Genomic DNA, 224,173 nt, shown 5'->3' with positions numbered 1-224,173 from the left:
CGCAGCGCGGCGCCCGCCGGTCTTCCGCTGCTCGCGCTGTACTCGGTCGCCGCCGGGCTCTCCGACGGCGGGGCCGACTGGTTCTGGTTCCTGCTCGCGGCGGGCGGCTACCTCCTGCTGCTGCTCGCCGAGAGCCGGGACCGTCTCTCGCAGTGGGGCCGGGTGTTCGGCGGCGCCGGGCGGGCGCCCGCGGGGACACCGGGCCAGGGCGGCGGGGGCGGCACGGTCGCCCCGGTCCGCACCGGCCGCCGCATCGGCGCCGTCGCGCTGGGCGTCGCCGTGCTCGTGCCCCTGGCTCCCCTGCCCGCGATCGGCGGGGGCCTGCTCGGCGCCTCCGGCTCCGGTGTGGGAGGCGGGTCGGGGGGCGGTGGCACGATCTCCGCGGTCAATCCGCTGGTCTCGCTGCAGAACAGCCTGAACCAGCCGGAGGACCGGACCGTGATGTCGTACCGGACCAACGCCGAGCAGACGTCCGACATGTATCTGCGGATCGTCGCGCTCGACGAGTTCGACGGCACGACCTGGCGGCCCTCGGTGCGCAGCATCACCGATGTGCCGTCCCCGCTGCCGGCTCCGCCGGGGCTCGCGGCGGAGATCGGCAGGACCGAGGTCAAGACCCGTATCGCGGCGGCCGACTGGTACGCGCAGGACTGGCTGCCGATGCCGTATCCCGCGACAAAGGTGTCGATCAACGGGCGGTGGCGGTTCGAGCAGGTCGGCCGGACCCTGGTCGGCGACCACGGGCAGACGACGCGCGGGAAGTCCTACAGCGTCGACAGTCTGATCGTGCGGCCGACGGCGGAGCAGTTGGCCGACGCCGGGGCGCCGCCGTCGGAGCTGGTGCGCGAGTTCACGAAGGTGCCGGGCACGCTGCCGGACGTGGTGCGCACGACCGCCCTGCGGGTCACGCAGGGCGCGGCGAACAACTACGAGCGAGCGGTCGAGCTCCAGGACTACTTCGCCGTCAACGGTGGCTTCACGTACAACACCGAGGTGCAGGCCGGCAGCGGTTCCGCCGCCATAGCCCGCTTCCTGAAGCAGAAGGAGGGCTTCTGCGTCCACTTCTCCTTCTCGATGGCGGCGATGGCCAGGACGCTGGGCATCCCGGCCCGCGTCGCCGTCGGCTTCACTCCCGGCTCGTCCGCGGGCGACGGCAGTTATGCGGTGGGCCTGCGCGACGCGCACGCCTGGCCCGAGCTGTACTTCGAGGGCGTGGGCTGGACCCGCTTCGAGCCCACGCCGAACCGCGGCACGGTCCCGGAGTACACGCAGGACAACACCCCGGCGGGCGGCCCGAGCGGTCCGGCGGCGCCGAGCGAGTCCGCCTCCTCGGCCCCTTCCGCCTCGCAGCCCTCGTCGACGCAGAGCTGCTCGATGGCCCAGCGCAAGGACGGGAGCTGTGGCAACACGGCCCCGGCGGTCGTGGGCGGCTCGTCGGACGGCGGGCTGCCGCTCCGGATGATCCTGCTGGTGGTCCTGGCCGCCTTCGTGGTCCTTCTGGTGCCGATGCTGCCGATGCTGTGGCGCGGACGGGTCAGGGCGCGGCGGCTGGGTCTCTCCGGCCGGACGGAAGCCGACATCGGTACGCGCACGCTGGCGGCCTGGCGGGAGGTGACGGACACCGCCTGGGACCACGGCATCGCGCCGGACGACTCGCACACCCCGCGGAAGGCGGCGGCGCGCATCGCCCGGGTCGGGCAACTGGATCCGCCGGCGGCCGAGGCAGTGCACCGGGTGGCGGCGGCGGTGGAGCAGGTGCTGTACGCGCCGCGGCCGGTGCCCGTCTCGGGTCTCGGCGAGGACGTGCGGCGGCTGTGCGACGGGCTGCACGCGAAGGTGAGCGGTCCGACACGGCTACGTGCGACGCTGGCACCGCGCTCGGCCGTCCGGGTGGTGTGGGCGCTGTCGCAGCGCTGGGAGTCGTTCTCCGCGCGCGTCCGGGCCCGCTGGTCCGCGGCGCTCGCCCGGTCCTCCCGCTCCCGCCCGTCCGGCCAGGAGGGTTGAGTGAGTCCCGCCGTTACGCACAAAGGGTGACGCACAAAGGGTGACCGCCGGGGCGGTCACCCTTTGTGCGTACATGTCGAGAACTCGACGGCGGAACGGCCGCTCAGCGGCCACCCTGCTCGTCGCGGCGGCGCTGCCAGCGCTGCTCGATCCGGTCCATCATGGTGCGCTTCGGTTTGCTCTGCCGTCGGGCGGCGGGTGCGCCTGGCACCGCTCCCGCCGGTTGTTCGCCCGGCTTCGGCGCTTTGCGCCAGCCCGTGACGGCGAGCACCGCACACCCCAGCATGACGAGGAACCCCACCACACTGATCCAGATCTGCTGCGCGACCATACCTGCCATGAGGAGCGCGATACCCACCAGGAAGCCCGCGACTGCCTGGTAGACCCGACGTCGGGTGTACGTACGCAGCCCGCTTCCCTCAAGCGCTGTCGCGAACTTGGGATCTTCGGCGTACAGCGCTCGCTCCATTTGCTCGAGCATTCGCTGCTCGTGCTCCGAGAGCGGCACGGAGTCCTCCTCATCGTGCAGTCGCCGGGGCGACCGGGGGTCCCCTTCAGGATAGGCAGGGAATCGCCCCCGTGAAACCCGCCCCTCTACGCCAACTTCACCATTGCGGACCGCATCACGCCGCTCCGGCCACTAGGGGCGTCATTCCCCGGTGGCCGTCCCGTCATGCCGGGCGGTCTACCCCGATCATACGGCGCGAGGCGCCCGATCGGGGGGCCTGTGGCGTACTCCATCTGCCGCTGCGCCGCTGATCAGCGGCGGGTCGTCCCGGGCACTCGGCTCTCACCCGTCGCCCGCTTCTCACCCAGCACGTGGAGCTGGGTCGCCACGGCGTGGAAGGCGGGCAGTTCGGCGACGGCCGCCTCCAGTTCCAGGAGCTCCTGGAAGGCCCCGGGCTCGGTGTCCACGAGGACCCCGGGGACGAGGTCGGCGAAGACCCGTACGCCGTGCACCGCGCCGACGTCCACACCCGCGTCGCCGACGAGCCGCTCCAACTGCTCGGCGGTGAAGCGCCGGGGCACCGGGTCGCCCTCGCCCCAGCGGCCCGCCGGGTCGCCGAGCGCCTGCCGGGCCTCCTTGAAGTGACCGGCGAGGGCCCGCGCGAGGACGGCGCCGCCGAGGCCCGCGGCGAGCAGGCTGAGCACACCGCCGGAGCGCAGCGCGCCCACCGCGTTGCGCACGCCCTCCGCGGGCTCCTCGACGTACTCCAGGACGCCGTGGCACAGGACCGCGTCGTAGGCGTCGCGCTCGACCACGTCGAACAGGCCCGAGACGTCGCCCTGAACGCCACGCACCCGGTCGGCCACCCCGGCCTCCGCGGCGCGGCGCTCGAGCGCGAACAACGCGTTCGGGCTGGGGTCGACGACGGTGACGCGGTGGCCGAGTCGGGCGGCCGGAACCGCGAAGTTGCCGCTGCCGCCCCCGGTGTCGAGGACGTCGAGGGCCTGCCTCCCCGCGGCCGCGGCGCGGCGGTCGAGGGCGTCCTTGAGGACGTCGCGGACCACGGCGGTACGCAGTGAGGACCGGGATCGCGAGGGGTCGGTGCGCGACGACGTCGTTCGAGGATGGGAGACGGGGGGGCGCATCGGGTCCGACACGGCAACTGACTCCTCGGCGTGAACAGGTTCGGGCGCCTCCACCCTAATGGGCCCGGGCGAGGCGCCCTGCCACCTGCGGACGTCACCGCCGTACCGCCCGAAGGGGTGCTGTCGCCGCTCACCCCGCGTCGGGCACTTCCCGCTCCGGCCTGCGGGCGTCGTCCTCGTGGCGCGGCTGGGGCAGCGCCGGTTGCAGGACGAGCATCCGCTCGACGAGGCGCAGGAACATCGCCACGTCGCGCAGCAGGTCGTCGGCGTCGCGGGCGCCGGCCGCCCCGCGTATGCCCGCCTCCGCACGCGCGCGGCGGGTGGCACCGGCGGCGAAGAGGGCGCCCCACTCGGCCAGTTCGGGCGCTATCTCGGGGAGCACTTCCCAGGCGCTCCGTATTCTCGCGCGGCGCCTGGGCGTGGCCTCGGGCCGGCCACGGGCCGCGAGCACGGCGGCGGCGGTGCGCAGAGCGGCGAGATGGGCGGTGGCGTACCGCTCGTTGGGGGTTTCGAGGACGGCCGCCTCGTCGAGTCCGGCGCGGGCCTGAGCGAGCAGGTCGAGGGCGGCGGGCGGGGCGGTCGCCCGGCGCAGCACGGGGTGGACGTCGCTCGCCGGTCCGGTCAGTGAGGGGGCAGGGCCGGTGGTGGCGCGGCGGCGTGCGGCGGCTGCGGGGTACCTGGCCATGACGAACCTCCTGTCGTCTGTGTGACGGCGCAGTGGCCGTATGTGCCCATAGTGGGGCACCCCACTGACAATCGGCCCTGACCTGGCCTTTTGCCTCTGCTGTAGGTTCCCGCTAGTTTTTGCACTGACTGGTCAGTGCAAAAGCTAGCGGCGAGGGGGATCATGTCCGAGGAAGGGCCGGACGGGGTGAATGTGCCGGATGCGCCGGATGGTGGGGCCGCCGTCGCCGCCGCCGCGTTCGGGGTCAAGGGTCCGCGCGGCTGGGCGTTCCGCGGCATCGACATCGACGCGGCACCCGGCTCGCTCATCGCCGTCGAGGGGCCGTCCGGCAGCGGCAGGACCTGTCTCCTGCTCGCGCTGACGGGACGGATGCGCCCCGCCGAGGGGACGGCCCGCGTCGGCGGGCTGCGGCTGCCGAAGGAGATGCCCGCGGTGCGACGGGTGAGCGCGCTCGCGCACGTGCCGGGAGTGACCGATCTCGACCCGGCGCTCACCGTGGCCGAGCACCTGCGCGAGCGGGCGCTGTTGCGGCGGCGGTTCGACGGTTCGCTGCGCGCACTGCTGCGCCCCCGCGCCGAACGTGCGGCCGAGGCGAAGCGGCGGATCGACACCGCCCTGGCCACCGCGGGTCTGGACCTCGACACCCTGCCGAAGGCGGCCAGGACCGCCGTGCGCGACCTGGAGCGCGTCGAGGCGCTGCGCCTCTCACTGGCCCTCGCCCTCATCGGCCGACCGCTCCTCATCGGCGTCGACGACACCGACCTGAAGCTCGCGGACGCCGAACGGGCCGAGGTCTGGGCCCGGTTGCGCGCGATCACGGAGGCCGGGATCACCGTCGTCGCCGTGTGCAGTGAGGCGCCGGACAGCGCCGATGTCGTCGTATCGACCGCTCACGAGCGCGCCACCGCCGCGCCCGACACCGACAAGGAGACGGCCGATGCGTTCGCCGAAGCTGGCCGCGCTTGAGCTCAGGCGCTTCGGCAGGGGAAAGCTGCCGCGCGCCGCGCTCGTCGCACTTCTGCTGCTGCCCCTGCTCTACGGGGCGCTGTACCTGTGGTCCTTCTGGGACCCGTACGGGCGGCTCGACAAGATCCCCGTGGCGCTCGTGAACGACGACAAGGGCGCGACCGCCGCGGGCAAGAAGATCACCGCGGGCGACGACATCACCGAGGGCCTGTACGACAGCGACACCTTCCAGTGGCACGAGGTCAGCGCGGACCAGGCCGAGCAGGGCGTCGAGGACGGCAGGTACTACCTGTCGCTCACCCTGCCCGAGAACCTCAGCGCACGCATCGCGTCCAGTGCGGGAAAGGGCGGGGACGCACCCGAGACCGGCGCCCTCCAGGTGCGTACGAACGACGCGAACAACTACATCGTCGGGCAGATCTCCCGGACGGTCTTCGCCGAGGTGCGCTCAGCGGCGTCCACGAACGCGTCGCGCTCCTTCCTGGACAAGATCTTCATCTCGTTCTCGGACATCCATGACGCGACGCAGAAGGCGGCGAGCGGCGCGGACGACCTCAAGAGCGGCATCGGCAGGGCCAAGAAGGGCTCGAAGGATCTCGCCGACGGTCTGAAGGACGCCAAGAAGGGCAGCGGTGACCTGGCGAGCGGCCTCAAAAAGCTCGACAAGGGCGCCGGCGACCTGGAGACCGGTTCCCGGCAGGTCGCCGACGGCACCCAGGCGCTCGCCGACAAGGTCGACGGAGCCGCCGACCAGGTGCTGCCCTTCCTGAAGGGCAACAAAAAGCAGATCGGTGACGCGGCCCGGCTCGTCGCGGACTCCGCGAAGGGCGTCCGGCAGAACCTCGACGACCTGGTCACCCTCGCGCCCGCCGCGCGCAAGGGCGCCCACGCGGCGTCCGACATCCTTGCCGCGGTCTATGAACGGCGGTGCGAGAAGGCACCGCTGGAGGACCCCGCCTGCCCGGACCTGAAGAAGGCCAGGACGGCGGCCGCGAACGTCGCCACCGTCTCCGACGACCTGAACACGCTCATCAAGGACGAGCACGGCAACCTGGATCTCATGGACAGCCACCTGAAGACGCTCCAGACGCAGTCGCAGGCGCTCGCCGAGCGGGCCCCCACGCTCGACAAGGACGTCGAGAACGCGGTCGCCCAGATCGACAAGCTCAACAAGGGCGCGGGCCAGGTCGCCACAGGCGCCGAGAAGCTGCACACGGGACTGGGCACGGCGAAGACCGGCTCCACCGAACTCGACGCCGGTGTGGGCACGTTGAAGACCGGGGCGAACGACCTCAGCGGCGGCATGTTCCAACTGGCCGACGGCTCGGGCAAGCTGGCGGGCGGACTGCACGACGGCGTCCGGAAGATCCCCGACTACGACAAGAAGGACCGCGATCAGCGCACCGAGGTGATGGCCGACCCGGTACGACTGGCCTCGCAGTCACTGCACAAGGCGCCCAATTACGGGACGGGTTTCGCCCCGTACTTCATCCCGCTGTCGCTGTGGGTGGGCGCGATGGTCGCCTACATGCTGATCCAGCCGCTGAACCGGCGGGCGCTCGCCGTGGGCGCCTCCTCCTGGCGCGTGGCGCTCGCGGGCTGGCTGCCGGTCGCCGCCCTGGGGCTTCTCCAGGTGGCGGCGCTGATGTCCGTCCTGCACTGGGGGCTCGGGCTGCGGATGCTGCACGCGGTCGGGACGGTCGGGTTCCTGTGCCTGGTCACGGCGTGCTTCGCGGCCCTCGTGCAGTGGCTCAACGCCCGCTTCGGCGCGGCGGGCCGCATCCTCGTGCTCGCCCTCCTGATGCTGCAACTGACATCGGCGGGGGGCACGTATCCCGTCCAGACGAGCCCGGGCTTCTTCAACGCGATCCACCCGTACCTGCCGATGAGCTACGTCGTCGAGGCGCTGCGCCGACTGATCTCCGGCGGGGGGCTCGGGCCCGTGTGGCAGGCGTGCGCGGTGCTGGCGGCGTTCACGGTGGGCGCGCTCGCCCTCACCGCCCTGACGGCCCGGCGCAAGCAGGTGTGGACTTTGGACCGGCTGCACCCGGAGCTGAGCCTGTGAGCGCCCCCGCGCGGCGGCCTGTGAGAATCAAGGGCATGGAAAGCAGCACACGGCGCCAGGCCACCCGGCAGAAGCTCTACGAGGCCGCTGTCACGCTCATCGCGGAGCAGGGGTTCTCCGCGACGACGGTCGACGAGATCGCCGAGCGCGCCGGGGTCGCGAAGGGCACCGTCTACTACAACTTCGCCAGTAAGTCGGTCCTCTTCGAGGAGTTGCTGCGGCACGGCGTCGGGCTCCTGACCGCCTCCTTGCGGGACGCCGCGCAGAAGGCGGACGAGGAGGGCGGCAGCAAGGTCGACGCCCTGGACGCGATGATCCGCGCCGGTCTTGTCTTCATCGACGAGTACCCGGCCTTCACGCAGCTCTACGTGGCCGAACTGTGGCGCACCAACCGCGCCTGGCAGTCCACGCTCGCCGTGGTCCGCCAGGAGGCGGTGGCCGTCGTCGAGGGCGTGCTGCGCGACGCGGTGCGCGGCGGTGAGCTGAGCGACGAGATCGACGTGCCGCTGACGGCGGCGGCCCTGGTGGGCATGGTCCTGGTGGCCGCGCTCGACTGGCAGGCGTTCCAGCCGGAGCGCTCCCTCGACGATGTGCACGCGGCACTGTCGTTGCTGCTCCAGGGCCGGGTGGCGGGCGGCCCCGCACCGACGCGCAGGGCGTGAGCGCCCGCGGCTGAGGCGCCGCGAACGCGGAGCGCCGGTCCGGCGAGGCCTGTGGTCGTACTCAGGCCTCACCGGACCGGCGTATCCCCCGATTCCCCCGTGCCTCGCTCCCGCCCTCGCGGACGAGAGGAGCGGCCGAGGGCGCCGCGTCCGTTCCGCCGCCCCGTGTCGGCGGTACCGGAGCCACGCCCCTCTCCGTGGCCACCACTCTCCCCTCCGCGCAGGTCGAGCCCCATCCGTGCGCCTACTCATCTCTCTCCTTGAGTACGGATACTCAGCCGTGCGCGCTCATCCCCAGGCACGGAGAGTCGCCCACTGGTTACGATCACACCCGTGTCCGTACTCCCCCTGGTCTTCACCAGCGGCTGGGCGAGCGGCATCAACGCGTACGCGGTGGTCCTGCTGCTCGGCATCTTCGGCGCGACCGGGTTGACCGACGAGGTCCCCGAGTCGCTGCAACGCCCGGACGTCCTGATCGTGGCCGGGGTGCTCTTCCTGTGCGAGGCCGTAGCCGACAAGATCCCGTACGTGGACTCGGCCTGGGACACGGTGCACACCGTGATCCGGCCGGTGGCGGGCGCGGTCGTCGGGGCGCTGCTCGCCGGGCAGAGCGGTTCGCTGTCCGACCTTGCGGCGGGCGCGATCGGCGGCTCCACGGCACTGGCCAGCCACACGGTGAAGGCCGGTACCCGGATGGCGGTCAACACCTCGCCGGAGCCGGTGTCGAACTTCGTCCTCAGCACCGCCGAGGACCTGGGGGTCGCGGGCCTCGTGACGTTCGCGATGTTCCACCCCGAGGCCGCCGCGATCATCGCGGCGGTGCTGCTGGTCCTCGGTCTGCTGCTGTTGTTCCTCCTCTTCCGGCGCATCCGGGCGTTCCTGCGCAGGCGGGCCCGGCGACGCGCGGACAAGCGCCTCGCCCGTGCGGCGCAGCCACCTCCCTGACCTGTGAGCGGCGTTGTCGGTGGCGGCCGATAAAGTCCCTGCCATGGCACGAATCGCGGTGATCGGCGCAGGGCTGGGCGCCATGGCGGCCGCCGCTCGGCTGGCCGTCGCGGGCCACCGACCGGTGGTCTTCGAGCGCGCGTCGACGTACGGCGGCGCCGTCGGTAGGTTCGAGCGGGACGGCTTCGCGTTCGACACCGGCCCCGCGCTGCTCCTCCTGCCCGCGGTCTACCGCGACCTGTTCGTCAAGACGGGCAAGAAGCCCCTGGAGGAGGCCGTCGGTCTCACCCAGGTCGAGCCCGCGGTACGGCACGTCTTCGCGGACGGTACGACGACGGACCTGCCCAACGCGCGGCGGGCCGGCGTCGCCGAGGCGCTGGACGCGGCGGTCGGCGCGGGCGCGGGCGCGCTCTGGTCGGCGTTCATGAACCGGGCACGCGAGGCCTGGGACCGCTCACGGCGCCCCCTCCTCGAAGAACCCCTGTGGCCGAACTGGCAGGTGCTCGCCGACCGCGAGCCGTACCCGGCCGTGACCCGGCGGCGCCTGCTGCGCAAGGACCGCACGGCGACGACGCTCGCCGAGATCGGCCGGTACGAGCTCGGCGGGGAACCGCGACTGGTGGCGCTCCTGGAGCAGTACGCACTGGCCTACGGCCTCGATCCGCGGACGGCACCGGCGAGCGCGGCCGTCCTGCCGTACATGGAGCAGACCTTCGGCACATGGGCGGTGAGCGGGGGCCTGCGGGCGCTCGCGGACGCGGTGTACGCGCGCTGTGTGGAGCGCAGGGTCGCGTTCGAGTTCGGGGCGGCCGTCACCCGCATCGTGGTGGAGGACGGCCGCGCGGCAGGCGTCGAACTGGCCGGCGGCGCCGTCGAGCACGCCGACTTCGTGGTGGCGGGCGTCGCGCCCGGGGTGCTCGACGGGCTGCTGGCGGGGCAGGCGGTGCGCGGCGCGGTACCGGCGTGGTCCGAGGCGGCGGTACCCAGCAGACTCACCGTCCACCTGGCGCTGCGCGGACCCCGGCCCGCTGGTACGCCGCACCGGACGGTGGTCCACGGGGCGGACCGGGACGCGGAGTTGGCGTGGCTGTTCGAGGGCGGCCCGAGGCCCGCGAGACCGACGGTCGCGGTGCTGCGGACCGGTGAGGCCTCGCACGTGCCGGACGCCGACCACGAGGCGGTCACCCTGACCGTGACCGTGCCGCCCCACGCGCGCGCGGACGAGGCCGACGTGGCAGCGGTCCTCTCGGCAGCCGAGCGCGCCGTACCGGGCCTGCGCGAGCGCCTGCTGTGGCACGAGGTCCGCACGCCCCAGGACATCGCCGAGGCGACCGGAGCGGCGGGCGGCGCCGTACCCGCGCCCGCGCTCGCCGCCGCCGGGGGCCGCCTGCTGCATCCGGCGAACGGGACGGAGCTGCCGGGTCTCTTCGCGGTGGGCGGCTGGTCGCACCCGGGCGGCGGGCTGCCGCACGCGGGCATGTCGGGAGCGCTGGTGGCGGGGCTGATCGTGGAGGGCCCGGAGTTCCGCGGCTCGCAGTGAGCCGCGGCGGGCAGCCGTCTCAGTACCGGTACTGCTGCTCGTTGTAGCCGGTGTCGTACCCGGGGTCCGGGTCGGCCTGCGGATACGCCGGATAGGGCTGCTCGGGGGGCAGTTCACCGCCGTAGGGCTGCTGCTGCCCGTCGCCGTTGCGCTGCTGCGGCACCCAGACGCCGCCGGGAGGCGTGTCCGTGCCGTAGCCCGGGTCCGTCGCGTACGGGTCGCCGTACTGCTGCTGGCCGGTGGCGTACGCGTCGCCGTACTGGGGCTGCGCCGGGTACGTCTGGGCCCCGATGTAGGGGTCCGAGTAGGGCGCGGCGTACGGCTGCTGTGCGTTGTCGTAGCCGTAGTTCTGCTGGTCGTAACCGTAGGTGCCGGCGTCGTAGCCGTAGCCCTGGGCGTGCTGGTCGGCCTGGGTCGCCTGGGCGTACGCGGTGTCGCTGTACACGCCGTACTGGCCGGTGTCGTCGGGCATCGGCTCGGTGGTGGCGTACACGGCGGTCGACTCGGCCGGGGTCTGCGGGGTGTGCGCGTACTCCGGCGCCTCCCGCTCGTACTCCAGGTCGGAGACCTCCAGCGTCGGCTCCTTGCGGGCCGGTTCCTTGCGGCGGCGCTTCCTGCCGCTGTCCGTGCCACCACCGGGGGTGTTCTTGAGGGCCCAGCCCGCCGCGAAGCCGCTGCGGAAGGACAGGGTGACGTAGGTCTGCCCGATCGCGAAGGCGACGGCACCGGCGGCGATGACGAGCACCGAGGGCATCAGGACGCCGAGCACGACCCCGAGGAAACCCACGAAGGCCAGCAGCCGCCAGCGCAGCCGCGCCTTGTACTGGAGCAGCACCTCGCCGAGGAGCCACAGTGCCACCAGTCCGAACGCCACATAGAGGACCGCCCAGCCCATGTACGCCCCTCTCGTACGGCCGTCACCCCGTGCGGGTACGGCCCATCAGGCCCGCTGGTCGTGCAGGCCCAAGTTCTCGTAGATCTCAAGCGTCGCAGTGGAGTTGTTGAGCGTGATGAAGTGCAGACCCGGGACACCCTCGTCAAGCAGCTTCGCGCAGAACTCCGTGGCGAACTCGATGCCAATGGAGCGTACAGCGGCCGGATCGTCTTTGGCTGTGAGGATCCGCTCTTTCAGCGCCGGGGGGAAGTCCGCGTTGCTGAGCTTGGGCAGTCGCTCCAGCATGCGCACGCTCGTCACCGGCATGCACTCCGGGATGATGGGCGTGTCGCAGCCGGCCGCCACGACCCGGTCGCGCAGCCGCAGGTACTCCTCCGGGTAGAAGAACATCTGCGTGATCGCGTAGTCGGCGCCCGCCCGGCACTTGTCCACGAAGTGGCGCACGTCGGTGTCCCAGTCCGTGGAGCGCGGATGCATCGCGGGGAACGCGGCGACGCCGACGCAGAAGTCCCCCGACTCCTTGATCAGCTCGACGAGTTCGGCGGCGTACGTCAGTCCCTCGGGGTGCGAGATCCAGTCGGCCGTGGGGTCGCCCGGCGGGTCTCCGCGGACAGCGAGCATGTTCCGGATGCCGGCGTCGGCGTACTGGCCGATGATGTTGCGCAGCTCGGCGATCGAGTGCTCGACGGCCGTGATGTGGGCGACCGGCGTCAGCGTCGTGTCGGCGACGATCTGCTCGGTCTCCTTGACCGTGCCCGCGCGCGTGGAACCACCGGCGCCGTACGTCACGGAGACGAAGTCCGGCGAGACGGCCTCGACCCTGCGCAGCGCGTTCCACAGGTTGCGCTCGCCCTTCGGGGTTTTCGGCGCGGAGAACTCGAACGAGTACGTCGTCTTCCCGGCCGCGAGCATGTCGCGTACGGTGCGGGCTCGATCAGTCCTGGTGGAAGCGGTGCCAAAGGCCATACGGGCAGGTTACTGACGGAATCCGGTTGCCCCTAATCACCGTCCACCTTGCGGACAGGCGAGCGGCACGCCGCTTCTCGGCAGCGCTCCACCGGCACTTCACCGGCGTCACATCGAACGCAGGCGCTTGGCGAACTCCGCCGCGGCGGCGGCCGGATCGTCGGCCTCGGTGAGCGCGCGGACGACCACGACGCGGCGGGCGCCGGCCTCCAGGACCTCGTCCAGGTTGGCCAGGTCGATGCCGCCGATGGCGAACCAGGGGCGGTCGGTGCCGAGGCCCGCGGTGTGGCGCACCAGGTCGAGACCGGGGGCGTGGCGGCCGGGCTTGGTCGGGGTCGGCCAGCAGGGGCCGGTGCAGAAGTAGTCCACGCCCTCCTGGACGGCGGCCGCGGCGGCCTCCGCGTCGGTGTGCGTGGAGCGGCCTATGAGGACGTCGTCGCCGAGGACGGCGCGGGCCGCGGGGACGGGCAGGTCGCCCTGTCCCAGGTGCAGTACGTCCGAGCCGACGGCGTGCGCGACGTCCGCCCGGTCGTTGACCGCGAGGAGCTTGCCGTGGCGGCGGGCCGCCTCGGCGAACACGGCGAGGTGCTCCAGCTCCTCACCGGCCTCCATGCCCTTGTCGCGCAACTGGACGATGTCCACGCCGCCGGCGAGCACGGCGTCGAGGAACTCCGGCAGGTCGCCTTGGCGCTTGCGGGCGTCGGTGCACAGGTAGAGCCGGGCATCGGCGAGTCGCGCGCGCTTCGGGTCGGCCATGGGACATCCCCCGTTGGAGTCGATGGCGTGCGCACCACGAGGTCGTGGTGCGCACGCCGGACGGTTGTCAGGTCAGACGGCGAGCGCCTGGGCGCGGCGCTTCACCTCCGTGCCGCGATTCTCGCTCAACGCCTGCGCGGGCGTGCCCGGCAGGGTCGGGTCGGGGGTGAAGAGCCACTCCAGCATCTCCGCGTCGCTGAAGCCGTCGTCCCGCAGGAGCGTCAAGGTGCCGGTGAGCCCCTTGACGATCTTGTCGCCGTCGATGAAGGCGGCGGGCACGTGCAGCGCCCTGTTCTCACCTCGGCGTACAGCGATCACCTGGCCCTCCTTCACGAGCTGGCGTACACGCGTCACCTCGATGCCGAATCGCTCGGCGATGTCGGGAAGGGTGAGCCAGTCGGGGACGAGAGCATCGATCTTTGCGTCAATCTCGGTCACGGGACAAGCGTGCCATCCCGGACTGACAGTCGGAAGCCGGGGCGGCCGACCAGGTGTTTTCGCCGGACGCGGGCGCCTGTCCGACGGCTGTCAGGCCACCGCGCCCTTCAGGGGCCGGGCCGGGTCGGCGAGCCGGTCCGGGTCCAGTACGGTGCCCGCCTCGATGAGTTTGCGGCCCTGCGCCAGGTCGCGGGGTTTGCCGACGGCCAGCACGGCCACCAGGGCACCCTCCCGCAGCCAGCACACCGACCACGCCGCTCCGGCCGGGTCGCCGCGCCACACTGTCGCGTCGGCGGTGCGGTGGTGTCCCGCGTACTGCACGAAGCGGCCGAACTGCTCGGACCAGAAGTAGGGCACCGGGTCGTACACCGCCGGTGTCTCACCGATGATGTTGGCCGCGACCGTGCGCGGCCCCTGGAGGGCGTTGTCCCAGTGGTGGACCAGGAGCCGCTCCCCGTAGCGCCCCGAGGGGAACGAGGAGCAGTCCCCGACCGCGTACACGTCGGGCAGGGATGTCCGCAGGTGCGCGTCCGCCACCACTTCGCGGTGGTCGCCCAGGTCGATGCCGGAGCCGGTCAGCCAGCCGGTGGCCGGGCGGGCGCCGATGCCGACGACGACGGCCCCTGCGGGCAGCCGCGTCCCGTCGTCCAGGACGACGAAGCCCGGCTCGACGCGCTCCACGCGCGCGTGGGTGCGCAGCACGGCTCCGGCGTCGGCGTACCAGGCGGCCATGGGCGCCGCCATCTCGGCGGGCAGCGCCCCGGCCAGTGGCCGCTCGGCCGCCTCCACGACGGTGACCCGGCATCCCGCCTCGCGGGCGGCGGTGGCGAACTCGGCGCCGATCCATCCGGCGCCCACGACCACCACGTCGCGCTGGCCGGCGAGGACGGGCCGCAGCCGTTCGGCGTCGTCGAGGGTGCGCAGCAGATGGACTCCCGCAACGGCCTCCGTGCCCGGGAGCCTGATCGGTTCGGCGCCGGTGGCGAGGACGAGGACGTCGTAGGGGACGGGTCCGGTGGCGGTGTCCAGTTCGCGAGCGTCGGGCCGCAGTCCGGTGACCTCGCGGCCCACCTCCAGGGTGACGCCGAGTGCCGCGAAATCGACGTCGAAGGCCGAACCGTCGGCCTTGCCGAGCAGGACGGCCTTGGACAGGGGCGGCCGGTCGTAGGGCGGGTGGGGCTCCGCGCCGAGCAGGGTGACGGATCCGGTGAAGCCCTGTTCGCGCAGGGCCACGGCCGTCTGCACGCCGGCCATCCCGGCGCCGACGATCACGACGTGCCGTTGCCCTGGAGGTGTCCCGTTGCCGCTCCGCTGCTCGCTCATCGGATCACCTTAGGCATCTGATCTTGCGTCGGTCAGCGGTGCGGGCCACTCCCACGCCGTGACGTCCTGCACACGTGTCACCGGGTTTAGCGATCAAGGGCGCCGCGCCGCCCGGTCCGGGGCCGAAGGCTGCCTTACCCGGGGCCCGACGCAGGAGTTAGGGTGGCCGACGTAAAGCACTCGCGGGAGCCCGTACGCAGCGGGCTGAGAGGGAGGCTGGAGCGGCCTCCGACCGTACGAACCTGATCCGGGTCATGCCGGCGAAGGGAGGGGCTGGACGCCCATGTCGCGTACTCCACCCGAAGCCACCGACGTACTGGTCGTCGGGGGCGGCGTCATCGGTCTGGTCACCGCGTGGCGCGCCGCGCAGCGCGGTCTGTCCGTCGCGGTCGTGGACCCCGGACCCGGCGGCGGGGCCGCCCAGGTGGCGGCCGGCATGCTGGCCGCCGTCACCGAACTGCACTACGGCGAAGAGACCTTGCTCGCGCTGAACGTCGAGTCCGCGCGCCGCTATCCCGCGTTCGCGGCCGAGCTGTCCGAGGCGACCGGCCAGGACCTCGGCTACCGCGCCTGTGGCACGCTGGCGGTCGCCCTGGACGCCGACGACCGGGCGCACCTGCGTGAACTGCACGCCCTGCAGGAGAAGTCGGGCCTGGAGTCGGAGTGGCTGTCGGGCCGCGACTGCCGCCGCCTGGAGCCGATGCTCGCGCCGGGCGTGCGCGGCGGCCTGCGGGTCGACGGTGACCACCAGATCGACCCGAGGAGGCTCGCGGCCGCCCTTGTGACGGCCTGTGAGCACGCGGGCGTGGTCTTCCACCGGACCTGGGCCGAGCGGCTCTCCGTCGTACGGGACCGGGCGCGCGGTGTCCTCCTGGCCGACGGCACCGAGGCGGCGGCCGAACAGATCGTGCTCGCGGCGGGCAGTCGCAGCGGGCGGCTCGCGGGCGTCCCGGACGAGGTGCTGCCCCCGGTCCGCCCGGTCAAGGGCCAGGTGCTGCGCCTGACGGTGCCCCGCGCGTACGCGCCGTTCCTCAGCCGCACGGTCCGCGCGGTCGTGCGCGGCAGCCACCTCTACCTGGTGCCCCGGGTCAACGGCGAACTCGTCGTGGGCGCCACCAGCGAGGAGCTCGGCTGGGACACCACCGTCACGGCCGGCGGGGTCTACGAACTGCTGCGGGACGCCCATGAACTGGTCCCCGGCATCACGGAACTGCCCCTGACCGAGACCTGCGCGGGTCTGCGCCCCGGCTCGCCCGACAACGCCCCGCTCCTCGGCCCGACGGCCCTGCCCGGCCTCCTCCTCGCCACCGGCCACCACCGCAACGGCGTCCTCCTCACGCCCGTCACCGGGGACCTCATGGCGCACGTCCTGACCACCGGTGAACTCCCCGAGGAGGCCCGCCCGTTCACCCCCGGGCGGTTCTCCGGCCCGGGTGATCTCAGTAGTGACGCCTCCCTGGAGCAGCCCGCATGAACGTGTCCGTCAACGGTGAACCGCGCGCGGTGAGCACCGACACCACCCTCGAAGCCCTCGTCACCACACTCACCACGGCGCACTCCGGCGTCGCCGCCGCCCTCAACGAGACCGTCGTGCCCCGCACCCAGTGGTCCGCGACCCCGCTCGCCGACGGGGACCGCGTCGAAGTCCTCACCGCCGTACAAGGAGGCTGACCCGCCATGGCCGACGACGCTTTCGTCCTCGCGGGCGCCACGTACTCCTCGCGCCTGATCATGGGCACGGGGGGCGCCCCGAGCCTCGACGTCCTGGAACGCGCCCTGACCGCCTCCGGCACCGAACTCACGACGGTGGCGATGCGTCGCGTCGACGCGACGGTGCACGGCTCGGTCCTGTCGGTCCTGGAGAAGCTCGGCATCCAGGTCCTTCCGAACACGGCGGGCTGCTTCACGGCGGGGGAAGCGGTCCTGACGGCCCGCCTCGCGCGCGAGGCGCTCGGCACGGACCTCGTCAAGCTCGAGGTCATCGCCGACGAACGCACTCTCCTGCCGGACCCGATCGAGCTCCTGGACGCCGCCGAGACCCTGGTCGACGACGGCTTCACGGTCCTGCCCTACACGAACGACGACCCGGTCCTCGCCCGCAAACTGGAGGACGTGGGCTGCGCGGCGATCATGCCGCTCGGCTCCCCGATCGGCTCCGGCCTCGGCATCCGCAACCCGCACAACTTCCAGCTCATCGTCGAGCACGCGCGCGTGCCGGTGATCCTGGACGCGGGCGCGGGCACGGCCTCCGACGTGACCCTCGCCATGGAGCTGGGGTGCGCGGGTGTGATGCTCGCCTCCGCGGTGACCCGCGCCCAGGAACCGGTGCTCATGGCCGAGGGCATGCGGCACGCGGTGGAGGCGGGCCGGCTGGCGTACCGCGCGGGCCGCATACCCAAGCGGCATTTCGCCGAGCCGTCCTCGCCCACCCGGGGCCTGGCCCGCCTCGACCCCGAGCGCCCGGCCTTCTGACAGGGTCACAGCTCTGCTGCAGTACGGGCCCGGTCCCGCAGCGGGCCCGGGCCCTGTCAGTCGCTCCTCGTAGACTCACCTGCGTGGACACGACCCTTCAGGACCCGTTGCTCGGGCACGTGCTCGACGGCCGGTACCGCATCGACGCACGCATCGCGGTCGGCGGGATGGCCACGGTCTACCGGGCCGTGGACACCCGCCTCGACCGCGTGCTCGCACTCAAGGTGATGCACCCCTCCCTGGCGGCCGACGTGTCGTTCGTCGAGCGTTTCATCCGCGAGGCCAAGTCGGTGGCCCGCCTCTCGCATCCGAACGTCGTGGGCGTCTACGACCAGGGCGCCGACGGCGCGTACGTCTACCTGGCGATGGAGTACATCGCGGGCTGCACGCTCCGCGACGTCCTGCGCGACCGTGGCGCGCTCAGGCCCCGGGCCGCGCTCGACATCCTGGAGCCGGTGCTCGCCGCGCTCGGAGCGGCACACCGCGCGGGCTTCGTGCACCGCGACATGAAGCCGGAGAACGTCCTGATAGGGGACGACGGCCGGGTGAAGGTCGCGGACTTCGGCCTGGTCCGCGCCGTGGACACCGTCACGAACACCACGGGCACGGTCCTCGGCACGGTCTCCTACCTGGCGCCCGAGCAGATCGAGGACGGTACGACGACGCCCGGTGTGGACGTCTACGCGTGCGGAGTGGTCCTCTACGAGATGCTGACGGGCGGCAAGCCGCACTCCGGCGACACCCCGGCGCAGATCCTCTACAAGCACCTCCACGAGGACGTTCCCCCGCCCTCCGCGGCCGTGCCCGGCCTGCCCCTCCCCCTCGACCACCTGGTCGCGTCGGCCACCGCCCGCGCGCCGCAGGCCCGGCCGCACGACGCGGTGGCGCTGCTCGCCCATGTGCGGCAGGCCCGGGCGGCGCTGTCCGACACCGAGCTGGACGCGGCGCCCCCGCAGGCGCGGGACGTGCAGGATGCCGGGGCGGACGACCGTACGAGCGTGCTCCCGCGCGCGGTGCAGATGCCGCTGCCCCCGGAGGAGGACGGCTTCCACCGCACGAGCCGCCTGGAGAGCCCACCGCCGCCTCCCGCCCCCGCCCGCCGCACGGCCGGCAGGCCACGACGCGGCAGGTTCGCCATCATCGCGGCGCTTGTGCTGATCCTCGGCCTGGGCGCGGGCGTCTGGTACATCAACGCGGGCCAGTTCACCAAGGTCCCGCGCCTGCTGGCCAAGACGGAGGCCCAGGCGAAGCAGCGGCTCGACGAGGTCGGGCTGCACCCCGGCGGCAAGATCACGTACAAGTACAGCGACGCGTACAAGCGCGGCACCGTCATGGCCACGGACCCCGAGCCGGACGCCCGTATCCGGGACGACGGCACGGTGAACCTGACGGTGTCCAAGGGCCCGGAGAAGGTCAAGGTCCCCGACCTGGAGGGCACACCCCTGGCCACGGCCAAGAGCGACCTGAAGAACCGCGGCCTTGAGCCCGGCATGGTCACCAGGGAGTTCAGCGACGAGGTCCGCAAGGGCTCCGTGATCAGCACGGACCCGGACGCGGGCACGACCCGCACCTCCGGTTCCGCGGTCGCCCTGGTCGTCTCCAAGGGCGCCCCGGTGGACGTCCCCGACGTGACGGGCGAGTCCGAGGACGACGCGGTGACCGAGCTGGAGGACGCGGGCCTCAAGGCGGAGATCGCCACGCGGAGAATCCACTCCGACGAGGACAAGGGCGACGTGGCCCGCCAGTCCCCCGCCGACGGCCAGGTCGCCGAGGGCGCGACGGTGACCCTGACGATCTCCGCGGGCCCCCCGATGATCGAGGTCCCGGACGTCGAGGGCATGAGCGTCGACGACGCCCACGCCAAGCTGGAGGACGCCGGTTTCGAGGTCGACGAGGACCGCGGCCTCCTGGGCCTCTTCGGCGACACGGTCAAGAGCCAGTCGGTGGACCCGGGCGAAGAGGCCCCGAAGGGCTCCACGATCAAGATCACCATCCGCTAGGACCCGGCCCACCACCATCGATCGGACGCATACGGCCGGGCGGAGCCGAAGACGAAGGCGGCGAACCACGGCCCACCACCGGCCGTCATCCGCGTACGAGACGGGAGGGGTCGACCGGGGTATGTGCGCGCGCAGCACAGCAACACGCGGTAGCGGAGCCCGAAGCAACCGGCGAGGCCATCAAGATGGCGAGCACGGACATACCCCGGGCGGCCCCGCACCCACCCCCACACCTGTCGGACCGAACCGGAAGGCCGCCAACGCACACCAGACGGCCACCCTCCCTTCAATGCGCACGCACACGCACGCCGACAAGGCGCACCCCGCACCCCCGCACCCGTGACACCCTGGACCGGGTGAACAGCAGCACTCGCTCCCGCAACCCCGTCGGCGGCCACATCCCCGTGGCCGGCGGCCTGGCCACCGTAGGCCTCTCCTACGCCCAGGACGTCCTGGCCGAAACCGTCCAGGTCTTCGTGGCCAACCCGCGCGGCTGGGCCACCCCTCTCGGCAACCCCAAGCAGGACGAGGCGTTCCGCGCCCGCTGCGCCGCCGAGGACATCCCGGTCTACGTCCACGCCCCCTACCTGATCAACTTCGGCTCGCACACCGAGGCCACCGTGGAGAAGAGCGTCGTGTCGATGCGGCACTCCCTGCGCCGCGCCCGCGCCATCGGCGCCCTCGGTGTCGTCGTCCACACGGGCTCGGCGACGGGCGGCCGCGACAGGGCCGACGCCCTCGCCCAGGTCCGCGAGCACCTGCTCCCCCTGCTCGACGAGCTGACGCACGACGACGACCCCTTCCTCCTCCTGGAGTCGACCGCGGGCCAGGGCGCGTCCCTCTGCTCGCGCACCTGGGACTTCGGCCCGTACTTCGACGCCCTGGACCACCACCCGAAGCTGGGCGTCTGCCTCGACACCTGCCACATCTACGCGGCCGGTCACGACCTCGTCGCCCCGGGCGGCATGCGCCAGACCCTCGATCTGCTCGTGGACACGGTCGGCGAGGGCCGCCTCAAGCTGATCCACGCCAATGACTCGAAGGACGTCGTGGGTGCCCACAAGGACCGCCACGAGAACATCGGCTCGGGTCACATAGGGGCCGCGCCCTTCCAGGAGCTGATGGCGCACCCGGCGACGGAGAACGTCCCGCTGATCGTGGAGACGCCGGGCGGCAAGGAGGACAACGCGAAGGACATCGCCCGCCTCAAGGAACTCCGCCAGGGACTGGCCGCACTCCCCGATCTCCCGAACATGATCGGCAGTACCCCCTAGGGGTATACGGGATATACGGGTCCCCCATCGGAAACACCCGCGACGGAACCAGGGGGGACACGGCGAGATCCTGGGCGGCGCCGGCGGCGTCACTGGCGATCGCCTTCGTGGTGACGACGCCGGTCAACCGCTGGATGATCGACCGCGGCAAGGGCCACGCGGTAGTGCACCAGTACCGCCCCTGACCACACCCGCCACCAAACCCACGACCGACGAGCGACGGCCAACGGCCGACGACCAGGCCCCTACAGCTCAGGCCCCTCCCCAGGCCCTTCCTGGTACGAGTACCGCTGCTCACGCCACGGATCACCCACATTGTGGTACCCGCGCTCTTCCCAGAACCCCCGCCGATCCGCGGTCATGTACTCGACCCCGCGCACCCACTTCGGCCCCTTCCAGGCGTAGAGGTGCGGAACGACGAGCCGCAGCGGAAATCCGTGCTCGGCGGTGAGCAGTTCCCCACCCTTGTGGGTGGCGAAAATGGTGCGTTCGGCGGCGAAGTCGGACAGCCGCATATTGGAGCTGAACCCGTACTCGGCCCAGACCATGACGTGCGTGACGGCGGGGTCGGGGGGCGCCAGTTCGAGGATGGTGGAGGCCCGTACGCCGCCCCACTCGGCGGCGAGCATGCTGAACTTGGTGACGCAGTGCAGGTCGCCCACGACGGTCGCGTAGGGCAGCGCCGAGAACTCCTCGTGGTTCCAGCAGTGCTTGTCGCCGTCGGCGGTGGCACCGAAAACCCTGAACTCCCACCGCTCGGGCCGGAACTTGGGCACAGGGCCGTAGTGTGTGACCGGCCAGCCGCGCTGAAGACGCTGTCCCGGCGGAAGCTCCGGCTGCACTGCTCCCCCAGACTCGCTACCCACCGGATGACCCATGCCTCCATCCTGACAGAAGCTGAGCGGTGACCATGACCACGAGGGCACGGACGGGCCGTGACCGAGCTGCGATTGGGGCAACTCGTACTAAGCGTGCACTTACTGGACGGGTCTGGGCGCCAGTGCGAGGATGCGCGAAATCTGCCGACTCCACCATGTGGAAGGAGCCTCTGCGATGCAGGGCGACCCCGAGGTCATCGAATTCCTCAACGAGCAGCTCACGGGCGAGTTGACGGCCATCAACCAGTACTGGCTCCACTACCGGATCCAGGACAACAATGGCTGGACCAAGCTCGCCAAGTACACCCGTGCCGAGTCCATCGACGAGATGAAGCACGCGGACAGGCTGACGGAACGCATCCTCTTCCTCGACGCCCTGCCGAACTACCAGCGACTCTTCCACGTGCGCGTCGGGCAGACCGTCACGGAGATGTTCCAGGCCGACCGTCAGGTGGAGGTCGAGGCGATCGACCGGCTCCGGCGCGGCATCGACGTGATGCGGGCCAAGGGCGATGTGACGTCGGCGCGGATCTTCGAGGACATCCTGGAGGACGAGGAACACCACATCGACTATCTGGACACCCAACTGGAGCTGATCGAGAAGCTCGGTGAGGCGCTCTACCTGGCGCAGCAGATCGAACAGCCGGACAGCTAGGCGGCTTCCGGCAGCCGCTGCGGTACGCCGGGGTCAGCGAGCGAGCCCTGCTCCGCCGATCCGGTCCGCGGGTAGGCACCTCGCCCGAGCAACGCCTGTATCCGGCGGACGCACGAGCCGCAGTCGGTGCCGGCCTTGCAGGCGGAAGCGATCTGGCGCGGGGTGCAGGCACCGCCCGCCGCGTGCCGCTTCACCTGGTCCTCGGTCACACCGAAGCAGTTGCAGACGTACATGCGGGCTCACCTCCCCGTCGGGGTTCCAGGGCGTCGCCACCCCGATCCGTTCTCGGTGAGGCTAGCCTAACCATACCCGTAGGGCCAGACACACAAAAGTGCCGTGGGGCGCGGATCCCTGTGATCCGCGCCCCACGGCGCTGTACGTCAAACCATCACCGCGCCGTTCACTGATCCCGGTACATCTCCGCGACCAGGAACGCCAGGTCCAGCGACTGGCTGCGGTTGAGACGCGGGTCGCAGGCCGTCTCGTAGCGCTGGTGCAGGTCGTCGACGAAGATCTCGTCGCCGCCGCCCACGCACTCGGTGACGTCGTCACCGGTGAGCTCGACGTGGATGCCGCCCGGGTGGGTGCCCAGCGCCTTGTGGACCTCGAAGAAGCCCTTGACCTCGTCGAGCACGTCGTCGAAGCGGCGGGTCTTGTGGCCCGAGGCCGCCTCGTACGTGTTGCCGTGCATCGGGTCGGTGATCCAGGCGACGGTCGCGCCCGAGGCGGTGACCTTCTCGACCAGCTCGGGCAGCTTGTCGCGGACCTTGTCGGCGCCCATGCGGACGATGAAGGTCAGCCGGCCCGGCTCACGGTCCGGGTCGAGGCGCTCGATGTACTGGAGCGCCTCCTCGGCCGTCGTCGTCGGGCCGAGCTTGATGCCGACCGGGTTGCGGATCTTCGAGGCGAACTCGATGTGGGCGCCGTCGAGCTGGCGGGTGCGCTCACCGATCCAGACCATGTGGCCGGAGACGTCGTACAGGTTGCCCGTCCGCGAGTCGACGCGGGTCAGCGCCGACTCGTAGTCGAGCAGCAGCGCCTCGTGGGAGGCGTAGAACTCGACCGTCTGGAACTCGGCCGGGTCGGTGCCGCAGGCCCGCATGAAGTTGAGGGCGTTGTCGATCTCGCGGGCGAGCTGCTCGTAGCGCTGGCCGGACGGCGAGGACTTCACGAAGTCCTGGTTCCAGGCGTGGACCTGGCGCAGGTCGGCGTAGCCGCCGGTGGTGAAGGCGCGCACCAGGTTCAGCGTCGAGGCGGACGCGTGGTACATCCGCTTCAGGCGCTCGGGGTCCGGGATGCGGGCGGCCTCGGTGAACTCGAAGCCGTTGACGGAGTCGCCGCGGTAGGTCGGCAGCGTGAGGCCGTCGCGGGTCTCGGTCGGCTTGGAGCGCGGCTTGGAGTACTGCCCCGCGATCCGGCCGACCTTCACGACCGGCACGGAGGCGGCGTACGTCAGTACGGCGCCCATCTGGAGCAGCGTCTTCAGCTTGTTGCGGATGTGATCCGCGGAGACGGCGTCGAAGGCCTCGGCGCAGTCGCCGCCCTGGAGCAGGAACGCCTCTCCCTTGGCGACGGCCGCCAGTCGGGCGCGCAGCTGGTCGCACTCGCCCGCGAAGACGAGCGGCGGATACGACTCGAGGTCCGCGATCACATCGCGCAGAGCCTCGGCATCGGGGTACTCGGGCTGCTGCGCCGCGGGCAGGTCTCGCCAGGTGTTGCCGGCGCTGGCGCTGGTCTTAGCGTTCACGGTCACCTCGACAACATTACGGGGTCCCATGCGGCGTCCATCCCTCCGCTCATCTTTTGAGACAGGTGAGGGAGAGGCGCTTCACATGAGCCGGGGTTCGGGTACGGTGGCGCCCATGTTCGCTCAGTCTCTGACCCGCACCTGGTGGTGGACCGCACATCCGGCGGCCCACTGACTGCGCGTTCCCGAAACCGCGAAGGCCGCCCGAGGGGCGGCCTTCAGTGTTTTCCGACACCGGCTGTCCCTCCGGACGACGACTCCCGAACGTCTCTGGAAGGAAACCCAGCCGATGTCCGCACCGTCCGTGCTCGACAGACTCCTCGCCGACGACCGCCCCTTCGCCCTGCTGCGCCGCCGCACCCCCGGCCGTGACCACGACACCGTCGAGGTCCTGACCGGCCCGGTCGGGGAGTACGAACGGCTCGCGGACATCCCCGAGGGCCTGGCGCTCGTCCCGTTCCGCCAGATCAGGGAGCGCGGCTTCGACGTCCGCGACGACGGCACACCGCTCACGGTCCTCACGCCCGAGGAGTCGTACGGGATTCCGCTCGCCGAAGCCCTCGAAGGGCTCCCGCGCCACGACGTCCGGGTCCGGGACGGCGGCTTCGACGTCGACGACGACACGTACGCGGAGATCGTCGGGCGTGTCCTGCGGGAGGAGATCGGGCGGGGCGAGGGCGCGAACTTCGTGATCCGGCGGACGTACGAGGGGGAGATCCCGGGGTTCTCGCGCGCCGACGCCCTCGCGCTGTTCCGGCGGCTGCTCGACGGGGAGCGGGGCGCGTACTGGACGTTCGTCGTGCACACGAGGGAGCGGACGCTGGTCGGCGCGAGCCCTGAGGTGCATGTGCGGATGTCCGGCGGCACCGTCGTGATGAACCCCATCAGCGGGACGCATCGCTATCCCGCCGGCGGGCCCACCCCCGACGACCTGCTCGGCTTCCTCGCCGACGGCAAGGAGATCGAGGAGTTGTCGATGGTCGTCGACGAGGAGCTGAAGATGATGTGCACCGTCGGTGACATGGGCGGTGTCGTCATCGGGCCGCGGCTGAAGGAGATGGCCCATCTGGCGCACACCGAGTACGAGTTGCGGGGGCGGTCGAGCCTCGACGTGCGGGAGGTGCTGAAGGAGACGATGTTCGCGGCGACGGTCACCGGGTCGCCCGTGCAGAACGCGTGCCGCGTGATCGAGCGCCACGAAGTGGGTGGGCGCGGCTACTACGCGGGCGCGCTGGCCCTGATCGGCCGGGACGCGGGCGGCGCGCAGACCCTGGACTCCCCCATCCTCATCAGGACCGCCGACATCGACGCGGCCGGGCGTCTTCGGGTCCCGGTCGGCGCGACCCTGGTGCGCGGTTCCGATCCGGCGGGCGAGGTCGCGGAGACCCACGCGAAGGCCGCCGGGGTGCTGGCCGCCCTCGGGGTGCGTCCCGGGCGCCCGCGCGAGGAGAGCACGCGGCCCGCGCTGGCCGACGACCCGCGGGTGCGGGCGGCTCTCGACGGGCGGCGCGCGTCGCTCGCCCCGTTCTGGCTGCGGATGCAGGAGCGGGAGGCCGCGTTGAGCGGGCACGCGCTGGTCGTCGACGCCGAGGACACCTTCACCGCGATGCTGGCGCACGTGCTGCGCTCCTCGGGGCTCGACGTGTCGGTGCGGCGTTACGACGAGGAGGGGCTGCGGGACGCAGTCCTCGCGCACGAGGGGCCCGTCGTGCTGGGGCCCGGCCCCGGCGACCCGTCCGATCTCGGCGCTCCCAAGATGCGGTTCCTGCGGTCGCTGACGGCCGAGGTGATCGGCGCGCACCGCCACGGCGTGCTCGGCGTCTGCCTCGGGCACGAGCTGATCGCGGCCGAACTGGGCCTGGACATCGTCCGCAAGGAGGTGCCGTACCAGGGGGCGCAGGTCGGCATCGATGTGTTCGGGCGGGCCGAGACCGTCGGGTTCTACAACAGCTTCGTGGCCCGCTGCGACGACGACGCGGCCCGCGAGCTGGCCGCGCACGGCGTCGAGGTCAGCCGGGACGCGGTCGGCGGCGAGGTGCACGCGGTGCGCGGGCCGGGCTTCGCGGGCGTGCAGTTCCACCCGGAGTCGGTGCTGACGCTGCGCGGCGCCGGGATCGTACGGGACCTCGTGGGTCAGGTGGCGGCGGGGACCAGCACGTTCTCGGAGCGGCGGCCCGCGAGGTAGTCCAGGACGTTGCGCACCGTGGCGTCGACGATCTGGCCGACGGCGTCCACGGTGTAGTACGCCTGGTGCGAGGTGACCAGGACGTTCGGGAACGTGACGAGGCGGGCCAGGGTGTCGTCGTCGACGACCTCCAGGGACTTGTCGAGGAAGAACAGGCCCGCCTCGGCCTCGTACACGTCGAGGCCGACGCCCGCGAAGCGGCCCTCGCGCAGTTCGGCGACGAGGGCCTTGGTGTCGACGAGGCCGCCGCGACTGGAGTTGACGAGGATCGCGTCGTCCTTCATGGAGCGCAGGGCGGCGGCGTCGACGATGTGCTCGGTGGCGGGCAGCAGCGGGACGTGCAGGCTGATCAGGTCGGCCTCGGCGAAGAGGCGCTCCTTGTCGACGTACTTCATGCCGAGGGCCACGCACTCCGGGTTCTCGGCGATGTCCCAGCCGAGCAGGTTCATGCCGAAGCCGTGCGCGATGCGGGTGAACGCCTCGCCGATCTTCCCGGTGCCGAGGACGCCGACGGTCCGGCCGCGCAGGTCGCGGCCGAGCAGGCCGTCGAGGCGGAAGTCGAAGTCGCGGGTGCGGGTGCTGGCGCGGACGATGCGCCGGTTGACGGCCATCGCGAGGGTCCAGGCGAACTCGGCCACCGAGTACGGCGAGTAGTACGAGACCCGGGAGACGGTCAGCCCCAGGCGCTCGGCGACGTCCAGGTCGATGTTGTTGAAGCCGGTGGAGCGCTGGGCGATCAACTGCGTGCCGCCCGCCGCGAGGCTCTGGAGGACACGGGCGTTCAGGGTGGCGTTGACGCTGGTGGAGATGACCTCGTGACCGGCCGCGATCGGGGCGGTGTCCTCGTTGAGGAAGACGTCCAGACAGCGGACGTCGTGGTGGCCCTCGAACGCCTTCTCGATGAGGGGTTTCTCGTCGGACTGCACGCCGAATGCGAGGATCTCCATGGGCGCGAGTCTAGGGAGGGCGGGCCGGGACGGCATCCGGACCCCCTCAGCCGAAGAAGACCCCGACCTCCTCGTAGAGCGCCGGGTCGACGGTCTTGAGCCGGGCCGTCGCGTCGGCGATGGGTACACGGACGATGTCCGTGCCGCGCAGGGCGACCATCTTGCCGAAGTCCCCGTCGCGCACCGCCTCGATCGCGTGCAGGCCGAAGCGGGTGGCGAGCCAGCGGTCGAAGGCGGAGGGGGTGCCGCCGCGCTGGATGTGGCCGAGGACCGTCGTCCTGGCCTCCTTGCCGGTGCGCTTCTCGATCTGCTTCGCGAGCCATTCGCCGACGCCCGAGAGGCGTACGTGCCCGAAGGAGTCCAGCGACTCGTCCTTGAGGACCATGTCGCCGTCGCGGGGCATGGCCCCCTCGGCGACCACGACGATCGGCGCGTACGACGACGTGAACCGGGAGGTGACCCAGGCGCAGACCTGGTCGAGGTCGAAGCGCTGCTCGGGGATGAGGATGACGTTGGCGCCGCCGGCCAGGCCCGAGTGCAGGGCGATCCAGCCCGCGTGCCGGCCCATGACCTCGCAGACGAGGACCCGCATGTGGGACTCGGCGGTGGTGTGGAGGCGGTCGATGGCCTCGGTGGCGATCCCGACGGCCGTGTTGAAGCCGAAGGTGTAGTCGGTGGCCGAGAGGTCGTTGTCGATGGTCTTCGGTACGGCGACGACCTTGATGCCGTAGTCGTCGGCGAGCCGGGCGGCGACGCCCAGGGTGTCCTCGCCGCCGATCACGATGAGGGCGTCCACCTCCTGCTTGGCGAGGTTGCCCTTGACGCGGCGGATGCCGTCCTCGGCCTGGAGGGGGTTGGTGCGCGAGGAGCCGAGGATGGTGCCGCCGCGCGGCAGGATGCCGCGCACCGCGGGGATGTCGAGCCGTACGGTGTCCTCCTCCAGGGGGCCGCGCCAGCCGTCGCGGAAGCCGACGAAGTCGTAGCCGTACTCCTGCACGCCCTTGCGGACGATGCCGCGGATGACGGCGTTGAGCCCGGGGCAGTCACCGCCTCCGGTCAGTACTCCGACCCTCATCACGTAACTCCCTTGTCACGGCGAGCAGTTGAGGCAACTGTGCCGCGCGGGGTCACTCATCGTCCAGACCCCGTTCGATGGCGTACCGGACGAGTTCGACGCGGTTGTGGAGCTGGAGCTTGCCGAGGGTGTTCTGGACGTGGTTCTGCACGGTGCGGTGCGAGATGACGAGGCGCTCGGCGATCTGCTTGTAGCTGAGCCCCTTGGCGACCAGGCGCAGCACCTCCGTCTCCCGGTCGGTGAGGCGTGGCGCCTTCGGCTCGTCGGTGTCGGCGGCCGGGGCGGGCTCGGAGGCAAGGCGTCGGTACTCGCCGAGGACGAGTCCGGCGAGGCCCGGGGTGAACACCGGGTCGCCGACGGCCGTGCGGCGCACCGCGTCGACCAGCTCCTCGGTGGACGCGGACTTCAGCAGGTAGCCGGTGGCGCCGGACTTGACCGCCTCCAGCACGTCGGCGTGCTCGCCGCTCGCCGACAGGACGAGGACCCGCAACGCCGGTTCGGCGCCGACGAGTTCCTTGCAGACCCGCACGCCGGGTTTGGCCGGCAGGTTCAGGTCGAGGACGAGGACGTCGGGGCGGGCCGCGCGGGCGCGGCGCACCGCCTGCTCGCCGTCGCCTGCCGTGGCGACCACGTCGAAGCCCGCGGCGGCCAGGTCGCGGGCGACGGCGTCGCGCCACATCGGGTGGTCGTCGACCACCATGACCTTGGTCGTGGCCGCCGTGCCGCCGGTCGTCCCGCTCATCCCGTTCACCGATCCGCCCATGTCTCTTCCCCCGTGCCGTTCATGCCGTCAAGGCCGTTCATGCGGTCACTTCTTCTTCGGTACGTGCAGTTCGACCTCGGTGCCCTGGCCGGGTGTCGAGATCAGTTCGGCGGTGCCGCCGATGTCGCGCAGCCGGCCGCGGATGGACAGGGCGACGCCGAGCCGCCCCTCCTCCTCGGCCTGGGCGAGGCGGCCCTCGGGGATGCCGGGCCCGTCGTCCCGTACGGTCACGATCACCGCGTCCGGGTCGTCCTCGACCAGGATCCACGCGTGCGCGTCCGCGCCCGCGTGCAGCCGTACGTTGTCCAGGGCGGCGCTGACCGCGGCGGCCAGTTCGCGGGCGGCGTCGGTGCGCATCGGGACCGGGGCGCCCGGCTCGGAGAAGGTGACCCGCGCGCCCGCGTGCCGGGCGAGCAGCGGCCTCAGGTCGCACGGCCCGGTGCCGTCGGCGCCCTCGTCGCCGGAGCGGTCCGGTTCGTCCACGGCGCGGACCACGGCGCCCTGTGCCGCGTCCTCGGAGGCGCGGGACGCCGGGGTCAGGCCACCGGCCACCAGGGCGCGCAGCGCGGCCTCCTGCTCGCCCGCCATCCGGCCGATCTCGGCGGCCTCGCCGCCCAGGGCGTTGCCGCGCCGCTGCACCATGGCGAGGACCTGGAGGACGCTGTCGTGGATGTCGCGGGCCAAGCGCTCCCGCTCCCGGGTGGCGGCCTCGATCTCCAGGGCGCGGGCGAGGGTGCGCTCGGAGGCGCGGGCCACCTCGACGACGTAGCCGATGGCGATGGAGGCGATGCAGACGAGCAGCACGTTGTGCAGGGTGCTGCGGCTCAGGCCGCCGCGCTGGACGACGTTGGCGACGCCGACGACCAGGGACGCGGTGGCCGCCCAGCGCCAGCCGCCCTTGAGCGCCCAGGCGAGGACCGCGCCCGCCGTCCAGATCGACGGCAGGGTCGAGCCGCCGTTCACGGCGCGTTCGTGGCCGGCGACCGGCGACAGCAGGATGCCGACGGCGGCGACCGTCAGGTCGGCGGTGAGGAACCGCTTGGTGCAGCGCCCGGCGCCCGACACCTGCGGCAGCGTCGCCAGGGTCCATCCGGCCAGGACGGCGAAGTACGCGACGGCGATCCAGGGCCGGTCGTACACCTCGTAGGCGGAGGCGAAGAGGCCGATCGCGTACAGCATGGTGAGGACGCGGTAGCCGCGCAGGGCGCGCCACAGCGGCTGCTCGACCGACATCCGTACGACCCGTTCGCGTCTGACCGTGTTCCCCATGTCCCCCGCCCCCCGTGACCCGCCCCCGGCGCCTCGCCCTAGGCGCCGCCGCGCTCCTTCTGTGCTTCCTTCTCGGCCTTGGCCGCCTCGGCGATCTGTCGCTTGGCGGCGGTGGCGTACACGTCGACGTACTCCTGGCCGGAGAGCTTCATGATTTCGTACATGACCTCGTCGGTCACCGCCCGCAGCACGAACCGGTCGTTCTCCATGCCCTGGTAGCGGCTGAAGTCGAGCGGCTTGCCGATGCGGATGCCGGGGCGCATGAGCTTCGGCATCACCTTGCCCGGCGGCTGGATCTTCTCCGTGTCGATCATGGCGACGGGGATGACGGGCGCACCGCTGGCCAGCGCCACGCGGGCCAGGCCGCCGGGCTTGCCGCGGTACAGGCGGCCGTCGGGCGAGCGCGTGCCCTCGGGGTAGATGCCGAACAGCTCGCCACGTTCCAGGACGTCCAGGCCGCTCTTGATGGCGGCCTCGCCCGCGCCGCGCGAACCCGAACGGTCCACGGGGAGCTGGCCGACGCCCTTGAAGAAGGCGGCCGTCAGCTTGCCCTTCACGCCGGGCGTCGTGAAGTACTCGGCCTTCGCGATGAAGGTGACCTTGCGGTCGAGGACGGCCGGCAGGAAGAACGAGTCGGAGAAGGAGAGGTGGTTGCTGGCCAGGATCGCGGCTCCCTCGGCGGGAATGTTCTCCATGCCTTCCACCCACGGCCTGAAGCCGAGCCTCAGCGGCCCCCCGATGGCCACCTTCATTGCGCCGTAGATCAACCCACTGCCTTCCCTCGTCCGAGGATCAGACCTTAACCCGCGGGGCCGCCCGGGAGCCCGACGACCCTGGTCGGTGTCAGTCCGGTCGCGTACGGTGAACTGCACGTCCCGCGTTCCTCCCACCTCCCTCTCACCCATCTCCCGAAGCGCACGAATTTCACGAACTGGAGACCGAAGGTGCCGGTCCTTCCCGGAGCCGAGCCGTACCGCCACGAAGGCGGCGAGATCGGCGTCCTCCTCTGTCACGGCTTCACCGGATGCCCCCAGTCGCTGCGGCCCTGGGCGGAGTACCTGGCCGAGCGCGGGCTGACCGTCTCGCTCCCGCTGCTGCCGGGCCACGGCACCCGCTGGGAGGACCTGTCGGTCACCGGCTGGCAGGACTGGTACGCGGAGGTGGACCGCGCCCTGCGCGACCTCACGGACCGCTGCTCACAGGTGTTCGTCGCCGGGCTGTCGATGGGCGGCGCCCTCGCGCTGCGCCTCGCCGCCCACCACGGTGACCAGGTGGCGGGCCTCGTCCTGGTGAACCCGGGGAACAAGGTGCACGGTCTTGCCGCGCACGCCCTCCCGGTGGCCCGGCATGTCGTCCGTACGGTCAAGGGGATCCGCAGCGACATCGCCAAGGAGGGTTCGCAGGAGATCGGTTACGACCGGGTGCCGCTGCACGCCGCGCACCAGTTGCGCCGCTTCTTCCGCGGCGTGGACCGCGAGCTGCCGCAGGTGACCCAGCCGGTGATGGTCCTGCACAGCGTCGAGGACCATGTGGTGCCGCCCGCCGACTCGGCCCGGGTGCTGAGCCGGATCTCCTCCACGGACGTCACGGAGATTCTGCTGGAACAGAGCTACCACGTCGCGACGTTGGACCATGACGCGGACCGGATCTTCGAGGAGAGCTACGCGTTCATCGGCCGGCTCGCTCCCAGTGTCGGCAAGACCCCCAGCGAGGGCGTGACAAGCCCCGGCGAGGGCGCGGAAGGGACGGCGAGCGGTGGCTGAGCAGGAGGAGCGACGGGAGCCCGAGAGCCCGGACAGCCCGGAGGGTTCGGGCGGCCCGGGGAGTTCGGGCGACGCGGGCGGCGGTGAGGGCCGGGACCCGCAGGAGCAGGGCGCGCTCCCGGTCGACGAGGACGCCGTGTGGGCGCAGATCGTCGCCGGGTACGGGGAGGAGCCGCCGGACCCGCCGGGCGCGAAGCCCTTCAAGTCGGTGGAGGATCTGGCGCTCCTTGAGCCGGAGACCAACAGCGCGCTGCCCACGGACCGGGATGAAGTGGACGAGAAGCCGAAGAAGGGCGCCGGGGGCGCGCTCGGCTCGTCGGTCTCCTTCGCGCCGGGCGTGGGCGCCGCCCCGGGCCCCCGGGACCATTCGGTCGCGGAGCCGTCCGACGGCGACCTCGGCGAGGACGACGAGGGCCACTTCGTGCCGCCGGAGCCGCCGCCGCTCCCGGAGGCGGACGTGACGGCCCGGTTCGCGTGGCTGGCCGTGATCGGCGGCCCGGTGCTGCTGCTGCTCTCGGTGCTGCTCGGCTGGTCGATGACCTGGTGGCTCTCGACGGTCTGCGTCGGCGGTTTCCTGGGCGGCTTCGCCACGCTGGTCGCGCGGATGAAGCCGGACGACGACGAGGACGACGACCCGGGGCGCGGCGCCGTCGTCTGACCCGGCGGCGGTACTACGGAACGGCAGGGATCTTGAGGGCGGCCAGGACCGGCAGATGGTCCGTGGCCGCCCTCAGGTCGTGCGCGGGCAAGTCCGCCGGGACGCCGCAGCCGAGGATCTCGATGCCCTCGGTGGTGAGGATGGCGTCGATCCGCTGATGGGGGTCGTCCGGCGTCGAGGTGTACTCGGTGCCCCAGGGGCGGGTGGCCCAGGCGTCGTTCAGGGCGGTGGCCAGGCGGCGGAAGGTGCGTCCGTCGGGGCGCTCGTTGAGGTCGCCGCCGACGACGGCGTGCTCGACGCCCATCGACTCCAGGTGGTCGAGCAGCAGGCCGCCCTGCGCGTACCGCTCGTCCTTCTGGAGGCTCAGGTGGCAGCTCACGACGCCGAGCCGGGCGCCGCCGAACCGTACGACGGCGGTGGCGAGGCCGCGCCGGTGCAGTCCCGGCGTGAGCGGCAGCAGCACGTCCTCGGTCCGCTCGACCGTGGCCCGCAGTGAGCACAGCAGGGCCGGTCCCGCCGCGCTGCCGCCGCCGGAGAGGATCACCAGGTTCGCGGCGCGGGCCAGCCGGGCGAGCTTCTTGCGCCAGCGGAAGAAGCGCGGCGCCTCCTGGATCAGGACCAGGTCGGGGGCGCACGCCTTCATGACGCGGGCGAGGGCGGCGGGGTCGTCGCGCATCGAGCGGATGTTGTAGCTCAGGACGCGGATGACGGCCGAACCGTCGGACGCGGTATGGGAGTTGGGGAGCGAGCCGGAGTCCATGAAGATCAAGATACGCCGGTGCCCGCCGTCCCCGGAGGGAGCGACGGGCACCGAACGGTCGTGCGGGGCGTCACATCACGGGGTCGGGCTCCCGCGCGAGGTCGGCCGCGCCGACCATGCCCGCCTTGTTGCCGAGCTGGGCGGCGATGACGTCGGCCACCGGCCGCCAGTTCCCGCCGACCAGCCAGCGCTTGTACGACTTGCGGATCGGGTCGAGGACCAGCTCGCCCTCGTCCGACAGACCGCCGCCGACGATGAACGCCGAGGGGTCGAAGAGCGAGGCGAGGTCGGCCAGGCCCGCACCGGCCCAGCGGGCCAGCTCGCGGTAGGAGTCCACCGCGACCAGGTCACCCTGGCGGGCGGCCATGGAGATGTGCTTGCCCTCGATGCCGTCGGGGCTGCCGTCGCCGAGCGAGAGCAGGTACTCCGCGTTCTCGGGGGTCGCGTTCGCCCGCTGCTTGGCGTAGCGGACGAGGGCGCGCCCGGAGGCGTACTGCTCCCAGCAGCCCTGCGAGCCGCAGCCGCACAGCAGGCCGTCCGGCACCATGCGGATGTGGCCGAACTCGGCGGCGACGCCGAAGTGGCCGCGGCGCAGCTTGTTGCCGATGATGATGCCGCCGCCGAGGCCGGTGCCGAGCGTGATGCAGATGACGTTGCGGTGGCCCTTGCCCGCTCCGAACTTGTACTCGCCCCAGGCCGCCGCGTTCGCGTCGTTCTCCACGACGACGGGCAGGCCGACGCGCTGCTCGACCTTCTCCTTCAGCGGTTCCTGGCGCCAGTCGATGTTGGGCGCGAAGTACACGGTGGAGCGCTGGCGGTTGACATAGCCGGCGGCGCCGATGCCCACGCCGACGATCTCGTGCCCGGCCCTGGCACCTTCCACGGCCGAGGCGATCGCGTCCACGATCCCGTCAGGCGTGGAAGGCGTCGGCACCTTGAACGTGGAGAGGATGTTGCCTTCCTCGTCGACCACGCCGGCCGCGATCTTCGTGCCGCCGATATCGACGCCGATGGTGAGTCCCATGAATCCCTCAGTTCGGTCGAGCCCCGCTACGGCCCACCGTACCTGAGCGGTGTTCAGTCCAGGTCGATGTGTTCCCCGCCGGGGCCTTCGTCCGTGGGCGGTTTCGGCTCCTGGGAGCGCTGGGTCCAGCGGCGCTCCTGGTTCTCGACCGCGGAGCGGTAGGCGGCGAGCAGCTCGGAGCCCGCGGCGGCCAGATGGTCGAAGACGTCCGCGTTGCGTTCGATGACCGGTTCGACGACGGACCTGGCCTGCCGGACGACCTGCTTGGCGACCTGTTCGGCGGTGCCCTGCGCGACGGCGCCGAGGAAGGGGGCCTGCATCCCGGAGAGCTTGTCGGTGACGGCGTCGACGAGCTTGCGCAGCTCGTCGGCGGCGGAGCCGGGCGGCGCCCCGTACTCGGCGCGGCGGCGGGCCTTCTCCGCCGCGAGATCCTCGGCGCAGGCCTGCTCCCAGGCGTCGGCGTCGACCTGAGGTGCGGACTGCTCGGTGGCGTCGCTCATGACGGCTGACTCCTGCGGAGAGCTGAGGGTGCTGAAGCGGTGTCGCCTTCGACGTTACCCGAACGGGTGCATGGGCTTCACCGGGTCCGGGGCCACAGATCCGGGTCGGGCGCGAACCGTACGCACAGTTCCCCGTCGACGAGTCCGGCCCCGGCCACGGTGCAGCGGCGGGGCGCGGAGGGCAGCGGGACGATGCGGCGAAACGTTCCCGCGCCAATGACGATCTCGTCGCCGCGGCGGATCAGCGTCAGCTCCTCGCGGACGGCGCCGGGCAGCGGGATCCGCCACAGGAGGACACCGTCCTCGGCGAGCCGGTCCTCGACCGGCCAGGGGCGGCGGGGCCCGGGGTCGCCGGGCGGCGGCACGTCCAGGGCGGCGAGGTCGGCGGGGTCCGGATCGCGGCCGATGTGGGGTGTCTCGTACGCGCCCGGCCACTGGGCGAGGACCTTGCGCTGGCGGGCCGCGGCGTCGGCCAGCCACGGGTCGGTGGAACCGTCGGGCAGCACCCGGTTGGCGATCAGCGCCTCGGTGCGCAGGCCGTGCAGGGCGAGCCCGGTGCCGGTGGCGCGCAGGGTCTCGGCGGCGGCCTGGGTGGGTTCGGCGACGAGGCGGACGTGGGTGGTGTCGGCGTCGATCACGGCCTGGGCGGCGGCGAGTTCGGCGGACCAGCGGGCCGCGGTCTCGTAGAGCTGCTCGGCGGGCATCGGTACCCCGGCGAGCCGCCCGAGGACGGGGCGCAGGGCGCGGGCGGCCTGGCGTTCGGCGGGCAGCAGGCGGCGCAGGTAGCGGCGCAACTGGCCGGGCAGGGCGAGGACGGAGATCGCCTCGGGGACGGGCGGCAGATCGACGACGACCAGGTCGTGGGGATCGTCGGCGCTCTCCCGCAGGGCGCGCAGCAGCGCGAGTTCGCCGCTGCCGGGCAGGGGGGTGATCTCGTCGGCGTCGAGCCGGGCGGCGCCGAGCAGGTCGAGCGCGGAACCGGCCCGCTCCTGGAGGGCGAGGAGGGCGCTCCGGGACTCGTCGGCGGGGGCGAGCCGGGTGACGGTGACGCCGGGCAGGGCCGCGTCGGCCACGGGGCCGCCGGTGATCAGTCGCGTGCGCAGCCCGGTCTCCGCGGCCTTCAGGGCGGTGGCTGAGGCGATGGTCGTCCGCCCGGACCCCCCGGGCCCGGTGACAAGAAGGGTGCGCATGAGGATCGAGGCTACCTGGGTGCGCCGCGGCCCCCGCAGGCCCGCCCGCGGGGGCCCGGTCCGCTGCCGTCCGTTACTTCTCGCCGGACTCCACGCGCTTCTTCAGTCCGGCCAGCGCCCGGTCGATGATGACCTTCTCGGCCTTGCGCTTGATCATTCCGAGCATCGGGATCTTCACGTCGACGGTCAGCGAGTACGTGACCTCGGTCCCCGAGCCCGCCGGCCTCAGCACGTACGAGCCGTCGAGCGAGCGCAGCATCTGCGACTTGACGAGGGTCCAGGACACCTCGTCGCCGCCCGTCCAGGTGTACTGGAGGGTCTGGTCGTCCTTGATCGCACCGGCGTCCATGACGAGCCGGACCTGCTCGGCGCGGCCGGCGTCGTCCGTCGCGAGGACCTCGGCCTCCTTCACCTCGCCCGTCCAGTCCGGGTAGCGGGCGAAGTCGGCGATCACCTGCATGACGTCGGCCGGTGCCGCCTCGATCGTAATGCTCGAGCTGGTGTGTTCCGCCATCGCGGTGGCTCCTCCAGATGCGGTCCGGCGTACGGGTGTGTGTCTCGCGTGCAGGCTATCGCGCGCGGGCGGCCCCGCCGTCACCACTCCAGGGCCCAGGGGCGCCCCGAGCTCGCGAAGTGGCCGACATTCACGCACTCCGTGGCGCCGATCCGCATGCGCCGGGCGAGCGGCTGGTGGACGTGGCCGAAGAGCGAGTAGCGGGGCCGGGTGCGGCGGATGGCCTCCAGGACGGCGCGGCTGCCGCGCTCGAAGCGCCGTGCCACCGTGTCGTACACGAGTTCCGGGACCTCCGGCGGGATGTGGGTGCACAGGACGTCGACCTCGCCGACGGCCTCGATCTTGGCGGCGTACTCCTCGTCGCTGATCTCGTAGGGCGTGCGCATGGGGGTGCGGAGGCCACCGCCGACGAAGCCGAAGACCCGGCCGCCGATCTCGACGCGCTCCCCGTCGAGCACGGTGGTGCCGGGGCCCGCGTACTCGCTCCACAGGTGCGGCATGTCGACGTTGCCGTAGGTGGCGTACGTAGGAGAGGGGAAGGCGGCGAACAGCTCCGCGTACTGCTTGCGCACCGCCTTCTCGATGGCGGGGCGGCGGTCGATGCCCGCCCAGAGCTCCGCTCCTAGGGCGCGCGCCTCCTCGAAGCGGCGGGCGGTGCGCAGCTCCACGAGGCGGTCGGCGTTCTCGACCCCGAACAAGTCAGGAAAAATGCCCCGCGAGTGATCGGCGTAGTCGAGGAAGAGGACCAGGTCACCGAGGCAGACGAGAGCATCGGCTCCCTCCCCGGCCCGTGCGAGGTCGGTGGAGTTTCCGTGCACATCGCTGACCACATGTACGCGCATGTGATCACCCTAGGACGGCGGCCCTAGGGTGGGTAGAGGGGGCTGGACCTGCGGTTACTTCCTGGTCGCCCGACGCGTGGACTACTGTGCGCACAGCACCGCCAGGACGTGTGACGCAGCGAACATCTGGCCTGGACCCCCTACCGAAAAAGCAGTACTGGTGGGTAACGTCCGGGCAGTCCGGTCGTGCTCAGTTCAATCAAGCGGGTCCCCCGACAAGGTGACAAGGTACTGAGCACCTGCCCGATCTTGGACCGCACCGACGCATCGCACAGAGTCGTGGCGCCGGCGCCTTATGAGGAGCAGCAGTCTTGCGCGAGTTCAGCCTTCCGGCTTTGTACGAGGTCCCCGCGGACGGCAATCTGACCGATATCGTCCGCAGAAACGCCGCGCAGCACCCGGACGTCGCCGTCGTCGGCCGCAAGGTCGACGGTGTCTGGCAGGACGTGACGTCCGTCCGCTTCCTCGCGGAGGTGCGGGCCGCCGCCAAGGGCCTCATCGCCGCCGGCGTGCGACCGGGCGACCGGGTCGCCCTCATGTCCCGTACGCGTTACGAGTGGACGCTGCTGGACTTCGCGATCTGGAGCGCCGGGGCGATCACCGTCCCGGTGTACGAGACGAGTTCGGCCGAGCAGATCCAGTGGATCCTCGGCGACTCCGGCGCCGTGGGCATTCTTCTGGAGTCGGACGCGCACGCCGCATCCGTCGCCTCCGTACGCGACCGGCTGCCGGAGCTGCGGCACGTCTGGCAGATCGACGCCGGCGGCGTCGAGGAGCTGAACCGTGCCGGTGGCGAGATCACCGACGAGACGGTGGACGAGCGCAGCGCGGTGGCGAAGGCCGACGACCCGGCGACGATCGTCTACACCTCCGGCACCACCGGCCGCCCCAAGGGCTGTGTGCTGACCCACCGCAGCTTCTTCGCGGAGTGCGGCAACGTGGTGGAGCGGCTGAAACCCCTGTTCCGCACGGGCGAGTGCTCGGTGCTCCTCTTCCTCCCGGTCGCGCACGTCTTCGGCCGCCTGGTCGAGGTGGCCTCGCTGATGGCCCCGATCAAGCTGGGCCACGCGCCCGACATCAAGAACCTCACCGATGAACTGGCCGCGTTCCGGCCGACGTTGATCCTCGGCGTGCCCCGCGTCTTCGAGAAGGTCTACAACTCGGCGCGGGCCAAGGCGCAGGCCGACGGCAAGGGCAAGATCTTCGACAAGGCCGCGGACACGGCGATCGAGTACAGCCGCGCCCTCGACAGCGCGAAGGGCCCCTCGTTCGCGCTGAAGCTCAAGTACAAGACGTTCGACAAGCTGGTCTACAGCAAGCTGCGCGCGGTGCTCGGCGGGCGCGGCGAGTACGCGATCTCGGGCGGCGCCCCGCTGGGCGAGCGGCTCGGGCACTTCTTCCGCGGCATCGGCTTCACGGTCCTGGAGGGCTACGGCCTCACCGAGTCCTGCGCCGCCACCGCCTTCAACCCGTGGGACCGCCAGAAGATCGGCACGGTCGGTCAGCCGCTGCCGGGCTCGGTGGTCAGGATCGCCGACGACGGCGAGGTCCTGCTCCACGGCGAGCACCTGTTCACCGGCTACTGGAACAACGACGGCGCGACCGAGGAGGCCCTCGCCGACGGCTGGTTCCACACGGGTGACATCGGCACGCTCGACGAGGACGGCTACCTGCGCATCACCGGCCGCAAGAAGGAGATCATCGTGACGGCGGGCGGCAAGAACGTCGCCCCGGCCGTCATCGAGGACCGTATCCGCGCGCACGCGCTCGTCGCGGAGTGCATGGTCGTCGGCGACGGGCGGCCGTTCGTCGGCGCCCTTGTCACCATCGACGAGGAGTTCCTCGGCAAGTGGGCCGTGGACCACGACAAGCCCGCCGACGCGACGGTGGCCTCCCTGCTCGGCGACGCGGATCTGCTGGCCGCGATCCAGACGGCCGTGGACGACGGCAACGCGGCGGTCTCCAAGGCGGAGTCGGTCCGCAAGTTCCGCGTCCTCGGGGCGCAGTTCACGGAGGAGTCGGGCCATCTGACGCCGTCGCTGAAGCTGAAGCGGAACGTGGTCGTGAAGGACTACGCGGACGAGATCGAGGCGCTGTACCGCGGGTAGCGGTGGCGGGCCGGGGGCGCGGGTGGGCGCACTCGCCGTGAGCGGGTCCCTTTTCTCGCGGCCTTCGCGTCGTCGTGGTTGCTCCCGCCTCATGAAGGCGCGCGTAGTGCGCCCTTCAGGGGCGCGGGGAACTGCGCGACCAGCCCCCACGGCCCGCACCCGACCGCACCCCTACAACAACCCGCGCAACCTCTCCGCCAGCAGATCCCACCGCCACCGCTCCTCGACCCAGGCCCGCCCCCGCTCGCCCATCCGGGTCCGCAGCTCCGGGTCGCGCAACAGCGTCACCAACCGGTCCGCGGCCTCCTCGGCGGAGCCGCCGCGTACGACCCAGCCGGTCTCGCCGTCCAGGACCGCGTCCGGCGCGCCGCCCGAGTCACCGGCCACCACGGGCAGCCCCGTCGCGGACGCCTCCAGGTAGACGATGCCGAGGCCCTCGACGTCCAGTCCCCCGCGGCGCGTACGGCAGGGCATGGCGAACACGTCGCCGGCCCCGTAGTGCGCGGGCAGCTCCTCCCAGGGGACGGCGCCGGTGAAGCGTACGGAGTCCGCGACGCCGGTGTCCCGGGCGAGCCCGCGCAGCTCCTTCTCGTACGGGCCGCCGCCCACGATGAGCAGCACCGCGTCCGGCACGGCCGCGAGGACGCGGGGCATCGCGAGGATCAGGGTGTCCTGGCCCTTGCGCGGGACGAGCCGCGAGACGCACACCACCACGGGGCGCCGCGACAGGCCGAGGCGGTCCCGCACCAGGTCGCCGCCCGAGCCGGGGTGGAAGGTCTTCTCGTCGACGCCGGGCGGGAGTTGCACCATGCGCCCGGCCGCCTCGGGGGTCAGCGCCGAGGCGATCCGGGAGCGGGTGTACTCGCCAAGGTAGGTGATGGTGTCCGTCGATTCGCCGATCCGGCGCAGCAGGCCGCGGGAGGCGGGGAGTTGGGCCCACCCGGCCTCGTGCCCGTGGGTCGTGGCGATCAGGCGCCGCGCGCCCGCCCTGCGCAGTGCGGGCGCCATCAGGCCGAGCGGTGCGGCGGCCCCGAACCACACCGACGTACAACCGTGCTCCTTCAGGAGGCCCACGGCGCGCCGGGTCACGCGCGGCGTCGGCAACAGCATCGTCGTACGGTCGCGTACGACCGTGAACGGCTGCTCGGCGTCGAAGGCGGCGGTCGCCTCCTCGCCCTCACGACCGCGCTTCCATGTGGAGGCGTAGACGATGAGCTGCTCGGGGTCCAGGCGCAGTGCCATGTTGTGCAGGAACGCCTGGATGCCGCCGGGCCGGGGCGGGAAGTCGTTGGTCACGAGCAGCGTCTTGGGTGTCTGGTGCATCGCCGCAGACAGTACCGAACCGGCCGCCGGGCAGTGGCACGCCGCCCGGGTCCATGGCACGGGCACAGGTCCTCCCGGCATGATGGTTCGAATGAAGACGCGAAATACCGCAGCGATCCTCGCCACCTGGGCGCTGACCAGGACGCTGCTGCTGCTGTGCGTCTTCAAGGTCGTCGTGGTCCCGGGCCCGGACGTCACCAGCGATGTGTCGGTGATCTATCAGGGCTGGTTCGACGTCCTGCGTAGCGGAACGTTTCCTCTGGACGACGTCACCTGGCAGTACCCACCGGCCGCCGCGGTCGCGATCCTCTCCCCCGCGCTGCTTCCGTTCCTGTCGTACGCGTCCGCCTTCTTCCTGCTGGCGTTCCTGGCCGACGCGGTGGTCCTCCTGATGCTGCTGTACGTCGCCGGGCGCCCGGGCATGCGGCGGCGCGGCGTCTGGGTGTGGGTGGCGGGGCTGCCGCTGCTGGGGCAGACGGTGTACGCGCGCTACGACGTGATGGTGACCGCCGTCGCCGTCGCGGCGCTGCTGGCGGCGGCCCGGCACCCGCGGGCCGCGGGGGTGATGGCCGCGATCGGCGCGCTGCTCAAGGTGTGGCCCGCGCTGCTGCTGCTCGGCGTCCGGCGCGGGCGCGCGACCCGTGAGGCGTGGGGTGCGGCGGCGCTGACGGCGGGCGGTCTCGCGGTCACCTTCGCGGTCGCGATGCCGGGCGCGTTCGACTTCCTGACCTTCCAGCGGGACCGGGGCACGGAGGTCGAGTCGCTGGGCGCGCTGGTCTTCCATGTGGCGCGGCACTTCGGCTGGCGGGGCACGGTGCAGCTCAACTACGGCTCGGTCGAGTACCTCGGCCCGTACGTGGAGCTGGTCAGCGCCCTCGCGCAGGGGCTGACCGTGCTCGCCCTCGGGTGGCTGGTGCTGTGGCGGCTGCGGGCACGTGCCTGGAGCGCGGGCACGCTCGCCGACGCGGCGCTGACGGCGGTGCTGCTGTTCACGACGACGAGCCGGGTGATCAGCCCGCAGTACATGGTGTGGCTGGTCGGTCTCGCCGCCGTGTGCCTGCTGTTCCGCGACAGCCGCATGACACTGCCCGGGTGGCTGGTGCTGGCGGCGACGTGTGTGACGTTCCTGGAGTTCCCCCTCTGGTTCGCGCACGTGGTGGCCGGTGACTGGCTGGGCCTCGTGCTGCTCCTGGTCCGCAACGGGCTGCTCGTCGCCGCGACGCTGATCGCCTGCCGTCGCCTGTGGCGGGCGACGGTGACTGAACCCGCCCGCGCCGCCCGCGCCTCCGCTCCCGGTCAGACGGCCCGCGGCGCGTGCAGCGAGGCGACCACCTCCTCCTGACCGGCCGCCCGCCGCGCCATGGCCAGCAGGCACCCGCACTGCACGGCCATGGCGGCGGCCAGCGCGACACACACCCCGGGCAGGCCCCAGAGCCCCGAGAGCCAGGCGGCGCACGGGAGTTGTAGAGCGGCGCCGAGCAGGGTCACCCGCAGCACCTTCGGCGCGCCCCCACTCCCCTCGAACACCCCGCCGAGCGCGATGAACACCCCCGTCAGCACCAGGTACGGGCCGACGCAGCGCAGGAACAGCGCGGCCTCGGCCCGGACGGCGGGCGGCGCGCCGAAGGCCAGGACCAGCCAGGGCGCGAGAACCAGGAACAGCGCGGCGGCGGCAAGCCCCGCCGCGCCCGCGACGAGCGCGGTCTGCCGGCCGACCGTGCCGCGCTCGCGCAGGCCCGCGCCGTCGCGCTGCGCGGTGTGGATGGCGGCGGCCTGCCGGACCGCGTAGAACGCCATCGTCGCGACGTAGAGGACCTTGTACGCGACGGCGTACGCGGCGACGGCCGTCACCCCGAGCCGGGCCACGACGGCGACCAGGGCGAGCGCGCCCGCCTGCCGCACGGTGAAGTCCGCCGACATGGGCAGTCCGGTGCGCAGGGTGCGCCGCACGGCGGTCCACGTCGCCTCACCGGCCGGCGCGTCGGCCGCCGCCCGCAGCAAGGGGTCGCGGCGCAGCGCCCGCAGTCCGGCCCCGAGCGCGACCAGGCGGGCCGCCACGGTCGAGACGGCGGCGCCCACCACCCCGTACGCGTGGATGAGCAGAGGATCGGCGAGCAGGATCAGCCCGTTCGCGAGGAGGGCGAGCCGCATCGGGGTGCGGGTGTCGCCGGCGCCCTTGAGGAGGCCGTCGACGAGTTGCTGCGCGAAGAAGACCGCCATGCCGGGCAGAGAGACGCCGAAGTAGGCGACGGCGAGACGCGGCGCGGCCCCGTCGGCGCCGCCGTCGCCCAGCACGAGCCGCGCGAGGTCCGTGCGGGTCAGCCAGCCGCCGAATGCGACGACGGGCACGATCAGCCCGCACAGGCCCCAGCCGCCCCGGACGGCGGCCCGCACGGCGCCCCGGTCCTGGGCGCCCCGGGCATGCGCGACCAGCACGGTCGTGCCGGAGCCGAAGACGAGGGCGATGCCGAGCAGCACGTTCTCGACGTTGGTGGCGACGGCCACGGCCGCGACGGCGTCGCCCCCGAGGCGGGCCACCCAGAGGGTGTTGATGATCCCGGCCGCCACGGAGGCGAGCAGCGAGAAGTAGACGGGCCGCGCGAGCCCGACGAGTCTCCGGCGATGTGCGGCGCCGTCCATGGCCACCCCTCCCCTGTACCTCTTTTCGAGGTATCCAGTACCTCGAAAAGAGGTACCATGGCGGAAATCCGCCCGCAACCGTCCAGGAGCCCGCATGCTGGAGCTGCCCATCCTCGGCTTCCTCGCCGAACAGCCCCTGCACGGCTATGAGTTGAAGGAGCGCATCAAGGCGCTCAGCGGCCACGTCCGCCCGGTCAGCGACGGCGCCCTCTACCCGGCGATCACCCGGCTCGTCACGGCGGGCCACCTCGACGAGCACGCGGCGCCCGGCACCGGCGCCGCCCCGCGCCGCGTCCTCAGCCTCACGGACTCCGGCCGGGCCGCCCTCCTGGGCCGCCTCCGCGAGCCGAAGGACATCGAGATCACCGACCACACGCGCTTCAACACGCTCCTGGCGTTCCTGCGCCTGCTGCCCGACCCCGCGGAGCAGGCCGCGGTCCTGCGCCGCCGCCTCGATTTCCTCCAGGCCCCGGCGAGCTTCTTCTACGACGAGCAGGGGCGGCCGGTGCGCGCCGAGGAACCCGAGGACCTGTTCCGGCGGGGCATGCTGAGGGTGGCGCGGGCCACCGGCACGGCCGAGCGGGCCTGGCTGCGCGAGGCGCTGACCGAGCTCGGCGCCGGGCCGAACCCTCCCACGGATCAGCCCAGTTCGGACCGGACGTAGGAGCGCCAGCGCGCCAGGAAGTCCGCCTCGTCGATCCCGAGGACGCCGCGCAGGGCGTCCTCCACGGCACCAGCCCGCTCCTTGTGGCCGCCGACCGCGGTGTAGAACGCGTTGAGCTTCGCCTCGCCCCACCGCTCGGCGATCATCCGGCAGGCCAGCCAGCCGCTCTCGTACGCCCGCGCGAGCCTGCCGGAATCACCGCTGAACCCGAAGTCCGCGTCCTCGGGCAGCGCGGTGGGCGGCGAGCCCTCCCGCACGGCCCGCTGCAACTCGGGTGCCGCCTGCCCGGCGGAGCGGTCCGTGCCGCGGTAGCCCGTCCAGTCCGCGTACCCCTCCGACAGCCACAGCGGTGTCGCCGCGGAGGTCACCGCGCGGGTGGCCACGTGCGCGGTCTCGTGGGTGAGGACGACCTGCTTGCCGAAGGTGCCGAGCACGCCGTACGCCTCGGGGTTGATGATCACCCGGTCCGCGGGCGCCGAGCCCGACCCGCCCGCCTCGCCCGTCGTGACGGCGGCGATGCCCTGGTAGCCGGAGGCGGGCGCGCCCAGCAAGCCGCCCATGCCGTCCAGGGACTTGGGCACCAGGACGACGACCCTGCGGGCCCAGCGCTCGCCCCAGGCATCGGTCACCGCGGGCACCGCGTCGTCGGCGAGAGCGGCGTACGAACGCAGCACGGACCGCTGCTGCCCGACACCGAGCACGAGGCTGTGCGCGCCCTTCACCGCGGTGACCTTGCCCTGTTCCCAGAGCTGCTGGCCGGACTTCCCGGCGGGTTCGTCACCGACGACGCGCCAGCGCCCGTCCCGCTGGCGCAGTGTCAGGGTCCGCTCGGCGACGACGGGCGCCTTGTCGTACCCCTCGACGCGGTAGCGCAGCTCGGCGGTGGCACTGATCCGGGACCCCGAACCGTCCAGGCGCGTCAGCTCGTACGCCCAGGAGTCCAGCGGGACCGCGGCGAGGTCGAGGAGCAGATAGGGGTCGGCGCCGCCGGTCGCCCGGTACGCGGCCGAGTCCCCGTCGAGCACGGCGGCGGCCCTGCGGTCCAGGAGGCGCTGCACGGCGGCCGTGCGGGAGTCCGTGGGCGCCGGGTCCCGGCCGCAGCCGGACACGCCGACGAGCAGGACGCCGAGCGCCGCCCAGCACCACGCCCCGCTCACCGCACGCCCTCGACCAGCCATCTTCCCGATCGTACGGCGTCCGGCGCGGGTCGGCTCAGGCCATGGGGAAGGCGCTCAGACCCGGGTCACGGAGGAGACCGGCATCATGCCGACCGGGTCGTAGCGCACCGGGGCGCCGGGGTGGGGGGCGTGGATGACCTGGCCGTTGCCCGCGTAGATGCCGATGTGGTGGGCGTCGGACCCGTAGGCGACCAGATCGCCGGGCCGCGCCTGGCTCAGCGGGACCTGCCGGCCCGCGTACCGCTGTTCCTGCGAGGTGCGGGGCAGCCCGACCCCGGCCTGCCCGTACGACCACTGCATCAGGCCGGAACAGTCGAACCCCGAGGGGCCGTTGGCGCCCCAGATGTACGGCTTGCCGAGCGCCGACCGGGCGGCGGCGAGGGCGGCGGCCCCGCGGGACGACGAGGCCGGGCCCGCGCCCGCCAGGTCGGGTCGCTCACTGCCCCGCGAGCCCCGCTCGTACGCGTCGCGCTCGGGTTGCGTCAGGGAGTGGAGCAGCCGGCGCGCCTTGGCCAGCTTCGCCTCGACGCCGCGCTTGTGCCTGGCGACGGCCTTGCGGCTCTTGTCCAGCTCGGCGAGGGTGCGCCGGGCCTCGGCGCGCTGCTGGGCCAACACCCGCTGGGCGCGCTGGAGTTCCGTCAGCTCACCGGCCTGGCGGGCGGTGAGCCGGTTGAGGCTGCTGGCCCGGTCGAGGTAGCTGTCCGGGTCGGAGGAGAACATCAGGGCGAGCGAGGGGTCGAGGCCGCCGGAGCGGTACTGGGCACCGGCCACCAGGCCGAGGGCGTTCCGCATCGTGTTGATGCGCTCCTGGCCCCGGGCGACCTGGTCCTGGACGGCGGTGAGTTCGGCGCGGAGTTTGTCGGCGTGCTCGTCGGCCTTGTTGAACGCCTCGGTGGCGCTCTCCGCCTGCTCGTACAGGCGGTCCACCTCGGCCTTGGTGGCGGCCTGCTTGTCCTGCGGCGCGGCGCCCGCCGGGACGGCGCCGAGGGCGGCCGCCGCGGAGGCGGCGGCCAGGGTCAGGACGGTGGCGCGTGTGCTCCGGTCGAGCCCTGAGAGCCCCGAGATCCCGGAGAGACCCGAAAGGCCCGGACGACCAGAGTGCGCGGTGCGGCGATGGGACCCCACGAGTAGCCGCTCTCCCTTCCGCTGGCGACAGCGCTGACGATCCCCGCGTTCGGGGAATGCGCGCCGACAGTAGTCGTGCGACCACCGCCCGGCCAACGACCGGCCGGGGACGCACAACGCGACGCCCCGCCTATGACGCAGGTCATGGGCGGGGCGTGCGGTCAGCGGAGGGAGCCTGAATTCGCCCGAACGGGCGTGTTTTCAGTTCTTGTGAGACCCGGGTCCTGCCGGGCCTCGTCTCCGTACAAGGGTCAGATGCGGACGCCGAACTGGAACGAGCCGATCGTGCTCATCGACTCGTAGCGGACGACGGCGCCGGGGTGCGGGGCGTGCAGCACCTGGCCGTTGCCGGCGTAGAGGCCCACGTGCGCGAGGCTGTTGAAGAAGACGAGGTCACCGGGCTTGAGCTGGCTCATGCCTATCTTGGGGCCGTCGTTCTGCTGGGTGTAGGTGGTGCGGGTGATGCCGACACCGGCCTGGTTGTACGCCCACTGCGTCAGACCGGAGCAGTCGTAGGAGTTGGGGCCCGTGCCGCCGGAGACGTACGGCTTGCCGATCTGGGTGGCGGCGGCGCTGAGGGCGGCGGCGCCGCGCTGGGAGGCGGGCACCTCGTTGCCGAGGTCGACGCGGTCGCCGGCGCTGCGGCTGGCGCGGGCGTCGTCCGCGGCCATCTTCTGGCGCTCGGCGGCGGTCAGGGTGTTGAGCAGCTTCTGCGCGGAGCCGAGCTTGCTCTGGACTTCCTTCTTCTTCTCGCCGAGTTCGGTGCGGGTTTCGGCGAGGTCCTTGAGCTTCTCGGACGCCTCGGCGCGTTCCTGCGCGAGCGTGCGCTGCTTGTCCTGGACCTTCTTGAGCGACTGGAGCTGCTGGGCGCTGAGCGAGTCGATCGTGGACGCCTTGTCGAGGTAGTCGTCCGGATCGGCGGAGAGGAAGAGCTGCACGGAGGGGTCGATCCCGCCGGAGCGGTACTGCTGACTGGCGAGCGAACCGAGGCCCGTGCGCAGCTCGTTGAGCTCCTCCTGGCCGCGGGCGACCTTGTCCTGGAGGTCGCCGATCTCCTTCTCGAGCTTCTGCTGCTTCTCCTTGGCCCCGTTGTAGAGGTCGGTGGCCTTCTCCGCCTCTTCGTAGAGCTTGTCGACCTTGGCCTTGACCTCGCTCTTGTCCTGCTTCGGGGCGGCGTTGGCCGCCTGCGAGGTGAGCGCCACGGCAGCGGCGGCGGTGGCGGTGAGCACGGTCACACGGGTGCGGCTCGGCTGCTTGGGTCGACGGTGGGACGCCACGAAGGCGAGCTCCTTCTTCCTTCAGCCGCCCACGATCACCCGGTGGGCGGTTCCCCTCCACCGTCACACACCTCATGTGAGTGATCACCCGAGTGGAGGTTCGAGGCCTGACCCTAGTGATGTTCTTGTGATCAGTTCAAATCCTGACGGCAAAAATCTCGGTCACCGACTGCATTCTTTGCACTCAACTCACGTGCAGTGATGTCCGCTTGACGCTACGTTGCGCAAAGGTTTCGCCAATTCGGGCATAGACGACTGATGTTGCAGACGTGCTCTATGTGTTCCATGCGTCCCATGTGCCGCAGATGGGATCAACCGCGCGAGAGCCGCTTCAGCAGCATGACCGACGCGACCGGTCGCGCCCCCGCCTTCGCGACGCCGTCGGCGACCTCGCGGTCCGTCGAGACGACGATCACCGGCCGGCCGGGCGGCTCGGCGCGCACCAACTGCCGAATCAGTTCGTCGGCGGTGACACCCGCCTTGGAGAACAGCACCCGCACCCCGCGCGGCGGCGCGAGCAGCACCGGCGCGGCCAGCTCGGCCCCGTCGAAGACACAGGTCACCTCGGCCCCGCTCTGCGCGGCGAGCTGGGAGAGGGAGCCGAGGAGGCGCAGCCGCTGCTTCTCCAGCGGCATCGTCGGATAGCCCGTCTTGGTCACGTTGTAGCCGTCGACCACGAGATGGGCCTGCGGCAGCGCGAGCAACTGGTCGAGGATGGCGGGGTCGTGCTCGTGCAGGGCGCGCGCCGCGATGTCCTTGGGCGTCAACCGGCCCGGCTCCACGGCGTCCACGGAGTCGGCGGGCCGCGCGGACAGGGGCGGCAACGCCAACTCCCTGCGCAGCCCCTGAGCGGCCTCCAGGACCGTGTCCAGCAGCAGCCGCACCCTCATGTCCTCGACGCTGCGCCCCTCGCGGACCGCCCTGCGGGACGCCTCCAGGGTCGCCTCGGCCTCGCCGAGCCGCGCCTTGAGCCGCCGGGTCTCGCTCTCCGCCGCGGACACCTGGGCCTGCCCCTCGGCGCGCGCCGCGTCGGCCTCGGCGCGAGCCTTGCGCACGGCGGCCTCGCCGCGCTTCACATCACTGAGGGCCGCCCGCAGCTTGCGGTGCGCCGCGTCGGCCTCGCGCCGCGCGGCCTCCAGCTCGGCGCGCAGCCGCTCCGTCTCGGCCCTGGTGTGGGCCTGCGCCTCGGCGAGCCGGTCGCGCAGGGACTGGAGTTCGGCCCGGGTCTCCTCGTCGACGCGCTCGGCGTCGGCGCGCTGGGCCTCCTCGCCAGCGGCGGCGACCAGCTTCACCCAGCCGACGGGCCGCAGCACGTACGCGGCGGCGGCCACGTCCAGGGGGTCGGCGGCGGGCGGCGGCGAACCGGCGTCGAGCGCGCCGCACAGCTCGGGCTGCGCCTCCCGGAAGCGCTCCGCGATGCGCTGGCGGAACAGCGTCTCGTTCTCCACGGCGGCCGCCATGGCGTTACCGGCGAACTTCACCCGGCGCGTCGGGGTGAACCGCGCGTACTGCCGCAACTGGGGCGGCAGTTCGCCGACCGTCAGACCGCCGAAGCCGTCCGAGACGATCTGCACGACCCGCCGCCGTACGCCCTCGGGCAGCGGCCGGTCGAGCACCTCGGCGGCGGCCTGCTCAGCGTCAGCGGCCTCCTCGCCCGTGCTCTCCACCATCCGACACCCCAAAGTCGCTGTGGGGCCGCTCCGTCAGGAGTCGGCGCCCGGCCTGTCCACCAGTTCCACCTGGTCCACCGCGTTGCACCAACGGCAGCGCACCGACTCGATGGTCTCACTGACCACCTCGCGTTCCTCGACGTTCGGCTCACCGGCCAGGTCGAGGTGGAGGTACTCGACGACCTTCGAGGAGCGGGTCACGTCGAACCGCGTGAGGTTGCCGCAGAGCGTGCAGCGCCAGCGGGTGGTGGCGGTCGGCAGGGGAACCGGCATCGGACTGTCGCCTCTTCCTTCGCGCACGGCTTCGCGCGTGCGCTTTCCGTGGTGCGTGGTGCGTGCTTTATTGCCCGTAACCCTACGGCCTGCCGTACGCCGCCCGCTCCCCGCCTTGCGTCATGCTTCCTCTCATGATCGGCAAAGGACGCGACGCGATCGGCAGACTGACCGCATTCCTCAGAGGGCATCCGGCTCCGGTCACGTACGGAATCATCGCCGTCTGCTGCGTGGCCTTCGTCCTCTCCCCCTCCTCGGGGCTCAATCCGTCCTACGGCACCGGCGACCATCTCCTCACCGCGCAGAGCGCCTACTTCGAGCGGTGGGGCGTACTGCCCGCAGAACTCTTCACCGGATCACCCCGGGCCGCCCTCACCCCGGCCACAGCCCTGTTCGTGCACGGGAGCTGGGTGCACCTGCTCGGCAACATGCTCTTCCTCTACGTCTTCGGGGCGATGGTCGAGGAACGCATGGGACATCTGCCGTACGCGCTGTTCTATCTGGTCAGCGGCTACCTGGCACTCCTCGGCTACGCGATGGCCCACGCCGGCTCCGAGCAGACGCTGGTCGGCGCCTCCGGGGCGATCTCGGCGGTGCTCGGCGCCTTCCTCTACCTGTTCCCCGACGCACGGGTGACGAGCGTCTTCCCGTTCCTTCTTTTTCTGCCGCTGCGTTTTCCCGCCTGGGTGGTGCTGCCGTTCTGGGTGGCGTTGCAGTGGGCGGCGGCGGGCCAGGACAGCCAGGGACCGGGCGTCGCCTACCTCGCCCATCTGATCGGCTTCTCCGTCGGCTTCCTCTACGCGTGGGTGAGGTACGGGCACCGGTTCAGGAAGGCGGCACCGGACTCCGCCGGCGGGTGAGGGCGTCCGGGAAGCGTCGAGCGGCCGAAAACAATCCCTCTCCCTTGGCCTGAATATCCACAGGAACACGCTCGGCACAGACCGGGCGTTTTCCGTTTCCCAGGCCGGGTATACCTCCCCCTTTTAACGGCAGGCCGAGAATGGTGCACATAGCAACCAGGCCTTGTCACGCGCCGTCGCCATATGCCTACTATTCGGCGGCGGGCCCGAGATCACCACGCTTCCACCGGGGGGACACAGGCATGGACTCAAGTGGGACCACACCCTGACGGCCTTGTCTCCACGTCCGAACGATGCACTGCACGTCCGTTATCCGACCTGCTGCCGCAAACCGTATGCGCACGTCCGCGCACGGATTAAGCACGGAACCTCTTCCCGCAGGTCCTTGATGTGAGGACGCACTACAGACATGAGCATCCAGACGATATCTCCCGACGTAATCGACCCGAGCTTCGCAAGGACATCCGTCGACACCGCCCTCATGGACTTCTTGGAGGACAGGAGAAGGACGTCCGATAACCCGCAGATGGCCAGGCTCGTGGAACTCCTGCAAGAATTCATGGCGGGCGGTAAGCGGATACGCCCGGTATTCGCCGTGCTCGGCTGGCAGGCCGCCGGCGGCATGAGTGACATGGCCGCGGTGATACGGGTCGCCGCCTCGTTGGAGATGTTCCACGCCTTCGCCCTCATCCACGACGACGTCATGGACGGCAGTGACACCCGGCGCGGTCGGCCCACCATGCACCGGCGGTTCGCCGGAGACGGCGATGACGACCGCACCGAGCGCTACGGGATGAGCGCCGCGGTGCTGCTGGGCGACCTCGCCTTCACCTGGTCGGACTGCCTTCTGCACACCGCGGGCCTCACCTCCGAGCAGGCGTCGGCGGTCGTGCCGCTCATCAATGACATGCGCACCGAGGTGATGCTCGGCCAGTACCTGGATCTGCGGGCGACCGGTGAACTGACGGACGACGTCGACGCCACCCTCACCGTCAACCGCTACAAGACCGCGAAGTACACCATCGAACGGCCGCTGCACATCGGTGCCGCCATCGCGGGCGCCGACGCGAGCACGCTCGCCGCATGCACCGCGTTCGCCCTGCCGCTGGGCGAGGCGTTCCAGCTCCGCGACGATCTGCTGGGCGTGTACGGCGACGTCCGCGACACCGGCAAGTCCCGCCTCGACGATCTGCGGGCCGGCAAGAACACGACGCTGGTCGCGCTCGCCCTGCGCCACGGCGACGCGACGCACAAGGACCGGTTGCGCACCCTGGTCGGCGACCCCGCCCTGGACGAGTCCGGCGCGGAGGAGGTCCGCACGATCTTCGCCGCGACCGGCGCCCGCGACGCCGTCGAGCGCATGATCGACGATCGCTACCGGCTGGCCCTGCGGGCCCTGGCGGACAGTCCCTTCACCCCCGACGCCGTCACCGCCCTCGAACACCTCGCCACCACCGCCACCAGGAGGAACGCATGACCGCGGATCTGACCACGTCCGGCGCCACGGCCCTGGCGGGCTCCGCGCGCTACTGGGAGGAGTGCACGGCCCGCTTCGCCGCCCTCTTCGACCGGCACGTCGGGTACGAGGCCCAGAAGGTGCCGTTGACCGACGCCGAACTGCGTGAGGTCATCGACGCCTGCAACCGCGCGGTCGCCCCACTGGGCAAACAGGTCTCCGACAAGCGCTGGATTTCCTACATGGACGTCGTGCGCTGGTCGCAGAGTGCGCGGCACATCAAGGACATGGAGGCGTTCAAAGCGGTCTGCGTACTCAACTGCGTGACATTCGTCTGGGACGACATGGACGCGGCCCTGCACGACTTCGACCTCTTCCTGCCCCGGCTGCGAGCCGTCTGCGAGCGGTACTACTCCCCCGAGGACGCGGAGTTCGCGTACGAGGGCGCCCGCGCCTTCGTCACCAGCGACCACATGTTCCGCGACTCGCGGCTGAAGCAGGTCCTCTGCAACACCTCGCCAGAACAGTACTTCCGCTTCCGCGTCACCGACGTCGGTGTGGACTTCTGGATGCGGATGTCCTATCCGATCTACCGGCACCCCGAGCTGACCGAGCACGCCAAGACGGGCCTGGCCGCCCGGATGACCGCCCGCGGACTGGCCATAGTCAACGACTTCTACTCCTACGACCGGGAGCAGGCCCTCGGGCAGATAACCAACTGCTTCCGCCTGTGCGACATGGAGGACGAGGCCGGTTTCCGGAGCTTCTTCCAGGCACGCCTCGACGACATGGCCGAGGACATGGAGTGCATCAGGGCGTTCGACGACACGACTCGCGACGTCCTACTGGACCTCATCCAGGGGAACTTCGTCTGGACCACGCGAGACCGCCGCTACCGGGCCCCCGTGAACGACGTCAACTCGCGTATCCAGTAGGGGGTCGGCGCATGCACACCCCCAAGACACCCGCGGAACGGTCCTGGCGGACAGGGGCCGCACCCGGCGCCCTGCCTCTGCTGGGGCACGTGCCCGCGCTGTGGCGGCGCCCCCTGGAGTTCCTCGCCTCGCTGCCCGTCCACGGTGACCTGGTCGAGATACGCCTCGGTCCCAAGCGGGCCTACCTCGCCGCCCACCCCGAGTTGGTGCGCCATGTCCTGCTCAACCCCCGCCTCTTCGACAAGGGCGGTGTCTTCGACAAGGCGCGGCAGCTCCTCGGCAACAGCCTGTCTGTCTCCCGCGGCGAGGAGCACCGTTTCCAGCGGCGGCTGATCCAGCCCGCCTTCCATCCGACGAAGATCGCCGCCTATACGACGGCGGTGGCCGAGGACACCCGTACCGTCACCGACGCGTGGCGGCCGGGGGAGATCCGGGACATCAGCGACGCCATGCACGCCCTGCTCATGCGGGTCGCCGCTCGCACCCTGTTCTCCACCGGGCTCGACGAGGACACCATCGAGGAGGCCAGGCAGTGCCTGCGCACGGTCTCCCACGGCATCTACAAGCGCACCGTCGCTCCGCTGGGCATCATGGAGAAGCTGCCCACGCCGGGCAACCGCGCCTACGACCATGCCAACAGACGGCTGCGGCAGATCGTGGCGGACATGATCGCCGTCCGGCGCCGGTCCGACGCGGACCACGGCGACCTGCTGTCCACGCTGCTGCGGGCGGAACACCCCGAGACCGGGGAGAGCCTGGACGACGACCAGGTCCTGGACCAGGTCGTCACCTTCCTCGTCGCCGGCAGCGAGACCACCGCCTCCACCCTCGCCTTCGTCTTCCACCTGCTGAGCACCTTGCCCGACGTCGAAAAACACCTGCACGCCGAGGTGGACGAGGCGCTGGGTGGACGTGTCCCCGGTTATGACGACCTTCCCGCCCTGCCCTACACCCGCAATGTGATCACCGAGGCGCTGCGCCTGTACCCGCCGTCCTGGATGGCGATGCGGGTCACGGCACAGGACGTCGAGCTGGGCGGCCGGCCGATCCCCGCCCGGACGATGATCCTCTACAGCGCCTACGCGCTGCACCACAACCCCGACCTCTTCCCCGACCCGGAGACCTTCGACCCCGGGCGCTGGGAAGGCGAACGGCTCGCGCAGGTGCCCCGCGGGGCGCTGCTGCCGTTCGGCGCGGGCAGCCACAAGTGCATCGGTGACGTGCTCGCGCTCACCGAGACCGCGTTGATCGTCGCGACCGTCGCCGCGCGCTGGCGGCTGCGCCCCGCACCCGGCGCCCGGCTGCACCTGGAGCCGAAGGCCACCTTGGAGGCAGGCCCTCTGCCCATGATGCTGGAACGCCGCTGACCTGGGCAGCACCCCTTCCCTGTCCCCCGAACCCCCTCTCCGTCACCGTCACCGGAGGCACTCGCGGCATGAAGAACCCATCCGACACCGGGCGCGACTGGCGGTTCGCCACAGCGCCGCACCGACTGCCGCTCGTGGGCCACGCGTTGTCCCTGGCGCGCCGTCCGCTGGAGTTCCTGGCCGGGCTGCCCGCCCTCGGGGACCTGGTCGAACTGCGGCTCGGCAGCAAGCCCACCTACCTGCCCTGCCATCCGGAGCTGGTGCAGCAGGTACTGGTGAACGCGCGGGTCTACGACACCGGCGGACCGGTGAAGGAGAAGGCCCGTCCCATCCTGGGCAACGGGCTCATCACCTCGGACTGGGCCGACCACCGCCGCCAGCGGCGCATGGTCCAGCCCGCCTTCCACACGGCACGCATAGCCACGTACGCCGAGGTTATGGAGAAAGAGTGCGCGGCGCACGCGGAGACCTGGCGGGCGGGGCGACCCGTCGATGTCGGTGACGCGATGCAGGCGCTGACCGCGCGCGTGACAGCCCGGGCTCTGTTCTCGACGGAGATGGCACCGCACTCGGTGGCGGAGATCCAGCGCAGCCTGCCCGTCATGGTGCGCGGCGCGTTCCGCCGGGCGGTGGACCCGACCGGTGTGCTGGCCAAGCTGCCGCTGGCCGCCAACCGGGAGTTCGACGCCGCGCTCGCCCGGCTGCACACCCTCATCGACGGCATCGTCGGGGACTACCGGCGCTCCGGCGAGGACCGCGGTGACCTGCTGTCGGCGCTGCTGGCCGCGCGGGACGAGGAGGACGGCGGCGCGATGACCGACCAGGAGGTCCACGACCAGGTCATGACATTGCTGCTGGCCGGGGTGGAGACCACCGCGAGCGCCCTGACGTGGGCCTGGCACCTGCTGGCTGCTCACCCCGAGGCGGAGGCACGGCTGCACGCCGAGGTCGACGAGGTGCTGAGCGGCCGGATCCCGACCTACGCGGACATCCCGAAGCTCGCCCACACCCAGCGGATCTTCACCGAGACCCTGCGGCTGTACCCACCCGCGTGGATGTTCACCAGGACGACCACCGAGCCCACCGAGTTGGGAGGCCACCGGTTGCCGGTCGGGGCGGACGTGCTGATCAGCCCCTATGTCATCCACCGCATCCCGGAACTCTTCCCGCGCCCGGAGGTGTTCGACCCGGACCGCTGGCTGCCCGAGCGGGCGCAGGACGTCGCTCGCGGCTCGTACCTGCCGTTCGGCGGGGGCAGCCGCAAGTGCATCGGCGACGTCTTCGGAATGACGGAGGCGACGCTCGCGCTGGCCACACTCGCGTCCCGCTGGCGGCTGCGTCCCGTGCCGGGCGCCACGGTCTCGCCACGCGCCGAGATGAGCTTGACCGCCGGGCCGCTGCCGATGGTTCCGCGCCCTCGCTGACCTGACCGGCCGAGAGGCCGCATTGTCGAGGCCCTGCGTGCCCGCCCGGCGGGTCTCGTCCTACAGTGAAGCCCCCAGGCCCCCGAGGAAGAGAAGCAACCGTGATCACAGCGATCGTTCTGATCAAGACCAGTGTCGACCGGATCCCCGAGATCGCGGAGTCCATCGCTGCGCTGTCCTCCGTCAGCGAGGTCTTCTCCGTCACCGGGACGTACGACCTGATCGCCATGGTCCGGGTACGGCGCCACGAGGACCTCGCGGAGATCATCCCGGGGCGGATCAGCAAGATCCCCGGCGTCGAGGTGACGGACACGCACGTCGCCTTCCGGACGTACTCGCAGCACGACCTGGAGGCGGCCTTCTCGATCGGCCTGGATTCCTGACGGGGCCCGCCCGGCCGGTGCCCCGGGGCGGTCTCACACCGACGGGACGCAGCGCCCGTCCTCGGTGCGGTACTGCCACTTGGCACCGTCGCGGACCAGTTCCCGTACGGCGCCCACGAACCGCTCCACGTGCTCGTCCGGGGTGCCGGCACCGAAGCTGACCCGGATCGCGTTCAGCGACTTCTCCCCGGGGGCGGCCTCCGGCGCCCCGCACTCGCCCTGGGTCCCCGGGTCGGAGCCGAGCAGCGTGCGCACCAGCGGGTGGGCGCAGAACAGGCCGTCCCGCACGCCGATCCCGTACTCGGCGGAGAGCGCGGCGGCGAAGTGCGAGGAGTTCCATCCCTCGACGACGAACGAGATCACGCCGACGCGCGGCGCGTCGTCCCCGAACAGGGACAGCACCTTCACCTCGGGCACCTCCGCGAGCCCTTCCCGCACCTTGCGGATCAGGTACTGCTCACGGGCGACCAGGCGGTCGAAACCGGCCTCGGTCAGTGCCTTGCAGGCGGAGGCGATGGAGTACACGCCGATGACGTTGGGCGAGCCGGCCTCGTGCCGGGCGGCGCTGTCGTGCCACTCCACGTCCACGCCGCCGTCGGCGCGCCGGGCGACCTTGCGGGAGGCGCCGCCACCGGCGAGGTAGGGCTCGGAGGCGCGCAGCCAGTCGGCGCGTCCGGCGAGCACCCCGCTGCCGAACGGGGCGTACAGCTTGTGCCCGGAGAAGGCGATCCAGTCGACGTCGAGGTCGCGCAAGGAGACCGGGTGGTGGGGGGCGAGCTGGGCGGCGTCGAGCACGATGCGGGCGCCGTGCGCGTGCGCGGCGGCGGCCAGTTCCCGTACGGGCCACAGTTCACCGGTGACGTTGGAGGCGCCGGTGACGCAGACGAGGGCCGGGCCGTGGGGGTCGCGGTCGGCGAGGGCCCGCTCCAGGGTCGCGACGGCCTCGCCCGGGGTGCGCGGCGCGTTCAGGTAGGTCACCCGGGCGTCGCGCCAGGGCAGCAGCGACGCGTGGTGCTCCGTCTCGAAGACGAACACCTGGCAGTCGGCGGGGAGCGCGGCGGCGAGCAGGTTGAGCGAGTCGGTGGTGGAGCGGGTGAAGACGACCTGGTCGTCCTCGCGGCAGTCGAGGAACGCGGCGACGGTGGCCCGGGAGTTCTCGAACAGGTCGGTCGAGAGCTGGGAGAGGTATCCGGCGCCGCGGTGGACGCTGCCGTAGTACGGGGCGTAGGCGGCGACGTCGTCCCACACGCGCTGGAGGGCCGGGGCGCTGGCGGCGTAGTCGAGGGCGGCGTACGTCACCTCGCCACCGGTGACGAGCGGCACGGTCACGTCCCGGCCGAGCACGGGCAGCGGGGCCGCGCAGGCGGGGTCGGCGGACTCGGCGCAGGCGGTGGCGGTGGCGGTGGCGGTGGCGGTGGCGGTGACAGGGTGAGCGGACATGTCTGACTCCCGGCAGGACAAGGCGAAGGACAAGGCGAAGTGGCGGTACGAGCCCGCACGGCAGCCCCAACGGGCTTACTGCGTACGGGAATTGACCTCGACGCATGGCGGACAGAGGGCCACACGGAGGGTGTTGGTGGAGAAGGGGCCGCTCGGCCCTAGCACATTCGCTTGCTCACGAGACTGCTCCCTCGACGACCAGGACCCCTGGGGATTCGCGAGGGGTCCGCGCTTGCCATACGCCTTGCTGCGTACGGCCTGGTCTTCACCCAGGGCACCCCGCCACGGACGGAGGGTTGCCGGACAGCGGGCTGGGGCCTCGATCGCTGTCACTCATGACCTTGGAAAGCATCTTGCCACACGTTTCCGATACGGCAAGGGCGCAGTCCACGATCCGGACTGCGCCCCGGGCGGTCAGCGGTTGCTGGCCGCCACCCATCGCTCCAGGGCGGCCTTCGCCGCGCCGGAGTCGATCGACTCGGCCGCGCGGTCCATCCCGGCCCTGATCTGCTCGGCGAGTGTCCCGCCGACGGGCCGTACGGCGACGAGCGCGGCGGCGGAGTTCAGCAGTACGGCGTCACGGACCGGCCCCCGCTCCCCGTCGAGGAGGCGCCGGGCCACCTCGGCGTTGAACGACGGGTCGCCGCCCCGCAGCGCCTCGATCGGCACCGTCTCGATGCCCACGTCCCTCGGGTCGAAGACCTCTTCGCGCACGGCCCCGTCGCGTACGACCCACACGCGCGAGGTGCCGGTGACGGTCAGCTCGTCGAGTCCGTCGTCACCGCGGAACACCAGGGAGGAGTTGCCGCGTTCGGCGAAGACCCCCGCCACCACGGGCGCCATCCTCGGATCGGCGACCCCGACCGCCTGCGCCCTCACCCGGGCCGGGTTGGTCAGCGGGCCCAGGAGGTTGAAGACGGTGCGAATGCCGATCTGGCCGCGGGCCGCGCCCGCGTACCGCAGCGCGGGATGGAACTTGACCGCGAAGCAGAAGGTGATGCCGGCTTCCTCCGCGACCTCGGGGACGCGGGACGGCGGCAGGTCGAGGTTGACGCCCAGCTTCTCCAGGACGTCCGACGATCCCGACGCCGACGAGGCGGCCCGGTTGCCGTGCTTGACGACCTTGGCGCCCGCTCCCGCGACCACGATGGCGGACATGGTGGAGATGTTGACGGTCTTCGCCCCGTCCCCGCCGGTCCCCACGATGTCGACGGTCTCGCCGGGCACCTCGATGGTGTTGGCGTGCTCGTACATGCCGCGTACGAGACCGGTGATCTCCTGGACGGTCTCGCCCTTGGCGCGCAGGGCGACCACGAAGGCGGCGATCTGCGCGTCGGTCGCCTCACCGGTCATGATGCGGTCCATCGCCCACGCGGTGTCGTCGGCGCTCTGGTCACGGCCCTCCAGGAGTCCGTTGAGGACGGTGGGCCAGGAACGGCCCGCCGCGGTGTCGCCTCCAGCGGGGTGCAAAGCGCTCATGGCCGCTCCTGTTGTCGTCGTCCTGGGGTGGAACGAAGCCACCCTATCGAGCCGCGGGGACGGCAAAGAGCCCCCGTCCAGTGCCTGGACGAGGGCTCCTGCCGTGGCGGACAGTTCAGAGATCAGTGGTGGCCGTGGCCGCTGGTGATCTCCTTGTACTCCTCGGCGGTGGGCTTGGGGATCTGGTTGTTCTCCCCGTAGAAGCCCTTCGAGAGCTTGGCGCGGGCCTTCTGGAGGCGCGAGACCTTGCGCTCGACACCGTTCTCGTCGACCGAGGGGCCGATCTCGACCGGCTGGTACTGCTCGTGCGCGGTGAGCGTGTGCAGCGCCCCGGGGTCGAGCGGCTCGTGCACCTCGATGAACTCACCGTGCGGCAGGCGCTTGATGATGCCGGACTCGCGTCCGTGCAGCACCTTGTCCCGGTCGCGGCGCTGGAGGCCGAGGCAGATCCGCTTGGTGGCGATGAACGCGAGGACCGGGATGACGAAGAACCCGATGCGCACGAACCAGGTGATCGCATTGATCGACAGGTGGAAGTGGGTCGCCCAGAGGTCGTTTCCACCACCGATCAGCATCACGAAGTACGCCGTCAGCCAGGCCACACCGAACCCGGTACGGGTCGGGGTGTTGCGCGGCCGGTCGAGGATGTGGTGCTCGCGCTTGTCACCGGTGACCCACGCCTCGACGAACGGGTACACGGCGATGGCCACCAGGACCAGCGGGAAGATCACGATCGGGATGAACACACCCAGGACGAGCGTGTGGCCCCACAGGTTGATCTCCCAGCCCGGCATCACACGGACCAGACCCTCGGCGAAGCCCATGTACCAGTCGGGCTGCGCACCGGTGGACACCTGGTCCGGGCGGTACGGGCCCATGGCCCAGATCGGGTTGATCGAGGCGATCGCGGCGATCGCGGCGATGACACCGAAGACCAGGAAGAAGAAGCCACCCGCCTTGGCCATGTAGACCGGGAGCAGCGGCATGCCGACGACGTTCTTGTTCGTCTTTCCGGGGCCCGCGAACTGCGTGTGCTTGTGGTAGAAGACCAGGATCAGGTGCGCCACCATCAGGCCGAGCATGATGCCCGGCAGCAGCAGGATGTGGACCGAGTAGAACCGCGCGATGAAGTCGCCGCCCGGGAACTCGCCGCCGAAGACGAAGAACGAGATGTACGTGCCGACGATCGGGATCGACAGCAGCACGCCCTCGATGAACCGCACACCCGTACCCGACAGCAGGTCGTCGGGGAGCGAGTAGCCGGTGAAGCCGGTGAACAGCGAGAGCACCAGCAGCAGCCAGCCGAACAGCCAGTTGACCTCACGCGGCTTGCGGAACGCGCCCGTGAAGAAGACGCGCATCATGTGGATCATCATGGCGGCGACGAAGATCAACGCGGCCCAGTGGTGGATCTGCCGGATCAGCAGACCACCGCGCACATCGAAGGAGATGTGCATGGTCGAGTTGAACGCCTCGGACATCATCTGTCCCTGGAGCGGGACGTAGCTGCCGCTGTACTCCACCTCGTTCATCGAGGGGTGGAAGAACAGCGTCAGATACACACCCGTGAGGATGATGATGATGAAGCTGTACATGCAGATCTCGCCGAGCATGAAGGACCAGTGGTCCGGGAAGATCTTGCGCATGTTGGACTTGGCCAGGGAGTAGATCCCCAGGCGGCCGTCCGCCCAGTCGGCGACGCGCTCGCCGGCCGGTGCCTTCTCGCGAGAAGGGCTCTCGTTGGTGGTCGTAGTACTCATCCGCGCTCCCAGAAGGCAGGACCGACGGGCTCATCGAAGTCGCCCAGCGCCTCGAGGTAACCCTCGGAGTCGACGCCGATGCGCAGCTGCGGCAGAGCGTGACCGGCCGGACCGAAGATCACCCGCGCACCGTCGGAGAGGTCGAAGGTGGACTGGTGGCACGGGCACAGCACGTGGTGCGTCTGCTGCTCGTACAGGGAGATCGGGCAACCGACGTGGGTGCAGATCTTCGAGTACGCGACGACGCCCTCGTGGGACCACTCGAGCTCGCGCTTGTCCTTGATGTTTTCCGGCTGGATGCGGACCAGCATCAGCGCGGCCTTGCCCATGACCTGCTGGAAGTCCTCGTCGTGCTCCTCCACGCCCTCGGGCTTGGCGAAGGTGAGCGAACCGACCGCGATGTCCGAGGCACGCAGCGGCTCGTTCGTGTTCATGTTGACGAGCTTCTTGCCCTTCTTCCACGCCGTGTGGCGCAGCTTCGTGCCCGGCAGCGGGCCGAGGTCACGAAGAAGGACGACTCCGGAGAGGGGCACCAGGGCGAGCGCGCCGAAGAGCGTGTTGCGGATCAGCTTGCGCCGGCCGAACTGCGACTCGCGCGCACCGTCGGCGAAGTCCGCGAGGACCTGCGCCTTGACCTCCGGCGCGGCCTCGATCGGGTGACGCTCGGAGGCGACCTCGACGTCGGACATCAGGGTGCGGGCCCAGTGGACCGCGCCCGCGCCGATGCAGAACAGGGCTACGCCGAGGGTCAGGCCCAGCGCGAAGTTGAGCGCGCTGATGTGACCGATGGGGAAGACGTAGATGATCTTGTCGACGTCGATGGTGACGTACGAGGCGATGAAGGCGACGGTGGCCAGCATCGAGATCGTGAACAGCATCGCCACGACGCGCTCGGACCGCTTCGCGGCCCGTTCCTCGATGTCCTGGATCCGGTGCTCGTGCTCCGGCAGCCCCGGGTCGGCGAAGGGGTCGTCCTTCACCGCTACCGAGGAACCGTGCCCGGTCTCCTGCTCGGTGGGCAGGTTCTCTTCTGGAATGTCTTGGCTACTCATGACTTCTTGGCCTTTGCGGTCCGAGCGGCGACCCAGATGGCGACGGCGACGAGGGCGCCCAGACCGAAGATCCAGCCGAACAGGCCCTCGCTGACCGGGCCGAGCCCGCCCAGCTTGAGGCCGCCGGGGCTCTCCGACTTGTCACCGTTGACCGCGTCGAGGTACGCGATGATGTCCTTCTTGTTCTGCTTGGTCATCGTCGTGTCCGGGAAGGACGGCATGTTCTGCGGGCCGGTCTGCATGGCCTCGTAGATGTGCTTGGGAGCGACGTCCTCGAGGCTCGGCGCGAACTTGCCGTGCGTCAGCGCGCCACCTTCACCGGTGAAGTTGTGGCACTGCGCGCAGTTGGTGCGGAACAGCTCGCCACCCTTCGCGATGTCCGCGCCGTCCGGGCTGTAGTCCTTGGAGGTCGGTGCGACCGGACCGGCACCCAGCGATGCGATGTACGCCGCGAGCTGGTCGATCTCGGCCTGCGTGTAGATGACCTTCTTGCGCGGGACCTGAGCACCCGGCTGCTGGGCCGGCATGCGGCCCGTACCGACCTGGAAGTCGACGGCGGCGGAGCCGACACCCACCAGGCTCGGGCCGTCGGACGTGCCCTGACCGCCGCCACCGTGGCAGCTTGCGCAGCCCACGGAGTACAGCTTCTTGCCCTCGTCGATGGCGAGGGACTGGGCGGTTTCATCGGCCTGCGCCTTGCTCGCGGGCGCGAACGCGGCGTACAGCCCCCCGGTGGCCGCCAGCGCGAGGAGTAGGACGACGACCGCCGCCAGCGGATGGCGTCGTCGTGCGGAGAGCTTTTTCACGGATTACCCCGGTGTCAGGATCTTCTGCGTCGGTGCTGCGGGAATGTGTCGGGTACTACGCCCGATGCTGTGATCTTCGAACTACTTGATCAGGTAGATCGTGGCGAAGAGGCCGATCCAGACGACGTCGACGAAGTGCCAGTAGTAGGACACGACGATGGCGGCGGTCGCCTGCTCGTGGGTGAACCTCCGGGCCGCGTACGTCCTGCCGAGGACGAACAGGAAGGCGATGAGCCCGCCTGTCACGTGCATGCCGTGGAAGCCGGTGGTCAGGTAGAACACCGAGCCGTACGGGTCGGAGGAGAGCGAGAGCCCGTCCTTCTTGACCAGCTCGGTGTACTCGAAGACCTGACCGCCGATGAAGATCGCACCCATGATGAAGGTGACGATGAACCACATTCTGAGCTTCTTCACGTCCCCGCGCTCGGCGGCGAAGACGCCGAGCTGACAGGTCAGAGAGGAGAGCACCAGGATCGTGGTGTTCGTCGCCGAGAACGGAAGGTTCAGGCTCGACGCCATTTCCTTCCAGTGATCCGGTCCCGTCACCGATCGCAGGGTGAAGTACATCGCGAAGAGGGCCGCGAAGAACATCAGCTCGGAACTCAGCCAGATGATGGTTCCGACGCTGGTGAGGTTCGGTCGATTGACCGACGGGTGCGCGTGCCCGGTTTCTACTGTCGTTGCTGTCGCCACGACCGACATTATGTCGGTCGCTTATCTCGCCCTCACTCCGGGGGGTGCCGTTCGGAGTGTCTGAGGGGTGTGTCCAGCCCATATGGCCCATCGGAGGGCTGTGCGAACCGGTGTTGACGGGGTGTCGGGAGGAGTAGGCTCCGCGCCTGAGACGCCTTAAGACGCCCTGACTGACAACGCCTCGGAGGAACGATGCAGTCGACCGCGACGGTTCTGGTCTACAGCGACGACGCCAACACGCGGGAGCAGGTCCGTCTGGCCACCGGCCGCAGGCCCGCCTCGGACGTCCCCGAGGTCCGGTTCATCGAGTGCGCGACGCTCCCCGCGGTCCTCAAGGAGCTGGACCGGGGCGGCATCGACGTCTGTGTCCTGGACGGCGAGGCGGCCCCCGCGGGCGGCATGGGGGTGTGCCGGCAGATCAAGGACGAGATCTTCCGCTGCCCGCCGGTGCTGCTCCTCATCGGCCGCCCGCAGGACGCCTGGCTGGCCACGTGGAGCCGCGCGGAGGCCGCCGTGACGCTGCCGGTCGACCCGGTCGAGTTCCCCGAGGCGCTGGCCTCCCTGCTCCGCTCGCGCCAGGCCGTCAGCGCCTGACGCCCCGCGCACGGGCCGACTCCCGTACGCCCGGCCGGGCGTACGGGAGTCGGAAGTCTCACATCCGGTGGGCTCAGACCTGCGGGCTGAGCCGCGCCTGGCGCACCTGTGCGGTCTTGCCCTCGGTCGTCAGGGCGCTGCCCTCGCGCCACTTCTTCCAACTGACGTTCCAGTCGCCGAAGCCGTTGCCGAACGGGTCCATCTCCTGGCCGTAGCTGTTGACGACCTTCACGATGTCGCCCGTGCGCACGGTGTCGAAGAACCAGGCGGCGTTCCCGGTGCTCATGCCGGTGCAGCCGTGGCTGACGTTGGCGTAGCCCTGGGAGCCGGTGGACCAGGGCGCGGCGTGCACGTACTCGCCGCTCCAGGTCACCCGCGTGGCGTAGTACACCGGCAGGTCGTACGAGTCCGAGCTGCCCTCCGCGATGCCGATGCTGGTGCCGCGCATCCGGACGAAGTACTCCTTGCCCAGCACGACCTTGATGCCGTTGCGGGTCTCGAAGCCGGGCTTGCCCGTGGTCACCGGGATCTCGTTGATGGCCTTGCCGTTGCGGTAGACCGTCATGGAGTGCGAGCCCGCGTCGGTGACGGCCTCGACGCGGTCGCCGGTGGTGAGGGTCAGGGGCTTGCTCGCGCCGCCCCGGAGGGTGTCGGTGATCTTCAGGCCCTTGAGCTCGCTGCGCGCCGTGATGGTGGCGTGGGCGGGCCAGTACTCCTTGGGGCGGTAGTGCAACGTCTTGCTGTCCACCCAGTACCAGGAGCCGCGCTCGGCGGCGGGCACCGAGTCCACCCGCAGGGCGCGTTCGACGACGGCGCGGGCCTCCCGGGCCCTGACCGGCTTGTTGAGTTCGGCCGTGATGGGCTGGCCGACGCCGTACGTGCCGCGCTCGGGGCCGAAGGTGACCTTGAGCGACTTCTCCGAGCTGGGGTCGCCCGTCTCGAAGGTGAGGACCTTGCGGCCGGGCGCGCCGTCCTCGTCCGCGGTGCTGACGCGGACCGTGTACTGGGCGTCAGCGGCCAGCGGGGACGTGGTGTGCCACCTGCGGCCGTCGGCGGAGAGTTCGCCCGCGACATAGCGGCCCAGGGCGTCCGTGGCGGTGACGTCGGTGATCCGGCCCTCGTCGCCCTGCGAGGTGATTTCCAGGGGCTTGTCGGGGTCCGCCTTCTGACCGCCCTTGGGGCCGCTGAAGGAGATCTGGCTCGCCGCGTCGTAGGGCTTGGCGGAGAGCGGGTGGCCGGAGCTGCCGCACGCCGTGACGCCCGCACCGAGTGCGGCCACCAGCAGGGTGCAGCCCAGAACCGTACGGATGCGCGGTGAGTGGTCCATGAACACACGGTAAGAAGGTTCGCCATGTCCAGCGCGGTGTATTGAGCCGCACGGGTGGCGTGTGTACGCCGAAGGGCCCGGACGCTCCGTCAGGAGCGTCCGGGCCCTTGGGTCACGGGAGTTCGGGCCGGGTCCTACTGGGTCCGGTTCTCGCCGCGGTAGTACTCGAAGACCCAGCCCCACAGGCCGAACATGATGATGGGGGCCGAGAAGTACAGCAGCCACCAGCCGAAGACGACGCCCATGAAGGCGAGCGCGCCACCGACGGCCAGGGAGAGCGGCTGCCAGGAGTGCGGGCTGAAGAAGCCCACCTCGCCGGCGTCGTCCGCGACGTCGGCCTCCTTGTTGTCCTGCGCGCCGGTGTCGACCCGCCGGGCCGTGAAGGCCAGGTAGTAGCCGATCATGATGCACAGGCCGAACGCCAGGAAGAGCGCCGTCGTACCGGCCGGCTCCTTCGACCACACGCCGTAGACACCGGCCATGATCAGGACGAAGAGGCTCAGCCAGATGAACATCTTGCCTTGGACCTTCACTTGCCGGCCTCCTTGCTGCCAGCCAGCGCCTTGTCACCGTGGCCGGAGTTCTCCAGCTGGTCCAAGGCCGCGATCTCAGGGTGATGCAGGTCGAACGCCGGCGATTCGGAGCGAATGCGCGGCAGGGTGAGGAAGTTGTGCCGCGGCGGCGGGCAGGACGTCGCCCATTCGAGCGAACGGCCGTAGCCCCACGGGTCGTCGACCTCGATCTTCTTGCCGTACTTGGCGGTCTTCCAGACGTTGTAGAAGAACGGCAGGATCGACAGACCGAGCAGGAACGAGGAGATCGTCGAGACCGTGTTCAGCGCGGTGAAGCCGTCGACCGCGAGGTAGTCCGCGTAGCGACGCGGCATGCCCTCGACGCCCAGCCAGTGCTGCACCAGGAACGTGCCGTGGAAGCCGCAGAACAGCGTCCAGAACGTGATCTTGCCGAGTCGCTCGTCGAGCATCTTGCCGGTGAACTTCGGCCACCAGAAGTGGAAGCCGGAGAACATCGCGAAGACGACGGTGCCGAACACCACGTAGTGGAAGTGCGCCACCACGAAGTACGAGTCCGAGATGTGGAAGTCCAGCGGCGGGGCCGCCAGGATGACGCCGGTCAGACCACCGAAGGTGAAGGTGATCAGGAAGCCGATCGCCCAGAGCATCGGTGTCTCGAAGGACAGCGAGCCCTTCCACATCGTTCCGATCCAGTTGAAGAACTTCACGCCTGTCGGAACGGCGATGAGGAACGTCATGAAGGAGAAGAACGGGAGCAGCACGCCACCGGTGACGTACATGTGGTGCGCCCACACGGTCACGGAGAGACCGGCGATGGCGATTGTCGCGCCGATGAGGCCCGAGTAGCCGAACATCGGCTTGCGGGAGAACACCGGGATCACTTCCGAAATGATCCCGAAGAATGGCAAGGCGATGATGTACACCTCTGGATGGCCGAAGAACCAGAAGAGGTGTTGCCACAGGAGTGCGCCGCCATTGGCGGCGTCGAACACATGCGCACCGAACTTGCGGTCCGCCTCCAGGGCGAACAGCGCGGCGGCCAGCACCGGGAAGGCCAGCAGGACCAGCACACCGGTCAGCAGCACGTTCCAGGTGAAGATCGGCATGCGGAACATCGTCATGCCCGGAGCGCGCATGCAGATGATGGTGGTGATGAAGTTGACCGAGCCGAGGATCGTGCCGAAGCCGGAGAAGGCCAGACCCATGATCCACATGTCGGCGCCGATGCCGGGCGAGCGGACGGCGTCCGAGAGCGGGCTGTAGGCGAACCAGCCGAAGTCGGCCGCACCCTGCGGGGTGAGGAAGCCGGCCACCGCGATCAGCGAGCCGAACAGGTACAGCCAGTAGGCGAACATGTTCAGTCGCGGGAACGCGACGTCGGGCGCGCCGATCTGGAGCGGCATGATCCAGTTCGCGAAGCCCGCGAACAGCGGCGTCGCGAACATCAGCAGCATGATCGTGCCGTGCATCGTGAACGCCTGGTTGAACTGCTCGTTCGACATGATCTGCGTGCCGGGACGGGCCAGTTCGGCGCGCATGAAGAGCGCCAGCAGACCACCGATGCAGAAGAACGCGAACGACGTGACCAGGTACAGCGTGCCGATCGTCTTGTGGTCAGTGGTGGTCAGCCACTTCACCACGGTCGCGCCGGGGCTCTTGGGCCGAGCCGTCGGCTCGTTCTCGTACGAGTCCTTCGCCGCGGCGGCACCCTTGGGATCGTTGAGGATGCTCACAGGTTGTTCGTCTCCCGGTTCTTCTCGTGTTCCGTCTGGGCGATGCCAGACGGGACGTAACCGGTCTGCCCCTTCTTGGCAAGGTCCTTGAGGTGCTGCTCGTAGCGCTCAGGAGAGACGACCTTCACGTTGAAGAGCATGCGCGAGTGGTCGACGCCGCAGAGCTCGGCGCACTTGCCCAGGAAGGTCCCCTCCTTGTTGGGGGTCACCTCGAACGCGTTGGTGTGGCCCGGGATGACGTCCTGCTTCATGAGGAACGGCACCACCCAGAAGGAGTGGATGACGTCACGCGAAGTGAGGACGAAGCGGACCTTCTCGCCCTTGGGGAGCCAGAGGGTCGGGCCGGGGTTGTTGGTCTGCGGGTTCCGCGTACCGGGGGTACCGACCTCGTAGACGCCGCCCGCGTTCGCCGGGAAGTCGTCCTTGAAGCGCTGCGGGATCGCGGAGAGCTCCTTGGAGGTCTTCGCGTCACCGTCGACACCGGGCACGTTCTCGACGTAGTTGAAGCCCCAGCTCCACTGGTAGCCGACCACGTTGACGGTGTGCGCCGGCTTGTCGTCGAGCTTGAGAAGCTTCGACTCGTCGCGCGCGGTGAAGTAGAAGAGGACCGACACGATGATCAGCGGAACAACCGTGTACAGGGCCTCGAGCGGCATGTTGTACCGCGTCTGCGTCGGAACCTCGATCTTGGTGCGGCTACGCCGGTGGAAGATGACGCTCCACAGGATCAGCCCCCACACCAGCACGCCCGTGGCGAGCGCTGCCGCCCACGAGCCCTGCCAGAGGGAGAGGATCCGTGGGCCCTCTTCCGTCACCGGAGTCGGCATACCAAGACGGGGGAAGTCCTTGTATGTGCAACCGGTAGCGGTTACCAGGATCAGGCCCGCAGTCAGCACCTGCGGCAGCTTCCGCCGCATCGGGCGCCGCGACGAGCGGTCGGAGCCGTTGGGACTCACGTAGCGCCTTCCCGAGAGTCTCGCCCGCGCTGGTTGGCTACGGCCGTCTCGCTGGTCGCTCGCCGCCCTGGCACACGGGCAGGGGTTTGGATGTTTATGCGGACCAAACCCTACTGGACGCTATTTGGGGTCGCGCGGGGAGGGTGCCTAACGCGCCGCGGGTCACTCCGAAGGGTGGGATCGGGCCCCCTTGGGCGTTTCTGACGGGGCCTCGGTCCGCCTTCCGGGGCGGGGGGACCGGTCGCGCGGCGGCCTCGCGTCCGGCTGTGGTCGCTCGCGCGGTTCCCCGCGCCCCTGAGCGGCGTTCTAGGTTGGGCGGCGTGGCGTACTTCGATGTGGCTTCCTCCGCTCCCCTGCACCCTGTGGCACGACAGGCTCTCCAGGCCTCCCTCGACGAAGGGTGGGCCGATCCCGCGCGGCTCTACCGGGAAGGGCGGCGGGCGCGCCTGCTGCTCGATGCCGCGCGCGAGGCGGCCGCGGAGGCCGTGGGGTGCCGTCCCGACGAGCTCGTCTTCACCTCCTCGGGGACGCGGGCCGTGCACGAGGGGATCGCCGGCGCGCTCGCCGGTCGTCGGCGTGTCGGGCACCACCTGGTGGTCTCCGCGGTGGAGCACTCGGCGGTACTCCATTCGGCGGCGGCCCACCGGGGCGCCGGCGGTTCGGTGACCGAGGTGGGGGTGGGACGGGGCGGCGCCGTGGCCGTGTCGTCGTACGCGGACGCGGTGCGGGCCGACACCGCCCTGGCCTGTCTTCAGTCGGCCAATCACGAGGTGGGCACGGTGCAGCCGGTCGCCGACGTGGCCGAGGTGTGCCGGGCCGCGGGCGTGCCGCTGTTCGTGGACGCGGCGCAGTCGCTGGCGTGGGGGCCGGTGGAGGGCGGCTGGTCGCTGCTGGCGGGCAGCGCCCACAAGTGGGGCGGCCCGGCCGGGGTCGGGGTGCTCGTCGTGCGCAAGGGGGTGCGGTTCGCTCCGCAAGGGCCCGCGGACGAGCGGGAGTCCGGGCGGGTCGCGGGGTTCGAGAACATCCCGGGCGTGGTGGCCGCCGCCGCCTCACTGCGGGCGGTGCGGGCCGAGGCGGCCGGGGAGGCGGCGCGGCTGCGGGAGTTGACGGACCGGATCCGGGCGCGGGTGCCGGAGCTGGTGCCGGATGTGGAGGTCGTCGGGGACCCGGTGCGGCGGCTGCCGCATCTGCTGACGTTCTCGTGTCTGTATGTCGACGGGGAGACGGTGCTGCACGAGCTGGACCGGGCCGGTTTCTCGGTGTCGTCCGGGTCGTCGTGCACCAGCAGCACGCTGACGCCCAGCCATGTGCTCCGCGCCATGGGCGTGGTGAGCGAGGGGAACGTACGGGTGTCGCTGCCGTTCGGGGCCGAGGAGGCGGAGGTCGAGCGGTTCCTGGAGGTGCTGCCGGGCGTCGTGCGGGGCGTGCGGGAGAAGCTCGGGGTGACCGTCGCTCCGGCGGCGGGTGTCGAGGAGGCCGTGACGGTCGACGCGGTCGGCATGGTCTGCCCGCGGCCGGTGATCGAGCTGGCCCGGGCGATCGGCCGTGTCCGGGTCGGGGGGACGGTGACGGTCGTCGCCGATGACGAGGTCGCCGCCGTCGATGTGCCGGCGTGGTGTTTCACGCAGGGTCATGAGTACGTCGGGGCGACCCCGGGGACGGGAGGGGCCGTCGCCTATGAGGTTCGGAGAGGTCGATAGGGGCGCGGGGAACTCCGCGCCCCCAGGGGGTCTCAGCCGAGGTAGGACTCCACTTCCTCAGCGGCAGCGTCCCCGTACGCCTTGCGGAAGCGGTCCATGAACGGGGCGCGGCGCAGCTCGTACTCCTGGGTGCCGAGGGTTTCGATGACCAGGGTCGCGAGCATGCAGCCGACCTGGGCGGCGCGCTCGTGGGAGACGCCCCAGACCAGTCCGGACAGGAAGCCCGCGCGGAACGCGTCGCCGACGCCGGTCGGGTCGACCTTGGCGTTCTCCTCCGGGCAGCCGACCTCGACGGGGTCCTCGCCGACCCGCTCGATGCGTACGCCGCGCGCGCCGAGGGTGGTGACGCGGTGGCCGACCCGGGAGAGGATCTCTTCCTCGGTCCAGCCGGTCTTCGACTCGATGAGGCCCTTCTCGTACTCGTTGGAGAAGAGGTACGTGGCGCCGTCGAGCAGGAGGCGGATCTCCTCGCCGTCCATGCGCGCGATCTGCTGCGAGAAGTCGGCGGCGAAGGGGATGTTCCGGGCGCGGCACTCCTCGGTGTGGCGCATCATCCCCTCCGGGTCGTCCGCGCCGATGAGCACCAGGTCGAGGCCGCCCACGCGGTCGGCGACGGTCTTCAGCTCGATGAGGCGAGCCTCGCTCATGGCGCCCGTGTAGAAGGAGCCGATCTGGTTGTGGTCGGCGTCGGTGGTGCAGACGAAGCGGGCCGTGTGCAGGGTCTCGGAGATGCGGATCGACTCCGTGTCCACGCCGTGCCGGTCGAGCCAGGCGCGGTACTCGTCGAAGTCGGAGCCGGCCGCGCCCACCAGGATCGGACCGGTGCCGAGCTGTCCCATACCGAAGGCGATGTTGGCGCCGACCCCGCCCCGGCGCACGTCGAGGTTGTCGACGAGGAAGGAGAGGGAGACCGTGTGGAGCTGGTCGGCGACGAGTTGGTCGGCGAAGCGGCCGGGGAAGGTCATCAGGTGGTCGGTGGCGATGGATCCGGTGACTGCGATTCGCACGGCGAGGTCACGCTTCCTGAGGGGAGGGGATTGACGGTTCACGCTATCGGGTCGAACGCCCTGCTCTGAAGTGCGGAAACTACCCGATAGTAGGCCTTTTTTCGTATGACCTGTCGTGCCTACGGTGCGGTCATGACGTACGACGTGTCCTTCATGGTCCAGGACGGGCTCGCCTCGCTGCGCGGCGACTGTGCCCGGATGGTCGCGCACTGGGTCCTGCCGCGCGCCCCCTGGGAGCTCGACCTGCCACCGGCGGCGGCCGACGCGTCCGGTATCCACGGGGTGGTCGTGCCCGCGGCGTCGGCCCGCCTCATCGACGCCATGGCCGATTTCGGGGACTGACCGCGCTCTGAGGGGAACCGTGCGCTCCCCCGCCGCGTCCCATCGCTGTCCCCATCCGTCGTCCCCCATGGAGGGGATACGGAATACGACACGGCAGGCGAAGGAGCGATGCGGTGAGCACCGAAGAGCAGACGCGGGACAGGGCCGGGCGGCGGCGCACGCCGGTGGTCGCCTCGGTCGCGGCGGCTGTGCTGCTCGCCGGTGGCGGCGGCGCGTACCTCGCGGCGAACGCGTCCGGAGGCGGCGGAGAGAACACCAGCGGGCTCGGCTCCGGCAGCACTCCCCCGCCGCTGGCGCTCGACGGTTACGCGCGGGGCGGCAGCCCGGGCACCACCAACGGGATCGCGCCCGGTGAGCCCGACCCGAACGGGACGCGTTACCGGGCGTCGGTCGCGCTGCCGGACGGCCCGGGCAAGGCTCCCGTCTACCGGGCCGAGGGCCGGGTGAGCGCCGCCGAGGTGGCCGCACTCGCCGACGCCCTCGATGTCGACGGCACGCCGCGTCTGGTGGACGGGGCCTGGCGGCTGGATCCGGCCCAGGACGCGTCGGGGCCCTCGCTCCAGGTGAACCGGGAGGCGCCGGGGACCTGGACGTACGCGCGGTACGCGCCGTCTGTGGGGCACAAGTGCGCGGGCGGCACGAAGTGCGCGGATCCGCTGGGTGCCGGCAGCGAGAAGGACGCGGTGAGCGAGGCGGCGGCCAAGCGGGCCGCGGCACCGGTTCTGAAGGCCCTCGGCCAGGACGACGCCACGCTGGACGCGGCCCAGCTCATGGGCGCGATCCGGGTGGTGAACGCCGATCCGGAGGTGGGCGGGCTGCCCACCTACGGCTGGTCGACCGGGATCCAGATCGGGTCCGACGGTCAGGTGGTCGGCGGCAGCGGGCAGTTGAAGGCACCGGTCAAGGGCGACACGTATCCGACGATCGGGGCGAAGGAGACGATCGAGCGGCTGAACAGCACGGCGGCGGACCCGCGCGGGTCGGTGGGCGGGTGTGCGAGCGCGGTGCCGCTGGACGGGCCGTCGGCCGGTCCCGAGCAGGGCGCCGGGTGCACGCCGTCGTCCCCGCGACCGCCCGCGTCCGCGACGGTCGCCGTCACCGGGGCCAGGTTCGGGCTGGCCGCGCACTATGTGGAGGGGCGGCAGGCGCTGGTGCCGTCGTGGCTGTTCCGGGTGGAGCCGGCCGGGGCGGGCGGGGAGTTCACCGTGACGCATCCGGCGGTGGAGCCGAAGTTCCTTGCCGCGCCGGACAGTTCGGCCTCGCCGGCCTCGCCCTCGTCGCCCTCGTCGCCGTCGCCGTCCCGGGGGCACGGCTCCGACACCCGTCATGTGCGGGTGGAGGGGTACGAGGCCCGGGGGCGGACGCTGACGCTGCACTTCACCGGGGGCGTGTGCGCGACGTACGCGGCGTCCGCGCAGGAGTCCGGGGGGCGGGTCACCGTGCGGGTGACGTCCACGGAGGAGAAGGGCACGGTGTGCGTCAAGGTCGCGAAGTTCTACACGCTGCCCGTCCGGCTCGACGCGGCGCTCGGTGACCGCGAGGTCGTGGGCGCGGACGGCTCCGCGGTGCCGCCCGCCCACAAGAACGGGCCCGGCGGCACGACCCCGGCGCCGCGGGACTGACGTCCGCGTCCTGACGTACGCCGAAGGGCGGTCACCCCGGCAGGGGTGACCGCCCTTCGCGGCGGGTCGCTCGGACCGTGCCGCCTAGCTGAACGAGTCGCCGCAGGCGCAGGAGCCCGTGGCGTTCGGGTTGTCGATCGTGAAGCCCTGCTTCTCGATGGTGTCGACGAAGTCGATGGAGGCGCCGCCCAGGTACGGGGCGGACATGCGGTCGGTGACGACCTTGACGCCGCCGAAGTCCTTGACGACGTCGCCGTCGAGCGAGCGCTCGTCGAAGAAGAGCTGGTAGCGCAGGCCGGAGCAGCCGCCGGGCTGAACGGCCACCCGCAGGGCCAGGTCCTCACGGCCTTCCTGTTCGAGCAGAGCCTTGACCTTGGCCGCGGCGTCGTCACTGAGCATGATGCCGTCGCTGACGGTGGTGGTCTCGTCCGATACGGACATCTACATCTCTCCCGGGTTGTACGGAGACTGCTTGCCGACCATTGCAACCGGCAAAGGCCCGGATCCATTCCGGATCGTCGGGACGTTTCGCGCTTCTCTTTCATGCTCGCACACCGGGGCTGGAGCGGGCACGGGTCGGCCGGGGCGGATTGCGTCACATCGACGACATCGGCATCGTCAAACTGACATGAAGCGGCTATGATAGATAACGTCATTTCGACGAAAAGTCGTGCTCAGACAAGAAAGGGTGCGTGACGTGACCACCGCCCACATCCCTCAGGCCGCCGTGGACCTGGACGTTTCGCCTACGCCGCTGGCGCTGCTGCTGCTCGGCCGGGAGGCCGACGCCGCGAGCGAGCGCGGTGTCGACTGCCCCGGCGATCTGCCCTCGCCCTCCGACCCGGACCTGGTGGAGCGTGCCCGCGCCGCCAAGGAGAAGCTCGGCGACAAGGTGTTCGTGCTCGGGCACCACTACCAGCGCGACGAGGTCATCCAGTTCGCGGACGTCACCGGCGACTCCTTCAAGCTGGCCCGGGACGCCGCCGCGCGCCCCGAGGCCGAGTACATCGTCTTCTGCGGTGTGCACTTCATGGCCGAGTCCGCCGACATCCTGACCGGCGACGACCAGAAGGTCGTGCTGCCGGACCTCGCCGCGGGCTGCTCGATGGCCGACATGGCCACCGCCGAGCAGGTCGCCGAGTGCTGGGACGTGCTGACCGAGGCCGGGATCGCCGAGTCCGTGGTCCCCGTCTCGTACATGAACTCCTCCGCGGACATCAAGGCGTTCACGGGCAAGCACGGCGGCACGATCTGTACGTCATCCAACGCCGAGCGGGCCCTGAACTGGGCGTTCGAGCAGGGCGACAAGGTGCTGTTCCTGCCCGACCAGCACCTGGGCCGCAACACCGCGGTGCGCGACCTCGGCATGTCGCTCGATGACTGCGTCCTCTACAACCCGCACAAGCCGAACGGCGGCCTGACCGTCGAGGAGCTGCGCGCCGCCAAGATGATCCTGTGGCGCGGGCACTGCTCGGTGCACGGGCGCTTCTCACTGGACTCCGTCAACGACGTGCGGGAGCGCATACCGGGCGTCAACGTCCTGGTGCACCCGGAGTGCAAGCACGAGGTCGTCGCGGCGGCCGACTACGTGGGCTCGACCGAGTACATCATCAAGGCGCTGGAGGCCGCGCCCGCCGGGTCCAAGTGGGCCATCGGGACCGAGCTCAACCTCGTACGGCGCCTCGCCAACCGGTTCGCACCGGAGGGCAAGGAGATCGTCTTCCTCGACAAGACGGTCTGCTTCTGCTCGACCATGAACCGGATCGACCTGCCGCACCTGGTCTGGACGCTGGAGTCGCTCGCCGACGGACAGCTCGTGAACCGGATCGAGGTCGACCGCGAGACGGAGCAGTTCGCGAAGCTGGCGCTTGAGCGGATGCTCGCCCTGCCGTAGCCCCGAAAGGGGCGCGGGGAACCGCGCGCTCAGCCGACGAAAAGCCGCAGTCGCGTCTGCTCATGTATCGAGCAGACGCGGCTGCGGCTTTCGTCGTGGCTGGTCGCGCAGTTCCCCGCGCCCCCAGGGGGTCAGACCCCGGCCCGCTCCGCTTCCGGGGACACGGCCTGGGAAGGCACCCTCTTCGCCGCGCGCTTCTTCGCCCGCTTCTCCTTGCGGAGCTCCAGCATCGCGTAGAGCGTCGGCACGAGGAGCAGCGTGAGCAGGGTCGACGTGATGAGACCGCCGATCACGACCACCGCGAGCGGCTGGGCGATGAAGCCGCCCTCGCCGGTGACGCCGAGCGCCATCGGGAGCAGGGCGAAGATCGTCGCCAGGGCCGTCATGAGGATCGGGCGCAGCCGGTGCCGGCCGCCCTCGACCACGGCCTCGACCACGCTCAGGCCCTGACTCCGGTACTGGTTGATCAGGTCGATCAGGACGATCGCGTTCGTCACGACGATGCCGATGAGCATCAGCATGCCGATCATCGCGGGGACGCCCATCGCGGTGCCCGTGACGACGAGCAGACCGATCGCGCCGGTCGCCGCGAACGGGATGGAGACCAGCAGGATCAGCGGCTGGGCCAGCGAGCGGAACGTCGCCACCAGGAGCATGAAGACGATCGCGATGGCCGCGAGCATCGCGAGGCCCAGGTTCTTGAAGGCGTCGTCCTGGTCGGAGGTGACTCCGCCGATGGTGGCGGTGGCCCCCTTCGGCAGCTCCAGCTTGTCGATCTTCGACTGGAGGTCGGCGCTGACCGCGCCGGTGTTGTCGCCGGTCGGCTTGGCCGTGATCGTGGCGGCGCGGGCGCCGTCGATCCGGGTCATCGAGACCGGTCCTTCGACCAGCTTCACCGTGGCGATGTCGCCGAGAGTCAGGCCGCGCGGGCCCATCGGCAGCTTCTTCAGCTCGTCCATGGTGGTGGCCGGCTTCGCCGACTTCACGACGACGTCCCGCTCGGTGTCGTCGAGGATCGCCTTGCCGCTGGTGGTGCCCTTCACCGCCTGGGCGACGGCGGCGCCGAGCGTCGTGTCGTCGAACCCTGCCGCGGCGGCCTCGGAGTTGGCGCGCACCGAGATGCGCGGCACGGACTGCGACAGGTCGCTGGTGACGTCCGTGACGTCGTCGATCGAGGCGACCGCGTCGCGGACCTGTTCCGCCGCCTTGTCGAGGACGGAGCCGTCGGCGGCCTTCACGACCACGCTCAGGTCCTGGCTGCCGAAGCCGTCACCGGCGGAGATCGTCGTCGTACCGACGCCGGACAGCTTGCCGAGCTCCCGCTCGATGCGGCCTTGCGTGTCCTCGTACGACGCCTTGTCCTTCAGCGTCACCTGGTACGAGGCCTGGTTGGTGTCGGTGCCGCCGCCGAAGGCCGCCATGAAGCCGGACGAGCCGATGGTGACCTGGTAGTCCTTGATCTCGTCGATGCCCTGGAGCACCTTCTCGACCTTGCGCGCGGAGGCGTCGGTCGCGGCCAGGCTGGTGCCGGGCCGCAACTCCTGCTTGATGGAGAGGACTTCCTGCTCGCCCTGGTCGAAGAAGTTGGTCTTGAGCAGCGGCGCCATGGCGAACGTGCCGACGAGGACGACGACCGCGATGAGCAGGCTGGTGAAGCGGCGGCGCGTCGCGAAGCGCAGGACGGGCACGTAGATCCGCTGCAACCGGGAGCGGGCCTCCTTCTCCTCGGCCTTGCGGCGCGCCTCCTGCGGGTCGATGCCCTGGATCTCCTTGGGCGCGCGCAGGAACCAGTAGGACAGGACCGGGACGACCGTGAGGGAGACGAGGAGGGAGGCGAGCAGCGCGGCGGTGACGGTGAGGGAGAACGAGCCGAACAGCTCGCCCACCATGCCGCCGACCAGCCCGATCGGGAGGAAGACCGCCACCGTGGTGAGGGTGGAGGAGGTGACCGCACCGGCGACCTCGCGGACCGCCTTGAGGATGGCCTCCTGGCGCTCCTCGCCGTAGCCGAGATGGCGCTTGATGTTCTCCAGGACGACGATCGAGTCGTCCACGACGCGGCCGATCGCGATGGTCAGCGCGCCGAGGGTCAGCATGTTGAGGGACAGGTCGCGGGTCCACAGGACGATCAGTGCGAGGACCACCGACAGCGGGATGGAGACCGCGGTGACGAGGGTCGAGCGCAGCGACGCCAGGAAGACCAGGATCACGATGACCGCGAAGAGCAGGCCGAGCGCGCCCTCGGTGGTCAGGCCCGAGATGGACTTCGAGACGGCCGGTCCCTGGTCGCTGACGACGGTCAGCTTCGCGCCGGAGCCGAGGTCCTGGCGCAGGTCGGGCAGCTTGTCCTTGACCGCGTTCGAGATGGTGACCGCGGAGCCGTCGTGGTCCATGGTGACCATGACCGCGAGGCTCGGGCGTCCGTCGGTGCGGGTGAGGGAGTCGGCGGTCGACGGCCGCTGCTCGACGGTGGCGATGTCCCCGAGGCGTACGGGCTTCTTGACGCCCTGACCGGTGACCATCAGGTCCTTGATCTGCTGGAGCGAGGTGAAGCCGCCGCCGACCTGGACCGTACGGTTCTTGCCGTTCTCGGCGAAGGAGCCGGCGGGCAGCGTGGCGCCGCCGGCCTGGAGGGACTGGCTCAGCGTCCGCACGCTGACGCCCGCCGCGGCCGCCTTCCGGTCGTCGGGGGTGACGTCGACCTGGAGGTCGCGGACCCCGTCGACGCTGACCTGGCCGACGCCGTCGATGTCCTTGAGGGCGGGCACGACGGTCGCGTCGAGCTGGTCGGCGAGCGCCTGCTGGTCCTTGTCGGAGGTGACGGCGAGGACGACCGTGGGGATGTCGTCGGTGGAGCCCGCGACGACCTGCGGGTCGACGCCGTCGGGGAGCTGGGCGCGGGCCCGGTTGACGGCCTGCTGGACGTCGGCGACGAGCTGCTTGGAGTCGCTGCCGCTGCCGTAGTCGAACTGGGCCATCACCAGCGCGTTGCCCTCGGAGGCCGTGGAGGTGACGCCGGTGATCCCGTCGACGGCGTCGATGGAGTTCTCCAGCGGCTCGACGACCTGCTTCTCCACCACGTCGGGGGACGCCCCCTGGTACGGGGCCAGGACGGAGACCATGGGCAGTTCGATGGTGGGCAGCAACTGCTGCTTGAGCTGGGGGATCGCTATCGCGCCGAAGACGAGCGCGATGAGGGACACCAGCCCGATCAGGGCGCGTTGAGCGAGGCTGAATCTCGACAGCCAGGACATGGGGCGGGGTTCTCCAGAGGCGTGAGCGGGAGGGGGACGGCCTCTGACGCGGACATGCGTGGAGGCCCGCTTACACCCTGGGCCACGGGAACGACCGGTTTCGTCGCTCCCAGGTCCCGTTCTCGCCGCCCGCCTACTGCGCCCGTAGTACGTACGCCGCCGCGATCACTCCACCCTTGGGCGGACCAGGCCCGATTCGTAGGCAATCACGACGAGTTGGGCGCGGTCGCGGGCGCCGAGCTTGGCCATGGCCCGGTTCACATGGGTCTTGACGGTGAGCGGGCTGACCTCCAGGCGTTCGGCGATCTCGTCGTTGGAGTGGCCGCCCGCGACCTGGACCAGGACCTCACGCTCGCGTCCGGTGAGCGCGGCGAGCCGTTCCGCGTGGGCGCCCGCGCGCGCGTCGTCCGAAGCGTCGCTCTGTGCCAGGAACTTGGCGATCAGGCCCTTGGTCGCGACGGGCGACAGCAGGGCGTCACCGGCCGCCGCGACGCGCACGGCGCCGAGGAGTTCATCGGGTTCGGCGCCCTTGCCGAGGAATCCCGAGGCACCTGCCCGCAGCGACTGCACCACGTACTCGTCGACCTCGAACGTCGTCAGCATGACGACGCGTACGTGGGCGAGTTCGGGGTCGGCGCTGATCTCCCGGGTCGCGGCGAGGCCGTCGGTGCCGGGCATCCGGATGTCCATGAGGACGACGTCGGGCCGCTCCGAGCGGGCGAGGCGGACCGCCTCCGCGCCGTCGGACGCCTCGCCGACCACCTCCATGTCGGCCTCGGAATCCACGAGGACGCGAAAGGCGCTGCGCAGCAGGGCCTGGTCGTCGGCGAGCAACACCCTGATCGTGCCGCTGGTGGCGCTGGTGGCGCTCGTCATCGCGTGGCGTCCTTGGGGTCGGTGGTGCGGGCGTCGACCGGAAGGATCGCATGGACGCGGAAACCGCCGCCGTAGCGCGGTCCCGCGGTGAGGGTGCCGCCGAGCGCGCTGACGCGTTCGCGCATGCCGAGCAGGCCGTGGCCGCCGTTCTCGTCCGGCCGGTCGGGGGCCTCGGGGTCGGTGCCGGGTCCGTTGTCGAGGATCGAGACCTCCACGTCGCGTCCCACGCGCACGACGCTGACCTCGGCCTTCGCGTCGGGGCCCGCGTGTTTGCGCACGTTGGTGAGCGCTTCCTGCACGACGCGGAAGGCGGCCAGGTCGACGGCGGCGGGCAGCGCGGGGGCGGATACGGAGCGGGCCACCTCGACGGGCAGGCCCGCGTGGCGGAAGGTGGCGACGAGGTCGTCGAGCCGGTCGAGTCCCGGCGCCGGTTCGGTCGGGGCCTCGGGGTCGCCGCTCTGCCGCAGCAGGCCGACGGTGGCGCGGAGTTCGCCGAGCGCGGAGCGGCTGGCCTCGCGGACGTGGCCGAGGGCTTCCTTCGCCTGGTCGGGCCGCTTGTCCATGACGTGCGCGGCGACCCCGGCCTGCACGTTGACGAGCGCGATGTGGTGGGCGACGACGTCGTGCAGGTCGCGGGCGATGCGCAGCCGCTCCTCGGCGACGCGCCGCCGTGCCTCTTCCTCCCGGGTGCGCTCGGCCCGCTCGGCGCGCTCCCGGATGGCCTGGACGAAGGCGCGCCGCGAGCGGACCGCGTCCCCGGCGGCGGCGGCCATCCCGGTCCACGCGAAGATGCCGATGTTCTCCTGGGCGTACCAGGGCAGGGGGCCGACGAACATGGCGATGCCGGTGAGCAGGGCCATGGTGGCGAGGCCCACGCGCCAGGTGGTGGGGCGGTCGGTGGTGGCGGCGACCGTGTAGAGCGCGACGACGGCGGACATCACGACGGGGGCGCGGGGTTCGCCGGTGATCAGCTCCACGAGGGAGACGGCCGACGTCGCCGCGAGGACGTACATGGGCGCGAGGCGCCGGAAGACCAGCGCGCCGGCGCCGAGCACCATGAGCAGGAGGCTGAGCCCGTCCGGGGTACGGGCTCCCCAGACGTACGCGCCGTCGGGGCCGTGCGGGTCCACGAAGGAACCGGCGACCATGGCGAGGAGAACGCCGAGGGCGACGAGGGCGTCCAGGGCCAGCGGATGCGTCCTGGCCCACCGTACGAGGGGGGTCACCGGCGTCACGGTAACCGCCCTCTGTGCCGCGGTCCGGGTCAGCCCGGGATCAGGCCGTCGTCGCTGAGCATGGAGCGGACCTCGTCCAGCGTCGCGTCGGGCCCGGGGAGGATCAGCTCCGAGGGCTCCAGCGCGTCGTCGGGAAGCGGCTCGCCGAGGCGGCGGACGGCTTCGAGGAGCGCGGCGAGGGTGCGCCGGAAGCCGGCCTCGTCGCCGCTCTCGATCTCCTGGAGCAGTTCGTCGTCGAGCTTGTCGAGTTCGGTGACGTGGCCGTCGGCCAGCCTCACCTGGCCCTCCCCCATGATCCGTACGATCATGACGCCCTCCTGTGAGCCGCTGCCGCCTGAGATGTCACTGCTTGTCGAAGCGCGGGGTGTCCTGGGGCGCCTGCGCCTGCTGGCCCTGTCCGGCGCCGCCCTCGATCGCCGTCTGCGACGAGGAGGAGCCACCGGCCAGCTCGGCCTTCATGCGCTGGAGCTCCAGCTCTACATCCGTACCACCGGAGAGGCGGTCCAGCTCGCTCTGGATGTCGTCCTTGGCGAGCCCGGAGGAGTCGTCCAGGGCGCCGGAGGCGAGCAGCTCGTCGATGGCGCCGGCCCGCGCCTGGAGCTGCGCCGTCTTGTCCTCGGCCCGCTGGATCGCCATGCCGACGTCGCCCATCTCCTCGGAGATGCCGGAGAACGCCTCGCCGATCCGGGTCTGGGCCTGTGCCGCCGTGTAGGTGGCCTTGATGGTCTCCTTCTTCGTGCGGAAGGCGTCCACCTTGGCCTGGAGCCGCTGCGCCGCGAGGGTGAGCTTCTCCTCCTCGCCCTGGAGCGTCTGGTGCTGCGTCTCCAGGTCCGTGACCTGCTGCTGGAGCGCGGCGCGACGGGAGAGCGCCTCGCGGGCCAGGTCCTCGCGGCCGAGGGCGAGCGCCTTGCGGCCTTGGTCCTCCAGCTTGGAGGACTGGCCCTGGAGCTGGTTGAGCTGGAGTTCCAGGCGCTTGCGGCTGGTCGCCACGTCGGCGACGCCGCGGCGCACCTTCTGCAACAGCTCGAGCTGCTTCTGGTACGAGTAATCGAGGGTCTCGCGCGGGTCCTCGGCCCGGTCAAGGGCCTTGTTCGCCTTCGCGCGGAAGATCATCCCCATACGCTTCATGACACCGCTCATGGGCTTCGCGCGCCCCCTTCTGAAGATCCGACCGGCCGTTCCAGCTCCAGCACTGCGACAGAATCCACAGTACGGGTCCTGCATCTATTACCGCACTGTTCAGGTGCGGATGCGCTCATCCCCAAGGACGACTGCGTGCTGTCCCGCTCCGGCGTAGGGAGTAGGTGTGCCCCTATGTGCCTCTATGGACGCAGGGTGTTGCCGGATCGTTCCCCACGGCCCTGTGGTCCATGCACGACCACCGCGTACCCTTGGCTTTTGTGTTCCGTAGCCGATCCAAGGATGACAAGGCCCCCGCCGCCAAGGCCCCGGTGACCTCCTCGTCCACGCAGACCCGAGACCCGCAGGCGCCCAAGGGCCGCCCCACGCCCAAGCGCAGCGCGGCCCAGTCGCAGCGCCGCAGCGTGGCCAACACCAAGATGTCGCCGAAGGAGGCGCGCTCCCGTCAGCGCGAGGAGCGGCGCACCGCGATGGAGCGCCAGCGCGCCGCTCTGGCCAACGGTGACGAGCGCTATCTGCCGACTCGCGACAAGGGGCCCGTGCGCAAGTACGCGCGTGACTTCGTCGACTCGCGGTTCTGCATCGCCGAGTACTTCCTGCCGATGGCGGTGATCATCCTCGTCCTGAGCATGGTCCGGGTCGGCTCGCTCCAGAACATCGCGCTGCTGCTCTGGCTCTTCGTGATCGTCGCTATCGTGATCGACTCGGCCGTGACCGGCTTCCGGCTGAAGAAGAAGCTGGCGGAGAAGTTCCCCGACGAGCGCCGCAAGGGTGCCGTCGCGTACGCCCTGATGCGCACGCTCCAGATGAAGCGGCTCCGTCTGCCCAAGCCGCAGGTCAAGCGCGGGGAGCGACCCTGAGCACGGAGGCTTTCGCCGGTGACGCGCCGGGCGCCTGGCTCGCGGGGCTGGGCGGCGTGCGCAATGTCGTACGGCAGGAGTTGGTGGCCCGGCAGCTCGACGAGCAGATAGCCGGCCGGTTCCCCGTCGGGCAGCGGCTGCGGGTGCTCGACGTGGGCATGGGCCAGGGCACGCAGGCGCTGCGCCTGGCGCGCGCCGGACACAAGGTGACCGGCATCGAGCGGGACGCCGCGATGATCGCCGCGGCGCGCCAGGCGCTCGCGGCGGAGCCCGAGGGCGTGCGCGAGCGGGTGCAGGTCGTCGAGGGCGACGGCCGGGACACGGGCGTCCACTTCCTGCCCGGCAGCTTCGACGTCGTGCTGTGCCACGGGGTCCTGATGTACGTCGAGGACCCGGACGCGCTGCTCGCGGGTCTGGCGCGGATGCTGGCCCCCGGCGGGCTGCTCTCGCTGCTCGTACGGAACGCGGACGCGCTGGCCATGCGGCCCGGGCTCGCCGGTGACTGGGTCACCGCGCTCGGTGCCTTCGACTCGGCGAAGTACCACAACCGCCTCGGGCTCGATGTCCGGGCGGACCGGCTCTCGGCCCTGACGGCGACGCTCGCCGGGATCGGGGCGCCGCTGCACGCCTGGTACGGGGTGCGGGTCTTCACCGACCAGGCGGGGGACGGGGCGCGGCTCCCGGAGCGCGAGGAGCTGGGGACGCTGCTGGCCGCGGAGGAGCGGGCCGGGCGTACCGATCCGTACCGGCAGGTCGCGGCGCTGTTGCATCTGTGCGGGGTCCGCGGCTGACGCCTGTTCGGCGGCGCGGGGCGGGCGACCGCGCGGGGCGAACGCGACAATCCGGGCATGGATGTCTCCCGTGCGCGTGCTCGCCGTACTCCCCCTGTCCTCCGTGCCGCTCTGCCGCTGAGCGCCGTCCTGTGCGTCGTGGCGCTCGTCCCGGGCTGCTCGGGGGCCGGCGCGTCCGGCCCGTCCGGGTCCACCACCCAGGCGGCACCGGCGGCGGCCGACACCCTCCAGGACGACTACCAGAAGGTCATCAAGGAAGTCCTGCCCTCGGTCGTGCAGATCCAGGCGTCGTCCGATCTCGGCTCGGGGGTCGTCTACGACGACCGGGGCCACATCGTGACCAACGCCCATGTGGTCGGCGACGAGCGGACGTTCAAGGTCACGACCACCAACAGCACGGACGAACTCACCGCGCGCCTCGTCTACGCGTACCCGGACCAGGACCTCGCCGTCATCAAGCTGGAGAAGCTGCCGGAGGGGCTGAGGGCGGCGCGGTTCGGGGACTCGGCGAAGGTGGCGGTCGGGCAGATCACGCTGGCGATGGGGTCGCCGCTCGGGCTCTCCTCCAGCGTCACCCAGGGCATCGTCTCGGCGACCGGCCGCACGGTGAGCGAGGGCCGGTCGGGCGGCGGCACCGGGGCGACCATCGCCAACATGGTGCAGACCTCCGCCGCGATCAACCCGGGCAACAGCGGGGGCGCGCTGGTGAACCTGGACGGCGAGGTCATCGGCATCCCGACGCTCGCGGCGACCGACCCGAGCCTCGGCAACGGTTCGGCGCCCGGCATCGGCTTCGCGATCCCCGCGTCGATGGTCACGACCGTCGCCGATCAGGTGATCGAGAAGGGCGAGGTGACGGACTCGGGGCGGGCGGCGCTCGGGATCGCCGGGCGCACGGTGCTCGGCGACGGCTACCGGCCGGCCGGGGTCGCGGTGGTCACCGTGACGGACGGCGGCGGCGCGGCGAAGGCCGGGATCGAGCCCGGGGACATCGTCACCCGGTTCGAGGGGACCGACGTGACGACGATGCAGTCGCTGTCGGAGGCGCTGGCCGGGAAGAAGCCCGGCGACGAGGTCGCGGTGACGTACAGCCGGGACGGGGCGGAGAAGAAGGCGGACGTCACGCTCGGCGAGATCTGAACGCGGTGGGGCGGGGACCGGAACGCGGCCCCCGCCCGACCGTCGCCGGTCAGTTCTGCGCGGCCGCGTCCTCCGCGTGCAGGCTCATCGGGCCGTAGATCACCGTGCTGTCCTCGGAGAGGGTGACCTGGTCCGCGCCGCCCTCCGCGAGCGCCTTCCAGTGCTCGCCGATCCAGGACTCGGCGTCGCCCTGCGTCGTGAACTCCTCGGGCTGCACCGCGGGGGCCACCTCCGTCCCGTCGGACTTCTCGAACCGCCACGTCCATGCCGCCATGTCAGCCTCCCGTACCGGATGTCCGTCGTCGTGGATGTCCCTGGAAGCGTAGCCGGGCGCGCGGCCCGGGCGGGGGCGCGGGAGGATCTTCCCGTGGAACTGACTCTGCTCGGCACCGGTGCCCCCGAAGGACTGCCCCGCCCCGACTGCCCCTGCGCCGCCTGTGCGACCGCGCTCGGCCCCGGCTCCCGCGCCGCGACAGCCGTGCTGGTCGACGGGGCGCTGCTGCTCGATCTGACCCCGGGCGCCGTGTTCGCCGCGGCCCGCGCGGGGCACAGTCTCGGCGGCGTACGGCAGGTGCTGCTCTCGCATCCGCACGACGGGCCCGCGGTGGAGGTGCCGGCCGGGCTGCCGCAGCCGGGGCGGGTGCCGGACGGCCGGGAGCTGGCGCTGCTGACCGGCCACCGGGTCCGGGCACTCGCCCTGGACGCGCCCGGCACCGGGTACGAGGTGGTGGGGCCCGAGGGCGGGCGGCTGCTGTATCTGCCGCCGGGCGCCGCGGTCGCGGGGCCGAAGGAGGCGCGGAGCCCGTACGAGATGGTCGTCCTGGACGTGATCGGGCGGCCCGACGCGCTGGCGCGGCTGCGGGCGGCGGGCGCGGTCGGCCCGACCACCGACGTCGTCGCCGTCCACCTGGACCACGACGTGCCGCCGGGCCCCGAGCTCGACCGGCGGCTCGCGGCGGCGGGCGCCCGGGCCGTGCCGGACGGGACGACGCTGGACGTGGGGTCGTACGAGAGCGTGCCCGACGTGCCGCGCAGGACGCTGGTGCTCGGCGGGGCGCGGTCCGGGAAGTCGCTGGAGGCGGAGCGGCGCCTCGCGGCCTTCCCCGACGTGCTGTACGTCGCGACCGGGGGGACGCGGGGCGGGGACTCGGAGTGGGCGCGGCGGGTCAGTGCGCACCGCGAGCGGCGGCCGGGGTCGTGGCGCACCGCCGAGACCTGCGACCTCCTGCCGCTGCTCGCGGACGCGGCGGACCCGGCGCCGCTGCTCGTGGACTGCCTGTCGTTGTGGCTGACGTACGCTATGGACGAGGTGGGGGCCTGGGACGACGCGGAGTGGGCGGGCGGCGGCGAGAAGGCGCTGCGCGCGAAGGTGGCGGAGCTGGTGGACGGCGTGCGGCGCACGCGCCGCACCGTCGTCGCCGTCTCCAACGAGGTCGGCTCCGGGATCGTTCCGGCGACGGCGTCCGGGCGTCGCTACCGGGACGAACTGGGCCGCCTGAACGCCGCGTTCGCGGGTGAGTGCGAGCAGGTGCTGCTGGTCGTCGCGGGGCAGGCGCTCGCGCTGCGCGGCTGACGGCGGGGCGCGCGGGGTCAGGTGGGGGCGGGGTTGCGGCGGGCGATGATCCGGTAGGTGTTGGAGAACCGGGTCCGGCCGGCCAGCGGGGCCAGCAGTCGGTCGGCGCCCTGGCAGGCGGCGAAGGCCGGGGCCGCCGCGGAGGACAGTGAGCGGCGCAGTCCGCGCTTGAGGGCGCCGGGGGCCTCGGCGCGCCGGGAATCGTCCGCGCGGGGCAGGAAGTGGCCGAGGAACAGGGCGCAGGCGGCCGACAGGTCGAGGGGGACGTGGGGTTCGCGGCGGTCGACGGCGACGACCGTGTAGCCGAGTCCCGCCAGCTCGGCGCGGAGGTTGGCGAGCGGGATGAGGTGCAGGTGCCGCGGCTGGGAGTACGGCATCCACCACGTGCGCAGGAGCTTGGCGCAGCGGCTCTCCGGGTCGGGGGCCTCGATCATGAGGTGGCCGCCGGGGCGCAGGACGCGGTGGGCGGCCTTGAGCTCCGCGCGCGGGTCGAGGGCGTGCTCCAGGTAGTGGAACATGCTCATCGCGTCGTAGCGGCCCACGAGTTCGCCGGCCAGGTCCGTAAGGAAGCCGCGGTGGGCCTCCTCGACGCGGCCCCGTCTGCGGGCCTCCTCGACGCCGGGCCCGATGTCGAGGCCGTCGAACGCCGTGTACGGCAGCACTTTCCTGGCCACCGCGGGGAAGCGGCCACGGCCTGTGCCGACGTCCAGCCAGCTCTCCGGCTCGGCGAACCGGGTCAGCGCGCGGGCGGCGCGCCGGTACCGCTCGACGGAGTGCTGCGCCCGGAAGATCTTCTCGGCCTGTCCGGCGTGCAGGCGGTCGTGGAAGGCGCGGTGGTGGAGGTCCAGGCCCTCGGGGGTCAGCCGGGGGTTCTGGAACGCGTGGCCGCAGGCCCCGCACTGGTCGACGGTGAAGGTGCCGGGCCTGTGCCGGAGCGGGTCGGCGGTGCGCAGCCGGGTGTGCGGCCGGGTGTGCAGCCTGATGGAGCCGCACCAGGGGCAGTCGTGGCGGGGCGGTTCGTGGAAGCGCTCGGTGCCCCGGGCGAGTTCGCTGAGGTGGGCGGGGCGGCGATCGGCCACGGCCTGGACTCTGGGGGGCATGTCTCCGTCATCTCCTGAAGCCGCCGCGGTGCGAGAGGGGTACGAGAAGGGGCACTGAGAGTGCCAGGAAAGTATGACAATCAGCGCATATATGAACGTAAGCGATCGTCAGGCGCCATGCAATGACGCTGCGGAGTCGGTGGGTCGCATCACGTGACAGCCCGTCAGGGGCGGCCGGGACCCCAGGGACGCCAGGGGCCCGGGAGGCGCCCGGCCGGTACTGTTCGGCGAATGAGCTCGCTGAATCTCGACGACTTCACCGACCTGATCGAGCGCCCCGACGGCGGCACCCGCCGCGACGCCGAGGAGCGCAGGGCCCGGCTCGCCGTGCCGCCCGGCGCACTCGGCCGCCTCGACGAACTGGGCGAGTGGCTCAGCGCCGCCCAGGGGTCCGTGCCGGTGCGCCCGCTCGCCCGGCCGCGCGTGATCCTCTTCGCCGGTGACCACGGCATCGCCCGCCTCGGCGTGTCGAAGCGGGCCGCGGGCACCGCCGCCGCGCTGGTCCGCGAGGCCGTCGAGGGCGCGAGCACCGGCGCGGTGCTCGCCCGGCGGCTCGGCGTCGGCGTACGGATCGTCGACATGGCGCTCGACTGCGACCCCGGCGAACTGCCCGCGGACGTCGCGGGCCACCGGGTGCGGCGCGGCTCCGGGCGCATCGACATCGAGGACGCGCTGACCCCGCAGGAGGCGGAGGCGGCGTTCCGCGCGGGCATGGCGATCGCCGACGAGGAGGCCGACTCGGGTACGGATCTGGTGGTGCTCGGCGACCTCAGCGTGGGCGGCACCACGGCGGCGGCCACGCTCGTCGCGGCGCTGTGCGGGACCGACGCCTCCGTCGTCACGGGGCGCGGCGGTGACCCCATCGACGACCTGGCGTGGATGCGCAAGTGCGCGGCGGTGCGGGACGCGCTGCGCCGGGCGAGGCCGGTCCTGGGCGATCAGGTGCAGCTCCTCGCCACGGTCGGCGGGGCGGACCTGGCGGCCGCGACCGGCTTCCTGCTCCAGGCGGCGGTGCGCCGCATGCCGGTGATCCTGGACGGTGTCGTGTCGGCGGCCTGCGCGCTGGTCGGGCAGCGGGTCGCGTTCCGGGCGCCGGACTGGTGGCTGGCCGGGCACACCAGCGGCGAGCCCGCCCAGGCCAAGGCGCTGGACCGGATGGCCATGGAGCCGCTGCTCGACCAGGGCGTACGGGTGGGCGGGGGCACGGGCGGACTGCTGGCGCTGCCGCTGGTGCAGGCCGCGGCCTCGCTCGCGGCGGAACTCCCGGAGGCGGAGCGGGCGCAGGGCGACGGTTCCGACACCGAGGGCGCTGAGGGCGCTGAGCCTGACCACGCGGGTGGCGCCGGGGTGTAGCGGCACGGTGATCCGGGTCGGTGGCGCCCCGCACGGCGACGCCGACCCGATATCGCCCTAAATCGACCATATGCTCCCCATCATGGGCGTCATGGGAGAGCCACGGACCAGCACACCGATGTCACGGCGCGCCGCGAACTGCACGGTCTGGTACCTCCGGGTCGTCACCTTCCTCAACCTGCTCAGCGCCGTATGGGTCTCCTTCGGCCAGGACCTGCGCCGCCACAACTCGGCGGACTGCTTCACCCCGTACCTGCTCGCGGCGGGCTTCTCCTCCGCCGTCGTCACCTGGTTCCTGGCGCTCACCATGGGCCGCCGCAAACGCGCGGCCTGGCTCCTCAACCTCGTCCTGAGCGGCCTGTTCCTGCTGCTGTTCGCCGTCGTGATGTGCTTCCCGGAGGTACGGCGGTTCGCGCAGAACTGGGTCTCGCTCGCGCTGACCGCCGCGTTCGTCCTCGCCCTGCTCCTCGGCCGCCGCGAGTTCTACGCGAAGGGCGACCGCTCGAACCCCAAGCTGGCGGCGGCGGTCGCGGCCGGTGGTCTGCTGGTCACCTCGCTCCTCGCGACCCTCCTGGTCACGCTCGTCGACCAGTCCCCCGGCGCCCATCGCTCGACGTTCCTCGACCGCTGGCGGTACGGCACCCTGCGCCTCGTCTCGGTCGCCACGGACGGCTCCCGCCCCCCGGGCATCACCACCCCGCACTGGGTCGGCATCGCCATCAACGTCCTCTCCACGGTGCTGCTGGTCGCCGTCGTCCACGCCGCGTTCCGCTGCCGCAGGGCCGTCGACCCGCTCGCCCCCGAGGACGAGTCGAGGCTGCGCGCCCTGCTCGACAAGGGCGGCGCACGCGACTCCCTCGGCTACTTCGCGCTGCGCCGCGAGAAGAGCGTCGTGTGGTCACCGACGGGCAAGGCCGCCGTGACGTACCGGGTGCTCGGCGGGGTCTCGCTGGCCTCGGGCGACCCGATCGGCGATCCCGAGGCATGGCCCGGCGCCATCGAACCCTGGCTCGCCGAGGCGCGGGTGCACGGCTGGCGCCCGGCCGTGATGGGCGCGAGCGAGGAGGCGGGCACCGTCTACGCCCGGCACGGCCTGGACGCCCTCGAACTCGGCGACGAGGCCATTGTGGAGACCGGCGGGTTCACCCTGGAGGGACGGGCCATGCGCTCCGTCCGCCAGGCCTACCACCGCGTCGGGCGCGCGGGGTACACGGTCCGGGTCCGCCGCCACGGGACCATCCCCGGGGAGGAGATGGCGCACCTTCTGCGGCGGGCCGAGGAGTGGCGCGACGGGCCCACCGAACGCGGCTTCTCGATGGCGCTCGGCCGCCTGGGCGACCCGGCCGACGGGCAGTGCGTGATGCTCGAATGCAGCGACGGGAACGGCGAGTTGAGAGCAGTGCTCTCCTTCGTGCCGTGGGGTCCGCGCGGCCTGTCCCTCGATCTGATGCGGCGCGACCGGAACGCCGAGAACGGGTTGATGGAGTTCCTCGTCATCGAACTCCTGCGGCGCGCCCCCGAGATCGGCGTCACCCAGGTCTCGCTCAACTTCGCGATGTTCCGCTCCGTCTTCGAACGCGGCTCCCGGCTCGGCGCGGGCCCCGTCCTGCGCCTGTGGCGCTCGCTCCTCGGCTTCTTCTCCCGGTGGTGGCAGATCGAGTCGCTGTACCGGGCCAACGCCAAGTACCGGCCCGCCTGGGAGCCCCGCTTCCTGCTCTTCGAGAAGAGCGCCGACCTGCCGCGCATCGGGATCGCGTCGGCCCGCGCCGAAGGCTTCCTCGACGTCCCCGGCCTGCCGAGATGGCTGCGCCGCAGACGCCTGGAGCACCGCTGATGGGCACCACGCGCGCGTGGGCGCGTACGGAGTGGGGACCGCTCGTCGCCGTCGCGGGCGAGCGGCTTCGCGGGCGCGGGTGGCGGGCGATCCCGCTCACGCTGACCGCGGTGTGCCTGACAGCGGCGTTCCAGTACGCGCAGAACCAGCCCTGGGGCTACCGGTTCGTGCAGGACATCGGCTCGGTCCGCGCCGAGGACCCGCTGTGGGCCGCCCTGGCGCGCACCCCGCTGTCCCTGTTCGTCCCGGCGCTCGACCTGCCCGTCTGGGGCGCGCTCGCCCAGCTCCTGCTGGTGTTCGGCGTCGCGGAGCTCTGCCTCGGCCGGTGGCGCGCCCTCGCCGTCGCCTACGCCGCCACGCTCGCCGGCACGCTGTACGCGCGGCTCGGCGTCCTGCTCGGCCCCGGGAGCCCCCTCGGCCTGCCCGCGTCGGACGCGCGGGTCGTGGACACCGGCCCCTCGGCGGCGGTCGTCGGCCTCGCGGTGTACGTGTGCTGGCGCCACCGGGCCCGCCGCACCGGCGCCCTGGTCGTCGCCGCGATGATCGCCGAGTGCGCGCTCAAGCCGAACCTGGCGGGCAAGGAGCACCTGGCCGCCCTCGCCGCCGTGCTCGCCCTGTGCGCGCTGCGCGCGGTACGCCACCGGCCGCGCGTGCGCCCGTGCGCCGCGGGATAACCTCCCCCGGTGTCCGCAACAAGCTCCCGCGCCGCCCTCGCCGACGGCATACGTTTCGCCTTCGGCACCCTCACCGTCCTGCCCGTCACCGTCACCCGCTGGGACCGCGACGCGGCCCGCGCCGGCATGCTGTGCGCCCCGCTGGCCGGCCTGGTCGTCGGGCTCGGCGCGGGCACGCTCGGCGGGGCGCTGACCCTCCTCGGGGCGGGCTCCCTGCCGGCCGCCGTGGCCTCCGTCGCCGTGCCCGCCGCGCTCACCAGGGGTCTGCACCTCGACGGGCTCGCGGACGTCGCGGACGGCCTGGGCAGCGGCAAGGCCGCACCGGACGCGCTGAGGATCATGAAGCAGTCGGACATCGGCCCGTTCGGCGTCGTGACCCTCGTCCTCGTCCTGCTCGCCCAGGTCGCCGTCCTCGCCGAGCTGTACGCGCACTCCTGGGCCAGGGGCGCCCTCGCGGCGGGCGTCTGCGCGGTGACGGCCCGCCTCGCCCTGACCTTCGCCTCCCGCACCGGGGTGCCCGCCGCCCGCCCCGAGGGGCTCGGCGCGGTCGTCGCCGAGACCGTGTCGCCCCGGGCCGCGCTGCTCGTGGGCGCGGTGACCGTGGCGGTGGCGGCGCCGTTCTCGCTCTGGGCGGCGCTCGCCGTCGTCCTGGGCTGCGGGGCCGCCGAGCTGCTGCTGCGGCACTGCGTGCGCCGGTTCGGCGGGGTGACGGGAGACGTGTTCGGGGCGGTGGCCGAGACGGCGGCGACGGCGGCGCTGGTGACCCTGGCCCTCGGCTGAGGCCCGTCGGGCGTAGGCTCGCCCCGGGCTCACCCACCACCCCGTACCAACGAAAGAGGGACCTCACCACCGTGACTGCTCTGACTCTCAGCACCGCCGCGGCCAGCGGCCTGCGCGTCGACGCCATCGTCGTCGGCGTCGCCAAGGGCGACAAGGGCCTGGTCGTAGCGCCCGGCGCGGAGGCCGTGGACAAGGCGTACGACGGCAAGCTCGCCTCCGTCCTGGAGACCCTCGGCGCCGCAGGCGGCGAGGGCGAGGTGACCAAGCTCCCCGCGCCCTCCGGCTTCAAGGCGCCGGTCGTGCTGGCGGTCGGTCTCGGTGCCCTGCCCGCGAAGGCCGACGACGGTGAGGTGTACGACGCCGAGTCGCTGCGCCGCGCCGCCGGTGTCGCCGCCCGCGCCCTCAGCGGCGCGAAGAAGGCCGCGTTCGCGCTGCCGGTCGAGGACGCCGCGGACGCCGGTGTGATCGCCGAGGGCGCGCTGCTCGGCGCGTACTCCTTCGACGCCTACAAGGAGTCCGCCAAGGACCCGAAGAACGGCAAGGCGCCCCTCGCCGAGGTGGCCCTGCTGGGCGGCAAGCCGCGCGACAAGGCGTACAAGGCGGAGATCGAGCGCGCGACCGCGCTGGCCGAGGAGCTCAACCGCGCCCGCGACCTGGTCAACACCCCGCCGAACGACCTCAACCCCGAGGCCTTCGCCGCCGTCGCCCAGGCCGCGGGCAAGGAACACGGCATCAAGGTGCAGGTCCTCGACGAGAAGGCCCTCGTCAAGGGCGGCTACGGCGGCATCCTCGGCGTCGGCGCCGGTTCCGCGTCGGGCCCGCGCCTGGTGAAGCTCTCGTACACGAGCTCCAAGGCCGACAAGCACCTCGCCTTCGTCGGCAAGGGCATCACGTACGACTCGGGCGGCATCTCGCTGAAGCCGGCCGGGCACAACGAGACGATGAAGTGCGACATGGCCGGCGCCGCCGCCGTGTTCGCCGCCGTCGTCACCGCGGCCCGCCTCAAGCTCGACGTGAACGTCACCGGCTGGCTCGCGCTCGCCGAGAACATGCCGTCCGGCTCCGCCACCCGCCCCGGTGACGTGCTGCGCATGTACTCCGGCAAGACGGTCGAGGTGCTCAACACGGACGCCGAGGGCCGCCTGGTCCTGGCCGACGCACTCGCCAAGGCCTCCGAGGAGAACCCGGACGCGATCATCGACGTGGCGACCCTGACCGGCGCCATGGTCCTCGCGCTCGGCAACCGGACGTACGGGATCATGGCCAACGACGACGCCTTCCGCACGTCGATCCACGAGATCGCGGAGGAGGTCGGCGAGCCCGCGTGGCCGATGCCGCTCCCCGCCGACCTGCGCAAGGGCATGGACTCCCCCACCGCCGACATCGCCAACATGGGTGAGCGGATGGGCGGCGGCCTGGTCGCCGGTCTCTTCCTCAAGGAGTTCGTCGGCGAGGGCATCACATGGGCCCACCTCGACATCGCGGGCCCGGCGTTCAACGAGGGCGGCCCGTTCGGCTACACGCCCAAGGGCGGCACCGGTTCGGCCGTCCGTACGCTGGTCCGCCTCGCGGAGCGCACGGCCGCGGGCGACCTCGGCTGACCCGTTCCCGACGTGGAGGAACGGCCCCGGTGCGACGCACGGGGGCCGTTCGCTTTCGACTGAATCCCCGGGTTATGTCACCTCTGCCGCACCTGATCGTGGTGTAACCGGCGTCTCAGACCCCGGCCCGACGTCCCGCATGCCTTCGACAAGTGCGAGGATGGGGGGCGGCAGGACAGGGCCCCACCACAGGGCCGAAGAACGAGCGGCCGAACACCAGCCGCCGCCCGGTCGCCACCCAAAGGGAAAAGGGCGCCCGGCGTACGGCGCACATGCATGGAGGACGTGACGTGGCGAACGACGCCAGCACCGTTTTCGACCTAGTGATCCTCGGCGGTGGCAGCGGCGGTTACGCCGCGGCTCTGCGTGCCTCGCAGCTGGGTCTCGACGTCGCCCTGATCGAGAAGGGCAAGGTCGGCGGCACCTGCCTGCACAACGGCTGCATCCCGACGAAGGCCCTGCTGCACGCGGGCGAGATCGCCGACCAGGCCCGCGAGAGCGAGCAGTTCGGTGTCAAGGCGACCTTCGAGGGCATCGACATCGAGGCCGTCCACAAGTACAAGGACGACGTCATCTCCGGCCTGTACAAGGGCCTCCAGGGGCTGATCGCCTCCCGCAAGGTGACGTACATCGAGGGCGAGGGCAAGCTGTCCTCCCCGACCTCCGTGGACGTCGGCGGCCGGCGCGTCGAGGGCCGTCACGTCCTGCTCGCGACGGGCTCCGTGCCGAAGTCGCTGCCGGGCCTGGAGATCGACGGCAACCGCATCATCTCCTCGGACCACGCGCTGAAGCTGGACCGCGTCCCGCAGTCCGCGATCATCCTGGGCGGCGGCGTCATCGGCGTCGAGTTCGCCTCCGCGTGGAAGTCCTTCGGCACCGACGTCACCGTCATCGAGGGCCTCAAGCACCTCGTGCCCGTCGAGGACGAGAACAGCTCCAAGCTTCTTGAGCGCGCCTTCCGCAAGCGCGGCATCAAGTTCAACCTCGGCACGTTCTTCGAGAAGGCCGAGTACACGCAGGACGGCGTCCGCGTGACCCTCGCCGACGGCAAGACCTTCGAGGCCGAGGTGCTGCTCGTCGCCATCGGTCGCGGCCCGGTCTCGCAGGGCCTCGGCTACGAGGAGCAGGGCGTCGCCATGGACCGCGGCTACGTCCTGGTCGACGAGTACATGCGCACGAACGTGGAGACGATCTCGGCCGTCGGCGACCTCGTCCCGACGCTCCAGCTCGCGCACGTCGGCTTCGCCGAGGGCATCCTGGTGGCGGAGCGCCTGGCCGGTCTCAAGACCGTCCCGATCGACTACGACGGCGTGCCGAAGGTGACGTACTGCCACCCCGAGGTCGCCTCCGTGGGCATCACCGAGGCCAAGGCCAAGGAGATCTACGGTGCGGACAAGGTCGTCGCTCTGAAGTACAACCTCGCGGGCAACGGCAAGTCCAAGATCCTCAAGACCGCGGGCGAGATCAAGCTCGTCCAGGTCAAGGACGGTGCCGTGGTCGGCGTCCACATGGTCGGCGACCGTATGGGCGAGCAGGTCGGCGAAGCCCAGCTCATCTACAACTGGGAAGCGCTGCCCGCCGAGGTCGCCCAGCTCATCCACGCCCACCCGACGCAGAACGAGGCCATGGGCGAGGCCCACCTGGCCCTCGCGGGCAAGCCGCTGCACTCGCACGACTGAGCGGCGTCCGCGCCACCGCGTCGCGACCGGCGACGACCGACCACCACAGACTTCCGCAACTCGGCACCCGTAGTTGCGCATCGTTAAGGAGCAACAGAAACCATGGCGGTTTCCGTATCCCTTCCGGCGCTCGGTGAGAGCGTCACCGAGGGCACTGTCACCCGCTGGCTGAAGGCAGAGGGCGAGCGCGTCGAGGTCGACGAGCCGTTGCTTGAGGTCTCGACCGACAAGGTCGACACCGAAATCCCCTCGCCCGCCGCCGGCGTCCTGGCCTCCATCAAGGTCGCCGAGGACGAGACCGTCGAGGTCGGCGCCGAGTTGGCCGTCATCGACGACGGCTCCGGCGCCCCGGCCCAGGAGCAGGCCCCGGCCGCCGAGCCGGCCCAGCCCGCCCAGGCCGAGCCGTCCACCGAGGCCGAGGCCCCCGCCCCGGCCCCCACCCCCGAGGCGACCGCCGGTTCCGGCTCCGCCGAGGGCACCGACGTGGTCCTGCCCGCCCTGGGCGAGTCCGTCACCGAGGGCACCGTCACCCGTTGGCTGAAGGAGGTCGGCGAGGAGGTCGCGGAGGACGAGCCGCTGCTCGAGGTCTCCACCGACAAGGTCGACACCGAGATCCCCTCCCCCGTCGCCGGTGTGCTCCTGGAGATCACCGTCGCCGAGGACGAGACCGCCGAGGTCGGCGCCAAGCTCGCCGTCATCGGCGCCCCCGGTGCCGCCCCGGCCGCCGCCCCCGCGCAGCCCGCCGCGCCCGCCCAGGAGGCCCCCGCGGCCCCCGCGCCGCAGCAGGCCGCCCCGGCCCAGCAGGCCCCCGCCGCCCCGGCTCCGCAGGCTCCGGCGCCGCAGGCCCCCTCGGCCCCGGCCCCGCAGCAGCAGACCGTCCCGGCGCCCGACCCGGCCCCGTCGCAGCCCGCCCCGGCCCCGGCCCCGGCCGCCGCGCCGAAGGCACCGGCCTCCTCCGCCGCGGACGACGGCGCCTACGTGACGCCGCTGGTGCGCAAGCTCGCCTCGGAGAACGGCGTGGACCTGTCCACCGTCAAGGGCTCCGGTGTCGGCGGTCGCATCCGCAAGCAGGACGTCACGGCCGCCGCCGAGGCCGCCAAGGCGCAGCAGGCTGCTCCGGCCGCCGCCCCGGCCGCCTCCTCGGCGCCGAAGGCCCCGGCCCTCGAGGTCTCCCCGCTGCGTGGCCAGACGGTCAAGCTGCCGCGGATCCGCAAGGCGATCGCGGACAACATGACCAAGGCGCTGCACGAGCAGGCGCAGCTCTCCTCGGTCATCGAGGTCGACATCACCAAGCTGATGAAGCTGCGGGCCAAGGCCAAGGACGGCTTCGCCGCCCGCGAGGGCGTCAAGCTCTCCCCGATGCCGTTCTTCGTCAAGGCCGCCGTCCAGGCGCTGAAGGCCCACCCGGTCATCAACGCCCGTCTGAACTACGACGAGGGCACGATCACCTACTTCGACTCGGAGAACGTCGGCATCGCCGTCGACTCCGAGAAGGGCCTGATGACCCCGGTCATCAAGGGCGCCGGTGACCTGAACCTCGCGGGCATCGCGAAGAAGACCGCGGAGCTGGCCACCAAGGTCCGCACCAACAAGATCGCCCCGGACGACCTGTCGGGCGCCACCTTCACGATCTCCAACACGGGCTCGCGCGGTGCGCTCTTCGACACGGTCATCGTCCCGCCGAACCAGGTCGCCATCCTGGGCATCGGCGCCACCGTCAAGCGCCCGGTCGTCATCGACCACCCGGACCTCGGCGAGACCATCGCGGTGCGCGACATGACGTACGTGACGCTCTCCTACGACCACCGCCTGGTGGACGGCGCCGACGCGGCCCGCTACCTGACGACGGTCAAGCAGATCCTTGAGGCCGGCGAGTTCGAGGTCGAGCTGGGTCTGTAGTACTTCCGAGTACTTTCGGGTACTCAGCCGTACGCATCGGTGGCCGGCTGTAACCAGCCTCACCTGCGGCGCCCCCGTCCGGAGCACATCCGGCCGGGGGCGCCGCCGTATTGTCTAGACGTCAACTCCCTTGGCCCTCCGGAGGAGCCCACATGACCACGCCGGTCGTCCACTCGCTGCGCGAGCAGATCCGCGAGCACATCGTGGAGGGGATCGTCAGCGGCCGCTGGAAGCCGGGTGAGCGGATCGTGGAGCGGCGGATCGCCACCGAGCTGGAGGTCAGCCAGACTCCGGTGCGTGAGGCGCTGCGCGAGCTGGAGTCGCTGCGCCTGATCGAGTCGGCGCCCAACAAGGGCGTGCGGGTGCGCAACCTCTCGGCGGCGGACCTGGAGGAGAGCTACCCGGTCCGCGCGGGTCTGGAGGCCATCGCGGCGGAGCTGGCCGCGGTCCGCCTCGCCGAGGACTGCTCGGCCCTGGAGCCGCACGTCGAGGCGTTGTACCGGGCCGACCGGGAGGCCGACGGGACGGCGCAGGTGCGGCACACGGTCGGCTTCCACCGGGAGCTGGTGCGGGCCGCGGACAACTCGGTGCTGCTGCACACCTGGGAGGGGCTGGGCATCGAGGTCTTCACCGCGCTGTCGATCCGGTGGCTGGGGACCGTGCAGCAGTCGTACGCGGAGGAGCACGAGGAGCTGGTCGCGGCGTTCCGGCGGCGTGATCCGGCCATCGCGGAGCTGGTCAAGGCGCATGTCCTGGGCTGTGCGCCGCGGGCGGGCGAGCGTGACCTGCGTCTCACCGCCGAGCCCCGATAGGGGCACTCGGTGCCCTGGAGCCGCCTGTTTGCGGGCACCCTGTGCCGACTTTCTCGATCTGAAGGGATTTTGAGCCGGAACCCTTTGATCGATCATCGATCACGGAGTTACAGTCGCTGACGGGTCTCCACCGGGACCCCGCCCTGTCCTGCCAAAGACCAAGGGCACCCCCACCCCACCCCCTTCGACTCAGGAAGGCGTGCGGCGACTATGACCGACCCCATGCGCATCCAGCCGAGCGAGCTCGACCAGCTCCCGGACCGCGACCCCGAGGAGACCGCCGAATGGCAGGCCTCCCTGGACGCCGTCACCAAGGCGGCCGGGCCGCACCGCGCCGCGTACCTCATGCGGCGCACCCTGGAGAGCGCCGAGGCGGGCGGCCTGGCGCTGCCGAAGCTTCTTGAGACGGACTACGTCAACTCCATCCCCACCTCGGCCGAGCCGGCCATCGACGGTGACGAGGAGATGGAGCGGAAGATCACCGCGTGGAACCGCTGGAACGCGGCCGCGATGGTGACCCGCGGAAGCAAGCACGGCGTCGGTGGCCACATCGCCACCTTCGCCTCCGCCGCCTGGCTGTACGAGACCGGCTTCAACCACTTCTTCAAGGGCAAGGACTCCAAGGAGTCCCCCGGCTCCGGCGACCAGCTCTACATCCAGGGCCACGCCTCCCCCGGCATCTACGCCCGCGCCTTCCTCGACGGCCGTCTGAACGAGGCGCAGCTCGACAACTTCCGGCAGGAGGCGGGCGGCGACGGTCTGCCGTCCTACCCGCACCCGCGCCGCCTGCCGTGGCTGTGGGAGTTCCCGACCGTCTCCATGGGCCTCGGCCCGCTCTCCGCGATCTACCAGGCGCGCTTCAACCGCTACCTGACCAGCCGCGGCATCAAGGACGTCTCCGACTCCCACGTGTGGGCGTTCCTCGGTGACGGCGAGATGGACGAGCCCGAGTCGACGGCGGCACTCAACCTCGCCGCGCGTGAGGGCCTGGACAACCTCACCTTCGTCATCAACTGCAACCTCCAGCGCCTCGACGGCCCGGTCCGCGCGAACTTCAAGATCGTGCAGGAGCTGGAGGCCCAGTTCCGCGGCGCCGGCTGGAACGTCGTGAAGTCGCTCTGGGGCAGCGCGTGGGACGAGCTGTTCCAGCTCGACACCACCGGCGCCCTGGTCCGCCGCATCCGCGAGGTGCCGGACGCGCAGGTGCAGACGTACCAGACGCGTGACGCCGCGTACATCCGCGAGGACTTCTTCGGCAAGGACCCGGCCCTCGTCGAGATGGCGAAACTGCTGTCCGACGACAAGATCCTGGAGTGCTTCCACCTCTCGCGCGGTGGCCACGAGCCGCGCAAGGTCTACGCCGCGTACAAGGCGGCGCTGTCCCACAAGGGCGCGCCGACGGTCGTCCTGGCGCAGACGGTCAAGGGCTTCACCCTCGGTGAGGGCTTCGCGTCGAAGAACGCGAACCACCAGATGAAGAAGCTGACGACCGACGAGTTCAAGAACATGCGTGACCTTCTTGAGCTGCCGATCTCCGACAGCCAGTTCGTCGACGGCGTGGTGCCCTACGGCCACCCGGGCGCCGACTCCCCCGAGGTCCGCTACCTCCAGGAGCGCCGCGCCGCCCTCGGCGGCCCCGCCCCGGCCCGCCGGACGCAGCCGCTGCCCGCGCTGCCGCAGGCCGCCGACAAGACGTTCGCCTCCTTCGACAAGGGCTCGGGCTCGCAGTCGGTGGCGACGACCATGGCGTTCGTACGGCTGGTCAAGGACCTCGTACGCGACAAGGAGACCGGCAAGCGCTGGGTGCCGATCGTCCCGGACGAGGCGCGCACCTTCGGCATGGAGTCGCTGTTCCCCTCGCTCGGCATCTACTCGCCCAAGGGGCAGACGTACGAGCCGGTCGACCGCGACCAGCTCATGTACTACAAGGAAGCCAAGAACGGCCAGATCCTCAACGAGGGCATCACCGAGGCCGGTTCGATGGCGGACTTCATCGCCGCGTCGACGTCGTACGCGACGCACGGCGAAGCGATGATCCCCTTCTACATCTTCTACTCGATGTTCGGCTGGCAGCGCACGGCCGACCAGATGTGGCAGCTCGGCGACCAGCTCGGCCGCGGCTTCCTGGTCGGTGCCACCGCCGGCCGGACGACGCTGACCGGTGAAGGCCTCCAGCACGCCGACGGTCACTCCCCGGTGATCGCCGCGACGAACCCGGCCGCCCTGTCGTACGACCCGGCGTTCGCGTACGAGATCGCCGCGATCGTCAAGGAGGGGCTGCGCCGCATGTACGGCGAGGCCCACGAGGGCGAGGACCAGAACGTCTTCTACTACCTCACCGTCTACAACGAGCCGATGCCGCAGCCCGCGAAGCCGGCCGGTGTCGACGAGGGCATCGTCAAGGGCCTGTACCGCTTCAACACGGCCGAGACGGCGGGGCTCTCCCCGGTGGCCAACGCGCCGCGCATCCAGCTCATCGGCTCGGGCACGGCGATCCACTGGACGCTCCAGGCGCAGAAGCTGCTCGCCGAGGAGTGGGGCGTGGCCGCCGACGTGTGGTCCGCCACCTCGTGGACCGAGCTGCGCCGGGACGCCCTGGAGGCCGACGCCGCGCTCCTGCGCGGCGAGGAGCGGGTGCCGTACGTGCGCCGCGCGCTCCAGGGCGCGGAGGGCCCGGTCCTCGCGGTCTCCGACTACATGCGCCAGGTCCCGGACCAGATCGCGCAGTGGGTCGAGCAGGACTGGTCCTCGCTCGGTGCGGACGGCTTCGGTCTGTCCGACACGCGTGAGGCGGCCCGCCGTCACTTCGGCGTCGACGCGCAGTCGATCGTCGTCGCGGCCCTCGCCCAGCTCGCCCGGCGCGGTGAGGTCAAGGCGACCGCCGTGAAGGAGGCGCGCGAGCGCTACGGCCTGTAGGAGCCGGTCACGTCCGTGCCCCGTCCCGATTGCCGGGGCGGGGCACGCGTGCGTGAATGGACGGGTCGTCGGGCCGAAGGGCCTCGGGGGGCGCCTGTGGGAGGCATACGCGTGCAGATCTCCAAGACACCGTCCGCGCCCTGCTGGGCCGACCTGTCCACCACGGACCCGGACGCGGCCCGCTTCTTCTACGAGGCCCTGTTCGGCTGGCGTACGCGACCGGTCGAGGGCGCCCGGAACGACGGCTACGGCATGTTCGCCCTGGACGCCGAGGACGGCCATCTCGTCGCCGGGTCGGGCCCGGTGTCCGATCCGCGCCGGCCCGCGGCCTGGCTGCCGTACTTCCAGTCGAGCGGGATCGACGCCGTCACCGCGCGCGTGCGGGGCAATCGCGGCCGGGTCCTCGCCGGTCCCGTGCCCGTCCTCGGCCAGGGCAGGTCGGCGGTCTGCCAGGATCCCGGGGGCGCCGCGTTCGGCCTGTGGGACCCGCTCGCGCACGCCGGTTTCGAGGCGGTGAACGTGCCGAGCAGCTTCTGCTGGTTCGAACTGCTCACCCGGGACGGGCCTGGCGCGGTCGACTTCTACCAGTCGGTGCTCGGCTGGGGCACGCGCGGGCGGCCCCCCGGGGACGGCGCCCCGTACACGGAGTGGACGGTCGCCGACGAGGCGTTCGGCGGAATGGTCGACATGTCGACGCAGGAGTTCCCGCCCGGGATGCCCGCGCAGTGGAACCTGTACGTCGCCGTGGACGCCCCGGACGCCACCGCCGCGCGCTGCGAGGAACTGGGCGGCCAGGTCCTGGTGGCGCCGACGACGACCCCCGTCGGGCGCTTCGCGCGGCTCGCGGACCCGCAGGGCGCGGCGTTCTCGGTGCTGCGCCTCACGGCGGTCTGACACGCCGGGCCCGCTGTCGGTGGGACGGTCCATGATGGCGGCATGCGTGCTGCCCGGCTGATCAAGATGGTGCTGCTGCTCCAGTCCCGGCCGTCGATGACCGCGGCCGACCTCGCGCGTGAGCTGGAGGTCTCCGAGCGGACGGTGACCCGGGACGCGCAGGCGCTCTCGGAGGCGGGCGTCCCGGTCTACGCGGACCGCGGGCGGGCCGGCGGATACCGGCTGATCGGCGGCTACCGGACGCGGCTGACGGGTCTTGCCCGCGGCGAGGCGGAGGCGCTGTTCCTGTCCGGGGTGCCCGGGGCGCTGCGCGAGATGGGGTTGGACGACGCGGCGTCGGCGGCCCGGCTGAAGGTGTCGGCGGCGCTGCTGCCGTCGCTGCGGGACGCGTCGCGCACGGCGGCGCAGCGGTTCCATCTGGACGCGCCGGCCTGGTTCAAGGAGCCCCGGACGCCCGAGCTGCTGCCCGCGATCGCCGAGGCGGTGTGGGACGACCGCGTGATCCGGGTCGCGTACCGGCGCGGGGACCGGCGGGAGGCGCCCGTGCGGCGGGACCTCGAACCGTACGGGCTCGTCCTCAAGGCGGGCGTCTGGTACCTGGCGGCGGCGGTGCGCGGCGGGGACGGTCCTGACCTGCGGGTGTACCGCATCGACCGGTTCACGTCCGCGGAGCCGGGGGACGAGCGGTTCACGCGGGACGAGGAGTTCGACCTGCCCGCGTTCTGGGAGGAGCGGGCGGCGCAGTTCGCGCGGGCGATCCTGCGGGCCGAGGTGGTCGTACGGCTGACGGCCGAGGGGGTCAGGCGGCTGCCGGACGTCACCGATCCGGTCGCCGCGCGGGAGGCCCTGGAGGCGGCGGGGGCACCGGACGCCGAGGGGTGGGTGACGGTGACGCTGCCGGTCGAGTCGCAGGACGTCGCGTACGCCCAGCTCATGGCGGTCGGGCCGGAGGCGGAGGTGGTGGCTCCGGCCGCGCTGCGGGAGCGGTTCGCGCGGGCGGCGCGGCGGATGTGTCAGTGGTACGGGTGAGCGCGGGGGCGTGCCGGTCGCGGGGTGCCCTGGGCATGTGCATGCGTAACGAAGTGGCGCAGGTCCGACGCTCGGCGTGCGCCCCCCGGGCACAGGGCCGATGCTTGTCCCGTGATGGACGAGACCGAGTTCTGGGAGATCGTGGACAGCACCCGCGAGGCCGCCGAGGGCGACCCCGAGGACCATGCCGAGCTGCTCGTCGACAGACTGCTGCGCTCCGATCCCGACTCGGTGCTCGACTTCGCCCGGCACTTCGAGTCCCGCTACAACCGCGCCTATCGCTGGGATCTGTGGGGCGCGGCGTGGGTCCTGCTGGGCGGGGCGAGCGACGACGCGTTCGACTACTTCAGGTGCTGGCTGATCGGGCAGGGCCGGGAGGTCTTCGAGGGCGCGCTGCACGACCCGGACGCGCTGGCGGACCTGCTCCACGACTTCGACGAGGAGGTCGACGGGGACGGCGAGGAGCTCGGGTACGCGGCGGACGAGGCGTACGAGGAGCTGACCGGCGCGGTCGCCGCCGACCTGGGCATCCCCCCGGCCCCGGTGGAGCCGGAGGGCACCCCGATCGACTTCGAGGACGAGGCGGCGCTGGTGCGGCTGTACCCCCGGCTCACGGAGCGGTTCGGCTGAGAGCCTGACTTCGCCCCCCGTCCGCGCCCCGCTCAGGCAGCCTTGATCGCGTCGTCGAGGGCGGGGAAGGCGAACTCGAACCCTGATTTCACCAGCCGGGTCGGCACGGCCCGCGTCGAGCCCAGCACGTCGCCCGCCATCTCGCCGAGCACCAGGCGCAGGGCGGGCGCCGGGGCGGGGAAGAGCGCGGGCCGGTGCAGGACGCGGGCCATCGCCGCGGTGACCTCGCGGTTGGTCGCGGGGTGCGGGGCCGTCAGGTTGACGGGCCCGGACAGGGACGCGGTGTCCAGGATGTGGCGCAGGGCCGCGACGTGGTCGTGCAGCGCGATGTAGGACCAGTACTGGCGCCCGTCGCCCAGGCGCCCGCCGAGACCGGCCCTGAACAGCGGGAAGAGCTTCGCCCAGGCCCCGCCGGCGCGGGAGACGACCAGGCCGGTGCGGGCCATGACCGTGCGGATGCCCGCCTGGTGGGCGGGGGCTGTGGCCGCCTCCCACTCCACGCACACGGACGGCAGGAACCCCTCGCCGGGCGGGGCGGACTCGTCGACCGCGCGGCTGCCCGTGGACCCGTAGTAGCCGACGGCGCTGCCGTTGAGGAGGGTGCGGGGCGGGTTGGGCAGGGCGGCGGCGGTCTCGGCGAGGAGGGTGGTGCCGAGGACGCGGCTGTCGCGGATCTCCCGCTTGTACCCTCCCGTCCACCGGTGGTCGCCGACCCCGGCCCCGGCGAGGTTGACGACGGCGTCGCAGCCGTCGAGGCGGTCCGCGTCGATGTCTCCCTTCTTCGGGTCCCAGCGGGCCTCGTCGGCGGCGCGTGGGGCGCGCCGCACCAGCCGCAGCACCTCGTGTCCGTCGGCGGTCAGGGAACGGACGAGGGCCGAGCCGATGAGCCCGGAGGCGCCCGCCACCGCGATACGTGTCATGCCTCCATCTTGCCGGTCGTACAGTGACCCGCATGTCGCAGCAGCAGCCCCGCATACGTTTCGCCGTGCCGGACGACGACGAGGCCCTGGGCCGCCTCGACCGGGACACGTGGTCGTACCTGCACGCGGTCAAGCCGCCGGAGCGACCGCCCTACCCGCCGTTCTTCACCGAGCGGTTCGGCCCGCGCGACCACGTCGTCGCGGAGCTCGACGGGCGTGTCGTCGGCTACATCCGGCTCGGCCGCCCCACCGCGCTGGCCGCGAACGCGCACGTCCGGCAGATACAGGGGCTCGCCGTCGCCGCCGAGGCGCGCGGGCACGGCCTGGGCAGGACCCTGGTGCGGGCGGCGGTCGAGGAGGCCCGCCGCCAGGGCGCCCGGCGGATCACGCTGCGGGTGCTCGGGCACAACACGCCCGCCCGCAAGCTGTACGAGGCCGAGGGCTTCGTCGTGGAGGGTGTGCTGCCCGGCGAATTCCTGCTCGACGGCGCCTATGTGGACGACGTGCTGATGGGTCAGGAGCTGCGCGGCGGCGCCCGGTGGCATGCGGAGGCGCCCGACTCGTAGCAGGGTTGACGGCGTACGCCCGTCGCGAAGGGAGTCCGCCGGCATGACCTGGCCCGTGGGGCGCCGTCGTGACGACGGGGAGGAGCGCGCCTGGCTGCGCGGGGCGCCGCCGCCGCGCTGGGTGCGCTGGCTGCCCGTCGTGCTGTTCGTCGGGCTCTGCGCCCTCCAGGCGGCCACCGAGAGCCATCTGGAACTGGGTTTCCTGCTGGCCGCCCTGCCGCCGCTCGCCGCCCTGTCGTACGGCCCGGCGGCCACGGCGCTGCTGAGCACCCTGATCGTCCTGGTGCTCGCCCTGCCCTCGGCGCACTTCGGCCGCCCCGGCAACAGCGACGTGCTGACCGTGACCTTCGTGTCGGTGCTGAGTGTGTTGATCGCCTGGGTGCGCAGCCGCCGCGACGAGCAGCTCGTCACGGTGCGTACGGTCGCGGAGGCCGCCCAGTTCGCGGTGTTGCCGCCGCTGCCCGAACGGGTGGGGTCGGTGCGCTGCGCGGGTCTGTACCGGGCGGCGCAGCGCGGGGCGCTGGTCGGCGGGGACTTCTTCGACGTGCGGCGCGGGCCGCACGGGGTGCGGGCGGTCGTCGGCGACGTACAGGGGCACGGCCTGTCGGCGGTCGGCACGGTGGCGGGGCTGCTCGGCGCGTTCCGGGAGGCGGTGCTCGACCAGCCGGACCTGGCGGGTGTCGCCGCGCGCCTCGACCGCCGGCTCGTGGTGGACGCGGCGCAGGAGGAGCATCCGGAGCTGTTCGCGACGGCGGTGTTCCTGGAGTTCCCCGACGACTCCCCCGTGGTCCGTGTGCTGTGCTGCGGCCATCCGCATCCGCTGCTGCTGCGTGCCGGACGGGTGACGGAGCTGCCCGTCGCGCCGGGGGCGCCGCTGGGCGTGGGCGTGGCGGGGCTCGAACCGCCCGAGCCGCTGACGGTCGGCCTGCGCGCCGGGGACCGGCTGCTCGCCCTGACGGACGGGGTGACCGAGGCGCGGGACGCCGCCGGCCGCTTCTATCCGCTGACGGCGCGGCTGCCGGGCTACGCCACCGAGGATCCCGCCGCGCTGACCGACGCGGTGTGGCGGGACGTGGTGCGGTTCGCGGGGACGGTGCGGGACGATCTGACGCTGCTCGTCTTCGCTCCGGACACCCCGGCCGCGCCGCCCTCGGAGCGAAATGTGAACGTTGGTCCATGACATACCTGGGACTCCCGCGCCGCCCGGGGCGTCGCCGTGGCGCGACCGCCGTTTCCATCCTGCTGCTGCCGTTGACGCTGTCCTCGCTGGCCGCCTGTTCCGACGACGACGACACGGCCACGCCTCCGGTGGCCTCGCCCGCGGCTACGGCGAGCGGCGCGCGGTGCGTGACGGACGTGCCCGCCCCCGACGACGGCGCCGACGCGGCGCCCGCGGCGACGGGCACGTACACGCTGGACAGCGGCGAGAGGGCGGCCCCGCGGGGCAAGGCGTTCAAGGCGCGGAAGGCCGACCGGTCTGCGGTGCTCGTCTCCGGGTCCGGAGCGCTGTCGACGCGTGACTCGCGCCTGGTCAAGCGCGGTGCCACCTCGTCCGTCGAGGCGTCCGGCGGCCACGGCCTGAACGCGGCGGCGCTCGCCCGCGACGGCGGCAGCCTCTCCCTGTCCGGTGGCCGGATCACCACCCAGGGCAAGGGCGCCACGGCCGTGTTCGCGTCGGGGAAGGGCGCGCGGGCCCGGCTCAGCGCCAACATCGTCAAGACGGGGAGCACGTCCGCGCGCGGCGTCATGGCGTCGTACGGGGGCGAGGCCGATCTGCGCTACGTGCAGATCGACACGGCGGGGGCGCAGGCCGCGCCGATCGCGACCGGTCCCGGCGGGGCGAAGGTGACCGTGTCGGGCGGCACGATGACGACGGCGGGCTGCGGTTCGCCCGGCGTGCAGACGGCCGGTGACGTGTCGGTCTCCGGGACGCTGTTCGACCTGGCGAACTCGGAGGCGTTCACCGTGGAGTCCGGGGGCTCGCTCTCCCTGAAGGACGTACGGGCCACGGCCGCGGCCGGTGGCGTGGTACTGCGGGGCGACGGCGAGACGTCGTTCTCGATGTCGGGCGGGTCGATCCAGGCGGCGGACGGCGACCTGTTCTCGGTCCGGCAGGCCGTGGCGGACATCGAGGTGAGCGGGGGCGCCGAGCTGAAGACGAAGGGCGGGGTGCTGCTGCGGGTCCGCGACAAGGGGGTCGTGACGTTCGCGGCGGACAACGAGAGGCTGAAGGGCGACGTCCTCGTCCCCAACGGCTCCGCCGTCCTCGACCTGACCGGCTCGACCAGGCTGAACGGGGCGGTCGCGGGGGCGACGATGACACTCGGCGCCCGCACGCGGTGGTCGGTGGCCGGGGACTCGTGGGTCAAGGGCCTGGATCTGGGCTCCGGGGCGAAGATCGCCGACGTGATCGACGGGAACGGCTACTCGGTGACGTACGACCGGGCCGCCAGCCCCGGCCTCGGCGGAAAGACGTACCGCCTGAACGGCGGCGGCACGCTGCGGCCCGCGTAGAGCGCCCTTCGCGGTCCTCTCCGGGCGGGTCAGTCGCGGCCCTGGAGGCGGGCGGCCCGGGTGCGGATCGCGGGGAGTTCGCGCATCAGGGCCTCGCCGGGGCAGGCCGTCCGGTAGCCGTCTCGGTGGCCCGCGATCGCGTGGAAGTCGGCGGCGGTGCCCTTCTCGAACCGGCTCAGGCTGTTGCTGGACACCAGCCGCACGGTGGAGCGCGGGTCGATCCCGGACAGGCCGAGCTTCCACGCGGCGAGCGCGGCGATCGACTCGGCCATCGCCTTCGGCACCGGCGTGCCCTCGGTGAACGTGCCGATCGCGGCGATCCCGGCCGTGTTCCGGTTGAACCCCTGCGTGTGGGCGCCGACCACGGGCCGGTCGACGCCGCCGGCCCGGCCCTCGTAGACGGTGCCGCAGCGGTCGACGAGGAAGTTGTAGCCGATGTCGTCCCACTCCTTGCCGCCGGCCTGCCCCGCGTAGACGAAGCGGACGATGCCCGGGGCGTCGGCGCACGCGTAGTCGTTCGGCGAGTCGGTGTGGTGGATGAAGACGGCGACGACGCGGTCCGCGTACCGGACGGGGTCCCGGTGGTAGGGGTCCGTTCCGGACAGCCACTTCGCACGGGGCACGATGCGCGGCTCGGGGGCGGTGTGGCCCTCGGCGGCGGTGCGGGCCACCGTGCCGGAGTCCTTCGCCCCCGGCCGGGTGAGCAGCACGACGCACAGCACGAGGAGCCCGAGGAGCAGACCCCCGAGCACCCAGCGCCACACCCTCCGCAGGACACGCACGCCTCCACTCTCCGGCGCCCGCGCGCTGTGCGGTCGACCACATGTCGGCCAGTTGGCGGAACCGTCGCGGGCTCCGCGGTCGTTTGTTACCGATATGGACCCCCGGATACCTGTCCTCGACATCGCGCTGCTCGTGCTGGCTCTCGGCTACGCCGTCTCCGGCTACCGGCGCGGTCTGCTCACGGGCCTCGTCTCCCTGGCCGGGTTCGTCGGCGGCGCCGTGGTCGGCGTATGGCTGCTGCCGTTCGTGCGGGACGCCGTCACGCCCGGGACGTCGACGGCCACGGTGGCCGCCGTGCTGACCGTGCTGGTCCCCGCGGTCGCCGGGCAGGCGCTGGCCGGGCGGCTCGCGGTGCGGGTGCGCGGCGGGATGGACCGGGCGCCGGGGCCGCTGCGGGTGGCGGACGGGGTCGGCGGCGCGGCGGCGGGCGCGTTGGCCGTGCTGGTCGTGGCGTGGGTGGCGGGCAGCGTCCTCGCGGCGTCGTCGTCGCCGGCCCTGAACCAGGCGATCCGGGAGTCGACCGTGCTCGGCGCGGTCCAGGACCGGATGCCGTCCTCGACCCCCGCCTGGTTCTCGCGGGCCACCGGGGCGCTCACCTCGGCGGGGTTCCCGCAGGTCTTCGACCCGTTCGCCGCCGAGCCGTCGGCCGAGGTCGCGAAGCCCTCGGGGGACAACGTGACGGCGGCGGCGACCCGGGCCGCGCAGCGCTCCACCGTCAAGGTGGAGGGCGCATCGGGCACCCAGGGCCGCGAGGGCAGCGGTTTCGTGTACGCGGCCGAGCACGTCATGACCAACGCCCATGTGGTGGCGGGCATCGACGCCCCGTCGGTCCGGGTCGGCGGCGTCGGCCGCGCGTACCCCGCGAAGGTGGTCCTGTTCGATCCGGACAAGGACGTGGCGGTGCTGTACGTGCCGGATCTGCGGGCCCCGGTCCTCTCCCTCGACGACAGCGCCTCGCGCGGTGCCGCGGCGGTCGTCGCGGGCTACCCGGAGAACGGCGGCCTCGACCTCCAGGCGGCGACGGTCGCCGACACCGTCCGGGCGGGCGGCCAGGACATCTACGGCACCGGGAACGTCACCCGGCAGATCTACTCGATCCGCTCCACGGTGCTGCCGGGCAACTCGGGCGGCCCCCTGCTGACGACGGACGGCCGGGTGTACGGGGTGGTGTTCGCGCGGTCCACCTCGGACGCGGGGACGGGTTACGTGCTGACGGCGGCCGAGGTCTCGCCGGACGCGCGACGTGCGGCGAGGGCGACGACACCGGTCGACACGGGTTCGCTGGTCTCGTCGTAGGCGCCCCGAGTCGATACGGCTGACAGAGCTGACAGGGCTGACAGGCCGAGGGGGGCGCCCAGGGCCCGGTGGGGGCGCGTCCCCACCCGTCGCGTGCCCCCGTGCCGCCCCGACGCGCCACCGCCCCGGAGCCTGCCGCGGACCTAACCTCGACCCCGAACCCGGGTATTCCGCGGCCTTGTTGCGGGCATGACGCCTCCGAGACGAGCCGTGGCCGGCCGCGCAACTCTGGGAGGGGCACGTGTGGGAGCCCGCGCACGCAGACGCAGGGGCCGTCGTCGTCGTAGGGGCCGGGGTCGCGGGACTCGCGGCGGCCCGGCACCTGACCAGGGCGGGTGTGCGGGTCCTTGTCCTGGAGGCCGGGGGCGGGGTCGGGGGCCGGATGGCGACCGAGAAGGTCGACGGGTTCCGGCTGGACCGGATCGGGCAGCCGCTGTCCACGTCCTACCCCGAACTGCGCCGGGCGCCCGGCCTCGACGGTCTCGTCCTGCGTCCCTTCTCCCCCGGCGTGCTGGTGTACAGCGAGGGCCGTCGTCATCGGACGGGCGAACCGGCCGACCCCCGGCGCACAAGGGGCGCACTCAGCACTGCGCGCGCCCTCGCGAGCGCCCCCCGGACGCCGCGCGGTGTCCGGCCCCCGCTGGGCGGTCCCCTGGACCACGCACGGCTCGGCGCGGCGCTCGCACGCCTCGCCGCCACCGAACCCGCCCGCCTGCGCACCCGCCCCGAACTCCCCATCGGCAGCGCCCTGTCGGCGCGCGGCCTGCCCGCCAGGACCCTGCACGGCTTCGTCCGCCCGCTGCTGTCGGCCCTGCTCTGCGATCCGGAGCTGACGACGTCCAGCCGGTGCGCCGATCTCGCGCTGCACGCCTACGCGTCGGGCCGCCTCGCCGTACCGGAGGGCGGCGCGGACACGCTGCCCGAACTGCTCGCCGCCGGTCTGGAGCCGAACACCGTGCACACCGGCGTCCGGGTCACCGCCGTCGCCGCGAACTGCGTGACCACCGCCGAACACGGCCGACTGCGGTGCCGCGCCGTGGTGCTGGCGACCGACGCGGTGGCCGCCGCCGAGCTGCTGCCCGGTCTGCGCGTGCCCGCCTTCCACCCGGTGACCGTCGTGCACCACGCCGCCCCCGAGCCACCGCTCGCCGAGCCCGCGCTGCTGCTCGACGCGGACCGGCTCGGGCCCGTCGCCCACACCTCCGTGATCAGCCAGGTCGACCCGGTCCGCGCCCCGGCCGGGCGGGCGCTCGTCTCGTCGACGGTGCTCGGTCCCCCGCCGCCCGAGCACGAACTGCGGGTGCACCTCGCCGCCCTCTACGGCACGTCGACGCGGAGCTGGGAGACCCTCGCCGTCCACCACGACCCGCGCGCCGTGCCCGCGATGCCCGCGCCGCACGACCCCCGCCGCCCCGTCCGGCTCCTGGACGGCCTCTACGTCTGCGGGGACCACCGGGAGACCAGCACGGTCCAGGGCGCCCTCCACTCGGGCCGCCGCGCCGCCCACGCGGCCCTGGCCGACCTCGGCGTCCGCCGCCCCGCGGCCGGGCCGCCCCCGGAGCCCCGCGCCGACGAGGCGGCCTGACGGCCAGGGCCTGTCCGCGAACTCCCGGCTCAGCCCAGCGCCGCGACCTTCTCCCGGTACCCCCGGACGGGCCCCGCGTCGCGGTACGGCTCAAGGCGGCGCTCGAACTCCCGCACGTACTCGTGCGCCCGCACCGAGCGCATGTCCGCGGCGGCGGCAGCCGCCTCCGCGCCGAGGGCGCACGCCGCGTCCAGCTCCCCGAGGCCGAGCCGGGCGGAGGCCAGCACGATCCGGCAGAACAGCCGGCTCCGCGCGAACCCCGGCGCCCGCAGCCGCAGCGACCGCTCCGCGTGCTGCGCCGCGGTCCGGTAGAGCTGGAGGTCGCGGTGGCAGTGCCCGAACTCGTCCGCCAACTGCGCCTCGTCGAAGAAGCGCGCCCAGTACGGCACGTCGTCCCCGGTCCGCGCCACTTCGAGTGCCCGCTCGGCCCGCGCCAGCGACGCCGTACAGGCCCGCACCTCGCCGAGGACACCGTGCCCGCGGGCCTCCACGGCGTGCAGCAGCGCCTGGAGCAGGGCGGGCGCCGAGCTCCCGACGCCCTGCTGCGCGACCCGCGCGAGCTGCACCGCCTCGCGGCCGTGGCCGAGGTAGACGGCCTGGCGGCTCATGGTGAGCAGCACGTAGGCCCCGTACATCCGGTCGCCCGCGGCCTGCGAGAGCCGCAGCGCCTGCACGAAGTACCGCTGGGCGAGCCCGTGCGCCGCGATGTCGTACGAGGTCCAGCCCGCGAGCCGGGTGAGGTCCGCGACGGCGCCGAAGAGCCGCCGCCCGGTCTGTTCGCCGTACGTGCCGCGCAGCATGGGTTCGGCCTCGTGCTCCAGGTAGCGCACCAGCGCCTGGCGCGCGTGCCCGCCGCCGTAGGCGTGGTCGAGCGCGCGGAACAGTTCGCCGACCGAGCGGAGCGCCGCGATGTCGCCGCCGGTCACCCGGTGGCCGGGGCCGCGCTCGGTCTGGGTGCGCTGGCGGGGCACGGCGGGCCGCCCCTGGAGCGGGACGCGGGGGGTGACCTCGCCCCGGGTGACCCGGTCGTCGGCGCGGCCGATCAGCCAGTCGCGGCTGGGCACGACGAGCCCGGCCGGGGTGAACGCGATCTTGCGGAGTTCGGCGTGGCTGCCCGAGTCCTTGCGCCACAGGCCGCTGACGATGTCGACGGCCTCCTCGGGCGATCCGGCGAACTCCAGGCCCGCGTAGACGGGCGCGCAGGCGTCGAGCCCGAGGTCCTGCGCGGAGAGGCGGCGGCCGAGGCGGCGGGTGAACACCTCGGCGATCAGCGCCGGGGTCGTCCCGCGCGGCTGCTGTCCGCGCAGCCATCGGGTCACCGATGTCTTGTCGTAACGCAGGTCGAGGCCGTGTTCGAGCCCGAGCTGGTCCACGCGGCGCGCGAGGCCCGCGTTGGAGAATCCTGCCTCCGCGATGAGCGCGGCGAGCTGGCGGTTCGGTGTGCGCTGCGGAGGTCGTTCCGTCATCAGCTGTGCGGTCTCCTGCCTTCTGGGCCGGGGTGCAGCCCTCATGGAACGGCGTGAATGTAGCGGCGATACCGGCCCTCGATGGGGCCTTCACGGCGCCTTCATCCGATCGTGTGACGAATTGCGCAAGGAGTGGACGGAACGGGCCCCGCGCGGGAGGGGGACGGGGCGGTCCGGAGGCCGCCTCCGCTCGGTCATACGATGCTTGTGCGCTACACCCAGAAGTAGCCGGACGTACTGGAAGTACGTGAGTACCTGAAGTACCCGGAAGGTCCTGCCCGTGCCTCACATCGTCATCGACTACTCCGACGGCCTCGCCGGCACGGTCGACGTAGCCGCCCTCGTCGCGGAACTCCACCCCTTCGTCGTCGAGCGCGTGCGCTCGGTCGGCGTCGGCAAGACGTTCGCCCGCCCCAGCGCCACCTACGTGGACGGCGTCGCCGCGCCCTTCCTGCACGTGGAGGTCGGGCTGCTGCCGGGCCGCCCGCAGTCGGTGAGGACCGCGCTGAGCGAGGACGTCCTGGCCCTGCTCGACAAACACACGTCCGCGGCCCCCGGGATCACGTGCTCGGTCGAGGTCCGGGACCTGGACGCGTCCTACCGCCTGTTCCCCACCCACTGACCTCCGGTGCGAGCGCCGTACAGTGGTTCGGGGCGCGATATATGCACGGTGAAGGTTTTCGAGGGAGGCGCTTGCCGTGAGTGAGTTCCGGTTCGTCCGCATGGGGTTCGGTGCGGACATGGTCGAGTACCAGGTCGCCTGGGACGAGCAGCGCCGTGTGCACGCCGCCCGTTTCGCCGACGAGGTGCCCGACACCTGTCTGCTCCTGGAGCACCCGGCGGTCTACACCGCGGGCCGGCGCACCGCGCCCGAGGAGCGCCCGCTCGACGGCACCCCCGTGATCGACGTGGACCGCGGCGGCAAGATCACCTGGCACGGCCCCGGCCAGCTCGTCGGCTACCCGATCCAGAAGCTGCCCCGCCCCGTGGACGTGGTCGCGCACCTGCGCCGCCTGGAGGACGCGATGATCGCGGTCTGCGCGGAGTTCGGCATCGAGACCTCCCGGGTCGAGGGCCGCGCCGGCGTCTGGGTCCTCGGCGACCCGGTGGCGGAGCGCCCGAAGCTCGGCGGCCTCACCCTCGACTTCGATCCTCGCGCGAACGACCCCGAGTTCGACCCCCGGCTCAACGGCCCGGAGTACGCCCCCTCGAACGCGGGCCAGCGCCGCGAGGACCGCAAGATCTGCGCCATGGGCATCCGCGTCGCCAAGGGCGTCACGATGCACGGCTTCGCGCTGAACGTGAATCCGGACACCTCGAACTTCGACAAGATCATCCCGTGTGGCATCCGCGACGCCGGTGTCACCTCGCTCTCGTACGAGCTGGGCCGCGAGGTCACGATCGACGAGGTGCTGCCGGTGGCCGAGAAGCATCTGCGGGCCGTCCTGGAGAACGCGGACCTGCGACCGCGCCCCGTCGAGAAGGCGACGGCGTAACCGCTCCCGAGGCCCCGGGGAATGGACCCCGAAGGCCAGAGGTTGGCCATCCGTAAGGGCCATGAACATCACGGGCGTACCCTGAGGTACGCCGAGGAATCAAAGCTTTAGGGAGCCGGTCGTGTCCGCAGTCGCACCCGACGGACGCAAGATGCTGCGCCTGGAGGTCCGTAACGCTCAGACCCCCATCGAGCGCAAGCCCGAGTGGATCAAGACCCGGGCGAAAATGGGCCCCGAATACACGAAGATGCAGAACCTCGTGAAGTCCGAGGGCCTGCACACCGTCTGCCAGGAGGCGGGCTGTCCCAACATCTACGAGTGCTGGGAGGACCGCGAGGCGACGTTCCTCATCGGCGGCGACCAGTGCACGCGGCGCTGCGACTTCTGCCAGATCGACACCGGCAAGCCCGAGGCCCTCGACCGTGACGAGCCGCGCCGCGTCGGCGAGTCCGTCGTCACGATGGACCTGAACTACGCCACGATCACCGGCGTCGCCCGCGACGACCTGGAGGACGGCGGCGCCTGGCTGTACGCGGAGACGGTGCGCCAGATCCACGCGCAGACCGCGGACCGCGCCGAGGGCCGTACGAAGGTGGAGCTCCTGGCCCCCGACTTCAACGCGGTCCCCGAGCAGCTCGCCGAGGTCTTCTCGTCCCGCCCCGAGGTCTTCGCGCACAACGTCGAGACGGTGCCGCGGATCTTCAAGCGCATCCGCCCCGGCTTCCGCTACGAGCGCTCCCTCAAGGTCATCACCGAGGCCCGCGAGTACGGCCTGGTCACCAAGTCCAACCTGATCCTGGGCATGGGCGAGGAGCGCGCCGAGGTCAGCGAGGCGCTGCGCCAACTGCACGACGCGGGCTGCGAGTTGATCACCATCACGCAGTACCTGCGGCCGTCCGTGCGCCACCACCCCGTGGAGCGCTGGGTCAAGCCGCACGAGTTCGTGGAGCTCAAGGAGGAGGCCGAGCAGATCGGTTTCTCCGGGGTCATGTCGGGCCCGCTGGTCCGCTCCTCGTACCGCGCCGGGCGGCTGTTCCAGATGGCCGTGGAGAAGCGCGGCGCGTACGTCGCCTCCCAGGCGGTCTGACCGCCCGGTGAGGCAGTGTGTGTGAATTCACGCACAAGTGACTACCGCTCAGTATCGGCCGAGAAGACGCGGTCCCGACCGTCCCCGCAGATGAGGACGGCCCTCGGGACCGCGTCCCCGTTCGGGGAGCGGCCGACAAGGCTTCATGGGCGTTTGACCGCCCGGTCACGCCCTGGTAACACCAATCAGTGACGCTGTACTCACACCTCGTACACCTTTCACCAAAGCCGTGATCCGACTTTCGAGGGGGGACCTCACCCATGCAGGCCGCGCCCGTACGCGCCACCGCGATCCCGACCTTCACCGACGCTCTGCGCGCCGTCGAGTCGCTGCTGATGAGCAGTGGCCAGCGCACCGCACGCCGCAATGCCTGGACCTCCGTCCTGGAGGACCGTCGCCGCGCCAAGGACCGGGTCGAGGCCCAGCGCGTCCTCGAAGCCGTCGCCTCCCGCGGCTGAGGCCCCCGGGGCCGGTGCTGCTGTTCATCGGCGGCCCCCGGCCACGTAGACTTCACACATGGCGAGGAAGGAACCCGCAGCGGACGCTGCGAACACCGGGCGGCTCAAGCAGATCGCTCTGACCTACAAGATGACCCGCAAGGCCGATTCGAAGATCGGTCTTGTACTCGCGGCTGTGGGAATCGTCACCTTCGGTGTCTTCCTCGCGATCGGCTTCTTGATCGGTCACCCCATCTATCTCGGAATTCTCGGCTTCCTGCTCGCCTTCCTCGCGATGGCGATCATCTTCGGGCGCCGTGCCGAGCGAGCGGCCTTCGGGCAGATGGAGGGCCAGCCCGGCGCGGCCGCCGCGGTGCTCGACAACATCGGGCGCGGCTGGACCACGACCCCGGCGGTCGCGATGAACCGCAGCCAGGACGTGGTGCACCGGGCGGTCGGCAAGGCCGGCATCGTGCTGGTCGCCGAGGGCAACCCGAACCGGGTGAAGACCCTGCTGGCCGCCGAGAAGCGCAAGATGGCCCGCATCGTCGCGGACGTCCCGGTCCACGACCTGCTCGTCGGCAACGGCGAGGGCCAGGTCCCCCTGAAGAAGCTCCGCACCACCATGCTGAAACTGCCCCGCGTCCTGCCCGGCCCCCAGGTCACCGCGACCAACGACCGGCTGCGCGCCATGGGCGACCTGATGGCGAACATGCCGCTGCCGAAGGGCCCGATGCCGAAGGGCATGCGGATGCCGCGCGGCGGCAAGACGCGCTGACGTCGATCGCCGCCCGACCTGCGAGAAGGCGCCCCGAGCTGCTCAGCTCGGGGCGCCTTCTTCGTGTACGCGGTCCGCACGCTCAGATACGGACCTCCACCGAACGCGCGATGCGGTCGTGCAGTCCGCGGCCGTCCCGGTCCCAGATCAGCGCCGGGATCGCCAGGCACAGCAGCACGGTGCGCACGACGACCCGGCCGATGCCGAGCCGCCCGCCCGACTCGGAGACCACCCGCAGACCGAAGAGGCGCTTTCCCGGCGTGCAGCCGATGGTGCCGACGGTGAGGATGCCGAGCAGCAGGAAGATGAGGAGCGCCCAGTTCCCCGTGGCCTGCCCATAGCGGTGCGTGACCAGGCCGTATGCGATCAGCATGCACAGCGCCCAGTCCACGGCGAGGGCTCCGACGCGCCGGCCGGGGCGGGCGACGGAGCCGGGGCCGTGCTCGGGCAGACCGAGCTGCTGCCCGCGGTATCCGAAGTCCGCGCCCGACTGTTCCAGGGCCTCGCGGGGCCCGGACAGCCACGATCCCATTGCTTCCCTGATGTCCACCCGTCCACGGTACTGCGCCCGACCCCGCCGCCCGTCCGGCCCCCCTCGCCCGGTTAACTTCGGCGAAACAAATGGGTCATGCTTGAGAAACCACGTCTGCCTATGGTCAGGTCCAGCGTGTGCCACCGCACTGGCCGCACCACCGAGCTGCAAACCCCGCCCCTCCCCGGGTGGGAGTAGGAGGAGTTGGATGTTCCAGAACGCCGATGACGCCAAGAAGTTCATCGCGGACGAGGACGTCAAGTTCGTAGACGTCCGCTTCTGCGACCTGCCGGGTGTGATGCAGCACTTCACGGTGCCGGCTTCGGCGTTCGACCCGGCCGAGGAGCTGGCCTTCGACGGCTCGTCGATCCGCGGCTTCCAGGCCATCCACGAGTCCGACATGGCGCTCCGCGCAGACCTGTCCACCGCGCGCGTCGACCCGTTCCGCCGCGACAAGACGGTCAACATCAACTTCTTCATCCACGACCCGATCACGGGCGAGCAGTACTCCCGTGACCCGCGCAACGTGGCGAAGAAGGCCGAGGCCTACCTCGCCTCCACCGGCATCGCCGACACCGCGTACTTCGGCCCCGAGGCCGAGTTCTACGTCTTCGACTCGGTCCGCTTCGAGACCTCCGCCAACCGCTCGCTCTACGAGATCGACTCCGAGGCGGGCGCCTGGAACACCGGCGCCGTCGAGAACAACCGCGGCTACAAGGTCCGCTACAAGGGCGGTTACTTCCCGGCCCCGCCGGTCGACCACTTCGCCGACCTGCGCGCCGAGATCTCCCTCGAACTGGACAAGAACGGCCTCCAGGTCGAGCGCCAGCACCACGAGGTCGGCACGGCCGGCCAGGCGGAGATCAACTACAAGTTCAACACGCTGCTCGCCGCCGCCGACGACCTGATGCTCTTCAAGTACATCGTGAAGAACGTCGCGTGGCGCAACGGCAAGACCGCGACCTTCATGCCGAAGCCGATCTTCGGCGACAACGGCTCGGGCATGCACGTCCACCAGTCCCTGTGGTCCGGCGGCGACCCGCTGTTCTACGACGAGCAGGGCTACGCGGGCCTCTCCGACATGGCGCGCTACTACATCGGCGGCATCCTCAAGCACGCCCCGTCGCTCCTCGCCTTCACCAACCCGACGGTGAACTCCTACCACCGCCTGGTCCCCGGCTTCGAGGCCCCGGTCAACATGGTCTACTCGCAGCGCAACCGCTCCGCGGCCATGCGTATCCCGATCACGGGCTCGAACCCGAAGGCCAAGCGCGTCGAGTTCCGCGCCCCGGACCCGTCCTCGAACCCGTACCTCGCCTTCTCGGCGCTGCTCATGGCGGGCCTCGACGGCGTGAAGAACAAGATCGAGCCGGCCGAGCCGATCGACAAGGACCTCTACGAGCTGGCTCCCGAGGAGCACGCCAACGTCCAGCAGGTCCCGACCTCGCTCCCCGCGGTCCTCGACGCCCTGGAGGCGGACAACGAGTACCTCCAGGCCGGCGGCGTCTTCACGTCCGACCTGATCGAGACGTGGATCGACTACAAGCGCACGAACGAGATCGCCCCGATCCAGCTCCGGCCGCACCCGCACGAGTTCGAGCTGTACTTCGACATCTAAGAACGCCGCAGGTCAGAGCCGCCCGCTCTCCCCCCTGCCTAAGCTGTGGGCCGTGCCCCCTCCGTCGGATGCCGACGAGGAGGGGCACGGCCCACAGTCATGAGGGACGTGAGAAGAGGAGGCCGGGATGGGCGGCGATACCGAGATCTGTACGGTGACCGTCACCGCGCCGGACAGCGCGTGGCTGGCGGGGTTCGTGCGGCAGTTGGTGGACGACCGGCTCTGTGCCTGTGGGCACATCACGGAGTCGATCAAGGCCGTCTACCGGTGGCAGGGCGACGTGCATGAGGACGGCGAGGCGCATGTGTCGCTGCACACCAGTGCCGAGCGGGTGCCCGAGATCATGCGGCGCGTCGAGGAGCAGCACCCGTACGAGGTTCCCTGCGTCATCGTGGCCGCCCTGCGCGCCGCTCCCTCGTACGCGGCCTGGGTGGTCGAGCAGACGCGGCCCGTCTGAGGTCTACGGCTCCATGGGGATGGGGCGGCCCTCGATGATGTCCTGGGCCACGCTCGCGACCTTGCGCTGGTGGGAGCGGGCGTAGCGGCGCAGGTGGGCGAAGGCCTCGTCGAGGGGGATGGCGTGCTGGGCGGCGAGGATGCCCTTGGCCTGTTCGACGACGACGCGGCTGGACAGGGCGTGTTCCAGTTGGCCGGCCAGGACCCGGCTCTCGCTGACCTCGCGCTGGAGCGAGAGCGTGTGGGCCGCCGCGTCGGCGAAGGAGCGGGCGAGGCTCAGGGCCTTTTCGTCGAGGCGGCCGTCGGGTGCGCTCAGCAGGACGAGGGCGCCGGCCGGGCCGTCCTTGGCGGGCAGCGGCAGTGCGGTCACCCGGGCGTGGCCGAGGGTTTCGGCGCGGGCCGTCCAGCGTGGCCAGCGCGCGCGTGTCGGCTGGGTGGTGACGTCCACGTCGATGAGGGCGCAGCCGGTCGTACGGACGTCGTGGCCGGGGCCTTCGCCCCAGGTGGCGGCGTCCGCGGCGAGGGCGCGCATGCCGGGGTCGGTGCCGTCGGTCTGCACGGCCGAGCCGTTGGGGGCGTACTGCACGATCGCGCCCGGCGCGTCGAAGAGCCTCCTGCCTCCCTCCACCAGAGTGGCGAGCAGGTTTTGCGTGTCGAGCGGGTCCCGAGCGGCCGTCCCCGCCAACTCGGCGAAGACCGCGGCGAGTTCCTGCTCCTGCAGCGTCACGGTGAATGACCTCTCAGCCGAGTTTCAGTTGTCCGTGGACGATATCCCGGGCGATGTCCCCGATGGGACGCTCGTCGGCGAAGGCCCGGGCTTTCACCAGTTCCAGTGCGTCGCCCACCTGACAGCCCGTCTGGATGGCGACCATTCCCGCGGCCTGATGGACCACGGCCCGGTAGTCGATGCCACCGAAGAGGCCGGGTACCGCGTCCTGGCCGATCAACACACTTCGGGTCAGCGCGTCCGCGACCTTCGTGAACAGTCTCGTGGACGCGTCGCCACCGGGCGGGTCGAAGATCGCGAGGGCGCCGATGCACTCGCCGGGCACCTGGAGCGGGACCGCCACCACCTGGCCGATGCCGAGGGCTCTGACGGCCGGGCCGTAGCCGGGCCAGCGGGTGCTCAGTGCGGGGCCCGACGCCTCGACCGGTCCGTGCGCGCACACGGCGTCCCGCGCGGGGCCCTCACCGAGCACGTACTCCAGGTCCTGCGCGGAGCTCGACGGCTGGTCGGAGGAGGCGGTCGCCACCTGGTTGCGCTCGCCGTCGACGAGGGTGACGGCGACACTGCTGGTGCCGCACGCCTCGGCGACGCCCGTCATGAATCGGGGCGGCGGCCCGCCGTCACGGACCCACTGGCCCGCGCGGCGGGCGTGTGCCTCCAGCAGTTCCGCCGCGACCTGGTGCCGGGAGGCGGTGGTGCGGTGGAGCTGGGCGAGGCGCAGATACAGGGTGTCGTCGGAGCCGTCCGACAGCGACTCGTACCGCCGCGCGAGCCCGAAGGCGCGGTCGGCGCGCTCGCGCGCCTGGGCCGCGCGCTGCCAGGCGAGCGCGGCCTGTGTCGGCGTACCGGCCTTGGGCTCCATGCCTTCACCCTACGCCCGCCGGGTCAGACCGTACCGACGCTTCGGTCTTCTTCCATCAACAGGACGACGCCGCCGCGGTGGCCGTCGAAGGGGCTGCACTGCACGGCGCAGCGGACGCCGCGGCCCAGCCGGTTGACGGCGTCGATCTCCACGGGGGCGGCCCGTGTACCGGCCCTGACGCACTCCTCCACGACGGCGCGCAGCCGCTGGGTGGGGAGCCCGAAGTCCAGGCCGAAGAAGGGCTGGTCGAGCACTTCGTCCTGGCGCAGGCCCCACAGGTCGATCGCGCCCCGGTTCCAGCTTTTGACGTGGAGGTTCTTGTCGAGGACGACGACGGCGGCCGCGATGGAGGTGAGGACGCCCTCGAGGAAGGAGCGGGTCTCGTCCAGTTCCTCGGTGCGGATGCGCAGTTCCTCGTTCATGGTCTCCAGTTCCTCGCTGCCGGACTGGAGTTCTTCGTTGGTGGTCTCCAGCTCCTCGTTCGTGGACTGGAGTTCCTCGTTGGTGGTCTCCAGCTCCTCGATGGAGGACTGCAGTTCCTCGTTGGTGGTCTCCAACTCCTCGTTCGTGGACTGGAGTTCCTCGTAGGCCGTCTCCAGGTCCTCGCGTACGCGCTTGACCTCGGCCTTGAGCCGGGTGGCGACGGTGACGTCGGTGAACGTGATGCTGGTCGCGGTCGGAGGGCCTCCCGCGGCGGCCAGGGGCTGGACCGTGATGTCGAAGACCTGGACGTCCTCGCCGACCCTGCGCTCCGCGCCGTTGACCCGCAGGGCGCGGCGTTCGTGGGTGGCCTGGTCGATCAGGGAGCGCAGTTCGACCGGGCGGTAGGAGATCTCCAGGTCCTGGAAGGGGCGGCCGAGGTCGTTGGTGCTCAGGCCGAACTGGGTGCGGGCGTGGTGGTTGATGAGGACCACGGTGCCGTCGGTGTCCACGGCGAGGGCGGCGCCGGGGGCGGCGTCGAGGACGAGGTCGCGCAGTTGGCGGCTGCGCGCCAGGCTGTGCGTGTCCACTCCGAAGCCGGGGCGCAGTTTGGGTGGCGCCGGCTGGTGGGGCATGGTCGCGCCTCCGGGACGGCGGCGGAAGACGCGCTGGCGCATGCTGACGACGTCGAACCGGTCGGCGTCGTTGAGCAGCATCTCTGCCTTGCCGAGGAAGAGGAAGCCGCTCTCGCGCAGCGCGAAGTGGAACCGGTCGATGATCTGGGTCTGCGCCTCGACGTTGAAGTACATCAGGGCGTTGCGGCAGACCAGCAGGTCGAGGTGGGAGATGGGGGCGTCGCGGGTGATGTCGTGCCGGCCGAAGATGACGCGGCGGCGCAGGTCGGAGCGGAAGGTGTACTGGGCGCCGCTCGGCTCGAAGTACTTGTCGCGCAGTTCGGCCGAGAGCGGTTCCAGCGCCTTGGCCGCGTAGAGGCCCGAGCGCGCCTCGCGCAGCGCCTCCTCGTCGACGTCGGTGCCGTAGATCTTGACGCGGGCCAGCGCCTCGTCGACGCCGAGGGCCTCGGCGAACATGATGGCCAGCGAGTACGCCTCCTCGCCGCTGGAGCAGCCCGCGCTCCACACGCGGATCTCGTCCTTGGGGCCGAGCCGTTCGAGGAGTTCGGGGACCACCTCGCGCTGGAGGAACGTCCAGGCCTCGATGTCGCGGAAGAGGGAGGTGACGTTGATGAGGATGGTGTTGAAGAGGGCGCTGAACTCGTCCGCGTTGGTCTCGAGCTGGTCGCGGTAGTCGGCGTAGGAGTCGGTGCCGACGTCGGCCATGCGTTTGCGGATGCGGCGGCCCAGCGACGAGCGCTTGTAGCCGGTGAAGTCGAAGCCGCGGGCGTCCCTCAGGAAGCCGAGAAGATCCTCCAGCTCCTCGTCCGTCTCCGTCGCGCGGGGCGCCTCGCTCATCCTTGCGTACCTACTGCCTCTTGAATTCGACAAGTCCGCGGATCACCGCAGGGATTTCCTCCAGAGGTAGCACGAAGTCCACTGCTCCCGTACCCAGCGCCGCCTCCGGCATGCCTCGGAACTCCGCGCTCTGCGGGTCCTGCGCGATCACGGTACCGCCCCGGGACCGTACGGCCTCGGCGCCCAGGGCGCCGTCAGTGCCGGTTCCGGTCAGCACGACGGCGACGCCACGCGGCCCGAACTCCTGGGCGACCGACCGGAAGAGGGGGTCGGCGGCGGGTCGCAGGAAGTGGACGCGGTCGGCGTGGGAGAGGGTGAGGGTGGAGCCGGGGCCGATGAGGAGGTGCCGGTCGGGCGGCGCGAGGTAGAGGGTGCCGGGGCGGGCCGTCTCGCCGTCTTCGGCGAGTTTGACGGTGAGGCCGGTGCGGCGGTCCAGTATCCCGGCGAGGACGGTGCGGTGGTGGGGATCCAGGTGCTGGACGACGAGGAGGGGTACGGGCAGCCCGGCGTCGAGCCCTCCGACCAGGGTGACCAGACCGCGGACGCCACCGGCGGACGCGGCGACGGCGACGACGCCCACGGCAGGCGGGATGGTTCCGGGCGGCTGGGGTGGCACGTCACCGAGCGTAGTCCTTGTGCCGGTCCTCCGGTGGTGGTCAGTGGCGCAGGGCGCGGAGGATGTCGGCGGTGACCTTGCCGTCCAGGGAGCGGTGGCTGCGGGCCGTCGCCTTCTTGGAGCTGTCCGCCCCGACGCCGTCCACGTTGAGGGCGACCGTGTCGAGCCGGTTGCCGCCGCTGTCCTTGAAGGCGACCAGGACGAGGTACGACTTCGTGGACGACTGCTTGTTGGTGACGGTGACCGGCACCGTGGCGCGGTCGCCGTCCTCGGTCGCGGCGCCTAGTTCCACGTCGCCCTTGGCCTCGGTGCCCTTCTTGAACTCGTCGAGTTTCTTCTGCGCCTCGGCCGTCGCGGACGACAGCACCCCGGCCGCCTTCGACGCGGCGTCGGACGGGCCGTCGTCGCTGTCGGAGCAGCCCGCCGCGCCGGCGGTAAGGACCACCACCGCCAGCAGGGCCGCGCCCATGCCTCGTACGTTCGTCATGCCGGGCTCCTCCGCTCGACCCTCATCGCCGGTCGCCTCAGTCAACGGTGCCCCGGCCGGGGGCCGCATGCCAAGGGCGGCAAACAGGTGACCTCTCGGGCAGTATCGGGGCCATGCACACGCGACACATCGGCAACGAGGAGCGGCGCGTCCGGCTCGCGCTCGCGCACCGGCTCGCCCCGTCGGCGCGGGCGGATCAGCCGGAGGGGGTCGCCCGGTCCCTGGTGGCGTTGCACGGCACGGACCCGGCGACGGTGTACCTGGCGGTCGGCGCGCGGCTGGCCGATCCGGCCGGGACGGTCGGGGCCGTGGAGCGGGCCCTGTACGAGGACCGGACGCTGGTGCGGATGCACGGGATGCGGCACACGGTGTTCGTGTTCCCCGCGGAGCTGACCGCGACGGTGCACGCCTCGACGGGGCTCACGGTCGCGGCGCGGGCCAGGGCCGGCCTGCACAAGGACATGGTGAGCGGCAGCGACGGGCGGCTGACGCCCGAGTGGCTGGCGCGGGTCGAGGAGGCGGTGCTCGCCGCGCTGACCCGGCGCGGGGAGGCCACGGTCGCCGAACTCACCGCCGAGGAGCCCCGGTTGCGCGAGCAGTTCACGTACGGCAGAGGGAAGAGTTACGAGACGCCGCACACGGTGGGGTCGCGGCTGATGCGGGTCCTCGGTGTGGAGGGGAGGGTGGTGCGCGGGCGTCCGCTCGGCTCCTGGACCTCGACCCGGTTCCGGTGGGCGATCGCGCCGCCGCACCCCGAGCTGCCGCCCGGCAAGGCGCGGGCTGAGTTGTTGCGCCGGTGGCTCGGGGCGTGCGGGCCCGCCACCGAGGGGGACCTGAAGTGGTGGACGGGCTGGAAGGTCACGGACGTACGCGAGGCGCTGGACGCGGTGGGGGCGGTGCGGGTGCGGCTCGACGGTGACGCCACCGGGTGGGTGGTGGCCGATCAGGTGGAGCCGCCGGGCGTCGAACCTGAGCCGTGGGCCGCGCTGCTCCCCGGCCTCGATCCGACGGCGATGGGCTGGCAGGAGCGTGACTGGTACTGCCCGCCCGAGCTGCGCCCGGCGCTGTTCGACGGCAGCGGCAACATCGGTCCGACGGTGTGGTGGAACGGGCGGATCGTGGGCGGGTGGGGTCAGCGGGCGGACGGCGAGGTGGTCTGGCGGCTGCTGGACCCCTCGGGGGGCCGAGAGGCGCGGGAGGCGGTGACCGCCGAGGCGGCGCGGCTGTCGTCCTGGCTCGCGCCGACCCGGGTCACCCCGCGCTTCCGTACGCCGCTGGAGAAGGAGCTCGCGGACTGAGAGGAGCGGGGCCGGGGGCTCGCGGCCTCCCCCGATCCCGCTCCTCAGGTGCCGAAAGGCCCCGGTCCGGTCAGCGGCAGTACCGCATCAGCGTCCGCACCATGTGACACGTGGTGTCCGACGGCGGGTGGATGCCGATGAGTTCGGCCGTGGCGCGGATCCTCTTGTTGTGGGCCTGGTTCGGCAGGTAGACGCCCGAGTCGAGCAGGGCTATCGCCAGGCGCATGGCCTTGAGTCGTCGGTTGTGGGTGATGTACCAGTCGCGGGGTCGCCCCGCGGGGAGCGGCCTCTTGGCGAGTGGCGCGTACGGCAGATCCATCAGCATCGGTGCGGCAGCCGGCACAGGCATCCTCCTGTCGCGGAGTCGAAAGCCCCCGAAGCTCTCGAACACTGCTTCTATTCTACTGCTCGGCACTGACAAAAGCCGCTGGCCAAGCCCTACTTGAGGGGTGCCACGGGAAGCGCCACGGGAACCGTTTCGCGTACCGTTGGCCCCATGGAGATCTGGATCAACCCGGCCTGTTCGAAGTGCCGCGGCGCGCTCACCCTGCTCGATGCGGAGGGCGCCGACTACACGGTGCGCCGCTACCTGGAGGACGTGCCGTCCCCGGACGAGATCCGCGCCGTGCTCGGTCGGCTCGGCCTGGAGCCGTGGGACATCACCCGCACCCAGGAGGCGGACGCGAAGGAGCTGGGCCTCGCGACGTGGGCGCGGGACGCGGAGAGCCGCGAGCGGTGGATCGAGGCGCTGGCCGCGCACCCGAAGCTGATCCAGCGCCCCATCATCACCGCCGACGACGGCACGGCCGTGGTGGGCCGCAGCGAGGAGGCGGTACGGGACGCGCTCGGCCGGGGCTGACACATCGCATACGGGCTCACCGGCCCGGTCGGGCCCCGGGCGCCTGCGGTAACACGGGGTTCACACCCGGGCAACGGATGGGACATCGCCTGTTGACAGGCTGCCCGGCAGCAGAAGACCCGTGACTGAGGATGTGGCCCCGTGACGTTCAAGGCTGAGTACATCTGGATCGACGGCACCGAGCCGACGGCCAAGCTTCGTTCGAAGACGAAGATAATCGCCGGTTCTCCCGAAGGTCTGGACGCGCTGCCGATCTGGGGCTTCGACGGGTCGTCCACCAACCAGGCCGAGGGCCACGCATCGGACCGCGTCCTCAAGCCGGTCGCCGTCTACCCGGACCCGATCCGCGGCGGCGACGACGTGCTCGTCATGTGCGAGGTCCTGAACATCGACATGACGCCGCACGAGTCGAACACGCGGGCCGCGCTCGCCGAGGTCGAGGCGCGCTTCGCCGCGCAGGAGCCGATCTTCGGCATCGAGCAGGAGTACACGTTCTTCGAGGGCGACCGCCCGCTCGGCTTCCCCGTCGGCGGCTTCCCCGCGGCGCAGGGCGGCTACTACTGCGGTGTCGGCACCGACGAGATCCACGGCCGTGACGTCGTCGAGGCGCACCTGGACAACTGCCTCAAGGCCGGTCTCGGCATCTCGGGCATCAACGCCGAGGTCATGCCCGGGCAGTGGGAGTTCCAGGTCGGCCCGCTGGCCCCGCTGGAGGTCTCCGACCAGCTCTGGGTGGCCCGCTGGCTGCTGTACCGCACCGCCGAGGACTTCAAGATCTCCGCGACCCTCGACCCGAAGCCGGTCAAGGGCGACTGGAACGGCGCGGGCGCGCACACGAACTTCTCGACGAAGGCGATGCGCGAGGGCTACGACGCCATCATCACCGCCGCCGAGTCGCTCGGCGAGGGCTCCAAGCCGCTGGACCACGTCAAGAACTACGGCGCCGGCATCGACGACCGCCTGACGGGCCTGCACGAGACGGCCCCCTGGAACGAGTACTCCTACGGTGTCTCCGACCGCGGCGCCTCCGTGCGTATCCCGTGGCAGGTCGAGAAGGACGGCAAGGGCTACATCGAGGACCGCCGCCCGAACGCCAACGTCGACCCCTACGTCGTCACGCGGCTCCTCGTCGACACCTGCTGCTCCGCCCTGGAGAAGGCCGGACAGGTCTGATTCCGGCCATGCCGGACCCCTGGGCGCCCGCGTCTTGCGCGGGCGCCCTCTCCTTCCCGTACCGCATCTGCTTCAATATGGGCATGGCCAGTTTCCAGAACATCACCGCGCGGGGTCGTCGTCACGACCTCGAGCCGTTCTGGCCCTCCCGTCAGCACCACGACTTCGACCGGGTGTGTTGCCGCGCGACGCACGCGCAGGCCCTCTAAAGCCTCACTCGACCACCGAGTTGCGGCCTTCGGTCCGCGCGCACGACGTACGTCCTTTCCTCAGACGGCTCTCGCGCGAAAGTTGACCTCCCATGGCTGACGCCCGCCCCCTCTCCTCGCTCCGCACCGCCCCCTCCCCCGCCAGGACCCGGCTGCGCGCCGTCGACCGGGACGAGGTGGCGCCCGCCGCCTCCTTCGTCCCCGCCGGCCCCCTCCTCGACGTGGCGGACTTCCTGCCGCCGGGCGCCACACTGCTGCCGGCGCCGCCGCACACGCTGCCCACGCTGCCGGGCCGGCCGCCGATGATCGGCTACCTGGTGCTCGTCCCGGCCGACCAGCAGTCGCTGCTGCCGACCGCGCCCGGCCCCGTGGAGGACGCGGGGCCCGCCGCTCCCGTGGCCGCGGCGCGGGACGCGCTCATCCGGATCGACGACGCGCAGCGCATCGCCAGCGTGCGCGGGCGCCGACTCGACCTCACCTACCTGGAGTTCGAGCTGCTCGCCCATCTCGTCGCGCATCCGCACCGCGTGCACACCCGCGACCAGCTCGTCACCACGGTGTGGGGGTACGGGCACGTCGGCGACGGCCGCACGGTCGACGTCCACATCGCCCGGCTGCGCCGCAAGCTGGGCGCCGAGCACCGCCGGACGATCCAGACGGTGCGCCGCGTCGGATACAAGTACGCGCCGCCCACCGGCGACTGAGCGCCCGGCGCCGGGGTGTACCCAGCACCACCCCGGCACGGGTGCGGATCCCACTGACCCGGTCCGCGCCACCGGCCACACTGTGAGGTGTACGGCTGACGGGACGGACGGAGTACACGTATGGGTACGAGGGTGCGCGGAGCAGTGTCGGCCGGGCTGCGGGGGCTGTGGGTCGCCGTGGCGGGACTCGCCGGGTCGCTCACCTTGTTCCTGCTGTCGGTGCTGTCGATCGTGCTCGTCGTGGTCGGGGTCGGCGCCCTGACCACGCCGTGGGTGCTCGGCCTCGTACGGCACTGGGCGAACTGGCGGCGGGCCGTCGCCGCCGAGTGGTGCGGGGTGCGGATACCGGCGACGTACCGGCCGTTTCCGGACGATCCGCGCGGCGGTGTCGTCGGGCGGGTCGAGCGGTGCCGGGTGCTGCTCACGGACCCGGCGACCTGGCGGGACCTGCGCTGGCTGCTCGTCGACATGACGGCCGGGTTCGTCACCGCCCTGCTGCCCGCGGCGCTGATCCTCTACCCGGTCGAGGGGTACGCGCTCGCGGCCGGGCTGTGGCGGGTCTTCACGGACGGCACCCATGTCGGCTGGTGGTACGGGTTCGTGCCGGTCGGCGGCCAGGGCACGGCCCTGCTGGCCGCGCTGCTCGCCACGGCGCTGCTGGTCACCGGCCTGTTCCTCGCGCCCGCGCTGCTGCGGGGCCACTTCCTGCTGACCCGGTACGTGCTCGCGCCCGCAGCCGGTGAACTTGAGGAGCGCGTACGGGTGTTGACCGAGACGCGGCGGGACGCCGTGGACACCTCGGCGGCCGAGCTGCGCCGCATCGAGCGCGATCTGCACGACGGGGCGCAGGCCCGGCTCGTCGCGGTCGGCATGGACCTCGGCACGGTCGAGGCGCTGATGGAGAAGGACCCGGCGAGGGCGCGGGCGCTGCTCGCGCAGGCCAGGCAGTCGTCCGCGGAGGCGCTCACCGAGTTGCGGGACCTGGTGCGCGGGATCCATCCGCCGGTGCTCGCCGAGCGGGGTCTGGGCGACGCGGTGCGGGCGTTGGCGCTGCGCCTGCCGGTGGAGGTGGAGGTGGCGGTGGACCCGGTCGGGCGGGTCGAGGCGCCGGTCGAGTCGGCCGCGTACTTCGCCGTCAGCGAGGCCCTCACCAATGCCGTGAAGCACGCGGGCGCTGACCGAATCTGGATCGACCTCACGCACACCGGCGACCGTCTGCGGATCGCCGTCACCGACAACGGCAGGGGTGGCGCGGTGATCGGCGCCGGGGGCGGGCTGAGCGGGATCGAGCGCAGGCTCGGTACATTCGACGGTGTCCTCGCCGTCAGCTCGCCCGTCGGCGGTCCGACCATGGTGACCATGGAGATCCCGTGCGTGTTGTCCTAGCCGAAGACCTGTTCCTGCTGCGGGACGGGTTGGTGCGGATGCTTCAGGCGTACGACTTCGAGATCGCCGCCGCCGTCGAGAGTGGACCCGAACTCACCAAGGCGCTGGCGGAGTTGGAGCCGGACGTGGCCGTGGTCGATGTGCGGCTGCCGCCCTCGCACACCGATGAGGGGCTCCAGTGCGCGCTCGCGGCGCGACGGGCGCGGCCCGGCCTTCCGGTGCTCGTGCTCTCGCAGCACGTGGAGCAGTTGTACGCGCGAGAGCTGCTCGCCGACGGGACCGGCGGGGTCGGTTACCTGCTGAAGGACCGGGTGTTCGACGCGGACCAGTTCATCGACGCGGTGCGGCGGGTCGCCGCGGGCGGCACCGCGATGGACCCGCAGGTGATCCAGCAGTTGCTGTCGCGGCGGGCCGCGGACGCGCCGCTCGGCGGGCTCACCCCGCGGGAGCTGGAGGTACTGGACCTGATGGCGCAGGGCCGGTCGAACGCGGCGATCGCCGGGCAATTGGTGGTGACCGAACGCGCCATCGCCAAACACACCTCCAATATCTTCGCCAAACTGGGGCTGCCCGTTTCCGATGACGACAATCGCCGGGTGCTCGCGGTGATCGCCTATCTGGATCAGGGGCCGGATCAAGGGCGTCGGTGAATTCCGGCGCCCGATTGAACACGGGCGCCTCGCGTTGCGTACGTAGTCCCATGGGACGCACCTCACGGAAACGGCGCTCTTCGCTGACGACGCGGATGACCGTCGCGTCGGCCGCACTTCTCCTGGGCGGAGGTGGGCTGGCCGCGGTCAACGTGTACGCGTCGGCCCATGAGGACCCGGGGCAGAGCGCGGGCGGCGGGACACCGCGACAGCAAGCGCAGCAAGCACAGCAACGACAAGTGGCCACGATCGACTGTCCGGACGTCGGCAACGCTCTGCCGGACGTCCCCGAGGGCGCGCGCGGCCCGGTCGACGGTGAGCTGGCCACCCTGGACAGCCAGATCACGGCGGCCTACCAGCGGCTCGCCGCCAACCGGGAGGCCGCCGCCCAGGACCCGGACTTCGTGCGCAACAGCGTTCTGGGCCCGCTGAAGGACAAGCGCGGCGCCGTGCTCGGCCGCATCGGCGAGGACATCCGGCGCTCCGGCGGCACCCCGCCGCCCCGGCTCGACGGGATGGCCCCCTGCACCGGCCGGGCACCCGAGCAGCCGGCGCCGCAGCCGTCGCAACCGGCGCAGCCTTCGCAACCGGCCGGGAACACCGGTACCGGTACCGGTGCCGGTACCGGTACCGGCAACGGGCCCGACGCCGCCGACTTCGTCGACATCACCTCGGTCCGGCCGAACGTCGTGACGGCCCGCAACCGGCGCGCGGCGTCGCGCGGCACCTTCACCACGGCCTGCGGACGCAACGAGAACGGCAAATTCAATCCGGACAACGTCATCGTCGCGCCCGGAGTGAGCAATGGCGCCCACCATATGCACGACTATGTGGGAAATCAGGCGACGGACGCCTTCTCCAGCGACGACGCTCTCGCGAACGGGCGGACGAGCTGCCGCAATCAGGGGGACAGGTCGACGTATTACTGGCCGGTCCTCAGGCTCCAGAACGGAAAGGCCGAGGCGGACGCGGGCGCCGACGGCGGCGGAAAGGACCAGAACGTCGGGGAGATCCAGACACCTTCCTCGGTGACCTTGAAATTCGACGGGAATCCGACGAGCAAGGTCGTGCCGATGCCGCGTTTCCTGCGCATCATCACCGGTGACGCGAAGGCCCTCACCAACGGCACCGCGAACGCCAACGCCTCCTGGAGCTGCACCGGCTTCGAGAACCGTCAGCTCAAGGACAAGTACCCGATCTGCCCGGGCGGTTCGAAGGTCGTCCGCACCTTCCGGTTCCAGAGCTGCTGGGACGGGACCAACACCGACAGCGCCAACCACCGTACGCACGTCGCGTTCGAGGACCCGCGCACCGGCGCCTGCCCGGCCGGTTTCAAGGCGATCCCGCAGCTCGTGCAGCGCATCGTGTACGCCGTGCCGCCGGGCCCCGGCTTCGCCGTCGACTCGTTCCCCGAGCAACTGCACAAGCCGGCCACCGACCACGGTGACTTCATCAACGTCTTCGACACCGAGCTGATGCGGCGCGTCGCGAACTGCGTCAACCGGGGCGACCGCTGCACCTGACGGGCCGCCCCCCTCATGGCCGCTGCGCGGCCCGCTCAGTGATGACCGTCGTGCCCGGAGCGGGGCCCCGCCTCGCCGCCCCCACCACCACTGCTCCCCGAGTGGTGCGAGGAGGCCCGCTCCACGGTCCCGCCGAGCCGGCCGCGCAGCCTTGTCACGACTCCTTCCGCGCCGACCACGACCCATTTCCGGCCGACGAGGTAGGTGCCGCCGTAGTCGTCGGCCGCGTCCAGCCATTCGGCCTGGCCCCGGTCGGTGGCGAAGGTGGCCAGCACGTAACGTCCGTCGCCAGCAACGCAGTTGGCCTGACGCAGTTCGTCCGCGTCGGTCTGGAGGTCGGGCCGGCAGCCCGCCGTGCGCGCCAGCTCCTCCAGCGAGCCGCGCGCCGTCCGCGGGGGCCCGGGGGTCCGCGGCCCCTCGTCGGCGGCGCCGCACCCGGTCACGGCCACGACCACCAGGGCCCCTGCCACCAGCAACTTCCTCATCCCGCACTCCTGTCCCGCAGGTATTCGGTACGTCGACACGATCCCGCCAGCTCCGTGCGCACCGTTGAGCACGGACCTGCGCCCCGGTTACCGTGCGCCGCACCATCCGCGACGCTGGGGGTTACAGATATGTCCGCGCCAACGCGACGCACGGTCCTGGGCACGGCAGGCGCCATCGGGCTCGGCACGGCCCTGGGGGTGGGCGTGCCGGGTGCGCAGGCGGCGCCGTACGCACTTGATACGGCTCCGGCGCTCGCCGTGCTCACCAGACGACTGCCGCACCACGCGGACCAGTTCAGACTCAGACTGGTGCCCGCGCAGGGCGGCGTGGACCGCTTCCGGGTGTCCGGGACACGGGGCCGCGTCGAGGTGTACGGGACGACCCCGGCGGTGCTGCTCGCCGGGGTCCACTGGTATCTGAAGTACGTCTGCGCGGCGCACATCGCCTGGAACGGCGACCAGCTCGACCTGCCCCGCACCCTCCCGGCGCCCGCCCGCCCCCTGGAGCGGTCGACGGCCCTGCCCCACCGGTTCGCGCTGAACGACACCAACGACGGCTACACGGCCCCGTTCGCCGGCTGGGCGTACTGGGAGCGCATGATCGACGTCCTCGCCCTGCACGGCTGCAACGAGGTGTTCGTCATGGCGGGCATGGAGGCCGTCTACCACCGGGTCCTCAAGGACTTCGGCTACAGCGACGCGGAGTCGCGGGCCTGGCTGCCCGCGCCCTCGCACCAGCCGTGGTGGCTGCTCCAGAACCTCTCCGGGTACGGCGGCCCCCTCTCCCCCGCACTCATCGCCGAGCGCGCGGAGTTGGGCCGGAAGATCGCCGACCGGCTGCGCGAGCTCGGGATGAAGCCGGTCATGCCGGGCTACTACGGCCATGTGCCCAAGGGGTTCGTGGAGCGCAACGGCGGCGACGCGCACGTCGTGCCGCAGGGCATCTGGCACGGTTTCGAGCGCCCCGACTGGCTCGATCCGCGCACGACGTCGTTCGCGCAGGTCGCCGAGTCGTTCTACGGGCACCAAAAAGACCTCTTCGGCGAGATCGACGCCTTCAAGATGGACCTGCTGCACGAGGGCGGCACCGCCGGCGACGTGCCGGTCCCGGACGCCGCCCGCGGTGTGGAGAGAGCCCTCCAGAAGAACCGGCCGGGCGCCACCTGGGTGATCCTCGGCTGGGAGGCGAACCCGCTGCCCGAGCTGCTCGACGCCATCGACAAGAAGAAGATGCTGATCGTCGACGGGGTCTCCGACCGGTTCACCTCCGTCACCGACCGCGAGAAGGACTGGGGCGGTACCCCGTACGCGTTCGGCACGATCCCCAACTTCGGCGGCCGGACGACCATCGGGGCCCGCACGCACATCTGGAACGAGAAGTTCTTCGCCTGGCGCGACAAGCCGAACAGCGCGCTGACCGGTACCGCCTACCTGCCGGAGGCCACCGACCGGGACCCGGCCGCCTTCGAGCTGTGGTCCGAACTGGCCTGGACGAAGGAGAAGGTGGACCGGGCCGCGTGGTTCGCCGGGTACGCCGACCTCCGGTACGGCCGCCGCGACCGGGACGCCCGCGCCGCCTGGCAGGCCCTGCACGAGACGGCGTACCAGCACCACGCCGTCGAGCGCTCCGACCCGCACGACTCGCTGTTCGCCGCCCGCCCCGACCTGTCGGCCGGCCGCGCCGCCTACTACGCGCCGCGCGCCCTCACCTACGACCCGGCCCGTTTCGACGCCGCGTTCACCGGGCTCCTGGGCGTCGCGGGCGACCTGCGGGGCAGCCAGGCGTACACGTACGACCTCGTCGACGTGGCCCGCCAGGCGCTCGCGCACCGCAGCCGCCAGCTCCTGCCCCAGCTCAAGGCCGCCTACGCCGACAAGGACCTGGCCCGCTTCAAGGACCTCGCCACGCTGTGGCTGCGGCTGATGCGCCTGTCGGACGACGTGACGGGCACGCACCGTGCGTTCCTGCTCGGCCCCTGGATCCAGGACGCCAGGACCATGGCGACCGACGACGCCGAGCGCGCCGAGTTCGAGCGCTGCGCCAAGGTCCTCATCACGGTGTGGGGCGACCGCGCCACCTCCGACCCGGGCAATCTGCACGAGTACGCCAACCGCGAGTGGCAGGGTCTGATGGCCGACTTCTACCTGCCGCGCTGGCAGAAGTGGCTCGACGAACTCCAGGACGCGCTCGCGGCGGGCCGGGAGCCCGTCAAGGTCGACTGGTTCGCGTTCGAGGAGCCGTGGACGCGGGAGCGCAAGGACTACCCGCTGCGCCCGTACGGCGACGCGTACCGGACGGCGGCGCGCGTGCGGGACGTGCTCGCGCGCGCCCCCTACCAGGGCGCCGTGACGGTCACCGCCGAGCCGCCCGCGTTCCCGCCGGGCGGGCACGCGCGCGTGGCGGCCACCTTCCACAACGTCAACGGCCTGCGGGCGACCGGCCGCGTCGACTTCGCCCTGAAGGGCATCGACGCCACGCCCGAGCACGGCACGTCGCTGCCCCGGGTGGCCCCGGCCGGTGAGGGCACGGTGTCCTGGCTGGCGAGTGCGCCGGCCACCCCGCTCGACGAGCCGCTGCGCCCGTTGCCGTACACGGTCGAGGTGCGGTACGGGCCGCGGGGCGAGCCCCGGGTCACCTACGCGCACAAGGGCACCCTGTTCGAGGCGGGTCCGCTGGACGCGGGCTGGAGGACGTACAGCAACAACGCGGCGGTCTTCGGGCAGCTCGGCGAGCGGTTCGCCATCGACGGGGGCGGCGCCGACCTGTGGAAGGGGACGACGGAGTTCGGCACCGTCTACCGCGAGGGCGCCCTCACCGACGGCGTGTCGGTGGTGCTGCGGGTGGACGCGCAGGCGGTGACCGGCGCCTGGGCGCGCGCCGGCGTCATCGTCCGCAACTCCCTCGCCACCCCCGGCTCCCCGGGCTTCCTCAACCTGTCCGTGACCCCCTCGAACGGCGTCGTGCTCTCCTACGACACGAACGGGGACGGGACGCTCGACACCTACAAGCGGATCACCGGGATCAAGGCGCCGGTGCTGCTGCGGCTGACCCGCGCGGGCGGTTCGTACACCGGCACCTGCTCCACGGACGGCGGGACCACCTGGCGGACCGTCGCGACCGTGCCCGTGCCGGGGGCGGCGGCGGCCCAGGACGTGGGCCTGTTCATGTCCGCGACGAACGGCGGCGACGGGACGCGCGGCACCGTCGAGTTCAGCGGCTGGCAGCTCACGCCGGCGCCGGGCGCGTAGGAGAGACTGGGCGGGACAAAACGAGCCGAACGGAACACCGGGAGTCCCGCCCATGGCCGAACCCATCGCCGCCGCCACCGTCGCCAACCTCCGCGACCTGGGCGGGACCCCACTGTCCGGCGGCCGGCGGGTGCGCCCGGGGCTCGTGTTCCGCTCGGGGCAGCTCGACCGGCTCGACCCGACGGCGGACCCGAGGTTCGCGGCGCTCGGCATCCGCACGATCCTGGACCTGCGTACGGACGCCGAGCGTGCCGCCCATCCCGACCTGGCCCCGGAGGGAGTGCGTCTGGTGACGGCCGACGCGCTCGCCGACAAGCTGGCCGAGGCGGGGGTCGCCCCGGCGGCGGCCCAGCTCAAGGAGATCCTCACCGACCCGGTGCGCGCGGAGCGGGAGCTGGGCGGCGGCAAGGCGCAGGCGCGCTTCGCGGACACCTACCGGGCGCTGGTCTCCACCGGCTCGGCGCAGGCCGCGTACCACACGCTGCTGCTCGAACTGGCGGAGCCGGACGCGGGCCCGCTGCTGTTCCACTGCACCGCGGGCAAGGACCGCACGGGATGGGGCGCGACCGTGCTCCTCGCGCTGCTCGGCGCGGACGACGCCACGGTCGAGGCCGAGTACCTGTCGGTGAACGCGGCGGTGCGGGCGGCGTTCGCCCCGCTCGTCCAGGGGTTCACGGCGCAGGGCGGCGACCCGGAGGTGGCGCTCTGCGTGATCGGGGTCGTGCCCGGCTATCTGCGGGCCGCGCGGGACGAGGTGACGGCCAGGTACGGGGACATGGAGGCGTACGTGCGTAACGGGCTCGGGGTGTCCGACGAGACGGTGGCGGCGCTCAGGAAGCGTCTGACGACCACCGGCTGAACTCCGGCCGCGGGCGGCGGGGACCGCGGTGACCATCCCACGATTCGCTCGTTCTGCTGAACGTGCAGTCAAAGGTGCAGCAATCCAGTCCCCCGCCCGCCGGCGGCACCGACGTCATCGACGTGGAGCAGGCCGAGGCGGCCCTGGTCGAGCACTACCCCCGCCTCGTCCGGCTCGCCTATCTGGTGCTGCCGCCGGGCCTCGGCCGCAACCGCCGCGTGCTGACCGCCCACTCCCTCACCCAGCGGGCGCTGCCGCGCGGCCGGACAGCGACCGCGCCCCCGGCGCTCCCGGCCCAGCGGGGCACCGCACCGCGCACCGGCGACCCCGGGTACGCCTACGTGCGCCTGCGGGTGTTGCGCGGCGCTCTCGACGCGGGGCTCCCGCTGCGCCGCGCGGCCTGGCCGAAGCGGGCCCAACTGCCGCCGCTGCTGCCGCAGGTGTGGGGGCTGCGCCTGTTCCCCAAGTCCGGCGGCGCCGACGAACTCGCCTTGGACCAGCGGCTGTCCGCGCTCAGCGGCCCGGCCCGCGCCGCGTACGTGCTGCGCGGCCTCGAACACCTCGACGACGCCGCCGTGCGCACCGTCCTGACGGCGGCGGGCCGCACGGCCGAGGACGTGGTGACGGCGCTGCGCGAGGCGGACGCGGTCGAGGGCGGGTCCGCGCTGCTGGCGTCCCCGGAGTTCGACCCCTGCTCCCTGCACGCGCGCCCCACCGATCTGATGCGCCGCCGCCAGCACGCCAAGGCAGCCCTCGCGGCCCTCGCGGCGCTCCTGGTGTGCGGCGCGCTGCTGGGCCTGCCCGGCGAGGGGTGGAGCCCGGACGGCGCGGCGGCGCCCCCGTACGCGAAGAACCCGGCCGGCCAAGCCGCCCTCGACCCGGGCAAGTTGACGCGGGTGGCGCCCGGGGCGTGGCAGGCGTCGGCCCGCACCGACTTCTCCGTGTGGCCCGCGCGCGGCTCCCTCACCGGCGACTCGGCGCTGCTGCGCCGCGCCCTCGCCGTGTGGGCGCGCCCGGGCGAGACCGTCCAGGTCTCGGCGACCCCCGGCACCCCGGCGGGCGCCCCGCCGGGACCCGCGCAACTGCTCTACGCGGGCGAGTTCGACCAGGCGCGCGTCGTGCTGTTCTACGACGGTCTGCGCATCGTCCGTTACGCCGAACCGGAGCGGGGCACGAGCGGCGCCGCCCTCGACTTCGCCCGGGTCGACGGAGCGGACGCCCCGCAGGCCGGCGCGGTCGTCGTCGACCGCGTCGACGGCAACGTCCGCTATCTGACCGCCCCCTGGGTGACCGGCGCGGCCGTCCGTGACCTGCTGGCGCCGGACGGCGCCGCCCAGCGCCTGACCCGTACGAAGGACGGCGTGACGTCCCCCTTCCCGAGCCCGGCCGTCGCCCCGACCGACCGGCCCTGCACCTCGTGGAACGCGCTGGCCCTGACCGACGCGACCGGCACCCGCTACGCCACCGACCTCGGCGAGCTCGTGCCCGCGCACCTCACGTCCGGCTCCCCGCAGGCGCCGCACGAGGCCCGGCCCGCCGACTGGGCGCCCCTCGCCTGCTCCCTCGGCGCGGCCCGCTCGCACGGGGTGCGCTCCGTCAACTCCTGGACGTACGCGCGCCAGGCGCTGCCCGAGGGGAACGGGACGGCGGAGTGGGTGTGCACCCGCGCCGAGACCTGGCGGGGCGGTGGCCCCCGCACGCTGGCGCTGTTCCGCGCGCCGGGCGCGGGCGCGGCGGTCCTCGCCGCGAAGTCACAGACCTCGGCCGCGTGCGGTGAGCGGGCGCCCGTGGTGCTGGCCGGGGTGCGCTGGAAGTCACGGGGCGGCACCTGGTACCTGATCGCCGGGGGCAGCAAGCAGGTCAGCTCCGTCACCGCGGCCGGGTCCACCAGGGCGGGGAACCTGCTGGCCGTGCGGGTGGCGCGGGGCACGCAGGTGCGGCTGACGGGCGTCACGGCGGGCGGCGCCACGGTGTCGCCGCTGCGGTAGGGAGTGGTGCGCAAGTCCGGCCCAGGGGGTGTACCAGCGGGGCTACCCATCAGTACATTGACGCCATGTCTTATAAGCGCGTCCCGTTGAAGGCACGCCAGGTCTCCTTCGCCTGGGACCGGACCCCCCTGCACTGGCTCCCGGGCGACCCCTTCGCCACGCACACCATCAACGTCCTGCATCTGCTGCTGCCCGCGGGCGAGCGCTGGTTCGTGCACGTCTACAAGCAGGTCCTGCCCCTCATCAGGGACGACCGGCTGCGCGCCGACGTCATCGGGTTCATCGGCCAGGAGGCCATGCACGCCCAGGCCCACGACGAGGTCCTGCCGCATCTGAAGGAGCTGGGGCTCGACCCGACGCCGTACACGGCCCAGGTCGACTGGTTCTTCGAGAAGCTGCTCGGGGACCGGACGCTGCCGCCGGGCAAGGCGCGCCGGTGGTGGCTGATGGAGCGGGTCGCACTGATCGCGGCGATCGAGCACTACACCGCGTTCCTGGGCAACTGGGTGCTGAACGCGGACGAACTCGACCGGCGCGGCGCCGACCCGACCATGCTCGACCTGCTGCGCTGGCACGGCGCCGAGGAGGTCGAGCACCGGTCCGTGGCCTTCGAACTCTTCCAGCACCTCGACGGCGGCTACCGGCGCCGGGTGCGCACCTGGGCGACCGCGTTCACGGCGCTGGTCTTCCTGTGGCAGCGCGGCTCGCGCTTCTTCATGGCGAACGATCCGACGCTGCTCGACGGCAAGGCCACCTTCAAGGACTTCCACCGGGGCGGCAAGCAGGGCGTGCTGCCGTCGACCGGGGCGATGGTGCGGTCCATCCCGCGCTATCTGAGCCGGAGTTACCACCCCGAGCAGGAGGGCGACACCGCGCAGGCCGTCGCCTACCTCGCCTCCTCGCCCGCCGCGACCGCCGCCGAGGCCCGCACGGGAGCCGGCCGATGAACCGCACACCGCTCGGCAGGGCCGCCCTCGTCGCCGGTGCCGCGCTCGTCGTGCGCCGCGCGCTGCGCCGCCGCATCCGTAGGTCGCCGCTGTGGCCGCTGCCCGCCCTGGAGGAGCCGGTCTCGGGGCGCCCCCGGGCCCGCGCCCTGCGCCTGCTGGTCACCGGACGCGAGGAGATAGCCGACGGGGTCGTCCAACTCCGCCTGGAGGGCAGTGCGTTGCCCGCCTGGGAGCCTGGCGCCCACCTCGATCTCGTCCTGCCCTCCGGCCTCGTACGGCAGTACTCGCTGTGCGGCGACCCCGAGGACACCTCCTCGTACACCATCGCCACCCGGCTGATCCCGGCGGAGCGGGGCGGGCGCGGCGGATCGCGCGAGGTGCACGAGCGGGTGCGGGTGGGTGCGGAGGTCGAGGTGCGCGGGCCGCGCAACCGGTTCCCGCTCGACGCGGACGCACCGGCCCATCTCTTCGTCGTGGGCGGCATCGGCATCACCCCCGTCCTGCCGATGCTGCGGGCCCTGGAGGCGCGCGGCGCCGACTGGCGGCTGCTCTACGGGGGCCGCACGCGGGCCTCGATGCCGTACCTGGAGGAGGTCCTGAAGCTCGGCGACCGGGCGGGCCGGGTGACCGTCGCCGCCGAGGACACGGACGGGCGGCCCGGCATCGCCGCCGCGCTCGGGGCGTGCGCGCCCGGCACGGCCGTGTACTGCTGCGGGCCCGAGGGGCTGCTGGCGGCGGTGCGGAAGGCGCTGCCCGACCACTGCGACCTGCACCTGGAGCGGTTCGCACCGCGCGGGGCGGGCGCCGGGGACGAGCCGTTCGAGGTCGAGCTGCGGCGCAGCGGCACGGTCCTCGACGTACCGGCCGACAGCACGGTCCTGGCGGCGGTCCGCGAAAAGGTGCCGCACGTCGCGTACTCCTGCGAGCAGGGTTTCTGCGGGACGTGCCGACAGCGGGTCCTGGAGGGCGAGATCGATCACCGCGACGAGTTGCTCACCGATGCCGAGCGCGACGACTCGATGCTCATCTGTGTCTCGCGGGCGCGCGGTGAGCGCCTGGTCCTGGACCTGTAGAGCCTGTCCGGTGCGCCGTTTCCGCTCGGTAGAGTGTTCGGTATGACAACCGGGGTGCGGCGCAGGATGGGTGTCGAGGAGCGGCGGCAGCAGTTGATCGGGGTCGCCCTCGAACTGTTCAGCCACCGCTCCCCCGACGAGGTCTCCATCGACGAGATAGCGGCCGCGGCGGGCATCTCGCGACCGCTGGTCTACCACTACTTCCCCGGCAAACTCAGCCTGTACGAGGCCGCGTTGAAGCGGGCCGCGGAGGACCTGGCGGGCCGGTTCGAGGAGCCGAGCGACGGGGCGCTCGGGGTGCGCCTGCTGCGGGTGATGGGCCGGTTCCTCGACTTCGTGGACGAGCACGGGCCGGGCTTCTCGGCGCTGATGCGCGGCGGCCCCGCGGTCTCGGCGGGCGCGGCCTGCTCGATGCAGACGGCGTCGGCGACGAACGCGCTCATCGACTCGGTCCGGCAGGCCGCGTACGTCCAGATCCTCGCGCACCTGGACGTGGCGGCGCCGTCCCCGCGCCTGGAGCTGGTGGTGCGCTCGTGGATCTCGCTGGCCGAGTCGACGGCGCTGCTCTGGCTGGACGGGCGGCGCATCCCGCGCGAGGAACTCCAGCTCCAACTGGTCCACGACTTCGCGGCGCTCGCCGCGGTCAGCGCCGCCCACGACACGGAGATGGCGGAGCTGCTGCGCCGCATCCTCGGTGCCGAGCCGGCCGACGGCCCGTTCAGGGACCTGGTCGACCGACTCGCGACGCTGGCCCCCTAGCCGCGCGCCGAGCGGTACGCGGGCTGCAAGTCCCTTACCTCGACCGAGAGGTGGGCCCCTTCGGGCTCCTTGATGTGTGCGGGCAGGAGCGCGAGGACGGCATCGACGAGGGCCGTCTTGGCTTCCTCGGTGCGTCCGGCGAGCAGGGCGATCTCGACGTGCACCAGGGCCGCCGCCTCCGCGCCGTCCCCCACGATCGTCTCCTCGGCGCGCCGGAACCGCGTCTTGCAGGCCGGGATCCGCGCGGCGACCGTGTCGACGCAGGCTCGGTGGACGGCGTCCGCGAGTCCTGGCCGGTCGAGGCGGCCGTCGAGGTCCGCGGAGTGGTCGACGGTGATCTGAGGCATGGGTGCTCCGTGAGTGAGGCGTCCTGCGGTGCTGTCACCGATCACCTTCGCGGTGATCCGGTGGCCGCACAACTCTCGTCCCGCGGAGCGGACACCGGTCGCCGCGCGGACTCGGCGACGGTCACGGGGAGACGTCGGGGCTGAGCCGCAGGGCCAGGACGGCGATGTCGTCGGCGCGGTCGGCGCCGAAGCAGGACAGGAGGGTGTCGCACAGCGCGTCGGGCGCCGCGGGGGCCTCGGTCGCGGCGGCTCCGAGCTGTGCCATGGAGACGGAGAGGTCCGTGCCGCGGGTCTCGATGAGGCCGTCGGTGACCATGAGGAGCCGCTCGCCGGGGGCCAGCTCGACCTGGGTGGGTTCGGGGTGGGGCAGACCGAGGCCGAGCAGCGGGCCCGCCGCGTCGACGTAGTGGGCGGCGCCCTCGTGGGGCACGCGCAGCGGCGGGATGTGTCCCGCGTTCGCGACGGAGGCGCGGCCGGTCACCGGGTCGACGAGGGCCAGACAGAGGGTGGCCGAACTCTCGGGGTGGTAGTGCTGGAACATCCGGTCGAGCCGGGTCACGAGCCGCCCCGGGTGCGGGTCCTCCAGGCTGTAGGCGCGCAGCGCGTGCCGGATCTCGACCATGACGGTGGCCGCGTCGAGCGAGTGTCCGACGACGTCCCCGATGCCGACGAGGACCCCGGCGGGGGTGGGCAGCGCCGCGTAGAAGTCACCCCCTATCTCCGTCTGGCGGCTGGCGGGTACGTAGCGGAAGGCGACGTCGACGCCGGGCAGCCGGGGCAGGTGGGCGGGCAGGAAGCTACGTTGCAGGGTGAGGGCGACGTGGCGCTCGCGCTCGTACATGAGGAGGGGTTCGGCGGCGAGGGCGGTGGCGCGGGCCAACTGCGCGACGAGCGGCCCGATCCGTCCGGCCGGGTCCGGGGCGACGGGGGTGGCCAGGCAGACGGGGAGGTGGCGGCTGCGGGTGCGGGCGAGCACGAGCCGGACGTCGCCGGGTCCGAAGTAGGCGTCGGGCCACATGGAGCGGGGCACGATGGTGCTGCGCGCCCCGCCGGGGGCGCACACCACGCGGCGGGCGATCGCCGCGGCCTGTTCGCGTGCGACGGCGTCGGGTGCGGCGGCCCACGCGCCGCGCCGGGACAGACCGGCGTGCACGTCCCCGTCGTCGCCGAGGACGAAGACGGCGGCGCTCTGCCGGGTGAGCCGGGCCGTCGCCTCGGCGGCGGTGGTGGCCAGCTCGACGAGGCAGCGCGCGCCCTGCACGTCCACGACCGTCTCGGAGAGCAGCGCGAGCCGGTCGAACTGGGCTTGCGCGTCGGTCAGTTCGCGGGCGCCGCGCAGGGCGGCCCGGACCACGGCGCGGATCTCCTCCGGTTCGGCGGGCACCGTCAGATACGCCTCGCCGCCCGCGTCGAGCGCGCGGCAGCGGTCGCCGGGGCCCGAGGGCCGGGCGGAGAAGTGGACGACGGGGATCCCGGCGAGCAGGGGCAGCGCCTTGACGCGGCGGCACAGTTCGAACCCGCTGAGGTCGGGCAGGCCCACGTCGACCAGCGCGACGTCGGGCAGGGCCCCGGTCCGCAGGCGGGTGTCGAGCTCGATCAGCGCCTCGCCCGCGGAGGCGACGGGGACGACGACGTGCCCGGCCCGGCTCAGGACGGCGCCCATGGCGTAGCGGTTGGCGGGGGTGTCGTCGACCACGAGGACCGTACTGCCGTCGTCGGACCTGGACTGCTGGGCGATGGCGTTCACGAGGCGGCCCCCTCGGGGCGGAGCGGGACGGGCCCCTTGGCCCACTGCTCCAAGCTACCGCCGCGCGGGCCCGGTGGGGCTTTTGTCGGCGCAGCTTCACCGTTCCGGGTGGCTCCCGTCCAACGCCATGGACCCACAGGGCACTTCCGCTCCACGCCCACTCGGTGTGCAATACGGCATGTGACCGGTAAGGTCCCGTCCCGTGACCGCACGTCTTGCCGACATAGCAGCTCAAGCGGGGGTCAGCGAAGCGACCGTCAGCCGCGTGCTCAACGGCAAGCCCGGGGTCGCCGCCGCCACCCGTCAGTCCGTGCTCGCCGCTCTCGACGTGCTCGGGTACGAACGGCCGGTGCGGCTGCGCCGCCACAGCGCGGGCCTGGTCGGTCTGATCACGCCCGAACTGGAGAACCCGATCTTCCCGGCGCTCGCGCAGGTCGTCGTGCAGGCGCTGACCCGCCAGGGGTACACGCCGGTCCTCGCCACGCAGACGCCCGGCGGCTCCACCGAGGACGAACTGACGGAGATGCTCGTCGACCGCGGGGTCAGCGGCATCATCTACGTCTCGGGGCTGCACGCCGACACCACGGCCGACACCCGGCGCTACGAGCGGCTGCGCGGCCAGGGTGTCCCGTTCGTGCTCGTCGACGGTTTCTCGCCGGCGATCGCGGCGCCCTTCATCTCGCCCGACGACCGGGCCGCGGCCCGGCTCGCGGTGACGCACCTGGCCTCGCTCGGCCACACCCGGATCGGCCTGGCGCTCGGCCCGCGCCGCTTCGTGCCCGTGCAGCGCAAGATCGAGGGTTTCGTCCGCACGATGAAGGAGCTGCTGGCGCTCGACCCGGACGCGGTCGAGCACGAGCTGGTCCAGCACTCCCTGTACACGCTGGAGGGCGGTCAGGCCGCGGCGGCGGCGCTCCTGGACCGCGGCTGCACGGCGGTGATCTGCGCGAGCGACATGATGGCGCTGGGCGCGATCCGGGCGGTGCGGGAGCGGGGGCTCGACGTACCGGCGGACGTCTCCGTGGTCGGTTTCGACGATTCGCCGCTCATCGCGTTCACCGATCCGCCCCTGACCACGATCCGCAAGCCCGTGCACGCCATGGGCCAGGCGGCCGTCAACACGTTGCTGGAGGAAGTCGGTGGTACGCCCGCGCCGCAGAGTGAGTTCGTGTTCATGCCCGAGCTGGTCGTCAGGGGGTCGACCGCCTCGTGTCCCGGGGTCGGCCCTCGTCCTTGAGGCGTAGAGGATGCGGTGGGAACCCGACCGAGGGATGATCGGACGCAGGGCCGATATCTGGCAGACTCTGTGCCTATGGGTGAAACGACCGTGACGACACTGGAAGGCCGACAGGGCCCCACCACGTCACCCATCGCGGAGGATCGCGACGGGCGGCGGGAGCACGGTGTGTCAGGGTTCGTGCACCGTCTGCGCACCCCGCGCCGACCCCGCCTCTGGTTCGAGATCCTTCTGATCGCTGTGAGTTACTGGACCTACTCCCTGATCCGCAACGCGGTTCCGGAGCAGCGGGCCGAGGCACTGCGCAACGCGGACTGGATCTGGAGCGCCGAGCGGCATCTCGGCATCGCCGTCGAGCACAGCGTCAACTCGGCCGTGAACTCGGTCGGTTGGCTCATCGTCGGCATGAACTACTACTACGCGACACTGCACTTCGTGGTCACGCTCGGTGTGCTGGTGTGGCTGTTCCGTTGCCATCCGGGCCGCTACGCGGCGACCCGTCTCGTCCTCTTCGCGACCACCGCCGTCGCGCTGGTCGGCTACTACTTCTACCCGCTGGCGCCGCCGCGCCTGATGAGCGGCGGCCACTTCATCGACACGGTCGCCGTGCACCAGACGTGGGGCTCGATGGCCTCCGGCAACCTGAAGAACATGTCGAACCAGTACGCGGCGATGCCGTCGATGCACATCGGCTGGTCGCTGTGGTGCGGTCTGACGATCTTCGCCCTCGCGTCGGTGCCGTGGGTGCGGGTGCTCGGCCTGCTCTACCCGGCGCTGACCCTCCTCGTCATCGTCTCCACCGCCAACCACTTCTGGCTGGACGCGGTCGGCGGCATGCTGTGCCTGGCGTTCGGCTTCCTGGTGGCGCGGCTCTGGTACGGGGCGCTGCCGTACGCGCTGCCGCGGTCGGTGGCGGCGCCCCCGCTCGCCTGCGCACCGTAGCGGTCACGCCCCGTAGAAGCGCTCCTCCATCACGGCCCTGGCCCGCCGTGTGGTGCGGCGGTAGTCGTCCAGCATGTCGCCGACGTGCCCGGGGTCGTACCCGAGGTAGCGGCCCACGGCGGCGAGCTCGCGCCCGTCGGAGGGGAAGGTGTCCCCGGCCCGGCCGCGCACCAGCATCACGGCGTTGCGCACGCGGGTCGCCAGGACCCACGCCTCGTCGAGGATCGCCGTGTCCCGCGCCGGCAGCAGGCCCGCCGCGCAGGCGGCGGCCAGGGCCTGGCGGGTGCGGGTGGTGCGCAGCGCGGGTTCGGCCCCGCCGTGCTGGAGCTGGAGAAGCTGGACGGTCCACTCGACGTCGGAGAGGCCGCCGCGGCCGAGCTTCGTGTGCAGGGTGGGGTCGGCGCCGCGGGGCAGCCGCTCCGTCTCCATCCGGGCCTTGAGCCTGCGGATCTCGCGCACGGCGTCGTCGCCGAGCCCGTCGGCGGGGTAGCGCAGCGGGTCGATCAGGTCGAGGAAGGCGGCGCCGAGATCGGCGTCGCCCGCGACGTACTCGGCCCGCAGCAGGGCCTGCGACTCCCAGACCAGGGACCAGCGGCGGTAGTACGCCTCGTAGGACTTGAGGGTGCGCACGAGCGGGCCCGACTTGCCCTCGGGGCGCAGGTCCGCGTCGATGAGCAGCGGCGGGTCGGCGCTGGGCAGGGCGAGCAGTCGGCGCATCTCGGCGACGACCTTGTTGGCGGCCTGGGCGGCCTCGTGGTCGTCGGCCCCGTCGCGCGGCTCGTACACGAACAGTACGTCGGCGTCGGAGCCGTAGCTGAGTTCGTGGCCGCCGAAGCGGCCCATGCCGATCACCGCGAACCGGGCGGGGAGCGTGTCGCCCCAGGCGTCCCGGACGACCGCGCGCAGCGTCCCGGCGAGCGTCGCCGCCGTCAGCTCGGAGACCGCGGAGCCGACCCGGTCGACGAGCGCGCCCTGGTCGCCGACGGCCGGGCTCTCCTCGGTGCCGTAGGAGGCGATGATGTCGGCGGCGGTGGTGCGGAACAGTTCGCGCCTTCGCACCCCGCGGGCCGCGGCCACCGCCTGCTCGGCGCCGTCGGCCCGGCCGACCGCGGCCAGTACCTCCTGCTCCAGTTGCGCGTGGCCGCGCGGGTCGAGGCCGTGCGGATCGCCGAGCAGGGCGACCGCTTCCGGGGCGCGCATCAGCAGGTCGGGGGCGAGGCGGCCGGCGGACAGGACGCGGGCCAGGTTCTCCGCGGCGGCGCCCTCGTCGCGCAGCAGCCGCAGGTACCAGGGCGTCTTGCCGAGGGCGTCGGAGACCTTGCGGAAGCCGAGGAGGCCCGCGTCGGGGTCGGCGGAGTCGGCGAACCAGCCGAGCAGCACCGGGAGCAGGGTCCGCTGGATCGCCGACTTGCGGGAGACGCCCGAGGCGAGGGCCTCCAGGTGGCGCAGGGCCGAGCTGGGGTCGGCGTAGCCGAGGGCGACGAGCCTCTCCCGGGCGGCCTCGGTACTCAACCTGGTCTCGCCGGGGGCGAGTTGAGCGACGGCGTCGAGGAGCGGGCGGTAGAAGAGTTTCTCGTGCAGGCGGCGGACGACGGAGGTGTGCCGCTTCCAGGCGCGGCTCAGGTCGGTCAGCGGTTCGGTCCGCATGCCCATGGAGCGGCCGATGCGGCGCAGGTCGGCGTCGTCCTCGGGGACGAGGTGGGTGCGGCGCAACTTGTAGAGCTGGATGCGGTGTTCGAGGGTGCGCAGGAAGCGGTACGCGTCGTCGAGCTGCGCGGCGTCGACCCGGCCCACGTAGCCGCGGTCGGCGAGGGCGGCGAGGGCGTCGAGGGTGGTGCCGCTGCGCAGCGACGCGTCGGCGCGTCCGTGCACCAACTGGAGGAGCTGGACGGCGAACTCGACGTCGCGCAGACCGCCGGGGCCGAGCTTCAGCTCGCGCTCGACCTCGCCCGCCGGGATGCCCGCGATGACCCGCTTGCGCATCTTCTGCACGTCGGCCACGAAGTTCTCGCGCTCGGCGGCCTGCCACACCATCGGGGAGACGGCCGCCACGTAGGCCGCGCCGAGTTCGAGGTCGCCGGCGACGGGGCGGGCCTTGAGCAGTGCCTGGAACTCCCAGGTCTTGGCCCAGCGCTGGTAGTAGGCGATGTGGGAGGAGAGGGTGCGCACGAGCGGGCCGTTGCGCCCTTCCGGGCGCAGGTTGGCGTCGACCGGCCAGATGGTGCCCTCGACGGTGGTCTCGGAGCAGATCCGCATCATGTGGGAGGCGAGCCGGGTCGCGGCGCGGACCGCCCCGCCCTCGTCGGCGCCGTCGGTGCCGTCGGTGCGCTCCGCGCTCTGCGCGGACTCGGCGACGAAGATGACGTCGACGTCGGAGACGTAGTTCAGCTCGTGGCCGCCGCACTTGCCCATCGCGATCACGGCGAGCCGGCACCGGGCCGCGTCGTCGGGCGCCGCCGCGCTCGCGATGGCGAGGGCGGCGCGCAGGGTCGCGGTGGCCAGGTCGGCCAGTTCGGCGGCGGTCTGCGCGATGTCGGTGGTGCCGCAGACGTCGCGGGCTGCGATGGAGAGCAGGCAGCGCCGGTAGGCGACGCGCAGCGCGTCGGGGTCGGTGGCGTCGGCCAGGCCCCGTTCGAACTCCTCGACGCCGGGGTGCAGGTCGCTGTGTTCGTAGGTGACGAGGGCCTGCCAGTCGGCCGGGTGGCGGGCGAGGTGGTCGGCGAGTGCCTCGGAGGCGCCGAGGACGGCGAGGAGGCGGTCGCGCAGCGGTTTGGCCGTGATGAGCGTGTCGAGGAGTGCGCGGCGGGCCGCGTCGCCGCCCTCCCTCTCCTGGGCCTCGACCAGCCTGACCAGGCCGAGCAGGGCCAGGTCGGGGTCGGCGGTGGCGCCGAGCGCGTCCAGGAGCAGCGGGTCGGAGCGCACCGAGGACAGGGCGGGGGCGTCGAGCAGTCGTTCGGCGCCGGACGGGTCGGTGAACCCGTGCCTCAGCAGCCGCGTGAAGGTACTGCTCCTGCGCCCCTGCGGCACCGACATCCCGTCCTCCTGTTCGATCACACGCTGGCCATGAGCGTACTGCCGTCGGCGCGGGGCCGATGCGCGGCGACCCGGTGCGAAGTGGCGCCGGGGGCGGGAGGATGCGGTACGCGCCCAGGCACTGCCCGGGCACTACGGAAGGACAGCTCATGGAGTGGACCCTCGAAGTGGTCGTCGTCCCCGTCTCCGACGTGGACCGTGCCAAGCACTTCTACGCGGACAAGGTGGGCTTCAAGGTCGACGTGGACACGCAGGTGGCGCCCGGCATCCGGATCGTGCAGCTCACGCCGCCCGGTTCGCGTTGTTCGATCACGCTGGCCGAGGGGCTGCCCGGTGCCCCCGGTCAGTCGCGGATGGAGCCGGGCTCGCTCACCGGTCTCCAGTTGTGTGTCACCGACATCGAGGCGGCCCACGAGGAGTTGGTGGCGCGCGGCGTCCAGGTGAGCGCGGTGCAGCACGCGAGCGCGCAGGGCTGGAACGACGGGCCGGGCGAGCCGTGGAACTCGTTCATGTTCTTCACGGACCCGGACGGCAACGGCTGGGCGGTGCAGGAGGCGCCGTCGCCGCTGTCCGAGCGCTGAGCGCCGGTCCGCGCGGCGTCCGGCTCCAGGCGTTCACCCACGCTTCACCTGTCAGCGCCCGACGCGTGACGCGGGGGCATTTTGGCGTGTGCATGCTCTGCCCGCACCGCCATGATCCGCTCCCCGCTTCGGAGGTCTCACGTGTCCGGCAGATCGCTCATCGGCCGCGCCCGCGGCAAGGCCCTCGCCTCGGCCCTCGCCCTGGCCACAGCCGTCACCGGCGGCTGGCTCGCCCTCACCGGCACCGCCCCCGCGCAGGCCGCCGCCACCGTGCCCACCCCGGACCACACGGTGGTCGTGGTCTTCGAGAACCACGCGTACAGCCAGGTCATCGGGGCGTCCGGCGCGCCGTACCTCAACAGCCTGCGCTCGGGCGGCGCCAACCTCACCGCCTCGTACGCCGAGACCCACCCCAGCCAGCCCAACTACTTCGCCCTGTTCTCCGGCTCCACGCAGGGCATCACCAGCGACAGTTGCTACACCCCCGGCTTCTCCTCCGCGCCCAACCTCGCCTCGGAGCTGATCGCCGCCGGCAAGACCTGGGGCAGCTACAACGAGGACCTGCCCAGCCAGGGCTCGACGACCTGCTCCTCCGGTGACTACGCGCGCAAGCACAACCCGTGGTTCGGCTTCGGCAACGTCCCCACGTCCTCGGCGAAGACCTTCGCCCAGTTCCCCTCGGACCACTCGACGCTCCCCGACGTCTCCTTCGTCGTCCCGGACCTGTGCAACGACATGCACGACTGCTCGGTCGCCACCGGTGACACCTGGCTGAAGAACAAGCTGGGCGCCTACGCCACCTGGGCCAAGACCCACAACAGCCTCCTCGTCGTCACCTTCGACGAGGACAACCGGCTCAGCGGCAACAAGATCCCCACGGTCTTCTACGGCCAGCACGTCACGCCCGGCTCGACGTCCTCGACGACGTACAACCACTACGACCTGCTGCGCACCCTGGAGGACATGCACGGGCTGCCGCACGCGGGCAACGCGGCGACCGCCAAGGACATCACCGGCATCTGGACCTCGTGACATGTACGTAGCGGACAGCCGCGCCGCCGCACCGGCGGCGCCGACGTCCGCGGAGCCCGCCGCCCGGCACCCGGCCGGGCGGCGGCGCGCCGTGGGCTCCACTGTGCTCGCGCTCGGCACGGTCAGTCTGATCACCGACGTGTCGTCCGAGATGGTCACCGCGGTGCTGCCGCTGTACCTCGTCGCGGGGCTCGGCCTCAGCCCGCTCGGCTTCGGCCTCCTGGACGGCGTGTACAACGGTTTCTCGGCGCTGGTCCGGCTGGCCGGCGGGCGCTTCGCGGACAGCGGCGCGGGCCGCCACAAGACGGTCGCGGTCCTCGGCTACGGCCTGTCCGCCCTGTGCAAACCGCTGCTCCTCCTCGCCTCCTCGCTCCCGCTGATCGGCGCCGTCCTCGCCGCGGACCGCACCGGCAAGGGCCTGCGCACGGCGCCCCGCGACGCCCTGATCTCCCTGTCGAGCGAACCGTCCGCGCGGGGGCGGGCCTTCGGTGTGCACCGGGCGATGGACACGGCGGGCGCGCTGCTGGGCCCCCTGGTCGCGTTCCTCGTCCTCCGCTCCACCGTGGACGGGTACGACGCCGTCTTCACCGTGAGCTTCTGCGTGGCCGTGCTGGGCGTCGTCGTCCTGGTGCTGTTCGTACCGGCGGCCCGCGGCCTCGCCCGGGACCCCGCGCCCCGGCCGCCTCGCTCCCTCGACCGGGCCCGCCTGGTCCGGCCCACGATCTGCGCGACACTCCTCGGCCTCGCCACCGTCAGCGACGCCTTCGTCTACCTCATCCTCCAGCGCCAACTCGGCGTGCCGGAAAGGTGGTTCGCCCTCCTCCCGCTCGGCACGGCCGCGGCTTTCCTGCTCCTCGCGGCGCCGCTCGGCCGGCTCTCCGACCGCGTCGGCGCCTGGCCGGTCTTCCTCGGCGGCCACGTCGCCCTGCTCACGGTGTACGCGCTCCTGCTCACCCACGCCCACAGCACGGTGCTGCCCTACGCCGTCCTGCTGCTCCACGGCACGTTCTACGCGGCGACCGACGGCGTCCTCATGGCGGCGGCCTCCGTCGATCTCCCCGAGGAACGGCGCTCGTCCGGTCTGGCGGTCGTCCAGACGGGGCAGGCGCTCGCCCGGTTCGGCTGCTCGCTCGGGTTCGGCGCCGCGTGGACGGCGTGGGGCGACCGCACGGCGCTGACGGTCGCGGCGACCCTGCTCGCGGTGTGCGGCGTCGTGTCGTACGCCCTGCGCCCGCGACCGCACCCCGACGACGAGAAGGAGACGGCGTGACGACCGGCATGTCCACGCGCGGCAAGCTGACGATCCTGACCGCGGCGGTGCTCGCCCTGGCCGCCGTGGCGACCGCCGCCGTCCTGCACGCCTCGGCCCGCGCCGACCGCAGGAACCAGGCCCGGCCGGGCGGCCCCGCCGTCACCGCGGGCGAGGTCCGCCTGACACCCCGCGGCCCCCACCTGGTCTTCCGCAACATGGCGTGGGGCCCGCACCGCGACGAGCTGGCCACGACGCCGGCAAGCGCTCCCGGCGGCCCGCGCACGGCGACCGCCACGGGGGTCAAGTGCCTGCGCTTCTACGCCAGTTCGGGCACCGGAATCTGCCTTCAGGCGGTCCACGGCACCCTCGCCGACACCTACCGGGCCACCGTCCTCGACGCCCGGCTGCACGAGAAGGCGCACTACCCGGTGCCGGGCATCCCCTCGCGGGCCAGGGTGTCGCCGAGCGGGCGGTACGCGGCGTGGACGGCGTTCGTCGGCGGCGACAGCTACGCCGGGACGAACTTCTCCACGCGGGCGGCGATCCTCGACACCGCCACCGGAAGGCTGACCCCGACCCTGGAGACGTACGACATCATCAAGGAAGGGCATCCGTACCGGGCGGCCGACGCCAACTTCTGGGGCGTCACCTTCGCCGCCGACGACCGGCACTTCTACGCGACGCTCGCCACGCACGGCAGCACCTACCTGGTCCGCGGCGACCTGCGCGCCCGCACGGTCACCACCCTCCACCGCAACGTCGAGTGCCCCTCCCTCTCCCCCGACGGCACCCGGATCGCGTACAAGAAACGCGTCCACGGCCTGCCCGCGGACGCGCCCTGGCGGCTGTACGTGCTGGACCTGGCCACGATGCGGGAGACCCCGCTGGCGGAGCCCCGCAGCGTCGACGACCAGGCGGTGTGGAGCGACGACCACCACCTGACGTACGCGCTGCCCGGCGACTACGGCGCCGACCTGTACACGGTTCCGGCCGACGGCACGGGCGCCCCGCGCGAACTCCTGACGGCCGCGGTGTCCCCCGCCTACCTTTGAACCATGGACATGACCCTGGAAGTGATCCCGCTGCCCGTCTCGGACATCGACCGTTCCAAGGACTTCTACGTCACCAAGGCCGGGTTCCGCTGCGACGTCGACCGGGAGCTGATGCCCGGCTCCCGCATCGTCCAACTGACCCCGCCCGGCTCGGGCTGCTCCATCATGCTCTCCGCGGGCGTCCCCATGCGGACGGGCACCCCCGCCCCCGGCACCTACCACGGCCTCCAGCTCGTGGTGAGCGACATCAAGGCCGCCCACGACGAACTGACCGACCGCGGCCTGGACGTCTCGGACCCGGTCAGCTTCGGCGAGGAGGACGGCGGCACCTTCATGTACTTCACGGACCCGGACGGCAACGGCTGGGCGATCCAGGAATACCGAAAGCGGGCGACAGTGCCGCTGCGGGACGCGTTGTAGGAGGCCTGGCGATCCGGGTCCGGCCGCACCTACGCGAACTGCAAGCCCGCGCCGCGACGCACCGAGAGGGCCCACAGTCATCGACCGTGGGCCCTCTCGTCGCATACGGCGAAACCCGCGCGAGCCCTGGCTACAGCACCGGCAGGTTCTTCCGCAGCTCGAACGCCGTGACCTCGGAGCGGTACTCCTCCCACTCCTGCTTCTTGTTGCGGAGGAAGAAGTCGTAGACGTGCTCGCCCAGGGTTTCCGCGACCAGTTCCGAGCGTTCCATCAGGGCGATGGCCTCGCCGAGGTTCTGCGGGAGGGGTTCGATGCCCATGGCGCGGCGTTCGGCGTCGGAGAGGGCCCAGACGTCGTCGTCGGCGCCCGGGGGGAGTTCGTAGCCCTCCTCGATGCCCTTGAGGCCGGCGGCGAGCAGGACCGCGTAGGTCAGGTACGGGTTGGCGCCGGAGTCGATCGAGCGGACCTCGACGCGGGCCGAGCCGGTCTTGCCGGGCTTGTACATGGGGACGCGGATGAGGGCCGAGCGGTTGTTGTGGCCCCAGCAGATGTACGAGGGGGCCTCGCCGCCCGCGCCTGCCGTGCGCTCGGAGCCGCCCCAGATGCGCTTGTAGGAGTTGACCCACTGGTTGGTGACCGCGGAGATCTCGGCGGCGTGGCGCAGCAGGCCCGCGATGAAGGAGCGGCCGACCTTGGAGAGCTGGTACTCGGCGCCCGACTCGTAGAACGCGTTCCGGTCGCCCTCGAAGAGGGAGAGGTGCGTGTGCATGCCCGAGCCCGGGTACTCCGAGAACGGCTTCGGCATGAAGGTCGCGTTGACCCCCTGTTCGAGCGCGACCTGCTTCATGACCAGGCGGAACGTCATGATGTTGTCGGCCGTGGAGAGCGCGTCGGCGTAGCGGAGGTCGATCTCCTGCTGGCCGGGGGCGCCCTCGTGGTGGCTGAACTCGACCGAGATGCCCATTGATTCGAGCATGGTGATCGCCTGGCGGCGGAAGTCCATGCCGACGTTCTGCGGGGTGTGGTCGAAGTAGCCCGAGTTGTCCGCCGGGGTGGGGCGTGAGCCGTCGAGCGGCTTGTCCTTGAGGAGGAAGAACTCGATCTCGGGGTGGGTGTAGAAGGTGAAGCCGAGGTCGGAGGTCTTGGCCAGGGCGCGCTTGAGGACGTATCGCGGGTCGGCGAAGGACGGGGAGCCGTCGGGCATCAGGATGTCGCAGAACATGCGGGCGGTGCCGGGGGCCTCCGCGCGCCAGGGCAGGACCTGGAACGTGCCCGGGTCCGGCTTGGCGATCATGTCCGACTCGTAGACGCGGGCGAAACCCTCGATGGCAGAGCCGTCGAAGCCGATTCCCTCGTCAAACGCCTGTTCCAGTTCGGCGGGGGCCACGGCCACCGACTTGAGGAAGCCCAGCACGTCCGTGAACCACAGGCGTACGAACCGGATGTCGCGCTCCTCCAGAGTCCGGAGCACGAATTCCTGCTGCTTGTCCATCTTCCGCTTCCACCCATCCTTGCTGGTCAGGCCGCCTGCTCCGGGGACGTCGAAGGGCCCGTTCCCATCCCACCACACGCCCGTTTCGTACGCGTTGCCGACCATGATCGTCCTTGATCGGCCGGTGTCGTGTTCATAGTGCCCGCTGCACCCCCCTGGGCCATAGTGCCTGCCGTACGCCCGGGCCGACGACAGCACCTCCCACGAAGCCCGTCCCGCCCACTACGATCAGCGGGCCCGCCCGTCTCATCCTTTCCCTGAAGGACATGCCATGGGTTCCGCCAAGAAGACCCCCGCCGCTCCCGTGAAGGACCGACGGGACCGTATAGAGGAGATGCGCCGCGCCGATCGCGCTCGCGCCCGTCGCGGCCGGATCCTGATCGTGTCGGTGAGCACCGTCGTCGTCGCGGCTCTCATAGGAGTAGGCGCCTGGGCCGTGACGAGGAGCGACGGCGACTCCGGGAAGGCCGACGCGAAGTCCGGTTCCGGGGCGTCGGGGCACTTCTCGTACGACAAGGAGGGCGTCGGCACCTGGAGCGGGAAGCTCACCCGCACCCACGTCACGAAGAAGGTCGCCTACCCGATGAACCCGCCGGTCGGCGGCGACCACAACCCGGTGTGGATGAACTGCAACGGTGACGTCTACGACAAGGCCGTCCCGAACGAGAACGCCGTGCACGCCCTTGAGCACGGCTCGGTCTGGGTGACGTACAACGACAAGGCCGCCGACGCCGATGTGAAGGCCCTCGCCGCGAAGGTGAAGCGGACGCCGTACTCGCTGATGAGCCCGGTGGCGGACCAGAAGGACCCGATCATGCTCAGCGCCTGGGGCCACCAGCGCACGGTCAAGGGCGCCGACGACCCGGCGGTCGCGTCGTTCTTCGCGACGTTCGTGCAGGGCAAGCAGACCCCTGAGCCGGGCGCCGCCTGCACGGGTGGTCTGACCAGGTGAGGCGCGCGACGACCGGTTGGCTGGTGTCCGTGGCCGCGGCGGTCGCCGTGGCCACGGGCGCGGTCACGTACGCCGTCGCCGACGGGGACGGCGGCCCCGCCGACCTGGTGGTGCCGGCGGCCGAGTCGGCGGACGCCGGGTTCGCCCGGGACATGGCCGTGCACCACCAGCAGGCCGTCGAGATGTCGTACATCGTGCGCGACCGCACCAAGGACGAGGACGTGCGCCGCCTCGCCTACGACATCGCGCAGACCCAGGCCAACCAGCGCGGGATGCTGCTCGGCTGGCTCGACCTGTGGGAGCTGCCGAAGGTGTCGGAGAAGCCGCCCATGGCGTGGATGGGGATGGCGGACGCGCCGGTCGGCGAGGACGGCGCGCTGATGCCCGGCATGGCGACCCATAGCGAGCTCGCCCGGCTCGGGAAGGCCAGGGGCAAGCAGGCCGAGGTCATGTTCCTGCGGCTGATGATCGCCCACCACAAGGGCGGCGTGCACATGGCCGAGGGATGCCTGAAGCGGTGTGTGGTCGGGGCCGAGCGGCGGCTCGCGCGCTCCATGGTCGCCTCGCAGCAGTCCGAGATCGACCTGATGACGGACATGGTGAAGGAGCGGGGCGCGACCCCCTGACACCGGCCCGCCCAGGCGCGGTTTTGCGGGCAAATCGGCCGATGTCGAACGGTCTTGAGATGTCTTGACGTCTTCTTGAGCGATCCATTCCCCTGGCGTGAACGGTTCGTGGCGAGAGTGGGGCCCTCTGCGTGTGCATTACACATGCAGCTTCCCCGGGGGCTCCGTGAGCCCCCGGGTTCCATGAGACCAGGGGGTTCCATGAGATCCATCCGCGGCGCACGCCGCACCCGGGCCGGCCTGAGCCTGGCAGCGACACTGCCGCTGCTCGCCGGGGCGATCGCCCTCGCCGCTCCGGCCGCACAGGCCGACACCGGCCGCGCCACCCTCGCCGGCACCAAGCCGCTGTGGGCCACCGGCACGGCCGACAAGGGCGCCACGGCCGACGCCACCAAGGTCACGGCCCGCGTCTACCTCGCCGGCCGCGACGCCGCCGGTCTGGCCGCGTACGCCAGGGCCGTGTCCGACCCGTCGTCCGCCTCGTACGGCAAGTACCTGAGCGCGAAGCAGGCGCAGGAACGGTTCGGCGCCACGAAGGCGCAGATAGCCGAGGTCACGAAGTGGCTCACGTCCTCGGGCCTCTCCGTGACCGGCACCACCGAGCACTACCTGTCCGTCTCCGGTGACGTGGCCGCCGCCGAGAAGGCGTTCGGCACGCAGCTCCACAACTACGCCAAGGGCAAGCACACCTACCGTGCCCCGTCCGGCGCGGCGTCCGTGCCGGGCCCGCTCGACGGCGCCGTGCTGACCGTCACCGGCCTGGACAGCGCCCCGCACAAGGCGGACCACCAGGACGAACTGCCGCCGCCGGACGCGGTGTTCCGCAACTCCGGGCCGTTCTCCTCGTACTTCGGCTCGAACATCGCCAGGTCGCTGCCGTCCGCCGGCGGCAAGAAGGTCCCGTACGCCGTCAAGGGGTACACCGGCAAGCAGTTGCGCGCCGCCTACGGCGCGGGCAGGGCCACCGGCAAGGGCGTGCGGGTCGCGATCACCGACGCGTACGCCTCGCCGACCATCGCTCAGGACGCGAAGAAGTACGCGGCCAAGCACGGCGACGCGCCGTACGCGAAGGGCCAGTTGAAGCAGGTCCTGCCCGCCGACTACACCAAGACCGAGGAGTGCGGCGCGGCCGGCTGGTACGGCGAGGAGACCCTCGACGTCGAGGCCGTGCACGCGGTCGCGCCGAAGGCCGACATCACCTACGTCGGCGCGTCCTCCTGCTACGACGACGACCTGCTCGACTCGCTGAGCACCATCGTCGACAAGCACCTCGCCGACATCGTCTCGAACTCCTGGGGCGACATCGAGGCCAACCAGACGCCGCAGCTCGCCGCCGCCTACGACCAGGTCTTCCAGCTCGGCGCGATCGAGGGCATCGGCTTCTACTTCTCCTCCGGCGACAACGGCGACGAGGTCGCCAACACCGGTACGAAGCAGGTCGACACGCCCGCGAACTCGGCGTGGGTGACGGCGGTCGGCGGTACGTCGCTGGCGGTCGGCAAGGGCGACTCGTACCAGTGGGAGACCGGCTGGGGCACCCTGAAGGCGAACCTCTCGGCGGACGGCAAGAGCTGGACCGACTACCCGGGGGCCTACACCTCCGGCGCCGGTGGCGGCACGAGCCGCACCGTCGCGCAGCCCTTCTACCAGAAGGGCGTCGTGCCGAACGCGCTGGCGCGGGCCAACGGCGGCGTCCACCGCGTCGTCCCGGACATCTCGGCGATCGCCGACCCCAACACCGGTTTCCTCGTCGGTCAGACGCAGACGCTGCCCGACGGTTCGCTCGGCTACGACGAGTACCGCATCGGTGGTACGTCGCTGGCGGCGCCCGTGATCGCGGGTGTGCAGGCGCTGGCGCAGCAGCAGCGGGGCGGCCGGGCGATCGGCTTCGCCAACCCGGCGATCTACGACCGGTACGGGTCGCGGGTCTACCACGATGTGACGGACCACCCGGTCAAGGGCGACCTGGCCGTGGCGCGGGTGGACTTCGCGAACGGGGTCGACGCGTCGGAGGGGCTGCTCACGTCGGTGCGCAGCCTGGGTGACGACGCCTCTCTGAAGGCGGTCCGGGGTTATGACGACGTGACGGGGGTCGGGTCGCCGGCGCCGGGGTACGTCTCGTCGTACACCCGCCGCTGATCCCCTCTCCGGGGGGGCGCGGGGTCTTCGTGCGGCTGTTCTGCGCAGTTCCCCGCGCCCCTAGTCGGCAGATCCGCCTGCCCGGCTCGGGTACGTGTGCCACCGCAGGTACGTCGTGGCCGGTCGCGCAGTTCCCCGCGCCCCTCATCGGCAGACCCGCCTGCCCGGCTCGGGTGCGTGTGCCACCGCAGGTACGTTGTGGCCGGTCGCGCCGTTCCCCGCGCCCCTGATCGGCAGACCCGCCTGCCCAGCTCCGGGCGCGTGTGCCACCGCAGGCGCGTCGTGGCCGGTCGCGCCGTTCCCCGCGCCCCTCATCGGCCGATCCGTCTGCCCGGCTCGGGTGCGTGTGCCGCCGCGGGCGCGTCGTGGCCGGTCGCGCCGTTCCCCGCGCCCCTGGAGCATCGGCTCCCCGGGGGTGCGTCTCTGGGGCGCGGGGAGCTGTGCGAGAAGCCCCGCCGGGCCGGGCCGGGCCGTGCCGCACGACGAACCATCCCGGGGACGCGCCGCTCGCGCACGATCAAGCGACCCGCACCAGGTCGTCCCGCCCCGTCGCGCCGCGCAGCGCCTCGCCCCGGACGAACCGTTCGACCTCCTCCACCGCGTACAGGCCGAGCCGCCGCACCTCGCTGCCCTGTGCCCCGGCGATGTGCGGGGTCACCAGCACGTTGGGCAGCGTCAGCAGTGGGTGCCCGGCGGGCAGCGGTTCCGGGTGCGTGACGTCCAGGTAGGCCGAGAGCCGCCCGGCCGCGCACTCGGCGGCCAGCGCCTCCGTGTCCAGGAGCGCGCCCCGCGCCGTGTTGATCACGACACCCCCGTCCGGCATCAGCCGCAGCATCTCGGCGCTCAACATGCCCCGCGTGGACGGCAGTTCAGGCGCGTGCACGCTGACGACGGCGCTGCGCCCGCACAGTTCGGCGAGTGAGACCCGCTCCGCCCCCAGCCGCGCGGCCTCGGCCTCGTCGACGTACGGGTCGCACAGCAGCACCCGGTACCCGGCCTCGTCCGTGCGCAGCGCCTCGATCACGCGGCGGCCGATGCGCGACGCCCCGATGACGCCGACGACCCGGGCGTCCGCCCCGGTCCGCTCGGTGAACCCGGGCCACGCCGACGCGTACCCGGCGGCGGAGGTCAGCGCCCCCTTCGCCGCGAAGGTGATCGCGGCGAGGGTGAAGGCCACCACGGGTCCGGCATTGGCGTCGGCGGCCGAGGAGACGGCCAGGCCGCGCTCCCACACGGCGTCGGTGACGATCGGGCGTACCGACCCGGCGGCGTGCACGACCGCCCGCAACCGGGGCGCCCGCGCGAGGACTTCGCGGGTGAGCGGTGGGCAGTCCCAGCCGGTGACGAGGATCTCCGTCGCGGCGAGCGCCCGCGCGGCGTCGGGCCCGTCGAGCGCACCGGTCAGCGGGGTCGCCGCGAGCCGGGTGGCACGGCCGAGCCGTTCCCGCAGATCGGGCGGGAAGACCCGCCGCACCACCTCGGCACCCATGGCCAGTGCCGCGGTCGGTCGGTGTGCCGTCACTCGGGTCCACCCCTCGTCGCCTGTTGCTGTAACCGGTTACTCACCTACGGCAGAGGTTAGGCATTCGTGTCACAAGTGGTCAAGGAGATCCCAAGCCACGGCTTGGCTGCGGGGGTTGACCGTTCGTAGTAACCGTTTTAGATTCCGCCTCATCTTGTTCCCACGACGGAGGGGTTCCCGTGCCCACTGTGGCGAAGGAAAGGCCCGATACCGGGGCGGTGGAGCCCCCCGGCGAGCAGCGAAACGGGTCATATAGCCCCGTAGTGCGGCGTGATACGAAGTGGAAGCGGTTTCAGGGCAGTCGTGTGCTGCTCCTGCTCATGGTTCCGGGCGTCCTGTACTTCCTGGTGTTCCATTACGGCGCCTTCGTCGGCAACGTCGTGGCGTTCAAGGAGTACGACCCGTTCGCCGGAGTGTGGGGCAGCCCCTGGGTCGGCTTCGGCAACTTCAGCCGGATGTTCGCCGACCCGGACTTCTGGCACGCGACGTGGAACACCCTCTACATCGCCGTGCTCCAACTGGTCTGCTACTTCCCGGTGCCGCTGGCCATCGCGCTGCTACTGCACAGCCTGACCTCGGATCTGCTGCGCCGCTTCGTGCAGTCCGTCGTCTACCTGCCGCACTTCCTGTCGTGGGTGATCGTCGTCGCCCTGTTCCAGCAAGTCCTGTCCGACACCGGCCTGTTGAACAGCTTCCTCGGCGACTCGGGCCTGCACACCGTCGACATCATCGGCAACCCGGACGCGTACCGCCCGCTCGTCGTCGCCGAGGTGATGTGGAAGGACGCCGGCTGGGGCACCATCATCTTCCTGGCCGCCCTCATGCAGGTCGACGAGCAGCAGTACGAGGCCGCCGCCATCGACGGGGCCGGGCCCTGGCGCCGCTTCTGGCACGTCACGCTGCCCTCGATCCGGCCGATCGTCGTCCTGCTGCTGATCATGCGGCTCGGCGACATCCTCTCCGTCGGCTTCGAACAGATGCTGTTGCAACGGCAGTCGGTGGGCCCCGAGGTCGGTGAGGTCCTCGACACCTTCGTCTTCTGGCAGGGCATCGTCGGCGGCGACATCGGCTACGCCACCGCCGCCGGACTCTTCAAGGGCCTGGTCGGCGCGGCCCTCGTCTTCGTCGCCAACCGCATCGCGCACCAGCTCGGCGAGCAGGGGGTCTACAAGTGAGCCGTACCTCGAACGCCCCCGCCCGCCCGGCCTGGACGGAGAAGCCGAAAGCCGTCACCAGCGCCGCCAAGGGCGTGGCCGTACTCGTCCTGCTCTGCCTCGTCCTCGTACCGTTCCTGGTGATCGTCTCCACCTCCCTCGCCTCCAACGAGGAGGTCGTGGCGGGCGGCGGCTGGGTGCTGTGGCCGAGCGATCCGACCCTGCGCGCCTACGAGACCATCCTCAGCGGCGGCATCGTGACGAAGGCGCTCGGCGTGAGCATCGGCATCACCGTCATCGGCACGCTGCTCTCCCTGGCCTGCACCGCGTTCCTCGCCTACGCGCTCAGCCGCCCCGGTGTCTTCGGCGGCAAGCCGGTACTGCTGCTCGTCCTGTTCACGTTCCTCTTCCCGCCCGGCATGATCCCCGCGTTCCTGCTGGTCAAGGGGCTGGGTATGCAGAACATGTACGCGGCGGTCATCGCCCCGGTCCTCATCAACGTCTTCAACCTGGTGGTCCTGCGCGGCTTCTTCCAGGGCATCCCGGAGGAGCTGTACGAGGCGGCGCGGCTCGACGGCGCCGGGGACTGGGCCACGTTCTGGCGGATCGCGCTGCCCCTGTCGAAGGCCGCCCTTGCCGTCGTCGGCCTCTTCTACGCGGTCAGCTACTGGAACGCGTGGTTCACCGCCTCGATCTACCTGGAGTCCGACCACTGGCCGCTCTCCCAGGTGCTGCGCACGTACGTCATCGGCGGCGCGCAGATCGCCGACACGGGGCTGAGCGAGGCCGGCATGGTCTCGGCGCCGCAGACGACACAGATGGCCGTCCTCGTGATCGCCGTCGTGCCGATCCTGCTCGTCTACCCCTTCCTCCAGAAGTACTTCACCAAGGGCGTGCTCACCGGCGCCATCAAGAGCTGAGCCCTCCCCCGCCTCGTACGTCCTTCACCTCAACCTCCCGCAACCTCCTTCGACGAAGGGCCCTTCACCATGTCCGCGAACATGTCGCGCCGCACCCTGCTGCGCTCCGTCGCCGTCGGCGGCGCCGCGCTCGCCGTGCCGTCCCTGCTCACCGGCTGTTCGACCGGGAGCGGCGGGAGCGGCGGCTCCGTCGCCAACAAGGGCACCAAGGCGGCGCCCTGGCCGACGTACGCCGCCGCGCGGGGCCCGGCGCCCGACCTCGCGCCGACCGCCGAGGGGGTGCAGGCCGGCTTCCTGAAGTACCCGGAGAACGTCGTCCGGGCGGTCGCCGAGAAGCCCGGCACCGGGAAGGAGAAGGTCCGGATCATCTCCATCACGTACGGGACGCCGCCCAAGCCCGCCGCGCGGAACAAGTACTGGGCCGCCCTGAACGAGGCGCTGGGCGTCGAGATCGAGTTCACGGTCGTGCCGGACGCCGACTTCCGCACCAAGATGGCCACGCTCATGGCCGGTGACGACCTGCCCGACATCATCGCGATCGGCGGCGGCTACACGCTGCCGCGCGAGGCCCAGTTCGTGAAGGAGCGGTGCGCCGACCTCACCGAGCACCTGTCGGGCGACGTCGCCAAGGACTATCCGCACCTCGCGGCCATCCCGACGTACGCCTGGGAGGGGATGGGGCGGATCGCGGGCCGGATCCACGGCGTCCCCGTGGAACGGCCCAAGCCGCAGGACACCTTGTTCCTCAACCAGGAGGCGTTCCGCGGGGCGGGCTTCGAGCAGGGCATGTCGGCGGCCGACTTCGCGCAGGTGGCCAAGGCGGCGACGGGCCACCGCAAGTGGGGGCTCGGCGCCTCCACGACCAGCTACTTCGGGTACAAGACGCACGCCATCTGGCACGGCGCCCCCAACGAGTGGCGCATCGAGAACGGCAAGGCCGAGTACTTCGCGGGCACCGACGAGTTCAGGAGCGCCCTGGAGTACCTGGCGAAGCTGCGCGCGTCCGGCGCGTACTACCCCGAGGCCACCTCGGTCTCCCAGGTCGACCTGAAGACGCAGTTCTACAACGGCACGGTCCTGTCGATGACCGACGGGTTCGGCGCGGCGATCTCCAACGCGCAGGGCATCAAGGACGCGTACACCATGGACCTCGCGCAGCCCTACACCGCCGGCGGCGCCCCGCGGTTCCAGCAGAGCCGCGGCATCTTCGGCTACACGGCCCTGAAGAAGGCGCCCGCGGACCGGGTGAAGCTGCTGCTGCGGGTGCTCGACTGGCTGGCGTCGCCGTTCGGCTCGAAGGAGTACGAGCTGCTGCACTACGGCATCGAGGGCACCCACTTCGAGCGCGACAAGGACAACAACCCGATCGCGACGGAGCTCGGCCTCGTCGAGTCGAAGGACAACCTGCCCCTGACCAAGGTCGCGGACGCCCCGCAGCCGCTGTACTACCCGGGCTACGCGGACCTGACCAGGCGGGTGCACGCCTGGCAGCGGAAGGTGGTGCCGATGATGGTGCCCAACGACCGCTGGGGCCTGCAGTCCGACACGTTCAACCGGCAGGGCGCCACCCTCGACCAGATCATCAACGACGGCGTCACCGCGGTGGTGACCGGCCGCAAGAAGCCCTCCGACTGGGACGGCATCTACAAGAAGTGGCTCGCCCAGGGCGGCCGGAAGGCGCTCGACGAGTTCGGGGCCGAGCACGCGGCGGCGCACTGACCCGGCTGACCGCGAGGCAGCCGGAGCACGCGATGATGGTGCGGGGCCCGAGGAGGTTCCGCACCGTCGGACTTTGAAGGAGTCACAGTGGGCGACCGGGCGACGATCCGCGACGTGGCCGCGCGCGCGGGAGTGTCGGTGGCCACCGTGTCCCGGGTCCTGGCGGGCAACTACCCGACGTCGGCCGCCTCGCGCGCGAAGGTCCTGCGCGCGGCGAAGGACCTGGACTATGTGGCCAACGCGCACGCGCGCGCGCTCGCGGGCGCCGGCCGCAAGACCATCGCCGTGCTCATGCTCGACGTGGTGAGTTCGTTCTACGCGGCCGTCGCGCAGGGCGTCGAGAAGGAGGCCGCGCGGCACGACCGGCTCACCCTCGTCGCGTCGACCGGCGCCGACCCGGCCAGGGAACTGGCCCTGGTGCAGATGATGCGCGAGCAGGCGGCGGAGGCGGTCGTCCTCGTCGGCGGGGTCGTGCAGGACACCGCGTACCGGGAGCGGATGGCCCAGTACGCGCAGTCCCTGGCCGCCGCCGGATCGCGTCTGGTGCTGTGCGGCCGGCCCGCGCCCGCGCCCGACGTGCCCGCGGTCGTCGTGGAGTACGACAACGAGGCGGGCGCCCACGCGATCACCAGCCACCTGCTGGGCGCGGGCCACCGCAGGATCGCGCTGATCGGCTACCAGCCCGGCAACACCACGGGCGAGGACCGGGTGCGCGGCTATCTGCGGGCCCTGGAGGACCACGGCGTCCCGAAGGCGGACGCGCTGCTGCACGGCATCGGGTTCGGCCGGCTCAACGGCGACGAGGCGATCCGCGACCTGCTCGACAAGTGCGACGGACGGCCGGACTTCACGGCGGTCTTCGCGGGCGACGACCGGGTGGCCGCCGCCGTGGTCAAGGCGCTCGGGGAGTACGGGCTCCGGGTCCCGGACGACATCTCGGTGGTCGGCTACAACGACGACCCGGTGGCCGCCGACATGACGCCGGGCCTGACCACGGTGCACATCCCGGGCGAGGAGCTGGGCCGCACCGCGGTCCGCCTGGCCCTCGACGGGACGGGCAGGACCGGGCAGCGGCGCCAGCTCCTCGGCACCCACATAGTGATCCGGGACAGCGTGCGCCGCCTCACCCCGTAGCGCCCCGTCTCACCGCCGTACGGGCTCCGCCTCCGGCTCCGGGACGTGGGCCGCGACCAGGCGGCCGGGGGCCGCGGTCGTCGCGCCCCGGCCGCGGTCCACGGCGTACGCGACCCCGGCCACGCCGAGGCCGAGGACGGCGAGGACCGCGCCGGTCACGGCCGGGGACGTGGCCCCGAAGCCCGCGGCGAGGGCGAGGCCGCCGATCCAGGCGCCGCCCGCGTTGGCCAGGTTGAACGCGGCCTGGTTCGCGGAGGAGGCGAGCGAGGGCGCGGCGGACGCCTTCTCCATCACCATGAGCTGGAGCGGGGAGCCGGTCGTGAACGCGGCCGTGCCGAGCAGCAGGACGGCGAGCGCCGCGCTCCACTCGGTGCGCATGAGCAGCGGGAAGAGGGCGAGGACGACGACGAGCGAGGTGAGGCCGCCGAAGAGGGTGGCGCGCAGCGAGTGGTCGGCGAGGCGCCCGCCCACCAGGTTCCCGACGGTGGCGCCCACGCCGAACAGGGCGAGCAGCAGCGTCACGCTGCCCTCGGCGAACCCGGCGGCGTCGGTGAGCATCGGCGTGATGTAGCTGTAGGCGGCGAAGAGGGCGCCGAATCCGGCGACGGTCGTGCCGAGGGCGAGCCAGACCGGGAGCGAGCCGAGCGCCTTGAGCTCCCCGCGCACGCCCACGGCCGAGCCGTGTCCGTGGTCGGCGGGGACGAGGGCGGCGAGGGCGGCGATCGCGGCGAGGCCGATGGCGCTGACGGCGAGGAACGTGGCGCGCCAGCCCAGTTGCTGTCCCATGGCGGTGGCGACAGGGACGCCGACGATGTTGGCGACGGTCAGGCCGAGGAACATCAGCGACACGGAGCGTGCCTTGCGCTCGGGTGCGACGAGGGAGGTGGCGACGACGGCGCCGACGCCGAAGAAGGCGCCGTGCGGCAGGCCGCTGACGAAGCGGGCCAGCATCAGCGCGTGGTAGTCGGGGGCCACGGCCGAGACGGCGTTGCCGACGACGAAGAGCACCATGAGGCCGATCAGGACCCGGCGGCGCGGCATGCGCGCGGTGACCGCGGCGAGCAGCGGGGCGCCGATGACGACGCCGAGCGCGTAGGCGGAGACGAGGTGGCCCCCGGCGGGGATCGAGATGTTCAGGTCGTCCGCGACGTCGGGCAGCAGGCCCATGATCACGAACTCGGTCGTGCCGATGCCGAAGGCGCCCACAGCGAGGGCGAGCAGGGCGAGGGGCATGAGGGATCGTCCAAAGGAAGTGGGGGCGGGGAGGTGTAACCGTACGCGAATAAGTTTACGTACGGAACAAAGTCTCCCGGCGCCGTTGTTCCGTGAGGTTAAGGGCCCGTGAATCCCTGGAGGCGGGTGTCACACCGTGACGCGGGCCGCGATCGGCAGGTGGTCGCTGCCGGTCTCGGGCAGCGTCCACGACGACTCCGGCTCCACGCCCCTGACCATGATCTGGTCGATCCGGGCCATCGGGAACGAGGCCGGCCAACTGAAGCCGAAGCCGCTGCCCGCGGCGCCCTGCGTCGAGCGCATCTGCGAGGTGACGGCGTTCAGGGCGCGGTCGTTCATGGTGCCGTTGAGGTCGCCGAGCAGGACGACCTTGCCGAGCGGTTCGTCGGCGATGGCCTCGCCCAGCGCGTCGGCGCTCCGGTCGCGCTGGCTGGCCGTGAACCCGGAGTTGACCTTCACGCGCACCGACGGCATGTGCGCCACGTAGACGGCGACCTTGCCCGCGGGTGTCGCGACGGTGGCGCGCATGGCGCGGGTCCAGCCCAGCTTGATGTCGACGGGCCGGGTGGCCGAGAGCGGGTACTTGCTCCACAGCCCGACGGTGCCCTGGACCGAGTGGTACGGGTACGTCGCCGCGAGGGTCTTCTCGTACGTCGGGACCGCCTGGGCCGTCAGCTCCTCCAGGGCGACGACCTGCGCCCCGGACGCGGCGACATCCTTCGCGGTGCCGGTCGGGTCGGGGTTGTCCGCGTTGACGTTGTGCGTGGCGACGGTGAGGTCACCGCCGCCGCCCTGCTTGTCGGTGAGCAGCCCGCCGAAGACGCTGAACCACACGATCGCCGGGACCAGCAGCGCCACCAGGGCCGTCGCCGACCTGCGGACGAGGGCCAGGACGAGCAGCACCGGCACGAACAGGCCGAGCCACGGCAGGAACGTCTCCGTCAGGGAGCCGAGGTTGCCGACGGCGTTGGGGATCTGCGCGTGCAGCAGCATGACGAGCGCGAGGAGCACCGCCACCACCGCGAGGACGATGCCGCGGCGCCACAGCCCGCGGTCGGTGCGGAGCCGGCGCCCCAGGCGTCGGAGCCGGACACCCGGTCCGGTGCGCCCGGATCCGTCGCCGTCTCCCCTGCTGTACGCCTGCGCCATAACCGGTATCGCCTCACTGCCGTGCCCGCCGTCCCTGCCCGAAAACCCTAGGCGATGTTCGGCGGCTTTCTGTCCCGTCACGCCCCCGCCGGGCGGGTCCATGACGACCGTACGGCCACGAGGACGTCCGCGGGGGCGTCCGGAGTTCCGAACAAGTCGCCCGCAAGGGCTTCCTGTGACGAAACGCGCACATTCAGCCGGGGCCCACCGGCCGCAGTCCGGTGAGGGCGAGGTCGACGATCCGCTCGGCGAGGTCCTCGGCGAGGGGCAGGTCGGTGCGCATCATGCTGCGCAGCAGCATCGGCCCCGTGATGAGGTCGTTGGCGAGTTCGATGTCGGTGCCGGGCGGCAGCTCCCCGTCCGCGACGCCGCGCCGCAGCACGTCGTGCAGGACGCGCCGCCGCGGGTCGATGACGATCTCGTGGTACGCGTCCCAGAGCTTGGGCAGGGTCTTCATCTGGGCGAAGACGTTGTGCAGCAGGGCCGATCTGCGCATGCTCAGGCCGCGCCGCCGCATGTGCTCCAGGAGGCAGACCAGGTCGTCGCGCATGGAGGTGCCCGGCAGCTCGGGGTCCGGCACCTCCATGGAGCGCAGGACCTCGACGAACAGGGCCTCCTTGCCGCTCCAGCGCCGGTAGATGGTGGCCTTGCCGACGCCTGCGGTGCGGGCGATCCGCTCGATGGACAGCTCGGCGAGCGGTACGCCCTCCTCCAGGAGCGCGACGACGCCCTCGACGATCGCCTGTTCGACGGCCTCGCTGCGGGGACGGCCCCTGACCGGGGTCTCCGCCTCGGGCGGCGGTGTGGGCGGGCCCGGGGTCCTGTCCCCTCGCGCCCGCCGCCCGGCCCGTTCCGTCTCCACGTCCTCCGCCTTCCGCCACAGCCCCGGAACCGGGCGGTCCGCCTGGCTCCGGGGCGATTCTCCCAGCGCTTCCCGCGTGCGCGCGGCGCGGGTCAGTGGCCCGCGCCCACCTTCTCCGGTTCGCCCTGCTGCCCGGTGGGCGGGGCCGCCACCCTGCCCGGCAGGAACAGCGCCGTGACGACGGCGCTGACCAGGGCGATGCCCGCGCCCCACAGGGCGGTGACGTGCATGGCGTGCAGGAAGGAGTCGTTGGCCGCGCCGACCAGGCCGTGGGCCCGCGGCCCGATCTTCTCGGCGACGCCGAGCGTGGCCTCGATGGAGGCGCCCGCGGTGTCCCGCAGCTCCGGCGGCAGCAGCCCGAGCTTGTCCTCGATGCCGCCGCGGTAGGCGGTCGAGAGCACCGAGCCGAGCACGGCGATCCCGAGCGCGCCGCCGACCTGGCGGAAGGTGTTGCTGAGCGCGGACGCGGAACCGGCCTTCTCCCGCGGCAGCGCCTGCATGATCACGACGCTGGTCGGGGTCATGACGTGCGCCATGCCCGTGCCCATGAGGAAGAACATGACTTCCAGGAGCCAGATCGGGGTGTCCGCGTCGAGCGCGGTGAAGGCGGCCAGCATGCCCGCGAGCAGGACGAGCCCGCCCGTGGTCGTGGCCCGTACACCGATCTTGTCCACGACGAGCCGGGCGCGCGGCGCGAAGATGAGCTGCGCCACGGCGAGCGGCAGCATCAGGGCGCCGGTCTGGAGCGGCGAGTACCCGCGCACGCTCTGGGTGTAGAAGACGGAGAAGAAGGTGACGCCCATCAGCGCGAAGAAGACCAGCGCGATGGCGGCGATGGCGGCCGAGAACACCTTGTTCTTGAAGTAGTCGATGTCGATCGAGGGGTGGTCGCTGCGCTTCTCGTGGACCACGAACAGGGCGAGGACGACGATGCCCGCGATGATCGTGGCGAGCACCTGGGGGCTGGTGAAGTCGCCCTCGTCGCCGCCCTTGATGATCCCGTAGACGAGCAGGACGAGTCCGACGATGGACAAGGCGACGCCGGGGAGGTCGATCCGGCCGGGCTTCGGGTCCTTGGAGTCGGGCACGAGCACGAGCATCAGGACGACGGCGAGGACGACGATCGGCACGTTCACGAGGAACACCGAGCCCCACCAGAAGTGGTCGAGGAGGAGGCCGCCGGTGATCGGGCCGATCGCGATGGCGAGGCCGACCCCGCCCGCCCAGATGCCGATGGCCTTGGGCTGCTCCTCGCGCTCGAAGACGTTCATGAGCACGGCGAGCGTGGCCGGCATGACGAAGGCCGCACCGAGCCCCATCAGCGCGCGGAACGCGATGAGCTGGACCGGCGAGCCGGACTCGGCGGCGAGCGCGGAGCCGATGCCGAACACGACGAGGCCCCCGACGAGGACCTTCTTGCGGCCGACGCGGTCGCCGAGCAGGCCGGCCGTGAACAGCAGGCCCGCGAAGACGAGGGTGTAGGAGTTGATGGCCCACTCGAGCTCGCTCTGGGTGGCGCCCAGGCCGGTGGGTGCGGGCGTCGAGATCGTCTTGATCGCGACGTTCAGGATGGAGTTGTCGAGGACGACGATCAGCAGGCTCAGCATGAGCACGCCGAGGATCGCCCAGCGGCGGCGGTGCACGGCCTCCGGTATACGAGGCGGCGCGGGGGCGGCAGGACTGGTCATGGGGCCGACTCTAGGCCCCTTTCGATACGGAACCGTCTCGTATTGGAACCCGAGGGCAAAGCCTTACCGAGCCTTTACGCAGCGGGGGGCCTGGCGCGCAAGCGGCGGGCGGTGCCACCATGGAGGCGATCCGGGGACGCCGTCAGGGCGCCTCGAGACGAAATGAAGGAGCCGTTGCGATGACGCAACTCCAGGCTGCCCAGACGCCTGCCGACAGCAGCAACCCCAAGGCGCTGTACGGAGGAAAGGGCACTCGCCGCATCACCGTCCGCGACATCGCCCTCGCCAAGGAGCGGGGCGAGAAGTGGCCGATGCTGACCGCCTACGACGCGATGACGGCCTCGGTCTTCGACGAGGCCGGTATCCCCGTGATGCTGGTCGGCGACTCGGCGGGCAACTGCCATCTCGGGTACGACACCACGGTCCCGGTCACCCTGGACCAGCTCACCATGCTCTCGGCCGCCGTCGTCCGCGGCACGAGCCGCGCGCTGATCGTCGGCGACCTGCCCTTCGGTTCCTACCAGGAGGGCCCGGTACAGGCGCTGCGCTCGGCGATGCGGCTGGTGAAGGAGGCGGGCGTCGGAGCGGTCAAGCTGGAGGGCGGCGAACGCTCCCACGAGCAGATCAAGCTCCTGGTCGACGCCGGCATCCCGGTCATGGCCCACATCGGCCTGACCCCGCAGTCCGTCAACACGCAGGGCTACCGGGTGCAGGGGCGCGGCGAGGAGGCGGCGCAGCAGTTGCTGCGCGACGCGAAGGCGGTCCAGGACGCGGGCGCGTTCGCCGTCGTCCTCGAACTGGTCCCGGCGGAGCTGGCCGCGGAGGTCACGCGCGTCCTGCACATCCCGACGGTCGGCATCGGCGCGGGCGCGGCCACGGACGCGCAGGTCCTTGTCTGGACGGACGCGCTCGGGCTGACCGGCGGCAAGATGCCGCGCTTCGTGAAGAGCTACGCGAATCTGCGGTCCGTCATGTCCGACGCGGCCAAGGCGTTTGCGGAGGACGTCATCGGCGGAACGTTCCCTCTTGAGGAGCACTCCGTGCACTGATCCGCTGCCCCTCCCCGAGCCACAGCGGCACGAACGCGGCCCGTCGATCTTCCCCCGTCGACGGGCCGCGGCCGTTGTCCCGGCCCGGCCGTCCCGCGCTCTGTCGGCGAGGTATCGGCCGCCGCCGCCCGCTGTCGGTCCGCTGTCGGCGACTTGTCGGTGGCGGCTGACACCTTGGTCGGCATGACGCGAATCGACAAGAACCCCGGCAACGGAGCGGACGGCCGCCCGGTGGCCGTCTCCGTACGGGGACTGGTCAAGCACTACGGCTCGACCAAGGCTCTCGACGGAGTCGACCTCGATGTGCACGAGGGCACCGTGATGGGTGTCCTCGGCCCGAACGGCGCCGGCAAGACCACCCTCGTGCGCTGCCTGTCCACACTGATCGTCCCCGACTCCGGCACGGCCGTCGTGGCCGGCTACGACGCGGTGCGCCAGCCCCGCCAACTGCGCCGCGTGATAGGGCTCACCGGCCAGTACGCCTCGGTCGACGAGAAGCTCGCCGGCCGCGAGAACCTCTACATGATCGGGCGGCTGCTCGACCTGTCCCGCAAGGAGGCCAGGGCCCGCGCCGACGCGCTGCTCGAACGGTTCTCCCTCACGGACGCCGCGACCCGCCCCGCCAAGACCTACTCCGGCGGTATGCGCCGCCGCCTCGACCTCGCGGCGTCGATGATCGGCCGCCCGCACGTCCTCTACCTGGACGAGCCGACGACCGGCCTCGACCCCCGTACCCGTAACGAGGTGTGGGACGAGGTCAAGGCCATGGTGCGGGACGGGGTGACCGTGCTGCTCACCACCCAGTACATGGAGGAGGCCGAGCAACTGGCCTCCGAGCTGACCGTCATCGACCGCGGCAAGGTCATCGCGGGCGGCGGGATCGAGGAGCTGAAGGCGAAGGTCGGCGGTCGCACCCTGCGCGTCCGCCCGGCCGACCCGCTGGAGCTGCGACCCCTCGCCCACGCCCTCGACGACATGGGCCTGACCGGCCTCGCCACGTCCACCGTGGACACCGAGTCCGGCACCGTCCTCGTCCCGATCCTCAGCGACGAGCAGCTCACCGCCGTCGTCGGCGCGGTCACCGCGCGCGGCATCACGATCGGCTCGATCGCCACCGAACTGCCCAGCCTGGACGAGGTGTTCCTCTCCATCACCGGCGAGAAGGCGTCCGCCCCGCAGGACGCCCGCCCCGAGCTCGAGGAGGTCGCCGTATGAGTACGACCACCCTGTCCCCCGCGACCGCCCCCACCATCCAGGTCGACGCCGATCCCCGGATCGGGCTCCGCGACCATCTGCGCCACACCGGCGCCCTGGTCCGCCGCAACCTGCTGTGGATCAAGCAGGACCCGGAGTCGATGTTCGACGCCGTGCTGATGCCGGTCATCTTCACGCTGCTGTTCGTGTACGTCTTCGGCGGCTCGATCGGCCAGTCGCTCGGCGGCGGCCAGGACGCCTACGTGCAGTACGTGATCCCCGGCATGGTCGCGATGATGAGCATGAACATCGCCCAGGGCGTCGGCACCGGCTTCAACGAGGACTTCAACAAGGGCATCATGGACCGCTTCCGGTCCCTGCCCATCGGACGGGCCTCCGTCCTGATCGCCAAGATCTCCGTGGAGCTGCTGCGCCTCCTGGTCGCCACCACGGTCCTGATGATCATTGCGGTGCTCGTCGGTTTCGACATCCACCACTGGGGCGGCCTGTTCGCGGCGATCGGCCTGGCCGCGCTGTTCGGCTCGGCCATCATGTGGATCTTCCTGGTGCTCGGTGTGACCATGAAGAACGCCCAGTCGGTGCAGGCCATGGGCTTCCTGGTGATGATGCCGCTCCAGTTCGGCTCCTCGATCTTCGCGCCGACGCGGTCGATGCCCGGCTGGCTCCAGAACTTCACCGAGTACAACCCGATGTCCGGACTCGCGGACGCGGCCCGCGGCCTGATGGTGGGCGGGCAGTACTCGCCGACCCACGGCCTGTGGGTGACGCTCGCCTGGACGGCGGGACTGACCGTGATCATGGCGCCCGTCGCGATCCGCAAGTTCACGAGGAAGAGCTGACCCGGGTCCGCGCGTCACAGCAGGGCGGTGGCCTCCGGCACACAGAGGCCGCCGCCCTCGGCGTACGCACGCTCGTACGCGGCGTCGCCGGTCAGTGCCCGCACCGCCTCCTCGGCCTGCGCGCGCCACGCCCGCTCCATCGAGGACCGGTGGTGCGCCGCGGGCAGCGCCGCGTCGGCCGCGCCGACCATCCGTGCGGCCAGCTCCGCGTCGCCCGGAGCGGCGCGCAGCACGAGCCCGCGCGCCGCGGTGAGCAGATGCAGCGCCGCGAGGTTCGGCGCGATCACCGAGGCCAGCGGGTCACTCGCCAGTTCCAGCGCCTTCGCCGCCCGGCGCAGGGCGTCCCCGGGACGGCCGTCGAGGACGTCGAGCATCGCCTCCATGCCCGTGCTCATGCCGTGGAAGAAGACGATCTCCGTGACCTTGAACTCGGCGCGCAGGGCGTCGAGATGTTCCCGCGCCTCCGCGGTGCGCCCCGTGCTCGCGAGCCGGCCGACGAGGAACATGCGGGCGGCGGGCCTGGCCTCGTTCGTGTGCCGGCGGCCGGTTTCCAGGGCCTCGCGCAGCAACTGTTCGCCGCGCTCGCCCTCGCCCCGCTCGATGAACACCTGGCCGAGCCTGACCTGGAGGATGGTGGCCTGGGCATGGGCGCCCATGCTCTCGGCGACGCCCCGGGCGCGGGTGTAGTCCGCGGCGGCCTCCGGGTACCGGCCGAGCTTCTCGTGGGCCTCGCCGCGGGCCGACAGCGCCTCGGCGACGCCCCACTGGTCGCCGAGGCGGGTGAACAGGGCCAGTGACTCGTCGGCGTCGGTGAGCCCGGCGGCGGCCGTCGCACCGTTGTTGGCCGAGACGTTGGCCCGCATCTGGAGGACGAGCGCCAGTTCCCACTCGTAGCCGAGTTCGCGGCAGGTGCGCACGGTCACGTCGGAGAGGTCGCGCAGCCTGTCCAGTTCACCGGTCAGCAGGACCGCGAAGTACCAGATGTTGCCCGGGGTGCGGCAGGCCTGCGGCAGTTCGGCGCGGTAGGTCTCCCGGATGGCGCGCAGTCTGGCCTGTCCCTCGGGGGACTGCCAGCGCTTCATCTCCATGTCCATGTAGCCGAGGCGGCACAGGTGGACCTCGCGGCGGGCCTCCTCCAGCAGTTCGCCGGTGAGCGGCGGCGGGATGTCGGTGCAGCGCTGGTGCAGCGGCGGGGCGGGGCGCGCCGGTCCCGCGAACGGGTCGGGGCCGAGCGCGGCGGCCTCCGTCGTCCAGAGGCGGGCCTCGCTGCGCAGGTCTCGCATCTGCCAGAACCAGGCCAGCGACAGGACGAGGCTGAGCGCCTCCTGCTCGTCGCGGGCCGCGACGGCGTGGCGCAGGGCGGTGCGCAGGTTCTCGTAGTCCCGTTCGAGCCGGGCCACGGCCGCGCGCTGGCCGTGGCCGCGCAGCAGCGGGTCGGTGGTGCGGGCGAGTTCACGGAAGTACGTGAGGTGGGCGCGTTCGGCGGCGGCGCGCTCGCCCGCCTCGTCGAGGCGGTCGCCCGCGTACTCGGCGACGGTCTCCAGGAGCCGGTAGCGCATCGCCCCGTCGTCACCGTCGTCACCGTCGTCGCCGTCGGGCGCGGCGACGACGAGCGACTTGTCGACGAGGGAGGCCAGCGCCTCCAGGGTGTCGGGGCCGCACACGGCCTCGGCCGCGGCCAGGTCGCAGCCGCCGCTGAAGACGGACAGCCGGGCGAGGACGGTGCGCTCGGGCGTCTCCAGCAGGTCCCAGGACCAGTCGACGACGGCGCGCAGCGTCTGCTGGCGGGGCAGCGCGGTGCGGGCGCCGGAGGTCAGCAGCCGGAACCGGTCGTCCAGGCGGTCGGCGATCTGGCGCGGGGTGAGCATCCGCAGCCGGGCGGCGGCCAGCTCGATGGCGAGCGGCAGGCCGTCCAGGCGCCGGCAGATCTCCCCGACGGCCGCCGCGGTCTCGGCGGACTGCCCGACGGTGAACCCGGGCCGCACGGCGGCGCCCCGCTCGCCGAAGAGGCGCAGCGCGTACGGCTCGGGCAGCGGCTCCACCGTGTACAGCAGCTCGCCGGGGACGCCGAGGGGTTCGCGGCTGGTGGCGAGCACGGTGAGGCCGGGGCAGCGGGCGAGCAGATGCTCGGCGAGGGCGGCGGCGGCGCCGATGACGTGTTCGCAGTTGTCGAGGACGACCAGCATGCGGCGGTCCGTGCAGTGCTCGACGAGGCGGACGAGCGGGTCGTCGCCCTGCCGTTCGCTCGCGACGCGCAGCTCCTCCGCGCCGGCGCCGCGCAGTACCGTCTCGCGCGCCCCGAGCGCGCTGACGACGGCTTCCGGTACGGCGTCCGGATCCGAGACGGGGGCCAGTTCGGCGAGCCAGACGCCGTCCGGCGCGGCGTCGGCCAGCCCCTCCGCCGCCTCCTGCGACAGCCGGGTCTTGCCCGCGCCGCCGGGGCCGAGGAGCGTGACGAGACGGACGCGGCCCAGCGCGGCCCGGATGGCGTCGATGTCGTCGCCGCGGCCCACGAACGAGGTGAGGCGGGCCCGCAGATTGCCCTGCGGCGGTGCGGGGGGCCCACTCACCGGGCCGGGCGCGTCGCTCCTCGGCCGGGCGGCGGGCTCCAGCAACTCCTCGTGCAGCGCCCGGAGTTCGGGCCCCGGGTCGGCGCCGAGCCGGTCCGCGAGCCCGCGCCGTACGTCCTCGTAGGCGGCCAGTGCCTCGGCGGTGCGGCCCGTGTCGCGCAGGGCCCGCAGCCGCAGCGCCTGGAGCGGCTCGTCCAGCGGGTGGGCGTCGCACAGCGCGGTCAGCTCGGCCAGCACGTCCCCGGCCGCGCCGAGCGCGAGCCGGGCGGCGAGCCGGGTGCGGCGCGCGTCGAGGTGGCGGGTGTCCCAGCGGGCCGCGTCGGCGGTGCGCTCGGGCAGGTCGGCGAGGGCGGGCCCGCGCCACAGGCCCAGCGCCTCGTCGAGCAGGTCGGCGGCCTTCGCCGGATCGCCGTCGGCGAGGGCGCGGGTGCCGTCCGCGGTGAGCCGTTCGAACCGGAACAGGTCGATGTCGTCGCCGGACGCGGTGAGCCGGTACCCGCCGTCGGCGGAGGCGATCGCGTCGGCGCCCAGGGCCCGCCGCAGCCGCCCGACGAGGGCGTGCAGCGCGCCCGCCGCGTCGGCCGGCGGTTCGGCGCCCCACACCTCGTCGACGAGCAGGCCCGCCGGCACGGCCCGGCCCGGCCGCAGGGCGAGCACGGTGAGCAGGGCGCGCAGCCGCGCCCCGCCGACGGGGACGGCCGTGCCGTCGTCGCGGAGTGCCTGGGTGGTGCCGAGGATGCGGTAGCGCACGGGCCCATTGTCCCCGCTGTCCCGCACCGGAGGCGCCGGGGAGGGTGCCGGCGTGCGGAACTCCCGCACCGCCGGTCCGCGTTCCCGGTGCGGGGCGGGTACGTTCGGTGACGCCCCAGTCCAGCGAACCCGGGAGCTCCGCCCCATGACCACCGCCACGTCGCGTCGCGGCGACAGCAGGATCAGCCCCGTCTTCCTCGGCATCGTCACGGTCACGGCCGTGTCCGGCTGGGCGGTGTGGACGGACTACGCCGCAAAGCCCGGCTTCGCCGTGTTCCTGTTCGTGACGGCGGCGTGGATCGTCTCGCTGTGCCTGCACGAGTACGCGCACGCGCGCACGGCCCTGCACAGCGGCGACGTCACGGTCGGCGCCAAGGGCTATCTGACCCTCAACCCCCTCGTCTACTCGCACGCCCTGCTCAGCGTCGTGCTGCCCGTCCTCTTCGTGATCCTGGGCGGGATCGGTCTGCCCGGCGGCGCGGTCTTCATCGAGCGGGGCCGCATCCAGGGCCGCTGGAGGCACAGCCTGATCTCGGCGGCGGGCCCGTTGACGAACGTGCTGTTCGCGGTGGTGTGCACGGCGCCCTTCTGGCTGCACGCGCTGGACGGGGTGCCGGACACGTTCCGCTACGCGCTCGGGTTCCTGGCGTTGTTGCAGGTCACGGCCGCGATCTTGAACTTTCTTCCGGTGCCGGGCCTGGACGGGTACGGGGTGATCGAGCCCTGGCTGTCGTCGAACGTCAAGCGGCAGGTCGAGCCGTTCGCCCCGTTCGGCCTGCTCGCGGTCTTCGCCGTGCTGTGGATCCCGCAGGTCAACGCGTACTTCTTCGACGCGGTCGACGCGCTGCTGCGCGCGCTCGGCGTCCACGAATGGGACACGTACTGGGGCCGGAGGTTCTACCAGTTCTGGGAGGGCACCCCGCAGATCCCGACGGTCACGCAGTCGTAGTCGTCCCCGCGCGCCGGTCCTTCTCGGCCTTGGCCCTGCGCACGTAGAACCACGTCATGTTCGACGTGATGCCGGCGATGAGGACCCACACGATCCCGAGGAAGCTGCCCTCGACGAAGGACACCACCGCCGCCGCGACGGCGAGGACGCAGACGACGAGGGCGAAGAGTGCGATGCGGGGCATGGGGTCGGCTCCAATACGGCACGGCTCGGTGTTCGCCGACCAGTGTCCCCCATGCCCCGCGGACGCCCGAAGGCGCCCTGAACGTCGCTATACGTCCGTGATGCGCAGCCCCGCGTGCGCCTTGTAGCGGCGGTTGGTGGAGATGAGGTTCGCGACCAGGGACTCGACCTGGTGGGCGTTGCGCAGGCGGCCCGCGAAGACGCCGCGCATGCCGGGGATGCGGCCGGCGAGCGCCTGGACGAGGTCGGTGTCGGCGCGGCTCTCGCCGAGCACCATCACGTCCGTGTCGATCTGCTCGACCGCGGGGTCGGCGAGCAGCACGGCCGACAGGTGGTGGAAGGCGGCGGTGACGCGGGAGTCCGGCAGCAGGGCGGCGGCCTGCTCGGCGGCGCTGCCCTCCTCGGGCTTCAGCGCGTACGCGCCCTTCTTGTCGAAGCCGAGCGGGTTGACGCAGTCGACGACGAGCTTGCCCGCGAGGTCCTCGCGCAGCGCCTCCAGGGTCGCGCCGTGGCCCTCCCAGGGCACGGCGACGATCACGATGTCGCTGCGCCGCGCGCACTCGGCGTTGTCGGCGCCCTCGATGCCCTGGCCCAGCTCCTCGGCGGCGGCCGTCGCGCGCTCCGCGGCCCGGGAGCCGATGATCACCTTCTGTCCCGCGCGGGCGAACCGGTAGGCGAGGCCCTTGCCCTGCGGTCCGGTGCCGCCGAGCACGCCGACGACGAGCCCGGACACGTCGGGCAGGTCGTAGGGGTCCTTGGCCGGGGCCTTGGGGGCGTTCTGTGCACTGTCACTGGTAGTCATGGAGCGACCTTACTCAGCGACCTTGCTCAGGTGTCCGCACCGGTGAGCGCGGTCACGGGGATGCGCCGGAAGGTGATCGTCTCGTACGCCGAGAAGTCCCCGGTCTCGTACAGGAGGCCGACGGTAGCCGCGTCGACGCGGACGAGGTCGGCGTAGGCGGCGGGCAGCCCGTCGACGGTGTGGGCCCAGTGCCAGGTGACGCCGCCGTCGAGGCTTCGGCGGACGGTCATCAGGGCGCGGGAGCCGGGGTCGGCGGGGCCCGCGTAAAGCAGGACGTCCGGGCCGCCGAGGTGCAGGAGGCTGCCCTCGACGACGGGTCCGACGAGACCCGCCTGCGGCCGGAACGGTTTCACCAGGTGTTCACCTCCGTCGGCGGAGTGGGCGTCGGCACGGGTGCCGGGGGCGGGTGAATCGGTGCGGGCGTTGAAGTAAAGCCTGCCGTCGGGGAGTTGGGCGACGGTGGTCTCGTTGACGTTGAGATGGCCGTCGGTGTTGTCGTCGACGTAGCCGATCCGCCAGGTCGCGCCGTCGTCGTCGCTCAGCAGGCAGTGCCCGCCGTCGTACTTCCCCTCGGCCCCGGTGTCCGTGCCGGTGGGCGGCAGCGAGTGGTTGGCCGGGACGACGACGCGGCCCTCGCGGGTGAGCAGGGCGTGGCCGGGGGTGGTGGCGTACCAGCGCCAGGACGGCCGCTTCACCTGGCCGGTGATCTCACGTCCGGGCGCCCAGGTCAGCCCGGCGTCGTCGCTGTACGTGACCCAGACGCGGCGCCCGTCGGCGGCCGTGACCCGGCCGCGGCGGATGGCGTCCTCGGTGGCGGTGGCCGCGTTGCGGACGTGGACGAGCAGGACGCGCCCGGAGGCGAGCACGACGGGCGCGGGGTTGCCGGCGAGGTCGCGGCCGTTTGCGATGACGACCTGGAGCGCCCCCCAGGTGCGTCCGCCGTCCGTGGAACGGCGCAGTACGAGGTCGATGTCGCCGTGGTCCGCGGCGGAGGCCACTCGGCCCTCGCAGAAGGCGAGGAGCGTGCCGTCGTGCGTAGCCACCACGGCGGGGATACGGAAACTGGCGTAGCCGTCCTGTCCGGCGCGAAAAGGCACAGAGGTCCCGTGCGGTGCCTGCCTCACTCCTGTGTCGGTCATGCCCACCATGCTCCCCGCCGAAGGTAACTCCGGGTGAACGCGGCGAACCCGCGGGCCGTTCGGCCCACCCGCCCCTCGCAGCAGCGGGCGACACCGCCATGGGCGTAGCGGAATCCGTACGGCATCCGGTGCATATGCCCTCGGCGGGATCGGGGAGCGGGCCTACTCTGAGTCATCACGGTCTTCGGGACCGAACGGGGGAACACGGCATGAGCGACGCCGAGTTGCAGCAACTGCACCAGCACGCCGAGCGGCTCTTCGAGGCCGGTCCGGGGGTGCTCTTCCTGTACGGGGCGCCGGGCATCGGCAAGTTCCGGCGGGCGTCCACGATCGCGCGGGCCCTGCTCGGCAGGCAGGACGAGCGGCTTCGGCCGCTGGAGCTGCGCATGACCTCCTGGGGCGACGACCCGACGCGGTACGCCCTGCTGGAACTGTTGCGTGAACTGGACGCAGGTCTCTCGCGCCCCTGGGACATGTCGAACCATCAGTTGCGGGACGTGTACTACGACTTGACCCGCCGTCCGACCGTGCTGCTGCTCGACGAGGTCGACCAGTGGGGCGGCGTCAAGGACTTCCTGCTGCCCGACAGTCCGCACTCCCTGATCATCGCGAGCGGCGGCCGGCCGCTCAGCCAAGAGGATCTGGAGCGCGGCGGCCTCGACCCCGGCCAGGTCCACCAGGCCCTCGTGCGCGGTCCCGACCGCGCCAAGAGCCGGCGGATCTTCGCCGCCACGGCTTGTCGCGCCGCCACCACGCCCGAGGAGAAGGCGGATGTACACAGGTTGATCGATCTGTGCGAGAACCGGCCGCTGGCGCTGAAGCTGGCCGCCGGGATCTACCGGCGCGGTGCGAGCCGGAACCTGACGGCCCGCGACATCATCGACCGGGTACTGCCGGACACCGGCGCCGATGTCGCCGTACAACTGCTGCACTGGGTCTACCGGCATCTGAGCGACGACGAGCGGGAGCTGTTCCATCTGCTGTCGCTGACCACCCGGCCCGCCGTCGGACCGCACTCCGGGATCACCGTGCAGAGCCTGCGGCGCGGCGGCCGGGAGCGGCCCGCGCCCGTCGAGGCGGATGCCATGGGCGACCAGGGCCTGCGTGCGCTGACCTCGCTCGGCCTGCTGGAGCCGGGGGCCGAGCGGCGCTATCGGGTGAGCCCCACCGTGCAACGCTTCGCCCACGACCGGCTCGCCGAGCGGGAGCGCCTCGACCCCTCCGACCAGAATCTGGCCGAGGCGTTCAGGCGGTTCGTCGCGACGACGCCCGCGCTGCCCTGGATACCGCTGGAGAAGGGCGCCCTCGCCCAGATCGTCGCACCGCCACCCGACGGCAAGAACCTGGAGATGTCGGTCCGGGTGATGGCGGCCGACCTGTGCGACCACCTTGTGCAGCAACGCGAGTCGCTGGTCCTGGCGATGTTCCTGTACGTGGTCGAGCAGTTCGCCGACGACGTGCGCCGCGTCCTGGAACTGGCGGTGCACAGCGCCCTCGGTGTCCTCGACCGCAAGTCCGGCCACCTGGACGAGGCCAGGGACCGACTGACCTGGGTCCGCGGCCAGTACGCGGCCGCCTCCTGCCGCCTCTTGGAGGTCAGGACGCTGCGGCAGATCGGGGTGGCGTACTACCACGCCGGCGAGCTGCGCATCGCGGTGCACTATCTGCGCCGCGCCGCCGACATGGTGGCGGGGCAGCACGACGAGCACGTACGGGAGCGGGAGAGCCCCTGGATATCGCGGGTGCTGGGCACGGCCTACATCGACCTGGGGCGCCTGGAGGAGGCGCGGGGGCTGCTGACCGAGACCGCCGAACTGCACGAGGAGCACGGCAATCTGCTGGGAGGCGCCTGGACCCGCACCTTCCTCGCCAACTGCCTGCTCCAGATGCACGATCCGCAGCGCGCGAAGGTGGAGCTCGACCGGGCGCAAAAGGTCTTCACCGCGTACACGCCGCGCCTGTCGTTCGCACGGGCCTGGGCCTATCTGGCGCGCGGCCGGCAGATGTGGCAGGAGCCGGGCAAGCAGCAGCAGGCCCTGGAGCGGATGCGGCGCAGCCGGGAACTGTCCAGGCGGCTGCACGAACCGCTCGGCTCCGCCTATGCCGAGCTGGAACTGGGGCGCTGCAAAAGGGAGCTGGGCCGTCTGGACGCGGCGCGCCAGTCGCTCCAGTCCGCGCGGCGGGAGTTCGAGGAGATGGGCAACCGGCTGGGCCGGGCGTGGGCCTCCTACGAACTGGCCTTGATCCCGGACGGGTTGAGCCCCGCGGCGCTGTTGCTCGACGAGGCCGCGGGCGCCTTCGAACTGTGCGGGGACCGGCCGGCGCTCTTGCTCACCCGCCGTCAGCTCAAACGCCTGGCGGACAAGGAACGCCTCGACACGACGGACACCCGCGCGGGCGCCGAGCCGATCGCGGACACGGCGTGCCTGGTCTCGGTGGACCTGGTCGCCGCGGACGGACCGCCGGGGCCGGGGACGCGGGCGCGCACGGCGCGGCTGTGCGTGTCGGTCTACCCGGAGCTGGCGGTGCAGGAAGCCCTGGCCGAGAGCGCGCACCCGGAGTGCCGCGTCCTCGCCATGGCGCCGAACGCCACCGTGGAGCCGGGAGCGTCGTCGATCGATCCGCGCAGGGACGCGTGGCCGATGCAGGCGACGTTCGAGGTCCGGCGGGAGGAACCGGGCGTCGAGCCCGTCCGGTTCATCGTGCTGAACGAAGCGGCCGGGACGCTGCTTCAGGACGTCGAAGTCACGCTGAACATGAAATGAGTCGCGCCCATGGATTCCCACCCGTATCCCGCACCGCCCCAGGGGCCGCATGACCCCCCTGACCCGGAGGACTCGTACCGGTACCGGGCTCCCCGGCGACAGCCGCTGCTCAACGAACGGGAGAAGCAGACCCGGCGCGACGACATCATCGCCTCGCTCGGGACCGCCGTACCGCGCGAGGTGACCCTCGCCTTCACCCACTTCGCCGGGCACCACAGCTACGTGTGCAGACTTCTCTTCGCCGACGACCTGACGTCGGCCTGGTCCGCCCGGTGCGTGCGCAAGGAGCTCATCGGCACCACCGTGAGCGAACTGCGCGAGGCGTGGGACCAGGCCATCGACGCGCAGGGCTGGGCGACGCGGCTCGGGTCGGCCGGACCGCACGAGGACCGCTGGGAGCCGGTCTTCGGGAAGCTGGCGGCGGCGGGCCGCAGCGCCTTCGAGGCCATCTTCCTCAACCATGCGGACGCCCGGCCGATGAACGAGCTGACCGAGGCGCTGTGCGCGCGGCTGCGGTCCAGGCGGTGCGTGATCGGGGTGTGGTCGGACGAGCTGTTCGCGCCATGGACCTTGCTGTCGCTGCCACCGGGCGACGACATGGCCGAACCCCCAGCGGACGAGTACACGGAGGGAGACGGGGGGCGGCGGCGCACGGTCGCCGAGGTCATGGGCCCGCAGTTCCTCGGCTACCGCCACCTGATCGAGCACCGCAGCCTCAACCAGCCCGCCACGTGCGCCGGTTCACTGATCCCGCGCGGCGGCCCCGACGGGGACAGGAGCACGCCCGGCACGCTCGCCCTCGTGCACCAGGACCTGCCGAAGGAGCACGACAAGGTCCTCGACACTCTGGGCAGGGCCACGACCCTGGTGAACTGCATGTCGCGCGGCCCCGACTTCCTGGCCCTGCTGCACCCCGACAAGTTCAAGGACCAGGTCATCTACGTGTGCTGCCACGGCCAGGAACGCGGCCAGGACCCGGCCCGGCTGTACGCGTCCACCACCGCGTCCGAGGCCATCAAGGTGGGTGACGTGCTCCGCGCGGTCAGGGGCGACGACGACCGCGCCACCGCGCACACCTGCGGCATCCATCACCTGAAGGGCAACCCGCTGCTGTACCTGAGCGTGTGCAGGGCCGGGGACTTCACCCCGGTCAGCGGGGAGTCGGTGGCCCGCGTCCTGACCGAGCTCGGCACGTCCTGCACCATCGCTCCCGAGGTGATCACACCCAAGGTCCTCGCGGTCGAGCACGCGGAGCGTTTCTTCAGGCCGTTCCTGGAGGAGGGGACGGAGGTGGGCAGCCAGCTCCGCCGCATCACGCACGACCTCGCCCGCGAGTACGGCACCCTGCTCGGCCTCATCTACGGGGTCAAGGGCCGTTACGACGCCCGGCTCGCCCCGGCGGTGGCGTGATGACCGCCCCGCGGGCGGCGGCCACGCCGATCGCCTCGGACGTCGTGGCACTCGACCTCGACGAGACCGGTCTGCTCCGCCATCCCGACAGCGGGCGGCTGATCGAGGACGACGCGGAGCTGCCCGAACTCCTGCGGCAAACCCTCCGCGTGCCGGACACCGCCACCGACCTGCTGGTCTTCGTGCACGGCTGGATGACACCACCCGAGGAGGCGCTGCGCCGCGTCCAACGCCTCCTCGCCCTCACCGGCGACCTCTGGGACGGGCGCGGGAGCCGGTACGGGCGGCTGCCCGGCGCCCTGCGCCTGCTCCCCGTCGCCCTGCGCTGGCAGTCGGCCACCCGCTACCGCGAAGCTCGCGCCCGCGCCGGTGACGCCACCCTCCAGGGCCAGGCCGCGCACGTCCTCGCCGCGCTCCTCGGTTACCTGGACGAGCGGCGCACCCCGCCTCGTCCCGACGCGTCGCTGCGGCTGCCGGGCGGGCAGTACCTGCACTGCGTGGGCCACTCGTTCGGCTGCCGCTTCCTGTGCCAGGCCCTGCCGGAGGCCGGCCCGGCCGCGACCGCCCGCCGCCCCGAGCACGTGCTCGCGGGCCCGGTCCACCGCGACGGCCGCCACCCGTACACGGTCGACTCGGTGCTGCTCCTCCAGATGGCCGCGCCGCGACGCACTCTCGCCCACGATGGCAGTTATGCGGACCTGTTCGGGCGGGCCCCGGTCAGCGGGCCCGTCGCGCTCACCCACACGCGGCACGACCGGGCCACGGGGCTGTGGCACCTCCTGGCGGAGCGGCGGCGCGGCATCGGCACGGCGGGGCTGCGCACAGCGGCGGTCGATGTCCACCACACCCGGCTGCACGCGCCCGAACGTCCTTACATGGACGCGGAGTTGCATCACCGCCTGGTCGCCGTGAACGCCTCACGCGTGTACCGCGGAGGGTTCTGGACCTTTCCCGGCGCCCACTCCGACCTCTGGCACCCGGAGACCGCACACCTCCTCCTGAGCCTGATGGAGCAGGCCCGTGAAGCGACCCGTACGGGCGGACTTCCCGCGAACGCCCCGGACGCGGGCGCCACGTGAGGCACCATGCGTCCCCATGGACGCGGTACGAGTAGCCCTGTTGCGTGAGGTCCTCGCCGGGACCGAGTGGCCCGCCGCCACCCGTCGCTTCGCCGGGACGCTGCGCTCCTCGGTGTCGGCGCACGGCGGCGGGCTGCTGCTGGTGGGGTCGGCGGCGTACGAGCCGTGGCATCTGGCGGCGCACCTGGTGGACGAGGCGGCCTGGTCGGGCACGCCCGAGCTGGCGCCGACCCTCGTGCGGCACGCCGCGCGCCCCGACGACCCGGCCCATCTGGCCGTCGGGCTCGGCCGGCTCGCGGCGGCCAAGCGCGGTGAGACGCTGCTGGTGGTGGCGCCGGACGCGGTGGGCGGGCCCCTTCTGGAGCGGGTGCACGACGCCCGCCGGGCCGGGGCGACGGTCCTCGCGCTCGACGCAGGGCCCGCGGGCAACGGGGACCTGCACGCCATGGCGCACGACGCGCTGACCGTACCCGGCGACACCGACCTCGACCTCGATACCGTGCAGCACCTGGTCAGCGCGGCGGCCGGGGAGAACGGCGGGCACACCCCGCGCGGCCGACGCGGTTTCCGTGACCGCCTCTCCCGGCTCGCGGACCACCTGACGGCGCCGCCACCGGCCCGCTGGTGAGGGTCCGCCCGTCAGCACCTCAGCTCGCGTCGTCCTCCCCGCGCGCCGTCGCGTCGTGCCACTTCGGGTCGTTCTCCCACTGGAGGTTCTTCTCCCGCGCGGTGGCCATCGCGTGTTCCGCCTCCCCGCGGGACGCGTACGGGCCGAACCGGTCCTTGGCGGGGCAATCGGGCCCCTCCTCGACCCTCTGGTGCTCCAGGCAGTAGAACCACTCGCCCGGCTTGCCTGCGGTCCGCTTTTTGAACAGGGCCACGGCCGACTCCTCTCCTCGGTAACGCTCAGGGCCATGGTCCCCCACGGCCGCTCGATACACTCGCTGGCATGTCTGGCCAGTCGACGCAGTCGTCACCCACCGCCCTCGTCCCGGGGGTACAGTCCCCCATCCGTTCCGTGCCGGGCAACATCCGGCGCCCCGAGTACGTCGGCAAGCCCGCGCCGACCCCGTACAAGGGACCGGAGGTCCAGACCCCGGAGACGATCGAGGCGATGCGCGTCGCGGGCCGGATCGCCGCGCGGGCGATGGCCGAGGCCGCGAAGGCGATCGCGCCGGGCGTCACCACCGACGAGCTGGACCGGATCGCGCACGAGTACATGTGCGACCACGGTGCCTACCCTTCGACGCTCGGATATCGCGGCTTCCCCAAATCGCTGTGCACAAGCATCAACGAGGTCATCTGCCACGGCATCCCCGACTCCACGGTGCTGCGCGACGGCGACATCATCAACCTCGACGTGACGGCGTACATCGGCGGCGTGCACGGCGACAACAACGCCACGTACCTGGTGGGCGACGTCGACGAGGAGTCGCGGCTGCTCGTCGAGCGCACCCGTGAGTCCCTGGAGCGCGCCATCAAGGCCGTGAAGCCGGGCCGCCAGATCAACATCATCGGCCGGGTCATCGAGTCGTACGCGAAGAGGTTCGGCTACGGGGTCGTGCGCGACTTCACCGGCCACGGCATCAACACGTCGTTCCACAGCGGCCTGATCGTCCCGCACTACGACAGCCCGCACGCGACGACGGTGATCCAGCCCGGCATGACGTTCACGATCGAGCCGATGCTGACGCTCGGCACGTACGAGTACGACATGTGGGCCGACGGCTGGACGGTCGTCACCAAGGACCGCAAGCGCACGGCGCAGTTCGAGCACACGCTGGTCGTCACGGAGACGGGCACGGAGATCCTGACGCTGCCGTAGCCCGCGGGCCCGTGCGGGTTCCCCGCGTTCCCCCGGACCACGCAGCGGGTACGTGTTTTACCGACAGGATGTCGGGAAAGCCGCGGAGGCTCCATGGACCCCTCGTTCTCCACTCTCATCCGTACCGCCTCGCACGAGCAGCACACCGCGGCCGAGACGTCGACGTTCCTGCGCGACCTGCTCGGCGGCGCGCTGGGCGTCGATGCCTTCGCGCGCTACACGGAACAGTTGTGGTGCGTCTACGCGGCACTGGAGAGCGGCGCGGAGCACCTGGCGGACGACCCCGTCGCGGGCCCTTTCCTCCGGCCGGAGCTGCGGCGCCTGCCCGCGCTGGAGCGCGACCTCGCGCATCTGCGGGGCCCCGGTTGGCGCGAGCGGGTCTCGGCGCTGCCGGCGACGGCGGCGTACGCGGCGCGGGTCGGGGAGTGCGCCCGGTCCTGGCCGGCCGGTTATGTGGCCCACCACTACACGCGCTACCTGGGCGATCTCTCCGGCGGCCAGATCATCCGCGACCGCGCGGAGCGGACGTGGGGGTTCGCGCGCAAGGGCGACGGGGTGCGGTTCTACGTGTTCGAGGAGATCGGCAACCCGGCCGCGTTCAAGCGCGGGTACCGCGCGCTGCTCGACGCCCTCGCGGTGGACGAACTGGAGAAGCAGCGGGTGGTGACGGAGTGCGGAGCCGCGTTCGCGCTGAACACGGCTGTGTTCCGGGCCCTGGGCGAGGAGTTTCCGGTGGCCGCCTAGGCGTACCTGGTCCTAGGCGCGCAGGCGCACCCGGCCGCCCACCTCGACGAAGCCTCCGGGCTGCGGTGCCGTCAGGAGCTGGGAGCCGCTGCCCTGGCGGATGTTCAGGGCGCGGTCGAGGCGGGCCGTGAGCAGGAGCGCCGCCGCGCCCGTGGCCTCGTCCTCGTCGATGCCGTCGTCGCGCCCGGGGAAGGCGCGGGCCCTGATCCGGCCCGCCGCCTCGTCCTCCCAGGCCCACGCGTACAGCCACTCCCCCGGCGGCGGCACCTCCAGCGCGTCCACCTCGGCCGCGGAGCCGTACCGGCGCAGCGTGCGCGGCGGGGCCCACTCGGGGCGCGCCTCGATCCAGGTGAACTCCCCGTCGAGGCGGGCCCCGACGACGCCCGCGGGCACGACCAGTTCGGCGACGTCGAGCAGCCAGGCGGCGCCGACGCAGGGGTGCCCGGCGAAGGGCAGGCGCAGCGTCGGTGTGTAGATGTCGATGATGCCGCGCTCGGGGTCGTCGACGAAGACGGTCTCGCTGAAGCCCAGTCCGGCCGCGAAGGCCTGGCGTTCCTGTCGGCCGGGCAGGAGGGCTCCCTCGCGGACGACTCCGAGCTGGTTGCCGTGACGGCCGTCGGGCCCGCAGAAGACATGCAGTACGTCGTGGTCCACCGGGGAAGTGAACCACGCCCGGGCGCCCGCTCCCGCCACCGCTTGACCACCCTTTGACCACCCCGTGGGTCGCCCGAGGGTCGTCTGTGTCCGGGCCGCGACCAGGCGCTTCTCATGAGAGGTGAATCACGGGACGAACGGGTAGCACTAAGGCAAGCCTCATATAAGTTAGGGCCGCCTTTGTACCTGTGTACTTCCTTTGTAGCTGTGTACTTTCTTGGAGCCCGCATGCGAGCCGTACGTCTCTCCGCCGCCACCGCCGTCGCCACGGTGGCGGCTCTGACCGTCGTGACGGGATGCACCGAGAAGAGCGACGCCAAGGGTGGTTCCGGCGCCATCGAGGTCACCGCAACCGACGACGCCTGCAAGGTGTCGCGGACCGAGTTCCCCTCCGGGCACGTCGAGTTGGCCGTCGAGAACAAGGGCTCGCGCGTCACCGAGGTCGAGATCCTCTTCCCCGACGACCGCATCGTCTCCGAGCGCGAGAACATCGGCCCCGGCACCAAGCACACCCTGACCGCCGAGGTGAAGAGCGGCGCCTACCGCATCGCCTGCATCCCCGGCATGAAGGGCAAGGGGCACCGCCAGGACGTGACGGCGACCGGCGGCAAGGCCGTCAAGCGCGACCCGCGCCTCGACGACGCCGTGGCCGCGTACCGCCAGTACGTGCAGGCGCAGGCCGACGCGACGCTGCCGGACGTGAAGACCTTCACGGACGCGGTCCGCGCCGGCGACGTGGAGGCGGCCAAGAAGGCGTACGCACCCTCGCGCATCGGCTGGGAGCGCACCGAGCCGGTCGCCGAGTCGTTCGGTGACATCGACCCGCGCGTCGACGTGCGCGAGGACGGGCTCGAGGACGGCCAGGACCCGAAGACGGACTGGACCGGCTGGCACCGCCTGGAGAAGGCGCTGTGGCAGGACAAGAAGATCGGCGCGCGCGAGAAGCAGCTCGCCGACCTGCTCGACAAGGACCTGAAGGACTGGCAGCGGCGCGTCGGCAAGGCCGAGATCACCCCGACCTCGATGGCCAACGGCGCCAAGGAGCTGCTCGACGAGGTCGCCACCGGCAAGGTCACCGGCGAGGAGGAGCGCTACTCGCACACCGACCTCGTCGACTTCAAGGCCAACGTCGAGGGCGCCGAGAAGGCGTACGGCCTGCTCAAGCCGGTCGCCGCGGAGAACGACAAGGCGCTGACCAAGGAGCTGGACAAGCAGTTCGCGGCGCTCGACAAGCTCCTCGGCACCTACCGCGAGGACAAGAAGGCGTACGTCTACACCTCCTACGACAAGGTCGGCAAGGCGGACCAGAAGGAGCTGTCCGACGCGGTCAACGCGCTCGCGGAGCCGCTGTCGAAGCTGGCCGCCGCGGTCGTGAAGTAGCCACGAAGTGATCGGGAACGACACCGAGGATTCCGCCATGACGGACAACTCCCCCGCCCCGTCCCGGCGTTCGCTGCTCGCGGTGGGCGGCGCCGGGCTCGCGCTCGGCGCCGCGGCCGCGGGCGGCGCCGTCGCGCTGACCCGCTCCGACGGCGACGACATGCAGCCGGCCGCCGAGTCCGGCGGCGCGGTCCCGTTCCACGGCCCGCACCAGGCCGGTATCGCGACGGCCGTGCAGGACCGGCTGCACTTCGCCGCGTTCGACGTCACGACGGACGACCGCGAGGAGTTCGTGCGGCTCCTGAAGGACTGGACGAAGGCCGCCGCGCTGATGACCGAGGGGCGCCCGGTCGGCGAGGGCGCGTACGGCGGGCTCGCCGAGGCGCCGCCGGACGACACCGGCGAGGCGCTCGGCCTCAAGGCGTCGCGGCTCACCCTGACGATCGGTTTCGGCCCGTCCCTCTTCGAGAAGTACGGGAAGGCGTTCGGGATCTCCGGGCGGCGGCCCGAGGCGCTGGTGGAGCTGCCGAAGTTCCCCGGCGACAACCTCGACAAGGCCCGCAGCGGCGGCGATCTGTGCGTGCAGGCCTGCGCGGACGATCCGCAGGTCGCCGTGCACGCCATCCGCAACCTGGCCCGGATCGGCTTCGGCAAGGTCGCCATCCGCTGGTCGCAGCTCGGCTTCGGCAAGACGTCGTCGACGACGCCGGACGCGCAGACCCCCCGGAACCTGATGGGCTTCAAGGACGGCACCCGCAACATCGCGGGGACGGACACCGCGCGGCTCGACAAGCACGTGTGGGTCTCCGACGAGGGGTGGATGAAGGGCGGCTCGTACCTGGTCGCCCGGCGCATCCGCATGAACATCGAGACGTGGGACCGTACGTCGCTCCAGGAGCAGGAGGACGTGTTCGGACGCGACAAGGGCGTGGGCGCGCCGGTCGGCAAGGCCAAGGAGCGCGACGAGCCGTTCCTGAAGGCGATGAAGCCGGACGCGCACGTGCGGCTCGCGCACCCCGACTCCAACCACGGCGCGACGCTCCTGCGGCGCGGCTACTCGTTCACGGACGGCACCGACGGTCTGGGCCGCCTGGACGCCGGGCTGTTCTTCCTCGCGTACCAGAAGGACGTGCGCGAGGGGTTCATCCCGGTGCAGCGCAGCCTCGCGGCGCACGACGCGCTCAACGAGTACATCCAGCACGTGGGGTCGGCGGTGTTCGCGGTGCCGCCCGGGGTGCGCGACACGGACGACTGGTGGGGCCGCGGCCTCTTCGAGAACAGCGGGAACGGGGCCTGAGAGATGTTCGCGAACTATCTGATCGGACTGCGTGAGGGTCTTGAGGCGAGCCTCATCGTCTGCATCCTGATCGCGTACCTGGTGAAGACGGGCCGCAAGGACGCCCTGAAGCCGGTGTGGCTGGGCATCGGCGCCGCCGTGCTGCTGGCGCTGGTGTTCGGCGCGGCCCTGGAGTTCGGCTCGCAGGAGATGACGTTCAAGGCGCAGGAGGCGCTCGGCGGTTCGCTGTCGGTCGTCGCCGTGGGCCTGGTGACGTGGATGGTGTTCTGGATGCGGCGCACCGCCCGGCACCTGAAGGCCGAACTGCACGGGAAGCTGGACACGGCGCTGCGCGCGGGCACGGCCGCGCTGGTCGTCACGGCGTTCCTCGCCGTCGGCCGGGAGGGTCTGGAGACGTCGCTGTTCGTGTGGACGGCGGTGCACGCCACCGGCAACGGCACGGTGGAACCGGTGGCCGGGGCGCTGCTCGGCCTGGCCACGGCGGTGCTGCTCGGCTGGCTGTTCTACCGGGGCGCGCTGCGGATCAACCTGGCGAAATTCTTCACGTGGACCGGCGCCATGCTGGTCGTCGTGGCCGCGGGCGTGCTGGCGTACGGCTTCCACGACTTGCAGGAGGCCGACTTCATCGGCGGTCTGAACGATCTGGCGTTCGACATCAGCGGCACGATCGCCCCCGACGGCTGGCTGGGCACGCTCCTGAAGGGCGTCCTCAACTTCCAGCCGGACCCGACCGTCCTCCAAGTCACCGTGTGGATCGCCTACTTGGTGCCGACACTGGCTCTCTTCTTCGCCCCGCCGGGGCTGCTGTCCCGCAGGGGCGCGGCGCTGGACGCCTCCTCTTCCCGGTAGGGTTCGGCCCCGGGAAGGGGAAGGTGAGAACAACGTCATGAGCGAGGTCAGGATCGGGCTCGGCAGGTCCGTCGCGGCGGTGGCGGCGGTCGCCGCGCTGTCCCTCACGGCGAGCGGCTGCGTGACCGTGCACGGGGAGCTGGAGGTCGTGCCCACGACGACGAAGGCGCAGGCCGCGCGCGCCCTGGACACCTTCGTCACCGCGTACAACAAGGCGGACAAGACCTACGACCGGGCCGCCGACGCCCCGTACGTCACCGGGGCGCTCGGCGCGATCGACGCGGCCAAGCTGAAGGCGGGCCGCACGGTGAACCCGGGCGGCAACCCCAAGTACACGCCGCTGAAGCTCACCGACTCCCGCTTCACCGTCCCGAAGAAGGCCGGCTGGCCGCGCTGGTTCGTCACGGACAGCGCCAACAACCGGGTCGCGAACTCGCGCTGGGTCATGGTCTTCACCCGTGACTCCGAGGACGAGCCGTGGGCGGTCTCGTACCTCACGCTGTTCCGCGGCGACACCCTCCCGGAGTTCAAGAAGGACGAGGACGGCTGGGCCGAGGCCGTCGCCCCGGGCGCGAAGGGGCTCGCCGTGCGGCCGGGCGACCTGAGCCGGAAGTACGCCCGGTACCTGGAGGACGGCGGCCCCGGGTTCGCGGCGGGGCCCTACACCTCCGAGTGGCGCGCGTCGCGCAAGAAGAACGAGTCGCGGCCGGGGCTGTCCACCCAGTTCATCGACGAACCGCTGACGTCCGGCGACTACGCGCCGGTCGCGCTGCGCACCGAGGACGGCGCGGCGCTCGTCTTCTTCACGACGCGGCGCTACGAGAAGCAGACCGCGTTCGCCGGCAGCGACCTGCCCGCGATCAGCCCGAGCGTGAAGGCGCTGATGACGGGGGACGCGAAGCAGGCGGCGATGTACGGGTACGTGTCGAACCAGACGGCGCTGGTCCCTCCGGGGGGTTCTGCCGGTGAAGGGGTGCGGGTGCTGAACCGGGTCGAGGGGATCACCACCGCCGAGGGGTCTTGATCACTCGCGGGGCTGTCGTGGGCGTTTCGGGGCTCCGCCCCGGACCCCGCTCCTCAATCGCCGGAGGGGCTGGTCGTTGGAGGGGCTTGATCTGGTTACGGCCAGGCCGAGGTGTAGTCCGGTTCCGCTCCCGCGTGGCGGGCGCAGGCGTCGGTGAGCGCCTCCAGCAGGGTCAGCGGGTCCGGCAGCGGGTGCTCGGGGCCGCGGATCCAGCTCACCGCGCGGTCGCCGGGCAGCCGGGCCGGCGGGACCAGGACGTAGGAGCCGCGGCAGTGCCAGCGCATGCCCGGGTGCTCGTCCATCGTCTCGGGGTGGCAGTCCAGCTCGCAGGGCCACCACTCGTCCTCGTCCTCGGGCGTACCGCGGGTCGCCGTGAAGAAGAGCATGCGGTCGCCGCCCGACTCGGCGACGGGGCCGACGTCGATGCCCCGGGACAGCAGCCTCTCCAGCGCCTCGCGGCCGGCCTCCAGCGGTACGTCCAGGACGTCGTGGACCATGCCGGTCGCGGTGATGAAGTTGGCCTGCGGCTGGTGCCGGGCCCACCGCTCGATCTGGGCGCGGTCCGTCGTGGACTGCGTCTGCCAGGCGAAGGAGACGGGGTGGCGGCCCGGGGTGGGACAGCCGATGCGGTTGCAGGAACATCGGTAGTCGGCGGGGTGGGCGGCCGGGGCGAGCGGCAGCCCGGCGGCGGCAGCGGCGAGCAGCAAGGACTCGCGGCTCTCGTCGGCCCGGGTCTCCTTGGGGGCTCTGGCCGACTTCAGCCAGTGGGCGAACCTCCCCAGACCCGAGCGAGTGCTGTCACCGTGCTCCGCGCCCATCTATCCCCTTGCCACACCGTCGACTCGTGCCGGGTGCCGGACGACCCCGGGCTCCCATGGTCCCACCATCGCGCTGCCGGAGAGGCCACAGGGTGTCATTGCCCTATTTACACCTAATTGCACACCTACCGTGTGGGCCATGGTCACTCTCGCCGTCAAGGCCGTGCCGGTCGTCGGCCTCACCGGTGCCCTCTGTCTGACCGTGGTGGCCCTCACGGTCCCGTCGACGGGGGGCGGCGGTCCGGTCGCGGTGGAGGCCCTGCCCCGCATCACCTACACGGCGCACCGCGGCGGCGCCCTGGAGGTGCCGGAGAACAGCATGTCGGGGCTGACGGCGGCGTTCCGGCGGGGCACCGCGCAGGTCCTCGACCTCGACACGCGGATGCTGCGCGACGGCACCCTCGTCGTCATGCACGACGCGACGCTGGACCGTACGACCTACTCGGCGGGCCCGGTCGCGGCGCTGGACCGGCCGGCGTGGCGGCGCGTGCTGCTGCGGCCCAGGCCGTCGCTGCCGGGCCTGTGGCTCCCGGAGCGGCCCCCCACGGTCGCGGAGGTGCTGGACCGGTTCGGCGGCAGGACCGTGCTGATGCTGGAGGCCAAGGACCCGGCGAGCCTCGGCCGGCTCGCCCGGCTGGTCGAGGAGCGCGGGCTGACCCGCTCGGTGCTGGTCAACTCCAACAGCCCGGTCGTCGCGGAGCGCGCGCACCGGCTCGGCCTGATCACGCAACTCTGGCGCTCCGCACAGCAGATGAGGACCGACCGGCCCGAGCTGTGGGCCTCCTACGTCGACGTGCTCGACATGGACCACGCGGCCCGGGACGCGGACCTGGTGCGGGCGGTGCGCTCGGGGGTGCGGCACGTGTGGGCGCACACCGTGAACACGCCCCGGGACCGGGACCGGGTGCTGCGGCTCGGCTGCGACGGCGTCATCACGAACGCGCCCGGGCTGCTGCGGGCTACGCCTGTTACTGCTTCCTCGGGCGGGCGCTGATCCCGTAGAGCGCGTACTCGACGAGCTTGTCGGCGTACGCGTGGTCGAGCGGGCCCGTGTACTGGAGCCAGCGCTGGGCGAGCGGGGAGACGAACAGGTCGCGGGCGACGGTCGGGTCCACCTCCGCGCGGATGTCGCCCGCCTCCTGGGCGGCGCGCAGCCGGTCGGTGTACAGGTCGAGGCCGGGCATGAGGAGCCGGGTGATGAACTCCTCGGCGAACTCGTGGTTGGCGACACCCTCGGCGGCGAGCGCGCGGGCCGGGGCCTCGAAGCGGGGGTCCTTGAGCTCGTCGATCGTGGCGCGCAGCACCAGCTTGAGGTCGGTCTCCAGGTCGCCGGTGTCGGGCAGGCCGGTCGTGGTGACGGGGACGGGGTACTTCTCCGCGGCGGTGCGGGCGTTCTGCTCGTTGATGTCGAGGAAGGCCTCCATGAGGACCTCGGCCTTCGATCCCCACCAGCGGTAGATGGTCTGCTTGCCGACACCGGCGCGGGCGGCGATGCCCTCGATGGTCGTGCGGGGGTAGCCGATCTCGCCGATCAGGGCGAGGGCGGCGTCGTAGATCGCACGGCGCGAGCGCTCGCTGCGGCGGGCCGAGTCGGGGGCCGTCTTCTTCGGGGCGCGGTTGGACGTGTCAGACATGGTTCGAATGTAGCAGCGGACGAGGCGAGACGTGCCGTCTCGAAAGTTGGCGATAGGCGATTGACAAGACGGACCGTCTCGTCCAGAGTGTGAGCGTCGGCAAACGAGACGAGCCGTCTCGTTTTGAGATCGTGCCGACGTGATCCGACGAGTGAGGAGTACGTCATGACCCGAGGTGGAGCAAGCGGCATGCTGGGCGTCGGCGGAACCCGTCGCAACCTTTCCCGCAAGGCGCTGCGCGGCGGTGGCCGAGGCGGTCAGGTGGGCGGCGGGGCCGTTGATCCGGTGGCACAGAAGCGAGAGTTGTTGCGCACGTTGCGGGAGAGGCGCGGTTCCGGCAGTACCTCGTGATCCGACCCTGTGAACCACCCGTTCGGTGCACATCCCTGAGGGCTCCTCCGACCGCACCATGGGCGCAACAGACCCTGCGGTTGTGAGGAGCCCTCATTGCGTGAGCCGTATGCCGGGTGTTCCGCCGAACGACGCGCCACACCCCGGCGCTACCTCATGTGCCCACCGGCACATTTCAAGGTCACCTACTCGATCAACCCGTGGATGGACCCGGCGAAACCCGTCGACGTCCCGCTCGCCGTCGCCCAGTGGGAGGACCTGCGCGACCGGTACCGCGCGCTCGGCCACACCGTGGAGGTGCTCGACCCGCGGCCGGGACTGCCCGACATGGTCTTCGCCGCCAACGGGGCCACCGTGGTCGACGGGCGGGTGCTCGGGGCGCGGTTCGCGTACCCGGAGCGGGAGGCGGAGGCCGCCGCCCACCTGGAGTGGTTCCGGGCGCACGGCTACCCCGAGGTGCACGAGCCGGTGCACGTCAACGAGGGCGAGGGGGACTTCGCCGTCACCGCCTCGTACGTGCTCGCGGGCCGCGGCTTCCGGGCGTCGCCGCTGTCGCACGGGGAGGCCCAGGAGGTGTTCGGGCGGCCGGTGATCGGGCTCGACCTGGTGAACCCGCGCTTCTACCACCTGGACACGGCGCTCGCCGTGCTCGACGACAACGCGGACGAGGTCATGTACTACCCGGCCGCGTTCTCGGCGGGGAGCCAGGACGTGCTGCGGCGGCTGTTCCCCGACGCGCTGATCGCCGAGGCGCCCGACGCGGTCGCCTTCGGCCTGAACTCGGTGTCGGACGGGCGCAACGTGCTGATCCCGCAGGGCGCCGTCGGGCTGTTCGGACCGCTCAGGGAACGAGGGTTCGTGCCCGTCGCGATGGACCTCTCGGAGCTGCTGAAGGGGGGCGGGAGCGTGAAGTGCTGCACGCTCGAACTCCGCTAGACCTGCTGGCCACGACCGGCCCACGGGTCGCCCCAGTCCGCGTCCCGCGCCTCCTTGTACAGCGCCCCGTGCTTCTTCGTCACCGTCGTCCGGGCCAGGCCGCCCTCCGCCACGCACAGGTCCAGGAGCACCTGGCCCTTGCGGAGCTGGGGGCGGCGGATCACCCGGGCCGCGGCGGGCGCGGGGCGGAAGCGGGTGGCGGCGACGTAGGAGAACTTCTCGTCCTCGTACGCCAGTGAGCCGCCCTTGACCTGGCGGTGCAGGGAGGAGCGGCTGACCCGCACCGAGAAGTGGCACCAGTCCTCGCCGGGGGCGATCGGGCAGGGGCCGCTGTGCGGGCAGGGCGCCGCGATGTGGAAGCCCGCGGCGATCAGCCGGTCGCGGGCCTCGATGATCCGGGTGTAGCCGTCGGGGGTGCCGGGCTCGACGACCACCACCGCGCCGTGTCCGGGGTGCGCCGCCCGAGCCGCCGCGTCGACGACCGCCGCCCGGTCGGCGTCGGTGAGTTCCTTCAGGACGTACGAGATGGTGACCAGGTCGGTCGCGGGCAGCTCCTGCGCCGCCCCGATCCGGGCCCGCTCCCACCGGACCGATTCCGCCAACCGCCGGTCGGCGTCGGCCAGTTCGCGGCCGAGTGCCAGCGCCGGTTCCGACCAGTCGAGGACGGTGGTCGGGCGGACCCCGGGCAGCGTCGCGCGGGCCGCCCACACCGCCGCGCCCGTGCCGCCGCCGATGTCCACGTGCCCGGCGGGCGCCCAGTCGGCCGGGGCCGCGTCGCGCAGGGCGCCGAGCGCGGAGCGGACCGCCTCGAACGTGGCCGGCATCCGGTAGGCCGCGTACGCCGCGACGTCCGCCCGGTCGCGCAGGATCGGCGCCCCGGTGGGGGTGGTGCCCCGGTAGTTCGCGATGAGCCGGTCCACGGCGCGGGCCGCCTGCGTGGGCGGCAGGCCGTCGAGGAGCCCGGCGAGCGCCGAGCGCAGGGTGTCGGCGGGCTCGGCGGCCGGGGTGGTCTCGGTGGGGTCGATCGGGGCGTTCACCCGGACGATCCTAGAGGCTGGCGGGTCAGGACCCTGGTGGGCCCGTCACCGCGTGGGCCAGTCGGGTCGCCGCGGTGGCGCGGGGGCGGTTGTCGGCGGGGCGGCGGCGCGGGTGGACCGTGGTGGCGAGCAGCACCAGGAACGTGTCCGTCACCGGGTCCAGGACGAGGGACGTACCCGTGAAGCCCGTGTGCCCGGCCGCGCCCGCGCCCGCGAGCTCCCCCATGAACGACGCCTCGTCGACACGGAAGCCGAGCCCGGGCGCCGCGAGCATCAGGTCGACGAAGTCGGGGCCGAGGATGCGGGCGGTGCCGTACGAGCCGCCGCCGAGCAGGGTCCGGCAGAGCACCGCCAGGTCGTACGCCGTGGAGAAGAGGCCCGCGTGGCCGGCGACGCCGCCGAGGGCCCAGGCGTTCTCGTCGTGCACCTCGCCGCGCAGCATGCCGCGCTCGGCCTTGGCCCAGGGGCGGCGCTGGTCCTCGGTGGCGGCGGCGCCGGCCCGTGGCCCGTAGGACGTGGCGGTCATGCCGAGGGGGCGGGTGATGCCCTCGCGGACGAGGACGTCGAGGGGGCGTCCTGTGAGGCGCTCCAGGAGGTGCTGGAGCAGCAGCATGTTCAGGTCGGAGTAGAGGTACTCGCCGGGTTTCGACGACGGGGCCTCGGCGCGCAGCAGCGCGAGCCGGGCGGCCCGGTCGGGGGCGTCGTACAGCGGGAGTTCGGGGCGCAGGCCCGAGGTGTGGGTGAGGAGCTGGCGGACGGTCGTGGCGGCGCGGGCCGCGCCGGTGAACTCGGGGAGGTAGGCGCCGACCCGGGCGTCGATGCCGAGGGTGCCGCGCTCGATCTGCTGCACGGCGGCGATCGTGGTGAACAGCTTGGTCAGCGAGGCGAGGTCGAAGGGCGTGTCGAGGGTCATGGGGACGCGGGCGGCGGCCGGGAGTTCGACGCCCCGGTCGGCGGTCTCGTCGTAGGCCGCGTAGCGGACGGCCCAGCCGCAGGCGGTCTCGGCGGCGATGACCGGGCCGCGCCCGGCGAGCAGCACGGCGCCCGCGCACCAGGGGCGCGCGCCGTTCGGCAGGGTGCGTACGTGGCGGACGAGGCGGGCGATCTGCCCGGTGTCCAGGCCGGCCCGCTCGGGGGTGCCGTGCCGCAGTCGTGGGGAGCTCAGCGCTCCGTCACCTCCCTCGTCGCCCCGGCCGCGTGGCGCCAGGGGCGGCACAGGGCCAGGAAGGCGACGGCGGCGGCCAGGCCGCAGACGAGCTGGACCAGGGCCATCGGCACGGCGGTGTGTTCGCCCGCGATGCCGACGAGCGGCGAGGCGACCGCGCCGATCAGGAAGGACGAGGTGCCGAGCAGGGCGGACGCGGAGCCCGCGGCGTGCGGGGTGCGCAGCAGCGCGAGGGCGTTGGTGTTGGGGGTGGCGAGGCCCATGGATGCCATCAGCACGAAGAGTCCGGCGGCGACGGGGGCCAGGCCGACGTCGTCCGGGGCGCCGAACGTGCCGGTGGCGACGAGCAGCAGGAAGGCGGCGGCGACGACGGTCAGCGAGAGGCCGACGGCGAGGACCTTGTCGAGGCTGACGCGGCCGACGAGGACCTTGCCGTTGAGCTGGCCGACGGCGATGAGGCCGATCGAGTTGAGTCCGAAGAGGAGGCTGAAGGTCTGGGGCGAGGCCCCGTAGATCTCCTGGATCACGAACGGGGAGGCGCTGATGTACGCGAACAGCGCGGCGAACGCGAAGCCGCCCGCGACCATGTACCCGGTGAAGACGCGGTCGGCGAGCAGGGAGCGCATGGTGCGCAGGGCTTCGAGGGTGCCGCCGGAGTGGCGCCGCTCGGGCGGCAGCGTCTCGGGCAGGAACCTGCCGACGAGCGCGGTCAGGGCGATGCCGATGAAGGTGAGCACGACGAAGACGCCGCGCCAGTCGGTGACGCGCAGGATCTGGCCGCCGATGAGGGGCGCGACGATCGGGGCGACGCCGGATATCAGCATCAGGGTGGAGAAGAAGCGGGCCATGGCGACGCCGTCGTAGAGGTCGCGCACGACGGCCCGGGCGATGACGATGCCGACCGCGCCCGCCAGGCCTTGCAGGAGGCGGAAGGCGACGAGCAACGCGGCGTCCGGTGCGAAGGCGCAGATCGCGGTGGCGGCGACGTACACGAACAGGCCGGCCATGAGCGGTCTGCGCCGGCCCCACTTGTCGCTCATCGGGCCGACCACGAGCTGGCCGAGCGCCATGCCGGTCAGACAGGCGGTGAGGGTGAGCTGTGCGGTGGCGGCGGAGGTGTGCAGGGCGCCGGTGACCTCGGGCAGGGCCGGGAGGTACATGTCCATGGACAGCGGCGGCACCGCGGTGAGCCCGCCGAGGACCAGGGTGACGAGCAGGCTCGTGCGAACGGCCGCGCGGGGAAGGGGAGTTGGCGCCTCCGCCCGGGTGACCTGTGGCTGCTCCGCTTCCTTCCTGGTGTCCCCGGTACTTCCGCTCTCCGCCATCCTGTCGCCCCTCGTTCCCTTTCGTCTCTCCCGGCCGTACGTGCGATTACCTATGCTCTCAGCTCGGCGCAGTGGTCGGAACCGATATCTGAGGTGGCTGGGATGGCAGCGGAACGCGTGCGGTGGGGGATTCTCGCGACGGGTGGGATCGCCGCGTCGTTCACGGCGACCCTGTCGGACCTGCCGGACGCCGAGGTGGTGGCGGTGGCCTCACGGTCGAAGACGTCGGCGCAGGCGTTCGCGGAGCGGTTCGGGATCGACCGGGCCTACGGCGACTGGGCCTCCCTCGCCGCCGACGAGGATGTCGACGTGGTGTACGTGGCCACACCGCACGCCGCGCACCGGGAGGCGGCCGGGCTCTGCCTGGAGGCGGGGCGTGCGGTGCTGTGCGAGAAGTCGTTCACGCTGAACGCGCGCGAGGCCGAGGAGTTGGTGACGCTCGCGCGTGCGCGCGGCGTCTTCCTGATGGAGGCCATGTGGATGTACTGCCATCCGATGGTCCGGCGGCTCAAGGCGCTGGTCGACGACGGGGCGATCGGTGAGGTGCGCACCGTGCAGGCCGACTTCGGGCTCGCCGGCCCTTTCCCGCCCGCGCACCGGCTGCGGGACCCGGCCCAGGGGGGCGGTGCGACCCTGGATCTCGGGGTGTACCCGGTGTCGTTCGCGCATCTGCTGCTCGGTGAGCCGTCCGGGGTGAGCGCGCGGGCGGAGCTCTCCCCGGAGGGCGTGGACCTTCAGACCGGGATGCTCCTCTCGTGGGCGGGCGGTGCGCAGGCCGTGCTGCACTGCGCGATCAATTCCGGTACGGGGGTGACGGCGTCCGTGACGGGTTCCGCGGGCCGGATCGACGTGCCCGCCGGGTTCTTCTACCCGGAGCGGTTCGTGCTGCGCCGGGACGGTCGCGAGCCCGAGGAGTTCGTGGCGGCGCCGGAGGACGGGCCCCGTGACTCCATGCGGCACGAGGCGCTGGAGGTCATGGGGCGGCTGCGGGCCGGTGACACGGAGTCCCCGCTGGTGCCGTTGGACTCCTCGCTCGCGGTGATGCGGACCCTGGACGCCGTGCGCGCGGCCGTCGGGGTCCGGTACCCCGGGGAGCGGTGAGCCGCCCCGCGGGGTCTCACGCCGGACGCAGGCCCTGGTCGCCGACCTCCGTGACGAACGAGGCCGCCGTCGTGATCGGCGCCCCCGGCACGGTGACGGCCGGGACCGTCCTGAAGTCGGCCCGCGCCTCGGTGCGGCCGAGGCCCACGGTCACGTAACCCCGGCGCCCGTCGAAGAACTTCAGGTGCGGGTTGGCCTTGGTGTACGTCTCCCAGGTGGCGGGCCGCTCCGCCCCGTCCTTGCCGGAGGCGATGGACGTGGCGACGATCTCGGTGCCGAGGGTGCGCGACGCCGGGTCGGCGAAGTCGTCCTTGATGTCGAAGGCGTAGCCGACGTGCACGTCACCGGTGAGAACCATCAGGTTCTCGACGCGGGCCGCCTTGGCCCCGGCGAGCACCCGGTCGCGTGAGGCCCGGTAGCCGTCCCACGCATCCATGGAGAGCTTCGCGTTCGCGGTCAGGTCGAGCTTGCGCTCGGAGAAGGTGACCTGCTGCGGCACGACGTTCCACAGGGCGCGCGAGTGGCGCCAGCCGTCGATGAGCCAGCGCTCCTGGGTGGCGCCGGTGATGGTGCGCCTCGGGTCGTCCGACTCGGGTCCCGGCGCGTGGGCGGTGTCGCCGTAGGCCTGGTCGGAGCGGTACTGGCGGGTGTCGAGGATGTCGAACTGGGCGAGCCGGCCCCAGACCAGCCGGCGGTAGAGCTGGGCGTCGGGCCCGGTCGGGAGCTGGGGGCGGCGCAGCGGCTGGTTCTCCCAGTACGCGCGGTACGCGGAGGCGCGGCGCAGCAGGAACTCGGCCGGCTTGTCGTCGTTCTCGGAGATGTCGCCCGCGTAGTTGTTCTCGGTCTCGTGGTCGTCCCAGGTGACGACGAAGGGGTGCGCGGCGTGCGCGGCCCGCAGGTCGGGGTCGGACTTGTAGAGGGCGTAGCGCAGCCGGTAGTCCTCCAGGGTCACGGTCTCCCGGTTGAAGACGTCGGGCAGGACGCGGTCGGTGTACTTGCGGGCGCCGCCGACCGCGTTGACCGCGTACTCGTAGAGGTAGTCGCCGAGGTGGAAGACGACGTCGACGTCGTCGTCGGCGAGGTGCCGGTAGGCGGTGAAGTAGCCGTCGTGGTACGCCTGGCAGGAGACGGCGGCCAGGGTCAGCGCCGCCACGTGCGCGGAGGCGGCGGGCGCGGTGCGCGTCCGGCCCGTCTCGCTGACCCAGCCGCCCACGCGGAAGCGGTAGTAGTAGACGCGGCCCGGTGCGAGGTGCTCGACCTCGACGTGCACGGAGTGGTCGAACTCGGGGTGCGCGGTGGTGGTGCCGCGCCTGGCGACGCGCCGGAAGCGCTCGTCGTGGGCGAGTTCCCAGCGCACGTCGACACGCCGGGCGGGCAGTCCGCCGCCGGTCTCGTAGGGCTTCGGGGCGAGGCGGGTCCACAGCAGTACGGATGTGGGCAGCGGGTCGCCGGAGGCGACACCGAGGGTGAACGGGTCGCTGGTGATCTTGCGGGCGTCCAGTTCGGCGGCGGCGGCGCTGCCGGCGGTCGGCAGGTTGGTGGCGAAGGCGAGCGCGGCGGCGGCGCCGGTGACGGTGAGGAACCGGCGGCGGCCCAGGTGCTGGGCGGCGGCGCGAAGATCGGGCGTGTGCTGCGGTACGTGTGACATGGGGCCCCTCCCCTGACTGCTGAGGTCGTCTGCTGTGCGGCGTCCGGTGCTGTGCTGCGTCTGGTGCTGTGTCTGGTGTCAGGGGAATTCGAGTGGGCCAGGACGACGCAGGCCTGTCACGTACACAACAGCCACATGGCGGATCGGTGATCTCCCCGTGGCCGCGCCGCCCGTACGCTGCGGCCCCATGAACGATCAGCGAACCGCAGAGACGACAACCACCGGACCCAGGAGCGCCGTGGTCACCGGCGCCGGCTCCGGCATCGGCCGGGCCGTCGCCCTCGAACTGCTGCGCTCCGGCTGGCGCGTGGCCCTCGCCGGCCGCCGCGCCGAGACCCTGGAGGAGACGGCGGGGCTGGCCCCCGGCGCGGAGTCCCTCGTCGTCCGCACCGACGTGTCGAGCCCCGACGACGTGGCGGCCCTCTTCACCGCCGCACGCGACCGGTTCGGCCGGCTCGACCTGCTGTTCAACAACGCGGGGACGTTCGGGCCCGGTGGCGTACCCGTGGAGGAGCTGGCGTACGACGCGTGGCGGCATGTCGTCGACACCAACCTCAACGGGGCGTTCCTGTGCGCGCAGGCGGCGTTCCGGCTGATGAAGGAGCAGGACCCGCAGGGCGGACGGATCATCAACAACGGGTCGATCTCGGCGCACACGCCCCGCCCGCGTTCGGTCGCGTACACGGCGACGAAGCACGCCCTGACGGGCCTGACCAAGTCGCTCTCCCTGGACGGCCGCCCGTACCGCATCGCCTGCGGGCAGATCGACATCGGCAACGCGGCGACCGACATGACCGAGCGCATGCGGTCCGGGATCATGCAGGCCGACGGGGAGCTCGCGACGGAGCCGGTGATGGACGTGGCGGACGTGGCCCGCACGGTGCGGCACATGGCCGAGCTGCCGCTGGAGGCCAATGTGCAGTTCGCGACGGTGCTCGCCACGAACATGCCGTACATCGGCCGGGGTTGAGCCCGCCCGATGAACCCACCGTTTACTTGAGATGTACATCTCTACAAGCGGAATAGCGCCTACCGGCTCATTACTGGGCACCGCGCCCCGTATGCTCAGCTCCTCTCCACGAGAACTTCACATTTGGAGTGCACTTTGCGCATACGTTCCGCGGCCCCGGCCGCCCTCGCCGCGGTCGCCCTCGCGGGTTCGCTGCTCGCCGCGTCGCCGGCCTCCGCCGCCGCGCACCAGGGTGGGCTGCACCTCGGCTACATCCAGTACGACAGCCCCGGCTCCGACGGCGGCAGCAACGGCTCGCTGAACGCGGAGTGGGTGAACATCCACAACAACACCCGCTCCGCGATCCAGCTCAAGGGCTACAAGCTGAAGGACAACACGGGCTACACGTACACCTTCGGCAGCTACAAGATCGGCGCCGGGAAGACGGTCAAGGTCCGCACCGGCAAGGGCACCAACGCCTCCGGTGTCCGGTACTGGGGCCGTAGCTGGTACGTCTGGAACAACACGGGCGACAAGGCGCGACTGATCAAGCCGAGCGGCACGCAGCTCGACTCCTGCTCCTGGAGCCGGCTCGGCTCCGGCGGGGTCAGTTGCCACTGAGGGCCCACGACTGAGCCATCACGAGGGGGGAGGAAGGGGCGTCCGCGGCCGTACGCGCGGACGCCCCTTCCGCATACCGGCACTCCTTGTACCGGCACTCCTTCCGTATACCGGCACTCCTTCCGTGTATCTGCCGGTGAGGGCGGGCGGGCCTGGGTCAGAATGCCTTCATGAACGAAGATGACGTGCTGCGCTACACCGCCTTCGCCACCAGCCCCGCCGGAGGCAACCCGGCCGGAATCGTGCTCGACGCCTCCGCCCTCGACGACGGGGGCATGCTCAAGATCGCCGCCGATCTCGGCTACAGCGAATCCGCGTTCGTGACCCCGGGCCCCGCCGGAAGCGACGAACGGACGTACACCCTGCGCTTCTTCAGCCCCAAGGCGGAGGTCTCGTTCTGCGGCCACGCCACCGTCGCCACCGCGGTCGCCCTCGCCGAGCGGCAGGGCGCGGGCGACTACGTGTTCCACACCCCGGCCGGCGAGGTCCCGGTCACCGTCGACCGGGCCGGGGACGCCCTGCGCGCGACCCTCACGAGCGTCGCGCCGCACCTGGAGGACGTGAGCGACGACGACCTCACCGAGGCGCTGGCCGCGCTCGACTGGCCGGCCGCCGACCTCGACCCGGCCCTCCCGCCCCGCCTCGCCTACGCGGGCGCCCGCCACCTCGTCCTCGCCGCGGCCACCCGGCAGCGCCTCGCCGACCTCGACTACGACTTCGACCGGCTCGCCGCGTTGATGCACCGCCTGGACCTGACGACGGTCCAACTGGTGTGGCGCGAGAGCGATTTTACCTTCCACGTACGGGACCCGTTCCCCGTCGGGGGTGTCGTCGAGGACGCCGCCACGGGCGCTGCCGCCGCGGCGTTCGGGGCGTACCTGCGCGAACTGGGCCTGATCCCTCGGGCCGCCGAGTTGACCCTGTACCAGGGCGCCGACATGGGCCGCCCCGGCGAGTTGACGGTGACGCTGCGGGAGGGTGACGCGCGGGTCCGGGTGAGCGGCACCGCCGTACCCATCCCGTAGCGCGTCCAGGCAGGTCAGCGGCGAGGGGCCGCGGTGGCCGCCGACCGCCTCACCCACCACCCGGACAGGTCACCCGAACGGCTCCGCGCGCGAGGTGCGCGGGCCCGGGGTGCCGGACGGTGGTGACATGACTTGCACACGTTCGCGTATCCCCCGCTCGTACCGCACCTCCGCCGGCACCTGCCGTTCCCGCCGCGACCTGGGACTCCTCGCGCTGCGCCTGGGCACAGGAGGGGTCCTCGCCGCGCACGGCGCCCAGAAGCTCCTCGGCTGGTTCGGCGGGGGCGGCGTGTCCGGCACCGCCACCGCCATGGAGGCCATGGGGTACGCCCCCGCCAAGGCGAGCGCCCTCGCGGCCGGGCTCGGCGAGGCGGGCGGCGGGGCGCTCCTCGCGCTCGGCCTCGCCACCCCGCTGGGCGGCGCCGCCGCGGCCGGAACCATGGCGGGCGCGGCGGCCGTGCACGCCCCGAACGGCTTCTTCGCCATGGAGGGCGGCTACGAGTACCCGGCGTTCCTCGGCTTCGTCGCCGCGGGCCTCGCCGTGACCGGCGCGGGCCGCTACTCCCTCGACCACGCCCTCGGCCACGTCCTCGACCGGCACTGGATGGTGCCGACGGCGCTCGTCGGGGCCGCGGCGGCGACGCTGGCGGTGGTCGGCTCGCGCACCAGGCGGGTCCGGCAGGCGCAGCCCGAGGAGTGAGCGGAGGGTCGCCCCCTAGGCTCTCCACCTGTGACGACGAACGACGACGAACTCTGGACGACCATCGACCGGCTGCGCGCCTGGCTCGACGAGAACAACCGGCGCCCTCCCCAAGAGGCCTTGCTGCTGCGGGTGTTGAAGCTCTCGGAAGAGGTGGGCGAGGTGGCGCAGGCCGTCATCGGCGTGGCCGGCCAGAACCCGCGCAAGGGCGTCAGCCACACCTGGCAGGACGTCGAGTCGGAGCTGTGCGACGTGGCCGTCACGGCGCTGGTCGCACTCAGCACGCTGACCCCGGACGCGCGCGGGACGCTCGCCGCGCACCTGGCCAAGGTGACCGAACGCTCGCTGGGCCCGGCGCCGGAGGTCCAGGGCTGATGCCGCCGCACGAGAAGCCGGTCGTCGTCCCGCACGACCCCGCGTGGGCGCGGGGCGGCGCGGAGCTGTGCGCCCGGCTGCGGTCCGCGCTGGGCCCCTCCGCGCTGCACGTCGACCACATCGGCTCGACCTCCGTGCCGGGCATGGCCGCCAAGGACATCTACGACGTGCAGGTGAGCGTCGCCGACCTGGACGCCGCCGCCACCGCGTTCGAGGCGCCGCTGGCCGCGCTCGGCTTCGTACGGCTGCCGTATCTGCGCGACCACGTGCCCGCCGGACGGGAGGACGAGGCGGACCCGGCCGACTGGGCCAAGCGGTACTGGTCGCGGCGGACGGCGGACACCGCGCCCGTCAACCTCCATGTGCGCAGGGCCGGTTCGCCGAACGAGCGGCTCGCGCTGCTGTTCCGGGACTGGCTGCGCGCGACGCCGGAGGCCGTTCCCGCGTACGCCCGGTTCAAGTACGTACTGGCGGCGGCCGTTTCGGACACCGGCACGTACGCCGACGTGAAGGACCCCGTCGTCGACCTCGTCGGCGTCGTCGCCGAGCAGTGGGCCGCGCGGACGGGCTGGCGACCGCACGGCTGACGCCCCGCGAGAGCCGGGGCAGGTGAACGGCTACCATCGCCGCCATGACAGACAGGCGCCGAACCACCGAACTCCCCCGCTTGGGCGTGGCCATCGTGACCATGGGCAACCGGCCGGGGGACGTGGACGCGCTGCTGGAGTCGGTGGCCAAGCAGGACGCCCCGCCGACCCGCGTCGTCCTGATCGGCAACGGCACGCCCCTGCCGGAGTTCACCGGCCTGCCGTTCGAGGTCACCACCGTCGAACTGGACGACAACCTCGGCTGCCCCGGCGGTCGCAACGTGGCCCTCGCCCGGCTGCGCGATTTCGGCGACGTGGACATCGCGGTCGAACTCGACGACGACGGCCTGCTCGTCGACGCCGACGTCTTCTCCACGATCCAGAGCCTCTACGCGTCCGACCCGCGCCTGGGCATCGTCGGCTTCCGCATCGCCGACGAACTCGGCGAGACACAGCGCCGCCACGTGCCCCGGCTGCGCGCGAAGGACCCGATGCGGCGCGGCCTCGTCACCGCGTTCCTCGGTGGCGGCCACGCCTTCTCGATGGACATGCTGGCCGAGACCGGCGACTGGCCCGCCGACTTCTTCTTCACGCACGAGGAGACGGACCTGGCCTGGCGCGCGCTCGACGCGGGCTGGAAGGTCCTCTACGAACCGTCGCTGCTGCTCCAGCACCCGAAGACGTCCCCGGCCCGGCACGCCGTCTACTACCGCATGACGGCCCGCAACCGCGTCTGGCTGGCCCGCCGCCGCCTCCCCCTCCCCCTGATCCCGCTGTACCTGGGCACCTGGACCCTCCTCACCCTGCTGCGCACCCGCTCCCTCGGCGGCCTGCGCGCCTGGGCGGCCGGCTTCGCGGAGGGCGTCCGCACACCCGCCGGCGAACGACGCCCCATGCGCTGGCGCACGGTGTGGCGCATGACGCGACTCGGACGCCCGCCGTTGATCTGAGGCGCGGCCTGGAGTGGGCGGACGGGCTTGTCTTCGGCGCCTTCGACCGGCGCCGCGCCTACGGTCTGCCCGGAGGGAAGCCCTGGCCCAAGTGCGAGGAAATACGCCCAAAAGGGGATGTCGGCGTGGTTGCCTGGCGCTAGCCTGACACGGCTGCGGAGTACAGATATCCGCAGGTTGTGGGGGGAGATACGTGACTGATGCCTCAGCTCGTCTGATCTTGATAGCTTACGCTGCTGGTTACCTCCTCTGCCTCTCAGTTGCCGTGGACGTGCTCACGCACCATCCCTTCGACTGGATGAGAACGGGATCCAGTCAAAGATTTCGCATCTTCCTGATCTTCGCCCCATTGATCGCAGTCGGATTTATTCCTTTGGGGCTTGTGACAAGCGCCATCTATCTGGGAAATGTGCGTCCGCGTCTGGTCCGCGATGCGAGGGCTGTAGCTGGGCAGGGCTGGCCACCTGTAAGCAGGAAGCCGACTCTGGGCCTTGCCTGGTTCTGGCGTGAACTACAGGCTTCACAAAAGGTGAAGACCGTCCTGTCCGCAGGGGTCGCCACATTCCTTGTCGTCGCCGTCACCAGGTTCTCTCCCGACTGGAAAGATGCGTCACCCTGGACGGTGTCCGCGATTCGCGCGTTCCTGTGGCCGACTTTCTTCCTGGCATCGTATCTCGGTCTCGGGATCATCAGGCTCTACCTCGGCTCTCAGAACACAAGGCCGTCGCGAGCAGTGATGCGGACAGAAGCTCTGGCGCAAAGGGAGTATGACCGACGAGTCCGCGAATTCAACGCACGCAATGGCTTCTAGCTTCACCGAAGTTCGCGGCATGCGGTAGTCAGTCGCACCCTTGCGGGAGACGGCCATGCCTGCCTTGATGGCGTCGGCGCGCGCCGACTTGAGCTGCTTGCGGACCTCGGCGAACGCGTGGTGCGCGTCCCGCAGCAGCGACGCGACAGCCTTGGCTTCCGTCTGGGCCTTCTGGAATTCCTGCAGGGCGATGTCGAAGCGCCGACCGGCCACATCCGCGCTCAGACCCGACCAGGTCTGCTCCATGCGGATGCCGTGGACGTCACGGTCGTAGGCGATCTCCTGCTTGTGAAACTCCTTTGCCATCCCCTCCCACCGCTCGGCGGCCGTGCTGAGCGTGGACAGGTCGACGGTCATGATGTCGTGGTACGTCGGCATGCTTTTCCCGTGATCCTGCTGCGGCTTGTTCGAGCGGCGGGCGCGCGGCCCGGCTGGGTCAGAAACCGTCGAGCGCGGACAGCGAGCGCGTCTTCGCGCCGACCGCGCCGTCGGTGCCCTGCAGGGTGTTGTTGGCGCTCCGCAACGCGGCCTTCTCCGACGAGAGGCGGTTCAGCAAGGCGTGCACCTGCTGACCCCAGGTCTTGGGGGCCTTCTTCAAGGCGCCCGAGGTGAGCCATCCGTCGCTGAACTCGTGAACCGCCGCACCGGTTTCGGTATCCGCCCAGTCACCGGCCTTACGCGTGTCGGGCTCGATGTACTGCTCGATGGCGCGCGCGGCGGCCTTCTTCTTCGCCGGGCTCGACGCGAGATCCTTCTGCCCGCCGCGGGCGGGACCCTCAGCAGCGGGAGTCTGATTCAGCCGCATCCCGACCGAGCCGTCCGACCCGCCGTTCGGCACCTGCCGTTCCCCCTTCGTGTCCGTCACGAATCTCGCCCCGCTCAGTCTTCTTCATGTCACGGTCTGCCCGTGTGATTGGTGTCCTGGTACGGCCACGGCCGCCCCTGTCCGCCCGGCGTATGGCCTGCGTGCGGGGACTGTGCCCAACTCTGCTGCGTCGTCGACGGCGCGGGTGCGAGCAGGGCCGTTCGACGACGCCTGCGGCTGCGCACCACAAGCACCCCGCCCCCTGCCAACGCCAGCGCGCCCACACCTGTCAAGATCCACGGCAGGGCGCTCGCCCCGTTGCCGGAAGACGCCGCGGCCGGCGGAGCCGAGGAATTCGTGGACGGTGCGCTCGCGCTTCCCGAGGCCGTCGACGCTCCGTCCTTGTAGTCCGGCAGCGGGTACGTGTCAGCCGCGCCTGGATCCCCGGGACTCGTCAACGCGATCCGCGGCCGTACGGCGCCGTAGCCGATGTCGTCGGTGCGCTCCTTGCCGCTCACGGGGCCGCTCGCTGTGTTGAGCATGACCCGGAGAACCTGGTTGTTCGTCCACTTTGGATGCTTCGACCAGATCAAGGCGGCCGAGGCGGAGGCGATGGCCGAGGCGTCACTGGTGCCGCTCGATCTGCACACACGCGACGTGCTGCTCAGGCATGCGGCAACCATGTCCGCGCCGGGAGCCACCAGATCGACCTGCGGACCGTGCTGGGACTCCGCTGTCTTCTTCAGGTTCTTACCGATCGCGCCAACGCCCACGACGCCCGGCGTCGCGGCCGGGTACTGCGGTCTGTTGCTGCCGGAGCCGGTGTTACCCACACCCGCGAAGACCAGCTTGTTCTTGGACAGCGCATACGCGACCGCGTCGTCCAGCATCTTCGAGTGCTCCGAACCGCCCAAGGAGACATTGATGACCTGGGCATCTGAGTCGGCGGCGTAGCGGATGGCCTTGGCCACATACGTCGGGTAGTCGTCCGGGTTGCCGTTCTTGCGGCTCCACTCGTTGAAGTCCGGCACCCGGATGGGGAGGATCTTCGCTCCCGGAGCCAGGCCGTACGAACCCGACTCGGCCCCGCGGGCTCCGGTACCGGCGATGAGTACGGCCATGCCCGTGCCATGACCGTCGTAGTCCGTGTGCTCACCGCCGCGACGCTTGGAGTAGTCCTTGCCCGACAGGACCTGGCCCCGGAGATCGGGCAGGGAGGAGTCGACTCCCGAGTCGACGACCGCGACCGTGACGCCCTTCCCGGTACTGGTCTTCCACATCTGGTCAGCGCGCATGGCATCCAAATGCCACTGCCGTTCACGAACAGAGTCGGCGGAGGCAGGCGTTGCGGCGGACCCTGCCAGCACGACGCCGCACAGGGCCGACACCAGGCGGAGTCTGCGGACCTGCTTCGTATGGGAGCCCATGGTCATCCTTCGTTGTCACGCCGAGTCGTCGGGGGCATGCCCGGCAGACGAAGCGGCGGCTGCTCCCGCTCCGGCTGCACCGCCTCGGTCTCTGCTTCTTCGCGCGCAGGCCGCTCCTCTCGCCGACGCTGCTCCGAGGCAAGCCGAGCACCATCCTTACCCGCCGTCGACGCGGATCCACCGGCGGGTCCGCCCCGCTGTCCCCGAGCAGCACGGCCGCTCTCCACTCCACGTGGAGCGCCGGCTCCGGCCGTAGGGGAAGGGCTACGACGCGTCTTTGAGGGCTGCGGCCGGCCGCCGACGACGCCGTCCGAGTGGGCGGGCATCCGTCCGGCGGCGGCGCTCCCCCGTCCCGTGCCAGGTACGCCGGCGCCTCGGCTCGGCGCTCCTCCGGTGCGCGCCCCCTGCAGAGCACCGCCACGGGCTCCGGTCCCCTGCTGTGCCGGGGACCCGCCCACCACCGTGCCCTGGGACATCCCGCTCGCGGAGCGGGCCGTCGGCGCGGTTACGGGACGGCCGCCGGCGATCCCGTTGGACGGCCGCCCCGGACTCGCGCCTTCCGGGCCTCGCACGGGTGACGTAGAGCCGCTCGGCATCCCGGACCCGGTCACCCCAGGAACCCCGCGTCCGGACGGAACCGCCCGCGATGTAGCTGGGGTCCCTGGAGCACCCGGGGCCGTCGGCGTACCGACCGCCCCGCGCTGTCCGTAAGCCGTCGGAACACGGCCGCCGCTGACGACGCGTGGCGGAACACCGGTGCGGGCCGTGCCACCGAACACCGGCGGCGGCGTGCCAGGGAGTGCGGTCCCCACAGGTGAGGTGCCACCCGGCAACGCGGATGGCGTCGAGGCCGGAGTCGCCGGAGTCGATGAGGCGGGGGACGGCAACGTGCCGACCCGGTCGAGGCCGACAGCCGTCCCGCCCGCGGACAGATCGGGAACTGATGTATACGCCGCAGGAGTTGTGGGCGCCGGTTGTACTCCTCCGGCCAGGGCGGCGCCACGGGCCGCTTCACGAACTCCTGCAGCACCTGCCGCGGCAACGCCGATCCCGCCCACCGCGACAGCGGTCCCGGTATTCGTTGACGAGGGAACGTCCTCGCCCTGCTCGCTGTCGCGGATACCCCGGGGCACGAACTTCTCCGGCAGCTCCGGAAACTCCGGCGCCTTCAAGGCCTCGATCTGCTCGGTCGATGCCGAGTACGACTGCCCAAGTTTGATCATCAACTGGGCGGCCTCTGCCCGGTCGTTGTCGTACTGGGTCTGCGCCGACGTCACCGACGACTCCGAGGGTCCGCCATCGTGGTTCCCGACGTCCGTCGCCTTGGCCGCGTGCGCATCCAGGATCGAGCGCGCCGAGGCAGCGGAATTCTTCAGGGACTCCAACTGCGGCTTGACCTCGTGCAGGGTGTCCGCCGCGTGGCCCAGCCACTTCCCGGCGCTCTCGCTGTAAACCCCCAGACTCAACGTCGCCCGCGCGGCCTCGTCGATCCACTTGCGGAAGGCGTCGCCACCCTCGCCATCCCACGCGACGGCCGTGCTGTGCGTCTTGAGGTCGTCGCCGATCTCCGTGATCGTCTTCGCCGCCGACGTCAGCAACGCACCGAGGTCCGAGGCTGTCCCACCGTCCGCCGGCTCGACCATCGCCCACAGCTCCTGCGGAGTGTGCACGGCGAAGCGGTACTGCTTGACCATGCCGAACATGTGGGAACCCAGGCCGCCGCTCATGCCCCCTCCTCGCCGGCGCGTTCCTCACACCGGGCATCAGCTACCCGCATCACAAGCCCCCCGCCTCGCTGTCCGTCGACTTCGGCGCAGGTTCACCAGCAGACGCGCCACCCGAACCACGGTGCCCTGAGTCGGCTGCCGACTTCGCGCCCGGGCCCACCAGCTCATCCGCCTGTGTCCGGATCCGGCTCAGGCGAGCCCGTACATCATCGTCGAGGTTGTCGTAACCCGCCTTCGAGGCATCGACCGTCACTACCAGCCCTTCGATCTGCAGGGCCAGCATCTTGGACAGGTTCTCCAATTGGCTGTGCACATGCGTATAGGCGGAGTGCAGCGAGTCCGCCTCGTCGAACGCCCCCAATCGCCCACCGGGCAATGCCCCGTTCGCGATCGATTTCGGCGCCGCCTTCGACTTCTCCAGGTTCCGCAGCAACTCGTCGACCCGGCGCTTGAACGCCGACAGCGTCTCGCCCTCGACCTTCATGGCCTTCGCCGCCACGCTGCCGGCCGCCACGGCCGACGCCGCAAGACTCCCCGGCGCCCCGCCGACGCCAGCCGCTGCCGCCTGCGACGCATCCCCCGTGCCGTCGGACACGATCAGACCCTCCCCGTAAAACCTGCCCTCGGCACACGTCCGGTTCCGCCGAGGCTCCTGTTGATGTTCTCATCTGTAACAGATGCAACGTGAGCACGGTATCGGGCCCTACAGCCACTGCAGCGCCCCATCGAGTAAAGGCACACGTAGTGACTGAAAACCACTGGCAGACCAAGCCGCCGGAAATTCTCAACCGCGCGCACGAGACGGTGATGAGGACCGCATGTCTCCCCAGGCCAGCCCAACACACACAGCTCGGCGGACCGCCTCGAAGATCCAGCCTCCTCGGACACATCGCTACATGCTGGTGCGGGCATCTGGCTCGGTTTGGCGGTTTCTCACCGGCCTCACGATCTGAACGCGGCAGGCGGATGCACCTCTTACACCGACAGGAACGGGCTCGCGCTCCCGTGCCCCTCAGCTGCACGGCAGTGTCGCCCACACCAAGATCAATGCACACCCGTGCACAACCACGCGAAAACTCCCGGGGAACGCCCAGGTCAACCGGGCGCACCGCCCCAAACGCCAAACGACCCCTACCCGGGGAAAATCCCAGGTCAGGGCCGTAAAAGCAGACGAGTCGGGCTGTACGCCGGGTTCTGTCGCCCGGTCACCTCGCGGTGGCCGGGGAGACGGCCATCCATCTAGGGCCGGCGTTGCCACCGGCCTCGTGCGGTCTACCCGCGGACTCGGGCGGGCAGCCCTCGAACGTCCGCGCAGGGCGCTTTTCACGGCGCCCCTCTTGACCTTGCTCCAGGTGGGGTTTACCTAGCCGCCTGAGTCACCTCAGGCGCTGGTGGTCTCTTACACCACCGTTTCACCCTTACCCGGCGCCGAAGCGCCGGGCGGTCTGTTTTCTGTGGCACTGTCCCGCGGGTCACCCCGGGTGGCCGTTAGCCACCACCTTGCCCTGTGGAGCCCGGACGTTCCTCGGGGGGTTCCGGAGAATCCCACGCGGCCGTCCGCCCGGCTCGTCTGCCGTGCCGTCCATGATACCCGGCGTGCGCCATGGGCTCCCCCGCCGTCGTCCCGGGGGGGCGCCGCCTTGACCCCTCCGTAGCGTCAACGTTTCTACTGGGGCCATGAGGATCGGAGAGCTCGCCGCGACCGTCGGTGTCACCCCGCGCGCCATCAGGCACTATCACCATCTCGGGCTGCTGCCCGAACCCGAACGTCTGGGCAACGGGTATCGCGCGTACGGGCTGCGGCACGCGGTCGAGCTGGCCCGGATCCGGCGGCTGACCGAGCTGGGGCTCGGCCTCGGGGAGGTGCGGGACGTGCTGGCCGACGACGCGGGGCGTGAGCTGGCCGAGGTGCTGGCCGAGCTGGATGCCGACCTGGCACGGCAGGAGGCCGCGATCCGTGAGCGCAGGGCCAGGCTGCGGGAGTTGCTGGCCCGGGCCGAGCGGGGGCTGCTGCCCGCCGAAGGGACGGTCTCGCCCGAACTGGCCGACCTGCTGGCCCAGTCGGGCGGCCTGGGCGCCGAGTCGCCGATGGCCGCGAAGGACCGGGAGATGCTTGCCCTCATCGATACGACCGCGCCGCCCGAGGCCCGCGCCCAGCTCATGGCGGCGCTGCTGCCCACGGTCACCGAGCCGGGCGCCCTGGACGCGGCCCGTGACGTGTACGCGCGGTTCGACGCGCTGGCCGACGCGGCGCCGGACGATCCGCGGGTGACCGAGGCGGCGCACGCCCTGGTCGCGTGCCTGCCGGCCGATCTGCCGGACCTCGGGGGGCCGGAGCGGAGCGGCTTTCTCGACGCCGTCCTCGCCGATGTCACCCCCGCCCAGGCCGAGGCCCTGCGGCTCGCGCTGCGCCTGGCCGCCGCGGGCGGTGCGCGGTGAAGCGGCTGGTGCGGGCGCTGGCGTGCGGGGTCATGGCCGGTGAACTCGGGCTCGTAATCTGCCTGTTGGCGGGGGTGCGGGTGCCGTGGGGCGTCGAGGCCGCCGTGCTGTTCATGGTCGCCGTCGAGGCGGGGCTGCTCGTCGTCGCCTACCGGCGCAAGGGCCGGGGTGCCCTCGACGATCTGGTGCCGGTGACCGCGCGGCGGCTGCTCGGTCACGAGCTGCGGGTGTTCGGGAGCTTCGGGCTGTGGGTGGCGCGGCGGCGGCACGGCGTGCCCGCGGGGGCCGAGGGCTTCCCGTACGCGCGGGGGCAGGCGGCGATGATGTACGCGTTCGCGTTCGTCTGTGTCGTAGAGACCTTCGGGATGTGGGCGCTGCTGCGGGACTGGCCCGTGGCGCACCGGATCGTGCTCTTCCTCGACGTCTACACCGTGGTCATGGTGCTCGGTCTGCACGCGGCGTCCGTGACCCGGCCGCACGTACTGGCCGCCGACGCGCTGCGGGTGCGCCGGGGCGCCCATGTGGATCTGTGGATACCGCTGGAGCGGATCGCGGCCGTGCGCCGGGAGAACCGGTTCACGCACACGGCGGCCGACGGCGAGCTGAACCTCGAAGTCGCCTCCCAGACCAGCCTGACCCTCGAACTGGACGCTTCCGTACGGCACTTCGGCTTTCTGGGGCGTCCTGCCGAGGTCCGTCTGGTGCGGCTGCACGCCGAGGAGCCCGACCGGCTGGCGCGGGCCCTGGAGGAGCGGCTCACGCGGGTGCGAACCGTACCCTCGCCCGTCCCGGATCTGCCTGGGTGAGGCGGACGCGCAGCCGCTCCCCCAGGGGCAGCGCGGTGGTGCCGCCCTCGATCGGGGCGACGACGGCCGGTTCGGGGAGCTGCACGGTGCCGACGGTCCGCTCCTTCTCCCGCACGTCCACCACGTAGGCGTCGAAGAGGTCACCGACGCGGTGCCGCAACAGCGCCGCCTCGACGAGGTCGACGCAGCCGCGCTCCACGGCGTTGGCCCGGCGGGTGCCGTCCGCCATCTCCTCGGGCAGCGCGGCCAGCGCCTCGACCGCCCACCCCGGCGGGTCCTGCCCGGCGCACGCGGCCAGGCACAGTTCGGACGCGTACCGGTCGACGAGGCGGCGCAGCGGGGCGGTGCAGTGGGTGTAGGGCGCGGCGACGGCGGCGTGCGTGGTCAGCGGCGGGCGCTCGCCGTCGGTGAAGGGGGTGTAGCCGGCGCCGCGCAGCAGGGTCGTGCACTCCTGGAGGAAGGCCGCGTGGTGCGGGCGGTGCGGGTCGAGGGAGCGGATGAGGTCGGAGTAGGGGAGGTGGTGCGGCCAGTCGATGCCGAGCGCCTTCGCGGTGTGGCGCAGGCGGCCGACGGCGCCGTCGGGGGCGGTCGGCAGGGTGCGCAGGATGCCGGTTCCGGCGGCGAGCATGAGGTCGGCGGCGGCCATGCCGGTGAGGAGGGAGATCTGCGCGTTCCAGGAGGAGGCGGGCAGCGGGGCGCGGTAGGCGAGTTCGTACGTGTCCTCGCGGGCGATGATCTCCTGTTCGGGGACGTGCAGGGAGATGCCGCCGCGTTCGGCCTCCAGGTGCTCGCGCAGTCGCCCGATGTCCCGCAGCAGCGCGACGGGCTCCTCGGCGCTCGCGTCGTCGATGGCCTGCTGCACGCCCGCGTAGTCGAGTTTGCCGCGGCTGCGCACCAGGGCGCGGACGACGTCGGTGCGCTGTGCGCGGCCGTCCGGGTCGAGGTCGATCGTCCACAGGACGGCCGGGCGGGTGCGGCCGGGGAGCAGGCTCGCGGCGTCCTCGCTGAGCGCGGTCGGGTGCAGCGGGACCTTCTCGTCCGGGAAGTAGAGGGTGGTGACGCGGCGGTGGGCCTCGGTGTCGAGGGCGCCGCCGGGGGTGACGAACGCGGCGACGTCGGCGATCGCGTACCGCACGCGGTAGCCGCCGCCGGGGCGCCGGGACAGGTGCATGGCCTGGTCGAGGTCGGTGGACGTGGGCGGGTCGACCGTGAAGAACGGGATCGCCGTCTCGTCGCGTGAGGGTGTCCTGGGCGGGTCCGCGGCGACGCGGGACGCCTCGGCGCGTACGTCGGGCGGGAACTCCCCGGGCACGTCCAGCTTCGTACGCAGGTCACGCAGCGCGGCACCGAGCGGCGCCTGCGGTGCGCCGGTCACGCGGAGGTGGCGGCGGGGCATACACCGAGCGTAGGGCGGGAGGGGTCCGGCGGCACGACGGCGGGGCGGCCGGGCAGGCGCGGCCGATTACCCTGGCGCGGGGCCGCACCCCTCCCCGCCGCTCAGAAGGATCAGAAGGAGAAGCACGTGCTCGTCTTGCTGCCGCCGTCCGAAGGTAAGGCCGCCTCCGGCCGGGGCGCCCCGTTGAAGCCGGAGTCGCTCTCGCTGCCGGGGCTCGCGGGGGCGCGGGCCGCGGTCCTGGACGAGCTGGTGGAGCTGTGCGCGGCCGATGAGGACAAGGCGCGCGACGTGCTCGGTCTGAGCGAGGGGCTGCGCGGCGAGGTCGCCAAGAACGCGGGGCTGCGCACGGCGGGCGCGCGGCCGGCCGGGGAGATCTATACGGGTGTCCTGTACGACGCGCTGGGCCTTGCCTCGCTCGACGCGGCGGCGAGGAAGCGGGCGGCGCGGTCGCTGCTGGTCTTCTCGGGGCTGTGGGGCGCCGTGCGGGTGACGGACCGGATTCCGTCCTACCGCTGCTCGATGGGGGTGCGGCTGCCGGGGCTCGGCGCGCTCGGCGCGTACTGGCGGGCGCCGATGGCCGAGGTGCTGCCGGAGGTGGCCGGGGACGGCCTGGTGCTGGATCTGCGGTCGGCGGCGTACGCGAGTGCGTGGAAGCCGAAGGGTGAGGTGGCGGAGCGGACGGCGACGGTGCGGGTGCTGCACGCGCCGACCCGCAAGGTCGTCAGCCATTTCAACAAGGCGACCAAGGGCCGCATCGTGCGTTCGCTGCTGACTTCGGGGGTCGCGCCCGCGTCCCCGGCGGAGCTGGTCGAGGCGTTGCGGGACCTCTCGTACGAGGTGGAGGTCGAGGAGCCCGCGAAGGCCGGGCGGGCGTGGAGTCTGGACGTCCTGGTGGACGAGGTGCACTGAGAGACGAGGCGGTTCATTGCAGCATGCGCAACGGGCTTTGCGCATGCTGCACAGCGCGGGCAGGATGTGCCCATGACCTCCTTCGCGCCCACGGGTTCCTCCGTGCTCGATCTCGCCCCCGTCGTTCCCGTCGTCGTCGTGGAGGACGTCTCCGACGCGGTGCCGCTCGCGCGGGCGCTGGTAGCGGGCGGGCTGCCCGCGATCGAGGTGACCCTGCGCACGCCCGCCGCGCTCGCCGCGATCCGGGCGATCGCCACCGAGGTGCCGGACGCGGTCGTCGGCGCGGGCACCGTGATATCCCCCGCGAACGTCGCCGACTCGGTGGCCGCCGGTGCGCGGTTCCTGGTCAGCCCCGGCTGGACGCAGACGCTGCTCGACGCGATGAAGGCGTCGGGGGTGCCGTTCCTGCCGGGGGTGTCGACGACGTCGGAGGTCGTGGCGCTGCTGGAGCGCGGCGTCACCGAGATGAAGTTCTTCCCGGCCGAGGCCGCGGGCGGCGCCGCCTATCTGAAGGCGCTCTCGGGCCCGCTGCCGCAGGCCCGCTTCTGCCCGACCGGCGGGGTCTCGCCCGCGAACGCCGCCGACTACCTGACGCTGGCCAACGTCGGCTGCGTGGGCGGCAGTTGGATGCTTCCGGCCGACGCCGTCGCCGCGAAGGACTGGGCGCGGGTGGCGACGCTGGCCCGCGAGGCGAGCCTCATCGCAGGTGCGCGGTCTCGTTGAGGCAGCGGACGCTGGCGTTGCCGTCGGCGTAGTACGCGATCGTCGTCAGGGACGCCGCCGCGAGGTCCATGCGGAACAGGGCCTCGGGCGGGGCGCCGAGCGCGAGCCGCACCAGCGTCTTGACGGGCGTGACGTGGCTGACGAGGAGAACGGTGCGGCCCCGGTAGGCGGCGGTCAGCCGGTCCCGGGCCGCGGCGACCCGCGCGGCGACCGCCGCGAAGCTCTCGCCGCCGCCGGTGGGCGCGGCGTCGGACGAGGCGAGCCAGGCGTCCATGTCGTCCGGGTGGCGTTCGCGGACCTCTTGGAACGTGAGCCCTTCCCAGGCCCCGAAGTCCGTCTCGCGCAGGCCGTCGTCGACCGTGACGCCGAGGCCGAGCCGGTCGGCCACCACCTGGGCGGTCTCCCGGCAGCGCTTCAGCGGCGACGACACGATCGCCTCGACCGTGCCGTGCTCCGCGAGGGCGTCCGCCGCGCGCCGCGCCTGGCGGCGGCCCGTCGCGGACAGCTCGGGGTCGCCGCCCCCGCTCCCGGAGAACCGTTTCTCGGGGGTGAGGGCGGTCTCGCCGTGGCGCAGCAGCACGAAGGTGGCCGGGGGGCCCAGGTCGGGCGGTCCCGCGGCCCGGGTGGCGGTGCCGCTCAGAGGCCCGACTCCGAGGTGCGGACCAGGATGCGGCGGCAGTTCTCGCAGCGGACCACGGCGTCGGGGGCGGCGGCGCGGACGTCGTTCAGCTCCGTGATGTTCAGTTCGAGACGGCAGCCCTCGCAGCGGCGCTGGAACAGCTTGGCCGCGCCGACGCCGCCCTCCTTCTCGCGCAGCTTGTCGTAGAGCTTCAGGAGATCGGCGGGGATGGAGCCCGCGACGACCTCGCGCTCCTTGGTCACCGTGGCGGCCTCGGCGTCGAGCGCGGCGGCGGCCTCGTCGCGGCGGGCCGTCGCGGCGTCGACCTTCTCCTGCACGGAGGCGAGCCGCTGGGTGAGTTCGCCGACGCGCTCCTGGGCGGACTCGCGGCGCTCCATGACCTCAAGGACGACGTCCTCCAGGTCGCCCTGGCGCTTGGCCAGCGAGGCGATCTCCCGCTGGAGGTTCTCCAGGTCCTTCGGCGACGTGACCGCGCCGGAGTCCAGGCGCTGCTGGTCGCGGTTGGCGCGCTGACGGACCTGGTCGACGTCCTGCTCGGCCTTGGTCTGCTCGCGGGCGCAGTCGCTCTCCTCCGTCGTCGCGGCGACGTGCAGGTCACGCAGTTGCGCGAGGTCCTTGGTGAGCGACTCGATCTCGGCGTGCTCGGGCAGCGACCTCTTCTTGTGCCGGAGCTGCTGGAGGCGTACGTCCAGATCCTGGACGTCGAGGAGGCGGATCTGGTCGGCGGGCGCGGCGTTCAGTTGGGGGCTCCAAAAGTAGTCAGGGGTTCGCGGTGGGACGCCGCGTGGGCGGTCCAGGGGTCGGTGACCGTACGCGAGACGTGGACGCGCAGGCCCCATCCCTCGCGGTCGGAGATCTCGTCGAGCTGGGCTGCGGCCAGCTCGCACCAGGGCCACTCGGTGGCCCAGTGCGCCGCGTCGAGCAGCGCGAGAGGTGTGTGGGCGCGGGCCTCGCTCGCCGGGTGGTGGCGCAGGTCCGCGGTGAGGAAGGCGTCGACGCCCGCGGCGCGGACGTCGTCGAAGAGGCTGTCGCCGCTGCCGCCGGAGACCGCGAGTGTACGGATCGTCGCGTCGGGGTCGCCCGCGACGCGGATGCCCTGCGCGGTGGCCGGGAGGCGCTCGGCGGCGCGGGCCGCGAGGTCGCCCAGGGTGAGGGGGTGGTCCAGCTCGCAGACGCGGCCGAGGCCCCGGCGGCCCGTGGGGTCCGAGGGGTCGGGCACGAGGGGGCGGACGACCCGGACGTCGAGCGCTCCGGCGAGCGCGTCGGAGACACCGGGGTCGGCCTTGTCGGCGTTGGTGTGCGCGACGTGCAGCGCGATGTCGTTCTTGATCAGGGTGTGGACGGCCCGGCCCTTGAAGTGGGTCGCGGCGACCGTCGTCGTGCCGCGCAGATAGAGCGGGTGGTGGGTGACCAGGAGGTCCGCGCCGAGCTTCACGGCCTCGTCGACGATCTCCTGGACCGGGTCGACGGCGAACAGGACCCGGCCGATCTCGGCGTCCGGGTCCCCGGCGACCGTGCCGACCGCGTCCCAGCCCTCGGCGAGGTCGGGCGGCCAGAGGGCGTCGAGCGCGGCGGTTACTTCAGACAGACGGGGCACGCAGACAGGTTACCTGCGCCGCGCGCCCCTCCCCCAAGCCCGGCTCCCTCCGTGCCCCCCGCCGGTCCGTGAGCACACCAAGTACTTCCCTCACAGCCGTTTCCGGCCACCGCCACCCTTTGGTGTGAAGAGGAGGGCGGCGCGCGCCCCCGGAGGTACGTACGAAAACTAGCTTCGGTCCTGCAGACGCACGGGACGGGACACCGAGAAGTCAGCGAGAAGTCAGGACGACCGGAGGCGACGGATTCCCATGACGGCCTTGGCCACCGAACCCGCGACGGCGGTACGACCGGAGCCGCCGCGGCCCGGGTGCGTGATCACCGCGGACGCGACGTACGCGGCACGGCTCGCGCACGACGGGGCGAGCCCCGGGTCCTGGTTCCCCGAGCGCTGGACCCTCGACGGGCCGGAGCCGTACGCGGTGCCGCTCCCCTCCCACCAGCCGGAGGAGCCGGGCACGGTCGTCCTGCCGCTGACCGACGGCCGGGTGCTCGTGCGGCGCGAGGGCGGCGGCCGGCACCTGTTCTCCCTGCTCTACCCGACCGGGCCCGGCACCGGGGAGGTGCCGCTCGGCTCGGTGGAGTGCGGGGCGCTGACGATGCTGCCGCCGTCGCCGGACGGGCTGCGCGCGTTCGCGCTCGCGGTGCGCGAGGAGACGACGGACGTGTGGCTGGTCGCGGGCGGCTCGTTCGGGCCCGAGCACGTGGCCGAGGTGAAGGGGCGCTGCACGGGTGGGGTGTGGCTGGATCACGCGGGCCGGCTGCTCGCGCTGGACCGGGAGCCGCCCGGGGGCGGGCCGGTGAAGACGGTGGCGGTGGATCTGGAGCGGGGCGGTGAGGCGTCGCCACTGTTGCAGATCACCGAGGACAGTACGGACCGGCTGCTCCTCGCCGATCCGGACAGCGGGCTGATCGTGGTCCGCTCGGACGCCGCGGAGCCGGGCCGGCCGCGGCTCGGCTGGGGTGTGCTCGGCAGCACGTTGCCGATCCGCTTCCCGAAGGCGCTGCGCCCGGCGGACCGCGCGATGACACCGTTCGCCGTGCAGCCGGGGCAGACGCTGATGCCGGAGGGGTGCGCGGTGGCGCTGCGCATCGACAGCACGGCCGGTCCCGCGGGTTCGCCGTGGCTCGGCGTGTGGCGTCCGGCGGAGGGCCGGCTGCATCAACTGGGCGCGCCGCGCGGGTGGTTGGCGGGGTGCGGCTTCTGGTCGCGGGAGGGCGTGCTGGCGTTGCCGTACGCGACCGAGGACGTGCCGTGCGGGCTCGCCCGGCTCCCCGCGCCGGAGCCCGCGGCGCCTCCCGAGAGCGCGCCGGACAGCGCGCCGACGCCTGCCGCGCCGCGCCCCGTGCCGTTGGCGCAGGCACCTCTCGGCGGGCGCAAGCAGGGTGGTTAGACTCCTGCGGCGGTAACCGAAGGATCTTGTACGGGGTGACGGGGTGAGTCTTCCGATGACGGGAAGCAACAGCGGGAACACGGGGACGGAGACCGTGGAGCGGACGGAGGCCGGCGCCTCCGGGCACGGCAGGCATCGCGGCGCGGTGACCATGTCCTCGGCCCACGGTGAGCAGTCCGAACCGCGCGGACGGCACCGGGGGCCGCGCGCCGACGAGGCGTAGTCCGCCCGGTTCGAGGACAGGGCCGCGGGGCGTCGGCGGGTCCTCCTGCGGGAACTGCTTCTCCTCGCGGCCGATGTCGTCGATCGGGCCGAGGATCGTCCAGCCGGATCCGAGGGGGCGGGTGGAGCGAAAGCCGTGGGCGTGCGCGTACTCCTCTGCCTCCTGCGCGGTGTCCTCCGCAGCGCGCATGATCGTGTAGCGCGAGGGATCCTCGTGGTGGAGCGGTAGAACGTGCGGCCCTCGTCCTTGGGCTGGTGGAGGATCACGCTGATGCCCCAAAGGGCGTCGTACACCTTCTGGTCGCGTGGCGGCGGCGTCGTGCAGGTGTCGGAGGGGCGGTCGGGCTCGCGGACGCAGGTCCGGTACCGGCTCCGGTCGATGCGTTCGGCGCGGGGGTGTTCCGCGACCGGCTTCCGCAGCCGGGCGTCGGCCGGGCGAAGACGTCCTCGCGGCGGTCGTACTCGTGTCGAAGCCGGTTGAGGCGCTGCCCGTCCGAGCCGCTGCCGGAGTGCGCTTCCGGGCCCGCGCGGACGGCGGCCCGCCAGGCCAGGTACCCGGCCGTCACGACGAGCAGCGTGACGACGAGGACCCGGCCCGGCGAGCGTCTTCGGGGCATCAGGTCGGCGAGGACAGAACGCGCCGTTGCGTCACGGAAGTCGGAAGTCCGGGATCGAACGGGGAAAGCCGGCAGACGGGCGGGATGGTTCCCAGGGGGCTGGAGCGACGGGGTCAGCCGTCGTGGGCGAGGCCGAGCACGTCCGTCGCGGCGAATGTCTCGCCCGGGGGGCGGTCCTTGTAGTGCGGGGTGAGCAGCGCGTCGAGTTCCTCGTAGGTGAACACGTCCTTGGCGGTGTCGAACTTCGCCCGTACCCGGGGTCGTTCGACGATCGCGACCATGCCGCCGTGCACGACGAGGAGCTGGCCGTTGACGTGCGCGGCGGCGGGTGAGGCGAGGTAGCCGACGAGCGGGGCGACGTGTTCGGGGGCGAGCGGGTCGAGGCCCTCGGCGGGTTCGGCGAACCCGGCGAAGACGTCCTCGGTCATCCTGGTGCGGGCGCGGGGGCAGATGACGTTGGTGGTGACGCCGTACTTGGCGAGGGCCAGCGCCGTGGACGTGGTCAGTCCGACGATGCCGCCCTTGGCCGCCGCGTAGTTGGGCTGGCCCGCCGACCCCGCGAGGAACGCCTCGGAGGAGGTGTTCACGATGCGGCCGAAGACGGGGCCGCCGGTCGCCTTGGCGCGTTCGCGCCAGTGGCGGGAGGCGAAGTGGGTGGTGTTGTAGTGGCCCTTGAGGTGGACGTGGATCACCGAGTCCCACTCGTCCTCGGTCATCGAGAAGATCATGCGGTCGCGGAGGATCCCGGCGTTGTTGACGAGGATGTCCAGGGAACCGTACGTATCCACGGCCAACTGGACGAGTTCGGCCGCCTGCTGATGATCGCCGACGTCGCCGCAGTGCGCGGTGGCCGCGCCGCCCTTCGCGCGGATCTCCTCCGCGACCAGCTCGGCCGGGGTGGCGTCGGACCCGCCGGTGCCGTCCCGGCCCGGCCTGCCGTAGTCGTTGACGACGACGTGTGCGCCGAGGCGGGCCAGTTCCAGCGCCTCGGCCCTGCCGAGCCCGCGCCCGGCCCCGGTCACGACGGCCGTGCGGCCCTTGAGCGGCGTAGACATGTGATGCGGCTCCTTGTCGGTTCGCCCCGGTTGAGTGGAGTTCGTCAGAGCTCGATGCACGTCCGCAGGGCGGAACCCGTCCGCATCTGGTCCAGGGCCTCGTTGATCTCCGCGAGAGGGATCCGGTGCGTGATGAGGGACTCCAGGTCGATGCGGCCCGCCCGCCACAGGGCGATGGCGCGCTCGTAGGACCGCAGCACGTCGCCGCCGCCGTACATCGAGGGCAGGATGCGCTTCTCGTCGAAGAACAGCTCGAACATGTTGAGCTGGAGGTGGTCGTCCATGGCGCCGGCACCGACGACGACGAGGGTGCCGCCGCGCCGGGTGGCCTCGTACGCGGCGCGGGCCGTGGCGGATTTGCCGACGACCTCGAAGACGTAGTCGAAGCCCTCGTCCGCCGTGATCCGCCGCTTGGCGTCGGCGAGCCCGTCGGGGTCGACCGCTTCCGTCGCGCCGAACCGCAGGGCCGCCTCGCGCCGCGACGTCACGGGGTCGACGGCGACGATCTGCGCGGCACCCTTGAGCCGGGCGCCCTGGATCGCGGAGATGCCGACGCCGCCGCAGCCGATGACGGCGACCGACGAACCGGACCGCACGTCGGCCGTGTTGATGGCCGCGCCGAGCCCGGTGGTGACGCCGCAGCCGATGAGCGCCGCGATGTCGAAGGGCACGTCGTCGGGGATCGGGACGGCGCATCCCGCGTCGACCACGACCTCCTCGGCGAACGTGCCGGTACCGGCGAAACCGAACACGTCACCGCCGGGGCGCCTGAAGTTGGGGGTGCCCGCGTTCATGAACCCGGCGAGACAGAGCTGGGTCTGTCCGCGCTTGCAGGCCGGGCAGGTGCCGCATGCCGGGAGCCAGCAGACCAGCACCCGCTGACCGGGCGTCAGATTACGCACCCCTTTGCCGACTTCCCCGACTTCGACGATCTCGCCCGCGCCCTCGTGCCCGGGGACGAACGGGGCGGGCTGCGGCAGTACGCCGTTCATGGCGGAGACGTCGGAGTGGCACAGGCCCGTCGCCCGTACCCGGATCCGGACCTTCCCCGGGCCGAAGCCGACCGCCTCGACGTCGTCGAGGACCTCGAGTTTGTCCTGGCCTGTCTCGTGCAGTACGGCTGCTCGCATGGCGTGCGGCTCCTTTGCGTGGCGAAGGTCGTTCAGCGGTGGTCGATGACGGTGTCGGCCAGGACCGGGGCCTCGTCGCGCTCCGGGGCCACCACCGTGACCCGCACCCGGTCCGGCTCCCGCCACATGCGGATGCGCAGCGTCTCGCCGGGGAAGACGATGCCGGTGAAGCG

General features: G+C 72.0%; 207 protein-coding genes, 1 other RNA gene, 1 pseudogene and 2 riboswitches (2 of these 211 cut by a window edge). Of the genes and pseudogenes, 117 read left to right on the top strand and 92 right to left on the bottom strand.

Translation table 11 applies throughout. The features are described 5' to 3' along the window. Window positions 1-2,004: the 3' portion of a DUF3488 and DUF4129 domain-containing transglutaminase family protein gene (locus ACIRF8_RS06935; protein ID WP_404211600.1), read on the top strand. Its footprint begins 420 nt before the window's first position; only the last 2,004 of its 2,424 coding nucleotides appear in the window; the start codon falls outside the window, past its left edge; it ends in the stop codon at window positions 2,002-2,004. Window positions 2,005-2,107: 103 nt separating this feature from the next. On the opposite strand, the gene ACIRF8_RS06930 is transcribed toward ACIRF8_RS06935, so the two are convergent. The 3 genes from ACIRF8_RS06930 to ACIRF8_RS06920 all read right to left on the bottom strand — a co-directional run bounded on the left by ACIRF8_RS06930 (window position 2,108) and on the right by ACIRF8_RS06920 (window position 4,282). Then, the gene (locus ACIRF8_RS06930) at window positions 2,108-2,512 is read right to left on the bottom strand and encodes a DUF3040 domain-containing protein (RefSeq protein ID WP_404211598.1); all 405 of its coding nucleotides are present in this window, start codon (window positions 2,510-2,512) and stop codon (window positions 2,108-2,110) included. 251 nt (window positions 2,513-2,763) lie between these two features. Further along, window positions 2,764-3,609 (bottom strand): class I SAM-dependent methyltransferase, encoded by an 846-nt coding sequence (locus tag ACIRF8_RS06925; protein ID WP_404211596.1) that lies wholly within the window; start codon window positions 3,607-3,609, stop codon window positions 2,764-2,766. A gap of 118 nt (window positions 3,610-3,727) precedes the next feature. Further along, window positions 3,728-4,282: an SAV_6107 family HEPN domain-containing protein gene (locus ACIRF8_RS06920; protein ID WP_404211594.1), complete on the bottom strand. Its 555-nt coding sequence runs from the start codon at window positions 4,280-4,282 to the stop codon at window positions 3,728-3,730. 162 nt (window positions 4,283-4,444) lie between these two features. On the opposite strand from ACIRF8_RS06920, the gene ACIRF8_RS06915 reads away from it, so the two are divergent. The 5 genes from ACIRF8_RS06915 (at window position 4,445) to ACIRF8_RS06895 (ending at window position 10,460) form a co-directional block, all read left to right on the top strand. Next, window positions 4,445-5,248 carry an ATP-binding cassette domain-containing protein gene (locus tag ACIRF8_RS06915; RefSeq protein WP_404211592.1) on the top strand — a complete coding sequence of 268 codons (804 nt, stop codon included), beginning with the start codon at window positions 4,445-4,447 and terminating at the stop codon, window positions 5,246-5,248. Further along, a complete protein-coding gene (locus tag ACIRF8_RS06910; protein WP_404211590.1) occupies window positions 5,220-7,313 on the top strand; it encodes a YhgE/Pip family protein in 2,094 nt (697 codons plus the stop codon). Before ACIRF8_RS06915 ends, ACIRF8_RS06910 begins: the two co-directional genes overlap by 29 nt. A 35-nt stretch (window positions 7,314-7,348) precedes the next feature. Beyond that, the gene (locus ACIRF8_RS06905; protein WP_404211588.1) at window positions 7,349-7,975 is read left to right on the top strand and encodes a TetR/AcrR family transcriptional regulator; all 627 of its coding nucleotides are present in this window, start codon (window positions 7,349-7,351) and stop codon (window positions 7,973-7,975) included. A 333-nt stretch (window positions 7,976-8,308) separates the two neighbouring features. Then, window positions 8,309-8,920: a DUF4126 domain-containing protein gene (locus ACIRF8_RS06900; RefSeq protein WP_404211586.1), complete on the top strand. Its 612-nt coding sequence runs from the start codon at window positions 8,309-8,311 to the stop codon at window positions 8,918-8,920. A gap of 43 nt (window positions 8,921-8,963) precedes the next feature. Continuing rightward, window positions 8,964-10,460: a phytoene desaturase family protein gene (locus ACIRF8_RS06895; RefSeq protein WP_404211584.1), complete on the top strand. Its 1,497-nt coding sequence runs from the start codon at window positions 8,964-8,966 to the stop codon at window positions 10,458-10,460. Between the two features lie 19 nt (window positions 10,461-10,479). Here the strand turns inward: ACIRF8_RS06895 and ACIRF8_RS06890 are convergent, their stop codons facing one another. From ACIRF8_RS06890 to ACIRF8_RS06870, 5 genes are all read right to left on the bottom strand, one after another. Then, entirely contained in the window at window positions 10,480-11,355 is an 876-nt protein-coding gene (locus ACIRF8_RS06890) for a hypothetical protein (RefSeq protein ID WP_404211582.1), read from the bottom strand. 45 nt (window positions 11,356-11,400) lie between these two features. Further along, a complete protein-coding gene (gene metF / locus ACIRF8_RS06885) occupies window positions 11,401-12,321 on the bottom strand; it encodes a methylenetetrahydrofolate reductase [NAD(P)H] (RefSeq protein ID WP_404211580.1) in 921 nt (306 codons plus the stop codon). A gap of 108 nt (window positions 12,322-12,429) precedes the next feature. Next, window positions 12,430-13,077, bottom strand: a complete 648-nt coding sequence (gene thiE / locus ACIRF8_RS06880) for a thiamine phosphate synthase (RefSeq protein WP_404211578.1) — start codon at window positions 13,075-13,077, stop codon at window positions 12,430-12,432. 72 nt (window positions 13,078-13,149) lie between these two features. Continuing rightward, entirely contained in the window at window positions 13,150-13,515 is a 366-nt protein-coding gene (locus ACIRF8_RS06875; RefSeq protein WP_404211576.1) for an Rv2175c family DNA-binding protein, read from the bottom strand. A gap of 90 nt (window positions 13,516-13,605) precedes the next feature. Next, window positions 13,606-14,838, bottom strand: coding sequence for an NAD(P)/FAD-dependent oxidoreductase (locus ACIRF8_RS06870; protein ID WP_404211574.1), 1,233 nt, complete (start codon window positions 14,836-14,838; stop codon window positions 13,606-13,608). A gap of 172 nt (window positions 14,839-15,010) precedes the next feature. Continuing rightward, window positions 15,011-15,124: riboswitch (TPP riboswitch) on the top strand. Here ACIRF8_RS06870 and thiO point away from each other — a divergent pair. From thiO to ACIRF8_RS06845, 5 genes are all read left to right on the top strand, one after another. Beyond that, the gene (thiO, locus tag ACIRF8_RS06865; protein ID WP_404211572.1) at window positions 15,122-16,312 is read left to right on the top strand and encodes a glycine oxidase ThiO; all 1,191 of its coding nucleotides are present in this window, start codon (window positions 15,122-15,124) and stop codon (window positions 16,310-16,312) included. (Overlaps the previous riboswitch by 3 nt.) Further along, window positions 16,309-16,509 (top strand): sulfur carrier protein ThiS, encoded by a 201-nt coding sequence (gene thiS, locus ACIRF8_RS06860; protein WP_404211570.1) that lies wholly within the window; start codon window positions 16,309-16,311, stop codon window positions 16,507-16,509. Before thiO ends, thiS begins: the two co-directional genes overlap by 4 nt. A gap of 6 nt (window positions 16,510-16,515) precedes the next feature. Continuing rightward, window positions 16,516-17,310 carry a thiazole synthase gene (locus ACIRF8_RS06855; RefSeq protein WP_404211568.1) on the top strand — a complete coding sequence of 265 codons (795 nt, stop codon included), beginning with the start codon at window positions 16,516-16,518 and terminating at the stop codon, window positions 17,308-17,310. 83 nt (window positions 17,311-17,393) lie between these two features. After that, window positions 17,394-19,310, top strand: a complete 1,917-nt coding sequence (pknB, locus tag ACIRF8_RS06850; protein WP_404211566.1) for a Stk1 family PASTA domain-containing Ser/Thr kinase — start codon at window positions 17,394-17,396, stop codon at window positions 19,308-19,310. A 356-nt stretch (window positions 19,311-19,666) separates the two neighbouring features. After that, entirely contained in the window at window positions 19,667-20,584 is a 918-nt protein-coding gene (locus tag ACIRF8_RS06845; protein ID WP_404211565.1) for a deoxyribonuclease IV, read from the top strand. 245 nt (window positions 20,585-20,829) lie between these two features. On the opposite strand, the gene ACIRF8_RS06840 is transcribed toward ACIRF8_RS06845, so the two are convergent. Continuing rightward, complete coding sequence (locus ACIRF8_RS06840) at window positions 20,830-21,462, bottom strand: sulfite oxidase-like oxidoreductase (protein WP_404211563.1); 633 nt, start codon at window positions 21,460-21,462, stop codon at window positions 20,830-20,832. Between the two features lie 175 nt (window positions 21,463-21,637). On the opposite strand from ACIRF8_RS06840, the gene bfr reads away from it, so the two are divergent. After that, window positions 21,638-22,117, top strand: a complete 480-nt coding sequence (gene bfr, locus ACIRF8_RS06835; protein ID WP_324768392.1) for a bacterioferritin — start codon at window positions 21,638-21,640, stop codon at window positions 22,115-22,117. Here bfr and ACIRF8_RS06830 read toward each other — a convergent pair. Next, window positions 22,114-22,350: a bacterioferritin-associated ferredoxin gene (locus tag ACIRF8_RS06830; RefSeq protein WP_404211561.1), complete on the bottom strand. Its 237-nt coding sequence runs from the start codon at window positions 22,348-22,350 to the stop codon at window positions 22,114-22,116. The two genes, bfr and ACIRF8_RS06830, sit on opposite strands and share 4 nt — an antisense overlap. Window positions 22,351-22,517: 167 nt before the next feature. Continuing rightward, window positions 22,518-23,870, bottom strand: coding sequence for a class II 3-deoxy-7-phosphoheptulonate synthase (locus ACIRF8_RS06825; RefSeq protein ID WP_404211559.1), 1,353 nt, complete (start codon window positions 23,868-23,870; stop codon window positions 22,518-22,520). 22 nt (window positions 23,871-23,892) lie between these two features. On the opposite strand from ACIRF8_RS06825, the gene ACIRF8_RS06820 reads away from it, so the two are divergent. Both ACIRF8_RS06820 and ACIRF8_RS06815 read left to right on the top strand, forming a co-directional pair. Then, window positions 23,893-24,039 (top strand): trp operon leader peptide, encoded by a 147-nt coding sequence (locus tag ACIRF8_RS06820; protein WP_404211557.1) that lies wholly within the window; start codon window positions 23,893-23,895, stop codon window positions 24,037-24,039. Between the two features lie 114 nt (window positions 24,040-24,153). After that, window positions 24,154-26,049: an anthranilate synthase family protein gene (locus ACIRF8_RS06815; protein ID WP_404211555.1), complete on the top strand. Its 1,896-nt coding sequence runs from the start codon at window positions 24,154-24,156 to the stop codon at window positions 26,047-26,049. On the opposite strand, the gene ACIRF8_RS06810 is transcribed toward ACIRF8_RS06815, so the two are convergent. From ACIRF8_RS06810 to ACIRF8_RS06790, 5 genes are read right to left on the bottom strand one after another with little or no spacing between them, the layout of a single operon-like run. Then, window positions 25,998-26,996, bottom strand: a complete 999-nt coding sequence (locus ACIRF8_RS06810) for a 2-hydroxyacid dehydrogenase (protein WP_404211553.1) — start codon at window positions 26,994-26,996, stop codon at window positions 25,998-26,000. The genes ACIRF8_RS06815 and ACIRF8_RS06810 overlap by 52 nt on opposite strands. Before the next feature lie 46 nt (window positions 26,997-27,042). Further along, window positions 27,043-28,071 (bottom strand): 6-phosphofructokinase, encoded by a 1,029-nt coding sequence (locus tag ACIRF8_RS06805; protein WP_404211551.1) that lies wholly within the window; start codon window positions 28,069-28,071, stop codon window positions 27,043-27,045. A gap of 52 nt (window positions 28,072-28,123) precedes the next feature. Then, a complete protein-coding gene (locus ACIRF8_RS06800; protein WP_404211549.1) occupies window positions 28,124-28,834 on the bottom strand; it encodes a response regulator in 711 nt (236 codons plus the stop codon). Between the two features lie 45 nt (window positions 28,835-28,879). Next, window positions 28,880-30,103 carry a MacS family sensor histidine kinase gene (macS, locus tag ACIRF8_RS06795; RefSeq protein WP_404211548.1) on the bottom strand — a complete coding sequence of 408 codons (1,224 nt, stop codon included), beginning with the start codon at window positions 30,101-30,103 and terminating at the stop codon, window positions 28,880-28,882. Window positions 30,104-30,141: 38 nt separating this feature from the next. After that, window positions 30,142-30,870: a lysophospholipid acyltransferase family protein gene (locus ACIRF8_RS06790; RefSeq protein ID WP_404211546.1), complete on the bottom strand. Its 729-nt coding sequence runs from the start codon at window positions 30,868-30,870 to the stop codon at window positions 30,142-30,144. A gap of 177 nt (window positions 30,871-31,047) precedes the next feature. Between ACIRF8_RS06790 and ACIRF8_RS06785 the strand changes: the two genes are divergently transcribed. Beyond that, the gene (locus ACIRF8_RS06785) at window positions 31,048-31,866 is read left to right on the top strand and encodes an alpha/beta hydrolase (protein ID WP_404211544.1); all 819 of its coding nucleotides are present in this window, start codon (window positions 31,048-31,050) and stop codon (window positions 31,864-31,866) included. Further along, window positions 31,859-32,524, top strand: a complete 666-nt coding sequence (locus ACIRF8_RS06780; RefSeq protein WP_404211542.1) for a hypothetical protein — start codon at window positions 31,859-31,861, stop codon at window positions 32,522-32,524. The genes ACIRF8_RS06785 and ACIRF8_RS06780 overlap by 8 nt, the downstream gene beginning before the upstream one ends. 13 nt (window positions 32,525-32,537) lie before the next feature. Here the strand turns inward: ACIRF8_RS06780 and ACIRF8_RS06775 are convergent, their stop codons facing one another. The 6 genes from ACIRF8_RS06775 to ACIRF8_RS06750 all read right to left on the bottom strand — a co-directional run bounded on the left by ACIRF8_RS06775 (window position 32,538) and on the right by ACIRF8_RS06750 (window position 37,354). After that, window positions 32,538-33,284, bottom strand: a complete 747-nt coding sequence (locus tag ACIRF8_RS06775) for an endonuclease/exonuclease/phosphatase family protein (RefSeq protein WP_404211540.1) — start codon at window positions 33,282-33,284, stop codon at window positions 32,538-32,540. A 70-nt stretch (window positions 33,285-33,354) separates the two neighbouring features. Continuing rightward, window positions 33,355-34,308: an ROK family glucokinase gene (locus ACIRF8_RS06770; RefSeq protein ID WP_404211538.1), complete on the bottom strand. Its 954-nt coding sequence runs from the start codon at window positions 34,306-34,308 to the stop codon at window positions 33,355-33,357. Between the two features lie 53 nt (window positions 34,309-34,361). Then, window positions 34,362-34,808 (bottom strand): DUF5304 domain-containing protein, encoded by a 447-nt coding sequence (locus ACIRF8_RS06765; protein ID WP_404211536.1) that lies wholly within the window; start codon window positions 34,806-34,808, stop codon window positions 34,362-34,364. Between the two features lie 77 nt (window positions 34,809-34,885). Next, on the bottom strand, window positions 34,886-35,998 hold the full coding sequence (locus tag ACIRF8_RS06760; protein ID WP_404211534.1) for an ArsA family ATPase: 1,113 nt from the start codon (window positions 35,996-35,998) through the stop codon (window positions 34,886-34,888). Window positions 35,999-36,071: 73 nt separating this feature from the next. After that, complete coding sequence (locus tag ACIRF8_RS06755; RefSeq protein ID WP_404211532.1) at window positions 36,072-36,512, bottom strand: SRPBCC family protein; 441 nt, start codon at window positions 36,510-36,512, stop codon at window positions 36,072-36,074. Window positions 36,513-36,592: 80 nt separating this feature from the next. Further along, window positions 36,593-37,354, bottom strand: a complete 762-nt coding sequence (locus tag ACIRF8_RS06750) for a metallophosphoesterase (RefSeq protein WP_404211530.1) — start codon at window positions 37,352-37,354, stop codon at window positions 36,593-36,595. Between the two features lie 311 nt (window positions 37,355-37,665). Here ACIRF8_RS06750 and ACIRF8_RS06745 point away from each other — a divergent pair, with 311 nt between their 5' ends. Further along, window positions 37,666-39,462 (top strand): AMP-dependent synthetase/ligase, encoded by a 1,797-nt coding sequence (locus ACIRF8_RS06745; protein ID WP_404211528.1) that lies wholly within the window; start codon window positions 37,666-37,668, stop codon window positions 39,460-39,462. A gap of 171 nt (window positions 39,463-39,633) precedes the next feature. On the opposite strand, the gene ACIRF8_RS06740 is transcribed toward ACIRF8_RS06745, so the two are convergent. Continuing rightward, window positions 39,634-40,785, bottom strand: coding sequence for a glycosyltransferase family 4 protein (locus ACIRF8_RS06740; RefSeq protein ID WP_404211526.1), 1,152 nt, complete (start codon window positions 40,783-40,785; stop codon window positions 39,634-39,636). 91 nt (window positions 40,786-40,876) lie between these two features. Here ACIRF8_RS06740 and ACIRF8_RS06735 point away from each other — a divergent pair, with 91 nt between their 5' ends. Next, complete coding sequence (locus ACIRF8_RS06735) at window positions 40,877-42,127, top strand: glycosyltransferase 87 family protein (protein WP_404211524.1); 1,251 nt, start codon at window positions 40,877-40,879, stop codon at window positions 42,125-42,127. On the opposite strand, the gene ACIRF8_RS06730 is transcribed toward ACIRF8_RS06735, so the two are convergent. Next, window positions 42,082-43,425, bottom strand: coding sequence for an MATE family efflux transporter (locus ACIRF8_RS06730; protein WP_404211522.1), 1,344 nt, complete (start codon window positions 43,423-43,425; stop codon window positions 42,082-42,084). The two genes, ACIRF8_RS06735 and ACIRF8_RS06730, sit on opposite strands and share 46 nt — an antisense overlap. A 94-nt stretch (window positions 43,426-43,519) precedes the next feature. On the opposite strand from ACIRF8_RS06730, the gene ACIRF8_RS06725 reads away from it, so the two are divergent. Then, complete coding sequence (locus ACIRF8_RS06725) at window positions 43,520-44,089, top strand: PadR family transcriptional regulator (RefSeq protein ID WP_404211521.1); 570 nt, start codon at window positions 43,520-43,522, stop codon at window positions 44,087-44,089. Here the strand turns inward: ACIRF8_RS06725 and ACIRF8_RS06720 are convergent. From ACIRF8_RS06720 to ACIRF8_RS06700, 5 genes are all read right to left on the bottom strand, one after another. Then, on the bottom strand, window positions 44,065-45,267 hold the full coding sequence (locus ACIRF8_RS06720; RefSeq protein ID WP_404211519.1) for a hypothetical protein: 1,203 nt from the start codon (window positions 45,265-45,267) through the stop codon (window positions 44,065-44,067). The two genes, ACIRF8_RS06725 and ACIRF8_RS06720, sit on opposite strands and share 25 nt — an antisense overlap. 54 nt (window positions 45,268-45,321) lie before the next feature. Continuing rightward, window positions 45,322-46,392 (bottom strand): NlpC/P60 family protein, encoded by a 1,071-nt coding sequence (locus ACIRF8_RS06715; RefSeq protein WP_404211517.1) that lies wholly within the window; start codon window positions 46,390-46,392, stop codon window positions 45,322-45,324. A 251-nt stretch (window positions 46,393-46,643) separates the two neighbouring features. Then, on the bottom strand, window positions 46,644-47,669 hold the full coding sequence (locus ACIRF8_RS06710; protein WP_404211515.1) for an NlpC/P60 family protein: 1,026 nt from the start codon (window positions 47,667-47,669) through the stop codon (window positions 46,644-46,646). A gap of 311 nt (window positions 47,670-47,980) precedes the next feature. Beyond that, a complete protein-coding gene (locus tag ACIRF8_RS06705; RefSeq protein ID WP_404211513.1) occupies window positions 47,981-49,339 on the bottom strand; it encodes an NYN domain-containing protein in 1,359 nt (452 codons plus the stop codon). A gap of 33 nt (window positions 49,340-49,372) precedes the next feature. Further along, window positions 49,373-49,612: a hypothetical protein gene (locus ACIRF8_RS06700; protein ID WP_404211511.1), complete on the bottom strand. Its 240-nt coding sequence runs from the start codon at window positions 49,610-49,612 to the stop codon at window positions 49,373-49,375. A gap of 134 nt (window positions 49,613-49,746) precedes the next feature. On the opposite strand from ACIRF8_RS06700, the gene ACIRF8_RS06695 reads away from it, so the two are divergent. From ACIRF8_RS06695 to ACIRF8_RS06670, 6 genes are all read left to right on the top strand, one after another. Then, window positions 49,747-50,472, top strand: a complete 726-nt coding sequence (locus ACIRF8_RS06695) for a rhomboid family intramembrane serine protease (RefSeq protein WP_404211509.1) — start codon at window positions 49,747-49,749, stop codon at window positions 50,470-50,472. Window positions 50,473-50,998: 526 nt separating this feature from the next. Beyond that, window positions 50,999-51,949, top strand: coding sequence for a polyprenyl synthetase family protein (locus ACIRF8_RS06690; RefSeq protein WP_404211507.1), 951 nt, complete (start codon window positions 50,999-51,001; stop codon window positions 51,947-51,949). After that, window positions 51,946-52,863 carry a terpene synthase family protein gene (locus tag ACIRF8_RS06685; RefSeq protein ID WP_404211505.1) on the top strand — a complete coding sequence of 306 codons (918 nt, stop codon included), beginning with the start codon at window positions 51,946-51,948 and terminating at the stop codon, window positions 52,861-52,863. The genes ACIRF8_RS06690 and ACIRF8_RS06685 overlap by 4 nt, the downstream gene beginning before the upstream one ends. An 11-nt stretch (window positions 52,864-52,874) precedes the next feature. Then, complete coding sequence (locus ACIRF8_RS06680; protein WP_404211503.1) at window positions 52,875-54,230, top strand: cytochrome P450; 1,356 nt, start codon at window positions 52,875-52,877, stop codon at window positions 54,228-54,230. Between the two features lie 68 nt (window positions 54,231-54,298). After that, on the top strand, window positions 54,299-55,654 hold the full coding sequence (locus ACIRF8_RS06675) for a cytochrome P450 (RefSeq protein WP_404211502.1): 1,356 nt from the start codon (window positions 54,299-54,301) through the stop codon (window positions 55,652-55,654). Window positions 55,655-55,755: 101 nt separating this feature from the next. Further along, a complete protein-coding gene (locus ACIRF8_RS06670) occupies window positions 55,756-56,037 on the top strand; it encodes an Lrp/AsnC family transcriptional regulator (protein ID WP_404211500.1) in 282 nt (93 codons plus the stop codon). A gap of 33 nt (window positions 56,038-56,070) precedes the next feature. Here the strand turns inward: ACIRF8_RS06670 and ACIRF8_RS06665 are convergent, their stop codons facing one another. The 6 genes from ACIRF8_RS06665 to ACIRF8_RS06640 all read right to left on the bottom strand — a co-directional run bounded on the left by ACIRF8_RS06665 (window position 56,071) and on the right by ACIRF8_RS06640 (window position 63,276). Continuing rightward, window positions 56,071-57,477: an aminotransferase class V-fold PLP-dependent enzyme gene (locus ACIRF8_RS06665; protein WP_404211498.1), complete on the bottom strand. Its 1,407-nt coding sequence runs from the start codon at window positions 57,475-57,477 to the stop codon at window positions 56,071-56,073. A gap of 223 nt (window positions 57,478-57,700) precedes the next feature. Continuing rightward, window positions 57,701-57,818, bottom strand: a riboswitch (SAM riboswitch). Window positions 57,819-57,891: 73 nt separating this feature from the next. Beyond that, complete coding sequence (gene trpD / locus ACIRF8_RS06660; RefSeq protein WP_404211496.1) at window positions 57,892-58,956, bottom strand: anthranilate phosphoribosyltransferase; 1,065 nt, start codon at window positions 58,954-58,956, stop codon at window positions 57,892-57,894. Window positions 58,957-59,078: 122 nt separating this feature from the next. After that, window positions 59,079-60,716: a cytochrome bc complex cytochrome b subunit gene (locus tag ACIRF8_RS06655; protein ID WP_404211494.1), complete on the bottom strand. Its 1,638-nt coding sequence runs from the start codon at window positions 60,714-60,716 to the stop codon at window positions 59,079-59,081. Then, window positions 60,713-61,768: a Rieske 2Fe-2S domain-containing protein gene (locus ACIRF8_RS06650; protein WP_404211492.1), complete on the bottom strand. Its 1,056-nt coding sequence runs from the start codon at window positions 61,766-61,768 to the stop codon at window positions 60,713-60,715. The genes ACIRF8_RS06655 and ACIRF8_RS06650 overlap by 4 nt, the downstream gene beginning before the upstream one ends. Then, complete coding sequence (locus ACIRF8_RS06645; protein ID WP_404211490.1) at window positions 61,765-62,574, bottom strand: c-type cytochrome; 810 nt, start codon at window positions 62,572-62,574, stop codon at window positions 61,765-61,767. Before ACIRF8_RS06645 ends, ACIRF8_RS06650 begins: the two co-directional genes overlap by 4 nt. Before the next feature lie 81 nt (window positions 62,575-62,655). Further along, entirely contained in the window at window positions 62,656-63,276 is a 621-nt protein-coding gene (locus tag ACIRF8_RS06640; RefSeq protein ID WP_356495591.1) for a heme-copper oxidase subunit III, read from the bottom strand. 183 nt (window positions 63,277-63,459) lie between these two features. Between ACIRF8_RS06640 and ACIRF8_RS06635 the strand changes: the two genes are divergently transcribed. Then, entirely contained in the window at window positions 63,460-63,861 is a 402-nt protein-coding gene (locus tag ACIRF8_RS06635; protein WP_404211488.1) for a hypothetical protein, read from the top strand. A gap of 73 nt (window positions 63,862-63,934) precedes the next feature. Here ACIRF8_RS06635 and ACIRF8_RS06630 read toward each other — a convergent pair whose 3' ends face one another. From ACIRF8_RS06630 to coxB, 4 genes are all read right to left on the bottom strand, one after another. Then, window positions 63,935-65,188 (bottom strand): Ig-like domain-containing protein, encoded by a 1,254-nt coding sequence (locus ACIRF8_RS06630; protein WP_404211486.1) that lies wholly within the window; start codon window positions 65,186-65,188, stop codon window positions 63,935-63,937. A gap of 134 nt (window positions 65,189-65,322) precedes the next feature. Further along, a complete protein-coding gene (locus ACIRF8_RS06625) occupies window positions 65,323-65,721 on the bottom strand; it encodes a cytochrome c oxidase subunit 4 (RefSeq protein WP_404211485.1) in 399 nt (132 codons plus the stop codon). Next, window positions 65,718-67,454: a cytochrome c oxidase subunit I gene (gene ctaD / locus ACIRF8_RS06620; RefSeq protein WP_404211483.1), complete on the bottom strand. Its 1,737-nt coding sequence runs from the start codon at window positions 67,452-67,454 to the stop codon at window positions 65,718-65,720. The genes ACIRF8_RS06625 and ctaD overlap by 4 nt, the downstream gene beginning before the upstream one ends. Then, the gene (gene coxB / locus ACIRF8_RS06615; protein ID WP_404211481.1) at window positions 67,451-68,410 is read right to left on the bottom strand and encodes a cytochrome c oxidase subunit II; all 960 of its coding nucleotides are present in this window, start codon (window positions 68,408-68,410) and stop codon (window positions 67,451-67,453) included. The genes ctaD and coxB overlap by 4 nt, the downstream gene beginning before the upstream one ends. A gap of 320 nt (window positions 68,411-68,730) precedes the next feature. On the opposite strand from coxB, the gene ACIRF8_RS06610 reads away from it, so the two are divergent. Continuing rightward, window positions 68,731-70,110: a cysteine desulfurase/sulfurtransferase TusA family protein gene (locus ACIRF8_RS06610; RefSeq protein WP_404211479.1), complete on the top strand. Its 1,380-nt coding sequence runs from the start codon at window positions 68,731-68,733 to the stop codon at window positions 70,108-70,110. 32 nt (window positions 70,111-70,142) lie between these two features. Here the strand turns inward: ACIRF8_RS06610 and ACIRF8_RS06605 are convergent, their stop codons facing one another. Then, on the bottom strand, window positions 70,143-71,117 hold the full coding sequence (locus ACIRF8_RS06605) for a carbohydrate kinase family protein (protein WP_404211477.1): 975 nt from the start codon (window positions 71,115-71,117) through the stop codon (window positions 70,143-70,145). A 132-nt stretch (window positions 71,118-71,249) separates the two neighbouring features. On the opposite strand from ACIRF8_RS06605, the gene ACIRF8_RS06600 reads away from it, so the two are divergent. Then, window positions 71,250-71,459 (top strand): hypothetical protein, encoded by a 210-nt coding sequence (locus ACIRF8_RS06600; protein WP_404211475.1) that lies wholly within the window; start codon window positions 71,250-71,252, stop codon window positions 71,457-71,459. A gap of 113 nt (window positions 71,460-71,572) precedes the next feature. Then, on the top strand, window positions 71,573-73,081 hold the full coding sequence (locus ACIRF8_RS06595; RefSeq protein ID WP_404211473.1) for a hypothetical protein: 1,509 nt from the start codon (window positions 71,573-71,575) through the stop codon (window positions 73,079-73,081). A gap of 84 nt (window positions 73,082-73,165) precedes the next feature. Here the strand turns inward: ACIRF8_RS06595 and ACIRF8_RS06590 are convergent, their stop codons facing one another. Beyond that, window positions 73,166-73,522, bottom strand: coding sequence for a HesB/IscA family protein (locus tag ACIRF8_RS06590; RefSeq protein ID WP_404211471.1), 357 nt, complete (start codon window positions 73,520-73,522; stop codon window positions 73,166-73,168). A gap of 247 nt (window positions 73,523-73,769) precedes the next feature. On the opposite strand from ACIRF8_RS06590, the gene nadA reads away from it, so the two are divergent. After that, complete coding sequence (gene nadA / locus ACIRF8_RS06585) at window positions 73,770-74,975, top strand: quinolinate synthase NadA (protein WP_404211469.1); 1,206 nt, start codon at window positions 73,770-73,772, stop codon at window positions 74,973-74,975. A gap of 131 nt (window positions 74,976-75,106) precedes the next feature. Here the strand turns inward: nadA and ACIRF8_RS06580 are convergent, their stop codons facing one another. The 5 genes from ACIRF8_RS06580 to ACIRF8_RS06560 form a co-directional block, all read right to left on the bottom strand. Then, window positions 75,107-78,229: an efflux RND transporter permease subunit gene (locus ACIRF8_RS06580; RefSeq protein ID WP_404211467.1), complete on the bottom strand. Its 3,123-nt coding sequence runs from the start codon at window positions 78,227-78,229 to the stop codon at window positions 75,107-75,109. Window positions 78,230-78,394: 165 nt separating this feature from the next. Further along, a complete protein-coding gene (locus tag ACIRF8_RS06575; RefSeq protein ID WP_404211465.1) occupies window positions 78,395-79,105 on the bottom strand; it encodes a response regulator in 711 nt (236 codons plus the stop codon). Further along, the gene (locus tag ACIRF8_RS06570; protein ID WP_404211463.1) at window positions 79,102-80,331 is read right to left on the bottom strand and encodes a sensor histidine kinase; all 1,230 of its coding nucleotides are present in this window, start codon (window positions 80,329-80,331) and stop codon (window positions 79,102-79,104) included. Before ACIRF8_RS06570 ends, ACIRF8_RS06575 begins: the two co-directional genes overlap by 4 nt. 38 nt (window positions 80,332-80,369) lie before the next feature. Further along, window positions 80,370-80,648, bottom strand: a complete 279-nt coding sequence (locus tag ACIRF8_RS06565; protein WP_404211461.1) for a hypothetical protein — start codon at window positions 80,646-80,648, stop codon at window positions 80,370-80,372. 34 nt (window positions 80,649-80,682) lie between these two features. Further along, entirely contained in the window at window positions 80,683-81,480 is a 798-nt protein-coding gene (locus tag ACIRF8_RS06560) for a PspA/IM30 family protein (protein ID WP_404211459.1), read from the bottom strand. A 230-nt stretch (window positions 81,481-81,710) separates the two neighbouring features. Between ACIRF8_RS06560 and ACIRF8_RS06555 the strand changes: the two genes are divergently transcribed. The 3 genes from ACIRF8_RS06555 to ACIRF8_RS06545 all read left to right on the top strand — a co-directional run bounded on the left by ACIRF8_RS06555 (window position 81,711) and on the right by ACIRF8_RS06545 (window position 84,271). Further along, a complete protein-coding gene (locus ACIRF8_RS06555; protein ID WP_404211457.1) occupies window positions 81,711-82,340 on the top strand; it encodes a DUF3043 domain-containing protein in 630 nt (209 codons plus the stop codon). Window positions 82,341-82,423: 83 nt separating this feature from the next. Further along, complete coding sequence (locus tag ACIRF8_RS06550; protein WP_404212323.1) at window positions 82,424-83,131, top strand: class I SAM-dependent methyltransferase; 708 nt, start codon at window positions 82,424-82,426, stop codon at window positions 83,129-83,131. A gap of 57 nt (window positions 83,132-83,188) precedes the next feature. Then, window positions 83,189-84,271 carry a S1C family serine protease gene (locus ACIRF8_RS06545; protein ID WP_404211455.1) on the top strand — a complete coding sequence of 361 codons (1,083 nt, stop codon included), beginning with the start codon at window positions 83,189-83,191 and terminating at the stop codon, window positions 84,269-84,271. 49 nt (window positions 84,272-84,320) lie between these two features. On the opposite strand, the gene ACIRF8_RS06540 is transcribed toward ACIRF8_RS06545, so the two are convergent. Then, the gene (locus ACIRF8_RS06540; protein ID WP_404211453.1) at window positions 84,321-84,545 is read right to left on the bottom strand and encodes a hypothetical protein; all 225 of its coding nucleotides are present in this window, start codon (window positions 84,543-84,545) and stop codon (window positions 84,321-84,323) included. A 93-nt stretch (window positions 84,546-84,638) separates the two neighbouring features. On the opposite strand from ACIRF8_RS06540, the gene ACIRF8_RS06535 reads away from it, so the two are divergent. Further along, window positions 84,639-85,844 carry a bifunctional adenosylcobinamide kinase/adenosylcobinamide-phosphate guanylyltransferase gene (locus ACIRF8_RS06535; protein WP_404211451.1) on the top strand — a complete coding sequence of 402 codons (1,206 nt, stop codon included), beginning with the start codon at window positions 84,639-84,641 and terminating at the stop codon, window positions 85,842-85,844. 17 nt (window positions 85,845-85,861) lie between these two features. Here ACIRF8_RS06535 and ACIRF8_RS06530 read toward each other — a convergent pair whose 3' ends face one another. Then, window positions 85,862-86,944 (bottom strand): class I SAM-dependent methyltransferase, encoded by a 1,083-nt coding sequence (locus ACIRF8_RS06530; protein WP_404211449.1) that lies wholly within the window; start codon window positions 86,942-86,944, stop codon window positions 85,862-85,864. A 231-nt stretch (window positions 86,945-87,175) separates the two neighbouring features. Here ACIRF8_RS06530 and cobT point away from each other — a divergent pair, with 231 nt between their 5' ends. The 12 genes from cobT to ACIRF8_RS06470 all read left to right on the top strand — a co-directional run bounded on the left by cobT (window position 87,176) and on the right by ACIRF8_RS06470 (window position 103,045). Continuing rightward, window positions 87,176-88,297, top strand: a complete 1,122-nt coding sequence (gene cobT / locus ACIRF8_RS06525; RefSeq protein ID WP_404211447.1) for a nicotinate-nucleotide--dimethylbenzimidazole phosphoribosyltransferase — start codon at window positions 87,176-87,178, stop codon at window positions 88,295-88,297. Between the two features lie 91 nt (window positions 88,298-88,388). Continuing rightward, window positions 88,389-90,131: a phosphatidylglycerol lysyltransferase domain-containing protein gene (locus tag ACIRF8_RS06520; protein ID WP_404212321.1), complete on the top strand. Its 1,743-nt coding sequence runs from the start codon at window positions 88,389-88,391 to the stop codon at window positions 90,129-90,131. Next, the gene (locus tag ACIRF8_RS06515) at window positions 90,131-90,805 is read left to right on the top strand and encodes a hypothetical protein (protein WP_404211446.1); all 675 of its coding nucleotides are present in this window, start codon (window positions 90,131-90,133) and stop codon (window positions 90,803-90,805) included. Before ACIRF8_RS06520 ends, ACIRF8_RS06515 begins: the two co-directional genes overlap by 1 nt. Window positions 90,806-90,814: 9 nt before the next feature. Then, on the top strand, window positions 90,815-91,585 hold the full coding sequence (gene cobS, locus ACIRF8_RS06510; RefSeq protein ID WP_404211444.1) for an adenosylcobinamide-GDP ribazoletransferase: 771 nt from the start codon (window positions 90,815-90,817) through the stop codon (window positions 91,583-91,585). 71 nt (window positions 91,586-91,656) lie between these two features. After that, the gene (locus ACIRF8_RS06505) at window positions 91,657-93,186 is read left to right on the top strand and encodes a leucyl aminopeptidase (protein WP_404211442.1); all 1,530 of its coding nucleotides are present in this window, start codon (window positions 91,657-91,659) and stop codon (window positions 93,184-93,186) included. A gap of 290 nt (window positions 93,187-93,476) precedes the next feature. Further along, entirely contained in the window at window positions 93,477-94,865 is a 1,389-nt protein-coding gene (gene lpdA, locus ACIRF8_RS06500; protein WP_404211440.1) for a dihydrolipoyl dehydrogenase, read from the top strand. A 102-nt stretch (window positions 94,866-94,967) separates the two neighbouring features. After that, the gene (gene sucB, locus ACIRF8_RS06495) at window positions 94,968-96,764 is read left to right on the top strand and encodes a 2-oxoglutarate dehydrogenase, E2 component, dihydrolipoamide succinyltransferase (RefSeq protein ID WP_404211439.1); all 1,797 of its coding nucleotides are present in this window, start codon (window positions 94,968-94,970) and stop codon (window positions 96,762-96,764) included. A gap of 152 nt (window positions 96,765-96,916) precedes the next feature. Then, window positions 96,917-97,576: a GntR family transcriptional regulator gene (locus ACIRF8_RS06490; protein WP_404211437.1), complete on the top strand. Its 660-nt coding sequence runs from the start codon at window positions 96,917-96,919 to the stop codon at window positions 97,574-97,576. Between the two features lie 210 nt (window positions 97,577-97,786). After that, window positions 97,787-100,492, top strand: coding sequence for a pyruvate dehydrogenase (acetyl-transferring), homodimeric type (aceE, locus tag ACIRF8_RS06485; RefSeq protein WP_404211435.1), 2,706 nt, complete (start codon window positions 97,787-97,789; stop codon window positions 100,490-100,492). A gap of 111 nt (window positions 100,493-100,603) precedes the next feature. Next, the gene (locus ACIRF8_RS06480; protein WP_404211433.1) at window positions 100,604-101,386 is read left to right on the top strand and encodes a VOC family protein; all 783 of its coding nucleotides are present in this window, start codon (window positions 100,604-100,606) and stop codon (window positions 101,384-101,386) included. 42 nt (window positions 101,387-101,428) lie between these two features. Further along, window positions 101,429-102,415: a helix-turn-helix transcriptional regulator gene (locus ACIRF8_RS06475; protein WP_404211431.1), complete on the top strand. Its 987-nt coding sequence runs from the start codon at window positions 101,429-101,431 to the stop codon at window positions 102,413-102,415. 114 nt (window positions 102,416-102,529) lie between these two features. Beyond that, window positions 102,530-103,045 carry a DUF4240 domain-containing protein gene (locus ACIRF8_RS06470; RefSeq protein WP_404212319.1) on the top strand — a complete coding sequence of 172 codons (516 nt, stop codon included), beginning with the start codon at window positions 102,530-102,532 and terminating at the stop codon, window positions 103,043-103,045. 32 nt (window positions 103,046-103,077) lie between these two features. On the opposite strand, the gene ACIRF8_RS06465 is transcribed toward ACIRF8_RS06470, so the two are convergent. Beyond that, window positions 103,078-103,965 carry a TIGR01777 family oxidoreductase gene (locus tag ACIRF8_RS06465; protein WP_404211429.1) on the bottom strand — a complete coding sequence of 296 codons (888 nt, stop codon included), beginning with the start codon at window positions 103,963-103,965 and terminating at the stop codon, window positions 103,078-103,080. Between the two features lie 32 nt (window positions 103,966-103,997). On the opposite strand from ACIRF8_RS06465, the gene ACIRF8_RS06460 reads away from it, so the two are divergent. Genes ACIRF8_RS06460 through ACIRF8_RS06450 form a run of 3 tightly spaced genes read left to right on the top strand, consistent with a single transcriptional unit; the run spans window position 103,998 to window position 107,045 of the window. After that, window positions 103,998-104,531, top strand: a complete 534-nt coding sequence (locus ACIRF8_RS06460; protein ID WP_404211427.1) for a GNAT family N-acetyltransferase — start codon at window positions 103,998-104,000, stop codon at window positions 104,529-104,531. 43 nt (window positions 104,532-104,574) lie between these two features. After that, the gene (locus ACIRF8_RS06455) at window positions 104,575-105,711 is read left to right on the top strand and encodes a PP2C family protein-serine/threonine phosphatase (RefSeq protein ID WP_404211425.1); all 1,137 of its coding nucleotides are present in this window, start codon (window positions 104,575-104,577) and stop codon (window positions 105,709-105,711) included. Beyond that, window positions 105,708-107,045 carry a hypothetical protein gene (locus ACIRF8_RS06450; protein ID WP_404211423.1) on the top strand — a complete coding sequence of 446 codons (1,338 nt, stop codon included), beginning with the start codon at window positions 105,708-105,710 and terminating at the stop codon, window positions 107,043-107,045. The genes ACIRF8_RS06455 and ACIRF8_RS06450 overlap by 4 nt, the downstream gene beginning before the upstream one ends. Before the next feature lie 29 nt (window positions 107,046-107,074). Here the strand turns inward: ACIRF8_RS06450 and ACIRF8_RS06445 are convergent, their stop codons facing one another. Next, a complete protein-coding gene (locus tag ACIRF8_RS06445) occupies window positions 107,075-107,827 on the bottom strand; it encodes a peptidoglycan recognition protein (protein WP_404211421.1) in 753 nt (250 codons plus the stop codon). Window positions 107,828-107,933: 106 nt separating this feature from the next. Between ACIRF8_RS06445 and ACIRF8_RS06440 the strand changes: the two genes are divergently transcribed. Then, the gene (locus tag ACIRF8_RS06440; protein WP_404212317.1) at window positions 107,934-109,124 is read left to right on the top strand and encodes a MarP family serine protease; all 1,191 of its coding nucleotides are present in this window, start codon (window positions 107,934-107,936) and stop codon (window positions 109,122-109,124) included. 241 nt (window positions 109,125-109,365) lie between these two features. After that, window positions 109,366-110,709 carry an NAD(P)/FAD-dependent oxidoreductase gene (locus ACIRF8_RS06435; RefSeq protein WP_404211419.1) on the top strand — a complete coding sequence of 448 codons (1,344 nt, stop codon included), beginning with the start codon at window positions 109,366-109,368 and terminating at the stop codon, window positions 110,707-110,709. 29 nt (window positions 110,710-110,738) lie between these two features. Here ACIRF8_RS06435 and ACIRF8_RS06430 read toward each other — a convergent pair whose 3' ends face one another. Continuing rightward, the gene (locus ACIRF8_RS06430; RefSeq protein ID WP_404211417.1) at window positions 110,739-112,175 is read right to left on the bottom strand and encodes a regulator; all 1,437 of its coding nucleotides are present in this window, start codon (window positions 112,173-112,175) and stop codon (window positions 110,739-110,741) included. Window positions 112,176-112,455: 280 nt separating this feature from the next. On the opposite strand from ACIRF8_RS06430, the gene ACIRF8_RS06425 reads away from it, so the two are divergent. From ACIRF8_RS06425 to ACIRF8_RS06405, 5 genes are all read left to right on the top strand, one after another. Beyond that, window positions 112,456-112,797, top strand: a complete 342-nt coding sequence (locus ACIRF8_RS06425) for a 5-carboxymethyl-2-hydroxymuconate Delta-isomerase (RefSeq protein WP_404211415.1) — start codon at window positions 112,456-112,458, stop codon at window positions 112,795-112,797. A 76-nt stretch (window positions 112,798-112,873) separates the two neighbouring features. Then, complete coding sequence (lipB, locus tag ACIRF8_RS06420; protein ID WP_404211413.1) at window positions 112,874-113,671, top strand: lipoyl(octanoyl) transferase LipB; 798 nt, start codon at window positions 112,874-112,876, stop codon at window positions 113,669-113,671. Window positions 113,672-113,792: 121 nt separating this feature from the next. Continuing rightward, window positions 113,793-114,758: a lipoyl synthase gene (gene lipA, locus ACIRF8_RS06415; RefSeq protein ID WP_404211411.1), complete on the top strand. Its 966-nt coding sequence runs from the start codon at window positions 113,793-113,795 to the stop codon at window positions 114,756-114,758. A gap of 260 nt (window positions 114,759-115,018) precedes the next feature. After that, window positions 115,019-115,216: a hypothetical protein gene (locus ACIRF8_RS06410; protein WP_404211409.1), complete on the top strand. Its 198-nt coding sequence runs from the start codon at window positions 115,019-115,021 to the stop codon at window positions 115,214-115,216. 58 nt (window positions 115,217-115,274) lie between these two features. Then, on the top strand, window positions 115,275-115,973 hold the full coding sequence (locus tag ACIRF8_RS06405) for a DUF4191 domain-containing protein (protein ID WP_404211407.1): 699 nt from the start codon (window positions 115,275-115,277) through the stop codon (window positions 115,971-115,973). 82 nt (window positions 115,974-116,055) lie between these two features. On the opposite strand, the gene ACIRF8_RS06400 is transcribed toward ACIRF8_RS06405, so the two are convergent. Continuing rightward, window positions 116,056-116,523, bottom strand: a complete 468-nt coding sequence (locus ACIRF8_RS06400) for an RDD family protein (protein WP_404211405.1) — start codon at window positions 116,521-116,523, stop codon at window positions 116,056-116,058. A 190-nt stretch (window positions 116,524-116,713) separates the two neighbouring features. Between ACIRF8_RS06400 and glnA the strand changes: the two genes are divergently transcribed. Together glnA and cutA are read left to right on the top strand one after the other, a co-directional pair. Next, window positions 116,714-118,123 (top strand): type I glutamate--ammonia ligase, encoded by a 1,410-nt coding sequence (gene glnA, locus ACIRF8_RS06395; protein WP_404211404.1) that lies wholly within the window; start codon window positions 116,714-116,716, stop codon window positions 118,121-118,123. A 127-nt stretch (window positions 118,124-118,250) separates the two neighbouring features. After that, window positions 118,251-118,580, top strand: a complete 330-nt coding sequence (gene cutA, locus ACIRF8_RS06390) for a divalent-cation tolerance protein CutA (RefSeq protein ID WP_404211402.1) — start codon at window positions 118,251-118,253, stop codon at window positions 118,578-118,580. 3 nt (window positions 118,581-118,583) lie between these two features. Here the strand turns inward: cutA and ACIRF8_RS06385 are convergent, their stop codons facing one another. The 5 genes from ACIRF8_RS06385 to ACIRF8_RS06365 are packed head-to-tail and all read right to left on the bottom strand — an operon-like array spanning window position 118,584 to window position 123,163. Beyond that, window positions 118,584-119,306, bottom strand: coding sequence for an ANTAR domain-containing protein (locus ACIRF8_RS06385; RefSeq protein WP_404211400.1), 723 nt, complete (start codon window positions 119,304-119,306; stop codon window positions 118,584-118,586). Between the two features lie 13 nt (window positions 119,307-119,319). Continuing rightward, window positions 119,320-120,168 carry a GAF and ANTAR domain-containing protein gene (locus tag ACIRF8_RS06380; protein ID WP_404211398.1) on the bottom strand — a complete coding sequence of 283 codons (849 nt, stop codon included), beginning with the start codon at window positions 120,166-120,168 and terminating at the stop codon, window positions 119,320-119,322. Between the two features lie 23 nt (window positions 120,169-120,191). Next, entirely contained in the window at window positions 120,192-122,060 is a 1,869-nt protein-coding gene (locus tag ACIRF8_RS06375) for a CheR family methyltransferase (protein WP_404211396.1), read from the bottom strand. A gap of 10 nt (window positions 122,061-122,070) precedes the next feature. Next, window positions 122,071-122,676 (bottom strand): chemotaxis protein CheB, encoded by a 606-nt coding sequence (locus ACIRF8_RS06370; protein WP_404211394.1) that lies wholly within the window; start codon window positions 122,674-122,676, stop codon window positions 122,071-122,073. A gap of 40 nt (window positions 122,677-122,716) precedes the next feature. Next, the gene (locus ACIRF8_RS06365; protein ID WP_404211393.1) at window positions 122,717-123,163 is read right to left on the bottom strand and encodes a hypothetical protein; all 447 of its coding nucleotides are present in this window, start codon (window positions 123,161-123,163) and stop codon (window positions 122,717-122,719) included. Window positions 123,164-123,276: 113 nt separating this feature from the next. On the opposite strand from ACIRF8_RS06365, the gene ACIRF8_RS06360 reads away from it, so the two are divergent. Further along, window positions 123,277-124,461, top strand: a complete 1,185-nt coding sequence (locus tag ACIRF8_RS06360) for a winged helix DNA-binding domain-containing protein (RefSeq protein ID WP_404211392.1) — start codon at window positions 123,277-123,279, stop codon at window positions 124,459-124,461. A 70-nt stretch (window positions 124,462-124,531) separates the two neighbouring features. Here ACIRF8_RS06360 and ACIRF8_RS06355 read toward each other — a convergent pair whose 3' ends face one another. Further along, complete coding sequence (locus tag ACIRF8_RS06355; RefSeq protein ID WP_404211390.1) at window positions 124,532-124,810, bottom strand: hypothetical protein; 279 nt, start codon at window positions 124,808-124,810, stop codon at window positions 124,532-124,534. A gap of 147 nt (window positions 124,811-124,957) precedes the next feature. On the opposite strand from ACIRF8_RS06355, the gene ACIRF8_RS06350 reads away from it, so the two are divergent. The 7 genes from ACIRF8_RS06350 (at window position 124,958) to ACIRF8_RS06320 (ending at window position 130,965) form a co-directional block, all read left to right on the top strand. Then, entirely contained in the window at window positions 124,958-125,320 is a 363-nt protein-coding gene (locus ACIRF8_RS06350) for an arsenate reductase family protein (protein WP_404211388.1), read from the top strand. A gap of 141 nt (window positions 125,321-125,461) precedes the next feature. Continuing rightward, complete coding sequence (gene glnII / locus ACIRF8_RS06345) at window positions 125,462-126,493, top strand: glutamine synthetase (protein WP_404211386.1); 1,032 nt, start codon at window positions 125,462-125,464, stop codon at window positions 126,491-126,493. Between the two features lie 83 nt (window positions 126,494-126,576). Then, a complete protein-coding gene (locus tag ACIRF8_RS06340; RefSeq protein ID WP_404211384.1) occupies window positions 126,577-126,702 on the top strand; it encodes a hypothetical protein in 126 nt (41 codons plus the stop codon). Between the two features lie 92 nt (window positions 126,703-126,794). Then, a complete protein-coding gene (locus ACIRF8_RS06335) occupies window positions 126,795-127,406 on the top strand; it encodes a winged helix-turn-helix domain-containing protein (RefSeq protein ID WP_404211382.1) in 612 nt (203 codons plus the stop codon). 120 nt (window positions 127,407-127,526) lie between these two features. Further along, a complete protein-coding gene (locus tag ACIRF8_RS06330; protein WP_404211380.1) occupies window positions 127,527-128,792 on the top strand; it encodes a sensor domain-containing protein in 1,266 nt (421 codons plus the stop codon). Next, window positions 128,777-129,442: a LuxR C-terminal-related transcriptional regulator gene (locus ACIRF8_RS06325; protein ID WP_404211378.1), complete on the top strand. Its 666-nt coding sequence runs from the start codon at window positions 128,777-128,779 to the stop codon at window positions 129,440-129,442. Before ACIRF8_RS06330 ends, ACIRF8_RS06325 begins: the two co-directional genes overlap by 16 nt. 50 nt (window positions 129,443-129,492) lie before the next feature. Continuing rightward, complete coding sequence (locus tag ACIRF8_RS06320) at window positions 129,493-130,965, top strand: DUF1996 domain-containing protein (RefSeq protein ID WP_404211376.1); 1,473 nt, start codon at window positions 129,493-129,495, stop codon at window positions 130,963-130,965. 35 nt (window positions 130,966-131,000) lie between these two features. On the opposite strand, the gene ACIRF8_RS06315 is transcribed toward ACIRF8_RS06320, so the two are convergent. Next, entirely contained in the window at window positions 131,001-131,450 is a 450-nt protein-coding gene (locus tag ACIRF8_RS06315; RefSeq protein WP_404211374.1) for a hypothetical protein, read from the bottom strand. A gap of 129 nt (window positions 131,451-131,579) precedes the next feature. Here ACIRF8_RS06315 and ACIRF8_RS06310 point away from each other — a divergent pair, with 129 nt between their 5' ends. The 6 genes from ACIRF8_RS06310 (at window position 131,580) to ACIRF8_RS06285 (ending at window position 140,325) form a co-directional block, all read left to right on the top strand. Further along, window positions 131,580-134,699, top strand: a complete 3,120-nt coding sequence (locus tag ACIRF8_RS06310; protein WP_404211372.1) for an alpha-N-acetylglucosaminidase — start codon at window positions 131,580-131,582, stop codon at window positions 134,697-134,699. Between the two features lie 52 nt (window positions 134,700-134,751). Next, the gene (locus ACIRF8_RS06305) at window positions 134,752-135,558 is read left to right on the top strand and encodes a tyrosine-protein phosphatase (RefSeq protein WP_404211370.1); all 807 of its coding nucleotides are present in this window, start codon (window positions 134,752-134,754) and stop codon (window positions 135,556-135,558) included. A 62-nt stretch (window positions 135,559-135,620) separates the two neighbouring features. Further along, a complete protein-coding gene (locus ACIRF8_RS06300) occupies window positions 135,621-137,546 on the top strand; it encodes a hypothetical protein (RefSeq protein ID WP_404211368.1) in 1,926 nt (641 codons plus the stop codon). 65 nt (window positions 137,547-137,611) lie between these two features. Next, window positions 137,612-138,493, top strand: a complete 882-nt coding sequence (locus tag ACIRF8_RS06295) for a metal-dependent hydrolase (RefSeq protein WP_404211366.1) — start codon at window positions 137,612-137,614, stop codon at window positions 138,491-138,493. Continuing rightward, complete coding sequence (locus ACIRF8_RS06290; RefSeq protein WP_404211364.1) at window positions 138,490-139,566, top strand: PDR/VanB family oxidoreductase; 1,077 nt, start codon at window positions 138,490-138,492, stop codon at window positions 139,564-139,566. The genes ACIRF8_RS06295 and ACIRF8_RS06290 overlap by 4 nt, the downstream gene beginning before the upstream one ends. A 42-nt stretch (window positions 139,567-139,608) precedes the next feature. Next, window positions 139,609-140,325 carry a TetR/AcrR family transcriptional regulator gene (locus ACIRF8_RS06285; RefSeq protein ID WP_404211362.1) on the top strand — a complete coding sequence of 239 codons (717 nt, stop codon included), beginning with the start codon at window positions 139,609-139,611 and terminating at the stop codon, window positions 140,323-140,325. Here ACIRF8_RS06285 and ACIRF8_RS06280 read toward each other — a convergent pair. Then, window positions 140,322-140,672: a 5-carboxymethyl-2-hydroxymuconate Delta-isomerase gene (locus ACIRF8_RS06280; protein WP_404211360.1), complete on the bottom strand. Its 351-nt coding sequence runs from the start codon at window positions 140,670-140,672 to the stop codon at window positions 140,322-140,324. The two genes, ACIRF8_RS06285 and ACIRF8_RS06280, sit on opposite strands and share 4 nt — an antisense overlap. 121 nt (window positions 140,673-140,793) lie before the next feature. Beyond that, the gene (locus tag ACIRF8_RS06275) at window positions 140,794-142,419 is read right to left on the bottom strand and encodes a SpoIIE family protein phosphatase (RefSeq protein WP_404211357.1); all 1,626 of its coding nucleotides are present in this window, start codon (window positions 142,417-142,419) and stop codon (window positions 140,794-140,796) included. Window positions 142,420-142,621: 202 nt separating this feature from the next. On the opposite strand from ACIRF8_RS06275, the gene ACIRF8_RS06270 reads away from it, so the two are divergent. Together ACIRF8_RS06270 and ACIRF8_RS06265 are read left to right on the top strand one after the other, a co-directional pair. Then, on the top strand, window positions 142,622-143,656 hold the full coding sequence (locus ACIRF8_RS06270) for a LacI family DNA-binding transcriptional regulator (RefSeq protein ID WP_404211355.1): 1,035 nt from the start codon (window positions 142,622-142,624) through the stop codon (window positions 143,654-143,656). Window positions 143,657-143,731: 75 nt separating this feature from the next. Beyond that, window positions 143,732-144,598 carry a phosphatase PAP2 family protein gene (locus ACIRF8_RS06265; protein ID WP_404211353.1) on the top strand — a complete coding sequence of 289 codons (867 nt, stop codon included), beginning with the start codon at window positions 143,732-143,734 and terminating at the stop codon, window positions 144,596-144,598. 3 nt (window positions 144,599-144,601) lie between these two features. Here ACIRF8_RS06265 and ACIRF8_RS06260 read toward each other — a convergent pair whose 3' ends face one another. Next, a complete protein-coding gene (locus tag ACIRF8_RS06260; RefSeq protein WP_404212315.1) occupies window positions 144,602-147,631 on the bottom strand; it encodes a bifunctional [glutamine synthetase] adenylyltransferase/[glutamine synthetase]-adenylyl-L-tyrosine phosphorylase in 3,030 nt (1,009 codons plus the stop codon). 149 nt (window positions 147,632-147,780) lie between these two features. Here ACIRF8_RS06260 and ACIRF8_RS06255 point away from each other — a divergent pair, with 149 nt between their 5' ends. The 5 genes from ACIRF8_RS06255 to ACIRF8_RS06235 all read left to right on the top strand — a co-directional run bounded on the left by ACIRF8_RS06255 (window position 147,781) and on the right by ACIRF8_RS06235 (window position 151,968). Then, on the top strand, window positions 147,781-148,212 hold the full coding sequence (locus ACIRF8_RS06255) for a VOC family protein (protein ID WP_404211351.1): 432 nt from the start codon (window positions 147,781-147,783) through the stop codon (window positions 148,210-148,212). 111 nt (window positions 148,213-148,323) lie between these two features. Further along, entirely contained in the window at window positions 148,324-149,244 is a 921-nt protein-coding gene (locus ACIRF8_RS06250; RefSeq protein WP_404211349.1) for an alkaline phosphatase family protein, read from the top strand. A 1-nt stretch (window position 149,245) separates the two neighbouring features. Next, the gene (locus ACIRF8_RS06245) at window positions 149,246-150,514 is read left to right on the top strand and encodes an MFS transporter (RefSeq protein WP_404211347.1); all 1,269 of its coding nucleotides are present in this window, start codon (window positions 149,246-149,248) and stop codon (window positions 150,512-150,514) included. A gap of 8 nt (window positions 150,515-150,522) precedes the next feature. Then, the gene (locus tag ACIRF8_RS06240; RefSeq protein WP_404212313.1) at window positions 150,523-151,548 is read left to right on the top strand and encodes a TolB family protein; all 1,026 of its coding nucleotides are present in this window, start codon (window positions 150,523-150,525) and stop codon (window positions 151,546-151,548) included. Between the two features lie 3 nt (window positions 151,549-151,551). Next, entirely contained in the window at window positions 151,552-151,968 is a 417-nt protein-coding gene (locus ACIRF8_RS06235; RefSeq protein ID WP_404211345.1) for a VOC family protein, read from the top strand. Window positions 151,969-152,098: 130 nt separating this feature from the next. Here ACIRF8_RS06235 and ACIRF8_RS06230 read toward each other — a convergent pair whose 3' ends face one another. Further along, window positions 152,099-153,460, bottom strand: coding sequence for a glutamine synthetase family protein (locus ACIRF8_RS06230; protein ID WP_404211343.1), 1,362 nt, complete (start codon window positions 153,458-153,460; stop codon window positions 152,099-152,101). Between the two features lie 271 nt (window positions 153,461-153,731). Here ACIRF8_RS06230 and ACIRF8_RS06225 point away from each other — a divergent pair, with 271 nt between their 5' ends. From ACIRF8_RS06225 to ACIRF8_RS06215, 3 genes are all read left to right on the top strand, one after another. Continuing rightward, a complete protein-coding gene (locus ACIRF8_RS06225; RefSeq protein WP_404211341.1) occupies window positions 153,732-154,412 on the top strand; it encodes a DUF3105 domain-containing protein in 681 nt (226 codons plus the stop codon). Beyond that, window positions 154,409-155,038, top strand: a complete 630-nt coding sequence (locus tag ACIRF8_RS06220; protein ID WP_404211339.1) for a DUF305 domain-containing protein — start codon at window positions 154,409-154,411, stop codon at window positions 155,036-155,038. Before ACIRF8_RS06225 ends, ACIRF8_RS06220 begins: the two co-directional genes overlap by 4 nt. Window positions 155,039-155,239: 201 nt before the next feature. Then, on the top strand, window positions 155,240-157,177 hold the full coding sequence (locus ACIRF8_RS06215) for a protease pro-enzyme activation domain-containing protein (RefSeq protein ID WP_404211338.1): 1,938 nt from the start codon (window positions 155,240-155,242) through the stop codon (window positions 157,175-157,177). A gap of 517 nt (window positions 157,178-157,694) precedes the next feature. Here the strand turns inward: ACIRF8_RS06215 and ACIRF8_RS06210 are convergent. Beyond that, complete coding sequence (locus tag ACIRF8_RS06210) at window positions 157,695-158,666, bottom strand: hydroxyacid dehydrogenase (RefSeq protein ID WP_404212311.1); 972 nt, start codon at window positions 158,664-158,666, stop codon at window positions 157,695-157,697. Between the two features lie 353 nt (window positions 158,667-159,019). Here ACIRF8_RS06210 and ACIRF8_RS06205 point away from each other — a divergent pair, with 353 nt between their 5' ends. From ACIRF8_RS06205 to ACIRF8_RS06190, 4 genes are all read left to right on the top strand, one after another. After that, window positions 159,020-159,874: an ABC transporter permease gene (locus ACIRF8_RS06205; RefSeq protein WP_404212309.1), complete on the top strand. Its 855-nt coding sequence runs from the start codon at window positions 159,020-159,022 to the stop codon at window positions 159,872-159,874. Continuing rightward, on the top strand, window positions 159,871-160,773 hold the full coding sequence (locus ACIRF8_RS06200) for a carbohydrate ABC transporter permease (protein ID WP_404211336.1): 903 nt from the start codon (window positions 159,871-159,873) through the stop codon (window positions 160,771-160,773). The genes ACIRF8_RS06205 and ACIRF8_RS06200 overlap by 4 nt, the downstream gene beginning before the upstream one ends. A gap of 69 nt (window positions 160,774-160,842) precedes the next feature. Then, window positions 160,843-162,492 (top strand): extracellular solute-binding protein, encoded by a 1,650-nt coding sequence (locus ACIRF8_RS06195; protein ID WP_404211334.1) that lies wholly within the window; start codon window positions 160,843-160,845, stop codon window positions 162,490-162,492. A gap of 87 nt (window positions 162,493-162,579) precedes the next feature. After that, on the top strand, window positions 162,580-163,626 hold the full coding sequence (locus ACIRF8_RS06190) for a LacI family DNA-binding transcriptional regulator (RefSeq protein ID WP_404211332.1): 1,047 nt from the start codon (window positions 162,580-162,582) through the stop codon (window positions 163,624-163,626). Between the two features lie 9 nt (window positions 163,627-163,635). Here ACIRF8_RS06190 and ACIRF8_RS06185 read toward each other — a convergent pair whose 3' ends face one another. The 4 genes from ACIRF8_RS06185 to ACIRF8_RS06170 all read right to left on the bottom strand — a co-directional run bounded on the left by ACIRF8_RS06185 (window position 163,636) and on the right by ACIRF8_RS06170 (window position 168,558). Further along, window positions 163,636-164,859: an MFS transporter gene (locus ACIRF8_RS06185; protein WP_404211330.1), complete on the bottom strand. Its 1,224-nt coding sequence runs from the start codon at window positions 164,857-164,859 to the stop codon at window positions 163,636-163,638. Window positions 164,860-164,988: 129 nt separating this feature from the next. Then, window positions 164,989-166,008, bottom strand: coding sequence for an endonuclease/exonuclease/phosphatase family protein (locus tag ACIRF8_RS06180; RefSeq protein WP_404211328.1), 1,020 nt, complete (start codon window positions 166,006-166,008; stop codon window positions 164,989-164,991). A gap of 193 nt (window positions 166,009-166,201) precedes the next feature. After that, a complete protein-coding gene (locus ACIRF8_RS06175; RefSeq protein ID WP_404211326.1) occupies window positions 166,202-166,870 on the bottom strand; it encodes a TetR/AcrR family transcriptional regulator in 669 nt (222 codons plus the stop codon). Window positions 166,871-166,962: 92 nt separating this feature from the next. After that, window positions 166,963-168,558 (bottom strand): MFS transporter, encoded by a 1,596-nt coding sequence (locus ACIRF8_RS06170; RefSeq protein ID WP_404211324.1) that lies wholly within the window; start codon window positions 168,556-168,558, stop codon window positions 166,963-166,965. Window positions 168,559-168,737: 179 nt separating this feature from the next. Here ACIRF8_RS06170 and panB point away from each other — a divergent pair, with 179 nt between their 5' ends. The 3 genes from panB to ACIRF8_RS06155 all read left to right on the top strand — a co-directional run bounded on the left by panB (window position 168,738) and on the right by ACIRF8_RS06155 (window position 171,661). Then, on the top strand, window positions 168,738-169,607 hold the full coding sequence (gene panB, locus ACIRF8_RS06165) for a 3-methyl-2-oxobutanoate hydroxymethyltransferase (RefSeq protein WP_404211322.1): 870 nt from the start codon (window positions 168,738-168,740) through the stop codon (window positions 169,605-169,607). A 183-nt stretch (window positions 169,608-169,790) separates the two neighbouring features. Further along, a complete protein-coding gene (locus tag ACIRF8_RS06160; RefSeq protein ID WP_404211320.1) occupies window positions 169,791-170,822 on the top strand; it encodes an ATP-binding cassette domain-containing protein in 1,032 nt (343 codons plus the stop codon). Then, on the top strand, window positions 170,819-171,661 hold the full coding sequence (locus tag ACIRF8_RS06155; protein ID WP_404211318.1) for an ABC transporter permease: 843 nt from the start codon (window positions 170,819-170,821) through the stop codon (window positions 171,659-171,661). Before ACIRF8_RS06160 ends, ACIRF8_RS06155 begins: the two co-directional genes overlap by 4 nt. A 14-nt stretch (window positions 171,662-171,675) precedes the next feature. Here the strand turns inward: ACIRF8_RS06155 and ACIRF8_RS06150 are convergent, their stop codons facing one another. After that, a complete protein-coding gene (locus ACIRF8_RS06150) occupies window positions 171,676-174,981 on the bottom strand; it encodes a BTAD domain-containing putative transcriptional regulator (protein WP_404211316.1) in 3,306 nt (1,101 codons plus the stop codon). Between the two features lie 145 nt (window positions 174,982-175,126). Between ACIRF8_RS06150 and ACIRF8_RS06145 the strand changes: the two genes are divergently transcribed. Beyond that, entirely contained in the window at window positions 175,127-175,930 is an 804-nt protein-coding gene (locus ACIRF8_RS06145; RefSeq protein WP_404211314.1) for a site-2 protease family protein, read from the top strand. Here the strand turns inward: ACIRF8_RS06145 and ACIRF8_RS06140 are convergent. From ACIRF8_RS06140 to ACIRF8_RS06130, 3 genes are all read right to left on the bottom strand, one after another. Further along, window positions 175,917-176,114, bottom strand: coding sequence for a hypothetical protein (locus ACIRF8_RS06140; protein WP_404211312.1), 198 nt, complete (start codon window positions 176,112-176,114; stop codon window positions 175,917-175,919). The genes ACIRF8_RS06145 and ACIRF8_RS06140 overlap by 14 nt on opposite strands. Window positions 176,115-176,201: 87 nt before the next feature. Next, window positions 176,202-176,915, bottom strand: a complete 714-nt coding sequence (npdG, locus tag ACIRF8_RS06135) for an NADPH-dependent F420 reductase (protein ID WP_404211311.1) — start codon at window positions 176,913-176,915, stop codon at window positions 176,202-176,204. Window positions 176,916-176,941: 26 nt separating this feature from the next. Continuing rightward, window positions 176,942-178,054 (bottom strand): exo-alpha-sialidase, encoded by a 1,113-nt coding sequence (locus ACIRF8_RS06130; protein WP_404211309.1) that lies wholly within the window; start codon window positions 178,052-178,054, stop codon window positions 176,942-176,944. Between the two features lie 209 nt (window positions 178,055-178,263). On the opposite strand from ACIRF8_RS06130, the gene ACIRF8_RS06125 reads away from it, so the two are divergent. From ACIRF8_RS06125 to ACIRF8_RS06110, 4 genes are read left to right on the top strand one after another with little or no spacing between them, the layout of a single operon-like run. After that, entirely contained in the window at window positions 178,264-180,819 is a 2,556-nt protein-coding gene (locus tag ACIRF8_RS06125) for a hypothetical protein (RefSeq protein ID WP_404211307.1), read from the top strand. A 9-nt stretch (window positions 180,820-180,828) separates the two neighbouring features. Continuing rightward, window positions 180,829-182,229 carry a hypothetical protein gene (locus ACIRF8_RS06120; RefSeq protein WP_404211305.1) on the top strand — a complete coding sequence of 467 codons (1,401 nt, stop codon included), beginning with the start codon at window positions 180,829-180,831 and terminating at the stop codon, window positions 182,227-182,229. Continuing rightward, on the top strand, window positions 182,229-183,308 hold the full coding sequence (locus ACIRF8_RS06115; RefSeq protein ID WP_404211303.1) for a hypothetical protein: 1,080 nt from the start codon (window positions 182,229-182,231) through the stop codon (window positions 183,306-183,308). The genes ACIRF8_RS06120 and ACIRF8_RS06115 overlap by 1 nt, the downstream gene beginning before the upstream one ends. Before the next feature lie 16 nt (window positions 183,309-183,324). After that, window positions 183,325-183,936, top strand: a complete 612-nt coding sequence (locus tag ACIRF8_RS06110; protein WP_404211302.1) for a hypothetical protein — start codon at window positions 183,325-183,327, stop codon at window positions 183,934-183,936. Window positions 183,937-183,955: 19 nt separating this feature from the next. Here the strand turns inward: ACIRF8_RS06110 and ACIRF8_RS06105 are convergent, their stop codons facing one another. Further along, window positions 183,956-184,189, bottom strand: a complete 234-nt coding sequence (locus tag ACIRF8_RS06105) for a hypothetical protein (RefSeq protein WP_404211300.1) — start codon at window positions 184,187-184,189, stop codon at window positions 183,956-183,958. Between the two features lie 68 nt (window positions 184,190-184,257). Between ACIRF8_RS06105 and map the strand changes: the two genes are divergently transcribed. Beyond that, window positions 184,258-185,133: a type I methionyl aminopeptidase gene (map, locus tag ACIRF8_RS06100; protein ID WP_404211298.1), complete on the top strand. Its 876-nt coding sequence runs from the start codon at window positions 184,258-184,260 to the stop codon at window positions 185,131-185,133. Between the two features lie 93 nt (window positions 185,134-185,226). Continuing rightward, window positions 185,227-185,877: a heme oxygenase (biliverdin-producing) gene (locus tag ACIRF8_RS06095; protein ID WP_404211296.1), complete on the top strand. Its 651-nt coding sequence runs from the start codon at window positions 185,227-185,229 to the stop codon at window positions 185,875-185,877. A 12-nt stretch (window positions 185,878-185,889) separates the two neighbouring features. Here the strand turns inward: ACIRF8_RS06095 and ACIRF8_RS06090 are convergent, their stop codons facing one another. Next, the gene (locus ACIRF8_RS06090; RefSeq protein ID WP_404211294.1) at window positions 185,890-186,531 is read right to left on the bottom strand and encodes a PhzF family phenazine biosynthesis protein; all 642 of its coding nucleotides are present in this window, start codon (window positions 186,529-186,531) and stop codon (window positions 185,890-185,892) included. A 228-nt stretch (window positions 186,532-186,759) separates the two neighbouring features. Between ACIRF8_RS06090 and efeO the strand changes: the two genes are divergently transcribed. Genes efeO through ACIRF8_RS06070 form a run of 4 tightly spaced genes read left to right on the top strand, consistent with a single transcriptional unit; the run spans window position 186,760 to window position 191,081 of the window. Next, the gene (gene efeO / locus ACIRF8_RS06085) at window positions 186,760-187,911 is read left to right on the top strand and encodes an iron uptake system protein EfeO (RefSeq protein WP_404211292.1); all 1,152 of its coding nucleotides are present in this window, start codon (window positions 186,760-186,762) and stop codon (window positions 187,909-187,911) included. 37 nt (window positions 187,912-187,948) lie between these two features. Then, on the top strand, window positions 187,949-189,208 hold the full coding sequence (gene efeB, locus ACIRF8_RS06080; RefSeq protein ID WP_404211290.1) for an iron uptake transporter deferrochelatase/peroxidase subunit: 1,260 nt from the start codon (window positions 187,949-187,951) through the stop codon (window positions 189,206-189,208). 3 nt (window positions 189,209-189,211) lie between these two features. Then, window positions 189,212-190,057, top strand: coding sequence for an iron uptake transporter permease EfeU (gene efeU, locus ACIRF8_RS06075; protein WP_404211289.1), 846 nt, complete (start codon window positions 189,212-189,214; stop codon window positions 190,055-190,057). Between the two features lie 37 nt (window positions 190,058-190,094). Next, window positions 190,095-191,081, top strand: coding sequence for a hypothetical protein (locus ACIRF8_RS06070; protein ID WP_404211287.1), 987 nt, complete (start codon window positions 190,095-190,097; stop codon window positions 191,079-191,081). A gap of 95 nt (window positions 191,082-191,176) precedes the next feature. On the opposite strand, the gene ACIRF8_RS06065 is transcribed toward ACIRF8_RS06070, so the two are convergent. After that, window positions 191,177-191,899 (bottom strand): bifunctional DNA primase/polymerase, encoded by a 723-nt coding sequence (locus ACIRF8_RS06065; protein ID WP_404211285.1) that lies wholly within the window; start codon window positions 191,897-191,899, stop codon window positions 191,177-191,179. Window positions 191,900-192,038: 139 nt separating this feature from the next. Between ACIRF8_RS06065 and ACIRF8_RS06060 the strand changes: the two genes are divergently transcribed. Then, window positions 192,039-192,893, top strand: coding sequence for a glycerophosphodiester phosphodiesterase (locus ACIRF8_RS06060; protein WP_404211283.1), 855 nt, complete (start codon window positions 192,039-192,041; stop codon window positions 192,891-192,893). Here the strand turns inward: ACIRF8_RS06060 and ACIRF8_RS06055 are convergent. Next, window positions 192,868-193,533 carry a TetR/AcrR family transcriptional regulator gene (locus ACIRF8_RS06055; protein ID WP_404211281.1) on the bottom strand — a complete coding sequence of 222 codons (666 nt, stop codon included), beginning with the start codon at window positions 193,531-193,533 and terminating at the stop codon, window positions 192,868-192,870. The genes ACIRF8_RS06060 and ACIRF8_RS06055 overlap by 26 nt on opposite strands. Window positions 193,534-193,698: 165 nt before the next feature. On the opposite strand from ACIRF8_RS06055, the gene ACIRF8_RS06050 reads away from it, so the two are divergent. Together ACIRF8_RS06050 and ddaH are read left to right on the top strand one after the other, a co-directional pair. After that, window positions 193,699-193,884, top strand: coding sequence for a DUF6243 family protein (locus ACIRF8_RS06050; RefSeq protein WP_404211279.1), 186 nt, complete (start codon window positions 193,699-193,701; stop codon window positions 193,882-193,884). A 96-nt stretch (window positions 193,885-193,980) separates the two neighbouring features. Next, window positions 193,981-194,820, top strand: coding sequence for a dimethylargininase (gene ddaH, locus ACIRF8_RS06045; RefSeq protein ID WP_404211277.1), 840 nt, complete (start codon window positions 193,981-193,983; stop codon window positions 194,818-194,820). On the opposite strand, the gene ACIRF8_RS06040 is transcribed toward ddaH, so the two are convergent. The 3 genes from ACIRF8_RS06040 to ACIRF8_RS06030 are packed head-to-tail and all read right to left on the bottom strand — an operon-like array spanning window position 194,817 to window position 198,347. Further along, window positions 194,817-195,857, bottom strand: coding sequence for a small ribosomal subunit Rsm22 family protein (locus ACIRF8_RS06040; protein WP_404211275.1), 1,041 nt, complete (start codon window positions 195,855-195,857; stop codon window positions 194,817-194,819). The genes ddaH and ACIRF8_RS06040 overlap by 4 nt on opposite strands. Window positions 195,858-195,882: 25 nt before the next feature. After that, window positions 195,883-197,073, bottom strand: a complete 1,191-nt coding sequence (locus tag ACIRF8_RS06035; protein WP_404211273.1) for a serine hydrolase domain-containing protein — start codon at window positions 197,071-197,073, stop codon at window positions 195,883-195,885. Continuing rightward, window positions 197,019-198,347 (bottom strand): multidrug effflux MFS transporter, encoded by a 1,329-nt coding sequence (locus ACIRF8_RS06030; protein ID WP_404211271.1) that lies wholly within the window; start codon window positions 198,345-198,347, stop codon window positions 197,019-197,021. The genes ACIRF8_RS06035 and ACIRF8_RS06030 overlap by 55 nt, the downstream gene beginning before the upstream one ends. Window positions 198,348-198,449: 102 nt before the next feature. Between ACIRF8_RS06030 and ACIRF8_RS06025 the strand changes: the two genes are divergently transcribed. Beyond that, window positions 198,450-199,448 carry a Gfo/Idh/MocA family protein gene (locus ACIRF8_RS06025; RefSeq protein ID WP_404211269.1) on the top strand — a complete coding sequence of 333 codons (999 nt, stop codon included), beginning with the start codon at window positions 198,450-198,452 and terminating at the stop codon, window positions 199,446-199,448. Window positions 199,449-199,464: 16 nt separating this feature from the next. Here ACIRF8_RS06025 and ACIRF8_RS06020 read toward each other — a convergent pair whose 3' ends face one another. Beyond that, the gene (locus ACIRF8_RS06020; RefSeq protein WP_404211267.1) at window positions 199,465-201,096 is read right to left on the bottom strand and encodes an alkaline phosphatase D family protein; all 1,632 of its coding nucleotides are present in this window, start codon (window positions 201,094-201,096) and stop codon (window positions 199,465-199,467) included. 187 nt (window positions 201,097-201,283) lie between these two features. Between ACIRF8_RS06020 and ACIRF8_RS06015 the strand changes: the two genes are divergently transcribed. From ACIRF8_RS06015 to ACIRF8_RS05985, 7 genes are all read left to right on the top strand, one after another. Further along, a complete protein-coding gene (locus ACIRF8_RS06015; protein WP_404211265.1) occupies window positions 201,284-202,066 on the top strand; it encodes an SDR family oxidoreductase in 783 nt (260 codons plus the stop codon). Window positions 202,067-202,201: 135 nt separating this feature from the next. Then, a complete protein-coding gene (locus ACIRF8_RS06010) occupies window positions 202,202-202,666 on the top strand; it encodes a lamin tail domain-containing protein (RefSeq protein WP_404211263.1) in 465 nt (154 codons plus the stop codon). A 170-nt stretch (window positions 202,667-202,836) separates the two neighbouring features. Beyond that, window positions 202,837-203,691, top strand: a complete 855-nt coding sequence (locus ACIRF8_RS06005; RefSeq protein ID WP_404211261.1) for a PhzF family phenazine biosynthesis protein — start codon at window positions 202,837-202,839, stop codon at window positions 203,689-203,691. A 127-nt stretch (window positions 203,692-203,818) separates the two neighbouring features. Then, complete coding sequence (locus ACIRF8_RS06000; RefSeq protein WP_404211260.1) at window positions 203,819-204,391, top strand: DoxX family protein; 573 nt, start codon at window positions 203,819-203,821, stop codon at window positions 204,389-204,391. Window positions 204,392-204,421: 30 nt separating this feature from the next. Next, on the top strand, window positions 204,422-204,766 hold the full coding sequence (locus ACIRF8_RS05995) for a MazG-like family protein (RefSeq protein WP_404211259.1): 345 nt from the start codon (window positions 204,422-204,424) through the stop codon (window positions 204,764-204,766). After that, entirely contained in the window at window positions 204,766-205,353 is a 588-nt protein-coding gene (locus ACIRF8_RS05990) for a GrpB family protein (RefSeq protein WP_404211257.1), read from the top strand. Before ACIRF8_RS05995 ends, ACIRF8_RS05990 begins: the two co-directional genes overlap by 1 nt. Window positions 205,354-205,397: 44 nt before the next feature. Then, complete coding sequence (locus tag ACIRF8_RS05985; RefSeq protein ID WP_404211256.1) at window positions 205,398-206,303, top strand: glycosyltransferase family 2 protein; 906 nt, start codon at window positions 205,398-205,400, stop codon at window positions 206,301-206,303. Between the two features lie 610 nt (window positions 206,304-206,913). On the opposite strand, the gene ACIRF8_RS05980 is transcribed toward ACIRF8_RS05985, so the two are convergent. The 5 genes from ACIRF8_RS05980 to rnpB all read right to left on the bottom strand — a co-directional run bounded on the left by ACIRF8_RS05980 (window position 206,914) and on the right by rnpB (window position 212,642). Continuing rightward, the gene (locus ACIRF8_RS05980; RefSeq protein ID WP_404211254.1) at window positions 206,914-207,471 is read right to left on the bottom strand and encodes a hypothetical protein; all 558 of its coding nucleotides are present in this window, start codon (window positions 207,469-207,471) and stop codon (window positions 206,914-206,916) included. Window positions 207,472-207,550: 79 nt separating this feature from the next. Beyond that, window positions 207,551-207,979 carry a hypothetical protein gene (locus tag ACIRF8_RS05975; protein ID WP_404211252.1) on the bottom strand — a complete coding sequence of 143 codons (429 nt, stop codon included), beginning with the start codon at window positions 207,977-207,979 and terminating at the stop codon, window positions 207,551-207,553. 29 nt (window positions 207,980-208,008) lie between these two features. Then, the gene (gene mycP, locus ACIRF8_RS05970; RefSeq protein WP_404211251.1) at window positions 208,009-209,307 is read right to left on the bottom strand and encodes a type VII secretion-associated serine protease mycosin; all 1,299 of its coding nucleotides are present in this window, start codon (window positions 209,305-209,307) and stop codon (window positions 208,009-208,011) included. Window positions 209,308-211,122: 1,815 nt separating this feature from the next. Beyond that, window positions 211,123-211,668 (bottom strand): hypothetical protein, encoded by a 546-nt coding sequence (locus ACIRF8_RS05965; protein ID WP_404211249.1) that lies wholly within the window; start codon window positions 211,666-211,668, stop codon window positions 211,123-211,125. Between the two features lie 572 nt (window positions 211,669-212,240). Then, window positions 212,241-212,642: RNase P RNA component class A (rnpB, locus tag ACIRF8_RS05960), an RNA gene on the bottom strand. A 108-nt stretch (window positions 212,643-212,750) separates the two neighbouring features. Between rnpB and ACIRF8_RS05955 the strand changes: the two genes are divergently transcribed. Both ACIRF8_RS05955 and ACIRF8_RS05950 read left to right on the top strand, forming a co-directional pair. Then, on the top strand, window positions 212,751-213,512 hold the full coding sequence (locus tag ACIRF8_RS05955; RefSeq protein WP_404211247.1) for a MerR family transcriptional regulator: 762 nt from the start codon (window positions 212,751-212,753) through the stop codon (window positions 213,510-213,512). Beyond that, window positions 213,509-214,318: a hypothetical protein gene (locus ACIRF8_RS05950; RefSeq protein WP_404211246.1), complete on the top strand. Its 810-nt coding sequence runs from the start codon at window positions 213,509-213,511 to the stop codon at window positions 214,316-214,318. Before ACIRF8_RS05955 ends, ACIRF8_RS05950 begins: the two co-directional genes overlap by 4 nt. Here the strand turns inward: ACIRF8_RS05950 and ACIRF8_RS05945 are convergent. Then, the gene (locus tag ACIRF8_RS05945; RefSeq protein ID WP_404211244.1) at window positions 214,269-215,714 is read right to left on the bottom strand and encodes an RNB domain-containing ribonuclease; all 1,446 of its coding nucleotides are present in this window, start codon (window positions 215,712-215,714) and stop codon (window positions 214,269-214,271) included. The two genes, ACIRF8_RS05950 and ACIRF8_RS05945, sit on opposite strands and share 50 nt — an antisense overlap. Window positions 215,715-215,840: 126 nt before the next feature. Between ACIRF8_RS05945 and yaaA the strand changes: the two genes are divergently transcribed. Together yaaA and eda are read left to right on the top strand one after the other, a co-directional pair. Next, the gene (gene yaaA, locus ACIRF8_RS05940) at window positions 215,841-216,623 is read left to right on the top strand and encodes a peroxide stress protein YaaA (RefSeq protein ID WP_404211242.1); all 783 of its coding nucleotides are present in this window, start codon (window positions 215,841-215,843) and stop codon (window positions 216,621-216,623) included. A gap of 72 nt (window positions 216,624-216,695) precedes the next feature. Then, complete coding sequence (eda, locus tag ACIRF8_RS05935; RefSeq protein ID WP_404211240.1) at window positions 216,696-217,346, top strand: bifunctional 4-hydroxy-2-oxoglutarate aldolase/2-dehydro-3-deoxy-phosphogluconate aldolase; 651 nt, start codon at window positions 216,696-216,698, stop codon at window positions 217,344-217,346. On the opposite strand, the pseudogene ACIRF8_RS05930 reads toward eda, so the two are convergent. The 3 genes and pseudogenes from ACIRF8_RS05930 to ACIRF8_RS05920 all read right to left on the bottom strand — a co-directional run. Continuing rightward, window positions 217,321-217,959: pseudogene (locus ACIRF8_RS05930) on the bottom strand (histidine phosphatase family protein); the annotation flags it as partial. The gene eda and the pseudogene ACIRF8_RS05930 sit on opposite strands and share 26 nt — an antisense overlap. Window positions 217,960-217,982: 23 nt before the next feature. Then, on the bottom strand, window positions 217,983-218,726 hold the full coding sequence (locus tag ACIRF8_RS05925) for a zinc ribbon domain-containing protein (RefSeq protein ID WP_404212307.1): 744 nt from the start codon (window positions 218,724-218,726) through the stop codon (window positions 217,983-217,985). Further along, entirely contained in the window at window positions 218,723-219,583 is an 861-nt protein-coding gene (locus tag ACIRF8_RS05920) for a Nif3-like dinuclear metal center hexameric protein (RefSeq protein WP_404211238.1), read from the bottom strand. Before ACIRF8_RS05920 ends, ACIRF8_RS05925 begins: the two co-directional genes overlap by 4 nt. Before the next feature lie 250 nt (window positions 219,584-219,833). Between ACIRF8_RS05920 and ACIRF8_RS05915 the strand changes: the two genes are divergently transcribed. Next, window positions 219,834-220,976: a hypothetical protein gene (locus ACIRF8_RS05915; protein WP_404211236.1), complete on the top strand. Its 1,143-nt coding sequence runs from the start codon at window positions 219,834-219,836 to the stop codon at window positions 220,974-220,976. A 55-nt stretch (window positions 220,977-221,031) separates the two neighbouring features. Next, on the top strand, window positions 221,032-221,199 hold the full coding sequence (locus ACIRF8_RS05910; RefSeq protein ID WP_404211234.1) for a hypothetical protein: 168 nt from the start codon (window positions 221,032-221,034) through the stop codon (window positions 221,197-221,199). Between the two features lie 729 nt (window positions 221,200-221,928). Here the strand turns inward: ACIRF8_RS05910 and ACIRF8_RS05905 are convergent. The 3 genes in view from ACIRF8_RS05905 to ACIRF8_RS05895 are tightly spaced (at most 44 nt apart) and all read right to left on the bottom strand, a layout consistent with a single transcriptional unit that may run on beyond the window. After that, on the bottom strand, window positions 221,929-222,870 hold the full coding sequence (locus ACIRF8_RS05905; protein ID WP_404211232.1) for a 3-oxoacyl-ACP reductase: 942 nt from the start codon (window positions 222,868-222,870) through the stop codon (window positions 221,929-221,931). Between the two features lie 44 nt (window positions 222,871-222,914). Beyond that, on the bottom strand, window positions 222,915-224,000 hold the full coding sequence (locus tag ACIRF8_RS05900; RefSeq protein ID WP_404211230.1) for a Zn-dependent alcohol dehydrogenase: 1,086 nt from the start codon (window positions 223,998-224,000) through the stop codon (window positions 222,915-222,917). A gap of 32 nt (window positions 224,001-224,032) precedes the next feature. Continuing rightward, window positions 224,033-224,173: the 3' end of a MaoC/PaaZ C-terminal domain-containing protein gene (locus tag ACIRF8_RS05895; RefSeq protein WP_404211229.1), read on the bottom strand. 714 nt of this gene lie beyond the right edge of the window; the window shows 141 of its 855 coding nt (coding positions 715-855); its start codon lies beyond the right edge, outside the window; its stop codon occupies window positions 224,033-224,035.

The sequence above is a fragment of the Streptomyces sp. NPDC102406 genome (assembly GCF_044765725.1).
Classification (GTDB): Bacteria; Actinomycetota; Actinomycetes; order Streptomycetales; family Streptomycetaceae; genus Streptomyces.
Note: the sequence above shows the minus strand (reverse complement) of the source record. Positions and strands in the feature narration are given on the sequence as shown.

What these genes read in the sequence shown, in the direction of transcription:
- ACIRF8_RS06920 (WP_404211594.1), bottom strand. Translation starts at nt 4,282, where the DNA reads ATGGCCAGGTACCCCGCAGCCGCCGCACGCCGCCGCGCCACCACCGGC.
- ACIRF8_RS06915 (WP_404211592.1), top strand. Translation starts at nt 4,445, where the DNA reads ATGTCCGAGGAAGGGCCGGACGGGGTGAATGTGCCGGATGCGCCGGAT.
- ACIRF8_RS06910 (WP_404211590.1), top strand. Translation starts at nt 5,220, where the DNA reads ATGCGTTCGCCGAAGCTGGCCGCGCTTGAGCTCAGGCGCTTCGGCAGG.
- ACIRF8_RS06905 (WP_404211588.1), top strand. Translation starts at nt 7,349, where the DNA reads ATGGAAAGCAGCACACGGCGCCAGGCCACCCGGCAGAAGCTCTACGAG.
- ACIRF8_RS06895 (WP_404211584.1), top strand. Translation starts at nt 8,964, where the DNA reads ATGGCACGAATCGCGGTGATCGGCGCAGGGCTGGGCGCCATGGCGGCC.
- ACIRF8_RS06890 (WP_404211582.1), bottom strand. Translation starts at nt 11,355, where the DNA reads ATGGGCTGGGCGGTCCTCTATGTGGCGTTCGGACTGGTGGCACTGTGG.
- metF (WP_404211580.1), bottom strand. Translation starts at nt 12,321, where the DNA reads ATGGCCTTTGGCACCGCTTCCACCAGGACTGATCGAGCCCGCACCGTA.
- thiE (WP_404211578.1), bottom strand. Translation starts at nt 13,077, where the DNA reads ATGGCCGACCCGAAGCGCGCGCGACTCGCCGATGCCCGGCTCTACCTG.
- ACIRF8_RS06870 (WP_404211574.1), bottom strand. Translation starts at nt 14,838, where the DNA reads ATGAGCGAGCAGCGGAGCGGCAACGGGACACCTCCAGGGCAACGGCAC.
- thiO (WP_404211572.1), top strand. Translation starts at nt 15,122, where the DNA reads ATGTCGCGTACTCCACCCGAAGCCACCGACGTACTGGTCGTCGGGGGC.
- thiS (WP_404211570.1), top strand. Translation starts at nt 16,309, where the DNA reads ATGAACGTGTCCGTCAACGGTGAACCGCGCGCGGTGAGCACCGACACC.
- ACIRF8_RS06855 (WP_404211568.1), top strand. Translation starts at nt 16,516, where the DNA reads ATGGCCGACGACGCTTTCGTCCTCGCGGGCGCCACGTACTCCTCGCGC.
- ACIRF8_RS06840 (WP_404211563.1), bottom strand. Translation starts at nt 21,462, where the DNA reads ATGGGTCATCCGGTGGGTAGCGAGTCTGGGGGAGCAGTGCAGCCGGAG.
- bfr (WP_324768392.1), top strand. Translation starts at nt 21,638, where the DNA reads ATGCAGGGCGACCCCGAGGTCATCGAATTCCTCAACGAGCAGCTCACG.
- ACIRF8_RS06830 (WP_404211561.1), bottom strand. Translation starts at nt 22,350, where the DNA reads ATGTACGTCTGCAACTGCTTCGGTGTGACCGAGGACCAGGTGAAGCGG.
- ACIRF8_RS06820 (WP_404211557.1), top strand. Translation starts at nt 23,893, where the DNA reads ATGCGGCGTCCATCCCTCCGCTCATCTTTTGAGACAGGTGAGGGAGAG.
- ACIRF8_RS06815 (WP_404211555.1), top strand. Translation starts at nt 24,154, where the DNA reads ATGTCCGCACCGTCCGTGCTCGACAGACTCCTCGCCGACGACCGCCCC.
- ACIRF8_RS06810 (WP_404211553.1), bottom strand. Translation starts at nt 26,996, where the DNA reads ATGGAGATCCTCGCATTCGGCGTGCAGTCCGACGAGAAACCCCTCATC.
- ACIRF8_RS06805 (WP_404211551.1), bottom strand. Translation starts at nt 28,071, where the DNA reads ATGAGGGTCGGAGTACTGACCGGAGGCGGTGACTGCCCCGGGCTCAAC.
- ACIRF8_RS06800 (WP_404211549.1), bottom strand. Translation starts at nt 28,834, where the DNA reads ATGGGCGGATCGGTGAACGGGATGAGCGGGACGACCGGCGGCACGGCG.
- macS (WP_404211548.1), bottom strand. Translation starts at nt 30,103, where the DNA reads ATGGGGAACACGGTCAGACGCGAACGGGTCGTACGGATGTCGGTCGAG.
- ACIRF8_RS06775 (WP_404211540.1), bottom strand. Translation starts at nt 33,284, where the DNA reads ATGGACTCCGGCTCGCTCCCCAACTCCCATACCGCGTCCGACGGTTCG.
- ACIRF8_RS06770 (WP_404211538.1), bottom strand. Translation starts at nt 34,308, where the DNA reads ATGGGACTCACCATCGGCGTCGATATCGGCGGCACGAAGATCGCGGCC.
- ACIRF8_RS06765 (WP_404211536.1), bottom strand. Translation starts at nt 34,808, where the DNA reads ATGAGCGACGCCACCGAGCAGTCCGCACCTCAGGTCGACGCCGACGCC.
- ACIRF8_RS06760 (WP_404211534.1), bottom strand. Translation starts at nt 35,998, where the DNA reads ATGCGCACCCTTCTTGTCACCGGGCCCGGGGGGTCCGGGCGGACGACC.
- ACIRF8_RS06755 (WP_404211532.1), bottom strand. Translation starts at nt 36,512, where the DNA reads ATGGCGGAACACACCAGCTCGAGCATTACGATCGAGGCGGCACCGGCC.
- ACIRF8_RS06750 (WP_404211530.1), bottom strand. Translation starts at nt 37,354, where the DNA reads ATGCGCGTACATGTGGTCAGCGATGTGCACGGAAACTCCACCGACCTC.
- ACIRF8_RS06740 (WP_404211526.1), bottom strand. Translation starts at nt 40,785, where the DNA reads ATGCACCAGACACCCAAGACGCTGCTCGTGACCAACGACTTCCCGCCC.
- ACIRF8_RS06735 (WP_404211524.1), top strand. Translation starts at nt 40,877, where the DNA reads ATGAAGACGCGAAATACCGCAGCGATCCTCGCCACCTGGGCGCTGACC.
- ACIRF8_RS06730 (WP_404211522.1), bottom strand. Translation starts at nt 43,425, where the DNA reads ATGGACGGCGCCGCACATCGCCGGAGACTCGTCGGGCTCGCGCGGCCC.
- ACIRF8_RS06725 (WP_404211521.1), top strand. Translation starts at nt 43,520, where the DNA reads ATGCTGGAGCTGCCCATCCTCGGCTTCCTCGCCGAACAGCCCCTGCAC.
- ACIRF8_RS06720 (WP_404211519.1), bottom strand. Translation starts at nt 45,267, where the DNA reads ATGGCTGGTCGAGGGCGTGCGGTGAGCGGGGCGTGGTGCTGGGCGGCG.
- ACIRF8_RS06705 (WP_404211513.1), bottom strand. Translation starts at nt 49,339, where the DNA reads ATGGTGGAGAGCACGGGCGAGGAGGCCGCTGACGCTGAGCAGGCCGCC.
- ACIRF8_RS06700 (WP_404211511.1), bottom strand. Translation starts at nt 49,612, where the DNA reads ATGCCGGTTCCCCTGCCGACCGCCACCACCCGCTGGCGCTGCACGCTC.
- ACIRF8_RS06695 (WP_404211509.1), top strand. Translation starts at nt 49,747, where the DNA reads ATGATCGGCAAAGGACGCGACGCGATCGGCAGACTGACCGCATTCCTC.
- ACIRF8_RS06690 (WP_404211507.1), top strand. Translation starts at nt 50,999, where the DNA reads ATGGCCAGGCTCGTGGAACTCCTGCAAGAATTCATGGCGGGCGGTAAG.
- ACIRF8_RS06685 (WP_404211505.1), top strand. Translation starts at nt 51,946, where the DNA reads ATGACCGCGGATCTGACCACGTCCGGCGCCACGGCCCTGGCGGGCTCC.
- ACIRF8_RS06680 (WP_404211503.1), top strand. Translation starts at nt 52,875, where the DNA reads ATGCACACCCCCAAGACACCCGCGGAACGGTCCTGGCGGACAGGGGCC.
- ACIRF8_RS06675 (WP_404211502.1), top strand. Translation starts at nt 54,299, where the DNA reads ATGAAGAACCCATCCGACACCGGGCGCGACTGGCGGTTCGCCACAGCG.
- ACIRF8_RS06665 (WP_404211498.1), bottom strand. Translation starts at nt 57,477, where the DNA reads ATGTCCGCTCACCCTGTCACCGCCACCGCCACCGCCACCGCCACCGCC.
- trpD (WP_404211496.1), bottom strand. Translation starts at nt 58,956, where the DNA reads ATGAGCGCTTTGCACCCCGCTGGAGGCGACACCGCGGCGGGCCGTTCC.
- ACIRF8_RS06655 (WP_404211494.1), bottom strand. Translation starts at nt 60,716, where the DNA reads ATGAGTACTACGACCACCAACGAGAGCCCTTCTCGCGAGAAGGCACCG.
- ACIRF8_RS06650 (WP_404211492.1), bottom strand. Translation starts at nt 61,768, where the DNA reads ATGAGTAGCCAAGACATTCCAGAAGAGAACCTGCCCACCGAGCAGGAG.
- ACIRF8_RS06640 (WP_356495591.1), bottom strand. Translation starts at nt 63,276, where the DNA reads ATGTCGGTCGTGGCGACAGCAACGACAGTAGAAACCGGGCACGCGCAC.
- ACIRF8_RS06635 (WP_404211488.1), top strand. Translation starts at nt 63,460, where the DNA reads ATGCAGTCGACCGCGACGGTTCTGGTCTACAGCGACGACGCCAACACG.
- ACIRF8_RS06630 (WP_404211486.1), bottom strand. Translation starts at nt 65,188, where the DNA reads ATGGACCACTCACCGCGCATCCGTACGGTTCTGGGCTGCACCCTGCTG.
- ACIRF8_RS06600 (WP_404211475.1), top strand. Translation starts at nt 71,250, where the DNA reads ATGACGTACGACGTGTCCTTCATGGTCCAGGACGGGCTCGCCTCGCTG.
- ACIRF8_RS06590 (WP_404211471.1), bottom strand. Translation starts at nt 73,522, where the DNA reads ATGTCCGTATCGGACGAGACCACCACCGTCAGCGACGGCATCATGCTC.
- ACIRF8_RS06580 (WP_404211467.1), bottom strand. Translation starts at nt 78,229, where the DNA reads ATGTCCTGGCTGTCGAGATTCAGCCTCGCTCAACGCGCCCTGATCGGG.
- ACIRF8_RS06575 (WP_404211465.1), bottom strand. Translation starts at nt 79,105, where the DNA reads ATGACGAGCGCCACCAGCGCCACCAGCGGCACGATCAGGGTGTTGCTC.
- ACIRF8_RS06565 (WP_404211461.1), bottom strand. Translation starts at nt 80,648, where the DNA reads ATGATCGTACGGATCATGGGGGAGGGCCAGGTGAGGCTGGCCGACGGC.
- ACIRF8_RS06560 (WP_404211459.1), bottom strand. Translation starts at nt 81,480, where the DNA reads ATGAGCGGTGTCATGAAGCGTATGGGGATGATCTTCCGCGCGAAGGCG.
- ACIRF8_RS06555 (WP_404211457.1), top strand. Translation starts at nt 81,711, where the DNA reads ATGCACGACCACCGCGTACCCTTGGCTTTTGTGTTCCGTAGCCGATCC.
- ACIRF8_RS06545 (WP_404211455.1), top strand. Translation starts at nt 83,189, where the DNA reads ATGGATGTCTCCCGTGCGCGTGCTCGCCGTACTCCCCCTGTCCTCCGT.
- ACIRF8_RS06540 (WP_404211453.1), bottom strand. Translation starts at nt 84,545, where the DNA reads ATGGCGGCATGGACGTGGCGGTTCGAGAAGTCCGACGGGACGGAGGTG.
- ACIRF8_RS06530 (WP_404211449.1), bottom strand. Translation starts at nt 86,944, where the DNA reads ATGCCCCCCAGAGTCCAGGCCGTGGCCGATCGCCGCCCCGCCCACCTC.
- cobT (WP_404211447.1), top strand. Translation starts at nt 87,176, where the DNA reads ATGAGCTCGCTGAATCTCGACGACTTCACCGACCTGATCGAGCGCCCC.
- ACIRF8_RS06520 (WP_404212321.1), top strand. Translation starts at nt 88,389, where the DNA reads ATGGGAGAGCCACGGACCAGCACACCGATGTCACGGCGCGCCGCGAAC.
- ACIRF8_RS06515 (WP_404211446.1), top strand. Translation starts at nt 90,131, where the DNA reads ATGGGCACCACGCGCGCGTGGGCGCGTACGGAGTGGGGACCGCTCGTC.
- sucB (WP_404211439.1), top strand. Translation starts at nt 94,968, where the DNA reads ATGGCGGTTTCCGTATCCCTTCCGGCGCTCGGTGAGAGCGTCACCGAG.
- ACIRF8_RS06490 (WP_404211437.1), top strand. Translation starts at nt 96,917, where the DNA reads ATGACCACGCCGGTCGTCCACTCGCTGCGCGAGCAGATCCGCGAGCAC.
- aceE (WP_404211435.1), top strand. Translation starts at nt 97,787, where the DNA reads ATGACCGACCCCATGCGCATCCAGCCGAGCGAGCTCGACCAGCTCCCG.
- ACIRF8_RS06475 (WP_404211431.1), top strand. Translation starts at nt 101,429, where the DNA reads ATGCGTGCTGCCCGGCTGATCAAGATGGTGCTGCTGCTCCAGTCCCGG.
- ACIRF8_RS06470 (WP_404212319.1), top strand. Translation starts at nt 102,530, where the DNA reads ATGGACGAGACCGAGTTCTGGGAGATCGTGGACAGCACCCGCGAGGCC.
- ACIRF8_RS06465 (WP_404211429.1), bottom strand. Translation starts at nt 103,965, where the DNA reads ATGACACGTATCGCGGTGGCGGGCGCCTCCGGGCTCATCGGCTCGGCC.
- ACIRF8_RS06460 (WP_404211427.1), top strand. Translation starts at nt 103,998, where the DNA reads ATGTCGCAGCAGCAGCCCCGCATACGTTTCGCCGTGCCGGACGACGAC.
- ACIRF8_RS06455 (WP_404211425.1), top strand. Translation starts at nt 104,575, where the DNA reads ATGACCTGGCCCGTGGGGCGCCGTCGTGACGACGGGGAGGAGCGCGCC.
- ACIRF8_RS06450 (WP_404211423.1), top strand. Translation starts at nt 105,708, where the DNA reads ATGACATACCTGGGACTCCCGCGCCGCCCGGGGCGTCGCCGTGGCGCG.
- ACIRF8_RS06430 (WP_404211417.1), bottom strand. Translation starts at nt 112,175, where the DNA reads ATGACGGAACGACCTCCGCAGCGCACACCGAACCGCCAGCTCGCCGCG.
- ACIRF8_RS06410 (WP_404211409.1), top strand. Translation starts at nt 115,019, where the DNA reads ATGCAGGCCGCGCCCGTACGCGCCACCGCGATCCCGACCTTCACCGAC.
- ACIRF8_RS06405 (WP_404211407.1), top strand. Translation starts at nt 115,275, where the DNA reads ATGGCGAGGAAGGAACCCGCAGCGGACGCTGCGAACACCGGGCGGCTC.
- glnA (WP_404211404.1), top strand. Translation starts at nt 116,714, where the DNA reads ATGTTCCAGAACGCCGATGACGCCAAGAAGTTCATCGCGGACGAGGAC.
- cutA (WP_404211402.1), top strand. Translation starts at nt 118,251, where the DNA reads ATGGGCGGCGATACCGAGATCTGTACGGTGACCGTCACCGCGCCGGAC.
- ACIRF8_RS06380 (WP_404211398.1), bottom strand. Translation starts at nt 120,168, where the DNA reads ATGGAGCCCAAGGCCGGTACGCCGACACAGGCCGCGCTCGCCTGGCAG.
- ACIRF8_RS06375 (WP_404211396.1), bottom strand. Translation starts at nt 122,060, where the DNA reads ATGAGCGAGGCGCCCCGCGCGACGGAGACGGACGAGGAGCTGGAGGAT.
- ACIRF8_RS06365 (WP_404211393.1), bottom strand. Translation starts at nt 123,163, where the DNA reads ATGACGAACGTACGAGGCATGGGCGCGGCCCTGCTGGCGGTGGTGGTC.
- ACIRF8_RS06360 (WP_404211392.1), top strand. Translation starts at nt 123,277, where the DNA reads ATGCACACGCGACACATCGGCAACGAGGAGCGGCGCGTCCGGCTCGCG.
- ACIRF8_RS06355 (WP_404211390.1), bottom strand. Translation starts at nt 124,810, where the DNA reads ATGCCTGTGCCGGCTGCCGCACCGATGCTGATGGATCTGCCGTACGCG.
- ACIRF8_RS06350 (WP_404211388.1), top strand. Translation starts at nt 124,958, where the DNA reads ATGGAGATCTGGATCAACCCGGCCTGTTCGAAGTGCCGCGGCGCGCTC.
- ACIRF8_RS06340 (WP_404211384.1), top strand. Translation starts at nt 126,577, where the DNA reads ATGGCCAGTTTCCAGAACATCACCGCGCGGGGTCGTCGTCACGACCTC.
- ACIRF8_RS06335 (WP_404211382.1), top strand. Translation starts at nt 126,795, where the DNA reads ATGGCTGACGCCCGCCCCCTCTCCTCGCTCCGCACCGCCCCCTCCCCC.
- ACIRF8_RS06330 (WP_404211380.1), top strand. Translation starts at nt 127,527, where the DNA reads ATGGGTACGAGGGTGCGCGGAGCAGTGTCGGCCGGGCTGCGGGGGCTG.
- ACIRF8_RS06320 (WP_404211376.1), top strand. Translation starts at nt 129,493, where the DNA reads ATGGGACGCACCTCACGGAAACGGCGCTCTTCGCTGACGACGCGGATG.
- ACIRF8_RS06315 (WP_404211374.1), bottom strand. Translation starts at nt 131,450, where the DNA reads ATGAGGAAGTTGCTGGTGGCAGGGGCCCTGGTGGTCGTGGCCGTGACC.
- ACIRF8_RS06310 (WP_404211372.1), top strand. Translation starts at nt 131,580, where the DNA reads ATGTCCGCGCCAACGCGACGCACGGTCCTGGGCACGGCAGGCGCCATC.
- ACIRF8_RS06305 (WP_404211370.1), top strand. Translation starts at nt 134,752, where the DNA reads ATGGCCGAACCCATCGCCGCCGCCACCGTCGCCAACCTCCGCGACCTG.
- ACIRF8_RS06295 (WP_404211366.1), top strand. Translation starts at nt 137,612, where the DNA reads ATGTCTTATAAGCGCGTCCCGTTGAAGGCACGCCAGGTCTCCTTCGCC.
- ACIRF8_RS06290 (WP_404211364.1), top strand. Translation starts at nt 138,490, where the DNA reads ATGAACCGCACACCGCTCGGCAGGGCCGCCCTCGTCGCCGGTGCCGCG.
- ACIRF8_RS06285 (WP_404211362.1), top strand. Translation starts at nt 139,609, where the DNA reads ATGACAACCGGGGTGCGGCGCAGGATGGGTGTCGAGGAGCGGCGGCAG.
- ACIRF8_RS06280 (WP_404211360.1), bottom strand. Translation starts at nt 140,672, where the DNA reads ATGCCTCAGATCACCGTCGACCACTCCGCGGACCTCGACGGCCGCCTC.
- ACIRF8_RS06265 (WP_404211353.1), top strand. Translation starts at nt 143,732, where the DNA reads ATGGGTGAAACGACCGTGACGACACTGGAAGGCCGACAGGGCCCCACC.
- ACIRF8_RS06260 (WP_404212315.1), bottom strand. Translation starts at nt 147,631, where the DNA reads ATGTCGGTGCCGCAGGGGCGCAGGAGCAGTACCTTCACGCGGCTGCTG.
- ACIRF8_RS06255 (WP_404211351.1), top strand. Translation starts at nt 147,781, where the DNA reads ATGGAGTGGACCCTCGAAGTGGTCGTCGTCCCCGTCTCCGACGTGGAC.
- ACIRF8_RS06250 (WP_404211349.1), top strand. Translation starts at nt 148,324, where the DNA reads ATGATCCGCTCCCCGCTTCGGAGGTCTCACGTGTCCGGCAGATCGCTC.
- ACIRF8_RS06245 (WP_404211347.1), top strand. Translation starts at nt 149,246, where the DNA reads ATGTACGTAGCGGACAGCCGCGCCGCCGCACCGGCGGCGCCGACGTCC.
- ACIRF8_RS06240 (WP_404212313.1), top strand. Translation starts at nt 150,523, where the DNA reads ATGTCCACGCGCGGCAAGCTGACGATCCTGACCGCGGCGGTGCTCGCC.
- ACIRF8_RS06235 (WP_404211345.1), top strand. Translation starts at nt 151,552, where the DNA reads ATGGACATGACCCTGGAAGTGATCCCGCTGCCCGTCTCGGACATCGAC.
- ACIRF8_RS06230 (WP_404211343.1), bottom strand. Translation starts at nt 153,460, where the DNA reads ATGGACAAGCAGCAGGAATTCGTGCTCCGGACTCTGGAGGAGCGCGAC.
- ACIRF8_RS06225 (WP_404211341.1), top strand. Translation starts at nt 153,732, where the DNA reads ATGGGTTCCGCCAAGAAGACCCCCGCCGCTCCCGTGAAGGACCGACGG.
- ACIRF8_RS06215 (WP_404211338.1), top strand. Translation starts at nt 155,240, where the DNA reads ATGAGATCCATCCGCGGCGCACGCCGCACCCGGGCCGGCCTGAGCCTG.
- ACIRF8_RS06210 (WP_404212311.1), bottom strand. Translation starts at nt 158,666, where the DNA reads ATGGGTGCCGAGGTGGTGCGGCGGGTCTTCCCGCCCGATCTGCGGGAA.
- ACIRF8_RS06205 (WP_404212309.1), top strand. Translation starts at nt 159,020, where the DNA reads ATGGTTCCGGGCGTCCTGTACTTCCTGGTGTTCCATTACGGCGCCTTC.
- ACIRF8_RS06195 (WP_404211334.1), top strand. Translation starts at nt 160,843, where the DNA reads ATGTCCGCGAACATGTCGCGCCGCACCCTGCTGCGCTCCGTCGCCGTC.
- ACIRF8_RS06185 (WP_404211330.1), bottom strand. Translation starts at nt 164,859, where the DNA reads ATGCCCCTCGCCCTGCTCGCCCTCGCTGTGGGCGCCTTCGGCATCGGC.
- ACIRF8_RS06180 (WP_404211328.1), bottom strand. Translation starts at nt 166,008, where the DNA reads ATGGCGCAGGCGTACAGCAGGGGAGACGGCGACGGATCCGGGCGCACC.
- ACIRF8_RS06170 (WP_404211324.1), bottom strand. Translation starts at nt 168,558, where the DNA reads ATGACCAGTCCTGCCGCCCCCGCGCCGCCTCGTATACCGGAGGCCGTG.
- panB (WP_404211322.1), top strand. Translation starts at nt 168,738, where the DNA reads ATGACGCAACTCCAGGCTGCCCAGACGCCTGCCGACAGCAGCAACCCC.
- ACIRF8_RS06160 (WP_404211320.1), top strand. Translation starts at nt 169,791, where the DNA reads ATGACGCGAATCGACAAGAACCCCGGCAACGGAGCGGACGGCCGCCCG.
- ACIRF8_RS06155 (WP_404211318.1), top strand. Translation starts at nt 170,819, where the DNA reads ATGAGTACGACCACCCTGTCCCCCGCGACCGCCCCCACCATCCAGGTC.
- ACIRF8_RS06145 (WP_404211314.1), top strand. Translation starts at nt 175,127, where the DNA reads ATGACCACCGCCACGTCGCGTCGCGGCGACAGCAGGATCAGCCCCGTC.
- ACIRF8_RS06140 (WP_404211312.1), bottom strand. Translation starts at nt 176,114, where the DNA reads ATGCCCCGCATCGCACTCTTCGCCCTCGTCGTCTGCGTCCTCGCCGTC.
- npdG (WP_404211311.1), bottom strand. Translation starts at nt 176,915, where the DNA reads ATGACTACCAGTGACAGTGCACAGAACGCCCCCAAGGCCCCGGCCAAG.
- ACIRF8_RS06130 (WP_404211309.1), bottom strand. Translation starts at nt 178,054, where the DNA reads ATGACCGACACAGGAGTGAGGCAGGCACCGCACGGGACCTCTGTGCCT.
- ACIRF8_RS06125 (WP_404211307.1), top strand. Translation starts at nt 178,264, where the DNA reads ATGAGCGACGCCGAGTTGCAGCAACTGCACCAGCACGCCGAGCGGCTC.
- ACIRF8_RS06120 (WP_404211305.1), top strand. Translation starts at nt 180,829, where the DNA reads ATGGATTCCCACCCGTATCCCGCACCGCCCCAGGGGCCGCATGACCCC.
- ACIRF8_RS06115 (WP_404211303.1), top strand. Translation starts at nt 182,229, where the DNA reads ATGACCGCCCCGCGGGCGGCGGCCACGCCGATCGCCTCGGACGTCGTG.
- ACIRF8_RS06110 (WP_404211302.1), top strand. Translation starts at nt 183,325, where the DNA reads ATGGACGCGGTACGAGTAGCCCTGTTGCGTGAGGTCCTCGCCGGGACC.
- map (WP_404211298.1), top strand. Translation starts at nt 184,258, where the DNA reads ATGTCTGGCCAGTCGACGCAGTCGTCACCCACCGCCCTCGTCCCGGGG.
- ACIRF8_RS06095 (WP_404211296.1), top strand. Translation starts at nt 185,227, where the DNA reads ATGGACCCCTCGTTCTCCACTCTCATCCGTACCGCCTCGCACGAGCAG.
- efeO (WP_404211292.1), top strand. Translation starts at nt 186,760, where the DNA reads ATGCGAGCCGTACGTCTCTCCGCCGCCACCGCCGTCGCCACGGTGGCG.
- efeB (WP_404211290.1), top strand. Translation starts at nt 187,949, where the DNA reads ATGACGGACAACTCCCCCGCCCCGTCCCGGCGTTCGCTGCTCGCGGTG.
- efeU (WP_404211289.1), top strand. Translation starts at nt 189,212, where the DNA reads ATGTTCGCGAACTATCTGATCGGACTGCGTGAGGGTCTTGAGGCGAGC.
- ACIRF8_RS06070 (WP_404211287.1), top strand. Translation starts at nt 190,095, where the DNA reads ATGAGCGAGGTCAGGATCGGGCTCGGCAGGTCCGTCGCGGCGGTGGCG.
- ACIRF8_RS06065 (WP_404211285.1), bottom strand. Translation starts at nt 191,899, where the DNA reads ATGGGCGCGGAGCACGGTGACAGCACTCGCTCGGGTCTGGGGAGGTTC.
- ACIRF8_RS06060 (WP_404211283.1), top strand. Translation starts at nt 192,039, where the DNA reads ATGGTCACTCTCGCCGTCAAGGCCGTGCCGGTCGTCGGCCTCACCGGT.
- ACIRF8_RS06055 (WP_404211281.1), bottom strand. Translation starts at nt 193,533, where the DNA reads ATGTCTGACACGTCCAACCGCGCCCCGAAGAAGACGGCCCCCGACTCG.
- ACIRF8_RS06050 (WP_404211279.1), top strand. Translation starts at nt 193,699, where the DNA reads ATGACCCGAGGTGGAGCAAGCGGCATGCTGGGCGTCGGCGGAACCCGT.
- ACIRF8_RS06030 (WP_404211271.1), bottom strand. Translation starts at nt 198,347, where the DNA reads ATGGCGGAGAGCGGAAGTACCGGGGACACCAGGAAGGAAGCGGAGCAG.
- ACIRF8_RS06025 (WP_404211269.1), top strand. Translation starts at nt 198,450, where the DNA reads ATGGCAGCGGAACGCGTGCGGTGGGGGATTCTCGCGACGGGTGGGATC.
- ACIRF8_RS06020 (WP_404211267.1), bottom strand. Translation starts at nt 201,096, where the DNA reads ATGTCACACGTACCGCAGCACACGCCCGATCTTCGCGCCGCCGCCCAG.
- ACIRF8_RS06015 (WP_404211265.1), top strand. Translation starts at nt 201,284, where the DNA reads ATGAACGATCAGCGAACCGCAGAGACGACAACCACCGGACCCAGGAGC.
- ACIRF8_RS06005 (WP_404211261.1), top strand. Translation starts at nt 202,837, where the DNA reads ATGAACGAAGATGACGTGCTGCGCTACACCGCCTTCGCCACCAGCCCC.
- ACIRF8_RS06000 (WP_404211260.1), top strand. Translation starts at nt 203,819, where the DNA reads ATGACTTGCACACGTTCGCGTATCCCCCGCTCGTACCGCACCTCCGCC.
- ACIRF8_RS05990 (WP_404211257.1), top strand. Translation starts at nt 204,766, where the DNA reads ATGCCGCCGCACGAGAAGCCGGTCGTCGTCCCGCACGACCCCGCGTGG.
- ACIRF8_RS05985 (WP_404211256.1), top strand. Translation starts at nt 205,398, where the DNA reads ATGACAGACAGGCGCCGAACCACCGAACTCCCCCGCTTGGGCGTGGCC.
- ACIRF8_RS05980 (WP_404211254.1), bottom strand. Translation starts at nt 207,471, where the DNA reads ATGACCGTCGACCTGTCCACGCTCAGCACGGCCGCCGAGCGGTGGGAG.
- ACIRF8_RS05955 (WP_404211247.1), top strand. Translation starts at nt 212,751, where the DNA reads ATGAGGATCGGAGAGCTCGCCGCGACCGTCGGTGTCACCCCGCGCGCC.
- ACIRF8_RS05945 (WP_404211244.1), bottom strand. Translation starts at nt 215,714, where the DNA reads ATGCCCCGCCGCCACCTCCGCGTGACCGGCGCACCGCAGGCGCCGCTC.
- eda (WP_404211240.1), top strand. Translation starts at nt 216,696, where the DNA reads ATGACCTCCTTCGCGCCCACGGGTTCCTCCGTGCTCGATCTCGCCCCC.
- ACIRF8_RS05915 (WP_404211236.1), top strand. Translation starts at nt 219,834, where the DNA reads ATGACGGCCTTGGCCACCGAACCCGCGACGGCGGTACGACCGGAGCCG.
- ACIRF8_RS05910 (WP_404211234.1), top strand. Translation starts at nt 221,032, where the DNA reads ATGACGGGAAGCAACAGCGGGAACACGGGGACGGAGACCGTGGAGCGG.
- ACIRF8_RS05905 (WP_404211232.1), bottom strand. Translation starts at nt 222,870, where the DNA reads ATGTCTACGCCGCTCAAGGGCCGCACGGCCGTCGTGACCGGGGCCGGG.
- ACIRF8_RS05900 (WP_404211230.1), bottom strand. Translation starts at nt 224,000, where the DNA reads ATGCGAGCAGCCGTACTGCACGAGACAGGCCAGGACAAACTCGAGGTC.